The sequence below is a fragment of the Paenibacillus sp. FSL F4-0097 genome (genome assembly GCF_038593125.1).
Taxonomy (GTDB): domain Bacteria; phylum Bacillota; class Bacilli; order Paenibacillales; family Paenibacillaceae; genus Paenibacillus_AQ; species Paenibacillus_AQ odorifer.
Genome location: NZ_CP151965.1, coordinates 4,210,016 through 4,440,701 on the forward strand (window position 1 = coordinate 4,210,016; position 230,686 = coordinate 4,440,701).

219 protein-coding genes and 2 pseudogenes (2 of these 221 cut by a window edge) are annotated in these 230,686 nt (G+C 42.4%); 49 read left to right on the forward strand and 172 right to left on the reverse strand.

All coding sequences use genetic code 11. The annotated features are described in order from the left end of the window. The 8 genes from hslU to MHH86_RS18870 form a co-directional block, all read right to left on the reverse strand. On the reverse strand, nt 1-827 hold the 5' portion of the coding sequence (hslU, locus tag MHH86_RS18835) for an ATP-dependent protease ATPase subunit HslU (protein ID WP_036688559.1). The gene continues 574 nt to the left of window position 1, outside the view; only the first 827 of its 1,401 coding nucleotides appear in the window; its start codon is at nt 825-827; its stop codon lies off the left edge, out of view. 33 nt (nt 828-860) lie between these two features. Beyond that, nucleotides 861-1,403 (reverse strand): ATP-dependent protease subunit HslV, encoded by a 543-nt coding sequence (hslV, locus tag MHH86_RS18840; protein WP_036688562.1) that lies wholly within the window; start codon nt 1,401-1,403, stop codon nt 861-863. A gap of 17 nt (nt 1,404-1,420) precedes the next feature. Beyond that, nucleotides 1,421-2,803, reverse strand: a complete 1,383-nt coding sequence (trmFO, locus tag MHH86_RS18845) for an FADH(2)-oxidizing methylenetetrahydrofolate--tRNA-(uracil(54)-C(5))-methyltransferase TrmFO (protein WP_076100371.1) — start codon at nt 2,801-2,803, stop codon at nt 1,421-1,423. 8 nt (nt 2,804-2,811) lie between these two features. Then, nucleotides 2,812-4,911 carry a type I DNA topoisomerase gene (gene topA, locus MHH86_RS18850; RefSeq protein ID WP_036688567.1) on the reverse strand — a complete coding sequence of 700 codons (2,100 nt, stop codon included), beginning with the start codon at nt 4,909-4,911 and terminating at the stop codon, nt 2,812-2,814. Nucleotides 4,912-4,947: 36 nt separating this feature from the next. Next, nucleotides 4,948-6,066 carry a DNA-processing protein DprA gene (dprA, locus tag MHH86_RS18855; RefSeq protein ID WP_036688568.1) on the reverse strand — a complete coding sequence of 373 codons (1,119 nt, stop codon included), beginning with the start codon at nt 6,064-6,066 and terminating at the stop codon, nt 4,948-4,950. Between the two features lie 223 nt (nt 6,067-6,289). Then, nucleotides 6,290-7,219 (reverse strand): succinate--CoA ligase subunit alpha, encoded by a 930-nt coding sequence (sucD, locus tag MHH86_RS18860; RefSeq protein ID WP_036688571.1) that lies wholly within the window; start codon nt 7,217-7,219, stop codon nt 6,290-6,292. 62 nt (nt 7,220-7,281) lie between these two features. Next, complete coding sequence (gene sucC / locus MHH86_RS18865) at nt 7,282-8,442, reverse strand: ADP-forming succinate--CoA ligase subunit beta (protein ID WP_036688573.1); 1,161 nt, start codon at nt 8,440-8,442, stop codon at nt 7,282-7,284. A 352-nt stretch (nt 8,443-8,794) separates the two neighbouring features. Continuing rightward, nucleotides 8,795-9,283, reverse strand: a complete 489-nt coding sequence (locus MHH86_RS18870) for a MarR family transcriptional regulator (protein ID WP_235219564.1) — start codon at nt 9,281-9,283, stop codon at nt 8,795-8,797. 142 nt (nt 9,284-9,425) lie between these two features. Here MHH86_RS18870 and MHH86_RS18875 point away from each other — a divergent pair, with 142 nt between their 5' ends. Continuing rightward, on the forward strand, nt 9,426-9,854 hold the full coding sequence (locus MHH86_RS18875; RefSeq protein ID WP_036688575.1) for an organic hydroperoxide resistance protein: 429 nt from the start codon (nt 9,426-9,428) through the stop codon (nt 9,852-9,854). A gap of 369 nt (nt 9,855-10,223) precedes the next feature. On the opposite strand, the pseudogene MHH86_RS18880 reads toward MHH86_RS18875, so the two are convergent. From MHH86_RS18880 to MHH86_RS18930, 11 genes and pseudogenes are all read right to left on the reverse strand, one after another. Next, a pseudogene (locus MHH86_RS18880) lies at nt 10,224-11,902 on the reverse strand (YifB family Mg chelatase-like AAA ATPase). A 209-nt stretch (nt 11,903-12,111) separates the two neighbouring features. Beyond that, complete coding sequence (locus MHH86_RS18885; RefSeq protein ID WP_036688580.1) at nt 12,112-12,621, reverse strand: metallophosphoesterase; 510 nt, start codon at nt 12,619-12,621, stop codon at nt 12,112-12,114. Between the two features lie 174 nt (nt 12,622-12,795). After that, nucleotides 12,796-13,212: a hypothetical protein gene (locus MHH86_RS18890; protein WP_051491578.1), complete on the reverse strand. Its 417-nt coding sequence runs from the start codon at nt 13,210-13,212 to the stop codon at nt 12,796-12,798. A 154-nt stretch (nt 13,213-13,366) separates the two neighbouring features. Beyond that, the gene (locus MHH86_RS18895) at nt 13,367-13,753 is read right to left on the reverse strand and encodes a YraN family protein (RefSeq protein ID WP_036688582.1); all 387 of its coding nucleotides are present in this window, start codon (nt 13,751-13,753) and stop codon (nt 13,367-13,369) included. Beyond that, nucleotides 13,750-14,052 carry an EscU/YscU/HrcU family type III secretion system export apparatus switch protein gene (locus tag MHH86_RS18900; protein ID WP_036688584.1) on the reverse strand — a complete coding sequence of 101 codons (303 nt, stop codon included), beginning with the start codon at nt 14,050-14,052 and terminating at the stop codon, nt 13,750-13,752. The genes MHH86_RS18895 and MHH86_RS18900 overlap by 4 nt, the downstream gene beginning before the upstream one ends. Then, nucleotides 14,049-16,238: a flagellar hook-length control protein FliK gene (locus MHH86_RS18905; protein ID WP_036688585.1), complete on the reverse strand. Its 2,190-nt coding sequence runs from the start codon at nt 16,236-16,238 to the stop codon at nt 14,049-14,051. The genes MHH86_RS18900 and MHH86_RS18905 overlap by 4 nt, the downstream gene beginning before the upstream one ends. A gap of 118 nt (nt 16,239-16,356) precedes the next feature. Further along, nucleotides 16,357-16,968: a ribonuclease HII gene (locus tag MHH86_RS18910; protein WP_076179938.1), complete on the reverse strand. Its 612-nt coding sequence runs from the start codon at nt 16,966-16,968 to the stop codon at nt 16,357-16,359. A 176-nt stretch (nt 16,969-17,144) separates the two neighbouring features. Beyond that, nucleotides 17,145-18,005: a ribosome biogenesis GTPase YlqF gene (ylqF, locus tag MHH86_RS18915; RefSeq protein WP_036688587.1), complete on the reverse strand. Its 861-nt coding sequence runs from the start codon at nt 18,003-18,005 to the stop codon at nt 17,145-17,147. Between the two features lie 29 nt (nt 18,006-18,034). After that, nucleotides 18,035-18,643 (reverse strand): signal peptidase I, encoded by a 609-nt coding sequence (gene lepB, locus MHH86_RS18920; protein ID WP_036688589.1) that lies wholly within the window; start codon nt 18,641-18,643, stop codon nt 18,035-18,037. Between the two features lie 298 nt (nt 18,644-18,941). Continuing rightward, nucleotides 18,942-19,286 (reverse strand): 50S ribosomal protein L19, encoded by a 345-nt coding sequence (gene rplS / locus MHH86_RS18925; protein ID WP_036688590.1) that lies wholly within the window; start codon nt 19,284-19,286, stop codon nt 18,942-18,944. Between the two features lie 147 nt (nt 19,287-19,433). Then, nucleotides 19,434-19,724: a hypothetical protein gene (locus tag MHH86_RS18930; protein ID WP_051491579.1), complete on the reverse strand. Its 291-nt coding sequence runs from the start codon at nt 19,722-19,724 to the stop codon at nt 19,434-19,436. A gap of 412 nt (nt 19,725-20,136) precedes the next feature. Here MHH86_RS18930 and MHH86_RS18935 point away from each other — a divergent pair, with 412 nt between their 5' ends. Next, the gene (locus MHH86_RS18935) at nt 20,137-21,087 is read left to right on the forward strand and encodes a hypothetical protein (protein ID WP_036688593.1); all 951 of its coding nucleotides are present in this window, start codon (nt 20,137-20,139) and stop codon (nt 21,085-21,087) included. A gap of 58 nt (nt 21,088-21,145) precedes the next feature. On the opposite strand, the gene MHH86_RS18940 is transcribed toward MHH86_RS18935, so the two are convergent. Continuing rightward, on the reverse strand, nt 21,146-21,376 hold the full coding sequence (locus MHH86_RS18940; RefSeq protein WP_036688596.1) for a hypothetical protein: 231 nt from the start codon (nt 21,374-21,376) through the stop codon (nt 21,146-21,148). 205 nt (nt 21,377-21,581) lie between these two features. On the opposite strand from MHH86_RS18940, the gene MHH86_RS18945 reads away from it, so the two are divergent. Continuing rightward, complete coding sequence (locus tag MHH86_RS18945; protein WP_155288145.1) at nt 21,582-21,758, forward strand: hypothetical protein; 177 nt, start codon at nt 21,582-21,584, stop codon at nt 21,756-21,758. 602 nt (nt 21,759-22,360) lie between these two features. Here the strand turns inward: MHH86_RS18945 and trmD are convergent. The 8 genes from trmD to MHH86_RS18985 all read right to left on the reverse strand — a co-directional run bounded on the left by trmD (nt 22,361) and on the right by MHH86_RS18985 (nt 28,483). Beyond that, nucleotides 22,361-23,152, reverse strand: coding sequence for a tRNA (guanosine(37)-N1)-methyltransferase TrmD (gene trmD, locus MHH86_RS18950; RefSeq protein ID WP_036689109.1), 792 nt, complete (start codon nt 23,150-23,152; stop codon nt 22,361-22,363). Continuing rightward, on the reverse strand, nt 23,152-23,676 hold the full coding sequence (gene rimM, locus MHH86_RS18955) for a ribosome maturation factor RimM (RefSeq protein WP_036688599.1): 525 nt from the start codon (nt 23,674-23,676) through the stop codon (nt 23,152-23,154). The genes trmD and rimM overlap by 1 nt, the downstream gene beginning before the upstream one ends. An 89-nt stretch (nt 23,677-23,765) precedes the next feature. Continuing rightward, on the reverse strand, nt 23,766-23,996 hold the full coding sequence (locus MHH86_RS18960; RefSeq protein WP_036688600.1) for a KH domain-containing protein: 231 nt from the start codon (nt 23,994-23,996) through the stop codon (nt 23,766-23,768). Nucleotides 23,997-24,018: 22 nt separating this feature from the next. Further along, nucleotides 24,019-24,291 carry a 30S ribosomal protein S16 gene (gene rpsP, locus MHH86_RS18965; RefSeq protein ID WP_036688604.1) on the reverse strand — a complete coding sequence of 91 codons (273 nt, stop codon included), beginning with the start codon at nt 24,289-24,291 and terminating at the stop codon, nt 24,019-24,021. A gap of 54 nt (nt 24,292-24,345) precedes the next feature. Beyond that, entirely contained in the window at nt 24,346-25,734 is a 1,389-nt protein-coding gene (ffh, locus tag MHH86_RS18970) for a signal recognition particle protein (RefSeq protein WP_036688607.1), read from the reverse strand. 21 nt (nt 25,735-25,755) lie between these two features. Further along, nucleotides 25,756-26,112: a YlxM family DNA-binding protein gene (gene ylxM / locus MHH86_RS18975; RefSeq protein ID WP_036688609.1), complete on the reverse strand. Its 357-nt coding sequence runs from the start codon at nt 26,110-26,112 to the stop codon at nt 25,756-25,758. 149 nt (nt 26,113-26,261) lie between these two features. After that, complete coding sequence (locus MHH86_RS18980; RefSeq protein ID WP_036688612.1) at nt 26,262-26,909, reverse strand: hemolysin III family protein; 648 nt, start codon at nt 26,907-26,909, stop codon at nt 26,262-26,264. A 56-nt stretch (nt 26,910-26,965) separates the two neighbouring features. Beyond that, a complete protein-coding gene (locus tag MHH86_RS18985; protein WP_036688614.1) occupies nt 26,966-28,483 on the reverse strand; it encodes a carboxypeptidase M32 in 1,518 nt (505 codons plus the stop codon). A 162-nt stretch (nt 28,484-28,645) separates the two neighbouring features. Between MHH86_RS18985 and MHH86_RS18990 the strand changes: the two genes are divergently transcribed. From MHH86_RS18990 to MHH86_RS19005, 4 genes are all read left to right on the forward strand, one after another. Beyond that, a complete protein-coding gene (locus MHH86_RS18990) occupies nt 28,646-28,987 on the forward strand; it encodes an iron-sulfur cluster biosynthesis family protein (protein WP_076127099.1) in 342 nt (113 codons plus the stop codon). Between the two features lie 14 nt (nt 28,988-29,001). Then, nucleotides 29,002-29,562 carry a carbonic anhydrase gene (locus tag MHH86_RS18995; protein WP_036688619.1) on the forward strand — a complete coding sequence of 187 codons (561 nt, stop codon included), beginning with the start codon at nt 29,002-29,004 and terminating at the stop codon, nt 29,560-29,562. 165 nt (nt 29,563-29,727) lie between these two features. Further along, nucleotides 29,728-30,168 carry a hypothetical protein gene (locus MHH86_RS19000; protein WP_076127101.1) on the forward strand — a complete coding sequence of 147 codons (441 nt, stop codon included), beginning with the start codon at nt 29,728-29,730 and terminating at the stop codon, nt 30,166-30,168. 8 nt (nt 30,169-30,176) lie between these two features. After that, complete coding sequence (locus MHH86_RS19005; RefSeq protein ID WP_036689115.1) at nt 30,177-30,461, forward strand: YxcD family protein; 285 nt, start codon at nt 30,177-30,179, stop codon at nt 30,459-30,461. A 48-nt stretch (nt 30,462-30,509) separates the two neighbouring features. Here MHH86_RS19005 and MHH86_RS19010 read toward each other — a convergent pair whose 3' ends face one another. From MHH86_RS19010 to MHH86_RS19040, 7 genes are all read right to left on the reverse strand, one after another. Next, the gene (locus MHH86_RS19010; protein WP_076218233.1) at nt 30,510-31,526 is read right to left on the reverse strand and encodes a S66 peptidase family protein; all 1,017 of its coding nucleotides are present in this window, start codon (nt 31,524-31,526) and stop codon (nt 30,510-30,512) included. Nucleotides 31,527-31,686: 160 nt separating this feature from the next. Continuing rightward, the gene (locus MHH86_RS19015; protein WP_036688624.1) at nt 31,687-32,064 is read right to left on the reverse strand and encodes a hypothetical protein; all 378 of its coding nucleotides are present in this window, start codon (nt 32,062-32,064) and stop codon (nt 31,687-31,689) included. 80 nt (nt 32,065-32,144) lie between these two features. Next, nucleotides 32,145-32,495 (reverse strand): Asp23/Gls24 family envelope stress response protein, encoded by a 351-nt coding sequence (locus tag MHH86_RS19020; RefSeq protein WP_036688625.1) that lies wholly within the window; start codon nt 32,493-32,495, stop codon nt 32,145-32,147. 28 nt (nt 32,496-32,523) lie between these two features. After that, the gene (locus MHH86_RS19025; protein WP_076316299.1) at nt 32,524-33,636 is read right to left on the reverse strand and encodes an AI-2E family transporter; all 1,113 of its coding nucleotides are present in this window, start codon (nt 33,634-33,636) and stop codon (nt 32,524-32,526) included. 41 nt (nt 33,637-33,677) lie between these two features. Further along, nucleotides 33,678-35,003, reverse strand: a complete 1,326-nt coding sequence (locus tag MHH86_RS19030) for a HAMP domain-containing sensor histidine kinase (RefSeq protein ID WP_256717310.1) — start codon at nt 35,001-35,003, stop codon at nt 33,678-33,680. A 70-nt stretch (nt 35,004-35,073) separates the two neighbouring features. Continuing rightward, nucleotides 35,074-35,781 (reverse strand): response regulator transcription factor, encoded by a 708-nt coding sequence (locus MHH86_RS19035; protein WP_170914177.1) that lies wholly within the window; start codon nt 35,779-35,781, stop codon nt 35,074-35,076. 155 nt (nt 35,782-35,936) lie between these two features. Further along, a complete protein-coding gene (locus MHH86_RS19040) occupies nt 35,937-36,776 on the reverse strand; it encodes a DegV family protein (protein ID WP_036688632.1) in 840 nt (279 codons plus the stop codon). Nucleotides 36,777-36,946: 170 nt separating this feature from the next. Between MHH86_RS19040 and MHH86_RS19045 the strand changes: the two genes are divergently transcribed. Beyond that, nucleotides 36,947-37,171, forward strand: coding sequence for a hypothetical protein (locus tag MHH86_RS19045; RefSeq protein ID WP_076127110.1), 225 nt, complete (start codon nt 36,947-36,949; stop codon nt 37,169-37,171). 308 nt (nt 37,172-37,479) lie between these two features. Here MHH86_RS19045 and MHH86_RS19050 read toward each other — a convergent pair whose 3' ends face one another. Genes MHH86_RS19050 through MHH86_RS19065 form a run of 4 tightly spaced genes read right to left on the reverse strand, consistent with a single transcriptional unit; the run spans nt 37,480 to nt 41,745 of the window. Then, nucleotides 37,480-38,277: a PHP domain-containing protein gene (locus MHH86_RS19050; protein WP_305953529.1), complete on the reverse strand. Its 798-nt coding sequence runs from the start codon at nt 38,275-38,277 to the stop codon at nt 37,480-37,482. A gap of 34 nt (nt 38,278-38,311) precedes the next feature. Further along, the gene (locus tag MHH86_RS19055; protein ID WP_076316298.1) at nt 38,312-39,145 is read right to left on the reverse strand and encodes an energy-coupling factor transporter transmembrane component T; all 834 of its coding nucleotides are present in this window, start codon (nt 39,143-39,145) and stop codon (nt 38,312-38,314) included. Next, complete coding sequence (locus MHH86_RS19060; RefSeq protein ID WP_076316297.1) at nt 39,132-40,874, reverse strand: energy-coupling factor transporter ATPase; 1,743 nt, start codon at nt 40,872-40,874, stop codon at nt 39,132-39,134. Before MHH86_RS19060 ends, MHH86_RS19055 begins: the two co-directional genes overlap by 14 nt. Further along, nucleotides 40,867-41,745 (reverse strand): cell division protein FtsQ, encoded by an 879-nt coding sequence (locus tag MHH86_RS19065; RefSeq protein ID WP_076127114.1) that lies wholly within the window; start codon nt 41,743-41,745, stop codon nt 40,867-40,869. The genes MHH86_RS19060 and MHH86_RS19065 overlap by 8 nt, the downstream gene beginning before the upstream one ends. 181 nt (nt 41,746-41,926) lie before the next feature. On the opposite strand from MHH86_RS19065, the gene MHH86_RS19070 reads away from it, so the two are divergent. Continuing rightward, a complete protein-coding gene (locus tag MHH86_RS19070; RefSeq protein WP_076127116.1) occupies nt 41,927-42,760 on the forward strand; it encodes a MurR/RpiR family transcriptional regulator in 834 nt (277 codons plus the stop codon). 24 nt (nt 42,761-42,784) lie between these two features. Here the strand turns inward: MHH86_RS19070 and MHH86_RS19075 are convergent, their stop codons facing one another. From MHH86_RS19075 to MHH86_RS19090, 4 genes are all read right to left on the reverse strand, one after another. Further along, nucleotides 42,785-43,045 (reverse strand): helix-turn-helix domain-containing protein, encoded by a 261-nt coding sequence (locus tag MHH86_RS19075; RefSeq protein ID WP_036688642.1) that lies wholly within the window; start codon nt 43,043-43,045, stop codon nt 42,785-42,787. 15 nt (nt 43,046-43,060) lie between these two features. Continuing rightward, nucleotides 43,061-44,053, reverse strand: a complete 993-nt coding sequence (locus MHH86_RS19080; protein ID WP_076316296.1) for a hypothetical protein — start codon at nt 44,051-44,053, stop codon at nt 43,061-43,063. A 743-nt stretch (nt 44,054-44,796) separates the two neighbouring features. After that, nucleotides 44,797-44,991 (reverse strand): hypothetical protein, encoded by a 195-nt coding sequence (locus MHH86_RS19085; protein ID WP_076316295.1) that lies wholly within the window; start codon nt 44,989-44,991, stop codon nt 44,797-44,799. A 77-nt stretch (nt 44,992-45,068) separates the two neighbouring features. Further along, nucleotides 45,069-45,371 (reverse strand): DUF6809 family protein, encoded by a 303-nt coding sequence (locus tag MHH86_RS19090; protein WP_076127124.1) that lies wholly within the window; start codon nt 45,369-45,371, stop codon nt 45,069-45,071. Between the two features lie 105 nt (nt 45,372-45,476). On the opposite strand from MHH86_RS19090, the gene MHH86_RS19095 reads away from it, so the two are divergent. Next, the gene (locus MHH86_RS19095; protein WP_076100339.1) at nt 45,477-45,695 is read left to right on the forward strand and encodes a helix-turn-helix transcriptional regulator; all 219 of its coding nucleotides are present in this window, start codon (nt 45,477-45,479) and stop codon (nt 45,693-45,695) included. 60 nt (nt 45,696-45,755) lie between these two features. After that, on the forward strand, nt 45,756-45,977 hold the full coding sequence (locus MHH86_RS19100) for a helix-turn-helix transcriptional regulator (RefSeq protein ID WP_076127127.1): 222 nt from the start codon (nt 45,756-45,758) through the stop codon (nt 45,975-45,977). 93 nt (nt 45,978-46,070) lie between these two features. Here the strand turns inward: MHH86_RS19100 and MHH86_RS19105 are convergent, their stop codons facing one another. The 18 genes from MHH86_RS19105 to MHH86_RS19190 form a co-directional block, all read right to left on the reverse strand. Further along, the gene (locus MHH86_RS19105; RefSeq protein ID WP_076316294.1) at nt 46,071-47,792 is read right to left on the reverse strand and encodes a helix-turn-helix domain-containing protein; all 1,722 of its coding nucleotides are present in this window, start codon (nt 47,790-47,792) and stop codon (nt 46,071-46,073) included. 108 nt (nt 47,793-47,900) lie between these two features. After that, nucleotides 47,901-48,677: an IucA/IucC family C-terminal-domain containing protein gene (locus MHH86_RS19110; protein ID WP_076316293.1), complete on the reverse strand. Its 777-nt coding sequence runs from the start codon at nt 48,675-48,677 to the stop codon at nt 47,901-47,903. 1 nt (nt 48,678) lies between these two features. Continuing rightward, on the reverse strand, nt 48,679-49,728 hold the full coding sequence (locus tag MHH86_RS19115; protein WP_076316292.1) for an iron-siderophore ABC transporter substrate-binding protein: 1,050 nt from the start codon (nt 49,726-49,728) through the stop codon (nt 48,679-48,681). Nucleotides 49,729-50,132: 404 nt separating this feature from the next. Beyond that, nucleotides 50,133-52,709 (reverse strand): glycosyl hydrolase, encoded by a 2,577-nt coding sequence (locus MHH86_RS19120; RefSeq protein ID WP_076316291.1) that lies wholly within the window; start codon nt 52,707-52,709, stop codon nt 50,133-50,135. Between the two features lie 309 nt (nt 52,710-53,018). Beyond that, nucleotides 53,019-54,167 carry a DUF3626 domain-containing protein gene (locus MHH86_RS19125; protein ID WP_076141009.1) on the reverse strand — a complete coding sequence of 383 codons (1,149 nt, stop codon included), beginning with the start codon at nt 54,165-54,167 and terminating at the stop codon, nt 53,019-53,021. Nucleotides 54,168-54,418: 251 nt separating this feature from the next. Beyond that, nucleotides 54,419-55,063, reverse strand: coding sequence for a Type 1 glutamine amidotransferase-like domain-containing protein (locus MHH86_RS19130; protein WP_036688655.1), 645 nt, complete (start codon nt 55,061-55,063; stop codon nt 54,419-54,421). 262 nt (nt 55,064-55,325) lie between these two features. Further along, nucleotides 55,326-56,090 (reverse strand): VOC family protein, encoded by a 765-nt coding sequence (locus MHH86_RS19135; protein WP_076141010.1) that lies wholly within the window; start codon nt 56,088-56,090, stop codon nt 55,326-55,328. 2 nt (nt 56,091-56,092) lie between these two features. Next, the gene (gene proC, locus MHH86_RS19140) at nt 56,093-56,932 is read right to left on the reverse strand and encodes a pyrroline-5-carboxylate reductase (protein WP_339191808.1); all 840 of its coding nucleotides are present in this window, start codon (nt 56,930-56,932) and stop codon (nt 56,093-56,095) included. Next, nucleotides 56,917-57,744 carry a MetQ/NlpA family ABC transporter substrate-binding protein gene (locus MHH86_RS19145; protein ID WP_076141012.1) on the reverse strand — a complete coding sequence of 276 codons (828 nt, stop codon included), beginning with the start codon at nt 57,742-57,744 and terminating at the stop codon, nt 56,917-56,919. The genes proC and MHH86_RS19145 overlap by 16 nt, the downstream gene beginning before the upstream one ends. Nucleotides 57,745-57,755: 11 nt before the next feature. After that, entirely contained in the window at nt 57,756-58,775 is a 1,020-nt protein-coding gene (locus MHH86_RS19150; RefSeq protein ID WP_036688667.1) for a uroporphyrinogen decarboxylase family protein, read from the reverse strand. A gap of 30 nt (nt 58,776-58,805) precedes the next feature. Then, nucleotides 58,806-59,465 carry a methionine ABC transporter permease gene (locus MHH86_RS19155; protein WP_036688669.1) on the reverse strand — a complete coding sequence of 220 codons (660 nt, stop codon included), beginning with the start codon at nt 59,463-59,465 and terminating at the stop codon, nt 58,806-58,808. Next, entirely contained in the window at nt 59,440-60,483 is a 1,044-nt protein-coding gene (locus tag MHH86_RS19160) for a methionine ABC transporter ATP-binding protein (protein ID WP_036688670.1), read from the reverse strand. Before MHH86_RS19160 ends, MHH86_RS19155 begins: the two co-directional genes overlap by 26 nt. A 27-nt stretch (nt 60,484-60,510) precedes the next feature. Then, entirely contained in the window at nt 60,511-61,671 is a 1,161-nt protein-coding gene (locus MHH86_RS19165; protein ID WP_076141013.1) for an amidohydrolase, read from the reverse strand. 21 nt (nt 61,672-61,692) lie between these two features. After that, a complete protein-coding gene (locus MHH86_RS19170; protein WP_036688673.1) occupies nt 61,693-62,364 on the reverse strand; it encodes a GntR family transcriptional regulator in 672 nt (223 codons plus the stop codon). 261 nt (nt 62,365-62,625) lie between these two features. After that, nucleotides 62,626-63,978 (reverse strand): sodium-dependent transporter, encoded by a 1,353-nt coding sequence (locus MHH86_RS19175; protein ID WP_076127152.1) that lies wholly within the window; start codon nt 63,976-63,978, stop codon nt 62,626-62,628. 250 nt (nt 63,979-64,228) lie between these two features. Continuing rightward, nucleotides 64,229-64,876, reverse strand: coding sequence for a FusB/FusC family EF-G-binding protein (locus MHH86_RS19180; protein ID WP_342479381.1), 648 nt, complete (start codon nt 64,874-64,876; stop codon nt 64,229-64,231). 317 nt (nt 64,877-65,193) lie between these two features. Next, nucleotides 65,194-66,066, reverse strand: coding sequence for a carbohydrate ABC transporter permease (locus MHH86_RS19185; RefSeq protein WP_036688680.1), 873 nt, complete (start codon nt 66,064-66,066; stop codon nt 65,194-65,196). A 15-nt stretch (nt 66,067-66,081) separates the two neighbouring features. Beyond that, on the reverse strand, nt 66,082-67,038 hold the full coding sequence (locus MHH86_RS19190; RefSeq protein WP_036688682.1) for an ABC transporter permease subunit: 957 nt from the start codon (nt 67,036-67,038) through the stop codon (nt 66,082-66,084). A 144-nt stretch (nt 67,039-67,182) separates the two neighbouring features. Between MHH86_RS19190 and MHH86_RS19195 the strand changes: the two genes are divergently transcribed. The 3 genes from MHH86_RS19195 (at nt 67,183) to MHH86_RS19205 (ending at nt 72,400) form a co-directional block, all read left to right on the forward strand. Beyond that, nucleotides 67,183-68,994 carry a sensor histidine kinase gene (locus MHH86_RS19195; protein ID WP_076141014.1) on the forward strand — a complete coding sequence of 604 codons (1,812 nt, stop codon included), beginning with the start codon at nt 67,183-67,185 and terminating at the stop codon, nt 68,992-68,994. Nucleotides 68,995-68,998: 4 nt separating this feature from the next. After that, nucleotides 68,999-70,609: a response regulator gene (locus MHH86_RS19200; RefSeq protein WP_076141015.1), complete on the forward strand. Its 1,611-nt coding sequence runs from the start codon at nt 68,999-69,001 to the stop codon at nt 70,607-70,609. Nucleotides 70,610-70,714: 105 nt separating this feature from the next. Continuing rightward, nucleotides 70,715-72,400, forward strand: a complete 1,686-nt coding sequence (locus tag MHH86_RS19205) for an ABC transporter substrate-binding protein (RefSeq protein WP_036688689.1) — start codon at nt 70,715-70,717, stop codon at nt 72,398-72,400. A gap of 68 nt (nt 72,401-72,468) precedes the next feature. Here the strand turns inward: MHH86_RS19205 and MHH86_RS19210 are convergent, their stop codons facing one another. Beyond that, on the reverse strand, nt 72,469-73,602 hold the full coding sequence (locus MHH86_RS19210; protein ID WP_076143804.1) for an SGNH/GDSL hydrolase family protein: 1,134 nt from the start codon (nt 73,600-73,602) through the stop codon (nt 72,469-72,471). Nucleotides 73,603-73,768: 166 nt separating this feature from the next. Here MHH86_RS19210 and MHH86_RS19215 point away from each other — a divergent pair, with 166 nt between their 5' ends. Beyond that, a complete protein-coding gene (locus tag MHH86_RS19215) occupies nt 73,769-74,314 on the forward strand; it encodes a CDP-alcohol phosphatidyltransferase family protein (protein ID WP_076106418.1) in 546 nt (181 codons plus the stop codon). On the opposite strand, the gene MHH86_RS19220 is transcribed toward MHH86_RS19215, so the two are convergent. Further along, complete coding sequence (locus MHH86_RS19220; RefSeq protein WP_342479382.1) at nt 74,301-77,381, reverse strand: ATP-binding protein; 3,081 nt, start codon at nt 77,379-77,381, stop codon at nt 74,301-74,303. The genes MHH86_RS19215 and MHH86_RS19220 overlap by 14 nt on opposite strands. Nucleotides 77,382-77,614: 233 nt before the next feature. Next, a complete protein-coding gene (locus MHH86_RS19225) occupies nt 77,615-78,448 on the reverse strand; it encodes a sugar phosphate isomerase/epimerase family protein (RefSeq protein WP_036688698.1) in 834 nt (277 codons plus the stop codon). Nucleotides 78,449-78,625: 177 nt separating this feature from the next. Here MHH86_RS19225 and MHH86_RS19230 point away from each other — a divergent pair, with 177 nt between their 5' ends. Next, a complete protein-coding gene (locus MHH86_RS19230) occupies nt 78,626-79,525 on the forward strand; it encodes a LysR family transcriptional regulator (protein WP_076316288.1) in 900 nt (299 codons plus the stop codon). Between the two features lie 8 nt (nt 79,526-79,533). Here MHH86_RS19230 and MHH86_RS19235 read toward each other — a convergent pair whose 3' ends face one another. The 3 genes from MHH86_RS19235 to MHH86_RS19245 all read right to left on the reverse strand — a co-directional run bounded on the left by MHH86_RS19235 (nt 79,534) and on the right by MHH86_RS19245 (nt 82,424). Next, nucleotides 79,534-80,523, reverse strand: a complete 990-nt coding sequence (locus MHH86_RS19235) for an aldo/keto reductase family protein (RefSeq protein ID WP_076179944.1) — start codon at nt 80,521-80,523, stop codon at nt 79,534-79,536. A gap of 210 nt (nt 80,524-80,733) precedes the next feature. After that, nucleotides 80,734-81,822 carry a DUF1648 domain-containing protein gene (locus tag MHH86_RS19240; protein WP_076179945.1) on the reverse strand — a complete coding sequence of 363 codons (1,089 nt, stop codon included), beginning with the start codon at nt 81,820-81,822 and terminating at the stop codon, nt 80,734-80,736. A 407-nt stretch (nt 81,823-82,229) separates the two neighbouring features. After that, on the reverse strand, nt 82,230-82,424 hold the full coding sequence (locus MHH86_RS19245; protein ID WP_249267671.1) for a hypothetical protein: 195 nt from the start codon (nt 82,422-82,424) through the stop codon (nt 82,230-82,232). 328 nt (nt 82,425-82,752) lie between these two features. Here MHH86_RS19245 and MHH86_RS19250 point away from each other — a divergent pair, with 328 nt between their 5' ends. Continuing rightward, nucleotides 82,753-83,961, forward strand: coding sequence for a GNAT family N-acetyltransferase (locus MHH86_RS19250; RefSeq protein WP_076100315.1), 1,209 nt, complete (start codon nt 82,753-82,755; stop codon nt 83,959-83,961). Between the two features lie 96 nt (nt 83,962-84,057). Here the strand turns inward: MHH86_RS19250 and MHH86_RS19255 are convergent, their stop codons facing one another. The 12 genes and pseudogenes from MHH86_RS19255 to MHH86_RS19310 form a co-directional block, all read right to left on the reverse strand. After that, nucleotides 84,058-84,975, reverse strand: coding sequence for a BadF/BadG/BcrA/BcrD ATPase family protein (locus MHH86_RS19255; RefSeq protein WP_076100313.1), 918 nt, complete (start codon nt 84,973-84,975; stop codon nt 84,058-84,060). A gap of 28 nt (nt 84,976-85,003) precedes the next feature. Then, nucleotides 85,004-86,566, reverse strand: a complete 1,563-nt coding sequence (locus MHH86_RS19260; protein WP_076316286.1) for a glycoside hydrolase family 3 protein — start codon at nt 86,564-86,566, stop codon at nt 85,004-85,006. Between the two features lie 17 nt (nt 86,567-86,583). Then, entirely contained in the window at nt 86,584-87,726 is a 1,143-nt protein-coding gene (locus tag MHH86_RS19265) for a DUF1343 domain-containing protein (RefSeq protein WP_076316285.1), read from the reverse strand. A gap of 98 nt (nt 87,727-87,824) precedes the next feature. After that, nucleotides 87,825-88,532, reverse strand: coding sequence for a PIG-L family deacetylase (locus MHH86_RS19270; RefSeq protein ID WP_076316284.1), 708 nt, complete (start codon nt 88,530-88,532; stop codon nt 87,825-87,827). A gap of 2 nt (nt 88,533-88,534) precedes the next feature. Continuing rightward, nucleotides 88,535-89,506, reverse strand: coding sequence for a GNAT family N-acetyltransferase (locus MHH86_RS19275; protein WP_342479383.1), 972 nt, complete (start codon nt 89,504-89,506; stop codon nt 88,535-88,537). Then, entirely contained in the window at nt 89,507-90,727 is a 1,221-nt protein-coding gene (locus MHH86_RS19280) for an anhydro-N-acetylmuramic acid kinase (RefSeq protein ID WP_076143793.1), read from the reverse strand. Next, nucleotides 90,727-91,587 carry a carbohydrate ABC transporter permease gene (locus tag MHH86_RS19285; protein WP_036688719.1) on the reverse strand — a complete coding sequence of 287 codons (861 nt, stop codon included), beginning with the start codon at nt 91,585-91,587 and terminating at the stop codon, nt 90,727-90,729. Before MHH86_RS19285 ends, MHH86_RS19280 begins: the two co-directional genes overlap by 1 nt. A gap of 18 nt (nt 91,588-91,605) precedes the next feature. Further along, nucleotides 91,606-92,508: a sugar ABC transporter permease gene (locus MHH86_RS19290; protein WP_036688721.1), complete on the reverse strand. Its 903-nt coding sequence runs from the start codon at nt 92,506-92,508 to the stop codon at nt 91,606-91,608. 104 nt (nt 92,509-92,612) lie between these two features. Further along, nucleotides 92,613-94,067: an extracellular solute-binding protein gene (locus MHH86_RS19295; RefSeq protein WP_036688723.1), complete on the reverse strand. Its 1,455-nt coding sequence runs from the start codon at nt 94,065-94,067 to the stop codon at nt 92,613-92,615. A 57-nt stretch (nt 94,068-94,124) separates the two neighbouring features. After that, on the reverse strand, nt 94,125-95,030 hold the full coding sequence (murQ, locus tag MHH86_RS19300; protein ID WP_042129111.1) for an N-acetylmuramic acid 6-phosphate etherase: 906 nt from the start codon (nt 95,028-95,030) through the stop codon (nt 94,125-94,127). A gap of 572 nt (nt 95,031-95,602) precedes the next feature. Next, nucleotides 95,603-96,466, reverse strand: coding sequence for a MurR/RpiR family transcriptional regulator (locus tag MHH86_RS19305; protein WP_042129113.1), 864 nt, complete (start codon nt 96,464-96,466; stop codon nt 95,603-95,605). A gap of 294 nt (nt 96,467-96,760) precedes the next feature. Beyond that, nucleotides 96,761-97,053, reverse strand: a pseudogene (locus MHH86_RS19310) (hypothetical protein); the annotation flags it as partial. A 518-nt stretch (nt 97,054-97,571) separates the two neighbouring features. Here MHH86_RS19310 and MHH86_RS19315 point away from each other — a divergent pair. Both MHH86_RS19315 and MHH86_RS19320 read left to right on the forward strand, forming a co-directional pair. Next, a complete protein-coding gene (locus MHH86_RS19315; RefSeq protein ID WP_076141031.1) occupies nt 97,572-98,273 on the forward strand; it encodes a response regulator transcription factor in 702 nt (233 codons plus the stop codon). Between the two features lie 6 nt (nt 98,274-98,279). Continuing rightward, the gene (locus MHH86_RS19320; RefSeq protein ID WP_076143790.1) at nt 98,280-99,674 is read left to right on the forward strand and encodes a HAMP domain-containing sensor histidine kinase; all 1,395 of its coding nucleotides are present in this window, start codon (nt 98,280-98,282) and stop codon (nt 99,672-99,674) included. 79 nt (nt 99,675-99,753) lie between these two features. Here MHH86_RS19320 and MHH86_RS19325 read toward each other — a convergent pair whose 3' ends face one another. From MHH86_RS19325 to MHH86_RS19340, 4 genes are all read right to left on the reverse strand, one after another. Further along, nucleotides 99,754-100,107 carry a YxeA family protein gene (locus MHH86_RS19325; protein ID WP_076143869.1) on the reverse strand — a complete coding sequence of 118 codons (354 nt, stop codon included), beginning with the start codon at nt 100,105-100,107 and terminating at the stop codon, nt 99,754-99,756. Nucleotides 100,108-100,112: 5 nt separating this feature from the next. Beyond that, nucleotides 100,113-102,032, reverse strand: a complete 1,920-nt coding sequence (locus MHH86_RS19330; RefSeq protein WP_076143789.1) for an ABC transporter permease — start codon at nt 102,030-102,032, stop codon at nt 100,113-100,115. Further along, nucleotides 102,019-102,786 (reverse strand): ABC transporter ATP-binding protein, encoded by a 768-nt coding sequence (locus tag MHH86_RS19335; protein ID WP_042189627.1) that lies wholly within the window; start codon nt 102,784-102,786, stop codon nt 102,019-102,021. The genes MHH86_RS19330 and MHH86_RS19335 overlap by 14 nt, the downstream gene beginning before the upstream one ends. Nucleotides 102,787-102,938: 152 nt before the next feature. Beyond that, nucleotides 102,939-104,087, reverse strand: coding sequence for a VanZ family protein (locus tag MHH86_RS19340; protein ID WP_076143787.1), 1,149 nt, complete (start codon nt 104,085-104,087; stop codon nt 102,939-102,941). 184 nt (nt 104,088-104,271) lie between these two features. Between MHH86_RS19340 and MHH86_RS19345 the strand changes: the two genes are divergently transcribed. Further along, nucleotides 104,272-105,318 (forward strand): DUF418 domain-containing protein, encoded by a 1,047-nt coding sequence (locus MHH86_RS19345; RefSeq protein ID WP_076316283.1) that lies wholly within the window; start codon nt 104,272-104,274, stop codon nt 105,316-105,318. Between the two features lie 131 nt (nt 105,319-105,449). Here the strand turns inward: MHH86_RS19345 and MHH86_RS19350 are convergent, their stop codons facing one another. Both MHH86_RS19350 and MHH86_RS19355 read right to left on the reverse strand, forming a co-directional pair. Continuing rightward, a complete protein-coding gene (locus tag MHH86_RS19350) occupies nt 105,450-107,090 on the reverse strand; it encodes an alkaline phosphatase (RefSeq protein ID WP_076316282.1) in 1,641 nt (546 codons plus the stop codon). A 171-nt stretch (nt 107,091-107,261) separates the two neighbouring features. Next, nucleotides 107,262-107,636, reverse strand: coding sequence for a hypothetical protein (locus tag MHH86_RS19355; protein ID WP_076316281.1), 375 nt, complete (start codon nt 107,634-107,636; stop codon nt 107,262-107,264). 218 nt (nt 107,637-107,854) lie between these two features. On the opposite strand from MHH86_RS19355, the gene MHH86_RS19360 reads away from it, so the two are divergent. Then, nucleotides 107,855-108,130 (forward strand): hypothetical protein, encoded by a 276-nt coding sequence (locus MHH86_RS19360; RefSeq protein WP_076316280.1) that lies wholly within the window; start codon nt 107,855-107,857, stop codon nt 108,128-108,130. A gap of 118 nt (nt 108,131-108,248) precedes the next feature. On the opposite strand, the gene MHH86_RS19365 is transcribed toward MHH86_RS19360, so the two are convergent. Together MHH86_RS19365 and MHH86_RS19370 are read right to left on the reverse strand one after the other, a co-directional pair. Then, nucleotides 108,249-110,837 carry a metallophosphoesterase gene (locus MHH86_RS19365; RefSeq protein WP_076316279.1) on the reverse strand — a complete coding sequence of 863 codons (2,589 nt, stop codon included), beginning with the start codon at nt 110,835-110,837 and terminating at the stop codon, nt 108,249-108,251. An 88-nt stretch (nt 110,838-110,925) separates the two neighbouring features. Further along, nucleotides 110,926-111,834 (reverse strand): chitosanase, encoded by a 909-nt coding sequence (locus MHH86_RS19370; protein ID WP_342479384.1) that lies wholly within the window; start codon nt 111,832-111,834, stop codon nt 110,926-110,928. A gap of 235 nt (nt 111,835-112,069) precedes the next feature. On the opposite strand from MHH86_RS19370, the gene MHH86_RS19375 reads away from it, so the two are divergent. Then, complete coding sequence (locus tag MHH86_RS19375) at nt 112,070-112,912, forward strand: AraC family transcriptional regulator (protein ID WP_036688751.1); 843 nt, start codon at nt 112,070-112,072, stop codon at nt 112,910-112,912. 5 nt (nt 112,913-112,917) lie between these two features. Here the strand turns inward: MHH86_RS19375 and MHH86_RS19380 are convergent, their stop codons facing one another. The 3 genes from MHH86_RS19380 to MHH86_RS19390 form a co-directional block, all read right to left on the reverse strand. Continuing rightward, a complete protein-coding gene (locus MHH86_RS19380; protein ID WP_170914173.1) occupies nt 112,918-113,616 on the reverse strand; it encodes a polysaccharide deacetylase family protein in 699 nt (232 codons plus the stop codon). Nucleotides 113,617-113,646: 30 nt separating this feature from the next. Then, on the reverse strand, nt 113,647-114,198 hold the full coding sequence (locus MHH86_RS19385; protein WP_076143867.1) for a polysaccharide deacetylase: 552 nt from the start codon (nt 114,196-114,198) through the stop codon (nt 113,647-113,649). Between the two features lie 295 nt (nt 114,199-114,493). Beyond that, nucleotides 114,494-115,762 carry a hypothetical protein gene (locus tag MHH86_RS19390; RefSeq protein WP_076143781.1) on the reverse strand — a complete coding sequence of 423 codons (1,269 nt, stop codon included), beginning with the start codon at nt 115,760-115,762 and terminating at the stop codon, nt 114,494-114,496. A gap of 269 nt (nt 115,763-116,031) precedes the next feature. On the opposite strand from MHH86_RS19390, the gene MHH86_RS19395 reads away from it, so the two are divergent. Beyond that, nucleotides 116,032-116,505 (forward strand): hypothetical protein, encoded by a 474-nt coding sequence (locus MHH86_RS19395; protein ID WP_036688759.1) that lies wholly within the window; start codon nt 116,032-116,034, stop codon nt 116,503-116,505. Nucleotides 116,506-116,607: 102 nt separating this feature from the next. Here MHH86_RS19395 and MHH86_RS19400 read toward each other — a convergent pair whose 3' ends face one another. The 15 genes from MHH86_RS19400 to MHH86_RS19470 all read right to left on the reverse strand — a co-directional run bounded on the left by MHH86_RS19400 (nt 116,608) and on the right by MHH86_RS19470 (nt 132,745). Further along, a complete protein-coding gene (locus MHH86_RS19400) occupies nt 116,608-117,816 on the reverse strand; it encodes a hypothetical protein (protein ID WP_076143779.1) in 1,209 nt (402 codons plus the stop codon). 34 nt (nt 117,817-117,850) lie between these two features. Beyond that, the gene (locus MHH86_RS19405) at nt 117,851-119,245 is read right to left on the reverse strand and encodes a hypothetical protein (RefSeq protein ID WP_076143778.1); all 1,395 of its coding nucleotides are present in this window, start codon (nt 119,243-119,245) and stop codon (nt 117,851-117,853) included. A 126-nt stretch (nt 119,246-119,371) separates the two neighbouring features. Beyond that, a complete protein-coding gene (locus MHH86_RS19410; protein WP_038572095.1) occupies nt 119,372-119,923 on the reverse strand; it encodes a DUF4303 domain-containing protein in 552 nt (183 codons plus the stop codon). A gap of 63 nt (nt 119,924-119,986) precedes the next feature. Continuing rightward, entirely contained in the window at nt 119,987-120,295 is a 309-nt protein-coding gene (locus MHH86_RS19415) for a hypothetical protein (protein ID WP_256717308.1), read from the reverse strand. A 65-nt stretch (nt 120,296-120,360) separates the two neighbouring features. Beyond that, nucleotides 120,361-121,110, reverse strand: coding sequence for a hypothetical protein (locus tag MHH86_RS19420; RefSeq protein ID WP_036688766.1), 750 nt, complete (start codon nt 121,108-121,110; stop codon nt 120,361-120,363). A 181-nt stretch (nt 121,111-121,291) separates the two neighbouring features. After that, nucleotides 121,292-121,909, reverse strand: coding sequence for a hypothetical protein (locus MHH86_RS19425; protein WP_036688769.1), 618 nt, complete (start codon nt 121,907-121,909; stop codon nt 121,292-121,294). A gap of 68 nt (nt 121,910-121,977) precedes the next feature. Then, on the reverse strand, nt 121,978-122,550 hold the full coding sequence (locus MHH86_RS19430) for a hypothetical protein (protein WP_036688772.1): 573 nt from the start codon (nt 122,548-122,550) through the stop codon (nt 121,978-121,980). A 558-nt stretch (nt 122,551-123,108) separates the two neighbouring features. Beyond that, nucleotides 123,109-124,242, reverse strand: coding sequence for a hypothetical protein (locus MHH86_RS19435; protein ID WP_036688773.1), 1,134 nt, complete (start codon nt 124,240-124,242; stop codon nt 123,109-123,111). A gap of 659 nt (nt 124,243-124,901) precedes the next feature. Next, complete coding sequence (gene hcp / locus MHH86_RS19440; protein ID WP_036688774.1) at nt 124,902-126,194, reverse strand: hydroxylamine reductase; 1,293 nt, start codon at nt 126,192-126,194, stop codon at nt 124,902-124,904. Nucleotides 126,195-126,287: 93 nt separating this feature from the next. Then, on the reverse strand, nt 126,288-127,688 hold the full coding sequence (locus tag MHH86_RS19445) for an MFS transporter (protein WP_143766097.1): 1,401 nt from the start codon (nt 127,686-127,688) through the stop codon (nt 126,288-126,290). Between the two features lie 188 nt (nt 127,689-127,876). Beyond that, a complete protein-coding gene (locus MHH86_RS19450; protein WP_036688775.1) occupies nt 127,877-128,434 on the reverse strand; it encodes a cysteine hydrolase family protein in 558 nt (185 codons plus the stop codon). A gap of 200 nt (nt 128,435-128,634) precedes the next feature. Then, nucleotides 128,635-129,243, reverse strand: a complete 609-nt coding sequence (locus tag MHH86_RS19455; RefSeq protein WP_036688777.1) for a CPBP family intramembrane glutamic endopeptidase — start codon at nt 129,241-129,243, stop codon at nt 128,635-128,637. A 110-nt stretch (nt 129,244-129,353) separates the two neighbouring features. Then, nucleotides 129,354-130,517 carry a sensor histidine kinase gene (locus MHH86_RS19460; protein WP_179088380.1) on the reverse strand — a complete coding sequence of 388 codons (1,164 nt, stop codon included), beginning with the start codon at nt 130,515-130,517 and terminating at the stop codon, nt 129,354-129,356. Nucleotides 130,518-130,676: 159 nt separating this feature from the next. Then, nucleotides 130,677-131,402: a LytTR family DNA-binding domain-containing protein gene (locus tag MHH86_RS19465; RefSeq protein ID WP_036688780.1), complete on the reverse strand. Its 726-nt coding sequence runs from the start codon at nt 131,400-131,402 to the stop codon at nt 130,677-130,679. A 128-nt stretch (nt 131,403-131,530) separates the two neighbouring features. After that, on the reverse strand, nt 131,531-132,745 hold the full coding sequence (locus tag MHH86_RS19470; RefSeq protein WP_036688783.1) for an MFS transporter: 1,215 nt from the start codon (nt 132,743-132,745) through the stop codon (nt 131,531-131,533). Between the two features lie 337 nt (nt 132,746-133,082). Between MHH86_RS19470 and MHH86_RS19475 the strand changes: the two genes are divergently transcribed. The 3 genes from MHH86_RS19475 to MHH86_RS19485 all read left to right on the forward strand — a co-directional run bounded on the left by MHH86_RS19475 (nt 133,083) and on the right by MHH86_RS19485 (nt 137,213). After that, nucleotides 133,083-134,663, forward strand: a complete 1,581-nt coding sequence (locus MHH86_RS19475) for a spore germination protein (protein ID WP_235219569.1) — start codon at nt 133,083-133,085, stop codon at nt 134,661-134,663. A gap of 5 nt (nt 134,664-134,668) precedes the next feature. Then, on the forward strand, nt 134,669-135,838 hold the full coding sequence (locus tag MHH86_RS19480; RefSeq protein WP_036688784.1) for a Ger(x)C family spore germination protein: 1,170 nt from the start codon (nt 134,669-134,671) through the stop codon (nt 135,836-135,838). 268 nt (nt 135,839-136,106) lie between these two features. After that, complete coding sequence (locus tag MHH86_RS19485; RefSeq protein ID WP_036688787.1) at nt 136,107-137,213, forward strand: endospore germination permease; 1,107 nt, start codon at nt 136,107-136,109, stop codon at nt 137,211-137,213. Nucleotides 137,214-137,334: 121 nt separating this feature from the next. Here MHH86_RS19485 and MHH86_RS19490 read toward each other — a convergent pair whose 3' ends face one another. Next, a complete protein-coding gene (locus tag MHH86_RS19490) occupies nt 137,335-138,150 on the reverse strand; it encodes a CAP domain-containing protein (RefSeq protein WP_256717307.1) in 816 nt (271 codons plus the stop codon). A gap of 286 nt (nt 138,151-138,436) precedes the next feature. Between MHH86_RS19490 and MHH86_RS19495 the strand changes: the two genes are divergently transcribed. Then, nucleotides 138,437-139,426, forward strand: a complete 990-nt coding sequence (locus MHH86_RS19495; protein WP_036688791.1) for a ketoacyl-ACP synthase III — start codon at nt 138,437-138,439, stop codon at nt 139,424-139,426. Between the two features lie 17 nt (nt 139,427-139,443). Here MHH86_RS19495 and MHH86_RS19500 read toward each other — a convergent pair whose 3' ends face one another. Continuing rightward, the gene (locus MHH86_RS19500) at nt 139,444-140,025 is read right to left on the reverse strand and encodes a LysE family transporter (protein ID WP_036688794.1); all 582 of its coding nucleotides are present in this window, start codon (nt 140,023-140,025) and stop codon (nt 139,444-139,446) included. 124 nt (nt 140,026-140,149) lie between these two features. Between MHH86_RS19500 and MHH86_RS19505 the strand changes: the two genes are divergently transcribed. Further along, on the forward strand, nt 140,150-140,704 hold the full coding sequence (locus MHH86_RS19505) for an XRE family transcriptional regulator (protein ID WP_036688799.1): 555 nt from the start codon (nt 140,150-140,152) through the stop codon (nt 140,702-140,704). A gap of 77 nt (nt 140,705-140,781) precedes the next feature. Here the strand turns inward: MHH86_RS19505 and MHH86_RS19510 are convergent, their stop codons facing one another. The 3 genes from MHH86_RS19510 to MHH86_RS19520 are packed head-to-tail and all read right to left on the reverse strand — an operon-like array spanning nt 140,782 to nt 141,466. Next, nucleotides 140,782-141,036 (reverse strand): hypothetical protein, encoded by a 255-nt coding sequence (locus tag MHH86_RS19510; RefSeq protein ID WP_036688805.1) that lies wholly within the window; start codon nt 141,034-141,036, stop codon nt 140,782-140,784. Further along, nucleotides 141,015-141,203: a hypothetical protein gene (locus tag MHH86_RS19515; protein ID WP_036688806.1), complete on the reverse strand. Its 189-nt coding sequence runs from the start codon at nt 141,201-141,203 to the stop codon at nt 141,015-141,017. The genes MHH86_RS19510 and MHH86_RS19515 overlap by 22 nt, the downstream gene beginning before the upstream one ends. A 23-nt stretch (nt 141,204-141,226) precedes the next feature. Next, complete coding sequence (locus MHH86_RS19520) at nt 141,227-141,466, reverse strand: hypothetical protein (protein ID WP_076179125.1); 240 nt, start codon at nt 141,464-141,466, stop codon at nt 141,227-141,229. A 118-nt stretch (nt 141,467-141,584) separates the two neighbouring features. Between MHH86_RS19520 and MHH86_RS19525 the strand changes: the two genes are divergently transcribed. Next, on the forward strand, nt 141,585-142,211 hold the full coding sequence (locus MHH86_RS19525; RefSeq protein ID WP_036688810.1) for a glycoside hydrolase domain-containing protein: 627 nt from the start codon (nt 141,585-141,587) through the stop codon (nt 142,209-142,211). A gap of 525 nt (nt 142,212-142,736) precedes the next feature. Here the strand turns inward: MHH86_RS19525 and MHH86_RS19530 are convergent. Next, nucleotides 142,737-144,563, reverse strand: coding sequence for a M56 family metallopeptidase (locus MHH86_RS19530; protein ID WP_076297657.1), 1,827 nt, complete (start codon nt 144,561-144,563; stop codon nt 142,737-142,739). Then, entirely contained in the window at nt 144,563-144,952 is a 390-nt protein-coding gene (locus MHH86_RS19535; RefSeq protein WP_076143756.1) for a BlaI/MecI/CopY family transcriptional regulator, read from the reverse strand. The genes MHH86_RS19530 and MHH86_RS19535 overlap by 1 nt, the downstream gene beginning before the upstream one ends. A gap of 273 nt (nt 144,953-145,225) precedes the next feature. Between MHH86_RS19535 and MHH86_RS19540 the strand changes: the two genes are divergently transcribed. Then, complete coding sequence (locus MHH86_RS19540; RefSeq protein WP_076143754.1) at nt 145,226-145,615, forward strand: hypothetical protein; 390 nt, start codon at nt 145,226-145,228, stop codon at nt 145,613-145,615. 137 nt (nt 145,616-145,752) lie between these two features. Here MHH86_RS19540 and MHH86_RS19545 read toward each other — a convergent pair whose 3' ends face one another. From MHH86_RS19545 to MHH86_RS19605, 13 genes are all read right to left on the reverse strand, one after another. Further along, nucleotides 145,753-146,628: an amidohydrolase family protein gene (locus MHH86_RS19545; protein ID WP_076271990.1), complete on the reverse strand. Its 876-nt coding sequence runs from the start codon at nt 146,626-146,628 to the stop codon at nt 145,753-145,755. Next, nucleotides 146,615-149,785 carry a GNAT family N-acetyltransferase gene (locus MHH86_RS19550; protein WP_076297658.1) on the reverse strand — a complete coding sequence of 1,057 codons (3,171 nt, stop codon included), beginning with the start codon at nt 149,783-149,785 and terminating at the stop codon, nt 146,615-146,617. The genes MHH86_RS19545 and MHH86_RS19550 overlap by 14 nt, the downstream gene beginning before the upstream one ends. 223 nt (nt 149,786-150,008) lie before the next feature. Further along, nucleotides 150,009-151,028 carry an LCP family protein gene (locus MHH86_RS19555; RefSeq protein ID WP_036688825.1) on the reverse strand — a complete coding sequence of 340 codons (1,020 nt, stop codon included), beginning with the start codon at nt 151,026-151,028 and terminating at the stop codon, nt 150,009-150,011. Nucleotides 151,029-151,058: 30 nt separating this feature from the next. Continuing rightward, nucleotides 151,059-152,180: an FtsW/RodA/SpoVE family cell cycle protein gene (locus MHH86_RS19560; protein ID WP_036688828.1), complete on the reverse strand. Its 1,122-nt coding sequence runs from the start codon at nt 152,178-152,180 to the stop codon at nt 151,059-151,061. Nucleotides 152,181-152,320: 140 nt separating this feature from the next. Further along, on the reverse strand, nt 152,321-152,884 hold the full coding sequence (locus tag MHH86_RS19565) for a hypothetical protein (RefSeq protein WP_342479385.1): 564 nt from the start codon (nt 152,882-152,884) through the stop codon (nt 152,321-152,323). Between the two features lie 60 nt (nt 152,885-152,944). Then, entirely contained in the window at nt 152,945-154,330 is a 1,386-nt protein-coding gene (locus MHH86_RS19570) for a HAMP domain-containing sensor histidine kinase (RefSeq protein ID WP_036688832.1), read from the reverse strand. A gap of 3 nt (nt 154,331-154,333) precedes the next feature. After that, the gene (locus MHH86_RS19575; RefSeq protein ID WP_036689130.1) at nt 154,334-155,038 is read right to left on the reverse strand and encodes a response regulator transcription factor; all 705 of its coding nucleotides are present in this window, start codon (nt 155,036-155,038) and stop codon (nt 154,334-154,336) included. A 139-nt stretch (nt 155,039-155,177) separates the two neighbouring features. Beyond that, a complete protein-coding gene (locus tag MHH86_RS19580; protein WP_036688834.1) occupies nt 155,178-156,260 on the reverse strand; it encodes a Gfo/Idh/MocA family oxidoreductase in 1,083 nt (360 codons plus the stop codon). A 17-nt stretch (nt 156,261-156,277) separates the two neighbouring features. Further along, complete coding sequence (locus MHH86_RS19585; RefSeq protein WP_235219571.1) at nt 156,278-157,195, reverse strand: AraC family transcriptional regulator; 918 nt, start codon at nt 157,193-157,195, stop codon at nt 156,278-156,280. A 2-nt stretch (nt 157,196-157,197) separates the two neighbouring features. Then, on the reverse strand, nt 157,198-158,196 hold the full coding sequence (locus MHH86_RS19590; protein ID WP_036688837.1) for a Gfo/Idh/MocA family oxidoreductase: 999 nt from the start codon (nt 158,194-158,196) through the stop codon (nt 157,198-157,200). Nucleotides 158,197-158,384: 188 nt separating this feature from the next. After that, entirely contained in the window at nt 158,385-158,744 is a 360-nt protein-coding gene (locus MHH86_RS19595) for a GIY-YIG nuclease family protein (protein WP_036688839.1), read from the reverse strand. Between the two features lie 42 nt (nt 158,745-158,786). Beyond that, nucleotides 158,787-159,266 carry a DUF6530 family protein gene (locus tag MHH86_RS19600; RefSeq protein ID WP_036688841.1) on the reverse strand — a complete coding sequence of 160 codons (480 nt, stop codon included), beginning with the start codon at nt 159,264-159,266 and terminating at the stop codon, nt 158,787-158,789. A 190-nt stretch (nt 159,267-159,456) separates the two neighbouring features. Next, on the reverse strand, nt 159,457-160,011 hold the full coding sequence (locus MHH86_RS19605; protein ID WP_036688842.1) for a GNAT family N-acetyltransferase: 555 nt from the start codon (nt 160,009-160,011) through the stop codon (nt 159,457-159,459). 116 nt (nt 160,012-160,127) lie between these two features. On the opposite strand from MHH86_RS19605, the gene MHH86_RS19610 reads away from it, so the two are divergent. Together MHH86_RS19610 and MHH86_RS19615 are read left to right on the forward strand one after the other, a co-directional pair. Continuing rightward, the gene (locus MHH86_RS19610) at nt 160,128-160,709 is read left to right on the forward strand and encodes a LysE family transporter (protein WP_036688845.1); all 582 of its coding nucleotides are present in this window, start codon (nt 160,128-160,130) and stop codon (nt 160,707-160,709) included. Nucleotides 160,710-160,728: 19 nt separating this feature from the next. After that, the gene (locus MHH86_RS19615) at nt 160,729-161,499 is read left to right on the forward strand and encodes an AraC family transcriptional regulator (protein ID WP_326047706.1); all 771 of its coding nucleotides are present in this window, start codon (nt 160,729-160,731) and stop codon (nt 161,497-161,499) included. Here MHH86_RS19615 and nagA read toward each other — a convergent pair. The 5 genes from nagA to MHH86_RS19640 form a co-directional block, all read right to left on the reverse strand. Then, nucleotides 161,488-162,636, reverse strand: coding sequence for an N-acetylglucosamine-6-phosphate deacetylase (nagA, locus tag MHH86_RS19620; RefSeq protein ID WP_076104968.1), 1,149 nt, complete (start codon nt 162,634-162,636; stop codon nt 161,488-161,490). The genes MHH86_RS19615 and nagA overlap by 12 nt on opposite strands. Before the next feature lie 23 nt (nt 162,637-162,659). Next, nucleotides 162,660-163,445, reverse strand: a complete 786-nt coding sequence (locus tag MHH86_RS19625; protein ID WP_038572168.1) for a DeoR/GlpR family DNA-binding transcription regulator — start codon at nt 163,443-163,445, stop codon at nt 162,660-162,662. 175 nt (nt 163,446-163,620) lie between these two features. Further along, nucleotides 163,621-164,100: a DinB family protein gene (locus tag MHH86_RS19630; RefSeq protein ID WP_036688853.1), complete on the reverse strand. Its 480-nt coding sequence runs from the start codon at nt 164,098-164,100 to the stop codon at nt 163,621-163,623. A gap of 38 nt (nt 164,101-164,138) precedes the next feature. Beyond that, nucleotides 164,139-165,605, reverse strand: coding sequence for a YdiU family protein (locus tag MHH86_RS19635; protein ID WP_076100248.1), 1,467 nt, complete (start codon nt 165,603-165,605; stop codon nt 164,139-164,141). 198 nt (nt 165,606-165,803) lie between these two features. Continuing rightward, a complete protein-coding gene (locus tag MHH86_RS19640) occupies nt 165,804-167,093 on the reverse strand; it encodes an L-serine ammonia-lyase, iron-sulfur-dependent, subunit alpha (protein WP_076100246.1) in 1,290 nt (429 codons plus the stop codon). A 132-nt stretch (nt 167,094-167,225) separates the two neighbouring features. Here MHH86_RS19640 and MHH86_RS19645 point away from each other — a divergent pair, with 132 nt between their 5' ends. Further along, the gene (locus MHH86_RS19645) at nt 167,226-168,035 is read left to right on the forward strand and encodes a lipase family protein (RefSeq protein WP_076100244.1); all 810 of its coding nucleotides are present in this window, start codon (nt 167,226-167,228) and stop codon (nt 168,033-168,035) included. Nucleotides 168,036-168,336: 301 nt separating this feature from the next. On the opposite strand, the gene MHH86_RS19650 is transcribed toward MHH86_RS19645, so the two are convergent. Next, nucleotides 168,337-168,678 carry a DUF4181 domain-containing protein gene (locus MHH86_RS19650; protein WP_076100242.1) on the reverse strand — a complete coding sequence of 114 codons (342 nt, stop codon included), beginning with the start codon at nt 168,676-168,678 and terminating at the stop codon, nt 168,337-168,339. Nucleotides 168,679-169,103: 425 nt separating this feature from the next. Between MHH86_RS19650 and MHH86_RS19655 the strand changes: the two genes are divergently transcribed. Beyond that, nucleotides 169,104-169,535, forward strand: a complete 432-nt coding sequence (locus MHH86_RS19655; protein WP_076100240.1) for a flavodoxin domain-containing protein — start codon at nt 169,104-169,106, stop codon at nt 169,533-169,535. Between the two features lie 56 nt (nt 169,536-169,591). Here the strand turns inward: MHH86_RS19655 and MHH86_RS19660 are convergent, their stop codons facing one another. Continuing rightward, a complete protein-coding gene (locus tag MHH86_RS19660) occupies nt 169,592-171,667 on the reverse strand; it encodes a serine hydrolase domain-containing protein (RefSeq protein ID WP_036688865.1) in 2,076 nt (691 codons plus the stop codon). Between the two features lie 92 nt (nt 171,668-171,759). Next, nucleotides 171,760-172,482 carry an MOSC domain-containing protein gene (locus MHH86_RS19665; protein WP_076100238.1) on the reverse strand — a complete coding sequence of 241 codons (723 nt, stop codon included), beginning with the start codon at nt 172,480-172,482 and terminating at the stop codon, nt 171,760-171,762. Between the two features lie 197 nt (nt 172,483-172,679). Between MHH86_RS19665 and MHH86_RS19670 the strand changes: the two genes are divergently transcribed. The 3 genes from MHH86_RS19670 to MHH86_RS19680 all read left to right on the forward strand — a co-directional run bounded on the left by MHH86_RS19670 (nt 172,680) and on the right by MHH86_RS19680 (nt 175,965). After that, entirely contained in the window at nt 172,680-174,143 is a 1,464-nt protein-coding gene (locus MHH86_RS19670; RefSeq protein ID WP_254924513.1) for an ATP-binding protein, read from the forward strand. A gap of 86 nt (nt 174,144-174,229) precedes the next feature. Continuing rightward, nucleotides 174,230-175,081 (forward strand): AraC family transcriptional regulator, encoded by an 852-nt coding sequence (locus MHH86_RS19675; protein WP_076100236.1) that lies wholly within the window; start codon nt 174,230-174,232, stop codon nt 175,079-175,081. After that, nucleotides 175,081-175,965: a DMT family transporter gene (locus tag MHH86_RS19680; RefSeq protein WP_256717311.1), complete on the forward strand. Its 885-nt coding sequence runs from the start codon at nt 175,081-175,083 to the stop codon at nt 175,963-175,965. Before MHH86_RS19675 ends, MHH86_RS19680 begins: the two co-directional genes overlap by 1 nt. An 81-nt stretch (nt 175,966-176,046) precedes the next feature. On the opposite strand, the gene MHH86_RS19685 is transcribed toward MHH86_RS19680, so the two are convergent. The 4 genes from MHH86_RS19685 to MHH86_RS19700 form a co-directional block, all read right to left on the reverse strand. Then, nucleotides 176,047-180,528, reverse strand: coding sequence for a hypothetical protein (locus MHH86_RS19685; protein WP_342479386.1), 4,482 nt, complete (start codon nt 180,526-180,528; stop codon nt 176,047-176,049). Further along, entirely contained in the window at nt 180,515-181,273 is a 759-nt protein-coding gene (locus tag MHH86_RS19690) for a DUF6063 family protein (RefSeq protein WP_076100230.1), read from the reverse strand. Before MHH86_RS19690 ends, MHH86_RS19685 begins: the two co-directional genes overlap by 14 nt. 12 nt (nt 181,274-181,285) lie before the next feature. After that, nucleotides 181,286-182,794, reverse strand: coding sequence for a hypothetical protein (locus MHH86_RS19695; protein ID WP_341031379.1), 1,509 nt, complete (start codon nt 182,792-182,794; stop codon nt 181,286-181,288). Nucleotides 182,795-183,165: 371 nt separating this feature from the next. Beyond that, nucleotides 183,166-183,717, reverse strand: coding sequence for a GNAT family N-acetyltransferase (locus MHH86_RS19700; protein ID WP_342479387.1), 552 nt, complete (start codon nt 183,715-183,717; stop codon nt 183,166-183,168). Nucleotides 183,718-183,950: 233 nt separating this feature from the next. Between MHH86_RS19700 and MHH86_RS19705 the strand changes: the two genes are divergently transcribed. Further along, nucleotides 183,951-184,763, forward strand: a complete 813-nt coding sequence (locus MHH86_RS19705; protein ID WP_036688882.1) for an undecaprenyl-diphosphate phosphatase — start codon at nt 183,951-183,953, stop codon at nt 184,761-184,763. Nucleotides 184,764-184,833: 70 nt separating this feature from the next. Here MHH86_RS19705 and MHH86_RS19710 read toward each other — a convergent pair whose 3' ends face one another. Genes MHH86_RS19710 through MHH86_RS19720 form a run of 3 tightly spaced genes read right to left on the reverse strand, consistent with a single transcriptional unit; the run spans nt 184,834 to nt 186,664 of the window. Further along, nucleotides 184,834-185,427 (reverse strand): hydrolase, encoded by a 594-nt coding sequence (locus tag MHH86_RS19710; protein ID WP_326047717.1) that lies wholly within the window; start codon nt 185,425-185,427, stop codon nt 184,834-184,836. A gap of 50 nt (nt 185,428-185,477) precedes the next feature. Continuing rightward, the gene (csaA, locus tag MHH86_RS19715) at nt 185,478-185,810 is read right to left on the reverse strand and encodes a chaperone CsaA (protein ID WP_038572193.1); all 333 of its coding nucleotides are present in this window, start codon (nt 185,808-185,810) and stop codon (nt 185,478-185,480) included. A gap of 35 nt (nt 185,811-185,845) precedes the next feature. Next, on the reverse strand, nt 185,846-186,664 hold the full coding sequence (locus tag MHH86_RS19720; protein ID WP_342479388.1) for a DMT family transporter: 819 nt from the start codon (nt 186,662-186,664) through the stop codon (nt 185,846-185,848). Between the two features lie 235 nt (nt 186,665-186,899). Between MHH86_RS19720 and MHH86_RS19725 the strand changes: the two genes are divergently transcribed. The 3 genes from MHH86_RS19725 to MHH86_RS19735 all read left to right on the forward strand — a co-directional run bounded on the left by MHH86_RS19725 (nt 186,900) and on the right by MHH86_RS19735 (nt 190,919). Next, on the forward strand, nt 186,900-187,790 hold the full coding sequence (locus MHH86_RS19725) for an AraC family transcriptional regulator (RefSeq protein WP_326047719.1): 891 nt from the start codon (nt 186,900-186,902) through the stop codon (nt 187,788-187,790). A 190-nt stretch (nt 187,791-187,980) separates the two neighbouring features. Beyond that, nucleotides 187,981-189,246, forward strand: coding sequence for an IS110 family transposase (locus MHH86_RS19730; RefSeq protein WP_036684113.1), 1,266 nt, complete (start codon nt 187,981-187,983; stop codon nt 189,244-189,246). Between the two features lie 617 nt (nt 189,247-189,863). Further along, entirely contained in the window at nt 189,864-190,919 is a 1,056-nt protein-coding gene (locus tag MHH86_RS19735) for an ankyrin repeat domain-containing protein (RefSeq protein WP_076271995.1), read from the forward strand. Between the two features lie 138 nt (nt 190,920-191,057). Here MHH86_RS19735 and MHH86_RS19740 read toward each other — a convergent pair whose 3' ends face one another. Beyond that, nucleotides 191,058-191,138 (reverse strand): YjcZ family sporulation protein, encoded by an 81-nt coding sequence (locus MHH86_RS19740; RefSeq protein ID WP_232061537.1) that lies wholly within the window; start codon nt 191,136-191,138, stop codon nt 191,058-191,060. Between the two features lie 266 nt (nt 191,139-191,404). Between MHH86_RS19740 and MHH86_RS19745 the strand changes: the two genes are divergently transcribed. Next, complete coding sequence (locus MHH86_RS19745; RefSeq protein ID WP_342479389.1) at nt 191,405-191,833, forward strand: MarR family transcriptional regulator; 429 nt, start codon at nt 191,405-191,407, stop codon at nt 191,831-191,833. 82 nt (nt 191,834-191,915) lie between these two features. Next, a complete protein-coding gene (locus MHH86_RS19750; RefSeq protein ID WP_342479788.1) occupies nt 191,916-193,331 on the forward strand; it encodes an MDR family MFS transporter in 1,416 nt (471 codons plus the stop codon). A gap of 190 nt (nt 193,332-193,521) precedes the next feature. Here MHH86_RS19750 and MHH86_RS19755 read toward each other — a convergent pair whose 3' ends face one another. The 7 genes from MHH86_RS19755 to MHH86_RS19785 form a co-directional block, all read right to left on the reverse strand. Continuing rightward, nucleotides 193,522-193,794 carry an N-acetyltransferase gene (locus MHH86_RS19755; RefSeq protein WP_342479390.1) on the reverse strand — a complete coding sequence of 91 codons (273 nt, stop codon included), beginning with the start codon at nt 193,792-193,794 and terminating at the stop codon, nt 193,522-193,524. Between the two features lie 269 nt (nt 193,795-194,063). Continuing rightward, nucleotides 194,064-194,717 carry a DUF421 domain-containing protein gene (locus MHH86_RS19760; protein WP_076100219.1) on the reverse strand — a complete coding sequence of 218 codons (654 nt, stop codon included), beginning with the start codon at nt 194,715-194,717 and terminating at the stop codon, nt 194,064-194,066. Nucleotides 194,718-194,839: 122 nt separating this feature from the next. Further along, entirely contained in the window at nt 194,840-196,078 is a 1,239-nt protein-coding gene (locus tag MHH86_RS19765) for an ATP-binding protein (protein ID WP_038572208.1), read from the reverse strand. 460 nt (nt 196,079-196,538) lie between these two features. Continuing rightward, on the reverse strand, nt 196,539-197,138 hold the full coding sequence (locus MHH86_RS19770) for a hypothetical protein (RefSeq protein ID WP_342479391.1): 600 nt from the start codon (nt 197,136-197,138) through the stop codon (nt 196,539-196,541). Further along, nucleotides 197,135-197,575: a 3-hydroxyacyl-ACP dehydratase FabZ gene (gene fabZ, locus MHH86_RS19775; RefSeq protein ID WP_340951526.1), complete on the reverse strand. Its 441-nt coding sequence runs from the start codon at nt 197,573-197,575 to the stop codon at nt 197,135-197,137. The genes MHH86_RS19770 and fabZ overlap by 4 nt, the downstream gene beginning before the upstream one ends. Nucleotides 197,576-197,781: 206 nt before the next feature. Beyond that, nucleotides 197,782-198,255: a GNAT family N-acetyltransferase gene (locus MHH86_RS19780; protein WP_036688911.1), complete on the reverse strand. Its 474-nt coding sequence runs from the start codon at nt 198,253-198,255 to the stop codon at nt 197,782-197,784. Between the two features lie 154 nt (nt 198,256-198,409). Further along, a complete protein-coding gene (locus MHH86_RS19785) occupies nt 198,410-198,721 on the reverse strand; it encodes an antibiotic biosynthesis monooxygenase (protein WP_076104988.1) in 312 nt (103 codons plus the stop codon). A 136-nt stretch (nt 198,722-198,857) separates the two neighbouring features. Here MHH86_RS19785 and MHH86_RS19790 point away from each other — a divergent pair, with 136 nt between their 5' ends. After that, nucleotides 198,858-199,166, forward strand: a complete 309-nt coding sequence (locus tag MHH86_RS19790) for a LysR family transcriptional regulator substrate-binding protein (RefSeq protein ID WP_340951529.1) — start codon at nt 198,858-198,860, stop codon at nt 199,164-199,166. A 294-nt stretch (nt 199,167-199,460) separates the two neighbouring features. Here MHH86_RS19790 and MHH86_RS19795 read toward each other — a convergent pair whose 3' ends face one another. The 6 genes from MHH86_RS19795 to MHH86_RS19820 form a co-directional block, all read right to left on the reverse strand. Then, nucleotides 199,461-199,874, reverse strand: a complete 414-nt coding sequence (locus MHH86_RS19795) for a transporter (protein ID WP_076143726.1) — start codon at nt 199,872-199,874, stop codon at nt 199,461-199,463. 262 nt (nt 199,875-200,136) lie between these two features. After that, complete coding sequence (locus tag MHH86_RS19800) at nt 200,137-200,625, reverse strand: LURP-one-related family protein (RefSeq protein ID WP_076104991.1); 489 nt, start codon at nt 200,623-200,625, stop codon at nt 200,137-200,139. A gap of 46 nt (nt 200,626-200,671) precedes the next feature. Continuing rightward, nucleotides 200,672-201,187, reverse strand: a complete 516-nt coding sequence (locus tag MHH86_RS19805) for a GNAT family N-acetyltransferase (protein ID WP_076100209.1) — start codon at nt 201,185-201,187, stop codon at nt 200,672-200,674. A gap of 1,038 nt (nt 201,188-202,225) precedes the next feature. Further along, nucleotides 202,226-202,687: a hypothetical protein gene (locus tag MHH86_RS19810; RefSeq protein WP_076105271.1), complete on the reverse strand. Its 462-nt coding sequence runs from the start codon at nt 202,685-202,687 to the stop codon at nt 202,226-202,228. Between the two features lie 68 nt (nt 202,688-202,755). Then, a complete protein-coding gene (locus MHH86_RS19815) occupies nt 202,756-204,048 on the reverse strand; it encodes a DUF4179 domain-containing protein (RefSeq protein ID WP_076105270.1) in 1,293 nt (430 codons plus the stop codon). After that, complete coding sequence (locus MHH86_RS19820) at nt 204,038-204,586, reverse strand: sigma-70 family RNA polymerase sigma factor (protein ID WP_076105269.1); 549 nt, start codon at nt 204,584-204,586, stop codon at nt 204,038-204,040. The genes MHH86_RS19815 and MHH86_RS19820 overlap by 11 nt, the downstream gene beginning before the upstream one ends. Before the next feature lie 206 nt (nt 204,587-204,792). Between MHH86_RS19820 and MHH86_RS19825 the strand changes: the two genes are divergently transcribed. Continuing rightward, nucleotides 204,793-206,658, forward strand: coding sequence for an LTA synthase family protein (locus MHH86_RS19825; RefSeq protein ID WP_038572228.1), 1,866 nt, complete (start codon nt 204,793-204,795; stop codon nt 206,656-206,658). 69 nt (nt 206,659-206,727) lie between these two features. Here MHH86_RS19825 and rbsB read toward each other — a convergent pair whose 3' ends face one another. From rbsB to MHH86_RS19865, 8 genes are all read right to left on the reverse strand, one after another. Beyond that, a complete protein-coding gene (gene rbsB / locus MHH86_RS19830; protein ID WP_036688935.1) occupies nt 206,728-207,651 on the reverse strand; it encodes a ribose ABC transporter substrate-binding protein RbsB in 924 nt (307 codons plus the stop codon). Nucleotides 207,652-207,664: 13 nt separating this feature from the next. Next, a complete protein-coding gene (gene rbsC / locus MHH86_RS19835) occupies nt 207,665-208,633 on the reverse strand; it encodes a ribose ABC transporter permease (protein ID WP_036688938.1) in 969 nt (322 codons plus the stop codon). Between the two features lie 2 nt (nt 208,634-208,635). Next, on the reverse strand, nt 208,636-210,117 hold the full coding sequence (locus tag MHH86_RS19840) for a sugar ABC transporter ATP-binding protein (protein ID WP_036688940.1): 1,482 nt from the start codon (nt 210,115-210,117) through the stop codon (nt 208,636-208,638). A gap of 21 nt (nt 210,118-210,138) precedes the next feature. Then, nucleotides 210,139-210,534 (reverse strand): D-ribose pyranase, encoded by a 396-nt coding sequence (rbsD, locus tag MHH86_RS19845; protein WP_038572233.1) that lies wholly within the window; start codon nt 210,532-210,534, stop codon nt 210,139-210,141. Between the two features lie 2 nt (nt 210,535-210,536). Then, the gene (gene rbsK / locus MHH86_RS19850) at nt 210,537-211,415 is read right to left on the reverse strand and encodes a ribokinase (RefSeq protein ID WP_036689135.1); all 879 of its coding nucleotides are present in this window, start codon (nt 211,413-211,415) and stop codon (nt 210,537-210,539) included. A 27-nt stretch (nt 211,416-211,442) separates the two neighbouring features. Then, nucleotides 211,443-212,423, reverse strand: a complete 981-nt coding sequence (locus MHH86_RS19855; protein WP_036688945.1) for a LacI family DNA-binding transcriptional regulator — start codon at nt 212,421-212,423, stop codon at nt 211,443-211,445. A gap of 147 nt (nt 212,424-212,570) precedes the next feature. Beyond that, nucleotides 212,571-213,038 carry a DinB family protein gene (locus MHH86_RS19860; protein WP_076105268.1) on the reverse strand — a complete coding sequence of 156 codons (468 nt, stop codon included), beginning with the start codon at nt 213,036-213,038 and terminating at the stop codon, nt 212,571-212,573. Nucleotides 213,039-213,098: 60 nt separating this feature from the next. Next, complete coding sequence (locus MHH86_RS19865; protein ID WP_081384084.1) at nt 213,099-214,004, reverse strand: LysR family transcriptional regulator; 906 nt, start codon at nt 214,002-214,004, stop codon at nt 213,099-213,101. A gap of 158 nt (nt 214,005-214,162) precedes the next feature. Between MHH86_RS19865 and MHH86_RS19870 the strand changes: the two genes are divergently transcribed. After that, nucleotides 214,163-214,780, forward strand: coding sequence for a histidine phosphatase family protein (locus MHH86_RS19870; protein WP_076297671.1), 618 nt, complete (start codon nt 214,163-214,165; stop codon nt 214,778-214,780). 62 nt (nt 214,781-214,842) lie between these two features. On the opposite strand, the gene MHH86_RS19875 is transcribed toward MHH86_RS19870, so the two are convergent. From MHH86_RS19875 to MHH86_RS19885, 3 genes are all read right to left on the reverse strand, one after another. Beyond that, complete coding sequence (locus MHH86_RS19875; protein ID WP_036688955.1) at nt 214,843-215,088, reverse strand: hypothetical protein; 246 nt, start codon at nt 215,086-215,088, stop codon at nt 214,843-214,845. 666 nt (nt 215,089-215,754) lie between these two features. Further along, nucleotides 215,755-216,306 carry a hypothetical protein gene (locus MHH86_RS19880; protein WP_341430638.1) on the reverse strand — a complete coding sequence of 184 codons (552 nt, stop codon included), beginning with the start codon at nt 216,304-216,306 and terminating at the stop codon, nt 215,755-215,757. A 184-nt stretch (nt 216,307-216,490) separates the two neighbouring features. After that, nucleotides 216,491-218,080: a peptide ABC transporter substrate-binding protein gene (locus MHH86_RS19885; protein WP_342479392.1), complete on the reverse strand. Its 1,590-nt coding sequence runs from the start codon at nt 218,078-218,080 to the stop codon at nt 216,491-216,493. A 201-nt stretch (nt 218,081-218,281) separates the two neighbouring features. On the opposite strand from MHH86_RS19885, the gene MHH86_RS19890 reads away from it, so the two are divergent. Together MHH86_RS19890 and MHH86_RS19895 are read left to right on the forward strand one after the other, a co-directional pair. After that, a complete protein-coding gene (locus tag MHH86_RS19890; protein ID WP_052097139.1) occupies nt 218,282-219,193 on the forward strand; it encodes a LacI family DNA-binding transcriptional regulator in 912 nt (303 codons plus the stop codon). A 48-nt stretch (nt 219,194-219,241) separates the two neighbouring features. Beyond that, nucleotides 219,242-220,507 carry an MFS transporter gene (locus MHH86_RS19895; RefSeq protein ID WP_038572242.1) on the forward strand — a complete coding sequence of 422 codons (1,266 nt, stop codon included), beginning with the start codon at nt 219,242-219,244 and terminating at the stop codon, nt 220,505-220,507. Nucleotides 220,508-220,530: 23 nt separating this feature from the next. On the opposite strand, the gene MHH86_RS19900 is transcribed toward MHH86_RS19895, so the two are convergent. Next, nucleotides 220,531-221,082 (reverse strand): hypothetical protein, encoded by a 552-nt coding sequence (locus MHH86_RS19900; protein WP_342479393.1) that lies wholly within the window; start codon nt 221,080-221,082, stop codon nt 220,531-220,533. 218 nt (nt 221,083-221,300) lie between these two features. Further along, nucleotides 221,301-222,341, reverse strand: coding sequence for a phosphotransferase (locus tag MHH86_RS19905; protein ID WP_342479394.1), 1,041 nt, complete (start codon nt 222,339-222,341; stop codon nt 221,301-221,303). Between the two features lie 165 nt (nt 222,342-222,506). On the opposite strand from MHH86_RS19905, the gene MHH86_RS19910 reads away from it, so the two are divergent. Continuing rightward, nucleotides 222,507-224,369, forward strand: a complete 1,863-nt coding sequence (locus tag MHH86_RS19910) for a rhamnogalacturonan lyase (RefSeq protein ID WP_341170852.1) — start codon at nt 222,507-222,509, stop codon at nt 224,367-224,369. A gap of 237 nt (nt 224,370-224,606) precedes the next feature. Here MHH86_RS19910 and MHH86_RS19915 read toward each other — a convergent pair whose 3' ends face one another. The 5 genes from MHH86_RS19915 to MHH86_RS19935 form a co-directional block, all read right to left on the reverse strand. Continuing rightward, the gene (locus tag MHH86_RS19915) at nt 224,607-225,371 is read right to left on the reverse strand and encodes an ABC transporter ATP-binding protein (RefSeq protein ID WP_076297673.1); all 765 of its coding nucleotides are present in this window, start codon (nt 225,369-225,371) and stop codon (nt 224,607-224,609) included. A gap of 14 nt (nt 225,372-225,385) precedes the next feature. After that, complete coding sequence (locus MHH86_RS19920) at nt 225,386-227,725, reverse strand: ABC transporter permease (protein WP_342479395.1); 2,340 nt, start codon at nt 227,723-227,725, stop codon at nt 225,386-225,388. Nucleotides 227,726-227,759: 34 nt separating this feature from the next. Continuing rightward, entirely contained in the window at nt 227,760-229,007 is a 1,248-nt protein-coding gene (locus tag MHH86_RS19925; RefSeq protein ID WP_179087075.1) for an MFS transporter, read from the reverse strand. 42 nt (nt 229,008-229,049) lie between these two features. Further along, on the reverse strand, nt 229,050-229,673 hold the full coding sequence (locus MHH86_RS19930; protein ID WP_036688975.1) for a TetR/AcrR family transcriptional regulator: 624 nt from the start codon (nt 229,671-229,673) through the stop codon (nt 229,050-229,052). Between the two features lie 664 nt (nt 229,674-230,337). Continuing rightward, nucleotides 230,338-230,686, reverse strand: partial view of a DUF1266 domain-containing protein gene (locus tag MHH86_RS19935; protein WP_176462644.1) — the 3' portion only. It continues 329 nt past the right edge of the window; only the last 349 of its 678 coding nucleotides appear in the window; its start codon lies beyond the right edge, outside the window; its stop codon occupies nt 230,338-230,340.

Sequence of the window (230,686 nt, forward strand, 5' to 3'; positions counted from 1 at the left end):
ATAATGCCTGATTGTTCAGCCCGAGTCACGGATTCCTGGATCACATCATCCATATCTATCAGCTTGGCCGCCTCATCCTGAATGAGTACCTTGCGCGCTTCCCGAATAGGAAGCTTACGTTTCTTCGTCCGCTTAGGCAGCAAACTGCCGAACATCTCTTGCATATTCATACCCATCTGGTCATTTCCTTGACCTGCAAACATATCCATCATAGTTGGCGCTGTATCCTCAACATCAATTTCAATGATGTCATCTTCCAGCTGACCAGCTAACAGCTTAAATCTAACCCCACGGCGGCGTTCACTTAGGCTTCCATCCTGCTCAGCGTCTTCTTTAGAGTCCTCTTGGGCAGAATTCCCTCCAAAAATCATCTCGAAAGGATTCTTTTGTGATTTATTTTTGGAAGAGGAAGGGACTAAAATAGAAACAATCCGCTCATTAGCCAGTTCTTCCGCACGATCCTTAACCTTCTCCGTACGCTCAAGCTTCACCATACGAATAGAAGTCTCTACCAGATCACGAACCATAGATTCCACATCTCGACCTACATAACCGACTTCAGTAAATTTAGTGGCCTCCACTTTGATGAACGGTGCATTAACAAGCTTTGCTAGACGCCGGGCGATTTCTGTCTTTCCCACACCTGTAGGTCCGATCATCAAGATGTTCTTAGGAACGACTTCATCACGCAGTTCCTCTGCTAGCAGACTGCGCCGATACCGATTACGAAGCGCAACGGCTACCGATTTCTTGGCTTGCTTCTGACCTACGATATATTTATCCAATTCGGCTACAATTTGACGGGGTGTAAGCGATTGATTCACCATCGTGAATTCCTCCTTGTCTCTATGGCACTGAGTCTATAATTGTTCAACAATAATGTTGGAATTAGTGTACACACAAATTTCAGAAGCTACCTGAAGCGATTCTCTAGCAATATCCGCAGCGGAAAGATTGGGTGCATGACGTTTGAGTGCTCGACCTGAAGCCAGCGCAAAATTACCACCGGAACCAATCGCAAGAACGTCATCATCCGGTTCGATAATTTCACCATTTCCGGAGATCAGGAGCATTCCTTCCTTATCCATAACAATCATCAAAGCTTCAAGCTTCCGAAGAATACGATCTTGACGCCAATCCTTCGCTAATTCAACTGCAGCCCGCTGCAGGTTCCCATGATGCTCCTCCAGCTTGCCCTCGAATTTTTCGAATAGGGTAATAGCATCCGCAACGGATCCCGCAAAGCCTGCTATTACTTGTCCTCTGTACAGGCGACGGACTTTTCTGGCCGTCGTCTTCATAATAACACTCTCTCCGAATGTAACCTGTCCATCACCTGCTATAGCTGCCTGTCCGTTATGTCTTACCGCACAAATTGTAGTCGCATGAAAGCTGGGTACCATGATTGTAAGTTACCTCCTTAAGATGGGCTTTGTTCGCTATCGACAACCTCCGGCTCCGAATAAGCGAGTCCTGTACGGTTGGCATACTCGGCAAGACTGTCCAGAGCGCGATGAGCTAACATTTCATTCTTTTCCTTCTTATTGCGGATCTTCTTCTCTACCTTCGGCAACAGACCGAAATTGGCATTCATAGGCTGAAAATGCTCTGGATCGGCAGAAGTAATATAAGCTGGCATGCTGCCTAGAACAGTATCCTGCGGGAAGATCAGTCCTTCCTGACCGAGTGCTGCCCGTGCAGCATTAATACCAGCTATGAGCCCGGAAGCAGCTGATTCAACATAACCTTCTACACCTGTCATCTGTCCAGCAAAAAAGAGTCTTTCCTTGCCTTTCATCTGATAGGTAGGGTGCAGAAGCTTAGGAGAATTAATAAATGTATTTCTGTGCATCACACCATAACGAACATATTCAGCATTCTCAAGACCAGGGATCAGCGAGAATACACGCTTCTGCTCGCCCCATTTCAAATGGGTCTGAAAACCAACAAGATTGTAAAGTGTGCCGGCAGCGTTATCCTGACGGAGTTGCACAACCGCGTAAGGAAGTTTACCTGTATGCGGATTGATAAGTCCTACTGGCTTCATTGGACCAAATAACGCTGTTTGCTTGCCGCGTTTCATCATGATTTCAATAGGCATACAGCCCTCAAAGTATATCTCTTTCTCAAAATCCTTGAGTGCTGCTGTCTCAGCAGAAATCAACGCATCATAAAACACGTCGAACTCCTCTTCTGTCATCGGACAGTTCAGATAAGCCGCTTCTCCCTTATCATAACGGGAAGCCAAATACACCTTGTTCATATCAATGGTGTCTTTCTCAACAATCGGTGCTGCTGCATCATAGAAGTAGAAATACTCTTCACCCAGCAGCCCTTTTATTTCAGCAGATAATGCCGGTGAAGTTAGTGGGCCCGTTGCAATAACAACAATCCCTTCCTCCGGTATATGCGTAAGTTCTTCATTTATGACTTCCACGAGCGGATGATTATGCAAAGTATGGGTGATCTCACCTGAGAATCCGTCCCGATCTACGGCAAGTGCTCCTCCTGCGGGTACCGCGTGTCGGTCAGCAGCACCTAATACAAGAGAGTTCAAACGTCGCATTTCTTCCTTCAATACACCTACAGCATTTCCTAATCCATTCGCACGCAGGGAGTTACTGCATACCAGTTCAGCAAATTGATTCGTGTGATGGGCTGGCGTCTTTACTACAGGTCTCATCTCATATAATCTTACCGGAACTCCTAGTGATGCTATTTGCCAAGCGGCTTCGCTTCCTGCGAGACCCGCTCCAATTACTGTTACTTTTGCTGTATCTGACACTGTCTTTTTTCCTCCCATAGAGACTATTAATCTGCTAATTCTTCTTCGTTGTCTAGAACCGCCTCTGTATGATCACAAGATGTACATTGTAGCTTGGTTCCTTGCTTATTACGTTTCTCAATCATCCAAGATCCACATGATGGACATGGTTTTATAGAAGGTCTATCCCATGAAACGAAATCACAACCAGGGTACTGATCGCAGCCATAGAAAACACGCCCTTTTTTGCTGCGTCGCTCCACAACCTTACCTTCATGACATTTAGGGCAAGTTACGCCAATATCCTTGATAATCGGTTTCGTGTTTCGGCAATCCGGAAAGCCAGAGCATGCTAGGAATTTCCCAAAGCGACCCAGCTTATACACGAGAGGTTTGCCGCATTTCTCACAGATCTCATCAGAGACTTCATCTTCAATCTCAATTTCTTTCATCTCTTCTTCCGCGAATACCAAACGCTTCTCAAACGATTCGTAAAACTCTGCAAGAACCTTTACCCAGTCTTCTGAGCCCTCTTCCACATGGTCAAGATCCCCTTCCATGTTCGCGGTGAATTCAACGTTTAGGATTTCCGGAAAAAATTGCTCCATCTGCTCTATAACAAGCTCGCCAAGTTCGGTTGGCATGAATTTTTTCTCTTCAATAGCCACATAACCACGCTTCTGGATGGTTTCCAGCGTTGGGGCATATGTACTTGGACGGCCTATACCCAGCTCCTCAAGCGTCTTTACAAGTCTTGCTTCCGTATATCGTGGAGGCGGTTGTGTAAAGTGCTGTTTAGGCTCGATCTCCTGCTTATTTAAAGCATCTCCCGCTTGAAGCGGCGGCAAATACTTGTCTTCATCTGTAGTTCCGTCATCGTTGCCTTCTACGTAAACCTTCATGAACCCGGGGAATGAAACCTTCGAACCAACAGCTCTGAATGTAGCAGTACCTGCAGCAATATCGACCGAAAGCGTATCCAGCAGGGCAGAAGACATCTGACTTGATACGAATCGCTCCCACACTAGCTTGTAGAGACGGAATTGATCACGGCTCAAGAACTCTTTGACCATTTCAGGTTCGCGTAATGCCGAGGTAGGACGAATCGCTTCATGCGCTTCCTGTGCTCCAGCTGCCTTTTTAGAATACTGCCGTGGGGATTCTGGCAAGAACTTCTCACCATACTTAGCTGTTATAAGCTCTTTAGCTTCATCCTGAGCGGTGACAGAGAGACGCGTGGAGTCAGTACGCATATAAGTGATCAAACCTACGGTACCTTCTTTACCGAGTTCCACACCTTCGTATAGCTGCTGTGCAACAGACATTGTCTTAGCGGCACGGAATCCAAGCTTACGGGCTGCTTCCTGTTGTAGGGAGCTGGTGGTAAAAGGAGCCGAAGGATGACGTTGTCTTTCCTTCTCCTTCACATCACTCACCTTAAAAGATGCGTTCTTAATGGCTTCAAGAACCTCCTGAACATCACTTTCCTGGTTCAGTTCTTTTTTCACACCATTCAGCTTATGAAACTTAGCTTCAAAGACGGAATCCCGGATTCCAAGCTTCGCTGTTATGCTCCAATATTCGGTGGGTACAAAAGCGGAGATTTCATTCTCACGATCCATAATGATCTTCACGGCAACGGATTGTACACGTCCAGCAGATAAACCTTTTTTGACTTTCTTCCATAATAGAGGGCTAATCTTGTACCCTACCAGTCGATCCAAAATACGTCTAGCCTGCTGTGCATTCACGAGATCCATATTAATCTTACGCGGTGTCTTAAAAGCATCTTTTACCGCTTGTTTGGTGATCTCATTAAAAACAACTCTGCATTCTTGTGTATTATCTAAATCCAGCGCATGCGCCAAATGCCAAGCAATTGCTTCCCCTTCGCGGTCGGGGTCAGCTGCGAGATAAACTTTTTTAACTTTTTTACTAGCGTCTTTCAATTCCTTCAATATAGATCCCTTACCGCGGATAGTAATATATTTGGGACTGAAATCATTCTCCACCTCAACACCAATTTGACTCTTCGGTAGATCTCTAATATGTCCCATTGATGCCTTTACAATATATTTACTACCTAGATATTTGCCAATTGTCTTCGCTTTTGCAGGCGACTCGACAATAACTAATGCATCTGCCATAGACTCTTCCTCCTCGTTAACACTCGCACCTCTATATTAAATTACCTTATAAATAGCTCCTGGTAATTGTGTTACCGCTTTTTTTATGATTAAAGATAACAGAACTGAATGCAAATGTCCAAAATCCCATCCTGTTCTTACAAGCAGATCGTCCAATATAAAAGGGCCTTGATGCAGTATATGGTATAGGTGAGACTCCTCATTTGTCAATTTCTTTTCAATCATAAAGTCGTCTGCTGTCTGTTCGGTAGTGCTATTATTCCCTGTTTTTATTACGTTTGTCGGCAAATAAGAAGTATATTCTTCTATAATATCTAATCCACTGGTTACCAGCTTTGCCCCCTGCTTGATAAGCTCTAACGCCCCTCTGCTCTTAGGTGATGTAATAGGTCCGGGAACTGCGAAGACATCCCTCCCAGCTTCCAAGGCAGCATCGGCTGTAATAAGTGATCCACTGCGACTGTCAGCCTCCACGACCACTGTCCCCCGTGATAAACCTGCTATGATCCGATTACGCTGTGGAAATAATCCAGGATGACTTTTAGTTCCAAGAGGATACTCTGTAATGACAAGCCCTTCCTGAGAAATACGCCGCTCCAGTTCAATATTCTCAGTTGGATAGACTTTATCCAACCCTGTTGCCACTACCGCTATGGTCCCTCCACCGCTTCTTAGCGCCGCTTCATGACAAATGCTATCGATCCCCCTCGCAAGTCCGCTAACCACCGTTAGACCTGCTGCACTAAGCTCCTCCGCGAGAATCTCCCCTACCTTTCGTCCATAAGCTGTTGGCACACGAGTGCCAACCATCGCCACACTAGGAGTTGATAACAGTTCCAAACGCCCTCGATAATAAAGGATCCACGGTGGCTGTAACGTCTCCTTCAACAAAACAGGATAAGCCGCATCAAACACAGTTACCATCTTCACTGCACATTCTTCCATTAATAAGCGCCTTTTGGCAATCCATTCTAATGTATATATGGAAGCAAGATAATTCGACAGCTTTCCGTTCAATCCGATCGTTTCCCAATCTTTTGCACTACAGGAAAATGCTCGTTCTGACATTAAGCCGGCTCTGCGAATCTTGTCGATACTCTTCCAGCCAATCCCCTCCACTTCATTAAAACCAAACAGCAGATCTTTTTCTTCCATATAAGCTTACTCTCCTTTAATGGAAGGGTTAGCCTTCCCTATTTTGTAACATGAATTAGAGGAATGCAATATTTTCTTGTAATTCAATATTTTTCTATGTTAAAAAACAAAAAAGCAACCTTTTATCCCTTGGATAGGAACAAAAGGTTGCTTACCTCTGAAATAATTATACACGAAAGAAGCCCACTCGCGTAGAGTGAATTCCTTCAATTAAATAAAATAATTAATGCGTTGTAAAAGCGCTAAGAATACCGCGTTCTTCGAGCACACTTACTAGCGTTGAGCCCATTTCGGCAGGTGTAGGAGCAACCTTGATTCCGCACGATTCAAGTACGGCAATTTTCTCACTCGCTGTGCCCTTGCCTCCGGAAATAATAGCACCCGCATGCCCCATACGTTTGCCAGGAGGGGCAGTAGCACCGCCAATAAACCCTACAACAGGCTTAGTCATATGCTCACGAATCCACTCTGCTGCTTCTTCCTCTGCGGTTCCGCCAATTTCACCAATCATGATGACTGCCTTTGTACCCGGATCCTCATTAAAAAGCTTCAGAATATCAATAAACTCTGAGCCTTTAACAGGGTCTCCGCCAATACCTACAGCTGAAGATTGCCCGATTCCACGCGTGGTCAGCTGATGAACAGCCTCATAGGTTAGAGTTCCGCTGCGCGAGACAACACCTACATACCCTGGCATATGAATATAACCCGGCATAATTCCTATTTTGCACTCACCAGGAGTGATAACTCCCGGACAGTTGGGTCCGATCAATACAGTAGAGCGCCCCTCCATATAACGGGACACTTTTACCATATCAAGCACTGGAATCCCTTCGGTAATACAAATCACCAGGTCGAGTTCTGCGTCCACGGCTTCCATTATGGAGTCTGCTGCAAATGCTGGCGGTACATAGATTACACTAGCGGTTGCGCCTGTAGCCGCCTTAGCAGCTACAACAGTATCGAATACCGGAAGGCTAACCTCACTGCCATTTTCAAGCGTGATGTTGACAGATGTTCCACCTTTACCCGGTGTTACCCCTCCAACCATCTGTGTTCCATAATCCAGCGCACCTTTAGTATGGAACAAACCCGTTGATCCTGTAATTCCCTGCGTGATAACTTTCGTATTTTTATCTACAAGAATGCTCATGCCTTAAGTCACATCCCTACTTATATTGTCAAATACGATAACTGGCTTCCTAAATCAGGCCATTATTGCACAAGAGACACAATCTTACGGGCACCGTCCGCCATAGAATCAGCAGCAACAATATTAAGTCCCGATCCAGCCAAAATCTGCTTGCCCAATCCAACATTTGTTCCCTCAAGACGCACAACCAGCGGTTTAGTCAAACCCAGTTGACTAGCCGCTTCTACAACACCGTTAGCGATAACATCACAGCGCATAATACCACCGAAAATGTTAACAAAAATTCCGTTCACCTTTTCATCCGATAAAATGATTTTAAAGGCTTCTGTTACTTTCTCGGTCGTTGCACCGCCCCCTACATCCAGGAAGTTGGCGGGTTCGCCTCCATAATACTTAATAATATCCATAGTGGCCATCGCGAGACCTGCGCCGTTTACCATGCACCCAATATTGCCATCAAGTGCAATGTAACTAAGGTCATACTTCGAGGCTTCGATTTCCTTTAAATCCTCTTCATCCAAATCCCGCAGCTCTAGAATATCTTTATGACGGAACAAGGCGTTGGAATCAAAATTCAGTTTGGCATCCAGTGCCATCACATTCCCATCCGCAGTCACTACCAATGGGTTAATTTCGGCAATAGAGCAATCTTTATCCACGAAAGCTAAATATAGCGCTTGCATGAATTTCACAGTTTTGCCTACCAGCTCATAAGGAATAGAGATACTATAAGCCAGCTTACGCGCCTGGAAAGTCTGCAAACCCACTGCCGGATCAATGATCTCTTTAAAAATTTTCTCCGGATGTGTTGCAGCTACTTCTTCAATCTCAGTACCGCCTTCTTCAGAAGCCATCATGACCACTCGGCCAGTACCTCTGTCAACTACGATACCAATGTAATACTCCTTAACAATTTGACAACCCTCTTCAATGAGCAGTCTTTTTACTACCTTACCCTCCGGTCCAGTCTGGTGAGTTACTAGAGTCTTGCCCAGAATCTCAGTTGCGTAACTACGCACCTCATCGATATTCTTAGCAACCTTTACTCCTCCAGCTTTACCGCGTCCACCTGCGTGAATCTGAGCTTTAACTACAACAACTGGTGTGCTCAGTGACTCTGCGGCTTCTACCGCTTCCTCCACTGTATAAGCTACTTTTCCATTCGGTACGGCTACACCGTACTTCTTAAGCACTTCTTTTCCCTGATACTCGTGGATATTCATAGCGGTAGCCTCCTAAAGTAGCGTGGTGACTAAACAGGCAGCCTGTTGTCATCTCGCTTTCCGTTTTGATTGCCGCGGGGTTAGGGATAGGCTGATGTTATACATGCAGCACTATTCCGGAACCAGCAGAAACTGATCTACCACTCGTAAAAAGAATGGCATTATTTCTGCAAGAGACATTGTGTAAATCTATAAGACTAAGCTTATATTTACCTATACGCCATACAAAGGAACCCAGAATAGTGTAACATGTTTTTAAAACGCTTACCTTAAATATATTCATGATTTGTACACATTTTTTCGCTTGATTTCATGCCGGAATGCGAACGATCGCATTGACTCCTTACTACGCTTACTTTTTACTATCTTGGATATTAGCTTCGTGAACACGATTCAGTAAGTCTTTAAACTGATCAAGTAGCTCTATGGATTCATTATTTGTCAGTGTCGTTTCTTCCATCATTTTGCCGGGAATACACACGGCATCACTTTGAAGTGCCCAGCCTTGTTTCGTTAGTGAGATTAATACCTTTCGCTCATCCTGCATCGAGCGTTCACGTATAATTAGGCCTGCAGCTTGCAAGCGTTTCAATAGCGGAGTCAGCGTGCCTGAATCCAAAAATAACGCCTCACCAATCTCTTTCACTGTACATTGCTGCCGTTCCCATAACACAAGCATTACTAAGTATTGGGAGTAAGTTAAACCAATCTTATCCAAATACGGTTGGTACAGCTTTGTAATCTCACGCGAGCAAGCATAAATGGTAAAACAGAGCTGATTCTCGATCAGCAGCTCTGGGGTTGTAGTCATTTTCTGCATATCTTCTTCACTCATTTTCATATTTATTCACCCGCCTTATCTCTTTATTTTATCATAATTCCCTCATATATCATAATAATAGCAAAAAATTAATTTGACTTTTATATTAATTGTGATAAATTAGATTGTACACAAACTAATTTATGAATAGGAGAGATTTATTATGATGACAATTCAACAAAAGATGTATGAAACCACAGTTAAAGCCGTTGGGGGAAGAAACGGTTATATAGAATCAGAAAGCCCTAAACTCAACCTTACGATCAGTACACCACGTGAAATGGGGGGTGCCGGAGGTGAAGGCACTAATCCTGAACAATTATTCGCAGCTGGTTACTCCGCTTGTTTTGACAGTGCTCTGAACATGGTTGCTCGTCTTGGAAAAGTGAAGATTGAAGGCAGTGAAGTTACGGCTACTGTAAGCTTTGGTAAAGTTGAAGATGGCGGATTCGGCATTGCGGTTAAGCTTGACGTGCTGGTTAAAGGCGTTGACAGAGAAACCGCAGCATCTTTGGTAGAAGCTGCCCATGGCGCATGTCCTTACTCCCGTGCCACTCGTGGCAATATCGAAGTAGAACTGAATGTACTGTAAGAAATTATAGAGAAAAATGTATGTGAAATTTGCTAAACGATCTAACCTTCGTTTGAATACGTGGCATTTCACATTCGAAGTCGCTAACGGACACAGTTGATCTTAAACGCAACTTAATCCCATATTTGGGATGTTATCGGACCTCATAGCAGCTATTGGAAGGAAAACCACCCAATATAACCTTCTTCCGAAGGAATAGCGTCTCCAGCGTCCGAATCTACGCTCCAAGGGCTAAAAACTTGCAAACAACGTCCTCTAGGTCCGTTCCATAAGCATCAGAGCATAATAATGGTTCGGCGGTGCTCGTCACTACCGGTCCATAGTATAGAGCAGCGATTCTCATTAACGGGAATCGCTGCTCTTTTATCTTTATTCCTCCGCTAATACCTGTCGATCCAGATTACGGTATTGCACAGCTTCCGCGAGATGTGCAGAAGAAATATCCTGTGCACCCTCCAGATCAGCTATGGTACGGGATAGCTTAATAATCCGATCATGCGCTCGCATGCTTAGCCTAAATTCTCCAAAATATCATACAGCATTTGAGCACTCTCTCGGTTTAGGCTTGCATATTTCCGAAGGGAAGCACCGGAAAGTTCACTGTTCCATGAAATCGCCAGTCGTTTGTAACGTTTAGCTTGGATGGCCTGAGCAGCCAACACCTCCGCACGCATATCTGCTGACGATAAAACATGCCCCTGCCGATTCCATTCCTTCGGGCGGGGAACATCAACCTGTAAGTCGATCCGATCCAATAATGGACCGGATATTTTGGCTCGATATTGGGCAATCCTTGATGGACTACAGGTACAATTTTGCTGGGAGATACCGCTTCCAAAAAAGCCGCAGCTGCACGGATTCATCGATGCAGCGAGCATGAATTTGGCAGGAAAAGTAAAGGAAGCCCGGGCACGACTTATAGTAACCACCCCATCTTCGAGTGGCTGTCGCAGCACTTCAAGCACATTCCGGGAGAATTCAGGCAATTCATCCAGAAACAGAATACCTCGATGCGCAAGACTTACCTCACCTGGCTTGGGAATACCGCCCCCTCCAATTAATCCGGCAGAAGATATCGTGTGGTGTGGAGAACGAAATGGACGACTTCGCAGCAAACCGTTGTGTGCATCCTTCAAATTTCCAGCCGCACTAAAAATTTTGGTTACCTCAAGTGCCTCACTGTCCGACAATTGTGGAAGGATACTGGGAAGGCGTTTGATCAGCATCGTTTTGCCTGTGCCAGGTGGGCCGATGAGCATAATATTATGCATCCCTGCAGCCGCGATAGTTAGTGCTCTTTTCACATGTTGCTGTCCAAGCACATCACTGTAATCATCCATTATTTCATTCGCTTCGGAAGAAGCAGCCTCAGAATCAGAATATTTAGGGTTATATTTGAGATGCTCTACAGAAAGAACAAGCACCGGAGGTTGTTCTTTTGCCCCCGTCCCCATACTCACGGATACAGGAAAAGGAAGTGGTGATCCTTCAGATTCTACTAGAGGAACTAGCTTATCTATAATCGGACCAAAGCTAGCCACAGATTCAGCAGCATTCGCTAACGCTTGCAAATGGTCGATGGTATAAACATTCATGCCACTGATTAAAGCGGCTTCTGCCGCATTGCCTTGCGGGAGCAGAACGGCTTTAAACCCGCTTTTACGCGCTGCTTCAACCATCGGCAGCACACCCGAAACCGGACGCAGACTGCCGTCGAGCGCAAGCTCTCCAATCAAAAGCATCTCTTGAGCTGAAGGCATAATCAACTGGCCACTAGTTATCAGTATCCCTAAAGCAATCGCTAGATCAAAAGCGGAACCTTCTTTACGCAGGTCAGCTGGAGCAAGATTGATCGTAATACGCTGCTGTGGATAGCGGTAACCGCAATTTTTAACGGCAGCCCTAACTCGTTCAACAGCCTCGCGAATCGCTGAATCTGGTAAGCCAATGATATTCGTCTGCGGCAGTCCATTTGCAAGATCGATTTCCACACCGATCATTACCCCTTCAATCCCATACAGACACGCGCTAAACATTTTCCCATACATAATAAAAACACCTCATCTCCTGAATTACACCCTAATTTGGGGTGTCATAGCTTCAAGAAAAAAGGTGCTTCCTTATTTTCCAAATATATATATTAGCTGTTAAGTACATTATAGAAGTTGTGTCCTAACGCAATCTGTGAGCAATTTATCTTTAGAATAAGAAATTCAAGTTTTACATAAAAGCGAAAGCACATCTCTAAAGACCTACATCAATCCCCTTCTTTAACTACGACCGAGTCCCTAATCTGCTCAAAAGTCAACGGTTTATAGTTCCAATGCTCTACACAAATGTTAAAATGATTGTTTCCCTCATATTTTTGCCCATGAATATGGCCGTGCACATTTACGTAAGGCATATGTTTATTCATGTACATAGGCTCATGTGAGAGGAAAAAGAAATCCTTATAAATCAAAGGATATTCACTAACCTCATCAAAACCTGCCTCAAGCCACCAACTTCGGCTGCGGCCGCGATCATGATTGCCAAGGATCAGGATTTTGTATCCATGCAGTCTGGCCACAATCGCACGAGTTGCCTCCTTATTCAGAAAAGAAAAGTCTCCCAAATGAAATACTTTGTCGTCCGGATTCACTACCGAATTCCAACTTTCAATCATAACTTCATTCATTTGCTCTACATCGTTGAAGGGTCTGGATTCAAAATCAATGATCAACTTATGCCCAAAATGATGATCTGATGTGAAAAAAACCTTAGCCATGTGCACCCTCCTTTTGTTCCTATTCTAATGACAGTATGTATGAAAAAAGCTCCGACTACCCATAAACCCTAGGAAATTCGGAGCCCCGAGGACTTTTCCGCCTAATTTCTCACGAAATTATACGTATCATTCTATGTCATGAGGCGATGACGGAATACCTCTTTATTGTTAATGTTACTTTTCCCAGTCGCGCCGCTTACTCGAACGTTTATTAACATCACTCTGAATCAGTTCAGCTAAAGGAGGCGCCTCCTCATTGTCAATGAGCCAGCCACGCATCTCCTTGATCGCTTCCACCTGTCCATTGCCTTTGTCACGCCATGTAAGCAGTTCAATAACTCTAATTACAAGCGCTAAGAGACTGCTATTGCTGTTTTGCGACTTTTCAGCCCGGATTTTTTGAAATAACGCTTCATTTTCCCAATCTATTAATATTTCCTCCGCTATAGTGGGCCGCATTACCGTGAAGGTCTTATTGCAATTATCGCAACAGACGACAGATATTGGCTCTGCTTTAAATTTCACTTCAATCTTCTGCTGGCAATATTGGCATGTAAAACTAACCTGCATTTCAGAAGGTTTATTCTTCACTAGACAGCCCTCCTCATGATGACATTAAAAAGTTACTCCTAATGTTTACCCATTTCTTTTGAGAAATGACCCACAGTGCGGAAGGTATGTAAAGACTTTTTTATCAGAACAGCAGCAAATTCATAAAGAATCGCATGAGGAAATAGAGTTACTCTTAAAACGCCTCGCGAATATGACTAAGTGAAGCTAGGCTAAGATCGTCATTTAACAAGACGCTAATTACATCAAAAGAAACCCGCCGTTCCTCATAACCCTTCATATGCAAATAAACCTGTGTTGTACTCCGAACCTGGTTTATTTTGCGAGCATTCACCGATTCTTCTGGAGTTCCCTGAAGCAGCTCTCCACTGCGGCTACGAACTTCGACAACAACAATACAGTCTTCACGCTCCGCAATGATATCAAGCTCTCCAGTACGACAACGCCAATTCCGTTCCAATATCATATACCCGCTAGAAGATAGGTACTGCACAGCTCCGTTCTCTGCAGCAGCTCCTTTCTCTTTGCGGTTATAGTATTTTCTTGCATATGGCTCTTTCATTCTTGTCCCCGTTCACCAGCGGAACGATCGCTCTGATACACAAAGCTGAGGATTTCCGCCACCAGCTGATAGAGCTCAGACGGAATCTGTTGGTCCAGATCAAGCTTTGAAAGCACCTCCACGAGGGCTGCATCTTCCTGAACAGCAACCCCGCTCTCCTTAGCCTTTTGCAGAATAAGGTCTGCTATCGCGCCTTGTCCCTTGGCTACTACGACAGGAGCCTCGTTTTGTCCGGGACTATATTTGAGAGCGACCGCTTTTTTGAGCCCTTGTGAAATTGTCTGTACAGGCTCATTCATATACGGTAATCCACTCCTTTGTAAGCCTCAGGAACATAATCAACAAACTTATTAGTATTGGAGCCAGCAAGCTCTTTAGGCAAATTCAATTCTGGCAAGGGTTCGGTTCTTAAACCTGATAATTGATAACCGATGGATTCTACCGCAGTTTTTATATCTTCACGCCGCGTCTCCAGCAGCTCAAGCACCCACGGATGATCATTATGAAGCTTAAGACTAACGATTCGATCTACAACCTGCACATCTACCAATGTCTGCCCTAGCTGCTTCATGTCCAAATCGAACCACAATCGACAGTTAGCTGCATCCAACTCCCCTTTGCGGCCCCGCCTGGACTGGATATGAACCGATGCAGTTTCCTGCCCATCTGGACCTTGCAGCGGCAAGAACAATGTAACCTGCGCGAAGGGAGCAGTCCGATCTGTATTCAGCAGCAGCTGTTGGCCTGTCAGCTGCTGCACTAGCCCGCTCGCGGCATCTTTTACCGCGGGCGGCACCTCGCTGCTGCTCATAAGCTGCAGCAGCACGCCCTTCAACGTGTCCGCAGCTTGCTCCCCGCCGACACTGCCTAGCGCGGCTGCAGCTGTCCCCGCTGCCGCTCGCGCCGTCTCCGCGGCCGGCAAAGCGCCGCCGCGCACGGCCTGCTGCTCGTGCTCCGCACCGAGCAGCTTCAACACCCGCCCCACCCACGACTCCGCATCCGCGGGTGGGGCGGTGTCTGGCTGCACCGGCGAAGCCGCAGCAGCCGTGGTCTCCCCGCGCGGCGCTGCCGGCGCGGGGGCAGGTTCTTGTCCCGCCGCCTCAGCGGGCGGGACGTTCGCGAGCTGCGGCATGCTGCCGCGCAACTCGGTGAGCACGCCCTGCAGCTTCGCGAGCAGGGCAGCCCCGCTAGGCGCAGCAGCTTGGCTTGCTGCACCAGCTTGGCTTCCCGCAGCAGCTTGGCTATCTGCACCAGCTGATCCAGTGGCGCTTGTATTCGCGCCACTGATACTACCCTGCGCTCTATCTTTATTTAGACTCATTTCATTGCCATGAGTTTCGCTCTGATTAGAACTATTTTGATTGCTTACAATTCCGTCCCCTTGCGTGTTAGCAGCACTACTCTGAGTTCCTGAAGCAAGCGTAGAAGTTATTTTCCCAGTCAAAGGTTCACCAGTATTTCCACTCTTCGAGAGCTGAACTACCTCACCAGCCTCTTCGGGGACCACTGGCTTGGCAGTTACAATACCGGTTTCATTCTCAGGAGTTTCAGCTGTACTTGCAGCTGCACTTCCTGATATTTCTGATTTCACTAAATTCAAAGGAATTATTGGTTCATCAGAAATAACTCCGGCTCCCGTTGCCCCTCCTGTTGCAGCAGCACTTCCGCTTGTAGTAGTAACACCAGCACTACCTTCAGCAGGTTTACTTACAGGTTGTCCAGTTCCTTTAATCGATACCTGGTCCATTTCCGCATCAGCATCACCTGCTGATACCACTTCCCCGTTAATCACAGCGCCCGTACCTGTCGTTACAGGAGCATTCAGCTTTCCGGTCGGGGTACCCATTCCAGGTTTAGCTTCGGCTGTTGTTGTTTCTTCACCGGCGACTTGACCTGCCCAAATCGTAATCTGTTCTTCGAGCGCTGACAAAAGCTGATGAAGCTGCGGACCAAAAACCGCCTGCTGCAATCCTTTCACACTTTCAGGGGTAACCGGCAAGCCCCGCTTTACAGAAATGACAGCTGCATCAAGCCATTCTGAGGTCGGCACGCCCGCAGGTTTCGCACTCATTACAGCATCCAGAATCGCCGCTGTCTCTTTGGTAAGCGGAATACCACCCGACTGCATCGCCAACACAATTTCCCGACCCGCTTTGGAGTCAGTAAGCCCAAGCGATTCCAATGCCTCGCCCATGTTTTGCGGGGTGGCTAATACCGTTTCGCCGAGGGAGACCGGCTTCAATACGGGCAATCCGCCTTCTCCGGGTGCTCCAACCTGTAAGTTCAGGGTCTCTCCTGGCAGTAGTGGTGTTTCCAACTCCGCACGAACAGGTGTACCTTGAATCTGCACAACGGCTTCTTTTCCCGAATCCGATACAGACAATACAACACCACGTACAACCTGCCCTTCCTTCAATTCCAAAGACTTGGCTGCTCCCGGTTTATTATCCCCGAGCAATCCACGGATCAATGTTCCGATATTCATACCGTTTCTCCTCCCTCCATTTACTCTCTTCTTACTATATCGGTATTAATCCGACTTTTTTGAGCGGTGAATTTATCCAAGCTTAAACGCCTTTGGCGTCTTTTATATTCTGATATTTCTAAAAAAGGGTTTGCTGTTCAGCAAGAATCTTCCCAATAAAGCTGCGCCGATGCATAGGTGTCGGACCTAACGCCGTAATTTGTTCCCTGTGAAGCTTGGTCGCATAACCTTTATGTATCGCAATCCCATAATCAGGGTATAATTCCTCCCACACCCCTTCACACAGTCTATCTCTTGTTACTTTAGCTATAATCGAAGCTGCCGCAATAGACTGGCTGTTAGCATCCCCTTTTATGATCGCCTGCTGCGGCAACGGAAGATCAACTTTTTCAGCATCGATTAACATATAGTCCGGAGTATGACTAAGACCTTCTACCGCTTTTTTCATCGCCAGACGAGAAGCCTGTTTAATATTAATTTCATCAATCATGTGGGAATCCACATAACCTACACCAATAGCTATCGCCTGCTCCATAATAATCTCGAATAAGGCATCTCTTTTTTTCGCTGTAAGCTTTTTAGAGTCGTTGACGCCATCAATAATAAGCCCTTCCGGCAAAATCACCGCTGCTGCAACAACATCCCCAAACAAACAACCTCTGCCTACTTCATCTACGCCGGCTATACGGCGATAAGACTGTTCCCAGCCCTCTTTTTCATAACTCAACATATCTATCGTACTCACGAATCTGTCACCGCCAATTATAAATTATTCTATAAACTACATAAGTCAGCTTACCATAGTAAAGCCCACATGGTCATGTACAAATAACCATCCAAATCAGCAAAAAAAGAGCCCCCGAAAATTTCCGGATGGCTCTTCCATACCCATTCATTTAAACGCCTTTAAGGTGTTTCCAGCGTAAAACGACCAAGCTTACCTGCCCGCAGCTCATGCAGCAAAGCACGTGAAGCTTTTTCCAGATCAACACGTCCACCGCTAATCAGACAACCGCGTTTGCGACCCACGGCTTCCATAACTGCAACGATCTCATCAGGGTTCTCAAGATCCTCAGGAAGCTTCTCAATACCAAAACGCTCTTGAAATCTGGAACCATAATCCTTGACCAAATACTTCACTGCATAAAAAGCAATGTCCTCAATGTTCAGGATTTCTTCTTTGATCGCACCCGTCACGGCCAAGCGGTAACCCACGTCTTGATCCTCAAACTTCGGCCATAAGATACCAGGAGTATCCAGAAGCTCCAGATTACCTCCTGTTTTAATCCACTGCTGGCCCTTAGTAACCCCCGGGCGATCACCCGTAGCAGCGATACTCTTACCAGCCATTCGATTAATCAGCGTTGATTTACCGACGTTAGGAATACCGACGATCAATGCGCGCATAGCTCGTGGGTTCATTCCCCTTGCGATCTGCCGATCAATCTTTTCCTTCAACAGCAACTTGACCTGCTCCGGAATCTCCTTAACGCCTGTTCCAGTAGATGCGTCCACAGGATGGGCAACATGCCCTTGTTCCTTAAAGTACGCCAGCCACTTCCGAGTAATTTCCGGATCCGCCAGATCCGCTTTGTTCAAAATAATTAATCTCGGCTTGTCCCGCAAAATATCGTCAATCATCGGATTGCGGCTGGAAAGCGGCAGACGGGAATCGAGCAACTCTATAACAACATCAATCAGCTTCAGCTTATCCTCGATTTGCCGCCTAGCCTTCGTCATATGACCAGGAAACCAATGAATGGCCATTGCCGTCACCTCCTTTGACTTCTGTCAACTTAATGGTTAATCAGTGTAATATCTTTTATCGGCCAGAAGATTAAATCTGCACGACCCACAATATCACCCAGCGGCACATAGCCAATCATCCGGCTGTCTGTACTATCCGAGCGATTATCCCCCATAACGAAAATATGTCCTTCTGGTACAGTACCATCCGTGAATTTTTCATTTGGGAAATCTTTATTATTATACAGAGCGTTGTTACTATGCGCAGCATCAATAGCGCCTTGGATGTAAGTCTCGTTAACAACCTCACCGTTAACTGTAACTACATCTCCTTCTACTTTCACAGTATCTCCAGCCACACCAATTACACGTTTAATAAAATCTCTGCCTTCAGATGGCACGTGGAATACAATAACCTCACCCCGCTGCGGAGATCTTATATCGTATAAAATTTCATTAACGATAACACGTTCTCCCGTATGGAAATTAGGCTGCATGGAAGGTCCATCTACAATAAAAGGCTTGAATAAAAGCCAGCGAATCAGTATAACCAGAACTAAAGCAATCGCAATGGCCTTGACCCATTCCAGCACTTCATTTTTCTGTTTACGTGGGTTCTGCTCGCTTGATTCCAAAGTTTCGCTTTGTTCCTGCTGCATAGTTCACCGTCCTCTCTTAATACTACTCTTACTATACAACACAAAAAAACTCCTGCCAAAAACCCCTCCACAGATACTCCTTCAGGAGGCCTTTTCGGAGAAGCTTATCCCCAAGCGTATATGTCACACGCATTGTATACCAAGCTAAAACGCCCTCAGCGTCCTTTTAAGGACGGTATGCGTTTATGCGAGAAATATAAGAATACTGTATAACGTAAAACTTATGCTTTTCTTATATTTTCAAAAAAAAATAAAGCGAAAGGGGCTTGAACTCAAGCCCCTCTCCTCTGTCACTATTCTAGCGACGAATTTCTTTAATTCTCGCTGCTTTACCACGTAGTTCACGAAGGTAATAAAGCTTAGCACGACGCACTTTACCACGACGAGCCACTTCGATTTTTTCGAGTTTAGGCGAGTTGATTGGGAATGTTCTTTCCACACCAACACCGTAAGAAATTTTACGAACCGTAAAAGTCTCACTGATTCCACCGCCACGACGTTTGATTACAACGCCTTCGAACAACTGGATACGCTCACGAGTTCCCTCGATAACTTTTACATGCACCTTCAAAGTGTCACCCGGACGAAAACTAGGGATATCTTTACGAAGTTGCTCTTGCGTAATAGCTTGTAGGATATTCATTAAGGACTTCCTCCTTCCGTACAGGTGTTCTTGCCTCTTCCGGAGAGATCTGAGCTCTCCCTCATTATCCGCAGCGGACCACCGTATTCCACACAACAGAGTTAATAATATCATAAAGGACGGGCTAATACAACTTATTTTTCTATTTTATAACGGTAACATATCTCTTTTTTTTGCCTTAGACTGGCAGTCTTTACACAAGCCGACCACGGTTCCATTGTCTTGAGCATAGAAGATCAACTTCCCATTCTTCTTCTTGCAAGAAGAGCAAGGTTGCTCCCCTGGACTCTGTTTGGCTTTGCGATGACTATCCATTGAGATCACATTACTGCTAGTCGTGCGCAAAGGATCGCTTGAGCTGCTTGTTTTCTTTTTCTGAACGATATAATACCCAACACCCAGCGCTAGCAAGACAAGCAAAATAACTACATATTTCATCTGGCTCCCTCCGCTCTTCATGATTTACTTGAGGTAAGAAAATAAAAAGACCGCCCTGTGATGCAAGTAAGGCAACGGTCTATATCGTATTCGCAAACTAGCCTTAGCACATCTCACTATAAAAAGCGCTTTTCAGTAGCTGCTGAAGATTATATATGAGAGCATCTTCGCTCTTTTTATATGTACTCTTACCCATTTTAATGTGAGCGTAAGATCTATATTTCATTTTAGCACAATTGAAATTTGAAGTGTAGTGAACACTTTTTAAATACCTAGTCTTTGGTCCAGTATATTAACCCGCCTACAGCCGTTTTTACAATAAATCCCCATAGGCTATACTTACAGAAGTACGTACATAACGTAGCGCTTAGGGAAGAACACATATACCCAAAAATAAGGAGGATTTTATTCAATGAAAAAGAGTAATACAACTAGCGTAATGGCAGCTGTAGCCGTCTTGTCCGTCGTACTTCTGGCAGGATGCACAGAGTTACCGGGTAGGCAATCCGCTAATAATGAACTAGGAAAGAATATTACTGAAGATGTGCAGCAAAATATTGGTGAGGCTGTGAAGCAAGAGCTAGGTAAAGCCGCTGCAAGCGTGGAACAGGCCGTTCAGGATACAGCTACCAAGGTGGTCGACGAAGTTAAAGCAAACAGCATTAGCAAAGAACTATCCTTATCTAAAGAGATCGGCTCTGCTTCAGTGCTTAGCATGAACAATGCAGTGGGAGAAATAGAAGTTACATCAACTACGGGTGATCAAATTAATGTGAGTGCGACAATCTTAGCCCATAACGGCTCCGCTCATAAAGCTGACCGCCAGAAAATCTTGGATGACGCTGAGATTTCAATAGACGTTAGTGGCGATACTCTGAAGGTATCTACAAATTCCAAATCAAATCCGAAGAAGGACTTATGGACTTGGGCTCAAGACAAATACGGTTATTCAGATTTTAGCATTAACTATACCATTGAGATCCCCACCCGTATGGATGAATATCAAATCACCAATAATGTCGGGCAAATTCGTCTCCGCAATCTGGACGGAAATTACCGCGTCGTCAGCAACGTTGGAGCTATTGATATCGAAGGAGCTAACATCACCGGTAAGTCCACTCTAGAGTCTAATACAGGAAGCATACGCATGGATATAGCCGGAATGAAGAGTGATAGCCGTCTTAAAGCGACAACAAATGTAGGTAGCCTCAATGCTGTTCTAGCCGATGGCGTGAAATGTAGCTTGGTGGCTAAAAGTGATCTAGGCCAGATCACCGGGGTTGAGGGTGGCAAACGTGATGTTAACGGAGGAGGTCCTTTGTTGTCCTTAAGCTCTGATATAGGTGCAATTACAGTAGAGTAACCAACCACTAAAAACAGACCGTCCGGATTAGCGGACGGTCTGTTTTTGCATCATCATATCAGATTAATGCAATAGCCAACAGCGTGAACAAGCTGAGAGTTAAAATATTGTCAGCAGCATAAGGGTAACCAAAAAATGCAGAAGTCTGCACAGGTCCATTGGATCCTGTTCTTAAGTAAACATTATATCTGTCCACATCTGTAATCACACCTTCATGCTGTCTGCCATCAGTAGTCAGGATACGTACCCTTCTATTCTTACAACGTAAGCAATTATAATAAGCCTCCACTAGTGTACTCCTCCTCATTCGTAATGATATACTCTATGGTGAGGAGTACAGGTCGGTAACGGCTAAGTTACATAGGTCATTTGTTTGGATCGATATTTACTTTCCGTTCTCTGCATTTTTTGTATTCCCAAAGGTTATATATAAGGAAAGACATATTCTCGGCTTGTTATCCGTACCATCCTATCCATTCAAGGAGGCCAATCGAATGAATGTAGCACGTAAACAGTTTATTAAGGAAGGCGTACTGCGTATTACCATCTTTATTATTTTATCATCGCTTACCTATACCGTTCGCAACTATGCATGGGCAGTTACTGTTCTCGTATGTTTTGCGCTTTACGCTCTACTTACAGGAGTATATCGCCTCTTTCGCAAAGAGTAGAATGCGCCTCCACGAATTTTTATAGTTAACCAAACGCCCCCTTTCCAAAGAGTTTTTAATTCTCCTTGAAGAGGGGGCGTTTACATTCTGACCAGAATCACAGGGTTTGACCTCTTTGTAGAGCACAATAAAACCATTAGATGTAGTGAACTTTCGTTCGCTATACTCTAATGGTTTTATTGGACTTGCTTATTCATACTTAATTATTAATCTTATATGTTCAAGCTTTAAAGGGCGAATGGGAATTACGATTTGCGATTTGTATAATAATCGATAATATCATTCACGGTGCGGAGCGGCTCCGCATCTTTGTGGATCGTGTCCACGCTAGGCTTGAATTCTTCACGCGTCTTCGTAGTCACTTCAGTTCATTCCTTTCAATAGTTAAGCTTGCTGCATCGTAAGCTGCATATAGTATTACGCCACCTCTATCTATTACCCCAAATAGAAGAGTTCAACGCACCTATGCTCATTTGTTTTGGAAATTACGCAAAAAAATACGAGATTATAGCCCTTCTTATACTTAAGTAAACATAACAAAAACGCCTCCTTAACGTAAGATACGTTAAAAAGACGTAAAATATGCCTGTTTTATTAAAATTTTACTCCGGCTTGATTTCATTTTTCAGACGTTCCAGTGTTTTCTTGTCTTTCAATGTTAGTTCTGCACTTTCGAGCAAATCAGGTCTACGTTCAAGTGTACGCTGTAACGCTTGCTCTCTCCGCCATACTTCGATGTTGGCGTGATGGCCACTCAGCAACATATCTGGTACCTTCCAGCCGCGAAATTCAGCGGGTCGAGTGTAGTGAGGATATTCCAACAGCCCTGTACTGAACGAATCCGTGATCGCAGAGGTTTCATTTCCAAGCGCCCCTGGCTGTAGCCGAACTACTGAATCAATAACCGTCAGTGCTGGTAGTTCTCCACCCGTTAGCACATAATCGCCAATCGACAGTTCATCTGTAACCAGATGCTCCCGTATCCGCTCATCGTAGCCCTCATAATGACCACATATAAAGATTAGATGCTGCTCTTGTGCCAGTTCCTCAGCAATCTTCTGATTATAGGTCTTTCCTTGTGGGCACATAAGAATGATGCGTGGCTTCACAGAGGAAGGCGACGGGACTGCAGATTCAGAACCATTCTCCAAAGGACTAGCCTCGATCCCCAATACATGTTCTACCGCTGCAAAGATCGGGTCAGGCTTTAGTACCATACCCCCGCCCCCGCCATACGGTGTATCATCCACACTGTTGTGCTTATTTCCTGAGAAATCACGAAAGTTCACAGCATTCAAAGATACAATCCCTTTTTCGCGTGCCTTACCAAGAATACTTGTGCTAAATACGCCTTCGCACATCTCCGGAAAGAGCGTTAGCACATCAATTCTGATCATGGCAATAGTCCTTCCATTAAGTGAACCGTAATTCGTTTGGCCTCAATGTCCACGTTCAGCACTACATCGTTAATTACAGGGATAAGGATGTCTTGACCTTTAGCAGGCTTAACAACCCACACGTCATTTGCACCTGGCTGTAAAATTTCCGTAATTGTGCCAAGCGGTTCACTTCCAGCATCATCCGTATAAACTTCACAGCCAACGATTTGGTGGAAGTAATATTCATTCTCTGGCAGATCAACCAGATCATTACTTGGCACCTTAAGCAAACTTCCCTTATACTTTTCCACTTCGTTAATATTGGTATATCCCTTAAGCTTAACGATAAACATACCCTTATGCTCTCGAGCGGATTCTACAGTCACTTCGAATTTTGCACTGCCATCCGCAGGAATGACGAACAGCTTCTTGTCTTTAGCGAAACGAACCTCAGGAAAATCGGTATGGGATAATACTTTAATCTCCCCGCGAATTCCATGTGTATTCACAAGCCGGCCTACGGTTAATTCTTCCGTCATATAACCCTCTCCTCTACAAGCTTCATCTATATATTTGAACAAAAAGGAGCCGGGATATACTATCCCTAGCCCCTCATTGTACGCATTATTTAAGATAAAATATCTACAGTTACGCGTTTATCGCTCTTGACTGCTGCAGATGTGACTACTGTACGGAGCGCCTTGGCGATCCTGCCTTGCTTGCCGATGACCTTTCCTACATCATCTGGATGTACGGACAGCTCATAGACAATCAAATGCTCTTTCTCCACAGCCCGTACCGTCACATCTTCTGGATGATCCACTAAAGCCTTAGCAATTACTCCAACTAATTCTTCCATAGAGGACCCTCGCAATCAGTCATTATTTCTGTTGCTTAAGCTCATGAAACTTCTTCATCACGCCTGCTTTGGAAAGCAAGTTGCGGACGGTATCAGATGCTTGCGCACCTGTTTGAAGCCATTTAAGAGCTTTTTCCTCATCGATCTTAACTACTGCCGGTTGTTCAATCGGATTATAATAACCGATTTCCTCGATAAAACGACCGTCACGAGGGGACCGGGAATCGGAAACCACTACACGATAGAAAGGCGCTTTATGCGCTCCCATTCTTTTTAGACGAATACGTACTGCCACGAAAAATCACCTCCTTATAATAGTTTCCAACATTAGTTGGTCAGACATTCAAGATCATTTAAAAGGGAATTTCAGCCCTTTTCCACCACCAAGACCTTTAAGCTGCTTCATGGCATTTTTCTTGGAGGCTTTGCCGCCTCCGCCCATCATGCCGGAGAATTGCTTCATCATCTTACGCATCTCATCAAATTGTTTGATGAGGCGGTTGACCTCAGCGACTGAGGTTCCGCTGCCGGTTGCAATACGCTTGCGGCGGTTATGGTTAATGATCTCAGGCTGTTGCTTCTCCGCCTTAGTCATAGAATGAACTATGGCTTCAACGCGTCCCATTTGCTTATCGTCGACCTTTAAATCTTTAATGCCCTTGGCTTTGTTCATACCCGGAAGCATATCAAGAATTTGATCGATAGGGCCTAGCTTCTTCACCTGATCCATTTGCTCTAGGAAATCGTCGAACGTAAACTCTGCATTACGCATCTTACGTTCCATTTCTTTAGCCTTGTCAGTATCAATGTTCGCTTGGGCTTTCTCAATCAGCGACAGCATGTCGCCCATACCCAGAATCCGCGAAGCCATACGTTCCGGATGGAACGGCTCCAGCGCGTCGATCTTCTCCCCTAAAGCGGCGAATTTGATCGGGCAACCGGTAACAGCTTTTACTGACAGTGCAGCACCACCACGGCTGTCGCCGTCGAGTTTCGTCAATACGACCCCTGTAAGCTCAAGCTGCTTATTAAAGCTCTCGGCTACATTCACGGCGTCTTGACCCGTCATAGCATCTACTACAAGAAGTACTTCATCAGGATTTACAACATTGTGAATCTGCTTGAGTTCTTCCATTAGTTCTTCATCAATATGCAGGCGGCCTGCAGTATCGATAATAACATAATCAAGTCCGTTATCCTTCGCATGTTGTACAGCTTGTCTGGCAATTTCTACCGGACTAGTCTGATCACCAAGCGAGAATACAGGAACCTTAATCTGTTCTCCCAACACTTGCAGCTGCTTGATAGCAGCAGGCCGGTAAATATCTCCCGCAACCAGGAGCGGACGATGATTGCCCTTCTGTAACAGCTTAGCTAGCTTACCCGAAGTGGTTGTCTTACCAGCCCCTTGTAGACCCGCCATCATAATGACGGTCGGTGGCTTGTTCGACTTGGCCAGCTTCGCTTGGCTTCCGCCCATCAGCTCGGTTAGTTCCTTGTTGACGATGTCGATAATTACCATGCCAGGCGTAAAGCTGTCCATGACTTCCTTGCCGATGGACTTTTCTTTCACCTTAGCCACGAATTCTTTAACTACCTTGAAGTTAACATCGGCTTCCAGAAGGGCTAACCGCACTTCACGCATAGCTTCGTTTACGTCTTCTTCGGATACTTTACCTTTACCGCGTAGCTTGCTGAACACATTCTGCAATCTTCCGGTTAAACCTTCAAACGCCATATGCAGATTTCTCCCTTCATGCTACTCTAACCTCTGCAAGCGATCCACGATCTCCGCGAACCGAAGTTTATATTGCTCAGGCAGCATCCCATTCTCCGGCAGTCTGCGCAGCTCTTCTAAATATTTAGTACGACTCTCATGTTTCACTAATAGTCCAAGTTTTTCTTCATAATTCTCAAGGACTTGCTCAGCCCGCTTAATATGCTCATAAACAGCTTGGCGGCTGATTTCAAATTCAGCGGCAATCTCTCCCAAGGAAAAATCATCGTGAAAATAATATTTAAGAAACGTTTGCTGCTTATCTGTAAGCAGTCGTTCATAGAAGGCAAAAAGCAAATTGATACGATTCGTTTTCTCGAGCCTATTCTCCTGACTCATTAAGGACAACCCCTTCGTCAAGGAAAAACACTTTACACCTTCACAACGTCCCTTATGATACCTAAAAGAAAGAGAGATGTCAAGCACTTTTGCTTGTCATCTCTTTCTTTATTAAAAATCCATATTTTCCGCGATAAATCCGCTTGAAATTATTGGATTGGCAGTACATAAATCAATATGGCGAAGAAATGTGTGACACTGCCCGCAAGAACAAAAACATGCCAGATCGCGTGATGGAACGGAAACCCTCTCCATACATAAAAAACTGTACCTAGAGTATAAAGCACTCCTCCAGCCATCAACAGAATCATGCCACCATCCGCTACCACTGCTGAAAGAGGATTCCAGGCGATAACAATCAGCCAACCCATAGCAATGTAGAACACCGTAGACATGAACAAGAACTTTTTAACAAAAAACGCTTTGAAGAAAACGCCAAATACTGCGATTCCCCATATAACACCAAATAAACTCCAGCCAAGTGTTCCCCGAATAGCTACTAGCAAAAAGGGTGTATACGTGCCTGCGATAAACAGATAAATAGAGGAGTGATCGAAAAATTCGAACAAATCCTTCGCCTTACCCTCTTTGAGACTATGCACAAGTGTTGAATTGAGATACAGAAGCAGCATTGTCGTTCCATAAATGGAGAAGCTGACTACATGCCATGCCGTTCCTTTCAGACTTGCAAAAACAACAAGCAGGACAAGTGCAGCGACGCTTAATACAGCTCCGATCCCGTGCGTAATCGCATTCGCGACTTCTTCTCTCCGGGTGTAGGTGTGAGTATTTGCCATATCCATATCCTTCCGTCTAAGCTTTCTTTCTATTATACCACGCGGACCTCACTGGATTACAGTTTGTAAATCTCCGTGTATTTCTCCTCCAAATAATCAGCCAGATAATCTGGACTGAGCGGCTCACCTGTTACTTGTTCGATAATTTGCGAAGGGGTCAGACTTTTTCCGAAACGGTAGATTTTTTCTGTTAACCATTCTTTAATCGGCAAAAGATTTCCCGCAGCAATCAATTCATCGTAGTTCGGCAGCTCCTTGCGGAGTGTATTCAAGATTTGGGCAGCATACATATTTCCCAAAGAGTAGGATGCAAAATATCCGAAGTCTCCACCGGACCAGTGCACGTCCTGCAATACACCAAGCGCATCATTAGGCGGTGTAATACCTAAATATTCTTGATATTTAGCATTCCATACCTGAGGCAGATCTTTGACAGATAGTCCTTCATTAAAAATAAGCTTTTCGATCTCGTAACGCACAATAATGTGCAGATTGTATGTAAGCTCATCTGCTTCAATTCGGATGAATGAATTTTCCACACTGTTAATAGCCCGGTAGAAATCCTCTACATCTACATTAGCAAGCTGCTCTGGGAAATGCTGCTGCAGATCACCGTAATAACGTTGCCAGAACGCACGGCTGCGGCCAATCATATTCTCCCATAGTCTCGACTGAGATTCATGAATCCCCATCGATGCGCCTTGAGCCAGCGGTGTTCCCACTAAATCTTGGCTGATATTTTGTTCGTAAAGCGCATGTCCACCTTCATGCAGTGAGCTGAAGACGGCGCTAGTCACGTTATCAAGTAAATAAGCGGTCGTAATACGAACGTCACCTGGATTCAGCCCTGTAGCAAAAGGATGCACACTCTCATCCAAGCGGCCTGCGTCGAAGTCATAGCCCATTTGCTTCAGAATAAAGTTACCAAACTTTTGTTGCTGCTCTTTAGGGAAAATCTGCTGCAAGAAGCTGGTATCTGGTTTATTAGGTGAAGCAGCGATAGCTTCCACTAACGGAACCAAGCGGCTGCGGAGGCGACTGAACACTTCATCCACCTTTTCTACTGTGAGATCAGGCTCATACATATCTAGTAGCGTATCGTAACGTGTGCCATTAACACCCCAATAATCGATGAACTCTTGTTTCAGAGCTACGATTTTACTCAAATAAGGTTCAAATGTAGCAAAGTCATTGTTCTCCTTAGCTTCTTCCCAGATCGTTTGGGAATGAGCAGACAGGACAGCGTACTCTTCAAATCTTTTGGACGGAATACTCTTACTGCGCTCATACTCTTTGCGGCAATCGTTGACGATCTTTTGTTGATTAGCTGTAAGCTGGCTCAACACTTCTGGACGGCTGAAAAATGCTGTAAAGTCACCCATCTCCTGTGAAATCTCAAGTCTGAACAATTCTCCACTCAGCATCCCAATCGTACCGGAACGAACTTCTACTCCCTTACGTGGTGCACCTGTGCGCAAATCCCAGTGCATTAATTCTATGGCCTCTGAATATCCACTGATTTTTGCTAATAACTCGCTGAATTGTTCCCATCGTTCCTTTACTTGTTGTTCCATTCTACTCCACCTGCTTTCTCTGTTTTACAGACTCCTCTTGATGATACTTTTTTGAATGAGTATAATCAACTTCAGAGATACATCTCTAATTTTAAATATTTAATGAGTTACATAAGAAGCAGACCATGCTTCGAACAAAAATCAAGGAGCGTGAACAGGGCTATGATGATTCAAGTTACACCTCTCGCAGAAAGGAAGTTGAAGGAAAGGCTTGGAGATCAGCCAGGATTTTTCAAGCTCTTTTATGATACGGTAGGCTGCGGGTGTGACGGAATTAATGTGTTACTGATTGTTTCAGAAGTGGAGCAAGGCGATTCTAGGATAGAGACGAATTCTCTTCCCTTTATCGTAAGCCGGCAACAGGAAATCTTTTATGAAGACAAGATGCGACTCGATGCAGAGGAACGTTTCTCTTCCTATAAGCTGGTCAGTGATTCTCAGATTTATGGCAACAATATCATGGTAAGAGATATGCGCAACGTAAGTACAATTCAAGGAATTTAAGGGAGGAAGCTAATATGAGCCACGTATCAGAAATTATTAACTTTAATAAAAGTTTTGTAGAGAATAAGGACTATGAAGCTTATTTAACCAGTCGTTATCCTGACAAAAAAATGCTGATCATCACCTGTATGGACACTAGACTCGTTGAATTATTGCCGAAAGCCATGAATTTCAAAAATGGTGATGTCAAAATCATCAAAAATGCTGGTGCGGTTATTTCTCAACCTTTTGGTAGTGTTATGCGTAGTGTAATGGTAGCTCTATATGAACTAGATGCTGAAGAAGTAATCGTGGTTGGACACTATGAATGCGGTATGGCCTCCCTCAATGCGGACCATATGATCAATTCCATTAAAGAACGTGGAGTATCTGAAGAAGTGCTGTCTACACTGGAGAATTCCGGAATCAAACTTACAAAATGGCTGCGTGGGTTTGACAATGTCGAAGAAGGGGTAATTCAGACTGTGGACCTGATTAAACGTCATCCACTGCTTCCCCCTAATGTACCTATCCATGGCATGATCATCGATCCGGCAACCGGAGCGCTTGAGCTTGTCGCTGATGGGTATAAGTAACGAATGACGACTCTCTAACTGCTGTTTGCGTGGATCCTGGATCCACGCTTTTTTTGTGCATAAAAGTATAAATTATGATAAATAAAATTGAAACCTTGTGGGGCATGTCTGCGTATTACCGACCATACACAAAAATTCATGCTCACAGGAGGGTTTTCGTACTAAATGAAACCAATGAAACGCGTAATGATGATTCTAATGGCCTTCACTCTGTTTTTTGCAGTGGTTGCTCCAGACTTTGCCGATGCACGTCGAGGTGGCGGCGGATTCAAATCCGGCACTCGCAGCTATTCAACAACCCCAAAAAAATCAACAACAACAAATAACATCAAAAAAAGTGACAGCACTAAAAGCTCCACAGCAGGATCTGCTGCAAATACAAAACGTGGCTTCTTCAGCGGCGGCAGCTTAATGAAAGGCATGATGATCGGTGGTTTGGCCGGATTATTATTCGGTGGAATGTTTGGTGGAATGGGAGCTTTTGGTGACTTCTTAGGCTTTGCCGTTAATATGCTAGCTATCTATGTATTGGTTATGCTCGTGATGTCCTTCTTCCGTCGTAGAAAAGAACGTCGCCGCTTAGAAGAACAGGATGGTCGTTACTAATGTCTACAATTGTTCTAAGCATGGATGAGATCATCAATGCCCTCTGTCTGCACATGGCGGAACGAAAGGCTGTTCGCCCAGAGGATGTTCAGGTAGAACTGAGCTGGGAAGAAGATACCGGTTACTCTGCAGAGGTTTGGGTACAGGGCCGCAGTCAATTTCTAGTGGAGTCCAATATGATTGAAGCGATCTTGCGTTACATGCTCAGCGAATATGGTGTTCGCGCCTATCGTGAAGATGTAAGACTGGACCTGGATGAGGAAATCACAGCGATTGTAAATACAGGGAACTAATGATAGTAAAAGGGACAACCCGAGGGGTTGTCCTTTTTTGATATAACGCTATTCATAGAAATATTGCTTTACCGTCCCTACTCCGTCTGCCACTTCAATTTCTGCATAAGCTCCATTAATAAAAGTAACCTGCGGCGGGACATGACCACAATCGATATCATAAACGATCGGTACCTTAAGCTCTTCAAATAGTTCAGCATAGATATCCTCGGCAGTATAGTTATCCACAGGCCGATTAGCTGGACTTCTGCCAAACATAATCCCCGAACAATTCTCAAACCACCCTGCCAGCTTCATCTGCACTAAAGATCTGCGTAAATCCGCTGTGTTCAATTCACAATTTTCCAAATACCAAACTATAGGTTCGTCATGAATCATTTCTTGCTGAAAATGCTGGAGCTTTCCATAAGGTGTGCCGATCAAATGCCTAATTACATCTATACAACCACCCAACAGACGTCCTTTCATCGTTACAGCATCTGTAGTTAGAGACTTCCAATAAGTCTCCTCTGTCAAATGAAAAACGCATGGCGAAGGCACATCATGTTGCCATTCCCGCTGATATTTAAGAGATGAATGCTGCACAATGGACTCACCCACTGGTGTCTCTAGAACCGCATGCCAGAGGGCTGTAGTATCATCCGAATACTCTCCCCGTAAATCAATGAGATTCGCTCCGTGGGCAGTAGCCAACCCGGTTGTCAGCGTGACCGCAAGCAGTAAGACGCTTATATCTGAATATCCCACGATCCATTTGTCCTGCAAAGCATCAAAATCAATAAATTCCAGAGCTTCAATTAACAATTCCCCGCCCCAAGGCGGAATAAGGACATCGATTCCATCATCTTTGATCATCTCATTAAACTCATGACCACGAACATTGGCTGGTGCAGATTTAGCCTTATCTTGCTTCCATGCCGTTTCGCCGATAATGACATTAAATCCTTGCGACTTCAACCGGCTGGAGGCCAGTGTTAGTAGTTCTGCATTTTGAATGCCTACTCCAGATGAAGGTGCTGTAACGCCTATCGTCGCATTTTTTTTCAAAAAAGGGTATCTAATCATATGCCACCTCCCAGAGTTTGTACCCATTATATCCCTAAAGTGATAATGAGAACACCTTCTTCTAACACATACTTTACGCCTACAAAAAAAGGACCTGGCGGGATGCGTCAACGTATGACCGCAAATCCTGCACATGTCCTTCTTCAATTAAACCCAAACACTAGATTAAAGAGATAGCAAGCAGTTCAAACAACACAAGCGGTAAAATCACATTATTATTGTATGGGGGACCTGGATAAGGTCCTGGATATGGGCCAGGTCCCGGGCCCGGATGAGGATGATACGGCTGATGAGGGTTGTAAAACCCGCGGGGCATTTGCCCATTAGCTGCAACGTTCAGATACAAGTGTTTATTATCTACTCCGGCTATAACGCCTTCATGTACAAAGCCATCTATTGTCTGTACGTTCACCTTATGGTTAAGGTATGGCTTGCAAGATTGATGTAGGGAATCGCGGACACCGTGCAGGTGCCGGATCACAGCAGGATCAGCCTGATAAATCACATTCTGTTGCTGCCCAGTGTTAAATGTCGACATGGATGTTCTGACCTCCGTAAATGGATTTGCTCCATTCTATGCAGAAGCCTAGATTACGGTGCCTATTAAATGGGCTTTTCTTAGAATGGCAGAGCGACCTTCTCAACCTTAACATTTACAGAAACTAGAGACAGTCCCATCATATTCTCAACAGCATTTCTTACATTTTGCTGCAGCATATAGCAGACCTCTTGAATCACACATCCGTAATTAACTATGACCTGAAGATCGATGGCAACATCCACTTCTTTTACTTCAACGGACATTCCTTTTTTTACATTTTTACCGCTTAGACGTTTAGCCCAGTTGTCCGAGATACTGCTTCCTGACATGCCGGCAATACCCGGTGTGTCCAGAACCACTTGCCCGACGATCGAAGTCACCACATCATCTGAAATATGAATTAGTCCTTGCTCCGTTCCTTCATTCATAGAAATCCCTCCATAATGTTTTATTAACTTAAGAGATATCCGGACTCTCCTCTACCTCTACCTCTATCTCTACCCGGCGTTGCTTGACAAACAAATAATAGGCCTTGGTCAAGACGATTTTAACAATCATATACAGCGGAATAATCAGCAATATCGCAATGATCCCGCCTAAATCACCGCCAACTAATACCAGGATAATCGTTGTCAGTGGATGAATATCGAGCTTTTTCCCAAAGATGTAGGGAGCGATTAAATTATCCTGTATCTGCTGCGCTACCAGAACAATGATGATGGACCAGACGGCTATAGACGGCGATTGAATGAATCCGATGATGAAAATAGGGATACTAGACAGTATCGCACCAATAAAAGGCACGAAGTTCATCACAACTGCGATTACAGTCAACAGCAATGCATATTGCAGGCCGATAATAAGGAAACCAATATACATCAGAACGCCTAAGGCTAAATTAACAAGCACCCGGCCCACGATAAAGCCACTAAGCGCACTGTCGATTTCAGTCATCATTGTAGTTCCTTCTTCACGATACTTCTTTGGAAAGAAACTTACAATCTTACGTCCGAATTTCCCACCTTCCTTAAGCATGTAGAATAACATAATCGGAAAGGTGAATAAAATGATCGCGAAATTCGAAACAAAAGAGAACAATCCTGATACGTAATTCGTTAACAGCGTAAACCCTTTATTCAAATAATCCGTCAATGTGGAGGCTGGATTAGCATCAGCAGGGATCAACGCAGACAGAAATTCATTATCTTCTAGTTTCAATAGCTGTTGATTCAAGGAGGCAATGAGATTCGGCATATTATCGACGAAATTAACTAATTGTGTACGAAGTGAAGGCCAAACGCCGATAATAAAAGCAAACAGAAGCACTAAAATAACTACATATACGATGATAATCGCCAAAGAACGATTCAGCTTATATTTCTCCAAGGTATCGATCAGTGGCCGCAGCAGGTAATAAAAGAAACCCGCCAGCATTAAAGGCACTATAATGACACTGAACAAAGACAGGATCGGTGTGAATAAAAAATCTACGCGTGAGCCTAAAAATACAATGCCTAACACTAAAAGAATCGCTAGACAAACTCTGATGAAATTGTTCAGTTTAGCCATAGTTTCTCTCCCGTCTTCTGATTTGGATGTCTTCCAGCTCGTTATTTCGGAATCCGGATGGTGAATACCGTAGGTTCCTTCTTTCGTCGACTGAGATGAAGCGTACCCCCCATTTTCTCTGTATTTTTCATAGCTATCGAGAGACCTAGCCCTGTTCCTCCCGAAGCTGTCCGCGCTTTATCTCCCCGAACAAACGGATCAAACATTGTGGACCACAGCTCTTCTGGAATACCCACTCCAGTATCAGCGATTTCAATCGTGACTTCTTTCTCCAAAGGGATCACCTCCACACGCAAATGTGTACCTGGAGGATTATAGATCAGTGCATTGGAGATCAAATTATGAACCACACTCGAGAGCAGCTCCGCATCAAAGTTCAAGAACACATCCTCTTCGGGAACATTTAGATGCAAAACAAAATTCTTTTGTTCAATCTCTCCGTAGGTATCTGCAATGATTTCACGAATAAATTCGCCCAGTTCTTGATGCTCCATTCGTAGCAAGAAATCCGGTGAATCTATTTTTAACAGCTCCAGCATGTTCTGAATCAGCTTAGTAACCTGTGAGGATTTATTATAAATATAGCTTAAATATCTTTTTTGGCGTTCTTCATCCTCGCCTCTACCCTCTACAAGCGCCTGGGCAAAGCCCTGTATACTCGTTATCGGCGTCTTCAGATCATGAGATAGATCAACCATCATCCGTTTCTTACTTTCCTCTGCCTGGCGTTTTTCTTTGGTCGTCTTTTCAATTACGTCTGCCATATAATTAAAAGTCTCTCCAATTTGCGAAAATTCCTTCTCTGCATATAAAGCGATTCGAGTATCATAATTCCCCTGAATCATCTGCTTCAATCCAAGCGTGATGATACGCAGTGGTTTCCTGATTCGCCGCGCTACCCAATAGCTGTACACGATAATTAGCAAAAGAATCATTCCCACACCCAAAAAGACGTAGTATGAAAGCGAATGATTAAAGTAGGCCACGAAGGGATCACTATTAATGGTGATGGTGATAGCTTCCCGCGGCAGCTTCAAGAGCAGCCACTCCGATTCGCTCTGAGCATTTAGCGTGGTCAACGAATAAAAGTAAGCTTGATCTTCTCCATTTTCCAAACTTTTTAAAAGCTGGTTACTGGTATATTGGGTTACACCGTCTTTTTTTTCTCCAACAACCTTGGTGACCTTCATGTCTTGATCCAAGACCTCGATCCATCCCCCGCTCCGCAGAAGACGTTTGGTTTCTATCCCATGCTCCAGATTATCTCGATAAGCACTAGCCTCCACCTTCAAATCAGGATCAGCGATTTTATTTTTTTCAAAAATATGGGTCACATCAAGATTAATAAACAAATAATATACAATCACGAGAAAAAACAAAATACAGATAAACAACAAAAAATCCAGCGTCAGCGATGATTGTAAAGGTCGTTGATCTCTATTGCTCCATAGGCGCTTCAATTTTGTATCCCAGCCCTCTAATAGTCTTTAAATATACTGGCTTTTTGGAATCTTCCTCAATTTTTTCCCGGATATTGCTGATATGTACCATGATACTATTATCTTCGTACACATAGAAATCTTCCCACACGGCCTCATATATTTTTTTGCGTGTAAAGACTCGTCCAGGCTGCTTCATCATTAGTTCCAAAATTTTGTACTCGGTAGAAGTAAGCACCACAGGTTCACCAGAACGATAGAGCAGACACTGGCTTTGATCCAGCATTAATTCACCTAATACAATCTGCTCAGCTTCTTTTTCCTCAACAACTTGCGCATCGAAATGATGTACACGCCGCAGCAAAGCTCCAACACGGGCTACTATTTCTAATGGATTAAACGGTTTGGAAATATAATCGTCGGCTCCTAGTTCAAGACCCAGAATTTTGTCATGATGTTCGCTTTTGGCGGATAAAAATAACACTGGAAAATGATGAACCTCGCGGATCTTTTTCAATAATTGCAATCCATCCAGACCCGGCATCATAATATCCAGAATTGCCAAATCAACTTTATGGTTCTGTACCTGCGTTAAGGCTTCAGTACCACTGTTCGCTTCCAAAATGTTGTACTCTTTCTCTAAATATAATCTTAGCAATTCCACAATTTCTGCTTCATCATCAGCGATCAATATTGTATACATGATAATCCCCCCATCTAACTATATTCTGTGATTATTAACAGAGCCTAAACACAATCTAAAGAATAGCTAAATTATCACATAGGAATAAAATAAAAATCGCACACGGGAAACCGTCCCATGTACGATCGTAATTTGTCTGGATTGTGAGGATCACTACTTTAAAAAGCTACGCCAATTCCGCCTTCCCCAGCATAGGTTCCCATAACCGGACCCATGCTTGAGAGTAAGACTTCTTTAAAGGGATGCTTTAGTAAAATGCGTTCTTTAATCTCGAGTGCCAGCTTCTCACAATTACTGTGTACAATAGCGATAACCGCTTTCTCGTAATCATGCTGCTTCTCATCCAAATGCGCTAGCAGACGATTCAGTGCTTTTGGAAGACCCCGGGTCTTCTCCACTACTTCGACAGTGCCTTCTTCGCTGATTTTGAGCAGCAACTTTATATTGAGTACAGACGCTACGGCTCCCGAGAGCCGACTTAGACGTCCGCCTTTCATTACATTCTCCAGAGTGTCCAGCGTAAAATAAGCGTTAACTTCCTCTATCTGCTGAAGTACCTTTTCCTTGAGCTCTTGCAAGCTTGAACAAGTTAAAGACCACTGCGCCGCCAGTCCAACAATCAATGACAGCCCGCCTGAGAAGTTTTTGGAATCTATAACCTCTATTGCATTGGTATGTCCTTCATCCTTATACATTTCCATAGCAATCATAGCCGTCTGATAAGTGCTACTAATATTAGAGGACATACAAATGACCATAATGTCAGTTCCCTCCTCCACTTGCTTGAACTTCTCAAGGAATTCGTTGGGACTTGGACTAGCTGTGGTAGGCAGCTCCTTGGATTCGCGCATTTGAGCATAAAAGCTTTTCGTGTCCGTATCAGCCGGCATTAACTCATGCCCAAAATGAACCGGTAGGTGGATCACGGAAACATTATACTTCTCCATGTAGTCAAGGGGTAGGTCTGAACCGCTGTCTGTTATGATCTTGATTGCCATAATATAAGTACTCTCCTTTCAATATCAGTACTATTATAGCCACCATAAAATGAAATCTCCAGTAACCTTTATAACTTGAAAAATTCTTCGATCTGTGTTATGTCTTTCTTCCTTAACTTGTCCTTATATGATATGGTTTATGAATAAGCGTATAGAAATGGAGTGTATGTATGAGTAAGGGTAGAGTATGGAACAGAGGCAAACATGATGGTACAGGACTATCGAGGAAAAAAACCGGAGATCAAGAGGGTGCAGCTTCTACTGAAACTGAATCCACTGAACCTTCGAATGAACCTTCCAATTCAAGAATTGATACCGTAAAACCGATGAATCGCACGAATTGGGTGACCAGACCCACCCGAGTCAGCAATAAAGATTCGAAAGACAAACGATAATTCATACATTCTGAGATTTGAGGACCCAGATGACGTTATTGGCAAATTCCCAGCCTTTTGAGCAGAGTTTCGGACTCCAGAGACGTTATTCCGTAGAATGAGGTTCATATATGGTGTCTTTAGTGCCATTAGTGGCTATGCGGTCCGTTAGCATCCCAAATGTGGAGTAAAACTGCGTTTAAGGTCATCTGTGTCCGATAGTTATCTTTGTACATGCAAAAGTAATGAAATCCAGCGAACAACAAAAAGGGTTGTCCCAGTAGCCATTTCATCATTTCATGGCTTATGGAACAACCCTCTTCTATTTTCTACGCCATATATCCTAACTCCGCTTCATCTCTGGAGGGGGCTTCGCCAATTAACTGCTTCAATAGTTTTTTCATCATTACCGAAGCCTTTACTTTGGTATGAAGACACGGAGAAACCTCTATTTCATAGTTCCCTTGTTTGATAGCTTCCTTCAATTCTTCCACAGTTGAGCAGGAGTCTTGCAGACGATTCACAACACTGCCATACTGCAAACACTGATGACTGTCACTGCCAGCAATCACAGGCACACCCAGCTTCTCAGCAAAGGGCGTGATCAGGTTCTTATAAGTCTCCACCCCCTGCATGTAAATATCCTTAGCGTTGAAATCAAAAGCATCTAATCGCTGAAGCAATGCCGGATCCAGTTGATGTAAAGGCGTAGAAGTTCGGAAGGGGTGGGCTCCGATTTTCCAAAGATTATGTTCATCGGCCATATCAAGCAACTGCTTAAACGGTATGAAATTCCCCTCCTGAGTATGCTCATCTAGTAAAGCGCGGACAGCTAGAACATTCTCCTTCAGTCCGATCAACAGGATATGACCTGTCTCCGCGATATCCACTTCCATGCCTGGAAACAGTTTAAGTCCGTTCACATCGTAATAATGCCCGTTATAGGGATAAGTCTGATCCAGCGCATCATACATCGCAAAGAAATTAGAAGTATTAAAATGCTCGGTCAATGCTACAGCCTGTAATCCATTTGCCTTGGCCTCGAACATCATCTCCGCAAAATATTCGGGGGAAAACGTAGATTTTTTAGATAATTTACCATGGGTATGCAGATCAATATTCATCATGTCTAATTCGTCTCCTTTGAGCTTGTAAGTTATGTTAATACACCAGTTCAGGGTAGAGATAACCAATACAGAATATCAAGATGACATAAGCAGTGGATCCGGATAAAAAGTACCAGTCGGTCCGCTTCATTTTCAAATAAGATAACTTGATCTTCTTCACTTTCTTATTATTTAGGCCGTAGCTAAATCCCCGAGTCTCAAGTGCTTCAATCGTTGTTCGAGAACGTTTAGCTGTGTTCAACATGAGCGGGTAAAATGCCAGAATGACGATTCGCAAATAATACGTTATTGTTCGCCAATAGAAAATTCCATGTTGAAGCGGTCGTTGCCCTCTCAATCTAAAGGAAAGTAGGATCTGATGGAATTCCTCTAGTAAAGTAGGCAAAATACGATAACCATAAGATAAGCTGAATGCAAAAGTATCAGGGATTCCTAAGGACAGTAAGCCGTCACTAAGTCGTTCCGGATCAAGACTAGAGAAAACCGTAATACTCGCCAGCGAAATCACCGAAAGCTTAAGCGTCAGTGTCAGCATAGGCAGCAAGGATTCAATCCCCCCGCCGAAAAAGAGCGACAATATAAACATCCAGCCAATCTGGCTGATCAAGCCGAGACATAATATAAAAATAATATAGGGGCTGACCCGGGAGAGGACGGTTGTTAAAACCATAAGCACGAACATCCCTAACAGGATTGTCCGGTTATGTACAAACCAAGGCACGATGGCAAAAAAGAGATACCAGAGCAGCAGGGTTCGCGGGTCCAGCCTGCCCAGAAAAGTGCTGCTGCTGTTATATGCGGTCCCGAGTAACTCCAATTTGATTTGTTCTACAGATATACGGTCAAGTGCCCGTTTAACGGCTTCCATGGATTGCAGCTACCTCCTTCTTTTCCACTAAACTCACAAACTCTTCTAAGCTACTGCAAATTCTAGGGAAACCGAGCATACGACTTAGCTCCATCAATTGGGTCTGGGCCAGACCCGCACGCCGTAAAAGAAGGCCGTCAGCGAAAATTTCATCCTTCGTCCCATCCGCAATTATCCGCCCTTGATGCATTACAATTATTCTGCTGGCCCATTCAGAGACAAGCTGCATATCATGAGTTGCGATGACGACCGTCTTCACATGATTACGAAGCGTCTCCAGCACATGTACCATTTCTTGTTTGGTCGAAATGTCCAGATTAGCTGTCGGTTCATCAAGCAACATGATAGCAGGCCTAACCGCGGCACCAATCGCCAAGGATACCCGGCGCTGCTGCCCTCCACTTAGCAGTCGGGCATCCCGTTCAGCCAGCTCGCTTAAGCGAAATGCCTTTAGCATCTCATCCACTCTTCCATCCGTATCTGGTAGTTTCCGCGTCTTCAGATAATAAGCAATTTCCTTACGCACAGAATCCTCGATAAACATTTCCTCCGGATTCTGGAATACGTAAGCTACCGTACCGGAGAGACGTTCAGGCGGTAGCCCGTTCACCGTCATTTCTTTAACCTTTACGGTTCCAGCTATAGGTCTGACAATACCAGCAATCAGCTTCATTAATGAAGATTTACCTGCTCCGTTGTTGCCAATAAGAGCAATGGACTCTTCCTGCCCCAGTTCTAGCTGAATTCCATTCAGTACAGGATGCAGCACCTTATGAATCGTACGGTAAGAGAGGTGAACATTCTCCAGCTGAACGATAGAATTTTTTTCTTTTGCAGCTATGGGGAGCTGCTCTTGCATACGTCCGATTGGAAGTGTCTCCTTGGCATCCTGACGAAGCGTCATACGGGTACTGCCTTCCTCAGCATTTAAGGGAAGCAGCTTTGTCTTCTGATCATCGGGCTGTAGCAGCCAAGCCGCCCGGGTCACATCCGGTGGGTATATGCCCAGCTCTAGCAATTCTTGTACAGATGACAAAGCTTCACGCACAGGCTTCTGCCAGCGCATTTTACCTTGATCCATCAGGACAACATTTTTGCAATAATCCGCAATAAATTCCGCATGATGCTCAATCACTACAATGGTCTTTCCATGCTCCTCATTCAAACGCTGCAAAATATCATAGATATGACGGGCATGCTGCGGATCCAGCTGGGCTACGGGTTCGTCGATCACCAGAATTTCCGGATCCATAGCTAGTGCTCCGGCCAGAGCGAGCAGATGTTTTTGCCCACCACTTAACTGCCAAATAAATTCGTGCCTCAAGTCACTAAGTCCGGTTAACGCCAGCGCACGCTCTCCCCGTTCCTTGTAATCCGTAAATCCATAATTCAGAGGTGTAAAAGACACATCATCAAGCACCGTCGGCCGTACCAATTGATTCTCGAAATCCTGATAAACATAACCGATACGCTTGGACAGCTCTGCTACACTTTTTCCATCCGCAGATTGGCCGCAAACTGTCACCTCTCCACTGAAATCACCAGTGTAATAATGTGGAATTAAGCCGTTAAAGCATTTGCAGAGAGTAGATTTCCCGGAGCCATTACTGCCGATGATCGCAATAAAATCCCCTTCTCCCAGTCGTAAGTCTACGTCTTGCAGTACTGGTTGTTCAGCTCCCGGATACGTAAAGTTAATTTTGTTCAATTCAAGAATTGTATTACGCATCTGCTTGACCCGCTTCCTGTCTTTTTCGTGCCGAACGCCGAAGCAGTGCAATAATCGCCGTTGCCGCTACAACAGCCGCTACCAACATACTGAGCCAAATCAAGGTCTTTTCATTCGATTCCGCGCCTGCAAGCTCAAAATCACCGAAGTTCCAGCCCGATTCCGATAACAATTCCGAACCCACCGCTACCATCACTAGAAAGGTTCCGGCAATGACCAACTTAGGAGATAGCCATGCTCCTGTTGCATATTTCATATTCCGCTCACGTGGCTTCATGCCGAGCAATGGTTCAATTTTTCCATATAAACGCGGAACCAGATACATAGTAGGAATTAGCGCGAACAAAATACCGGAGAAGAGGACATCATTCAAGAACCCTACTCCCTCAATTACAACGATACTTTCTGCCAGTCCTTTAACAGCCTCTAGCTCTTCTACCCCTACCCATACCTTCACAATATCTATAACGGAGCTAAAAAACTGGTGAATCGCCACGCCGGTAATCGCAGCCACTCCAACCTGTCTACGATTCTTCGGATCAGACACCATGCGGCCTGCGGTATACATCGCCAGTGAGAAGGTAATGAATTTCTCCAGCTCCCCTAAACCTCCAAATTGGCCTAACATCAATTCCCCGAAGATTACCTCACCAACAGCTGCTCCGACCGCCGCATATAAGGGGTGAAACAACATACATAATGTCAAAGGAATGAAGGCGAAATATTCAATGGATAATTCAATCGGGCCCAGTTTGATCCCAGGCACTAGCTCGGTAAACATATTGGACAACCCGTAAAGCGACATCGACAGTACAAAAATCATCATTTTTTGTGACTGAGTCAGTGTGTAACGCGTTTTTATCGTGCTCATGAAATATTTGGCCTCCCAATAAGAATTTATCTTCATTATAAGAAGGCCATGTCATCACAGCTTTTTTCATTTGTTAAATGAGAGTAATATTTTTTTCAATATTTTTAACGTTGTAAAAATATTTACAACATATTCACACGTTATATTCTATCTATCGCATCATCATAGGAGGATTGAGAGATTGTATAAAGATTGGAACCACCGCGCTTTTTCGCCTAATCAACGGATAATTGCCGACTTTATTCAAAAAAATGAGCAACGTGTGGTCTATATGACCGAACAAGAAATGGCAGACGAGCTGCATTTGAGCATCGCCTCCGTTTCACGGTTCTGGAAAGCTGCGGGATACAAACATGCCAAAGATTTTAAAAACCGGCTCCGTTTCCGCTTTGAATCCACACCTTCTGTAAAAATGCGTGATGCCATGCAGCGATCAGACGATACCTCACTCCCTCAACTGCTGCTGGACAATTGTTCACATCATTTGCAAGAAACACGCCGCTATTTAAGCGACGATGTACTAAAGCGTGCAGTAGATGCGATATCTACAGCTCGGATTATTTATGTATACAGCCCTGGCCCTTGCGCCGGATTAGCAGAGCTAATGATCTATCGAATGGCGCGTTTTGGTCTTCAAATGAAAAAAATGGCCCCCAGCGGCCATGAGCTGCTAGAGACCTTAATGCATGCTGACAAACAAGATGTCTTGCTTGTCTTTGGATTTGTGCAAATACTGCCTGAGATTGAAGTCATACTGAACCATGCACGTGAAGCAAATTACCAGGTCATCCTGATCACAGATAGACTTGTCTACCCGCGATCCCAAGATGCAGATATCGTGCTTTATGCGGGGAGAGGTGAGGTTTGGGAGTTCCATTCCATGGTAGGCCCCACTTATATTATTGAGAATTTGATCCTTGGAGTGGGATTAGCGAATAGGGACAGTAGTCTAAGCAAGCTGGATAAATTGCAGCAATTGCGCGCGCAGTATGGGGGGAAGCTCCCACGGAGTTAGGTTGACTGCAAGGATAAGGGGAATTTAATTCATTCCTAAAGCTTCTTTAATTTGTGGGATAGATAAACCGTTTGCTTTCATTTCTTTGATCCAAAGAATGCGCGCGACGGTTTCTTCTCTTTTATATCTGCGTGTTAAATTCTCCTCTGCCTGTTCAAAGGGCAGCATGCCTTCTTCTGTATAATGTTTGAGTGTACTATAACGAGCATTTGTGATTCTTACTAATTCCCCTATCGATACATATTCTGACGCCATAATATTCTCCATGGATCGTTGTCTAGACATTGATAACCAACTCCTTTACAGCGGGCGCTTCGGAATAAGACGCACACCTTGAATTGGCACTTTCATCATTACAAAATGTGGGATCGCATCGTAGAGCAAATTATCAATTTTAAGAGTCGCAATCGATCCTCTCTCCAGCACCTTAACTTCATGTCCATAGGACATTAATCTTGTAATAACTGCGTCTAACCTTTGATTAGAATTATCAAACCAGGACTCTGTTTCTATAAAGACAGCTCGTGATCGCTCTAGGGCAGGGAAGATAAGATTGATACTACTGCCGATAAAGGTCTTCGCAAACTTTGTCTTCAATGCTAAAAAACGTTTGATACCTAACTCAACTCCCTGGCGAATTTGTATAGGAAACAGCGCCTTTGCCCATAAGTTACTTTGGTATAGATCATGTAATTTGATATTCACCTCTTCTAATTCGTTCAGCGAGAAGAAATCATGCATACATCCACATTCACGAAGTAGCCATAGCATACAAATGACCTCATCTGTTACTGGGCCCTCTTCCAAAATCTCTGCCCGCATATTCTCTGTAATGCTCGTGTACGCCTCCATATTACTGCGATAGGCTCTAATTTCAACTTCAGCAGAATCAAAATACATGTCGCTCCCTATCAGGCTTGGTATATCTTCAAGCAAATTCATTGCTTGAAGATAATCTGAAATCGCGGTTTCGAACTTTTTTAATTGATGGTTAGACTTCCTCGAAGCCTTCTTTAACCACCAATTTAGATCACCCTTCACCTCAGCACTATTATGAAGTAAGGATTGTAGAACAGTTTCTCTATAGAGTGTTGAATGAGATTGATCAAGTGCTTCCTTGTGCAAAGTTAACTTGTTCTCAGATTGTGTAAAACATCCCTCTAAGTAAAGCTCCAATATAACCGCTGCTGCCATGCAGCGCAAAGACACTTTCTTGACAGTAGTCATCTGAAGACTTCTCTGTGCATTAAGCGCGATCAATGAAAAACTTGGTGCTAATTTAAGATCCATCATAACCATCCACCCCTATCCATTAATTCGTATTTACAGGATGATATTTATTCCGTATGGTGAGCGTTTGATTAACTTACTACTTACTACTTACTACTTACTACTTATCACTTACAATACACCATCTTTACAATAATTGTCAATGGTCTGGAATAACGTAAAGAAGGCCCTGCCCTTAATGGTCAAGCCCCGATTTTACAGGCACCAAAAAAAAAGATCCTAGGCTATAAGCTGCTTCCGGTAATCAACCAGGGTATCTTAGAAATAGGAGGATCAGTTCTAACGGGAATTTATGTAGCCAATGAAGCAATTGGAGCATCCGGCTGGTCACAAAAAAGAAGTCGCCTTGTAAAGCTAAATAAAGAAGGCTGGCCATGTGAGCCTGCCTTCTTTATTCACTCAGATCAATAAGTAATTTGGTTAACTCTAGATTTTCAACCTTGTCTTCTTTGACGACAAAGGCAAGGGAAGGATGATAGAATCCTTCGTCAAGCTTGATAACGTTCACCAATAGTTAACAACACCATCTACTTTCTTTTCGCTGCGGGATGCCTCAGGGATAGCTGCAATGATATCCTTTTCACTGCTTCTGATACCGATATTTTTATCCGTCCTAAGCGAAGAAAGAGAGTTAATCGGTATATCAACTACGCCTCCGACTGGCTTAGTTTCTCACTACGGTAAAACTGATCGTCAAATTATCTTTTTCATATAACCAGCGCATGTTAAGAGGTTCCCCCACTGGGTCATCCGTTTCGAATGAATTCCCGCTCCGCTTTTTTCAAATGCTTTAATGAATTTTCGAAAGAATATGGAATCTTAGTCCTAAGTTTAGAGAGTTTTTCAACATCTCCCATAGCGATAGCTTCCTTAATAGCAGGAACCAACTTCGCTTGAATAATGCCCCAACTTTCTGCCTGAAGAAGTTCGTCTATCAACATATGCGGTTTGGAATATTGTTCAATTTTTGTTCTCCTCTTCTCGATTTCTACCCTCTAATAGCTCTATCTTTATTTTTTCAAGACATAGCTTCTCCCTTAGAGTGTATAAGTTCATCCTTATGTTCTAATACTTCTATTATCATAGCAGCCCCCATTCTGAATCCGAGAGTATAGGCGGAAGCGGATGAGATAGAGTTCTGCATGCCACTCAGATCCAAGGCTTGTTCAATCATAGTAAAGTCTTCTATAGATAACTTTGCTTTTAGGATGTCCATAAACTCTGAGATTAGCTTGGAGTTCTGTATATACTCGGGATCGCGTAAACACAAAAGTTCACTTGGACAGATTTTCCCGTAATATAAATCCTCCAAAAGACTCACCAGTCATCCCTCCCAAATCATCTCTTCAATCATCTTAGCGAATTTATCGCTAAAAATCAATAGCGAATAATTCGCTAAGATATGCTTGCCTTGGAGGTGTTTAGTATGTATCAACGTATCCGAGATTTGCGTGAAGATAAAGATTTAACTCAAACCCAAATGGCAGAGTATTTGCAATGCAGCCAGAGGATTTATAGTAATTATGAACGCGGTGATGTTGATATTCCCACGGCCATTCTGATTAAGCTAGCAGATTATCATAAGACGAGTACTGACTATTTACTAAACAGAACGAACCAAAAAACTCCTTACTCTAAAAGTTAAATTTAAAGAATGAGTAGATATCGCAGTTTTCAAAGGATTTCATTCTTATGCTGATGAGCATTGTACACAGGAATCCGTGATTTACGCGAAGACAAAGATCTGACACAGCAACAAATAGAGGAGCTTTTACATATTACACAAGCCACCTACTCCCGCTATGAAAATGGAAATTTGGATGTTCCGAGCGCCGTTTTAATTACGCTAGCTAATTTCTATAAAGTAAGCATCGACTATATTTTAGGTCAGACAGATAATTCTAAATGCTATCCCAACAAAAAATAATCCGCAGCACAAACAAGCTCCTGTGATAATCACAGGAGCTGTTCACGTTTAGGCTAAAAATAGCCTGAAATTAGGGGATTCTCTTAGATACGCTCAGGCCAGCAAGGTACGGGCTACCTGATCCACAATGTAATTGATACCTGTCGGTCCGTAGCAGCCGATCCATGTAGCGGCATCTACCGGGTATATATACGGCCGCTCATCGGAATCCAACATCCCTCGGACGCGTTGCTCTGTCGCAGATACCCCCTCCTGCATCATCTCGTTACTAAGTAAAAAATAATGGCTGGCATGCACAGCCGGCAGTCTATCAACTGTAATATGATAAGCCGTGTCGGAAGTGTCTGCGACAAATAGAGGAGCTGGCAGACCAAGATCCCGGTACAGCACGGCACCTGTGCGATGGGAGGCAGTATGCACCCGTACCAGCGACTCACGCGGACGGATCAAGGCCACGCTCTGACCCGCCAGCGCCGTTGCAAGCTGCTCAGACAGCAATGCTGTTCGGCGCAGGTAATCCGCAATAATACGCTCCACCTCTGTCCGCTTGTCCGTCAATTCACCGAACAGGTCCAGAATCGTCTGCCAGCTCTCATTCCGTTGAAACATTAGGGTTGGCGCAATCCGGCTTAACCGTTCATAATGCTGAGCATGCACCTCAGTACAGACAATCAAATCCGGCCGCAGCCGTTCGACAGCTTGCAGGTCCGGGTACTCATAAGTTCCGAGCATTTCCGTTGTCTTAAGCCTTTCCCTGATATATTGGGGGAATTTTAACGCTGCACTGCCCGTTCCTACACTCCCTGCCGGAGATATCCCAAGCGCAAGCAAATGGTCTGCATATTGAACGTCGAGTACGGCGATACGCCCCGGAGAAGCGGTGACGCAATATTCGCCTCGCATATGACAAATTACCGGGCCTTGCAGCGTCTCGTACGATGAGGCCAGGCGATCCGGCAGCCCAGAATATGCTGAGAGAACACCGATCCCTGAAGCGGCAGTGCGCCTGTAGATCTGCGGGGGAACTCCATGATATTTCTTAAATGCCCTGCTAAAGTAATACATGTCGCGATAGCCCGTTTTTTCTGCAATTTCGCCGATGGGAGCATCCGTATGACGCAACATCCGCTCGGCACTCTCCATCCGCAGCTGGATTACATATTCCATCGGTCCTAGTAACTTCTCCTGTTTGAATCGCCGCTGTAACTGTCTTGTACTGCATCCGGCAAGCGCTGCCAGCTCCTTAAGCTCCAGCTCCTGACGATAATGCCCCGCTATATAGGCAACGACAACATCCACCATATCCGCCTCTGTGCCTTTCTGACCACATTCATACTCCATAATAAGCTCGTAAAGCATTCCTTGCAGTAGCGCATTCGCATGGAAACGCTCCAGCCCTTCGCCCCGGCTCCATTTGGCTTCGATTTGTTCCGCAGTCTGATGCAGTTCAGCCAGGAGCACAGGACGGTGAACAAATGAAGTTCGTAATGGGTGATTGCGCTGCGGAAACAGAACATGGGCAGCCCCCAACATTGGAAAAGCCTTGTATATAATAACAGTATAATGAATGGTTTCTGATCCAGCAGTCAAAGTAAATGCTGATCCCTTGACTGCGTGACAAGCGAAATAGGCCTGGATATGGCAAATTTCGCCATTCATCACAAGCCTACCTTCCCCGCCGCCTGCCAGCAGCAACACATTGGCTGTTAATCCGGTTTCGCTCATAACGCCGCCGGGTGGCAAAGTACCGCTACGCACATCAAGCATCTTGATCGTTGTATCACTCCATAAACTTGCCTGTTCTTTGAGCGGCATTTCTCTCATCTCCTGACAATAGCATCCTCTGTTTAACGGGCGCACTTGAATAGGATTAAATGCTTTAGTGAAAGCGCGTCCGCAACATAAGTGAGTGCGTTACTGTTGTCATTTTAATTGAGATTCATTCTCATTGTCAATTTTCGGACATTTTCCGCAATATTCCGCCGACATCCTGTAATAAAAACAGCAGGTGATACGCTTGTTTTTTGCAACCGGAGCTAGGTCATTGTTCTCTGTGAACCTGGTAAACGGATTGCGTCTTACGCCGAACAATTGTCCGGGAGCTATCCGGGTTAGGAAAGCAAAATCGGCTTGCATTCGTTGCCTTTCTTGCCCAAATTCATCTGTTCCAGGAGAATACAACGGGGCAATGCGTACCATAATATTCTCCCAAAGTACTGCCATGGAGACGGGACCAATTGCAGCAAGTGTGTGCAGCAGCGGCGCAAGACGTACCGCGAAAATTTCCTCTACGATCTCTTCTCGCCAGGCTTCCCTGTCTTCGGGTGCCGCCGTCGCTCGAAGCCCGTTTAGCGCAAGGAAAGGAAAACGCGTATCCCCTTTAAAAGCTGGGGAAGCCGGATGATAGAGGAAGCAGTTCTCCAGCGGGATGGAGACTTCCCGGTTATGAAGGGTCATAGCGGTCAGCATCGGCGCGATCCACAGATAACCGATCCGCTTGGCCAGCATGGAAGCGGCAACCTGCATATCAGGCGCACCGATATAACCCTTAAGCCAGCTTACATACTCGCGGCATGCAGCTTCTTCGTGCAACTGGCTAAGAGCAATTGTACGAACGTTGCCTTCAGGCGGTTCACCTACCCACAGACGATATTCCTCCGCCATTTGCTTCCAAGAGGCAGACGACAGATAGTTGTCCATTTTAATGTGATCCCAACAGCGCTTCCGCCGTTTGATCTACAATAATGTTGAGGGCAATTGGCCCATAATAAGCGATCCAGAGCGTTGAATTCACATTGTATACGCGGTTATTTTTAACGGCATCATGAGATTTCCAGACCGGACTGTTCGCCATTGCCTCTGCCTCTTTGGCAAACAATTCATCCGATAACAGGAAATAGTGATCTGCTCCAATATCAGCGATGGTCTCCATCGAAATTTCAACGGAGGTATCATCTTTGATCTCCTGAACGAATGCAGGGATATTCAATCCCAAATCCTCATAAAGAATGCTTCCGGTCCGATGTTCGGGACCGTGTACGCGAATACCTTCCGGTCTTGGGCGAATCAGAGCTACCGTTTCGTCGCCCAGCTTCGCCGACAGCTGCTCCCGCAGTCCGACGATTTTGTCCTCGTAGGCTTGACGCACTACCTTCGCCTCCGCCTGCTTGCCCGTTATCATACCGATGATAGCCGATGTATCCCGCCAATCTTCATAGAAGTCGAGTACTATTGTGGGCGCAATTTTACTGACGCTGTCATACACCTGCTCCTGAAAATCGGTCATCAATATAAGATCCGGATTCATCGCTACAATAGCTTCAAGATTGGGCTCATCGCGTGTGCCCAGGACCTTCACATCACCCAATTGTTCACTTAAATATTCTGGAAACTTTGCATCTTTCGCTCCAGCCACAACGCTGCCTGCCGGATGCTCGCCTATCGCTAACAATTGATCGACGAATTTCACATCAAGCGCGGCGATGACCTTCGGCTTCTCAGTCAGCGTATATTCACCCTTCATATGCGAGATGGTAACCGGGAAGGCTGTAGTCTGAGCCTGTGTCTCAGATGTAGGTGACGGCTCGGCTGAAGCAGATGGCAGTGCGGCAGTGCCCGCATTTGCTCCACCTCCAGTACCGCAAGCCGTTAGCACAAGTACCAGTGCCATCATCCATATCATTAATAGTCCTGCTTTTTGGGCAGCATCTACCTTTCTACCGGTTGCTTGCCTCTTCTTTGTTCTTTTCATGCTGACTCCCCCTTATGTATGATAATGATTTTCATTATCAGATCAATAAAGCGAGTATAATCTATTTTCATACTCTATTTCCATGTACTTTTGCGACATTGCAGCCGGATTAATGCGACATCGCACACCATAGGAACGACTCAGGAGAACCGCAACTGACTACAAAAATTCCACACAAGCAGCTAAATCCCTAATTTTAACAAAAATTCCTTTGCTCCTTTTCTGAAAATAGCCAACACAGTCGATGGTAATCTCGCTCAATTCAAGCTTTTCCTTCTCCAGAAACTGATCATCGAGCAATCTGGCTACTTCAGAAATGGTTCTCCCATTGCACTCCCTGCTTCTTCCCAAAATGAAAAAAAGCATCTTTGTTTTACACAAAGATACCTTTTTTCATTAAAAGCTTATGGCTCAATCCCCCACACAAGCTGACCATTCATATACCCGGTGACCTGTTCATTGTTGATGAACTGACTGCTGGATGCCTTGAACGAATAATCATTAACCTGGTTGAAATTGGACCAGTCGGTTTTGGAGAAACGGGTTTGAATTTCTGCGCTCTGACCTGGATTAAGTGTTCCAGCCGAACTCGTGAAACCAATTTCCAAAACATAATCTGCATTGGCAACAGGAGTCGCCAGCTTAATGAAATTGCCGGTTACATTCGCATTTCCGATGCTGGCCCAGTCGATCCAGAAACTCTGATCTTTCTCGCCATCAATCGTATAGTAATACCGGACCTTCACATCACTTAGTTGAATCGCTGAATCACCGGTATTGACTACTTTGATTTTGGGTGAAATCCCGTTAGTGGAGGCACTTGTGTTGCCATTAAAAGCTTGGACCGTCAAATCTCCAGTGGGTACTGGAACACTGCTATCCGTTACGTTCACTGTAAGAACAGCATTATTTCCTCCATTAAAATGAAAGGTTATGGTATTCTGTCCCAGCGGAAGCGTGGAAAGATAGGATTTTTTCAGAACAACAGCAGCGCTTGATGCCGTATAATCCTGACTCGCTAAAAGTGTGGAATTTCCATTTGTGATACTTGCAAGCTGGTGTCCATTTAAGGTAAGGACTACGGAAATATCCTGGGTTAGATTCGCCGCTTTATCAAATGCAGCGCTCACGGGCGCAATGGATGCGCTTGGCGTGGAATCGACAATTTTCACTTTTAACACGGGATCTTGTCCTTTATTAAAATCAAAGATGATCGAATGCTCGCCAACCGGCAGTGTCGCCAGAAATGCTTTTTTGAGCAGCAGCGTATTTCCACTCAAGGTATAATTCTGAGTCTCTATTAATGTATTTGCGCCTGCCCGGAGAGCGGTTAACGTATTGCCGTTTGAATTCACGGTGATGGCTTTGTCATTCTCATTGGAGGCATTTTTATCAAATTCGACGTTCGCAGGTGTGATAGACGCACTTGGAATTGGATTGTTAACCTTCAAATCAGGCAGCTCATCGAGCGTGATTACATAATTGCTTTGGTACAGCGTTGTTAAGGTGGCCGGATAATTAAAGGCGGAACTCATGAGATGCTCACCATACCACGGTAAGAAATAGAGCCAGCCCGATTTTTCCTCTGTCAGATTCTGAACGCTTGGAACGGTGTCGTTCTCCGTCATGGCTACCATTTTCTTACCGCCGGTTAAATCAACAAGCTGATAGAAAATCGAGGTAATCGCGTCCTCATTGGGAACACCAGACAAACCGTCATAGCGGTTATAGATCGTGTTGTATTTATCATAGCCTACAATATCCACCTGATCATCGCCGGGATACCATGCGGGAGAAGTGCTGTAGACATAGCTGTTGTAGGTCCAGATCAAATTGTGCAGACCGTACGTTTCTGTAAGTTCAGTATAGAGCAGATCCCACAACTGCTTGTATACCTCCGAGCCTGCCGAAGCCCACCAGAACCATGCACCTTCTCCATTCAATCCGCCGTTGCCCTCCGCCTCATGGAAGGGTCTGAAGATAACCGGCACATTGTTATTTTGCAGAATCTGCAGTTGCTCCGCCAAATCCCCAATGGCCAGTTGTACATATTGGTATTCTTTCGTACCTGGAACTACCGCATTGGCTGTATTAAAATTGGTTTCTGTCGGCTTGTAGGTGGCTTTCTTCCAATCTACAAATTCCCCGAGCTGATAGGCGGTGAAATCTCGGGGCACAGTGATATGCCAGCTGTTTGTCGCGATCCCGCCCCGGTTATTCACCCAATCGATCATCCGGGCGGTCGTACCATCCTCCCAGCCGTAAAGCGGATTGTAATTCATCAGATCAAATCCGCGGATCGCCGGATACTTTCCCGTTAAATTGTGAATCCAATCAAACTCCAGCTCGGAATTGCCGTCATTTCCGCCTCCGTAAATCTCCTGCTGGCCGGAGATCATATGATTGCCGTAAACCTCCGTTAAATAATTCATCAGAAGCTGAGTTTCCGGAGTCGCTTGAGTATCGCTGAGGACAGGTTGCACATCCAGGGGATCAAGATCGGCATAATCCACAGTGAAGGTATCAAAATAAGCGAAACCCCAGCCAGCCTTCAGTTGAATAGTGTTGCTGCCTTGATTCAGCTTGTGATAGCCAAAATCGAAATTCGACCATGTGGTCGTATAGGGCAGCATATACGACCCTTTCGTAACGCCGTTAACGGCTAAAGATTGAAGCCTGCCGTCAGCACTGAGCTCCTGCATATAACGTGTGGAGATCGTATACATGCCGGTTTCTGGGACAGTCACTGTGAAGGAAATTGTACCGGAATTCTGCATCCAGACAAATCCGCTTCCAGAGTATCCGGGTTTGGGCTGTCCGTAAATTTGGGTCGTCACTTGAAGATCGGAGGTGAGCTGAGCGTTTTCGCTTTCAATTGTGAAAAGTGCGTTGTCTGCATGAACGGGCGGCGCTGTCATCAATCCAAGTAGCAGAGTAAATGCCAGCATCATTGTGATTGCCTTCTTGAGCAAATTTTTCATTTCCACCTTTCCTCCCTATGTTAAATATGGTAAATAAAAGTTCAATATACCATCTCTTGGATGCGCTTTCATAGATAAGATAGCATATATTCCATATTTTGTAAATCTACCTAATCGAGAAAATTTCCACATGCAAAAAAAACTCCCACCAATATTTATTAGGAGGAGTTAAATAACATTGATTCACGCGAACATCCCATCAATGACAAGTCAAATATCCCATACGGAGGGAAATTCGCTTGCTTATTTATTTATTTATTTGTTTGTTTGTTTACTTAAATGCCTTAACTTCAAGCGTACCAAGGCTTCTTACAACTTAAAGTTTCGGAGCGGCTTTCCGTACCGTACCAAAACATGCCATAAGAGTTTTAATTCTTGAAGTACTTCTTTTTCGGTTCCTCGGTCCCGCCATGCTGCAGGATCATGCTTTAAGTGCATAGCAGCAGATCCAATCATGCTCGTATCGATATAACCGTGATGAGCAATACGCTTAGCCAAGGAGGGCATCGTAGGCCCTCTAAAATCCGAAGGCACTTCGTCTACCCACATCGCGAATCCCATGTGCCAATAGAGTTGGATGGCATACTGTAAACATATTTGCTCCAGGACTTGCCCTGTTGGAGTACCCTTGAATGAAGGATCGGCTACTAAGATTTCCACATCTTCCTTTAGACGGATGTTTCCATGAACTTGCGCTTCAATATAGTGGTTAAGATTACGTTTAGCTTCACATTTTGAAGAGTCTGAAAACGGCATTGTGAGGTTGTCCCGAAGATGGTCAACTAATTTTTGTGATCGAAGATCTTTTTCCCCTAGAGCGGAATCTCTTAAGAAAATCTCCTCTAGTAATGCCGCCATCATATCATCAAATTCTGCATATGTCCCTTTCTGTACAGGGTTTTGATGCGAATCCATATAGGTGTATGTACTGCGATAAGAAACCTCAGGGGACAGGAGGAAATAGCAGGAGCCAAAGCGCGGAGCTGGCCCATCCGAATGAAGCATCAAATCAAGAGCGCCATATTTAGGGCGTTCGCTATTCGAAGCACCCTCTTGTTGGTATGCCCCTCCAAATAGTCTTTCCTCCCACAAATCACGTGGACCGCCAGAATAGGCTGATACACTACCACTGGATAACAAGGTCTCAAATTGGCTCTTGTACACGCCTTGCTCCAATAGCGCCTCTGCAACACTTTTCTTTACCGGATCTAGTCGATCTGGATGGAAATGTAGAGCAATCTTCGCCTGTGACTTTATTTTGACCACAGCATCTTCAAACTCTTCCCGATCCACATTAGACATTTGAAGAATTTCATGGATAGTCTGAACTGCTTCACTTTTTCGAGTTCGCGCGTAATTCGTAACATATTCTAAAGCCGATAATTGTGACTCCGATAGTTCCTCAGTGAACTGAGACTCTCTTATTTTATTGGCATTTGCATCGCCTTTCCACTCCATTGCTTATTCACTCCTTTCTAGACCCAGTCCATAAGAAAAGAGACTTGAGTTCTCCTCTCACTGTATCAAACGCTTCTTCACTTGAAACTTCATATCCTTACAATCGCGGAATCCGATAACTTTACGTGGATCTGGAATGATATAAATTCAAAATAGTAATCAACTCGATTTGCTCGTAAGGTGCTGTCAAATAGGGACTCAAAACAAATACCATTCAGTTAACCGTCAGTGTCACAACCACTCAACCATTATTAGAGCGTCTCAGCCAATTTCTGAATCTTTGAGTGGGAAATTAAATATACATTGCCTATAATGTCGATTTTGCTGCCCTTCACACGTACAGCACCATCTTTGTCTGCCGCCACATAAATATCCATTTTATTCGATAAAGGGAAACGCTCCTCAATCATCGCGGTGTTATCATGATCAAAATGAGCTTCAAAGGAAAAGTGATTAAGAGCCATACCTTCACAAACAGTGCATTCATCCACATATTCATCAGACATGTTCATCCCACCAGCACTTGTTCCCATTACAACAGCATTGCTTTTTTTAATCAAATCCGATAATTCATATTCCGTCAAAAGGTGCTTTTGGTTCCGAGCGGTTCCACCACATAAAAAAACGACAGAGGCGTTTTGAATTAATCGCTGGGCATCTTCCTTCTGCGTGCGGTCATCAATGAAATGATATTCATCAAAATAAATGTTAGCCTGATTAAACCATGTCCTTTCAAAAACACTATCAATATTAACTTGTTCATCACTAAAATCAGACGATTCAGCGCTAATCATAACCAGCGATTTTCTGTCTGTTATATCCTCATGCAACACATTGACTAACTTCTCAGAAAAACCCTTATCATAAAACCAATCCAAGTAATAGTGAGTTTTCATCCGTAATTACCTCCATATGTAATATTTAAATTATCCATTATGTTTATCAAAATCCATAGTGCCAAGCAAGAGAAATTATCTTCATTCCTTTTATACCATGGATATCGTACCATATAATGGAATTCAATAAATCTTACAAATTGATTAAAACAAAAAAATGCCAGCATCATTAGTACCTTCGGTGAATAGCAAAAAGACTTACTCGAGGTATCGATCCCTTCAAGTAAGTCTTTATTTCTAAAGTTATAAAGATACTAGTCCCTTAAACGAAAACATACTCCCCATCACCAATCCGAATCGTCTTCCCTTTCAGCTCTAACGAATCCGTTTCAAAAACCACCTGCTTGAATTGGTTCTCGTCTCCTTGCACGAAAGCAAATGATCTATCGCCAATCTTAAGGCTGAAGGTATCATCCTCTGACTTCGTAACAGGCAGTCCGAATATGGTTCCCCAATGGTTGGCTGCAGCTTCAGGATCGGAGACATGAAATACAGCACGGACGATTTCGACTTCTCCCGCAGGATGAGGCTTAATGACTCCAGATGATGTTAATCTTTCCACTCGCTCTGTATCCGTTCCGCTCCATTGAATGATGAACGGATAGACCAGTCCCCCAAAGTCACCAGCAATGGTCATCATCCGCCACTCTATTAATCTGCCCTCGTTATCTAGTCGCTTACCATCGATAATTGGAGATAATGATAAGCCTGCTGCTTTCAGGGAAGCCGCTACTTCTTCAATATCATCCGTCCGGATGACTACTCTACTTAGAACTTCATGTTCTGGTAAAAGTTCAACTGCATCTTTCACCACTAGATTATGTTCAGTTGCCTTTGCCAGCTCAAGATTCTCAATGCCCAGAAACTCGAGATAGGTTAGCCCAAAGTAACTTAAGGCATTATAGGTTCCCCAATCTTTATGAGATCCTCCTTTAAAAGCAACCAATCCATGAGCTCCAAAGATCTCAACCGGTTTGGCCAAATCATTGACATAGTGAACTAAATGATCCCATTTCATCGTTGTCATGATTACTTCACTCCCAGCTCAGTAGTACGTTTTACGGCTGCCAGAACACTTCTTTGCAGGCCCGCTGCGAAATCACTGTTGTTTAATTCGTACAAGCCATGCATGCCGACACCGCCAGGTGAATTATTAATATCCAGCAGCTGTCGTGGATGCAGCCCTGTCTGTTGCAGCATTGCTACCGATCCCATCAGATTCTCCAATGCAACCTTCCAGGCTTGCTCACGCGGCAGTCCGGCAAGTACACCTGCATCCACGAGAGATTCAATGAAATAATAGATATAGTTAGGACCCGCCACACCAAATCCAGTGAAAACATCCATTAACGCCTCATCCAGATATTGTACTTTTCCAAAGCCGAGTAGGAAATGCTCCACTTGATCACGAGTAGCATAAGCATTTAACGCTACACCACTATAGCCATATCCTGTATCGGTTAAAGTATTGGGGATAACCCGGATAATGGACCGTTCAGCTCCAAAATACCCAGCTAATTGATCATTTGTCACACCCGCCACAATCGATACGATTGCGGCAGAAGCTGTAGCGAATTGTTGTACGTTTTGACCAAGTGTAGTTAAATCATCCTGTGGGCGAACTGCCACTACAATCACATCTGCTGTAGACAGGTTATGCTCTTGCGAACTCTCCGTATCCACACCGTATTTGGTATTCAAAAACTGCAGACGCGCTTCATTAATATCGGATACACTAATTTGATTTACAGACAAGGTGTTATTCGCTATACATGCGCGGATGATCGCTTCCGCCATCTGTCCGCCACCAATAAAATGAATCTTTTCTTTGGTCACTCCGTTCACTTCCTTAATTAATTGTTGTCCCAAGCTTCAGGTAGAATGAAACCATCATATTTTTCTAATCCAAGAATATATTCTTCAAACTCTTTGGATTCATAAGCAGCTTTCAAATCTTTAGCCCACTGAGAATTTTCATCCTTTTTATTAACCGATACGATAATTCTGTGTTCCATAGGTGTGTTTTCTATTTTCAAAGCATCCGTAATCTTTCTGTCCGAATTGGCAATATAATTACCGTTTACAACGCCATAATCAACATCTTGAAGGGAGACAAGGATTTGAGCGGGGTCCAGTATTTTAATATCAATATTATATTTATCCGGTTCCATACTATTAATATTGAAATCCGCTACGCCCGCCCCTTCTTTAATTTTGACCCAACCCAATTCTTCCAGAATACGTAGTGCACGCTCTTGGTTTACCGGATCGTTCGGAACAGCTACGGTTGTACCGTCTTTAACATCGTCTAGCGTGGTATGATTTACAGAATAAAGACCTTGTGGAGCACCTGGAACATAAGCAATTCCGACCATATCTGCATTGATTTCTTCGTTAATGGCCTCCATATAGGCTGTACTTTGGAATATACTTGCGTCAATGGAGCCTTCTTTCATTGCTGGATTGACCTGCATATTTTGCGAGAAGGTTTTAATGTCAACGGAATACCCTTGTTTCTCTAAAATCGGTAGAATCGATTGGCGGAATTGTTCCTCATAGGTTCCAACACCAAATCCAACGGTAAGCTTTTTCTTATCTCCAGAATCCCCCGCCTCTTTATTGCCACAAGCCGTCAACACTGCAAGAACACCTATCATCATCACTAACATTAACTTTTTCATACTTACTTCCCCTATTCCAATATAGATTTTTTAAATTGTGCCAACGCCTCATCCGTCACATTGAGTGGGATTGCGCAATTTGGAGATAGAATAAACGGCTGGTCTTTCATTAACTTTAATGCATCTTCAGCCTGCTGCTTGATTTGGGCAATATCGTTTACCGCAAACAACCCATGATCGACTCCCCCCACTTTAGTAGCTTTGAGATTTGCCTCTAACCCTGGATTCCCCTCGGCTATCGTATCCCAACTGATCCCATCAATCCGATAATCGTTGAACTTCTCAGGCTGGGCGTAAGCTCCACAAGTATGAAGAATGTTTTTTCCATAGCTTGCTGCTTCTAACACAATAGAATCATAAGGTCTGGACAGCTCATCAAACATTGCTTCATCAAATAATCCTGGGTGAGCTGTGCCCGTCACTGCGTAGAACAAACCGTCAGAGCCCGCTTGCTGTAACTCTTGTACATAATCGGCTAAAGTTAAGGAAATCGCATGTAGCGCATGGTGTGCTGCCGCTCGATGTTCTTTAAACAAGGATTCCAAAGTTACCGGGTGCTCAATACCAAACACCGTTTTAGTAACGTAAGCAGAACGTCCTACAATAAATAGCAGCACTGTTAATGGTGAAAATACCGTCTGGATTAGTGGGGTATCTGGTAACCCTTGGCGAATTTTTCTAACCGCATCTAAATGCTCTGCCAAAGGGGCTGACTGGACTGCCTTTTTAACATCGATATCCCACAGACTAGCCGCTGTTGGAATAGCCGTCGTTTGCTGTCTCGGAAATACGGTCTGATAATCCGTAAAATCGTATTGATTCCCCCAAGCTTCCGCCAGATAAGTCGCTCTTGGATTAATCTTGACCCAATCCCAATCATATTTTTTCGTAAAAGAAATCGTAGTTTCTGCTAAATCATCCGCAGTTTGTTCTTTGTCGATAAAATGGCGCCAACCACTTCCGATTGGACGATCCGCCCGTTCTCCTGATAATAATGCGTTAAAACGATCTTGCTTACTCCATTCACTCATCTGTCGAGTCCCTCCCAGAATATGTAGTAACTAGTAACGGCGAATTTTTCTTGCTAGCGTGTTGCCTAAAGATTGAATCCCTTGCACTAAAATAATGAGGATAATCACGGTGGCTACTACGACAACAGTGTCAAAGCGTTGGTATCCATATACGATCGCCAAGTCTCCCACGCCGCCTCCCCCTACCGTTCCAGCCATTGCAGTTGCACCTATCAGACCAATCGTCGCTGTTGTAAGAGACAGGATTAAGGATCCAACCGCCTCTGGCAATAAAAAGTACCAAATGACTTGAAAAGGAGTGGCTCCCATCGCCTCAGCGGCTTCAAGGATTCCCGGATTCACTTCAAGCAGTGAGTTCTCTACCAACCGCCCTATATAAGGTGCGATATAGATAATCAAGGGTACGATCGCTGCGCTTGTCCCAATTGAAGTATGAACAATCAATCGTGTGAAAGGCACAATCGCAACCAGTAAAATAATAAAAGGCAATGAGCGAATGATGTTGATAATCGGATTTAGTACGGCGTAAAGCGCTTTGTTCTCCAAAACCCCACCCGGACGAGTGATGACAAGCAATATCCCAAATGGGATCCCAATCAGGGAGCCAACAAACAAGGAGAACCCTACCATTTGAATGGTTTCTATAATCGCCTGCAGAAATTGATCACCTGTTACTGTGGTCGAAAACATTAGATTCTACCTCCTCTACACCGACTCCATTTCTTGTTAAGAAAGATAATGCATTGTTAATCTCTGCTGCCTCACCATCGAATTGAATGATCACTGTTCCCAGTGTTGTTTCTTGAATTTCCGTCGTATTCGCAAATAAAATATTGACCTTTATATCGCAGGAGCGAATCATTTCAAACAGGATAGGCTCGGAGGCACTTGCTCCCACAAAATTAAGCTTGTACAGCTGACTTCCGGGTTCTGTTTTGATAGATTTCCGCACGCTAGAGGTCATGCTATTTTGAATAACCGTCTTCACGAAATTTTGCGTGGTCAGATGTTTTGGACTTCCGAATACATCTAGAACGCTTCCTTGCTCAATAATCCGGCCTTCTTCCATGACCGCTACCTTGTTACAAATCTCTTGAATCACGGACATTTCATGTGTAATGATCATCACGGTAATGTTGTATTCAGCATTGATTTTTTTTAATAGCTGTAAGATAGAATGTGTGGTCTGTGGATCTAAGGCAGAGGTCGCTTCGTCACATAAAAGGATAGACGGATTCGAGGCAAGCGCTCTGGCAATCCCGACACGTTGCTTCTGACCACCTGATAACTCACTCGGGTAACTCCCCGCTTTGTCACTTAATCCAACAAACTCTAGCAGCTCCATTACCCGTTGGCGGATTTCATTTTTATTCTTTTTTAGGAGAACTAGAGGGATCGCCACATTATCAAAAACTTTTTTAGATTCTAATAGATTAAAATGTTGAAAAATCATTCCGATATTTTTCTTAGCGGTACGCAACTCTTTATCGTTGTATGTTCCCAAATCACGTCCAGCGACCATAACTTGTCCTTTGGTGGGTCTTTCCAAATAATTGACTAAACGAATTAATGTACTTTTCCCAGCACCGCTATAGCCGATAACCCCAAATATATCGCCTTTTTCGACCTTTAAATCAATCCCTTTAAGAGCATCAATAGTGGTCCCTTTCCGAGTGAACGATTTGTAAACATTCTTTAATTCAATCATTTCCATTCCCCTCAATCATATATAGGATTAAGCTTCCTCTTGCTGCTTCACCAGCGCTTGTTCTGCCAATAAAGCGAAATACTTAGCAGCTGGTAATATCGCAGCTTCATCAACATCGAAACGAGGGTGATGTAAGGGATAGGCTGGACCTGATCCTATATTCACAAAAGCACCCGGTATCTGTTGTAAATAAAAAGAGAAATCTTCTCCACCCATCTGTGGAGGAATATCATGTACTTCATAGCCGAAATCTGAGGCGATCTTTTTGGTAAAGTCCGCCCATTCCCCATGATTTATCGTTGCGGGTGGACCTGGATACCAATGTAACTGTGCCTCTGCCCCAGCTCCCGCAGCAATCCCTTCGATAAGACGAGTCATTTGTATCGGAATATTGCGGCGAATCTCTTCATTGTAAGTTCTTACTGTACCTTCTAATTCGACTTTTTCCGGCAATACATTCCATGTGAAGCCTCCATTAATTCGGGTAACACTTAACACTACTGGTTCCGTGGTGCTGTTTTGACGACTTACGATGGTTTGTAGAGCGGTAATGATTTGAGCCGCAGTTACAATCGTATCCACACCTTTTTCAGGATAAGCAGCATGAGCGCCGACACCTTTTATTGTAATTTCAAACCGGTCAACACCGGCTGTTAAAGCTCCTGTTCTTGTTCCAAAAGCTCCTGTAGGCAAGTCAGGTGAATTATGGAGACCAAATATAGCCGCCACATCCTGGAGTCCTCCCGAGGCTAAGACACTTTCCGCCCCATGCCCTGTTTCTTCCGCGGGTTGAAACAATACTCTAACCTTTCCAGGTAATTCACTTTCACGAGCCTTTAATAATAATGCAGCACCTAAAATAGTAGCCGTGTGAAAATCGTGACCACAGGCATGCATCTTTCCTGGGATCTCTGAGGCAAAGGACAATTCAGTTTGTTCCTCTATGGGAAGTGCATCAATATCACAACGAATGGCCACTATGGGTCCGTGACCCTGCCCGATCTCTGCGATGAGTCCGGTTTGTAAAGGCAAGTCAAGGATGTGAATATTGGCTTGGGTCAGCCATTCCCGTAATTTTGTTGTGGTTTTAAACTCTTCATACGCTAATTCAGGCTCACGATGCAGGTTTCTGCGAACCTCTATTAATTGATTAGCTAAAGCTTGCTCAACCTCATTTAGTGGTTTCATAGCTGATGTACTCCCCTTTCGTTATGCTTCCAGCTTTTCTTCAATCCCTTTGATGCGATCAAGCGCAGTCGATAGACTGCTTAAAATATGATCTTGCATGGCTTTTTCAGCACCATCTTCATTTTTAGCAGCGATCATTTGTAAAATAAGATCATGTTCTTCATCCGCTTGTGTGTTCCAATCCCCATGCATAGAGACGAATCGACAATAACGAAGCGAATGATCTCTTAATTGATTCAGAACCTTCTCGAAGGTTTTAAGTTCACTGATTTCTGATAAATAATCATGGAACTCAAATCCATAAGTAACAAAATTCTGATTATCACCAAGCTGGAACGAGTGTTTCATTTTTGTAATCATCGTCGTTAAGTTAACAATATCTTTCTCTGTGGCATGCTTAGCTGCACTTCTTGCAATATAGCCTTCAAGCATGCTGCGAATAAGAAATATTTCTTCAACCTCTTTACGGGTTACTGAAGCTACCCGCAGTCTTCCATTTGGCTGTCGAACCAGAAAATCCTCGTTCTCCAGTCTCTGTATCGCCTCTCTTAGAGGTGTGCGGCTGACTCCGAGCAAGGCCGCCAAATTTTCTTCATTTACAGGTTGATTCGGTTCAAACTCGCTATCAATAATTTTTTGTTTTAATTCATAGTAGGTATTATCCTTTGATAACCTTCGTGATCGTATCGCCATTTCTATACTGCTCCTCATCGATAATCTATGGGGTCCGAACCCCAATAATATATTTGTATAATTGTATACAATTATTAGTTAAGGATTGATTAGTTAGTTACATTCCCTTCCATACCGTTCAAGCTTTTTTATACTATATTCCAATTATTCCACCTAGTCAAGTAGGAATTAAAAATCAATCTAATCCCCTCTTTTCAACACAAAAAAACCCTACAACCAACAAGGGTCGTAGAGCTATTTTTGAATAAATAAATTTCAGAATTAGAAAGAAATAATTCCCGAGGTATGGAGCAGCACTAGGAACACTAGGATCGGCGCCACATAACGGAGCATAAACAGCCAAACACGGAACCAGCGCGCCTGTAGTCCAGCGGCTTCCGCTGCACCTTTCCAGAAATAACCGGCAAAGATGGTAATCAGCAGACCTCCAAGCGGCAGCATAATGTTAGAGGTGATAAAATCCAGCCCATCAAATAGAGATTTGCCACCAATCGTTAGCTCCGGGAACATTCCCAGTGACATCGCTAAAGGAATACTAAGAAGGAAACAGATCAGCGTCAAAATCCAAACCGAACGTTTCCGGCTCCAATTCCAGCGCTCCATTGTGAAGGATACAGGCACTTCAAGCAGCGATACAGCTGAGGTTAGAGCAGCAATCGCCAGCAAGATAAAGAACAAACCGCCGAAGAGCGCACCAAAAGGCATAGCCGAGAAAGCGGCTGGCAAAGCGATAAAAATCAGCGAAGGCCCCTGATCAGGAGCAATACCAAATGAGAACGTCGTCGGAAAAATAATCAAGCCTGCGATAAAAGCATATAACAAATCTCCTGCACCGATTGCGATGGCAGCGGTACCCAGCGATTGTTTTTTATCAACATAAGATCCGTAAGTCAGGAGAATCCCCATCCCGAGCGATAATGAAAAGAAGGCATGTCCCAATGCAACTAGCGCAGATTCCGCTGTCAACACTGAAAAGTCCGGTTTTAGGAAAAAGGATACCCCTGCGGATGCACCCGGTAAGGTTACCGCGCGAATCATTAACACTACAAGGAGTACGACCATACCAGGAATTAATACTTTGTTAAATTTCTCAATCCCGCCTGATACACCAAGGATGACTACACCCGCCGTAATCAGAATGGCTATCCCCTGCCAAACGATTGGCATATATCCAGAGACAAACGAATTGAATTCGCCTGCATAATCAGTAGTGCTGAATAGTTGTCCATTAAAAGCAATCATCGAATAGTTCAGCGTCCAGCCAGCAACAATAATATAAAAGGAGAGAATTAGAAACGGCGCAAGCACCTGCAACATTCCAGCTGCAAACCAACTCTTCCCGCCTCCAGCCCGCATAAAAGAGGTCGCCGCACTACCACGCCCACTGCGTCCGATAGCCAGTTCTGCCAACAGCACCGGTAACCCTATCAGCACTAAACAGACGATGAAAAGCAGGAAAAAAGCTGCCCCCCCATTTTCTCCTGTAATATAAGGAAACTTCCACATATTCCCTAGCCCAACCGAGCTGCCGATGGCGGCAAAAATAAAGCCCGCGGAAGAGAAGCGTTCCTCCTTCTCCGAGAGAAGATTTTTGTTACCCTTCATTTGATTCATTATAACGCCCCGTTTTCTTTTTTAGACCTCATTATAGCTTAAGTAACAAAGCACGTCATATGGAAATTTTCTGACTATTTTTATAACCACTCGAATTCTCTGTTTGTAAACGCTTATATTATTCATTCGGCCCTTGAATCTCATTATATCCACTAATGTCGTGCCCCATTGCTTCAATGAAACGAATTGTCTATATCCTGACAATATTTTTAACGAAAAAGGCTCCCACTAAGGGAGCCTTTTCTAAACATTATTTGCGGACAGAGAGAATGAACCTCTCAAGCTTAGCTGTATCGGTTATGCTCCGATTACATTCCAGATTATCCAGACATACGTATTGACCCACAGCAGAAATATTATCCGGCGAAACGTTCACATTCTTGGTCTTAACATAAAAGAATGCAAGCTCTTGATGCCGATTGCAGAACATGCAGTACCCTTTTTTGTGCGTTGGTGTAATTCTACCCTCTATACCAATGAACTGTCCTTCGTACGGATAGATAATGAATAATTTATTACTGGCAATATCTATCCAACTCAAATACGTTATGTTGCGATAGTCGATGAGTTGTAGATCAGGTACTTTCAGTTTCTTATTCTTAGGGAATAGCTTCTGAATCTGCTTCAGCGTAATCGTCGGATATGACTCTAGGTATGGTTCTAATTCACTAAGATATCTCTGGAAATCTTCTGCAGTTTCGAAGGTCGATATTTGTTCCAGCATCTGCTTGTGATTCTCCGTAAGAGAAGGAAATGCCTCAATAATGTTCGTAGTAGCACTATATCTTACAGTCTCCAAGACTCTGCGATCCGCAACGGTTCGCAGGGTATGCAGAACAAATTTCGTTTGTTTCTTAATTAAGTTATATTGATGGTTTCTAATAAATGGTGTACACATCGCTTTTCAGCCCCTTATTTATATTAAAAGTTCATAAGGTGCAAAGCCCATTTATAGAAACGATAAAATTAAGTTGGGCGATATATCCATCCATCGCACCTCACGCAAAGTATCGCCCTATATTAGGCTTTGCGTGAGGAACTTCTAGCTAATGGGCATTTCAACATTAGCACTGTACCACCTCCGAGCATATTTCATGCCAAAAGTATAGCACCGTATTTTAGAAGGCGCAATTCATCTCGGGTGTCTATTTTTCATGCCATACCTACAAAAAAAGGGAGCTACATGGACTAGTCCAGTAACTCCCTCTTTTTTGACTATTCTTTTACAGCGCCCACTACGATCCCTGTTACAAAATAACGTTGCAGGAATGGATAAACCAACAATATCGGTAGCGCACTTATGAAAATCTGTGAAGCCCGTATGGTACGTTGAGATAAGTTAGCTACAGCTGACGGATCAAGCTTGGACATATCTGCCTGAACGATAATGGTCTGCATAAACGTCGCCAGCGGCAGCTTATCCGAATCTCTGATATAGATTATACCGTCAAAATAAGAGTTCCAATGACCCACCATCATGAATAGGGAAACCGTTGCAATGACTGGTAAGGAGACTGGTAAATATATTTTCAAAAAGGTCTTAAAATGTCCTGCCCCATCAATAAAGGCCGCTTCCTCAAGGTCCTTAGGTACACCACGGAAGAAGTTCAGCAGCAAAATGATGTTAAATACGGCTACCAATCCAGGTAGGATAAGTGCCATCAAAGAATTCATCAGCCCGAGCTTTAGAATCAGGATATATCCCGGAATCAGACCCCCACTGAACAGCATGGTTACGACAAAATACCAAAGGTAGATATTACGCGCCCGGAAAACTCTAGTTTCCTTAGAAAGAGCATAGGCTGCAACCGTATTTACTACCAGTGCAAGTGCTGTTCCTAGGATTGTCCGCTCTACCGACACCCACAGGGATGTAAGAAAATTAGTGTTGTTAAAAGTTTTTGCATAGGCCTCCAAAGTGAAGCCAATTGGCCAAAAGGTGACCAAACCAGCATTGGCTGGGGCGGACGCACTAAGAGATACCATGAGTAAGTGATACAATGGCAGCAAGCAGAGCACCGAAAGGATAGTTAGGAGCACATTGTTGAATATGCTAAATATTCGATATGGAAGGGTTTTATGGTACATTTGTTGTCATCCTTTCTAGAAAATTCTGTACCCTGCAAATCTATAGGCAAGTCGGTATGAAATAACGATTAGAATTAAACTAATTGCCGATTTAAAAAGATTAACTGCGGTCGCAAAGCTGAATTGTCCGCTGAGAAGACCTTCTCTGTACACAAAGGTATCAATGATATCCCCTTGTTGATAGATCAAAGGACTATATAGATTAAATACCTGGTCAAAGTTGGCGTTCAATACATTGCCCAGTGCCAAGGTCGCAATTACAATAGCAATTGGAATAAGTGCTGGTATGGTAATATACATCGTTTGCTTCCAGCGACCTGCCCCATCCACTTCAGCAGCTTCATAAAGTGATGGATTAATGCCGGATAGCGCAGCTAGGAAAATGATCGTGTTGAAACCAAATTCTTTCCAAACATCACTGGCTATGATGGTAAATCGGAACCAATTGCCGTCCCCTAGAAAAAAGATCGGTTTTATGCCGAAAACGGACGAAATAAACTGATTGACGATCCCTGTTTGTGCTAGGATATCGATCAGAATTCCTGAAAGGGTAACCCAAGACAAGAAATGCGGTAGATAGACGAGTGTTTGAATAGATCTTTTAAGACCCATATTCCTTACCTCATTGAGCAACAAAGCGAATATAAAAGGAATAATCAGGTTCAAAACAATTTTGGAGCAAGCAAAAAACAGTGTATTCCAGGTGATTTGCAGGAAATAATCGTTCTCCCACATGTACCTAAAATGCTTAAGTCCGACCCATTCGGAATCAAAAAATCCTAATGCAGGCTTATAATCCTGAAATGCCATGAGTATTCCTGACATGGGGATATAAGAAAAAATAAAAACCATAATTGCCGCTGGTAATACCATGAAGTGGAGCACCCATGGTTGTTTATAGCCTTTTTTTCTTTTTCTTTTTATACTTGGTTTATTTTCCAGGCCTACCTGCTGTATTGAATTAGCCTCCATAGCTCTCTCCTGTTCCCAAAAAAAATATTTTGTGTGTGATGGGGATCTCTGCTATAAATAGTATCAGGCGTTTCTCAGGTTTGACTATATAACATTGTTAGGCTTGATATGGTTTTATTAGGACATCATCTGGAGGGTACATTTATGAATATTTGGAAGCGCTTTACATCCCTGAGAGAATTAACACAATCCCGGTTTAGTTTGTTTGCCAAAATAAACTGCCTGATCATACTCTTGTTCATCCCCATCATTATCATGTATACCTTTTCAAATAACGTCACATACGATGTTGTAAGCAAAGAGCTGCAGGTGTCCAATACGAAGCAGCTCACTTTTCTGTCCAGTCAAATTGATTCGCGTATTAATCAGATGATGGACTTCGCCCTTATCCTTTCTAGAGATCCCAATGTCAGAGCCTTCAACGGATTAAACATTTGGGCGGATCGATATGATCAGATGCAGACCCGGTATGTCATTCAGGAAAAGATGGTGCTTCAATCCGGGGTTGCAGATATTTGGCCTGCCAGATATGCCGTACATTCACAGCAAAATAAAGATGTCATCTCCAACTACAACCGGACATTTGGGTATGATGAGGATTACTTAAAAAGAAATATGAGTGGAAAATGGACGTATGGCGATCATAGCTTGGAATCTAAAGACGAGCTAAAATCCTTTTACTGGTTCTATACGGATTCCTTAGCTCAGCCGGGGATGTTGACGGGAAGCAACTTGGTGATTGAAGCCAGCTTCAGTTATGAGAATATTCAGAACATGCTGGATACGTACAAGGAAGGTGGACAAGGTGATCCTTTTTTCTATCATAAAGGGAACTCGCCAATTCTGAATCGCAGTGCGGACAAGCAGTTATCTGAAGAACTCATTCTTTACCTGGATAAACACTCACCTGAGAACACTACCCAGGATGTAGTCAAACTCAATGGCAAGAACTACCTGGTCAGCTCTGTGAAGTCCTCCTATTTGGATTGGAATTTAATAGATGTTGTCCCTCTATATCAAATCCTAAAACCCATTTCGCTCAGTCAGGATTTGTTCTATATCTCGATGATTTTGCTGTTTGTTATGGGAATTTCCGCTTCCATATTACTATACAGAAATGTTCAATATCCTATCAAAAAGCTAATTAAAGGCTTACGGCGCGTGCAGCGTGGAGATTATTCTGTACGTCTTCATAACGAGGGCCGGAACGAGTTTTCGTTTCTATTCCATCGCTTTAATGATATGTCCCATCAAATTCAAGACCTGATAGAGAATGTGTTCAATGAGAAAATCCGTGCCCGCGAAGCTACACTTAAGCAACTGCAGGCGCAAATCAATCCACATTTTCTCTATAACTGCCTTGGTTATATTATCAATATGGCCCAAATGAAGGATGAGGACGCTGTCGTCTCAATGGCTTATAATTTAAGTGCTTACTATCGTTATACTACCCGAATGGAACGGGAAACCGCGTCACTGGATGAAGAAATCAAGCTGCTCGTCAACTATTTGGATATTCAAAAGCTGCGCAATGCCAGAATTGATTATCATATCGAAATCCCTGAGAACATGTTAAGCCAGTCTGTGCCACGTCTAATGCTTCAGCCTATTGTGGAGAACTCAGTCATTCACGGAGTGGCCAAATCGTATTCATCGGGTGAGATTAGCATTAGTGGTGAGATTTCGAACGGCTTCTGCAAGATTTATATTGATGACGACGGGCCTGGCTTGAATCCGGAGCAGTTAGAAGCTTTGAATCGTAAAATGCAGGAGCCATTGCAGGAAGAAATGGGCTGTGGGCTCTGGAATACGAATCAGCGGATCATGCACCTGTTCGGTAATCAATCCTGTCTAACCTTTAAACCATCCCCTCTTGGAGGTTTCCGAACAGAGATTATCTGGGAAATCCCTACTGAGGATGAATATTCTAAATTTAAGAATCATCAAGGAGAATAACAACATGCAAATGATTATAGTAGACGATGAAGCGCACTGGGTAGATAATCTTGCCATGACTAAACCCTGGCATACGCTAGGAATTGAACAGGTGCATAAAGCGTATTCGGCACGTGAGGCGCTACAAATTATCGATACCAACCCGATTGATATTGTGATCTCGGATATCCAAATGCCCGAAATGACGGGAATTGAATTAATAGAGCGGATAAGAAAACGTGATAAAAAGATTAAATGCATTATTTTATCAGGCCATTCGGAGTTCGATTACGCCAAAAAAGCACTCCAGCATAATGCTGTCGATTATTTGCTTAAGCCACCTACCGATGATGAAATCATCGGTGCAGTCAAAACTGCCATCGAGCAATTGAACACAGAATGGGAACTTATCAGTTCGCTTAAACGAACCCAGTTTACCCTACGGGAAAATCTGCCGCTTTTACGTGGTCAACTGCTGCTTGATGCCTTGCAAGGTCATCAATTTCAAGCTGGCGAATGGGAACGGAAGCTCGTAAATTATGATTTGCCCTTCCATTCTGGCGATTGCGCTTTGATGCTTGTACGCATGGAAGAAGAATTTAGCCATTATAACAATAATGATCAAACCTTAATTGAATATGCCATCATCAATATGGCTGAAGAGATTATGGGTGAATTCATGCAGGTCTGGGGCGTTAAAGAAGAACATGGATATCTTGTGTTTCTGCTTCAGCTTAAAGAGAAAGGATCCGACATCGGCAAAGAAACCATCCTAGAAAAGCTTTCTTTACAGCTTCAGTATAAGGTTAAGCAATTTCTGAAAGGTTCCCTGTCCATAGTAATCACCGAGTGGTTCCAGTTTCCCGAGAAGGTGTCGAGCCGTTTCCGTCAGGCTACAGCTTATTTCCGGCAGATCGTGGGAGACGAGCGCGAATTCGTAATGCGGGTCAGCGAATTTGAACCTTCCACCACCCAAGGACCTTTGGATGCCCTTTACACCCCGCCGACACTAATTCACCTGCTTGAAAGTGGGCATTGGGATGCTGCGGAAGAGAAACTACTCGCTGTCTGCGCGGAGCTGGATGAGAAATGGTCTGAATCGTGGGAGCATTGCATGGAGGCCGGTTTTTTAATCACTGCATCCTTCACGAATCTCGCACACCGAAATGGACATACTCTAGCTAACTTAGTGGGAGACGATCTCGGTTGGTTGCAAAGCGGTGAAGCGTTCTCGACCATCGGTAAACTTAGAAAATGGTCCCTCAGCATCCTGAGCAAATTGAAAGAAGGAACGTCTAACGAAATTAAGGACATCAGGTCTGAATATGTGAAAAAGATTCAAGATTTCACAGACAAAAACCTGCATTTAGATGTTTCATTACGGGTTCTGGCTGACCATGTAAACCTCCATCCGACTCATTTATCAAAAATTTATAAGATTGAAACGGGTGAAGGAATAAGCGATTATATCTCGCGCCTGCGCATGGATCGGGCCTGCCATAAGCTGAAAAACACTTCTAAAAAAGTCTATGAAATCAGCATGGAGATTGGCTATATGGACCCTGCTTATTTTATAAAAGTATTCAAACGACAGTTCGGAGTAACACCGCAGGAATATCGAGACAATAATAAATAGCATGATAGAGTCCTATCGAAACTAAAAATCTCATATAGATGCCATCCCCGACTAGTTGTTAAAGTTACACTTGTAAAGATCATACACAGTAGGGGGAATTAAAGAATGATCAAGTTCAAAAAAATGTGGTCGTTGTTAACGGTCACAGCACTTATCACACTCACAGCCTGTGGCAGTGGCGGCGGAAATAATGAAAACGCCAAACAAAACAATACCACATCGTCTGAGACTAGTTTATCTGAAGCAGATGCTGCTTTTGAAAAAGGTAAATACGATCCACCCATCGAGTTCAGTTCGGTATTGATGCCGAAGAAATATGTTCAAGGCGATACAAAAGAAAACAATGTTCACGATCGCTGGATGCTGGAAACACTGGGCATGAAGCATAAAGATACTTGGTATCCTGCCAATGACGATCAATACAGACAAAAGCTTCAGCTTGCCATTGCTTCTGGCGAAAAGCTGCCTGACTTCGTTTCTGTACCAACCAATGCAGTGTTGACCAATCAACTGATTGATTCCGGTCAGTTCATTGCTATCGATGAGTTGTTTGACAAGTATGCTAATAAAATTCTAAAAGATCATGCTGCAGCACACCCAGAACTTTGGTATCCATTCACAAAAGACGGTAAGAAATACAATATGCCGATCCTTGAATATACCGATAATGACGATACCCTTCTCTGGTTACGGGAAGATTGGATGGAAAAGCTGAACCTTCAAGCTCCAAAAACAATCGCCGATCTTGAGATCATTATGGACAAATTCAAGAACGAAAACCCTGACGGTCTAGCACCTAAAGATGTTTTCCCACTTGCGATTTCTTTGAAAAACAATACAAACACCTGGATGGGCCAACTCGACTGGTTATTCGGTGCTTATGGTACGATTGAGGAACAATGGAATAAAGATGCCGATGGCAATCTAGAATACGGTTCCATTAATCCTGGTGCTAAACAAGCCCTTGCTAAGCTTAGTGAGTGGATGGAAAAAGGTTATATTCACACAGACTCCGCACTTTGGGATGAAGGTAAATCTGCTGAAAGCTGGACAAAAGGCGCCGCAGGTATTCTACCAGGAGCAAACTGGGTTCCAGACTGGCCGGCTCCCGATCTTATGAAAAATGTACCTGGAGCGAAGATCAAAGCTTATCCGGTTCCAGCAGGTCCAGACGGACTCATCGGTACCAAATGGCAGAACTCTGGGGTAAACGCTAGTATCATGATTAACAAAGATGCTAAGCACCCTGAAGCAATTTTCTTATACTACAACTACTTGCTTGATAACCTAGCTAATCCTGCAGCTGGTAGTGAATTTGAATACGGCTTTGCTAAAGGCTACGATTGGGACATGATTGATGGAAAGCCTACTAGTGATAAAGAGAAGATTAAAGACTTCTCCAATGAGTTTCCTTTCTTAACTGGACCGGCTCGTATTCCTGATCTGTTCATGAAGACATTGGTTAAACTTGCTGATGGTGAAACACCTGTAACTCCTTATGAAAAACAAATGGCTGAGTTCCGTAAACCGGAAAACTGGGCCGCTGCAAAAGTTGTTATGTCGCAAATAGACATTCGTAGACAGAACTATTTCACTGGTGCTGCGACACCAACGATGGTATCCAAATGGAATCTGCTTCGTCAATCCGAAATGGAAACCTTCAACAAAATCATTTACGGCAAGCTTCCAGTAGATGCCTTTGACTCCTTTGTTTCCAACTGGAAAGCAAATGGTGGTGACCAAATCACCAAAGAAGTTAACGAATGGTTCAAGTCTGTATCCACCAAATAGACTAAAGTAAATAAAACAAGCCGGAGCGTGTTCCTTACGCTCCGGCTTGTTTTTTTATGAATTCATCATTAACTTTCGCCCGCTAGAATCCCTTTCAAATACCCCGTCAACTCTTTTGCCGCTTGTTCATGAGCTAATGCTCCCGGATGACTTCTTGCCCCTATGGTCTCATCCGTCATATTTGGAAGCTGCAACACTGAAACCTGCTTGTCCCCTGTTTTCTTGCTATAAACATCGACCGCTCGGTAGATCGCCGGCATCATGGGGATACCAAGCATCCCGTATGCCCATACGAGATGTGCATGTTGATTATTTTTTCTAAGCTTCATCAGAAATTTCTCGGCGGCATCGACAAAAGCTTGTATATCATCCTCATGATAGGTCCCGTCTTCATTTAAGCGTTGTTTATGGCTTTCCCCTGTTACCTCATCTTTCCATTCTGGCGATTGAAAAGCGCCCCCATCATTTGTTCCTAGATTAACTACCACAACATCTGGCTGCCAGGATTCAAAAGAGTGTTCTTGAAAAGCTCCTAAAGCTTCGTTTTTTGCTCCAGTTAGAAGACCACAAACCTGTTCATAACAATCAGGGATATTACCGTGCGGATTATTATCCCAGCTAGTAAGGACGCCCCAGCCACTTTGAGAAATAACTCTATATTCTGCATTTAAAGCATCTGCCGTCATGCTAGTATAGTTGTTAATGGCACTAAACCACATTGGTATCCAGTCTTCTTCAGCCTTGGCACCTATACTTCCTTCACCGGATGTTATACTGTCACCTATGAACTCTATCTTGTGGGGTTTGTCCGCAACCGGCAGAAATTTCCCATCCATCTTCACCGCATGTATCTGCAAAGAGCAGCCAGGGTCTCCACTCATTGCCTGCACATCTTTTACAATACGTACATTTTTCACAACACGTTCATTCATGCCTCTAAATACACAAATCCAATACCGGCCTGCTACTAACATTTGTCTGCTAACAGGAACAGAATTGATCAGGATGCTAATCCAAGGTTCATAAACATCATAATCTGCTTCTACTTCAAGCCATAGCTCAGAACTTTTAACATTTAATTCGACCGCACTGCCTGTCCAAAATAACGTTAGTGGAGAAAGTAAACCTGTTGTTCTGCCGTGAATTTTCAGATGTTCGATATCAGCTAATGTATGTACCTTTAAGTTTGTATTCTGCTTCATAAAATCCCTCCTAAATTACCACTAGAATCCTAATCTACACTTCTACTTCACTACTTCTTCAATACTATCTTATAATCCTTTTCCAAATAGCATATAGCATATAGCATATACTCTGCCTCTGGTACAATAAAATTAAATGAGGTCATGAACAAAGGTGGGATTGAAGTTGAAAGTTATACCTAATTGTATTACACTTGGCAGAATTATTTTGGCAATCATGCTGTTATTCTTCGAGCCCCTAAGTTCGGCCTTTCTTGTAATTTATATCCTTTGCGGAGTCACCGATCTGATAGATGGTCCAATTGCCCGAAAATCAGGCACAACAAGTCATCTCGGAGCAAAGCTGGATTCTGCTGCCGACACGATACTAATCGGGATCTGCTTATTTACTTTGTATCCGTTTCTGGGTCTTGCACTCGAATTCATCTTATGGATCTTCTTGATCGCGGTCATCCGCATAACATCGATAGGGATCGCCCTCCGGAGATTCAAAACTTACGCAAGCATCCATACCTACGGCAATAAACTTACCGGGCTCCTCTTATTTATAACTCCTTTATGGCTTTCCCATAGTACCCACACCATTTGGACAACCATTGTCTGTATAATTGCAACCTTATCCGCCGTGGAAGAATTGATCATCCAAATCACATCCACTCAATTACAGCTGGACAGAAAAGGATGGTTTTACAACCATCCTAATCAGGAATAATGAAAGACACTGTAGTTCCCACCCCAGGAATACTTTGAATCTTCAAGCCTTGTCCATATAATTGTGTTAATCTCCGATCTGTATTAAGGAGACCAATTCCTTGATCCTTAAGACTTTTGGGCTGTAATAACTTGCTGACTTGAGCTTCATCCATTCCAATCCCCGTATCTGCAATGATAAAATGAACAGCCTCCGCATGTGTCTCGATGTGAATACGCAAGGTTCCACCTTTTGCCCGACTTAAGATCCCATGCCGGACGGCGTTCTCGACCAGTGGCTGAATCGTCAGCGGAGGAATTAGAAGCTGGAGATTCGCGTCTACTTCCCATTCAACTTGTAGCCTCTCCTCAAAACGCTGCTGCTGGATATATACATAATTCTCGACCAGCTCCAGCTCTTGCGACAGCGAAACAAGTTTGCCTGCATTTAAGAAGTCAAAGCTGATCCGCAGATAAGTAGTGAACGCATCTGAAAGATCTTTCATTTTGACAGTGTCAAAATCACTCAAGGACATAATCGAATTTAATGTATTAAAGAGAAAATGTGGATGGATCTGCGCTTGTAAATAAGCAGCCTCCATTCTCAAACGATCATTGACTGCTTGCTTCATAGAAGTGAGCGACGAAGCACGATACTTCAATTCTATGGCATCTACTGGCTTGGTTACATAGTCATTAGCGCCAGCCAAGAAACCTGCGTAGACATCCTCCTGCTCACTGCGGGCGGTCAATAGAATAATAGGAAGTTCATACATCGTGAACCGCTCGCGTATCAATCTTGTCAATTCATAACCAGACATGCCCGGCATCATCACATCAGCGATAACCAAATCAAACTGCTCATGATGCAACATATCCAGCGCCTCACGGGCTGAAGTCGTTGTATCAATCCGATAAGCTCCATCTGATAAAATATTTTGCAGAACTTTTAAATTGACCGAATCATCATCAACCGCCAGCACATGTATGATGTCAGCGTCTGTATCGAGCTTCGAGAGTGCCTCTACTTCCTTTGTATTATAGGTGGCAGCCACCATAGCTGATTTCTCAGCAGTTATCCACGTGCTGAATGGTGACAATGGATCCGAATCTTTTTCTGTATGAACATCTGGAATAGATGACTGCAGGCCCCCTTTAGCTACAGGTAATTTGAAGCTGAACTTACTTCCCTGACCCGGCTGCGATTGCAGCAATAATTCACTGCCATGCAGTTCGACCAGCTCCTTACAGATGCTAAGTCCCAGCCCAATGCCGCCTTGACCGTAAGCCCCTTGTTCATAGCGCATAAAAACACGCTTTTTCAAAGCTTCATCCATACCTACTCCTGTATCCGTAACATGTATCCATACATCCCCACCTACTTGTTCTGCGGCCAGTTCAACACTTCCCTGTTCGGTGTACTTTAGTGCGTTATGAACTAAATTAATCAGAATCTGCACCAATCGCTCCTCATCCGCATAAACACGAGGCAGTTTCTCATCTATAGACATTCGAAGCTCTACCTTCGTCCCACCGGTTAAGAAGCGTAACATATCCAGTACACCTTCAGCCAATGACCTCACTTGCAAGACCTTTATATTCATCACAATCCGCTTATCCTGCAATCGCACAACATCAAGCAAGTCATTCAGCATAAGCGACATCCGGCGACTGACCATAATTAGCAATTCCATGTCACGCTGGCTCTCTTCATCCAGCACATGTTTTTTTCTTGTTAACACACTTTGGGCAATATTCATAATCCCATGCAGTGGAGTGCGCAGCTCATGTGATGTATTGGCTAGAAAACGGTCCTTTAATTTATTGGATTCCGCCAATTGAGCGTTCAGTAACACATTTTGATGGGATTGATGAAAATATCTCCTAAACCAATAGGCGGAAAATGCGGCAAGGGCAGCAATTAAATCTACGGGATAAAACATGAATTGTGAGCTACCGGCATAGTAGACAGCCCCCCACAACATATTATTTAGTACTGCTAACACTGAAAACAATAAAAATAGAGCACCTTCAGCTCGTAAGGATACCATCTTCCAAAAATAATATACCGTCCAACACACTGGGACGTAATACAGGATCATGTAATACCCTTTTCCGATGATATATAACACTGCCTCTTCAGGACCTACAATAATAAATAAAGTAAAAATGAGAACTGATAGGATGTAACTATAAAACGCCTTGCCTTTCCGTCGATTCCCCAATAGTTCTCTTCCCATCAATAAAAGGAATAGACAAAACCCTATATACGAAAGAACCTTTAACCTCAACATCCAGGCAAAATCAACATGAAGAAACCGGAACAACAGTCCATTATGTTCAACCCCAATGGATACAGCCGCAGCGACCATCATTAGGAAAAAAATAATCAGCTCTGTTTTTCGTACATCCATCAGATAGATAATCAATAAATACAACCCATGTAGAAGAAGCATGACCCCTACGACTAACTGCAAGCCAATGGAATTCCAGTATATAGTGTCTACTTCATGTTGAATACCAAACTCCACCGACCGAATTATGCCCCCTTTTAGTGGAGACTCATAGTTTGACGTCCGGACAAACAGATCCAGATGCTTCTGATCTGTAGGTGTATAACTGATTAAGAATGCTTTCGTCACATAAACATGCTCTTCCTTCTCGTCAGATAACACACCAAACCGTGCGAGCACTGTTCCATTGATCTCCACTTCAGAAGAAGTATAGATGGACTGGAACCAAAAGCTTAGCGGCTCAGACAAGGGTTGATCTAGCAAAATACGCATATGATAAGTTCCGTATCCATATGCCTTTTTTTGCTCTGAAGGATTAAATGCGGTACTCCAGTTACCCGGCACCTGAAGCATTTGGCCTTTTAAAACGCTATCCACATTGGCGGCATTCACCCATTGTTGAGGATAAAACTCCCATTCTCCATCCAATGGAAAAGAGCTTAGTGATTCAAGGTCTACTCCCCGCAAATCGAGCACACCTTGCTCCACTACCGGGGCATTGGATAAAGTAAAATGATTGTACCAGCTCCAGCGTATTGCAATCAGCAGGCAGATGAATACTACTATGTACAACATATGACTTAACTTAATTTTATTCTCCGAAGTTCTCATAGACTCCTCATTCGTCAATAGTATTTAATAGTGCTATATCCCTATCTCCAACTTTGAGCAATACAGTATGATTATACTATATTAAGAGGCCTATAGACGTATGTAATCCTATGTTTAGAGGAAAAAAATCAACTATCCCATAGAGCAGATAGTTGATTCCTTCCTTAACGCTTCTTCTAATGTAGAGTTCGATGTGTTTAGATTTCTAGCAATGAGAATACTTTATCGAAACCTGCTTTGGAACGGGAAAATAATTCAGATGAACTGTGTGCGGAGGCTGGTGCCAGCACTTCTTGGGCGATAACGCCGGTATACCCGATCTTTGTAAGGCTTCCCAGGAAGCCTGTAAGATCAATAGCCCCTTCCCCTGGATACAATCGATCAAAATCAAGCAATTCTTCTATGGGCAGAGGTTTAGCATCATTGATATGGACATACGCGATTTGATGCGGTTGTAATTTCAGCAGATCCTCACTTGTTAATCCATTTGTATGCCAATGATAGGAATCCAGCAACAAGCCGATATTTCTCACTTGAATGGTGTCTATCCAGTTCAACGTATCATGCATCGTCCAGATCAGCGGATTTGCCCATTGTGTACGTAAGTGATGAGGGCCAACGAACTCTAAGGCTAGCGAAATACCATAAGCGCCTAATATTTCTGCACATAGTCTTAAACGTCTAGTGGCTGCAATCATAAACGGTGCGACCGGAAGATCAGTCGAAGGTAAAATATATGTGCAGCATGTGGTGCACTTTAAGTCAGCAGCGGCCTCAGCCATCTGGGTAAGCGATTTCAGACTCTCCCTAAAGCTATCCTCTGTCGTGCGCCAATCTACCTCTAAACCAAAAGATCCTAGCATGACGCCATGACTTTCCAACAATTGAACTGCCCCATCCTTGCCATATTGATGTACCAACTCTAATGGATTGACGTCTATGGACCGAAACCCGAATTGGCTCGCAAGTCTGATGTATTCTTCATTGGAACTAATCTCACCCAAACCTGCTGTTGTTAATCCTCTTATCATCGTCGTTCTCCCCCTTTATGACCAATCAAACAGTACATCATTGTTCTGGGTACCCATTCCTAGTCTAGCGCATTTGGCACTCGAATAAAACACCTCAGAGGACAAGTCATTCCTTTCATTTTTCTTCAAAGATCCTTATACTTGCTTGAAGAAGCATTTCAAGGGAGAATGAAAAGTATGGACATAAAAAAATTACAATACTTTATTGCTGTAGCAGAGGAACTGCATTTTAACCGTGCTGCAGAGAAGCTAAATATGACGCAGCCTCCCTTAAGCCAGCAAATTCAAGCTCTGGAGAATGAGATGGGTGTGAAACTATTAGAACGGAATAAAAGACAAGTTCGGCTCACGCCAGCGGGGGCGGTATTTCTAGAGGAAGCTAAATCCATTCTATCTCAACTGGAACGCTCTATTAAAACAACACAATTAGTCGATCAAGGAATTATCGGATATTTGAACATTGGATTTATAGATTCTGCAGCTGGTGGAGTATTGGTTGATATGTTAAAAATGTTTCGGGAACGTTATCCCCAAGTACAACTCACATTACATGAGATGACGTCTGCTCAGCAGTGGCAGGCTTTACATGAAGGAACGATTCACATTGGATTTGTACGTTATACAGAGTCGGGCAAACATATCGATCATCGTCCCCTAGTCAATGAATCGCTTATTGCCGTTTTGCCAGAGCAGCATCACCTAGCTCATTTACCGGTATTATCCATTCGTTCTTTAGCTTTAGAGCCTTTTATATCGTTCCCACGCCATTTAGGAGCTCCTTTTCATGACCTCATTATGAGCTTTTGCGCCCAACACGACATGTATCCGAATGTAGTACAGGAAGCCATTCAGATGTACACCATTGTAAACTTGGTAGCCGCTAATCTTGGAGTTTCTATTGTTCCCTCTTCCGTTGCTATTTTTCAGCGCGAAGGTGTCGTATTTCGTGCCTTTGAAGAAAGCACACCATCGATTCCCCTTTATGCCGCTTGGAGAACCGATTGCGATCGTGCCTCCTTATCCGCGTTACTAGAGATCATAGGACAAATGAGTTCAGAAGTTATTAATGGTGAATGATATAATATTCAGCCCGTTTTTCTAGGATCACGTTCAACGAGTCCTTCTAGCACCCTATCGATTTGCATCATAACTTCCCTATCCAGACGAACTCCCGCAGCTTTGGCATTTTCTATTACTTGCTCAGGCTTGGATGCCCCAATAATTGCAGATGAGACTTGTGGATTTTGCAACACCCATGCTATAGCCAACTGCGGAAGCGTCAACCCAACTTCGCTGGCGATGGTAGAGAGATTCGAGATCGCCTCAAGCACCTCAGTCCGAAGCCATTGACCCGCCAATTTATTCATAAATGGTGAGCCCGCAGCTGTTGAAGCACGAGAACCCTCTGGCAATGGTTGCCCTGGCATATATTTGCCTGAAAGAATCCCTTGAGCAAGCGGTGACCAGACCACCTGTCCAATCCCTTCCCGCTCACAAGCTTGAACTACCTCCGTCTCCATTACGCGCCATAACATCGAATATTGAGGTTGACTAGCCACCAATGGCACCTTCAATTCCCTCGCCAAAATAGCACCTTCTGCTATCTGATCCGCCGTCCACTCACTTATCCCGACATAGAGAACCTTACCTTGACGCACCAGATCCGAAAAAGCCAAGAAGGTCTCTTCAAGGGATACTGTTGCGTCAAAGCGATGCGCATAATAGATATCAATATAATCGGTCTGTAATCTGTTCAGTGAAGCATGGCACGCCTCCATAATATGCTTGCGAGACAGACCTCTTGCGTTACGTCCCGTCCCTGTGGGATGGCACACCTTGGTACACAATTCGATATCAGCTCTGTGCACTCCTTTTAATGCTTGGCCCAGCACCATCTCAGCTTTCGTATCGGAATATACATCTGCAGTATCAAATGTTGTGATCCCTACATCCAATGCAGCGTGAACACAAGCATGGGCAGTATCATTGTCCACTTGAGCACCATGTGTAATCCAATTACCATAAGCAATCTCACTTAGATGTAAGCCACTCGTTCCTAATTTGCGATAGTTCATTTTATACCCTCCTTTAGATAACAATCTGATTGTAACAAAGAGATATTAATACGAGAAATACTCTTTAATATGTGCTTTAATTCAAAAAAGATATTACTGAGAACCTTAAAGATAATAAAAAACGCCCTTTAGGCGTTTTTTTCGGTAAATATTCTGTTTCGAAACTCTAACTTCGTCTATACTCCAGTAAGTATTAACCTCTAAGCCTTGTTACCGCACCACAACTAACAGTACAATAATTCCGAGCCAAAACAGCCAGCTTACTGGGTGACCGAAATTTAATCCCCAGCCGACTCCGAGCCTTTTCTTGACGATTAGGTTTGGATCTTTGCGATTGAAATAAATCATACCTAATCGCCATTTATCATCATCATGGACAGGTCTGACATTGGAGCTATCGGCAGATCGCTCCAAGCGGCTTTCGCCCTGACCAGCCCAGAACGTTAAGGCCAAGGCGTATAGGATGATAAGGGCTATTATGATTAGGATAATAGGGATAGCGAAATTCATGTTAAGCTGAGATATCATATTTAGTTGCACGACGGAAAACAGGATAACTATTAAGAAGCTTGCTGTAAGCATAAAATATGACCAAGTACGGCGGTAAGTTGCGTCTTGTCTGATGGAACGGTTAGGATCATTGGGTTGAACCTGCTGCTTCACTCTGCGAATACTCCAATTCTCAAATATGAACAAAAGTGTTATGAACACTTGCATGATCGTAGGCATAAACACAGAACTATAAGATTTAGCTGCATAGCCGTCTACGTTCCAACTGCTGTTGTAATGGATCGGAATCTGATCAGGAATCAGATCGTAGTTGCGTAGCACATTTACAATAGTAACAACAATAATTAAAACATGAATGAGGAACCATTTATTAGACAAGCCAATGTTTCTTTTCCGAAATCCAGTGTCCACTGCCATGATCGATGGTTCCAGAGCAATAGGCAGCATAGGTAGTAAACTTTTCATTTTGAAATAATAGCTAATGTTTATGACTAGGGAGATTACGACCATGGCGAGTGAATAAGTGACAATGATCCAACTTGGTTGCTTGGAATGTTCATCACCGTATATTAGACAGAGGATACAAATAATGAATAGGATGGTATGTAAGGTAGCACTAATCCTAGCATATGACTTCCGCATCTGGCGCAGAGGCTCACTATGGAATTGTACAGGGCTGACGGTGACCCCAAAACTAATCGTCTCTCTTGTTAAATAAGGCATGCTTACCATGAGTACAATGGCAGGTACAAATACTAAGATCATTACTATAACAGGCATTATCGTCATATCATTCGCCTCCTCTTATACATAAGTGTGTATTTGAAAACTCTATAACCCTTATAGCATAGGCGATTCATCACTATGCCTTTTTGCGTATGATTATCCTATTAACTTAGGATAGGTAATCGGCTTGAACATAAATTTTATTATAATCGATTTTAGTGAATATAGGGGTGAAATTAACAATTTATCCAGTTTTTTTGCTACGCAGAGCTCCTCATCTGACAACTGAATTATGGCAAGTACATCTGTTTGAAATTCTGTGTAGGTAAAGGACTCGCCTCGTATCTGCAATGGTGCGGATTACTGCGTCAGAGTATAAATAAGTCCTTCCATGCTTAATATAGTACTTGCTCAGGTTTGTTCCATTAAGATATTTCTCTACAATCGCTCGATAAATAGGACGCTTCATTTCATCCACTATCAATGATAGAATGCACCGTTTCATTCGATTCAACATCAAAATAGCCAACATACGGCGTATTTTCTACTTCCGCTGATAATCGGATTTTCAGTGCAGGGAAACCATCTATTCCTAGCGACCTGCAAAAACGAACAACCGCCGCACTGCTTGCCTCCGCTTTTGTCGCTAACTCATGTATGGTCATATGCAGCACTTCTTTAGCATTTGCAAGAATGTACTCCGCTACTTTTTCTCTGATTCTGGCAATTCATTTAAGTCTAGCTCAATTTGCGAAATCATACTTCCCCGCAATTAAACCCGCTCCAACAAATGCAGGAATCAATGGTATGAAAATATTTCCGATTTTTCGCAAAAATTTCTTGAACGGTTTATCTATGATTCCACACGTTCCATTATTGACGAATTTTTTTTTCAACATTAAACTATAAGTTAAGAAATTAAATTTCAAAAAAAACCGTTTTTTTTCATTTATTAAATTTATCCCAACATTACGGCGCAGGAGGAAATGAAAGATGACGACGACACCAAACATCATCGTAATGAACCATCCAACTAGAGAGCAGCTTGAAAAGATTTACGATATTTTAGATGAATGCTTTTCCGTAGGCCGAGCTTTTTTCCAAGAAAGATTAGACCTCGACACCACATATGATCCAGATACAACATGGTTTGCGATGGTAGACGGTAAGATTGCATCCAATGTACAAATTTTCCCGTTTCATATTAGAGTCGGTCAAGCGATCTTGAAAACAGGTGCAATGGGGAGTGTCGGTACAGATCTAAATTACCGCGGGCTGGGGCTTGCACACAAAATTCTTCATGCGCAGACCAACTATATGAAAGAAACCGATTATGATATAAGCTTGCTTTTGGCTAGCAAGCATGCGTTTTATGAAAAGGCTGGCTGGAGACTTATTCCGGAGACTGCTTTCGCAATTGAAAAACCAGCAAGTTTGGAGCAGCAGCAAAACAGTGATGAAATCATTCCTTTTGAAGCCTGTTATCTCGATGATATCCGTTTCATCTATGAACAATTCAATAAGAATCGTACCTACACCGTGATCCGAAGTAGAACGTATTGGAATGATTTATTGACCTGGCCGGAATGGAAGAAAGTTGACTGCTTGCTCCTTCGCAGAAATGGAAAAATCGTCGCTTATGGCATCATTGAAAAGAAAGATACTGAACAAGTATTTATTAATGAATTATTGTATTTGAACGAAGCCGAAAACGGCGTTGAAGCTTTGTTTCATGCCTTATGTCAGCTGCGTCAAAATGCAAAGCAAATATTAGCGATGCTCCCAGAGGACCATAAGCTATATTCCTATTACCAACAGCATCAAGCTAATTCAATTCAAATCAATATGGCGATGTGGAAAATGATCAATCTCAGTTCAACTTTCCATAAGCTTCAGCCTGAATTAGAAGATCGCCTAAACCGTAGCAACATAATTGCAGACCAGGAGCTGCATATTGCACTTCGCAGTAATGAGGACTGTATCTACTTGGATTATAAGCAAAAGCAGCTTTCTGTTTCCGATGCTAGTAATCATACCAATCCCTATACTTCAATAGAAGTAGATGAACGCGAGCTAATGACTTATATCATGTTCGGCTATAATGAAGCAGGCGCAGCAAAGGACAGTACTGAGCACGCTAACATCCTTCAAGCTCTATTTCCGAAACAACAAGCCGTGTTTTATTTGACTGATAAATTTTAAGCCATTTTTGATTCCTACCATTTTAAAATAAGGGTGTGTCGCAAGTCCAACTGCTCGGACTTATGACACACCCTTATTTTTCCATAGCGACAAAAACTAGTCGTTGTTCTTTTTTGATCTTCCTAACAGGACAGCACCGTAGGCCGCATCCTTAATCGGCAAAATCAACTTTGTTTGCGGGTAGCTCTGTGCGAGCTTTCGCTCCAAGGCTTCTTTCACAAAGCGAGACTTTTGCAGCACACTTCCTGCAATCGCAATCGGACTTTCATATAGCTTAAGCCGTTCAATAACAGGCACAACAAGCTCATATAGATTGGCTGCACATTTCTCCGCTAACGCTATTGCATGTGCATCGCCCTTCTCGCATGCGGTCGTCATAATCGGTGCGAGCTGCGCAATATCTTTTTTCGTCGTATTTTTATCATAAACAAAGCCAATAATCTCTTTCACAGTGCTTAATCCAAGCTGCTCATATACCATCGCTGGGATGACCGTATCGGTTATTCTTCCGTCCTCCACTTGAACTAATCCGGATAATAGATCGCGCCCAATACTATAACCGCTTCCCTCGTCATCAATCAGATGACCAAAACCTCCTGTGCGATGCTGCTCTCCTTTTTCATTGACCCCAAAGCAAATCGATCCTGTACCGGCAATGAGAATGATGCCTTGCATCGCATTTTGTGCCCCGTATAATGCGGTTTCTTGATCGCCAGTAATCGTTAATGGCCCGATATAACCGTTATTTCTCACATGCTGCTCCAAAAAATTGATGACCAGCGGATTACTTATTCCTGCCGCACCTATACATATATGAGCAACTTCTTGTAAATTACTGCAGTAGAGCTTCATTTGACTAAAAATTTTCTCAAAGGAAGCGGCAATAGCATCAGCATCACCACCGTTATAATTAATAGGCCCTACAGTAAAGGTGAATAAAGAGTCTTCCTGGTCATGCGTAATGGTGACAGCTGTTTTCGTGCCACCCCCATCAATTCCAACGATAAATGCCATACCTATGTCCCCTTGTTGTACTTTTTATCTACATCTGTATCGTAATCTTGGCGGTGGGTACAACCTCACCATTTAGGATTGGAAGGAGTGATTTGAATGCATCAAGTGTATACTCAAATGCCGCAATTCCGCAGAACTCGCCTTCGATTAACGGTAAATCATACGGGCGACCTAATGTAATGGCCGTTACTTTGCAGCCTGCTGCCAGCAGCTTCTGAACAAGCGCAAGCTGACCTTTGTTTTCACGCGCATTAAACAAGCCGATAACAATATGCTTGTAGCCTTGTACCTTTGGCAGCGCAGCGTTGATTTGCTCCTCACTCGGGTCAATGCCGATAATCTCATAAGCTGTATTGAAATGCTCCCCCATATATTGCGGAAAGCTAAGAGCTTGATTCAAGCTGCTGGACGCAAGATCGGTGCGGTATGAATAGGAACCCATAAATAACACTTGCTCGTCACCGGTATGAATGGGCTGGAGCTCACCTTTAATGAGGCAGATCGTTTCCGTACGCATTAGCTCATTTGCTCGGCGATGTACATCGCAGCCAACTAGTTCATAATCTAGCTCCTCAATCGTCGCATATTGTGCTTTATAAGCTAAAATTTTTGTAACAGCTGCATCAATTAGCGCTTCATCCAAGTCACCGGTGGCTACAGCTTCTTCGATCAAATGAATCGCTTCCTTCACTGTCTCAGGAGTATGACTAATGAATACCAAATCAATACCTGCTTTAACAGCTCCTAACGCTCCTTTTGCCGTACCATAGTATCGTTTGATCGCGTCCATTTCTAAACAATCCGATACAACTAACCCTTTATATCCTAATTTTCCTTTTAATATCTCTGTAATAATGGTATGAGACATAGTTCCGGGCACACCGGATTTTTCAATTTTCGGAAATAAAATATGTGCACTCATAATCGCTTGAGCGCCTTGCTCAATTGCGGCCTTAAACGGCAGCAGCTCAAGCTGCTCTAATTCCTCAAGTGTTTTTTCAATGGTAGGCAAGCCAATATGTGAATCGACATTTGTATCACCATGACCTGGAAAATGCTTAAGTGAGGACATGACGCCTCCATCGAGCAATCCCTTCATCATTTGAATTCCATACTGGGATACTGTTGCAACAGAATCACCATAGGAACGAACATTTATGACTGGATTCAATGCATTATTGTTAACGTCCATAACTGGAGCTAGATTAAAATTAATACCTAATGCTTTCAATTCTCTGGCAGTCATTCTGCCTGCTGCATACGCATTTTCAGGTCGTCCTGAAGAAGCAATTGCCATGGCTCCAGCAACATTGGTCGCGTCTTTAGGCATACGAGTGACTCGACCGCCTTCTTGGTCGATCGTAATAAAACCCGGGATACCAGTATGTGTCATGTACCATTGCTGCAGCTCAGTAACAAGCTCGCCTAATTGATATTTATTGTCGATATTATGTGAGAATAAAATAATATTGCCGACTTTATAATGCTCAATAACTTCCTTCAGCTCAGGAGTGATCTCGGTTGAAGGGAAGCCTGTTACGAACATTTGTCCAATCTTTTCGCGCAAGCTCATATGTTCTATTGTTCTCATCAATTATTCACCTTCCTCTAGCGATATAAATGATACTGCTGTGTTATTTCTGCAAATTGCTTGCTTTCCGCTGCAAACTGTTCAAGCAGCTGCTTGGCTTGCATATTTTCCGTACGATACATGTTGTCTCCCCCCAGCAAATCGATAAATGGACGAGAGCCCTCCTTCACAGGAGGCAGGAATGAAAATTGCTCGTACAAATCTCTTATCGTAAATAATAAGGTTACCCCAACTTCTAAAGGCCTCAGCACTTGGAGATCTGTAATGTAAATTTGTACCCCGCCGCATAGCTCGCCACAATGTTTAGATGACGTTGGCTTGAAATGAACTGGACGAAAAAGCACACCCGGGATACCTTTTGCATTCATCTCATCTGCCAATTGCTGCGCTTGAATGAACGGAGCACCAATCATTTCAAAAGGGAACGTTGTTCCACGTCCTTCGGAGCAGTTTGTGCCTTCAAATAAACATGTTCCTGTATATAATAACGCCGTTTCATATCGTGGTATTCCAAGTGAAGGATGAACCCAGGTTAATCCTGTATCCGGAAAGGACATGCTCCGTTCCCAGCCTTCCAAACGAACGACATGCAGCGATGCATTCCAATTCATTTGATCATTTGCCATCGTTGCTACCTCACCTGCTGTTAAGCCGTATCGCACGGCTAGCTCGTAATTTCCAACAAATGATTTGAAGCCGGGCTTCAAGACATTCCCTTCTACCGTTACCCCGTTAAGCGGATTAACACGATCAAGAACAACAAATTCCACACCTGCATTTGCACAATCTTCAAGTGCATATAGCATCGTATAAATAAATGTGTAATAGCGTACACCAACATCTTGAATATCGTATACAATGATGTCTACTTCATTCAGCATTTCTTTTGTTAAACGCTTGGAGTCTTTACGGTACAAGCTATAGACTGGAACATTCGTAAAAGGATCCATGTAAGTGTCTACTACTGCCCCTGCATCCAAATCTCCGCGAACGCCATGCTCAGGTGAAAACATCGCAGCAAGATTAAAATTTTCATGTAATATAGTAATCGTTGATGCAAAATCCTTCGTAAGACCTGTCGGCGCTGTAATCAATCCTACGCGCTTACCTTCGAACAAATAACGATAATTCGTTATAGAATCAATCCCATTTAACACCATATGAAGCTGCCTCCTAGCTGCTTTTTCGCATAAATGGATAGAACAAGGGAATGTTTCCTGCTATACATAGAAACACTCCCTCTTAGCTAGTTGAATAGTTACCAAAGACTAGACTGCCTAACCTTCACCGTTTCAGCTGGCACCATAAATGCTTCTGCATATGTCTTTCTTGCTTCACAGCCGCGAACAACTGCTAGTGCTTTATAATAATCCATGTATTTGAAAGATTTGCTATTCGTCACAAACCAATGCTTGCTTAAAGCATCTATCCATAGATCAAATGCCGCTTGATCGAAATCCACATATACGTAAGGGACATAATCAACCGCATCCTCCCAGTTTTCGGAGTAATATAATCTTGCTGCAAAGTGCGCGGGGAGCGCTCGTTCAAAGGATGATAGACTTGCGAAGAAACGGGCATCATTTACGATATGATGCGTTAGCGCATGGTCCTTATGCATACTGTTTTTCCAGTGTGTAATAATAATGTTAGGCTTCACGCGACGAATTACATCACAAACCTCCATACGAATTTCTTGATTGTCAGGCAACTCTCCGTCACAATAATCATTGAATACAATGGCTTCACCGCCTAGCATATCCGCAAAAACCTGTGCCTCTTTCACTTTTTGCTGACGATATTCCTTCATATCCTGTCCTGCCGGGACCCCTCGTTCACCCGCAGTTAACGCTAGTGTCACAATGCGATCTCCCTTTAAACTATGACTAGCGAGCACACCACCAGAAGCTAGCTCCACATCACCAACATGCGCTCCAATTGCTAATACTGTGAATTTTTCGCTCATCTTTAAAGTTCCCTCCGCAATATAGAAAATTGTTTTTCAATAGTAAAGCCCGCTTTTTGATAGATTCGAAGAGCCGGATTATTATTTCCAGTGAATAGAGAGATATATTGACAGCCCACATTTTGAAAAGCTTCAACCATTCTGAAAAATAATACACTGCCAAGGCCATGACCCTCATGCTCTGGGTGCACTCCGATACCGCAAAAAAATGCTCTTCCATCAGGCTGCGAAATAATTGGACCCGCAAAGCCCACAACCTCGTTGCCGTACACAGCTACTACAAGTGGTGCGCCAACCTTCACATAAGTAACAACATCCTTCTTCCACTGCGGATTTTGCAGGGCAGCAAGCGTTGCTTCAAGCCCTGTATGTAAATCAGGGACATAGGAAGTAATGTAATAGTCCTTGCTATTTGCATTGGTTTCCTTATCTAAAATATCTTCGGGAACTATAAAGCTTCCGAGTTTTAAATACATGCCGCATTGCCTCGCTCGATCTTCGTAGCCTCTAGCAATTAAAGCTTCATATAATGGCTGGTCCTTACTGATGCCCGGGGCATTATTATGCTCATGCTGAGGTGCACTTGGTATACTCCACTTCAGCTTAACAGGGTTGAAAAACAATACATCCGCTTGTCTTTTCCCAAGTTCTTGGAATCTTTTTTCTAAACGCAATAGAAAAGCATCGTAAAGCTCCAGAGAAGCCACATGGGTATCTATAATAACACTCGTAATATAACCCGCCACATCTCCAAGAGGGAGATCGTCACCGCAGCAGCCAGCTGCAAAACCAACAATCCCTTTTTCGTCACAGCCTACCCATATACAGTCAGCGTCAAAATAAGGATGGTCGATGAATGTATCTTGAAACTCTCGCTCTGTAAATGGCTTATAATCATATTTTGTAGCCTCACGATTCCAAAGCTCTACAACTGCAGAGTGATCTTCAATTGAAAAGGTTCTGATTTGCATCATTTAAGCCTCCTGTGAACGTCCAATATAGGGCCAGGAAATTTTGCCCATTACTACTGGCTGTGAAGCTCCAGTTACTAGCGGGATATTGTTTGGTAAGCGCTCCATCGTGTAATACGCTAGCAGAGCAAAAGCAATTGCTTCCTTAGCATCACTATTACCACCGATATCCTCCTGCGTCAGCACCTGCACGTTATGCGGTGCAAATAAGTGCTGTAAATCACGCAAAAGCGTCTTGTTATAGCTTCCACCGCCGCCAATTAACAATTGCTCAGCCTGATGCTGCGGTGCAATATACCGTTCATAGCTATCGACGATGCTCCAGGCAGTTAAGTACGTAGCTGTTGCAACAACATCTTCTGCTTTCCAGTGATTAACCTTCATCATTTCAATAATTTGTGCCACGTATTGTTGGCCAAACCGTTCTCTGCCTGTCGATTTTGGTAACGGCATCGTATAATATTTATCCTGCTGCATCCATTTCAATAGCTCATCAATCACTTGACCGCCCGCACCAATTTCGCCATCAACATCCATGGTCATTGGTGCAAATAATTGCAATACAAGGCCATCGATAATCATATTTCCAGGACCCGTATCAAAAGCAAATACCTCATCCTGTGAGGCATTTACAGGCAAAACAGTCACATTGCCTATTCCGCCAATATTTTGCATCAGAATTGTTTTCTCTGGATTGTTAAACAATAAGTATTCGGTAAATGGTACTAACGGAGCTCCTTGTCCACCCATTGCCATGTCAGCAACTCGAAAGTCTGATACGCAAGGAATTCCTGTGCGATTGGCGATAACTGCACCATCCCCAATCTGAACAGTACAATGCAGATTATAGCCGCCCATAACATTCTCTTCCGGAGCATGATAGATTGTTTGACCATGCGAACCTACTGCGAATATTTGCGAAGGCGAAAGGCCGCATTTCCCTATAACGGATAATGTGGCTTGGGCGTATAATTCGCCAAGCCACATATTCATTGCGCCAACCTTATCAATCGTAGCGCTAGCGGGATCAAAAAGCTCAAATATGGAGTTTCTAACTTGCACCTCAAAAGGTGTGTTTTCAAAAGCCAGTAATTCAATCTCTACTCCATGCTCTTTTTCGGCTGATGGGAAAAGCTTAACTACTGCTGCATCAATACCATCTACTGATGTACCTGACATCAAGCCAACTAAGTATGTTGCATCAACTTTTGATTGTTTGTCCATTAACCTTTCACCGCTCCAACTGTTACCCCTTCAAGGAAGTATTTTTGTAAACTGAAGAACAAAATAAACATTGGAACTGCTGAAATGGTTGCCCCCGCCATCATCGGTGCAAAGTAAGTTGTATTCGCAAAGCGAAAGTTTTTCAAGCCGACCTGAATGGTTTGCATATCCATCGTATTCGTTACTAGGAACGGCCAGAAAAAGTCATTCCATGCCGCCATGAACGTTAGGATTGCTAGTACTGCCATAATTGTTTTAGATAGAGGCATAATGATATACCAGAAGATTTTAGGCTGGGAACAACCTTCGATTTTAGCAGATTCAATAATTTCACCTGGAATGGAGGACATGAACTGCTTAACCAAGAAGATATTGTATACCGTTACTATGCTCGGCATAATCAACGCTGTGTACGTATTTTGTAATTCAAAAATGTTTACGATCAAAATATATAGTGGAACCTGAGTGACTTGAACAGGAATCATCATAGATCCCAGCAAAATAGCGAACAAAATGTTTTTCCCTTTAAATTTCATTTTTGCAAAAGCATATCCAGCAAGTGTAGCAAAAAATACGTTAGATACCGTGATACACGCTGCCACTATAAAGGAGTTCAATAACCAGTCCCATGTATGTGGGCTGAAGTTAAAGAAGAATTTATAAGATTCAAATGAAATCTTCGATGGTAGGATAGAATAGCTCATTGCACCAGCTTCTACCGGATCACCGAACGAGGAGATGACCATAAAGTATATCGGGAATATGGTAGCTGCGGCAAATAGGATAAGGAACGTAATGTTTGCACCATTACGTATAAACAGATACCCTTTGCTTCTTAAGCTATTATTGTACAAACCCATAGTATTCTGCTCCTTTTCCTAGTATTCTACATCTTTACCTATAAACTTGAATTGAAGGAATGAGATAAATCCGATAATCGCTGCTAGAACTAATGATTGTGCCGCTGCCTCACCAAACTCAAAATATGTGAACGCATTGTTAAATATTAACAAACCTACCATTGTTGTTGCATGGTCTGGTCCACCGCCTGTCATAAGATAAGCGTTTTGGAATACTTGGAAGGAACCGATAACACCAGTAACAAGTAGGAATAGCGTTGTTGGCTTAAGGAAAGGGACAACGATAAACCAAAGCTTTTGCAGGAAAGACGCGCCATCAATTTCAGCTGCTTCATAATAGCTGTTATCAATAGCGAGTAATGCGGCTATATAAATAATAATTGCTGTACCATGACTTGATAACCATGACATTAACACAAGTGAGAACATTGCAGTTGCGCTGGAACCAAGCCAGTTTTGATTTTCAATACCTAAAAAACTTACGAGCTTATTGGCAATACCTGATTTTAACGGATCGAAGATCCACAGCCACACAACAGAAAGCGCTACACCAGATGCTACGGCTGGCAAGTAATATAGTGCCTTAAAGATCGTTTGTGTTTTTTTCTTGAAAGGAATAATCAAAATTGAAATTAAAAATGATAGAAGAATATTAAATGGAACAGTTAATAGCGTATATACTAACGTATTTTTCAGCGCTTTCCAGAAAAGTTCATCTGAAAAAGAGTTAACGAAGTTATCCACGCCGACAAAAGTGGATCCTAATGGACCATATTTTTGTAAGCTGATAATAAAAGCATTGATGACTGGATATGCGGTAAATAAAGAAAACGCAATAAGTGCTACTGCGATAAACGCGTATCCCCAACCTGAGTCACTTTCGAGTTTCAATTTTTTTCTTTTAGTCAACGTTTGATTCATTGGGTCGCACCTCTCTTCTAAAAACAGTACAAGCTCTAGCTAATTTAGAAGGAAAGCTGTACGTTCTAGCTACGCACAGCTTTCACATGTCAGCCTACGACAGACTAGTCAACTACAATACCATCTTTACCGAAAGATTTAATTGCAGCTGCTTTAACTGCATCATACATTTCTTGTGGAGCAATCTCATTTGCAAGTAAGGCTTGTAGTTTAGGAATAATAACTTCTGTTTCAATTTTTAATGCTTCAGCAGCCAGATCAGTAGGAATATCTGTACGAGCCGGAAGCGCTTTTGCCATCATAGCTTTACCTGCAGCAACGTTATCTTCGTTACGAGGGAATTTTTCAAGTACTTCTGCATTACGTGCAGATTCAGTAATTGGTGATAAGAACAGCTCATTACTGTAGTTAGCAGCAATTGAACCAGAAGACAAGAAATTCGTTGCTAGGGCAATATTTTTGATGTGCTCTTCAGATGGAGCTTTTTTACCACGAAGTGCGATATAACCATCAACGATTGAAGTAGGGACATAATCGGCACCGTTGAATGTTGGGACTGGAAGTGAAATATAATCAACTTCAATAGAATCTGCAACAGCTGAACCATCGTTCGCTTTAATCTTCTCATTGTTTAGACGAGCAGAGTTTTCAAATGCAGATAAACCTTTACCTGTGATCATCGTTTGACCCGTTAGGAACATGTTCCACCGTTTACCAGCATCGATAGAGCTTAGCTCTTTAGGCATAGAACCATCGTTGATCATTTCGCGAATAGATGTAAGTAGCCCCAAGAAGTTTTTGCTTGTATACGTATATTTAAGATCTTTATCGAAGTAATCTGGTAAACCAGCAGTTTTAGCAAGAATAGCTAGATAGTCTTTAGATGCTACACCAGATGTTGCGAACACGAAACCATAACGAGTAGTTTCACCTTTATCATTTTTCACTACGCCTTTAGAAATTGCATTACGGAACTCTTCATAAGTCCAACCGTTTTGTTGAATGCTTTTCCAATCAATTCCGGCTTCTTCAAGGAATTGTTTGTTACCACCGATAGTGTGGATTTCCATATACGCTGGTAGGCCGTATTGAGCGTCACCTAGTTGGAAATATTTCAATGGAACTTCGTCATAATCTGCCTTGGCTTCATCAGAAAGGGCACCGTTAAGGTCGATTAGTACATTAAGTGCTGCATATTTCGAAATTCCTGAAGCACCGATAAAAGCAATATCTGGAGGAGAACCTGCATTTACTTGAGTATCAAGTTTTTGCGTCATATCTTCCCAGCTCGCTGGCTCGATTTTCAAAGTCAAGTTAGGATGTAGTGTATTAAATTCTTTTTCCATATCAGCAAAACGTGTTTGATAGTTCGCTGATATCGGAGGTAAAAGTGCTGTAATCGTATCCTTTTTAGGCTCAGAACCACCGTTACTAGTTCCTGTGTTACCGGAATCTGTAGAAGCTGGAGCGTTATTTCCGTTTCCTCCGCAAGCCGATAATAGTGATACCATCATGATTCCTGACAAAAACAGAGTTAATCCACGTGATCTTTTTTTCATCGAAAACAGCCTCCTCAATTATTAATAGCATCCATCCTGTTATTCCACTTTTCACACCTAAACCAATGATGCGATTGCCTGTTTCAAGCGTCCTCCGTTTGTGTTAAGTACTTGTTCTGCTTCTTTTGCATCTAACCCCGATTTAATCATCATAATTGCCAGCTTACAGTTCATAGATGCTTTTTCAAGTGTTTCTGCTGCGGTTGATGTATCTACACCAGTCGTGTTCATGATGATACGAATCGAGCGATCTACGAGCTTAAAATTACTAGCCTTCAGATCAACCATCAAGTTGTTGTACGTTTTTCCTAACTTGACCATTGTGCATGTTGTCAGCATATTAAGCACCAACTTCTGAGCAGTTCCTGCCTTTAATCGAGTCGAACCGCTAATGACCTCAGGTCCTACAACAGGTGTTATACAAACATCTACAATGGGTTCGAACTTTGAGCCTCTGTTGTTACAAACACCGATAGTGGCTGCTCCAAGTTCCTTTGCTTTCGCTAAAGCTGCAATAACGTAGTTTGCACTACCGCTTGCCGAAATCCCAATAAGTACATCTTTGTTTGTTACACCAATGCTTTCGATTAATGCGATCCCTTCATCCATATCGTCTTCACAGCCTTCAACCGCAGTACGCAAAGCAATATCACCACCAGCAATATAGCCCTGCACCAAGGAAGGATCTGTACCAAAGGTAGGAGGACATTCGGAAGCATCCAGAACACCTAATCTTCCTGATGAGCCAGCTCCTATGTAAAACATTCTTCCACCATTAGACAACCTATGATGTAGAATATCTACCGCCTTTGCAATCTGCGGAATCTCCTCAGCTATAGCTCTGGGGACTAGTGCATCTTGTTGATTCATTAACTGGATCATTTCTTCCGTAGTACATTCATCAATCATTAATGTGTCTGGATTCACAGCCTCTGTTGTCAATCCCGCAAGGTAGTCATTCATAGCCATCCTCCTTCTTCCCAGCCTTAATCTGTCATTTAATTAACAAAACGTGTTAGATTAACTTACAATTATTATGTTCTTATACTAATACAACACCATCGCTTCGTCAATAGATTTTGAAATATAATTTCATGAAGAAATTAAATTCTGATGTTTTATTTCATTCCTTACATACTATGTTATACCACATTTATAAAGCGCTTACAAGATGCAATTTAAATTTTTAACAATTGCTTTGATCGCTATGGCTCTAAGGTTAAAGCGATTTAAAAAAATGTATTATTTGCTGATTATCGCTCCAAACGAAACATAAAGTTACATCATCCGTGTTCAACCGGATGATGTTTCGTCTTCAATTCCATTCATTTTCTTCCTCATAATTGTGTGCCAAGCTATTAATTATTGAATTAAACTACTTATTATATTCATTAGATCAACGTATTCATCATGTAGATAATCTGACATGGATTGATAAGTAGTACATTTTAGTACACGAATAAGTGAATGAAATACAAAAAAAGAAAGCATTGATCCATGATCAACGCTTTCATCCACATTCATTCTATCAGAACCTAATTTCTAAGTTTTTTCTTTAATATATTATGCGTTTTTGTTAAGTAGGTTTTTACTTCTTCATATTCTGCACTTGCGACACCAGCAAATAATATGTCGATGATCGTAAGCATCGCAATACGCGAGCCCATAGCCCCACTGCGGATTGTTATTTCAGGTGTGGATATGCTCAGTACAATATCCGCCCGCTCCGCAAGCTCACTTTTATTGTACTTCGTAATCGCAATACATTTCGCTCTATTCTTTTGGGCAATTTCCAGTGCATCAATAATATCACTAGTTGCTCCAGAGTTAGAAATGAAAATGGCAACATCATCTTTCTCAAGTAAAGTTGCTGCCGTGAGCTGACTATGACCATCTGTATAGGCATGACACATCTTATTAATTCGCGAGAACTTCTGTTCCCCGTCCATACAAACGAGTCCCGAAGCACCTATTCCAAAGAAAACAATTCGCTTACTATGACATAGTAATTCTACAGCTCTTGTAATTTCTTTTCGATCAATAACACTAAGCGTATCCTCAATGGACTTGCAATTATTCAATGAAATATTTGATATAATTGTCGAGAGATCATCACCCGGCTGAATATCTGTATATTGAGCCTTTGAATCCTCATCACGAGAACCCAAAGATGCCGATATACTCACAATAAAATTGCGGTATCCGCTGTAACCCATCGTCTTACAGAAACGAAGGACAGATGCATCGCTTGTCTTACTCGATTGAGCCAATTCCTTAATAGACAAATGAGGGATCTCTTCCGTATTTTCTAAAATGTAATCTCCGACCAATCGTTCAACTGGTGTAAAACTCTCTCGCATATCACGAATTTTAATTAATACGTTGTCATTTAGACTCATAATCTACCTACTCTAGATTTAATTAACACCTTTATTAATATCATAAACAATATAAACAACCTATTTCAATAACAAAATACGTTTCGGCATATCAAAGCTAATATTAATTAATCTATTAAAATCATCCTACTCTTAGGTCATCTGGTGACTTTACGTTGATTATAGCGTAATAAAGTTGTAAGGTATAGTCGATAATTATATACTTTCTGATATGGTGAAACAAGGGACCACAAAGGTCCCCGAAGATTCTTTCTATTGTTCTCAGCATACGTAATACGCATGTATTTTTAAATTTTACTGCCGTCTAAATATGACTCGATTTGTCAACGACATTCTTTGATGTAGCACCGTACTTGAACCATTTAATTTGCTAGCAAGCTGCATTAATGCAGTCAAGAACACCGGCATGGCCGCTACACTTAGTAATAATAGTGCAATGATTAATACGAATGCTACCTGTATAAGTGTCGTTACGCCCGAAGGAATCAACGCGGCGGAGGTGCCTCGAATAAAGGCAGCAGACAATACTACACCAACCATATAACGTGATGCCACTCAATTCTTGATCCAACATCCCCTTCAAGCTTCGGCATCGTTATCAAGGCGACGATTGTAAGAAAAATCCACAGTAAAAAGAGTAGGTTCTCCAGTCCCTTATCTTATTCACTTAATACCTTCCTTTCATTTCTCGGAATGAATTTTCATTCTGAACGTAGTGACAAAGGAACCTAATGCTCCTTAGTCGGAAAATCAGCAGACTCACTGCAATCTAATGGCATTCCAAAAGCTGTCTGCAAGTTCTTCTTCGAGCTAAAGCGAATACAGTAACTCACCTTCTTCCATCATTTTAGCGAACTTCTTCAAAGGGCCATATACAGTGCAGATCAATGCCATGGAAGGCAGGGGGCGTAACAATTTCTCCTCCTTACCTGATTTGGCTATATCTAGAATGAATTTTAATAAATCACTGAATATTGCTTTGCTATGTTCGTCTAAGTAATACCCATCTTCATGCAAGCCTTTCTTTTGCGATTTTTTTGTGCAAGAAATAAAGAGTCCTTTATAATGTAATAATGTACATAAAGACGGATTTGGAGGGAAATAAATGGCAAGTCGTAAATGGGTATTAATCATAGACGATGAAGATGATTTAGCGCGTCTGATGAAGGCTGTTTTACATAAAGAAGGTGTTCCAGACGTTGTAACTGCCGGGACCGTTGCAGAGGGTTGGGACAAGTTCCAGGAGTATAATCCTGAGCTTATATTGCTAGATATTATGCTCCCAGATGGAGAAGGATATGACTTATGCAGAAAAATTCGGGAAACATCAAATGCACCCATCTTATTTATGTCTGCAAAAGACGAGGAAATTAATAAGCTGTTAGGACTGGCGATAGGTGGCGATGATTATATTACTAAACCGTTCAGTCCGAAAGAAGTCGCTTATCGGGTAAAGGCACAACTGAGAAGAGCTGGCTTTACAGAAGAAAAAAAGGCTCCGAAAAGCTTACAAGCTGGCCCCTTTGAGCTTAGTGCCAATGAGACAGAATTAAAAAAGAATGGCGAGGTCCTCGTGCTAACCGCCAAAGAAGTCGGTTTAATGAGCTGTTTTATGCATCATCCCAATCAGATTCTAAGCAAAGAAACCTTGTTTGGACAGGTGTGGGGTGAAGATTTTTTTGGTTCCGATAATACAGTGATGGTACATATTCGGCGATTACGCGAAAAAATTGAGGCCGACCCTTCAAATCCCACCTTTATTTTGACGGTTAAAGGGTTAGGTTATAAATTAAATACCAAGGAGTGAGACTAGTTGAAATGGAAATTGACACTCCGCTTTTTAAGATCGGTTATGACTATTGTTGTGATCGTTGGTTTTGTAAACGCGATTTTGTTCCTTTCCTTATTCGTTATAAAGGTTAATAATAATAACTTTGGCACTGAAGAAGCATCTGCAGAAACCTTTAGCCGAACCTTTTCACAATACGTAGAATTACAGGCTGGCAGACCTGTTGTGAACGAGGATGGCCTCAAAAAACTACAAGAAATGAGCGCCTGGGTACAATTCTTGAATGACCAAGGGGAGCAAGTAGCAGCCTTTTATACCCCTGAAGAATTGCAAACAGAGTATTCTCCTATTGAAATTGTACAAATGTACAAATACAAAGAATTAGATGCACGCACGACGGTTTTTGTCAGCGAAGCCCAAAATTTCAGTTACTTTTTAGGGATTAATAATCCTAAAATAGGCCGGTACGTAATGACCTATGACTACGCTAAAATTTTCAAAGACGTTAATGTTTTTCTTTCCATTTTTTTAATCGTTGATGTGCTTATTATAATCCTCATTGGATTTCTATTTGGGAAAAAGTTAACTGCACCCCTTCATACATTAATAGAGGGTATTCAACAGCTCAGGGAACGACGTTTTAAGAAAATGCCTACTCCAAAAGGTGTTTATGAAGATGTTTTTCGTAATATGAATGAACTATCTGAAAAGCTCGATCGACATGAAGAGGAACGTAAGCATCTCGACCAAATGCGTGAGGAATGGATTAGCAATGTTTCGCATGACATGAAAACACCACTTGCTTCTATTCAAGGTTATGCAGAATTTATAAACGACAGTGCCACAGATTTAACAGCCCAAGAATTACAGGAATACACATCAATTATCAAGAGTAAATCGATGTATATGAAAGATTTGTTAGATGACCTCAATTTAACGACGCGTTTACGTAATCACCAGCTATCGCTGCAATTTGAAGAGGTGAATCTCGTTCAGTTTCTACGAGAAATGACGATTGAACTTTTAAATGACCCGACCTTTGGTGAACGGCAGATAGAGTTTGAGGCGAATGTGGCTAAAGCAATGCATAAAGTAGATAAAAAATTACTAAAACGAGCGATCCTTAACTTGATCTACAACGCGCTGGTGCATAACGATGAAAATGTCGTGGTGAAGATCCGAGTGGATACAGGTCCAGAATCTCATACCCGAATTTCGATTTCTGATAATGGCCAGGGTATTTCGGCTAAAGATCTGGAACAGGTTTTCGAACGCTACTATCGGGGTACAAATACAACCAGCAAGCATGGTACTGGGTTAGGAATGGCCATCGCAAGAGACATTATTTGGGCTCATGAGGGGAAACTCGATTTGACGAGCGTTGAAAATACCGGTACCACCATTACTATACTTTTATAATTCAAAATGACTTCCTTATTAGGCAGAGAAAGGGGCTGTTCTCCACTTACTTTATTGGAGACAGCCCTTCTTCAATCTATTAGTTTTTTAGTGCCTTTAGCGGAATATCCTCTACTTTCACTTCATCGTATGAGGATACTTGATCACCTTTTTTTACATACATTTTCAAGTAGGCGCCTTTACGAAGATTTTTTTGTGCATTAAATTCCAGTGGAATTGTAGTACCTTTGGCATTTGTAGCCTCTAGTGTATAAGAATAAGAGGTCATGACTGAACCATCGCTCAGTTTATATTCATGGGGTTCCCCATCCTCTGTGATTTGTAAATAGTAATTTTCGGCATTGAAGCGATTGAAATCAATCTTGGCTATAGCAAAGACCCCTACAACTCCAATAACAAACAAAATACCCATAGTAATTAGAAATTTTTTCATCTCAATCATCCTTCTGTTCTATTATTTAGTGTGATAATACGATTGTAAGAAGCTACGGTTAAGAAATAATACAACCCGTAAATTACGGTATAAGCAATCATCCAGAGCAACACAGGTTTTGCTAAATCTATCATCAGTAGACTAGAGAATGCTTTTAAAGCCACTACACTATGCAATAACCCTACTACAAGCGGTACAACAAAGATAACGAATACCTGTGACGCAATTGATTTTCGCATTTCTTTTGCACTGACACCCATTTTATGCAGCATATTGTACTGTGATTTATCCTCTTCTGCCTCTGTTAAAACCTTAAAATAAATGATACTGCCTGTAGCAGCTAGAAATACTAGACCAAGGAAACTTCCGATAAACAGTAGAGACCCCACACCTTCCAAACTTGTTTGGTAATCTTGTGGACCACTTGAAAATAGCGCTTCTTCAGGTAATTGGTTTGCAATTTTTTTAGATAAATCCACAGAAGCATCATCTACCCCAAGAACACGATAGTGCAGCACTTCCCCATCATTTTGCAACACTTTATACTGATCCTCCGAGACTACCACGGTTATACCTGCTGTACCTACATTCAATACGCTTTGCGTTTTAAAGCTTTGGAATGTGAGAGGATGGCCGTTGCCTGTTGTTATAGTTTTCCCTGTATATATTGGTGAGAACCTTTTGTCATATCCGATATCTAAAATAACCGCGTAGCTGTCCTTTACATCTAATTTTTCTTTATGTTGTAGACTTGCTAATTGGTTGTATGTTTTTTCATCGATAACTGTATATTCTCTTTTATCAGAGCTATCGAATGTTGACGGCGAGTTTAACTCTTTCGTATGAAACGTAATGGATAGTGCTTCAATATTTTTATCGTATTTTGTATCTGATACTACAGCACTCACTTGCTTGTCCATTTCTGCATCTGTGGATTGATACATAAAGGTATTCGGATTAATCGTTTTCGCCGAGTCATTCGTATTGTAATAAAGGCCATAGACCGCTCCACCGGCAGTTACTGTCGTAGCACTCAACACGGCAATCACAGTTAATGTACGTGCGTTCCCACGAATACGATAGAGCAGCTGCGAAATAGTAATGACATGAAGGCCTTTCCAAAGCCACCTTTCATTTTTCTTAATCATTGCTAACACAAAGCCAGTCACACTGTGGAACAATAAAAATGTACCCAAAATAACCGTTGTTAAAATAATTAATACAGTCAAGGGGAATCCAATTTTTTCCCATACCTTAGAAGTGAAAAGGTCCTGCATTGCAAGCCAATAGCCCAAGACAATGAGTAACACTCCAAGAACAGCTACTATTATAGATGGTTTAGGCGCCACTTCTCCCTTTTTGGAAGCATGAAATAAATCAATCAGCTTAAATTGATAGATCAAGCGATAGCCTTGAAACGATGTTACTAAGAATATAACTAGAAATACGATAGCCGTGTTCATCGCTGCCGCCGCTGAAAATGTAAAGGGTGCTACAACGTCATAACCCATTAAATGAATTAAAATCGTCATAAATCCTTTTGAACATAGGAACCCAAGTACAATTCCTATTACTAAAGAGAATAATCCTAACAATAAATTTTCGAAAAAGAGCATAAAACCTATTTGACGATTACGTACCCCTAGCAACGCATACAATGCGACTTCTTTTTTACGCTTTTTCATAAAAAATGAATTGGAATAAGCAATAAATATGAACACGAAAAAGATGAGAATGACTGCCGCCCCACTCATTAGTGAACCAAGTTTTTGGGATGAAGCCGTCTGTTCTGCTATCGTATCGCTATATTTTAAGGTCACAAATGTAAAGTAAATGATGATACTAAACACCATCGATGCAATGTATAAAAAATATTGCGAAAAGTTTCGGGCTATATTTTTTCTTGCTAGACTAAATAACGTCATCTACCTCACCCCCAATGGCCGCATGAACATCTAAGATCTCTTGGAAGAAGGCTTTGCGTGTCTGATCACGACGAAATATTTCTGTAGAAAAAGAGCCATCCTTGATGAAAATAATCCGACGGCAGAAGCTTGCGGCAAAGGCATCATGAGTCACCATCATAATGGTCGAGTTGTTATTTTCATTTAAAGTGCTTAAGCTTTCCAATAAATCTGTTGCTGATTTAGAGTCAAGCGCACCTGTTGGTTCATCAGCCAAAATCAGTGCAGGCTCTGTCACGAGCGCTCTAGCCGCAGCGGTTCTTTGCTTTTGACCACCAGAGATTTGGTAAGGATATTTTGCCAGTAAATCTTCAATTCCAAATACTTTAGAAATCTGAGTCACGAGGTGATTGATTTTCTTCGCTGGAATTTTAGCAATCGCCAGAGGAAGCAATATGTTCTCCTTTACAGTCAAGGAATCGAGTAAATTGTAATCTTGGAAGATGAAGCCGAGATGTTCACGTCTGAAGTCTGACAAAGCTGCTTCCTTCATATCGTGAATACTCTTGTTCTTCATATATATCTTTCCTTCTGTTGGAGAATCTATGGTTGCTAACAAATTTAGCAAGGTTGATTTCCCCGCTCCGGAAGGTCCCATAATCCCTACAAACTCACCTTCATGAATGTCAAAAGACACGTTTTCTAACGCTGTGTAAGCAGCGCTTAACTTCCCGTACACTTTTTTTATATTTTCTACTTTTAATAATGGTTCCATTCATTTCACCTCTTAATTTGCTGATACTTATACTATAGGCACCGAACCTTACAGCAAATTCATGCCAACCTTACAATAAGCTTAAATCCACAAAAAAAGGTACCCCGTAGCCATTTAAGACTACGGGGTACCTTTTTGCTATTGAATAGCATTCATTTTTTTCTGGTTGTATATAAATCAGAAGCTTCATCAAAGTAAAAGCGGCGTTTTTGTTTGCCAAACACCACTAATATAACATGGATGAACAATACGATCGTTAAAATGATAGAGGTCAATCCAGCACCTAGCGTTAAGAATATAGATGCCTTGTAAAATGGTGAATCCATTGATATTTCCACGTTATTCAAAGTATCCGCAATGACTGTTATGAAGTACATCGCGTAAATCGCACCAAAGCGTTTAAATAATCGCTTGTTAGTTTCCACACGACTTACTTTACTGTCATAGCGATAGCGCATAATTTTCGTACCGACTGTCGATCCGTTCCAAATCCATGGAATAATAAATAATGTTACAAAAAGTGTAAGTGTGCTCGCAATAAAATCACTAACCATATTAACGTTGGTCATACTCAACACTACTTTAACTACCAGGTTGCTGATAAATATATCAATTATAACAGCCAGCAACACAGACATCCCTTTTACTTCATCAAGAGCTAATAATCTTTCTGCTTTCTCATTAATTTTCTTTTTTGATGAGAATAACGCTAACACGGCTGGAGCAATAAAGAAACCAAGTACCCCGCCAGATGTATTCAACAATAAATCATCCACATCAAAAATGCGATAAGGGCAATTATAAATCCCGTAAATGCCGGTTACCTGTGTTATCTCATAAAATAGCGTTAATAGGAACGTGATGCCTAGAGCTTTCTTCCAGTGTTTCTTGTCTTGAAAAAAGTATCGCAAGTAAACACCAAAAGGTAATAATAGCAAGAAATTAAAAAACGCTTGATAGAATGAGGGTTGGCTAAATAACAGTCTATAAGTAGCTGGCTGTGATAACACGATGCCGCTATTCCCAAAGGTGTTCACTATAAATTGAAACGGCATAAGTGAATAATGCTGTGTACCCGGTTTTTGAAGAGAGCAAGTGTTACGTATTTCCGGCAACGGCAGCAATACTAAAAATAACGCTGCTAGAAAGTAAAAGATAAACGAAAATGAAATTAATGTGGTAGAAAATGGTAGGTAATTATATTTTCTATAGGTATAAATAAGCCATGGGATAAATAAGGCAAATGCTAAAACCACAAAAAAGATCGCTGCCACAAAGATCGGTTGAGTATATGCTGACATTTCTATTTCACACCCCAAAATGATTTAGTATTCATATTAACCATAAAACTGATTCTAATTCAACTGGAGTTGGAACATTTCATCAAATTTAAGGATCCTGTAATGTTGGCATCAATTTAATGTAAGGTTTGCGACTTATACTGACTTCTAGGCAAATAAAATTATTTTCAAAGGAGCACTATTAATGAATCCCTCCATTTCACAAAAAGAAAGAATCATTTCACTCGACATCATTCGCGGACTTGCTCTTTTTGGCATTCTGCTTATAAATGTTGGAGCCTTTAAAGTTATTATGGAAGGAGATCCCTTACCCGACTATAGTGGAATTAATGGAATCATCCATAGCTTGATAATCATCTTCGTGCAAAAAAAGTTCTTTTCAATTTTTTCATTCCTATTTGGAGTAGGTCTATACATTTTCGCCTCAAGAGCAGAAAGCCGGGGAGATAAACCCAGATGGCGTATGGCTAGACGTTTACTGATCCTCTTGCTGCTGGGAATCATTCATGTGTTTAGCTTTTGGGGAACCATTCTACCTGTATATGCCATTATCGGATTGTTTCTGATCCCTTTTTATCACACAACAATTTCTACACTTAAAAAGTGGCTTGTGGGTATGACATCCATTTACATTATTTCCTTGGTGGTAAAAATATTTTCACCCTCTCAAGGGGCAATCTTATCTATCCTTGATATTTTTTCTAATGACGCTATGCAAATCTTTATTATGTTTTTAGCTGGTTTTTTAACTGCAAAATCAGGTTGGCTGACACACATACAAGAATTGTCTAAACCAATTAGAGGGATTCAAATGGTATCATTTCTGTTGTTCATTGGTTTTTCACTATGGATTTGGAACGCTTCTCAAAGTGGGAGCAGCAATGTAGATTCAGTTACGGGCTTAGGATCTCTCCCAACCACTTTGTTCTACTTAACAACATTATTTCTACTATTAGAAAATAAACAAATGGTGAAATTCCTGAAACCCATATCACGGGTGGGTCAAATGGCGTTTACAAATTATGTTGCACAAAGCATTATAGGGACAGCAATCATTTCAATGATAGGTCTCGAAGTCGTTTCACCGAAAGATATTCTCTACATCGCCGTTCTGATTTATTTTATTCAAATCATTTTTAGTACCATCTGGTTCAAGTTCTTTTCCATGGGACCCTTAGAAAAGCTTTGGCGCTTGATGACCTATGGAAAAAAGCCTGCAACAAAACGATAAAAACTTCACTTTCCTCCTCTTAATGCAAGTCGGAATTTATTTTTCCAACCCAAAAACCCCTTATAAAAAGGGGTTCTCAAGTTTAAGCGCTTTAACTTTTATCCGACAGATCACAACATGAACATTAAGAATCAGAGAATCAAGTCCAAAGCATCCTGCGAAATCCACACTTTATCTTTAATCATTACCGTCAGCACATTTAGTTTCGTTGTTTTGCCATCCTGTATGGCGATATTTTTATCTATAGGCAGCTTGAGAACTTGGCCTGCTTTTTTCACTACAACCACCGGATTATTCTTATCAGTCTTATCTAGGGTAATCGTAGCTCCTTTGGCCTTGAATTTATCACTGGATACGTACAGTGTATCCTGAAGCTGCGCCAGATTGAGTCCGGTCACTTCTTGAATATACTTATTCACATCCGTATTCTGGATTACACCGCTGTTCACGAAATCAGTCGGTTTAAAATTAGCCGGATGGTACGCGAATAAGCCAACTTCTTCCGATGTGTGATCATCCGTAGAGAAGGTTACACCTATTTTATCCCCCAAAATTTTACCGATGACCGGCGAAAGGTTATCCTGCATTCCCAATCTGACTTGATCTGCTTCTTCTTTGGTTAGATCACTAAGTCCATAATGATCTGCAAGGACCTTTTTGAAATTGCTCTCATTAATACTGCCTTCAATGTAATAACTGGTATGCTTCGCTTTCTTCAGCACGGAGATTAGGTCTTTGGTAGAATCATAGTTCGTCATATTGAGCCCGCCGGTAGCATGATCCGAAACCGATAAGACTGCTGTATTGCCATCTTTTTCTGCAAAGTCAACAGCGGCTTTAAAGGCTTTATCAAACGCTAAGGTCTCACTCATAATACCCACTGGATCGTTATCATGACCATACCAGTCAATCTGGCTTGCTTCGACCATCAGAATAAAACCGTTCTCGTTCTGCGACAACTTCTCTATCGCTACTTTGGTCATTTCAGCAAGGCTCGGTTGCTTTTGCGGGTTCAGGTCAAAATCAGCATCCAGTGCTTCGGGGTTGAAGAGACCCCAGATTTTATTCGTTTTAGAATTCATTAACCCTGCTTTATCCGTTACGTATTCATACCCATTTGATTTCAGAACTTTGGTTAAATCTTCTCCGTCCTTGCGGTTAATGTCTTCTTTGCCGGGTACCAAATACCCGGAACCACCCCCAAGTAGAACATCTACACCACTATAGACCATCTGTTCTGCAATAGACTGCGCATTGTCACGCGTGTATGCATGACTTAAAAATGTAGCCGGCGTCGCATCCGTTAATTCACAAGTGAATACCGTTCCTGTACTTTTCCCTGCCATTCTCGCTGCATCCATAAGGGTAGGCAGAGGTTTGTTCACGTCCTCTGGCTTAACTGCGCTTATGAAAGGCATCGTTATTCGGTCTGGAAGTATGGATACCGTCTCACTCTTAACCTTATGGCCTGTAGCATAAGCCGTAGCTCCCGCAGCGGAATCTGTGGTCAGTGAATCCGTAGAATATGTTCTCACCAGCCCGCTGAAATACTTATCCATCGCAAGTGCCTGCCCTCCCTGATACCATCTGGCCAAGTTCACATCGGATAAGCTCATCCCATCCGTAATAAACAGAATCACGTTCTTGACCGATTTGTTGGTAGGAGCATCAGAGTTATTGGCGCCACTGGCGTAGGTCGTTCCGTTGCCTGCTGCCAGCAGACTACAAACCATAACGGTACTGCAAATTGTCCCGATAACCTTTTTGCGCATTTGAATCCTCCTCTAGCAAATTTTGTTAAGTACGTTACTAGTTTAAAGGAGGATTGTTTACGGGACAGCACCTATTCTCTTGTTATATATTAAATTCTATGCATATTTTGTCTTGACCTGTGCTACTGATAATTGCAAAAAAAGGGCGCCCTAGGGGCACCCTTTGCATTATTATTGTCTTATTACGAGGATATCTCGAGGCGCTCTACCAGTGCTTTGAATTTGGGAAATTTCGGAGCTTGTAAGGATACGACCTACCAATATAAACGAAGATGTGACATTGTTAAAGTTAAAATTATTCAAGTTCGCTACATTTTGGCTGCCACGGAATACACGGAAAGATCCTTGAAAGTTAATTCGTGAAAATAGTACAAGCGTTACTTCAGAGCTCTGCACAACATTTCTGAGACGGAAACTCGAGAGAACATTGTTAAACCGAAACGCTCCAAGATCACGAACCGCAACTCCTCCACGTCTGAATCGAATCCGACGATTGGTAAAATTAGTACCCGACCAAAGAGTAAGACGTATATCACTGTTAGCCAACTAAATCAACTCCTTTTCTGAGATTGATATAGTTTATTACTAACTTCAAAGAACGGTACAAGACAAATACAGTTGTACAAATGTTTGTTTTTCAGATTTCCCTACGGTGGTATTATCCAAATAACCGTATCGAGCCTCGGATATGTTAGCAATTGAAGTGATTTTTACAGTTATATTCTTCTAACTATTAGACACTTTCTTATACGTTAGGTGCGAATATGAAAAGAATAATTCAAGCATTCGGGTATTTAGGTAGTACAATTTTGGCTGCAGCTTTACTGTCATGGATCTGCGTATTTTTGATTCACGGCTTACCTGATGTCTATGAATGGATGGCACTTAAATTTATCATCCCCATTCTAGGTTTCGTAGGACCCAACCCAAACCCTCTTGACTATCCTGGCAGAAGGCTGCCGTTATATTTTGAAGGTACCAATGCAGAGGTTATGCCGTTAAAAGGAACAAAAGTCACGCCAATGCGCAATGAATCATGATCTGGTAAAAAGTGAGGCTATCTTTCTGAGGAGTTACCGTAGGAGGAATGGACAGCTTCAACAACTAAAAAAAGGCGTTAACGGATGCCTAAGCTCCGTCAACGCCTCCTCTATCCTTTCATTGTATTCCTGCCTCTGCTGGAAGCGAGTTATTTCTTGTCCCCACTGCTTTAATAACGAAATTGTAGGCTTTAGCAGAATCTATGCCGTTTAATGTATAGCTGTAACTCGTCTGACCGCTTACCGTCGGTACATACACGCTCCAGTTTGTGCTGACTTTATCATTTTTCTCGTAAATCCGGTAACCTCGCACCGGCTCAGAACTATTTGCTGGCGCTTTCCAAGAAAGAACTGCACGGTTCCCTGACTGTCTTACTGCGCTTGGATTTTGGACAATGCCGGGTTTGACATCAGTCCGTTTAATACTGTAAGCATCATAGACGGCAAGGGGTTTATCTTTAACTGCTGTGTAGGATGTGAATTTCAGCACGTCGCTTGTAATGGAAACATCCACGAACATTTTCTTGTTGGGCTGATCGTTTTTTGCTGCAAAAAAAGTGTCTGCATCTGGATTAATAGCATAGAATTTCGAAGCTGCCGAGTTGCCCATTAGATATACGGTCCCTTTGGGATTCAGCACATTTCCTTGCTCATCGGTAATGACATTCTTAATCGGAACGTTGTTCAGCATTTGAAAAGACCTCATATACATATGGTCATGACCTTCAAAAACCATGTCCACACCCAGCTCATCCAATACAGGAATCAGATATTTCCGGTAAAATTCTACCCGGTCGCTTTCTGCCGAAGCATTATCCCCTGAAGAATACGCTCCCTTATGCATCGAGACGAATTTCCACTTTTTATCGGTCTTTGCCACCTGATTCCGCATCCATTCCAATTGTTTGGTGAACTGAATATCCGCTTTGTATGGCTTGACCTCCCCTTCGTACTGGGAATTGATCTGCATAAACAGGGCATCGCCGTATTCGAAAGCATATACCGAACCGTCATGAGCACCCGTCCCGACATCTTTTGGAAGATTAAAATGGTTATAGAAGTTGTTATTCGGATAATCTTCTATCTCATGGTTGCCGATAATCGGTGCAAATGGCACATTGGCAAATTCCTTTTTCGGCACACCCAAGAACCACTGCCACAGCTGCTCCAGATCACCGTCATCCGTTAGATCCCCTGTAAGAAGAACAAACTTGGGATCTACCGTTTTCTCAATAGCTCTCTTAAAAGTATCCTGCCACAGATCAAAATTCGATTTACTTGAGCCTTGGGTGTCGGTTACATAGAGGAAATGGAAATCCTGATTATCCGCCTTGTCCGTGGTAAAAGAACCCGCCTCGCTCCAGCCGTCCGCATCACCGTTACCGGCCCGGTAGATATATTGGGTTCCAGGCTTAAGACCGCTTGCAATAACCTTGTGGCTGGCGAACTTTTTATACTTTTTAGAACTTCTGTCTCCTGATGTCATTAAGGTTTCAATAACTGTTGAGCTGCCCTCATAAGAAGCTGCCAGTTGTTCCGGAAACTCGCTTCCTCCCGCATTGGAGGCCTCCACTACTTGCACTACTGTACCTCTGACGGTTTCGGCTGTATACCAGTCAAAGGCGATACTTGTCTTTGGGTCTCCGTTAAAAGTCATGTTCAGCAGCGTTGGTGTTTTGATGCCGGTATCCGGAGACTTTGTCTTAAAGCTCCAGGTAATATCGTTCTCAGGTGTCCGGCCATCCGCAGTCCCCTTAACAAGCTCTTTAGGGACGGTCACGTTGTAAGTTTTGCCGGCAGTAAAATTAGGGTGGCTGACTCTGACTGTGTCTTGACCGAGGAGCGAAGCAGAAATGTTATTAAGAGGGAGATTGTTTTCCGTGATTACAACTTGATAACCACTGTCGAGACTGATCGCTTTGTTAAACTTCACTGTGATCTCTGCGTTAAGGGAAACATCTGCAGCCCCTGAAGCGGGAGTTTTGCTTACCTCAAGTGTGGGAGTGTCCCCAGGTTCGCCGCTGCTGCGTGTTCCTTTAATTATCACATCTTTGATTCTGCTTGAGCCTGAGCTGGACACCGTTCCCCCGCTTACACTTTTCGCAGAGTTTACCACCCAGCGGATATAGAGTACATCTTGATTGTTTGTTCCCGCAGGCAAAGCGAGGTTAGTTAATTTGCAGGAATTATTGGAACAATTAAAATTGTTCTGGGCTAAAACAAGGTTGCCGCCCGTAACATCTGTCCATTCCTGTTGATCTATACTGTATTGCACCTTAAAATCCCTGGGTCCTGTACTTGAAGAAGTTTGCTGTGAAGAGAGGAAGATACCTTCGAAACCTTTGGTAGAAAGCGTGGCAAGCCAGTATTTCAGGCCCGTTCCTTCATGCCACCCCTGGTTGCGTACGCTGTTCTCACCTGACTCATAGGTGTACGCATTCGTATTAGTTCCTACATCACGAATGGATGAAGCCGTCTGATATACCCCGCCTGTAGCCGGAAATACACCGTTCTCGCCTTTGTCTTTAAAAATCCACTGGGCAATCGTTTCCTGAACTGCAGTTGCTTCGCTTGCAAGATCTTCCTCATTTCCCTCTCTTCCTGCTGAGACAAACCCGGTCAACTCCATGGCAAGCAGCAAACCTATAACCATTAGACTGATTACCTTGTAAAATCTATTTTTGAGATAAGATTGGTTGTTATCCATTCAGCCCATCTCCCTCTTCCTTAATCTCACTTATCATCGAACCGCAGTCACCGAGAAGAACGGTGGTTCTACTGCCCTTACATTCCTGTTATTGGAGTTCCCAGTCGGTGACTTGAAGAATTGCCGAATCTGCACCTTTCAGGTCTGTCTCTCCCATGTTCAGCAAATTACTCCACTGCTTCACACGGTTCTTGCCGTTAGGCGGAGAGTTGTACTCATTAGTATCCACAATCTTGGTCCGTTCTTTATAAAATTTGGTCATGAAAGTCTTCTCATCAGTGCTACTTCCGGATTTACCCAAAAGCCCTTGAAGGGTCTCGGAGCCGCCGGTAGCTCCATGGTTCAGCGCTGCATCCACGAAGGAACCAATAGTTAATGCCGAGTTAAAACCGCGTTTGCGGGCCTGCTCCACACTGTATTTAATATAGATATTGTAGAACGTTTTCCACACAGCCTCTCTCCACTCGGGATCATCTTGCAAATTGCCGATTTTTCTACAGAAGCTCTCTTCGCTTTCATTGATCTCGAGGATCTTCCCTTTCATCGAACCCTTAACACCGATCCGGGCCAATGCACCTTTAACCGAAGGATTACTCGCGCCTTTAGCAGCGTCATATGCCTTGAACAGATCCGGACCGTCAGGACCGGTATCATTTGAGCCGCCTGTAGTTGCACCAAATATTCCAATCGTATACCCGCGGTCATCATCAATATCTTCACAATATCCGTAAAAATCGATCCAGTTCAGATCGTCCTGCTCCGGTTTGTTGACAAGCATCATAATATTGTTCCACTGCTCACCATCCAGTCCTGTGTTGTCACGCAAGAATTGAAGTGTTGCCGGTGAAAAATTAGAATCAGGGTTCCCTGCCGCATAACTTTTCTGTTGAGATGTTTTGGACAGACAGCCATAAGAAAAAATCATTGAAAAACTGAGCACGATCAACAATGAAAATTTCATTTTCTTGGAAACCTTACTCTTCGTTGAATTTAGCACCGCAATCTCTCCTTTAATCGAATAGTTTAAGCGCTTTAACTTTTAGCGGCAGTGAACCTTATCCCTAACCTATCTGAGCATGACAGCCCTCCTTTTACCAACACTTGGTAATTCAGTTCAAGCTTATCTCAAAAAGTTTGTCCAAACAGCACGTATTTTCTTGTATTTATTAATTTTTATACATATGTTGCTACAAACCATAGATTAAGTCTACAATCCTCTTAGGAGGTGCTGAATGAAGCCGGTATTTTATGAGTCTACTCTTTTTGACATCAGCCGCAAGAAACAGGTATACACCAGCATGCCTGCAAGACACTATCATGATGCATATGAGATTCTGTATTTAATATCCGGGGATTTTTATTATTTTATAGGGGACAGAACCTATCAGGTTGCGGGCGGAACGCTGCTATTTATGGATATTCACGAAATGCACAAACTGGTCAATTCAGGCTGCAATATGTATGAGCGGGTAACACTCCTGTTTAAAAAAGAATTCCTGCAGCATTTCTGCACCGGCAGTCAATGTGAGGAACTGCTCGAATTGTTCAAAAGTGATTACCGCGCTTTGAAGATGACCGGGATGGATCAATATTTCATCGAACAGCTTTTTCAGAAAATGATCCAGGAGGGGAAGAAGCAAGCCCGCGGATATGAACAGTACCAACAAATATTATTGGTGGAGCTGCTCCTCTATCTTAATCGTAAACTATTTGACAGCCGCACAGCTTCATTTGTGGAATCCAATCGTACACATAAGAAAGTCCTGGACATCGTTAATTATGTAAATCAACATTATATGGAACCGCTTAAGCTCTGTGAGATTTCACGGCAATTCGACATAAGCTCCTCCTACCTTTGCCGAACTTTTAAAGAATCCACCGGGTTCAGCTTCATTGAATATATCAATAATATCCGCATCAAAAAAGCGCGTGATTTGCTGGTTGGCTCTTCGTTTAATGTTACTGAAATTGCGGGAATGGTTGGGTTTGATAACACCTCCCATTTTGGACGAACCTTCAAATTAATAATGGGCATCTCGCCGCTCTGCTTCCGCAAACAATTTAAGTCTAAATAGCAACGTCAAGACATTTCGTCAAGCCGAACAAATTGCAGGTTTCTTGCCTGCAGTTGGTTTAGCACTTCTTCTAGAGCTTGCAGCATAAAATAAGGAGCATGCCGGTCCGCGCCCGCAGTCTCACCGCTGTCGTGAAGTAAAACAACGGAGCCATCGGTGATTCCACCTAATAGAATGGCCTGCATCCGGGTTTGACAGGCCCGGATGTTCCAGTCGCCCGCCTTCAGGGACCATAAAACAATTCGATACTGCTTGTGCCGAAAGAAATCAAATAGATTGATTAATCCCCAGGGTGGACGGTAATGATTGGGTCTGATTCCGACAATAGACTCTATAATATCAGCGGAGCGGTCCAGATGTTCTCGCCTAACAGTACTGGGCAGCATCAGCCAGTTAGATGTATGGCAATAATTATGGATGCCAATCTGATGGCCTTCCCGATCCATTCTTCTGATCAGATCTGGATACTGCTCCGCTCGCGATCCAAGCACGAAAAAAGTAGCCTTCACTTGATGTAACTTCAATAAATCCAGCAATTCCGGCGTATATTTCGGATGTGGCCCATCATCAAAAGTGAATGCCACCTGTTTTTTTACCGTTCCTTTGCGAAAGACACCAAAGCCGCTCACTCGCGTAATCAAACTCGGAATAAACATGTAAAGAGTGGCGGCACATAGTATTCCTCCTATCAGATATGTAAGCATGATTACACCTCCATATAACAAGCTTTAGACCTATCCAGAGTAGTTCTGTCCGGGTGAGAATCGATTTTTCAGTGAGGCGCGTGAATGTATCAGTAACATCGGGACCAGTTGCTCTGTTCGCCGATTGATTCTTTGTCTCCCTTCCGGATGCATGGCAGACAGCAGCAAACGAAGATAGATGGTGGTGATGCGTTCGAAAACGCCGGACTTTATATTTTGTTGTTCAAAACCAAGACCGTGTGTTAATCCCCGATGGAGCAGTGTAATCCCCAACAAAGCCTTGACCTGCCTGAACTCGGACTGCGATTCGAAGGCTTCATTGATTTGCTTCATTGATTTACGCAGCATGCGAGCCGTTTGGAGTGCGGCACGGTCTGATCCTTCAGACCGGATCAACTTCAGGATTCTTTCATTGTCGAGGTGGAGTTCTCCCACCCACTCTCCCTGATTGATGACCGTGGCGTCCTGGCATACAATAGGCTGTCCCCGATGCTTTTTTAGCATCACGGTACATATACCAAAACGCGACTTATGCGATCCCCGAAAATGTGATAGCAACGCAAAAGCTTTTTCCCACATCATCCAGACGGACTGCACCGTAGTTTTACGTATTTTGAAGCCCAACTCATTCACCATCCTTAATACGGTTATAGTCTCTCATTTCATACATTGTACATAACGGAACTTTCTTTTTTTCTAACGTCTACTTATATTTGACGCTATACACCGGAATTTCTCTGCGTGTATATCAAATTTCCATACAATTATTTTCATTAAGTCTAAATTTTTGGCATCCAACTACATAAAGAAAAACCCATGTCTCTTGGACATGAGTTTCGGATGTTATCTTTTTGACTAAATCAATCTGGTTTCACTATCAATCCAAACTACCCAACTCCACCACATCTCCGCTAGTAGCCTTCACTGCAAAATCACAATCCAGCTTCCCGCACAGCACATACTTCTTCTGCCCAGGATTATACACATAGACGGGTGTTAATTCGAACCATCCCCTGAGCTTGTCATAAGCTTCGTCATGGCTCACAGCAATTTCCCCTTCGCTCTGGAACTCATCAAACGTATCGAGCATTAACTTGTTATCCATATAATTTATAACCTTATAATTTTTCGTATCGATAAACAGGAGGATCTTACGCTGAAAAATACGATTACTTGGCGCATTCCTCCTCAATGTCGCTTGAATATGTCCTCTTTCCCGATGTAAAGTCTTCAGTATCCATTGTCCGGATTCATCCGGATAGAGCTGGCTTAAACCAGCTTCGACTGCGGCTATACATTGGGCTTGTTCTACGTCTGTGATTGAAAATGAATCTGGGTGCGGCTCACGTGCTACTGCCTGTTCGATTGTAACTACTTCCTGCAGACGGATCTCCGTCCTTGCGAACTGTTCCGTGTCCACTTGCTCCCAATGTATTACTTGATCAATATTCAGTCGTGCTCTCGTACCTGATATCATCTCAAATGGAATTGTGGTTGTTCCATCATTTGTAATGTAGATTTCTTCTATCCCATAGATCGGCAGGAGATGCTTCATCTCGTACACTGGATATTCGATAAGCTGTAGTTGTTTTTTCGCCAGTGGCTCTACCGCTTGAAGCGTGAGAGAATAATGCTCTTTGTGCACAAGGAAGCTGGAAGGAAACTGGCCATATACACTATAAAAAATAATCCTACCTTCCGCATCGAAGCGTAACTCCATTCGCCCGCCGGGGGAGATGGGGATACCGTCTATACATTCGGCAAAATGATATTCTCCTCTTTCTTCCTTCAATAGGTAGAATTGTTTACCATATTCAAGCCCTACTTCAGCTTCCATCCACTGAATAACGCCGTTTATTTCAATGTTTTGGAATGGTGTTCGATTTGCATAAGATTTCCCTCCAACAAAAATAACACTTTTATAGTTGCGGGATAGTAAGTCAAGCGTAATGACTGCAGTTCCTTCCGGATTATAATCCTCCTTCCATTCCTTAATGTGAGAAGGAAACCATTCCATACTAAGCAAATAGTCGGTTTCTCCCAACATCGTAACTTCGCGATAAATTTCATTTGTATGTAAGTAGTAGTTGTCCAATCCATAGGTTTGCTGTGTAGCATTAACTAGTTCTTTGATTCGGAAATCCATATCAGTGCACCCCACAAAATTGATGCCTATATCATATCATTACTTAGCAATGATTATGAAGCGCAACGAATCATATCTGCTACATATTCTAAGAGCTTATGTAATGGGTTTTTCTGGTGTTCAGAAAATGATCAGTAGCTTGGGGTTTAATAATGCAGAGTGTATCAATCTATTGTACCAAGTCAGGGAAATTCACCCTACTGACTCATAATCTTGCCAGAATACTAAACATGTATAGTGAACACATATTTTAATGGAGGTATATCATCATGATTGACATCATCGACGGAAATGCGGCATTAATACATTTTTTTCCACTTCCGGCGCATCTTTATTCTAAGAATATTGCTTGTATTGTTGCTGTGGCTCATGCAGAAGAACGGGGTCCAAATTTAACAGGCCTCATAAACGCTTTATACTCAAAGGGATATACAGACCTTGATCATCTATTAAATTCCACATGGAAAAAACTATACCAAGTTCCGAGGTTGGGCCAGCAAAGACTGGTGCTTCTACTTAGTTTACTAGAACGAATTTCTGCAGATCCCAAGACCATAGAAAACTATACAGCTGTCCCTCCTGTTACCATCCACAGTAAAAAGGAAATGAAAGAATTAACTTTAAAGAGGATCATTAAGAAGTATAACGAAACATCTGTAGAGGTATTAACTGAAGACAGCGAAAAAGAAGCTCGTTTAAAGAAAATTAAAGATAGACTCCGAGAAATGGGGATGATCGTATAACAAAACCCCGCCAGTATAGTAAAGTGCACCCCTTAGAATAGACATTGGATAAACCTCTGGGTCAATCCGATTTCTATTCTAGGGGTGTGACATTCAATTCATTTAGTAATCGCGCGCTGCATCGAACCAGTGTTGAGCCATCTCCTCTGTGATAGGCTGGCCAATCAAGTGGTCAGACTGGCTAAGTTGCCATACCGCTTCACCAAGATCTTCTCGTTCGGTGGTTTCGATGCCCTTAAGATTGTTGAAGCGCACGGTGAAAGCGGTAATGGCGGCCTCTGCTTCAGCAAAGCTATGGGCCTCGGACAAGGTTACCTGTGCAACGTTGTAAGCTTCATTAGCCAGCTTGGCTAGACGTTTAGTCCAGGAGGAGAATGGGCGGCCAAACTCGGTCGTCCACCACTCTGGCTTTCGTAATTGGCTCACTGAAGCATGGTCGGTCCAAGGACGGGTTTCAGCGCGAGTTTTCATTTGCTTTTTTAGATGCTTGCCAGCGCTCTCTTCCACATTGTAGGCGATAAATCTGTCAAGCAACGGCCACGCGTTCAAGGTCGGCAAATCCTCCAGATCAGGCATGAAGCGCAGCTCCAGATTCGTTAACTCGGTATGATGAGCCAATAGATTCAAATCGCAGAAGTTTCCCCACAAACTCAGTGATTTAAGGTTTGGGTACCGGTTTAGACACTCTAGCGAGATGGGCTGTCCCAGCGGTGCGTTATGTAGCGTCAAGCTCGTTACCTGGTGCAGCTCCCCCATATCGGGCAGCAAAAAAGGGGAATCATTCTTACGTCGGCCGGTGCGCGGTGCTAGTGTAAGAGAAGATGGCATATCACCTGTGGCCGAGAAGCGTGATAGATCGCCAGACACACTCAGGCGGAAAGGCTGCTTCGGAAGTATTAGGCTAAGGGACCTCCCGGATGGTTCCAACTTGACATGCAAGCCATGCAAATTAGACTGACTGGCGTCCGCCACCGTGTCTGCAGACAGGATCGGAGTCCATGTCATCTCTTCAATGGGACGTTTCTGTGCCCAGTCAAAGAAGCCTAAATCACTGCCTGTATAATGCAGAAATCTCGGCCAGGGAGAGCCGGCCGGTGTGGCAAAGACATCGAATACGGTCCAATCGATAGGCGCATCAGACGCGACATGAAGGTCAACCTTTTTCCCCAATTGCGACGGACCCATGGATAGACTGCCCACACCGGGCTTAAGGACAAGAGTATGACTACGTGGACCTGTCAGGTTGATAGGATAACTACCAACTTCTCTAACAGAACCAGCTGAAGGACCAGCTTGGCTATCATTTGGCATTTCTATCATCCTTTCCTCTAAAGCATATCAAGATCTAACTATTCACACCTGACTCAATCTTCTCAGTAATAAATTGTTTAAATCTTGTAAAATACCGCTCTGATGCTTCCCAGCGCCTAAGATCCAAATAGGGCATGTCCTGCTTACCATATTGATCGGGCGGCTGATAATGCCGGGAAACATAAGTTCCATTGTCCAGTGTATAAAAATAATACGCTTCATCTGGAGTCCTGATTTCAATCCGACCATGTAGGAGGTCTCCGTCCTCGTCCGTATGCGTTTGACGGAAGCTGTAACATTTGGAGCCGTCCCAGAACCCGCCATTCTCCTCCACTTCCGAATATAATTCCTGAATTACAGTGTGTTGCAAAATGTCTTGCACATTCTGTACCTCAATGTTTGGTAAATAAAGCTCAGCCATATTAACGCAGGTCAGCAACATCGTCCAGCAATCGCTAATCTCTGCTAGTTGTTCCTGAGACTCTTCTGTAATGTCCTCCCACTCAGACCCTTCTTCTATGGTTCTCTTCAACAAACCGACAGAATGATCTTGCTCCAGCCAAATATAATAGTGATGCCGGTTATCATTCATATAAACGCTAAGATCCCGCTCATCCCCGTCAGCATCAATATGCTCCAGTTGAACTTTGAAAAAAACGTCTTGCTCGCGAAAATTAAAAGAAGGCTTGTCACTTGGCATTAAAATACACTGCGTCAACTTCAATATATTTTCTTCATTGATCGTGTTATGGGTGAAATATAAATGAACTGCGTTCTTGCTAGTGGGGGATTCATTTATTTTTTTTAGAGCAGAACGGCCTTCTTTAATTACGTTCACCAGTGTGGCAAAGGAAAAATCCTCCTCATCCTCATCCATATCCAAAAAAACTTCATCAATCAACACCTCATGAATGTCCACCGGAAGCTCCTGAAATACGCCGTCCCCCTCCCACACATTTACTAAGCAAGCGATCGATTTATGGCCGTCCACTTTGAAACTGTACTCGTCATCCTGAACTAAAACCGCAGCGCTGAGATCACCTTTAACAATCGTTTCCCCATGATTGTAGGAGCCGCATAATATTTCCTCAATCATCAGGTTGCCCGAAACATAAATTTCCTGACCTCCTACAGCTATATTTTTTGCACTCAAATTACCGGTCACCAAAAGCCCTATGGCGCCATCAGTTTCTTTATTATAAAGATTGTCTACAGTAAAATTTCCTTCTATAAAAATGATGATTACCTCTTTTTGTTGCGGGAAAGGTTGCTCCCAATCTAGATTAAGAGAAGGCAGCGTCAAATCCCCTTCATAGTAAGCGGCAAGTTGCTCGTCACTAAAATCTTGGTAAAACTTCGCCCACCAAGATCCTTCGGGAAATTTATCTGCTAGCTGGCTAATAGGAATGAATCGGAAAAGATTGCTCATACATTATTTTCCCTTCATTTTGAAATTTCCATTATTTCCTCACATGCCCCAAGGCTTACGCCCTGCTTAATCTCGACCATTTTATTAAATCCGAATATAGTAGACGGTTCCCGAAAGCGGATGCTTCTACTCCGCCGCTTCCGCCAACCATACTTGCATAGCCGAAGATTCTGCCCGATTCAAACGGAGGGCGATCTCAGTATTGATCTCATCCGGCGGCATGACTTCGACAAGGACGCATACTGACTCTCGCAGTTGATTCAAGGCAAACACACCTTCATCATCGAGCATTTTCATCGCCAGCTCCATGGCCTTCAGCCTCAAATCAAACTCACGATTCCCTTCGTCATTCTCAAGATCCGCAATGAAAGGACGCTCGGTAAATCGTTGTTTAACGTTATCGAAGTTCTCATCGCCGAAACAACAATAGGGCGAATCCGCATAAGACCATTTGATAAGTTCCGCAATCGTCGATGCCGGTGTGTCACTTTCGACTCCTTGCCTGGCTGCTTCCATCTCCAAAGCTTCCCACGACCAGGCGGAGATACTTGGCGCATGTCCCTCGCCAGTAGTGTATAGAGTACAGTAATAGTAACGTTCGCCATTTTCAAAAAGAGTGCGAAAAGACGTTCTAGCAGCATCGGCGATCTCTATCGCCAGCGTCTCTATTTCTTGCATCGGCTTCCTCCTTTCCGTTAGTGGATCCGCTCAGGCAGGATGTCTTCTATTAGCTCCAGCCTTCTACAAATGATATGGCGGCGCTTTTTCTACTACAAGGTTATCAGGATGAATATCAGTTGGCTCATAGTCATTCATACGGAGAAGGATATACTCAATCTCTTCTAATGGCATCTGCAATTTCTGGCTGACTTCATAAAGACCCATGTCTTGCGAAAGTAGTTTCCGTGCTTGATTTAACTTTCCATTTAGCCAATTATTTTCGAGCATCCATTTTTTCACTAGGTCCAGTAGTTGATTTTGGGTTTTCTTATCTGCATGCTTATTATATTTAGCAACTGACTCTGACAAATTGACCCACACACGTTCCATGTGTATCCAAAGTAAAAACTAGTTTCATGCCTACCTCCCTCTCCCATACGTAAGGAGCACCCAGATCAGCTGTTATTTTCTGAAATCGCTTCGCAGCCTTTCGACAAGAGCCACTGCTCCATATCGGCAAACGCCTGCCCCGTATCCTGTTCATAGAAGACGGCCACCTCTTGCTGGTAGGCATAATTCAATCGTACATAGCCTCCCAGCTGCCGGTAGAACAGGAAACAAGCATAGGCATTCTCATTAAACAAATCCGGCGGAAATTCATGTTGGCACAATCCAGCCAGTTCGGGTAGCGTAAGCTGGTCCTGCCCTTGTGGCAAACGCAAAAAGCGATGGCTGCGAGTGCCCGTCCACGGTTCATAATAGACGCTCTCCCCTTGAATGATTCCATACACCTGACGATATATTTCGTCCAGCACCAAAGCGTACATCCCCTCGTCTTCCTGCTCCGGTGCCTGCAGGAAAATCGCCTTCACGTGCTCCGCATGCCGAGGTAGCCAGAGCAGCCCAGCTGTCTGTGGATACACTGCCAGAAAATCACCGTCAACCGTTGTACCTATAACGATACACTCCCCGATCTGTTGCTCAGTAATGGGGCTGTTTTCGTCATGCTCCCATAATCCGTACTCTGCAAAAGGTTTGAGCACCTCCGCATCCGGAAGCTGAACATTCAACCACCCTCTGTAAGTTCCTTCGCCGAATCGCCGCAAAAACCGGAGGTAGCCCGGTGGATAAACAGCGGCATCTTCCTTCGCAAGTGCTTGGTTTTGGTCATCAGACAGCGGTTTTGGCCGAGATACGATGTACATAAATACTCCTCCTGCTGCCCCCAACATGCAACTCTTCCAAATAAGAGAATTCTTTAAAATATTGCAGGTTGAGGAGCTTTTTTATCCAAGATAATACTGAAATTTTAGAGAGTGCAACATATCAATCCCCAATTTTTGAATTCTCCAGCTTGGCCAGTGCTTCGGTGTCATTTGCCCTGAACTATTTTCCACCCATCACAAGCCCATATTTATTGAAAATCCACGATTTGCTCAAATCTTGCATCGCACCATGGCTTATACGCACAGAAGGCTTTTGCTCCTTCATAGCATCTGCATCATGCGCCGAGAAGCGAAGCGGCCTTGTCATTTTTTTAATAGCACCCGTTATTTCATCGAAAAACGTATATGTTAATGGCTTATGGTCCCGAATATCCTCATAGATATAATACTTCCCTTTTTCATCTTCCAAATCTATTTGAAAGCCTTTAGGAAATGATAGCAAGATACACGGCAGTTCATCCTCTGCCCATTGTCCGTAATATGGAAAATAGACACCTTCATTTCTCGCGAAAAATCCAGAGCTTTCATTATCAGACGCAACAGAAATAGAATAAACAAAGAAAGGGAAACCCTCATTCCTTTTTTCTTCTGCCGTAAAATAATCATAAAAGGTCTTATACGCCTCATACACCTGATTCAGATCATGCTCTGTCTGGGCATAATTGGTTAGATGAAATTGCGCTTGCTTATGTTCAAAAAGCTTCAAAACGCTTTCAAACTCTTCCGGCCTTATGAAGAATCTAAGCTTATAAAATCCGCTGTTCTTTAATCTATCCATTTCTTTTCGCTCACCGCCATGTACTAAAATGTCATCTCAGCTGTCCTTAGCCATTTGCTCGTGTATTTTCAAAATTCATATTTCACAAATCGTTTTCTGAGAGTTTCTTCGTACGGGATCCACTCCCAATCACTCCATAAAGACATACTTACGAGTTCTGACAGCTTATCTACGGCTTGTCCCGGACTCGTTATGTCAATGAAGCCGTCAAAATCCTCATTACGGATATCCAACGCTTTTCGCAGGTAGTCATCATTGAGACGCTCTTCCCGGAGTTGTTCATATTCATCCCTCGTCCACTGTTCACAAAAGATCTTTTCGGCTTGAATGTCTCCATTCTCGAACAACGACAACTCGAATATTTCCTCATTCATATATCCGGCGGTCATCACTGGCTCCCCGATAAGCTGGGACAACGTTTTGCCGGCCTCCTTCACCGTACCCCATACAAAATAATCGTGGAGCACGCTGATCCAGTTCTCGTTGCTTTTGCTTACGTACATGACAACTTTGCTCTCTGGAGCCTCATGATTGGACTTGCCTAATACTTTGGCATGCCCTTCGCTTAGCTCTCTTAATGCTTCGACAGTCTTCTCAAGGTTGTTCGACTTGATATGCAAATTTGCGAATGATCTTCCCACGAGATGGCCTCCTCTAATCGCTTTTTTTACTCAGCCGGATTCTATTTATATCCTATTGATCGGCTCTATGAATGTCTCATATTTCCATTATAGTGATCGCTTGTCCTGAGTCTACCTACTTTTCACCTGAATTTTGGAAATAACCTTCGCATAGAAAGAGATATAATCTTGACCGTTCAGCACAATCTCTAGCTCCTTCCCTCCTTCTCGCTTCGCTCACTCATTAAAAAAGGAGGGTATCCCTACGTCAATTTATGACGTTTGGGACACCCTCTGTCGAACTATTCCACATCCTTATTACAGCACTCTCCAACTTTCCGCTCAAAAATTTCCTGTCGTCCCTAATGGTACGGATCAGCGCGCTGGCTGTAACGGCAAGTTGATATGAAAAAAAATCGCGATTGAGTGTCCTTTTCAACAATCTACTCCAGCTCCTTCGACCTGACACCTTTGAGTTGGCTTCATTTGTATTAATTTCATTCGATTCATGAATGAACTGGCCATAGTTGAACGACAACATGCTGCGTTTGTGATAATCACCTTCACATTATTAATCGATCATTCTGCTGTGAATTGTTGAGTTGAATACATACCTTCATCCCAAATCTTGCCGTTAGACAGATAGTATTCTCTTTCCACTGAATCGTCTGTCTTGGTATAGCTGATCACAAAGACCTGGCCTGTTTCTATCAGCATCGGGTAGTTATCGTAAGGAAGATAATTCTCTACCAGTTGTAGGTCTTTGACATCTTCATAGGCGCCCTCCAATCGCCAAAATTCTCGATAGGCGTAATCCTTGAACCCGTTCAAATCCTGCTTTCCAAAATACGATGCCACATACTCCTTGCCCTGTAAGGTGATGTAATCTACTCTGGACGGGTCAATATCTTTAGCAATCCAGCTTAAGTTCTCAGAATAAATGTTGTCGCCATAATGCTTCTGTAATTGATTGGCCATACAAGGGATGGATTGGGTACTATAGTCCATTTCATCAAGCCCGGTATGTGCTGAACCGTAAATACCCATGACGCTCTCACTACTCAGCCTTTCAAATTCGCGGATAAAATTTTCGGTCATCTTGTTTTCCCGATATACGTTGTCATCTTTACTGCGATAAAAACGGCCTTGCTGGATCGCTTCTATTGTTAAAGTATACTCTTCCGTCTCTGTTAGATCGTTTGCCGCAAGATAAGATAAGAAGCGGTTCCCGGTAGTTTCATCTTGATGCCCGATGTCTGTGCCGTGGAAAATCGTCTCAGGACACTCGCCTTTTATTTTTTTGTAGAACGCCTTGGTATATGGATTGTGACTAGCTGTTCCCTCCCAATCATCATAAATCTCCTCCAGAATATCGTCATTGTCCGACTGCATCCATAGATTCAAATATTCGGCGGTAAAATAAGGCATCTCGACGAACAGATGTCTCATGCCCTCGATATGGTAGAATTCAGACCATAATTCATATTCCTTGTCAATAATCTTGGCTACGCCATGTACTTCACCGTACAGATAAATGCTACCGGATGCTTGAGTTACCAGAGGTGCCTCTTTGGTCGGCTGCGCAGACTTGCTTGCTATCTTGTCTGCGGAGGAATTGCTGCAGGCTGCAAGTGCAATGATCAGGGCAAGCAGCAAAGGATGTACAAACATTATTTTCGCTTTGATTAAGCAGGTGAACTTGTTGTCATTCATAAGCAAGGATCAACCTTTCATGTTCATTTATTTTTCCAGAATTAGGTATTCTCTAGCTGATGAAAGATTTCCTGCCATTTACTTAGACGTTAAGAAGGGTTATTGATTTATTTAAACCAGCAGTCTCTTAAAGCTAATAGTAGTGAATGGGTAAATCTGATTTGATAAAGACAAAAAAAGAGATAGTCTGATGCGTGCTATCAGATACCCGGTTCATTTATCCACTCAAGAACGAAGCGATAGTTTTCAAAGACGAAGCCGCAGTTTAGGATGGTGATGAAGTAATGCGAGTGGAAGAAGTAAGCGTATACCATAACTCAGAAGACCCATTCGCAGTTTTTGGGGCAAATAATAAGTTGATATCTGAAATTATTACCCGGAGGATTTCTTGAGAAGTAAACAACCGAAAGGAGAACAACTTAATTGCATTAAGCGAAAAAGAAAAGTGTACCGTGACCGCTATCATTCAGAAGCGCATGGACGAACATTTGAGGCGTTTCCCTTACGACTGTTACCCGATAGAACCACTGAAGGAGTGGCACGTTCATATCCCCTATCAAAAAAGGTTGCCAATCCCTTCTGGGCGGCAACCTTCGATCATTTGTAGAAGTTGACTTCAATAAAATAATTAAAAACAACCTTGTGAGAGTTTTCTTTACCTACGACAACGCCAACATCGCGTTCATATCTTCCTCAGCAGTAGTAATTAGCTTCAACCCAAAAAGCTCTACCAACACATCCAGTACACCTGGCGAGATGAACTCGGGTGGCTTTGGTCCGATGCGGATGTCCTGAATGCCGAGACTGAACAAGCCTAGCAGAATGGCCACTGCTTTTTGCTCAAACCAAGACAGCACGATGCTGACAGGCAGCTCGTTCACCGTACACTCAAATGCCTCAGCCAGAGCCATGGCAATCTTCACTGTAGAACCGGAATTATTACATTGCCCAAGGTCAATGTAACGCGGAATACCGGTGTCTCCAACGGTGCCATAATCTACGTCATTAAAGCGGAACTTTCCGCAAGAAGTAGTTAAAATGACGGTATCGTTCGGTAAGGAAGTCGCCAACTCACGGTAGTAATTCCCGCCCGTACCTGGCGCATCACAGCCTGCAATGACGAAAAACCGGCGGATATGCCCGTCTTTGACTGCTTGAATGATCTCTGGTGCTAACCCGATTACAGTTTCATGATGATATCCGGTCGTGAGTACCAGATCTGACTCTACATCAGCCGCAGGTAGGGACAACGCTCGATTAATTAGTGGGGAGAAGTCGTCGCCCGTTATTTTCTCTACACCTTCCAGCCCCGCTACTTCATATGAGAAAAAGCGGTCTGCATAAGTGCCTTTAATCGGCATTACACAGTTTGTGGTAGCAAGAATTGCACCGGGAAACTGCTCAAACAATCTACGCTGATCATACCACGCTTTGCCGATGTTGCCTTTAAGATGCTTATACTTTTTGAGTGCAGGATATCCATGCGCAGGCAGCATTTCTGAGTGAGTATAAATGTTGATGCCTTTCCCCTCTGTCTGCCGCAGTAATTCCTCCAACGCATATAAATTATGTCCAGTCACAACAATACATTGACCTTCAATTTTGTTCTGACTGACTGTGATTGGTTGCGGAATGCCAAAGCGGTCCGTATGCGCACGATCCAGTACATCCATGATGCGCACCGCCGCATCTCCGACCTTCATCGCCATCTCCAAATGTTCCTGCGTATTAAAGTTGGAATTGGTCAACGTCATATACAAAGCTTCGTGGGTGATACGATCCACCTCGGGGTCGCTATATCCTAGCTGCCGGGCATGTGTCGCATAAGCTGCAATTCCTTTTAATGCAAAAATCATCGTATCTTGTAAACTCGCAATGGTTTCATTTTTGCCACATACCCCTACAACGGTGCATCCGCCATTCGGTGTCTGTTCACATTGGTAACAAAACATATCGTTATCCTCCATATCTAGATAATCATTCGTTACTTCCAACGTAACAGAACACCAAACCTTGAGTTGTGATTACACACACATTTTTTTAGATCAAGCAGATTTAAATGACCTTCTATTTATAACAACCATTAATACAATAACGCTTAAACAAATGAAAATATTAATCTCAAAAACCAATTTGAACGCCTGCAACTGACTCCCTTGTCCTGTCTCTCCACTCATCACACCAAGTCCAAGTGCTGAGCCAAAGACCATCCCCGCATTTCTTGTTAAAGCAATTAATCCGCCAATCGAACCCACGTATTCCCGAGGTGTCTGCTGCATAATGAAGCTATTATTAGGAGAGGCAATGAGCCCCATACCAAGGCCTATAAGAGATAGAATCGCCGCGATTCCATAAACCGGTATATGGTCTAAATACACCAGCAACAAGATAAACCCGCTTCCCATACAGCTCAGTCCCATTAGCATCAGACGATGAGAGCCATAACGGTCGGAACAGTAGCCTGCGAGAGGACCTGCAAACGCCAAGGCAATGGGATAAGCCGCCATAATATATCCTGTCGTAGATGACGAGAACGGAGCCGCCGCCCCCATCAAATAAAATGGAATAAGGACAAGCAATGTATTAGACAGAATAAAAGAGGCACAGCTAACGATCAAGCCTCCCGCTACAGTTGGAATTTTCAAAGCTTGTAAGGGTAGAAAAGGATTCTTTTGCTTCCGTTCCCAGAATAGAAAAGTAATCAGTAACAAGAAACCCCCCACCAAACTTGTCATCGTCCACACGGACACCCAGCCCCATTTGCTCCCATTTGTTATTACGAGAAGAACCAAGGTGATGAATGCCATAAACAAGCTGGCCCCCACGAAGCTGATAGCACCCGGTTTGCGCTCTTGCACACGGTTGGGTATGTACCGATATGCCATAATTGTAGCCACAATCGCCACAGGAACATGGATTAAAAATAACCATTTCCAGCTCAGCCACTCTGCAATCAAACCTCCCGCTATAGGTCCCGTCATCCCGCCCAGTGCGACAGCTGTACTTAAAATTCCGAGTGCACGTCCTCTTTGCTCTTTCGGCATATGAATGGTGATGAGCGCAATATTAGTTGCTTGGAACATCGCAGCTCCTACTCCCTGTATAACTCTGAGCGTTAGCAATATTGGTAAATTAGGTGAAAAAGCGACCAGGATGGAACCCACAGTAAAGATCACAAATCCAAGATTGTGAATCCGGCGAAAACCATAACGGTCGCCCAGTTTCCCCATAACAGGAAGAAGTGCCGTAATCACTAGCAGATACCCTGTTGTGATCCATAATCCCTTCCCAAGCTCTGTCTGAAAATAATCCACAATAAAAGGAAGCGACACATTCACAATTCCGGCTGTAAAATGGGAAATAAACGCCCCCATACAAATAGCCGCCATCATCCCCAGCCGCTGCCCGTGTCTGCTTTTAAACTCTATATCTTTTGCTGCTATCATGTTGATCCCGTCCCTACTCATATTGTTTAAGAATTACTAACAATTATAAGTAGATCCCTTGCAAGAACAATCCCATAAAGATGGGATGGAAATGGTTTAGGCGAATATGTCTATCAGAATAGGTGAGGAAAATCAGAGGTAATGCAAAACAGCAAAAAGCGGCACATTTAAGTGCCGCCTCTGAATTATTATCTATAAGAGTCATGCGTTGGGCGAAACAAATCTTCTTCGGAACTTCTGACCATAGAAAAATGTTCGACATTGTAGTGCCCATGTAATGTTTTATTGTGATGCTTGATGATTTGTTCTGCACTTAAAACATCATTGCCCGTTGTAGAATGACCATCTCCGACCAATGTAACATCCATGCCGCTAACCGTAGCCGTCCGAACCGCAGTATCGATGCAGTGTTGAGTTTTACATCCCATAATGACCACATGCTCAATCTGCTGATCTTTCAGATATTGTAGCAGTTCAGTTCCGTGAAAAGAATTCGTTGCCAGCTTATCAAAGATTTTGGCATTTACAGACCTATTGATTTCATTGTGCACTTGAAAGCCTGCACCTGTTCCTTCAGCGACATCAAGATCCCTAACAAACACAACTTCGACATTGGCTTCTTTTGCTTGTTCAATCACTTTATTAATATTCCGGATAAGCTGCTCTTTATTGAATACCGCACTTTCCTTTTCGTTTCCATCCATTAATTCTTGTTGTGCATCGATGATTAATAATACCTGATTCAAATGATTTTCCCCTTTCGAATGGTGGGGAACGCTAACACGCTTGATCAGTTAAACGTTTTCCCCATATAATTTTGCAAGCTGACATTGTTTTTCATAATATCTACCTCCCAATAAAAATGGTATATAAACTTTAATCTTATAATTTAAGACTTTTTTAGTTTACCATATTTTTAAAATGTACTCTCTAAAAACTTTGATCGCTACATCCATTGATACATCATAAAAATGGAGGAAATCAGATTAGTCAGCCCGTGCAGGACCCAACCTGGAATGATCGAACCGCCGGATAACTTCTCATTCAATATTCCGATACTCCAACCCACAAGACCCGTAAGAAGCATTACAACAGCAGAATTCAAAAATCCGGCACTACTGTATAACAGCACAGCATGTACGACACCAAATAATAAAGCTTGAGCACAGTTTCCAATTCCGAATCCGAATTTCGAACTTAACCGTTTTCCAATGAAGCCGCGGAACAGAATCTCTTCGGACAAGCTAGTCTGCAACCAAGAATAAATCAATGCCGGAATCAAACCTTTAAGACCTGTACCATAAAACTGTGAGCTGGCCAAAGTATTCCTATCCAGCATGTAGATTGCTGTAAGCATTCCCAGACTGGTGAATATAGTCATCGTAAGTATAAAACATAGTATGAACTGCTTCCTAGAAATCAATTGGGGTTTCTTCCAGCCAATCCACATGGCAAAGGATGATGTTGTTCTGCTTGTAAAAAACCAGTATGTATAGGGAATGATGCTGAATAAGATGAGCTGAAGGACTGCACTGATGAGCAATGACAATGTCAACGGAATACCCTCCCTTTAATAAGAACAGCCTCAATATATCATGGACCGCTGCTTGCCCGCGGGAAGAGACCGTAACTTGCAGGTTAGGTGGAGTAGTTGGTTTCGGATTGCTACTCAGGCAGTGGTAATACCGCCAACATCATGAACTGCCCATTCTCATATCTGAAACTGACGCTTCCTTGAAGCTGTTGAACCGCATACTCAATGCTTTCGATTCCGAACCCTCTACTCCCAAAGTTCCGCTTGCTGGACAAAAAAGAGCCCTGCCCGTCCTCTGTAAGCAGAGATGCAGGATTCTTTAAAGAAATCACCAATAACCCTTCGGTATAAATTACTTCCAGCTCAATAACATTCTGCTCTGACTCTGGTAATCTCTGAACCCCTTCAATTGCATTATCTAATGCATTGCCTAGAATAATTGCAATATCAACCTCTTTGCCTGCAAGTGACAGGTCCTGCGGGATGCGAAAATGAGATTGCATTGTAACTTGATGTAGCTCAGCTTTTGCGAATTTCTCATTATAAATGGCATCAATAGCGATATTTCCAGAAGAAATAAACTTTTCTCCCGCCTCCTGTGTCGAAGCAACCTCTGCAATATATCGCTTGGCTTCTTCTAAAGCGCCTTCATCCAGCAGAGAATGAATAAGGATCAGCACATGATTCAGATCATGCCGCAAACGCTGTGCTTCCTGATTATCTTTCAGTTTACTCGTGTAATCCTTCACTTGCTGCTGAAGCACATGATTATGGAATTCGATCTGCATCCGTTTCATTAACTTTTGATATATAAACATTACAGCCACATTAATTACAAGAATCCCAAGCAGGATGAATACAAAATCAAGCGGAATATTAAAAGGTTTATCACTGGAATGTCTCAGATTCACAATAATAATAAGCAAAGAACCCGCCGAAACAAGATTCAACACAGCCCAATCCTGATTCGACAATAACGTAGTGGTGTCCACTTTGAATAACCGCAACAATAGCAGACATAACATGATGCTTAGCAAGATAACAAATAGGAAAGAAAAAGATAACCACAAAAAATTAGCTTCATTTATTCCACCGGTATTGAGCGGGATATGCTGAATCCCATACCATACCAACATTTCAATAACAACCGTAAACACTGTATAGAAACTGCTAAAGAACAGCTTTTGTAGCACACTGCCGCGGAAATAAACAATTGTAATCAGACTATACACAATCAGGTGAAGGATGACCGAGTCAACTAGAGATAAGCTAGCAGCAGTAAGCGATTTAACCATATAAAAGATAATAAGACAGCCTATAAATGACTTTTTGCTCCTGTTCAGGATTAGAAATTTCTTGAGAAAAATATAAAATGTGACCCCTTGCGGAACATATATAAGGATGAGCATAAATACACCAAAAAAGTAAGGACTAATCACCCGGATGAAAGACATTTATCTTAAGAGCCTCTTTTCTATAAAGGCATGGTATGACCGTAAAGAATCAGAGCTTTTACTGCGGCTGACTGGAAGTTCCACCCCGTTCTTCAGCTGAATAAGTTCCTTGCTTAAAGAACGAACATGCACCCAATTTACTAGGAATCCCGTATGTACGCGACAGAAATCATGTGATCCCAGCTGTCCTTCCAAATCTCCCAGTTTGCCATAATACGAGTAAGTCTCTTGTTCAGTATAAAGGACCAACTTTTTACCTCGTTCTACCGTGATATACATAATATCATCTACCCTTAAATTATAGCTCATATGATGGATTGAGAATGTCAGCACATTGTTTCTTTGCAAGCATAGCTGAATGGCTTTGACTGTGGCGGTCTGCAGTTCATGTTCATCAATAGGTTTCAGCAAATAGCGAAAGGGATGAACCGCAAAGCTTCTTCTCATATAACTTGTATGGCTGGTGACATAAATAATTAATACCCTGGCATCTTTGAGCCGGATCTTCTCTGCAACTTCTATACCGTTATACTCGGGCATCTCCATATCCAGATAAACTATATCGTATGCGGTAGACGTCATTGTCTGAAGCAGGGTTTGGCCTGATTCATAAATCTCAATAGAGGCGGTCATCCCTTGCAGGCTAGTCATCTGCTTCTTGAGTAATTCTTCCAACCGCGAGGCATCTTGCCTCTGATCGTCACAGATAGCAATGTTAAGATTCATATTATGTATCCCTCCAAGTGAACGTAATTCTATCATATTATAATTTGGAAAAATATGAAGAACCGCCAAAAAGCCGATCCTCTCGGACCGGCCAATAAACTCTTTTCATAGGAAAGTTTTTACCCTAATCAATTCATCGGAATCGCGGACGCCAGTCGCCGAAACTGGATGAAAATAAACAGAGCGGTCAGCATCACCACAATTCCTGAACCGAGGAACCATAGCTGCACTCCGTATCGATCCACTACAGGTCCTGCCAACAGCAGTCCAATTGGCGAAGACAACATCATAATGCTGGTCACAAGTGAAATGACACGCCCAAGCATCTCGGGTTCAAAAGAACGCTGGATCATCGCCATGAAGGGACCATTGAAGAAGGGTGCCGCACTGCCCATGAAGAACGAGAGAATGGCAAAGATCACAAATGCATTCGGACCAATCAAACCACTGATCACACAGGTAAGACCGATGACTAGCAGACCTACGCTCATATAGCTAATGTCGCTCCATTTTGATGAGAACATCGACAATAGCAGACCACCTAAAATCATCCCGATGCTGAACACCGCTTCCACCAGGCTGGCACTGTATCCTCCACGGCCAAAATGAGACAAAGTCATATAAGGAAACAGTGTCGCCAGCGGCATAAATGCGATACTAAACACCGCAGTAGCCCCCGTAATCAACACAATGGGTTTCGCTTGAATGAGTGCGTTCCAACCCAAACGGAATTCTTGAACGAAAGACGGCGCAGCTGTAGCCTGCACTTTAGGCTGATGGATCTTCACCATGAACAGCATCAGATTCGCAATCAAAGCCCCGGCCACATCGAGTAGCAATACCGCCCCAAGCGAAGTTGCCGAGTAAACCGCTATCCCAATTGCAGGACCAATTACATTCGAGAAAGAGAACACCATCTGCTGCCAGCCCGCGACTCTTGTCAATTCTTCTTCAGGTGCAATCAACGGAACAGCCGCCTGAAAAGCCGGGGCATGAAAGGCCGAAGCCGCCGAACGCAAGCTCAGAATGACATACACAAAACCAAGTCCCGGTTCCCCCCACATGAAATAAATACCTAATATCAGACTGAAAAGCGCTATTGCGCTATCAGCAATAATCATTGTTATTTTACGATTCCAACGGTCCAGCCAAACCCCTACGAAAGGACCCAAGACCGCTTGCGGCAAAAACGCTGCCAACCCAGCAATCATCAAAACTGCCGCTGACCCTGTCGATTCCGTCAAGTGCCAGATCACCGCGAATTGAACCATCGAACTCGTGAGAATCGAGAAAATCTGTCCGCTAAAAATAAGGGCGAAGGCTTTTTTCCATTGTATTTGCATAAGGTCATCTCCTTTGATTAAAAACTTAAATAAACTCATTCCATGAGCATAGGCACACTGAAACAGGCACATCACAAATAAACTCATTTCCTTATCTCAAAAAAATGAATGAGTCCACTTGTCTTGCACCACGGACTACCATAAACGAATGGAATGGGTCACAAGGAGCACCTCCTGAAAAAATTATGTTCATTATAACATCGCAACTCCTCCATGAGCCAGTTCCAATTGTTCATTTTGCGAAGAATTTGATCTATCTCTATCTTCCGAATAAATTCCTAAATAAGGGAGAAGATAAAAATCACACTTAACATCTAATTTATTTAAGGAGAATTGCATGCGGAAATTTTTTAACGCCAAGACGCCTCCGTCTAATCCTAAGGTGCCCCCTCAAATCGAAGCCGAAAATGAGCTTTCAATGAAGGATCTTTTTTCCCATGCTATCTCTGCGTCTCTCGAAGACAACTTGCAGATTATTAATGACTGTTTTGCCAATTGCTCAGACCTAAAGGTTATTCCATGGCATTATGGCCCGGATCTTAAGTATGAAGCCTCATCCGTCTATTTCAATACACTTACTAAGTCTGACCCTACAAATTATTTTAAAGATGTCTTGCAAAATATAGTTCCGCATGAGCTGGGGCCCACCTTGGACGTAACCGTTGAAGATGTCATCTCATATTTTGAAAAAAATGGTGTTTCATCACCGCTGCTTGAATTAATGGACAATATCGGTCAAGCCATTAAGGGGATTCTTGATGGGAAAGTTGTCCTTTTCTTTACAGGTTGGCAAAAAGCCGTTGCCTATTATGCCTTTGATGTAGAACAGCGCCAAACCTCTGAGCCCATTTCAGAGCCTACTGTTCAAGGTCCCCACGTCAGCTTTATAGAAAGCTTAGAGCGTAATATAGGTGTTATTCGTAGTTTGCTAAAATCTACTAATCTTAAGTTCGAGTTCTTTACCTCTGGTAAGCAGGTTCAAAGAACGTTGTCCTATGGTTATCTGGATGGAGTGGTGAAACCAGAAGCATTAAATCAATTCAAACAACGTATAGCAAGTATTGATCAGGAAGAAATTCTTGACGTCTCCTATCTCGAAGAGTGGATCGGTGATTCTCTCTACTCACCATTTCCACAAGTCCGCTACACAGAACGACCGGATACAGCTATAACAGCTCTGCTAGACGGGAAGATTATTGCTATGGTTAACGGAAGTCCTTCCATTCTGATCTGTCCCGGGAATTTCATGGAGTTTTTTACGAATAGCGAAGATTATTACTACCGAACCATTTTTTCATCATTGATAAGATTGATTAGGGTCGCTGCCTTCATCATCGCCCTGCTGTTACCCAGTACCTATATTGCCTTATCCAACTTCCATTCCGAACTAATTCCCACGGTTCTGCTGCTTGCCATTCTAAACACACGCGAAGGAATCCCCTTTCCGGCTATGGTTGAAGCTTTGATCATGGAGTTTTTCTTTGAGCTTTTGAGAGAGGCGGGCATACGCTTACCCAGACCGATTGGATCGGCCGTCAGTATCGTTGGAGCATTGGTCATTGGACAAGCGGCTATTCAATCGCAGATTGCCTCTCCGGTCATGGTCATTGTCGTCGCTTTGACGGGCATTGCCTCATTTGCGCTACCTCAATACAATATGGCAATTGCGCTGCGGATTTTACGGTTTCCCTTAATGATTCTCGCGGCAACGTTCGGAGGACTTGGCATCATGGTCGGTTTTATTCTAATTTACCTCCATCTGGCTACCTTGCGCTCTTTAGGAGAACCGTATTTAGACTCGTTAGCTCCGCTAGATCTCAAAAGAGTACGTGATTCTATTTTTCTACTTCCGAGAAGACTGCTGCTTCATTCACCACGGAATCGACACCTATATAAAAAGACTTCAGGAAGGAAGTAGATATAGTGAAGCGACTTACTACCATACTAATTTCCCTTCTTGTACTCACTCTAACTAGCGGATGCTGGGATAATAAAGAATTGGACGAGTATGGGTATGTGCAGGCGGTCGCCATTGACCAAAGCGAAGACAATCGGATTGTGATCACGACACATTTCTATAATCCTTCCACCAAAATAGAAATGGGACAAGCAGGGGATCCAGCGTCGAAGGGAATTAATATTGTTACAAGTGGAGAAACCTTTTTTGAAGCAATAAGGGAGATCCCGGCAAAATTTGGTCGAAAAGCCAAATGGGATCATATGCGTGTCATATTAATCGGGGAGCAACTAGCCAGAACCTCGAACATCCGGGAGGTGCTTGATTTTTTCTCCAGAGATCAAGAACCGCGTGGTACCGTTCTTCCTCTCATCGCTGAGCAATCTGCGGCACCATTTTTAGATATCAACCCGTTTATCGAGCAGACCATTGGTCAACAGTATAAGAGAATGGAGACGAGCGGTGCTCTATATGCCGCAAAAACTTCCAAGATTCCTCTCTATGAGCTGGCTATACAAATGTGTAGCCCCTCCAATACTTCCATCATCCCTTACCTGCATAAGACCAGTTTGGATCATAAACCATTGATATCTGGGCTGGCTGTAATCCATGACGGGAAAATGATTGACATCCTAAAGGAAAAGGATACAGAAGCATTCATGATGCTGACGGATAGATATATCTATGGAGTACTAGAATTTCCTTGCCCGGATGAAACCGAAGAACCGCTGCGAAAAAAAGAAACGCTTGAAGTGCTTACCTTCAACAGTACGCTTACTCCAACCGTGAAAAATGGTTCTGTATCCGTCGGTGTAAAAATTGCTATTGAAGGGATGATCGGAGAATTACGTTGCTCACATATAAAAAACAATAAGGACATGAAGCTTTTTGAGCAGCGTGTCATAACTCAGGTTGAACAACAGGTTGAGCATGCAACCAAGTTTTTGAAAACAAAAAAGATCGACGCACTCGGAATTGGCAATCAGATTTACCGGAAAAATCCGCAGCTGTGGAAACAACTAGAGCCTCAATGGAAGGATACATTCGCCCAGACTCAGTTCGATATCAACGTTGATGTCAAAGTGTTAAGCACTGGAATGAACTCAGGTACAATATTCGGAACAAAGGAGAAGTAGCTATGGTGGGAAAAATAATCTGCGTCCTCTTATTAGCTTCCGCTATGCTAGCCCATGACATTCCAAGGTTTAGGCAAGCCTCCATCCGCGATCGAGTAGTTTATGGAGTATTATTACTACCCGTACTTTATCTCGGATTTATCTTTATTGCAGCTAAGCCATGGCCCAATTTAGACTCCATCTTCAATTTACTTACGGCTCCAGCTGAGCACATCGTCCATTGGATCAACCCAACCATTTCATAAGCTTAAAGAATGAGGAGGAACGTATGAATAAGCAAGAACGTGTTAGCTCGATCCAAATGTCCATGCTGTTTCTCTTCTTTATGACCGGTTCCTCAATCGTCATCGTCCCTGCATCATTAACTAACTTTGCCGGCAACGGAGCCTGGATATCCCTCTTAATCGCCTCGGCCATAGGAATGCTTCTGCTTTCCGGCATTCTATATTTGAACCGACGAGCGCCAGATCTTTCGCTTGTGGAACAAAGCCGCTCCGTACTTGGAAACGGACTGACCCTTGTCCTCCTGATTCCTTTCACTTGTGTGCTGTTTTGGAATGTCGCAGGAATTGTAATTGAGATCGGAACCTTTTTCAAAAGTACGATGTTAAAAGAAACGCCCACTTACGCGGTAAATACCATGTTTTTTATAACGATTGCGATGACAGCTCTAGCTGGAATCGAAGTGATTGCCCGCATGGCAGCCGTCCTAATGTCACTAATGTTCGGATTTATCATCTTAGTCTGGATACTCGTAGCAGGGTTATATCATCCCGAATACCTACTGCCCATCATGCCTGATGGATTTAGGCCTATCCTAAGCGCTGCATATGTAGTCTATGGCTTTCCCTATTCCGAGCTTATCGTTTTTTCGATGATTTTACCGTTCGTGCGTAAAGAAGACAATTCTAAACTGGGAAAACAAATGTATCTTGCACTCATCATCAATGCCCTGACGTTAATTGCTTCTGTCATTAGCAGTATTATGGTACTGGGACCACTGTCCGGCAGCTTAAAATATTCATTATATCAGTTGGCGAGACTCATTTATTTTCAGGAAACCATTGAAAGAATCGAATCCGTGATTGGTTTTTCACTCATTATCGGCTTCTATTTCAAGGCTTCTATCCTGCTGCTTATTCTTATTAAAGTACTAAAGGAGCTTCTGAGATTGAAGGATGAACGTTTAATTGTTTTCCCTCTTGCTTTTGTTTGCCTGCTGTTATCTGTAACGACTTACACACAAGAGTCTGAGCTTGAGGAAATCGTGAATATTACATGGCCCTTGATCACTAACCTAGCTTACACCCTGCCATTTCTTCTGATTCTATTGGTCACTTTCATTCGTTATCATATAAAAAAACACAAAAAATAACCCGTTCTATACGGATTCAATATCCCCTATCTCATTTTGCAGACTTCAGAAAAGTAGGGATGCCCTACAGCCACTTTTAGCTTATTAGGACACCCCTGTTAAGTTTATTACTTTAATCGCACTAACCAATAAATTCTTGAACCCACTCGCTGTTATAGTAACCTATTCCAATTTCCGTGAAGCTGCTATTCAGGATGTTGGCACGATGGCCAGGACTGTTCATCCATTGGTTCATTACTTCTTCTGCACTCGACTGACCTTTGGCGATGTTTTCCCCTGCTGAATTGTATGAGATCCCGAAGGCTTTCATCATATCAAACGGAGATCCATACGTAGGAGACTGATGGTCAAAATAATTGTTGTCATACATATCCTGCGCTTTAGCCAAAGCCATTTTCGAAAGTTCGCTATTTAAACTAAGGGGCTTCAAGCCTGCATTCGTTCTTTCTTTATTCACCAGATCCAATACTTGCTGTACTGATTGGGATGTATTGGCGGATGGTTGTGGATTTGCAGACTTCTGCGGGACAGCAGAATGTTGCGGATTTGCAGAATATTGTGGTTTGGCCGACTGCTGCGGATACGTTGTTTGGTCTGTTGTGCCTCCTGTAGGTGGATTGGTGCGGATGAACCCATCCAGCCATTTCGTTACATCGCCAGGAACTTGTTTAGTCTTAATTGTTGAATTCCCTGCATTCTCCGTGGAAATGGAAGATGCTTGCGTTAAAGTTGACGTTGAGGTAGTTTTACGAGCATGATTGTCAACCTTCGTTTGTTGAGTAGTCATTTGGTTGTTGGCCGAGTTATTACCCGAACAAGCAGTAACGAGTAATAGCGCTACTATAACGATAAATGGTTTAATAAGAACCCCTCCTGATTTGGCAAAGTAGTGACTTAATCGAATAAAGTTTTTGTAAAGTACCACTGATTTATTCATCCCTAATTCAAAAATATAAAAAGCAAAAAAGTCCACCCGCAACATGGTTGCTGTGGACTTAATCTTAGTGGATATATTAGATTCGTTGATTTTGTTACACTTTTAGGAATTTATAGAATTTTTTACTAATTAGTGTTATGCTTTATTAAGATAATAAACTATAACATCACAAATTTTTTTGGACAAACAAGCTTATAGAAATGAGCGGGCGTTGTTAGGTAAACAGATACTTTTAGATTACTTAATGTAATGTGATTGCAAAATTATTACAAGGGGTGATCATGCTATGTTAGAAGGTATCTCGATAAAACAAGTCTCCATTTATTGTCCTGAAAGAGTGATTAACAACCAATATTTTATTGACCATTTTCAAAAGCAAGGCATAGATATTAAGCGGATTCTTAAAAAGACAGGCAGAAAAAACCGCCATGTTATTGAAGGAACGAAGGAGAACTCGTTGACGATGGCGATTAATGCCGCTCAACAAGCAATTGATGGTGCTACATTGAAATCTGCAGATATAGACCTGATTCTTTTTTCCAGCTCAACTCCGGAATATCTATCACCAACGAATTCATTGCTTATTCACAAAGCTATCAAAGGTAAAGATGATACGCTTTGCTATGACTTGAATGGGAATTGTATAGGAATGTTTATTGCGGTTGAACAGGCTGCTCGTACTTTATACGATGATCCTGATAGAGATAGAGCGTTGGTTATCGGTTCGGATTTTTTAAATTTATGGGCTGATCCATCACATCCAATAACATATTCAATTTTTGGCGATGCCGCCGTAGCCCTCATTTTAGAAAAAGACCATTCAGAGAGTGGATTAATTGACGTAAGGTATCTTTCGGACAGCCGTTTTACAGAAGAAATTGTGTACCCCGCTCAAGGATTGGCTAAGTCTTTGCGTGATGGGGCTGAACACCGCTACTTACACTGGGGGAGATTCAGCGGAATAGACAGTGTACGATTTGCGGAAACATCTATTGTTGAATTATTGAACAAACATCACCTAACATTCGAGGATATACAAGTTTTTTGTTTTTCACAATTTACATTGGCTAATATTAAATTACTTCAGGCTAAGCTGAACCTGGATCAGCATAAAATAATTTATGTAGCCGACGAATATGGCTATACTGGCACAAGCAGTCCCTTTCTGGCCTTATATTGTGCAATTGAACATGGTTTGATCAAACGTGGCGATAACTTGTTATTTTGGACATTGGGATCAGGTTATCAAGCCGGTTCAATGTTATGGCGTTATTGACATGAGGCTTCATTTATTCATCCTATCACTATCGAAACTCCACAATACACTAACAACAATCCCATCAGTATATTAAATTGACTTCTATATTTAGATATCATTTTTTTGAAAAGAGAACCACATAAACACCAACTAAAAGTGCCCATAAAACCTATGAGAGCTAAGACTATAGAGTAACTCAATAAACTAAAATAGGAAGAATGAGAGGTAAGAATAAATGTAGATGTAACTGTGATTCCATATAATATCCCTTTTGGATTAATAAATTGTAAAAGCATACCCGCAATAAAGCTGTTGTGTTTATCGCCACTTCCATCATTTTCTTGATGTTTACTTGTAATAATTTTAAATGCTAAATAAAACATGTAGACTCCGCCTATCACAGCCATAATAGATTCAATCTTTGGGATAAGATTAATCAGAAGTATATTAAAATAGCAACATAACAATATGATCACGAAAAAACCTGTGCCCACTCCTAAACAGAATTTCATTGTTTTTCGTAAACCAAACTGGTTTGCAAAAGTCATTGCCATAATGTTATTGGGTCCCGGAGTAAAGCTAGCAACAAATGCATATAAAAACAAAGAAACAATCACTAACTTATTTCTCCCCTTCCCTTTTTGTATGTTATAATGTATTTATCGAACGTTATAACGTCCTCATGTGCGTTTTATTGTATATCTTGGTCGTTATAAAGTAAATAGGGAGTGGAGAATTACCGTGGAAGAGATAAATCAAATCATTGCGGAGAATATAAAAAAGATTAGAAGAAGTAAAGATTTAAGCCTGGAAAAGGTGGCAGAATTAACAGGAGTAAGCAAAACAATGATTGGTCAAATCGAAAGAGGCGAATCAACACCTACCATTACAACCATTTGGAAGATCGCCAATGGATTAAAAACTTCATTTTCTACGCTGATAGATTACCCAAAACCTGACACAAGAATAACATTAAGAAATGAGATTCAACCACTGCTTGAAGACAACGGAAAATATCGAGTGTATCCATCTTTCCCATTTGATGAAAGCAAACGATTTGAGGGTTATACAGTCGAGATAGACGAAGGTGGATACCTTGATGCCAATCCACATATGGAAGGAACTGAAGAATTAATCACTGTATTTGATGGTGAATTGTCTTTGCGTGTCAATGATAATGAATATCTATTAAAATCTGGTGATTCTATCACGTTTAACGCAGACAAACCCCATGTATATTATAATCCAGGAGAATCATTGACCCGTTTAAGCATGATCTTATACTATTCTAGTTAGCAAAAAAACCAAGGTTCTTAAACCTTGGGATCAAATCTTACTATGATAACCTGCGGAGACGCCACTCAGCCTCCCCATTATGAACCGTCCAGCATAAACTTATAAACCTTACCGTCTTGTACATATTCATTATTAAAAAGCAGGGCATCCCCTTCTCTTTTCAGGAACTTCAGGTTATCTCCAAAAAAAGGAAGGTCGTTTGTTTCGGCATATTTTTGCTGCTTTACGTCAAGAAGTGCCTTGTACAACAATGTTTTGGCACTTGTTTTGCGATCTATCATCATGAGGAAACCTTGTTGATTGGACCTAATCAGCAGAAAATCCTCGTCCATTCCTGGCGAATGACCATTCCATCCTTAATAATCATCGTATACCATTTATTATTGATATGTGGTTCTCCGTAAACATCTGTTACGGTTAGATAGATTAGACCTTTCGGCGTCTTCTGAAAATCGAACTGAACAGCATCGAATAACTGCGAACCAAGGTTCGTTAGCAAGCGAGTTTGTCCTGCGGAATCTGTTAGATATAAACCCCCTGTTTACTTCCAATACGAACGGCTATTTTTTTTCCCCATCCAGTAAACTCCGCTCTTTGATGCGATTTATCCCATACAACCTTCAACCCTGCCGCTTCCCAGTGACTAGCTGATACATAAGTAATCCCATCATTTACTAGTGCAGCGCTCGTACCTTTCCCGCCTCCATCCATAATGAAAGTAAAATAAGCGATCAAAGTCTCTCCTTCTATTAATCCTCTCAATCTGCCTCTTTTTCTCTCATTTCGTGGTTCCCCCAAGAATATGTGAAAGTTTTCTCATATATTGATAGGGAGGTTGGCGCCAAACCTTAAACAAAATAATTGAAAGAAGGCAATTACAATGGCTTTAGGTTGTGATACAGCTACAAATGTAACAGCAGCAAGATTAACTACACTTAAAAATAATAAATTCACATTCGTTTGCCGATATTTGAATCGCGTCGAAGGATATCAGGATGGTCTCACCTCAGCTGAGATTACACGGATTTCAGATGGGGGATTATATATCATATCCCTTTATCAAATCAGCAAATCGCTCGATCATTTTACGAAAGCCAATGGTGTTAAAGATGCTGAAACGGCTGTAGGCTTAGCAAGTGATTTGGGACAAACCAGCAGCACTCCGATTTATTTTGCCATAGACCGCGATATGACCTCTACCGAAATCACAAACAATATAGTACCTTATTTTCAAGGCATAAAATCAGTGCTAGACAGCAGTACTAAAAATTCCAAAGGCTATAAAATGGGTATCTACGGATCACGAGCAGTCTGCTCTCATATTCGAGGCACTAATTCCGCCACAACACGTTACACCTTCATCGTAGATAATGACTGGCAGGGAACCTTCGATGATTGGAACCTGCGACAATATAATTTCAACACTGAGGTAGGAACGAGCACTGGCAAAATCAACGTAGACTATGTAGAGTCCTCCTCACATAGCGGTGGAGGCTGGAAAAAGTAATTTATTCCTCTTTTATCGGTGACGAGGCGTTATACTAAAGCAGATGATGATAGATTCAAATAAAGTCTCGTTATTAAAAAAATAGTAAAAAGACAACCAGGCATTGATTATCCGATTATTGGAGAAGCTCTGCCTGGTGTTTTTGGTTTGTAGCGGAAGTTTAAGCAGATAATGATAAATCGTAGCTATCCGACTTTAAGGTCTTCTTTGGGCAACCCTCGGAGAAAAATCGCTGTAACTTTATGCAACCTATGAGATAACTGCACTCTATACACTTATTTCGTCTGTAAAAGGCTAACTTCTCACTTTAACTGTATTCTATACAATTAAAAATCACAGTTATCAGCTTTAGCGGCAAAAAACTAAAAAATAGGTGTACAAAATACAACTATCTTCAGGAGCGAGTTTTTCGAGCGAAAATAGCTGTACGAAATACAATTAAAAGCCACTACATATTAAAATCGTCAGCCCTCCATATAAAAAAGGGGCGGGATCTTTGTAGACCACCCCCTGCTCCACTTGCTCTTATTTAGAATCGCCCAATTGATCATATGCTGAATCATACGTCCACTTCAGGCCGTTGTCCTTACTCGACAGATAGATGGTACCTACAGTTTTGCCCTCTTTGCTGAGCAGAATAGGATACAATCCTTCTTTTCCATTAAAAATAGGTGAAAGCGGCGTTTTTTGATATTCATTAAAGGTTTCCGGTAGGGATACCACGAGCTTTTCCCATGACTTACCCTTATCTTTGGTCCAATAAATAACAGGCCCATTATCTTCATAATATCTGAACCCCAAGAATCCGATATCCTTGTTAGAAAACCCTGCCCCGGCTAAACTTTCCGCGTATAAATCGTTAGGATTTCCAAGCTCCGTCCATGTCTTCCCGCCGTCAGAGGTCTGGTATACATAATTTAGCGAACGTCCCACGCCTGCAGAACCTCCGGAGACGATCCAACCATTTTGCTTGTCAGTAAACCCGATGAACTTGGCATCATACCCCTTAGCACCTTCAATGTTGTAGTTATTCCACGATTTCCCCATGTCATCGCTGATTAATACATGTAGAGGGGATTCTTTACCATTCGCAAATCCATATACAATTGCAGTTTTGTCCTCGGAGATATAAAATCCGGTATCCGCTCTCCCCATCCCCATTTCTGTTCCAGTCGTATCAAGTTTTAAAGGTGTTGGCGCTTGGATCTCCCCTTTCCGATAGGAGACAGAGACATTACCATCCTCGTCCATGGAATACGCATTCCCAGCGTCATGCACAACAACTTGTTCTCCACTAGAGCTGTAGGAATAAATAGTACCTGGTTTGAGCGCCGTATCTGTAGATTGTCCGGTTAGGTTCGTACAGGCTGCTAGCACTGCTGTTACACCAACCACTATTAAGACCGCAAGAAATGCGCCTACTCCATTTCGTTTTTCTTTCATATTTAAAATACTGCCGAATCGCTGCTTCATCGAGTGTTTTCCTCCTGCAAAATTCGTTGATAAAGCTACATGCCGAGTAGCATTACTTTGCATAACCGATAAAATAGCTTCGCAGTATTTCTTTCGATATGCTGCATTTTGCTTACGTACAACGGTGTCATCACAATAAATTTCAATTTCGCGGACAGCTTCGCGTGCCATGAACCAAACCAATGGATTAAACCAATGCACTGCCTGCACAATCAGTAGCAACAGCTTATATATGATGTCATGCCTTTTGTAATGGACCAGCTCATGTTTTAAGATAAACTCCAGCTCTTCCTCACTATATTGATCATGCGGCAAGAATAGTGTTGGCTTGTAAAAACCCATTAGCATCGGATTCGGAACTTTACTGCTTATCAGAACCGGAATGGCGGGTGTTACATGCATTTCTTTAGCGACTTGTTTGAGCTTGGAGAACATATCCTCTCTCTGAAGAGGGCTGCTCCAACGTAATACCTGTTTTCTGAAAAAGAAATAACTAAGCAAATGATACCCTAAAAAAAGCACAGCTCCAGTAACCCAGATGTACGCTAAGATATTAGTTATAGAAGGGATATGGCTTACATCCCCTGTCTGGACCGGCTGAGAGATTACTGACGTATCCGCCTGCAAATTCTGGGACACTGAGCTTTGAAAGACAGTTGCTATGGCCTGACCTTCGGGTAGCTGAATCGCCACAGGAGGATTGGTAAAGGAAAAGTTGAATGGCAACAATAATCGCAGGGTTAGGATCAACCATATCCAATAGCTCAACTTAGCCGAATAATGTTTTCTTAACAAGGGAGTTAATGTGATTAAGCCGATAATAACTAAACTTATGGTCACAGAGATAACCAGAAAATCTGTAAAAAGACCTGTTATCATCAGGATTCCTCCTTATCTACTCTATCGAGCAGTTCCCGCAACTCAGCAAGATCGCTTTTATCAATCGCCTTCCCGTTGTATAAGGACATCACCATATCCTGCACAGAGTTGCCAAACAGCTTTTCAAGCGTAGACTTCCCTTCGCTCTCTTTATAATCTGTCTCAGAAATTGCAGCGAGATAACGGTTGCTCCGCCCTTCTTTTTCGCAAGATAGAAAGCCTTTTTCAACCAGCCGTGACAGCACTGTCATCAAAGTAGCAAGCGCCCACTTACGTTTATCCCCCAGTTGATTCAAAATATAAGAGGAGCTAACCCAACTCTCGGCTCTCCAAATCACCAGCATAATTTCCAGTTCAGCATCTGGCAAGCGTTTGATTTTGTTATTCATCCCTATTTCTCCTTGTTATACATTTGTGTAATACATTCATTATACAAACGTGTAATTAAAAAGCAAGCACATTATTTCTAAAATATGTATACATTCTTAGACGTTTATTGTTTTAATAAAGGTTTCACAAGTCCAGTAGCAAATAATAAATAGAACCCTAGGAATTTTTATAAGATTCCAACAATGATAACCAACACACACTCAGCTGAAATTTATAACTATTTTGGAAACTAAGTGATTGGTCTGCATTATTCTTAAGTAAGGAGGTAGGTTATGAAAAAATTTAGTATTCTATCATTTTCACTGATAATTTTACTAATTTTATTATTTGTATTAGTCAGACCCACGCAAAAGATCGTAGGTGTCAATCTTGCATCCGAAACAACAGAAATTACTTATACTGACCGTGAAAGCCTTCAAATCTTCGAAGATGCTATAAGAACTGTAAAAAAAGTACGCGGGTCTGTTGATGTGGGTGAACCGACTTATCGAATGACTGTTACTTACGCTAATTCAAAGGTGGCCGGATTCAGCCTTTATATGGATTTTAAAACGAAAGATGGTTTCCTGATTAAAGCTAGCAATAGCGAAAAGATGCTGGATTTAAGAAATAAGAATTCGGTTGAGCTAGCTGATCTGTTAAGTAAAGAAAAGGAAGATTAAAATTTGGAAACTCAATCTAAAAATAGGCATGGTCATCATACAAATGTAAAAACAAGCCATCCTTTAGTACTAACTAAGGATGGCTTGTTCGTAATTATATTATTTTCCTGCGCTTCAAATATACTGTCCCGCTCCGCTCAGAGCGCTGCAATTCTCTGCTGGATGCGTGGGAATAATGCAAAGGCATTCTCATAAAATACTTTCTCGTAGTGCTGCTCAGGCACAAGTCGGCGGACGAACTCCGCATACAGGTCAATAGGCGCGAGTGGCCAATCGGTACCGAACAGCATTTTTTCATAGTGATCAGAGTACACCAACGCCCGGCGAAAATGATCCATAAACAGGGGTTCATTCATGAACCGCTCAAAATGAGGCCGGTCACCAACAACGAGACCGGACAAATCGGCATAGACGTTTGGATTCTTGGCGACCACTTCGGCAGCATCCATCACCCAGGGATCGCCTAGATGGCAGATCATAAAGTTCACGTCGCGCCGTTGGAACGCTAGTTCGTCCACAGTAAGCGGATGCGCATACTTAAGCAATCCATTCATCGAATACGTATCACCGGTATGAATAACCACAGGCGTGCCATACTTGGCCGCTAGCTCATAGATCGGCGTGTAGATTTTGTCATAAACGTAATGATGATAGTACCCGGCATAAAGCTTAATACCAGCTACCTCAGGAGCTTGCAGCCGTGCCTCAATTCGGTCCAGCTCATCCAAAGCATCCTTTCCTCCGAGCATATTCGGATTAATGCCCACGCATTCCATTAAGAACGGCGGTACACTGGCTTCCAAGTCGAGACCCATCGGATTGGGAGAGGCAGAGTCAGGAAAGGCTCCCTTCGTCTGCTCCGTGACCCCCATTCCAATGCCGAGAACAACGTCGTTCTTGTCAAACTCCGCTTTGAGCCCAGCAGCTGTGTAATCAACTTTGGAGAGGTCCAGTGCTGTCTGATGAAAGCTATCGATGTCCGACAGATGAATGTGAATATCAATGATTGGCATTTATAGTCTCCTTTTTGTCAGAAGCACTAGCAAAGGTCACCTTCATAAGATTACGAACTGCCTCTGGATCCAGAGCGAGCTCTCCCATGATCATGAAGGTCGGCTGTGTCCAAGCGGTTTCTCCGTTCAGAAGTAGTAGATGGTGATTCACACCATATGTGAATACCTTATTGTTCACGTAAGACATAGCTCTCTGATTAGGATAACTATGCACCACATGCAGCATGTCTTTACGCGAAGTTGCACCGATTCGGATAAGCCCCTTGGATTCCAGATGGGCTTCGACCTTCCCGATAGGGAAGTTGCCTTCCTCTGGGAGCTCCATCCAGCCTTCCGAATAGATTGGTGAAGGCTTAAAGTAACTATCCTCGGATAGCGAATAATGCGGTAGCGTCATTCCACTTTCATTGGTTACTGAAATCAACACACAGAGCACAGGAACTCCGGGCAGCATAAGGTAATGCTGATTGATCGTGATCCCCCGGTTTGCTTCCTGCTTCTCCATCGAAGTGGTCAGTCTCAAACCCTTCCAGACGTTACCGTGATCATCCATCTGCTCCGTCCAAGCTGCGCTTCTTGGCTCCTGCAACCGGCTAAATCCGCCTATTCCAGAAATACCCACACCGAGTCCACCATGCCAAGGATTCCACCAGGAGCGTGGTTCTGCTTTCGGAAAGGTGCTGTCCAACCACTCTTCTCCTCGGTGCTTCAAGGAATGCACAACACTGCCGAAATCAGGAGCAGCTGCAATAGATAGAACTCCGTTGGTCACTGTGTAAATGGGACCCGCAGGTCCTTCTTCTATCCCACAAACAACGCTTGTTTCCGTTTGTGGAAACCAGAGGCCTGTTCGCTCTTGAATGCGGTCCTCACCGCGATAGACGACCCGGACCTTACGGCCAGATTCGTTGTGTTCTGGTGATTCTGTATCCTCAGTAGAGAGCTCAAAACCTGCGGAGTGCAAATTTTGTCCTCTTTGCAACTCCATCTCAGCGACACTTCGCTCCTCTTCTCCATCAGCCTGTACATACAATTCAAGGCTTCCATCAAGCGGTGTCATCTTTCGTTCGATTAGCTCGGCATGAAGTGCCCCTGCCGCAAACGGATTTCCACCGCCGAGCGTTAGCTCAAGATGGTCATCCAACACCGGTATGACCGAATTCTGCTGTTTTAGGGCAAAGGCGCGAAATTCCGACCACTTAAGGAAGGTGTTAAGAGCAAACATCATAGTTTTTGTCCGTACGACATCTCCAGCGGAGATTCGGCCAAGATTATGCTCCAGCCCAAGCGGGTATTCCGGGCGAAGTAATTTTAGCGAAGGATCCCAGCAGATTCCGCATGTGACGTTCTCTTCCTTGCAGAACAACCAGTTCTCCGTAATTTGTGCACTGTCCCAAAGACTTGGATCGCCTGAGTAAGCATCGCCCATGTCCACGTATTGGCCCTGATATGGCAAGATAAGCTGTTTACCGAAAAAGCCGAAATTCGTCAACAGATACATGTCTTCTTCCAGGATGTCACTATTGGTATTGCAGACCTCGCTATAAAACTCAGCGATTCCGTTAGCAAATAGCTTAGCCACTCTTTTTATCTCAAGACCCGGAAATTCTTCCGACTCGTAAAGGGCTTCGAGCACCTGACTCTCCCCTTCAGAATAGATCTTTACTTCTTTGGCCTGTTTCTTAGAGAATTCTTCTGCGAATGGCTTGCCTAACTTCGGATGGGTCAACCAGAAATTATGGCTCGAGCCGGGATATTCAATCCACATTCCATTGTCGGTATTATTAAGATGAATAGAGTAGGCGCCATTCACAGCCACCCACTGATCCCCGTTTTCCCCGCCAAAGCGGCCATGCGTTCCCTTCATTAGAACGGATAGCTTGCTTATGAAGGTGACTGCCTTCTCTCCAACCGGAACGGCCGTTACCTCAATAGCCTGTGAATAAAGACCGTATGACTTTAGGGTAAAGGGTACTTGAATAGAAGCCTTACTCTTAGCTGGAACAGTAAAGCTTACTGTACGGTCCGCCCACATCAGGAATTCGTCTTCGGGCAAATCAAAAGAAAATTCTGCTTCTGAAGCAAAATTATTCTCCACATTAAGGTACAGTTCCGAAGGAAGACCCAGATATAGTTCCCGGTGTGGCAGCGCTATCTTCATTTTGAGTGGGAATTTAGGAGCAACGCCAATGCGGAATTCAGCACGCTTGCCACCGATGATCCACTTGCTCAAAACAACGGGGTGTGTCTTCTTATCGTTCTGCTCTTCCCGAACCGAATCAAGCTCAAAATCACCTTCCACGATAACCGTTTCACCTGGTGCTAGTGTTCGCGCAGCAGATAGAGCAAAACGGATATTTTTATCGTTCTGGCCTTCGATCTCAATGGCCAGCTCAGACGCCGAACGATTCTTGATGCGATAGCGAATCTTGTAGGTCGAACCGAACACAAGATCATGATCATCAATCTCCGTGGAGATTTCATAGTCTGGTGTATCAAGAGCGGTCAGACCGCGGCCAGTCTTCTCGAATTCCGCCCGCAAGGAGAGTTCTCCCTTTTGCCAAGTATAATCAAAGAAATCAAAGCCACGCTCCTGGCGGCCATCTGGCTGGATGGGAAGTTCACGGGTACTGTCTGCATACCAATCCAGTTCTTCAAAATAAGGAGCAAGTGCTTCCGTTTGCAATACAGTTGGAATGAAGTTCATCAGATGGACGTAATCTTCATTTTTCTCCCAAAAAAATCCGCATTTCTTATACATCGGTACGGCTTTCGTATTACCTGCCCAAGTGAACAGATCAAGACGTGGCCAGCCCGCTTCTATTGTTTGGCGAACAGCGTTCAGAATCAGATTGCGGCCAACCTTGTATCCGTGATAATCGGGGCGCACATTTAATAGCGGGACATACAAAGCCCCTTCATCTTGACGGTAGTGGGCGAAGCTGCAGAAGCCGACTACCTCTTTGCCATCAACGGCAAGAAAGGCATTAAGATTGGACGAGATCTCCATCTCACGGCGCACACTGTCCTCAGTTCTCTGATTAGTGCCTCCGCCCCAGCTTTCGTTGCTGCGGTTCCACATTTCTGCGACCGCCCCAGCATAAGAAGAATCGTATTCGATAATGCGGATTTGTTCCGCTGTAGTTTTTACAGTCATGCTCTCATCTCCTTATTCCTCAAAAAAATATGAGTATGTATTCGCATAAAGTTATTGTGGATAAGCTCTCTACAACATATTGAAATAACTCCTACGAGTTCTTATTATACTATTAATTGGAAGCTCAATACGAGGTAAAAAACTCTTTCACCTTATTTTCTACATAAACTCACAGCCGGCAGAAAGCTACAAAAAAACTGCTCCTAAGAGCAGTTTTTTGATGTTAATCCACCGTCCCAACATTCTCCAAGTGTAATGAGCTTTCGGAGCTGACGCCTGCTTCCGTACTCAGAGTAGTAAGTGCTTGTTTTAGATCCTCTTTATTCACATAGACATACGGACTTTTCCAAAGAGATTCCACATGTAAGGAATTAATATGCTCTGGTTTAAGTTTAGGGAAGTTGAATAACCACTGCTGCAGATCTGCTTGAGGAATATCCGTCTTCACATTTTCACCAATGATATCCAATACATTTCCCCATTGGGACACGCCTTGGAAATTACCTAGCTTATCCAGAATCTGCTTGATTACTTGCTGCTGCCGATCATTGCGCTGGAAATCGGAGGATTCAGCCGTTCCTTGATTCGATTTACGGTACCGTACAAAATCAAGAACTTGTTTGCCATCCAGCTTCTGCAAGCCTTTCTTTAAATCGATGTGTGTACCATCTGCCGTATCGGTATATTTCATATCCATATCGACATCTATAGTCAGTCCGCCAAGCAAATCCACGGTCTTCTGCAACACATCAAAATTCACCACAACCATGTGCTCAATCGGCAGACCGAGCAAATTGCTGAAGAACTCTTTTGTATTTGGAATAGCCTCTGTTTTGTCTTTTATGTAATGATAAGCATAATAATAATTGGCTTTGCGGGAAGGCAACGATTTAGGTTTTAGCAACAAATCCCGTGGTAAAGATAAGAAACTCGTCGACTTCGTGTCCGGATTGAAGCTGACAAGCATCAGAACATCGGTATTCATTACTCCACCACCGCCATCCCGACTATCTACCCCGGCTAGCAGAAAAATCATAGGTTCAACCGATACCGTCTCCTTTTTTTCCTCTGGAGCAGCTGTGGGCTGGATGGTGACTGGAGCTGCCATACGCTGTATCGCATCATCCGTCTTTTTATATAAATACCCTGCATATACTCCAATCCCTATAATAGCTGCGCCTAAGACAAGACCAATGCTCGTCAGAATTTTACGGGTTGTTGTCCACTTGCGTTTGTTAGACATAATTTCCTCCACTCAGTTCCAATAGCTAATTCAATCAGTGCTTTCATCCTTATGAACTTTAACACTTAACACCATGCCAATCGCAATCATATTAGTTAGCAATGAGCTGCCTCCATAACTAATAAAAGGCAATGAAATCCCCGTCAGGGGCAGCAACCCAATATGCATCCCAAGATTAACGGAAACTTGAAAGATGAACATGGCGATAAACCCGGTGACAATATAGGTACCCGCACGGTCCCTACTATCCAGCGCAATAAAGATCATTCGGTACACGAGCAGTAAATAAAGCATCAGCAGCACGGATGAACCTATAAAACCGTATTTCCCCCCGATGACTACATAGATCGAATCGGAATACGCATATGGAATATATCCTTTTCGCAAAAAAATACCTTCACTGCCCGATAATCCTCCGGAGCCAATGGCTATCATTGCGTTTTTTACATGCCAAGATTTATCAGGATCGCTTTGCGGGTCCAAAAAAGCTTGGATTCGTGACAATTGATGGGGTTCGACAATCTTGGATAACAAGTCGAAGTTGGCATAATACAGCCATAGTATCGTGCCGATCGAAATAATCACAACACCAAGGATCAGAATCATATATAGAGCACGGATGTTACCAATCCACAGCATACTAAGTAATATGCCAGCAAAAACGAGCGCTGTACCCAAATCGGGCTGATCCATTATTAAAATAAAAGGAATTAAAAAAACGAAACAAACCGGTACTAAATCTTGAAAAAACCGCAGCTGCTGGCCCTCTCGTGTACCTAATAGATGAGCAATGAGCAGCACCGTACATATTTTAGCCAACTCGGAGGGCTGAAGCTGAAAGCTCCCAATGCTTAACCAACGCACGGCACCATTGAGGTTTTCTCCAACCAGCTTGACTAGTACGAGTAAACCTATGCCCACGCCATAAAAGAGATACGCTAACCTGCCTAATAGAATCTTATAATCTACCAAAGCAATGAATAACATGGGTAGGCAAAATAAAGCAAATAAATACAAATAACTTATGTAAAGACCGTCTAACCGCGTATCCGTAGTCGCTTCATAAATAGCAACAGTACCCACGCCAACTAAGCAGGTGGTGAGAAAAAGTACGGATCTGTCCAGCTTTGCAATTTTGGTAGAGATGAGCATAAAACAACCTCTATTTAATTTCTGTAGTTTTCTTGTTGTGTACGTGATATATGCATGAAAATGGGCATTACAAATAATCCGCTGAGCACTTTTACTTCTTTTTTTCACATTGAAGCGCTACGGATGATTAAATTGAATGATTACCTCAGATCAAATTTGCCCTGATACGCTTTCTTCGATAACAGCTTCAGTTTATCTTCACTTAGCGTATAGATATCCAGACCATTCCCAGCCTCACCCAATGACCAGCCCAGCGCGAGCTCCTTATGGCCATCTTCATCAACATCAAAGAATCCGGCATAATCTAGACCATACCCAAACCCCTCAACCTCGGAAATCTTCTGCCAAGCTTCATTTTCCTGCCTCAACAACATTGCTTTTATAGTATATCCTTTGTTTTTACTGTACTCATACACAACCACAGCTTCGTCAATTCCGTCTCCATCCATATCGCCAAAAGAGATGGCATTATCCTCTTGTCCCTTCATCGGAGTTATCAATTGAGCTTTGTCTGGAAGCCACTTAATAAATTCCTGGCTCGTTTTGTCTCGCTGCAGGCTTGCTTCTGATGATGGAGGTTTAATCAGCTCTCCGGGTGTTGCCGGGACTCCGCATCCTCCGAGCAAAAATAAAGTTGTAAACAGGGTACCAATTTTTATGAATTTGCCCGGCATTTGGATCATCGACTCCTCGCTTGTCCGCATATATAGTATTTTATCTGTGAAAGAGATGAAAGTGGTTATGAAATAGTTAAATTTGAATTCTTATTCTATCGGTAAGTCAAATTGGACAATCGTTCCTTTGCCTAAAGTGCTGCTTATTCGCAGCTCTCCATGATGCAATTTAATGATCTGTTCCGAGATGGATAATCCCAAGCCGCTGCCCGAAGCCTGTTGATCCCCTTTGTAAAATTTTTGCCGCACATTCTCTAAATCCGTCTCTGCGATACCTGAGCCTGTATCCTCTACAGAAATCACGACTTTCCCTGGAACCGTTTGGGCGCTGATTAAAATCCGATCTGATGAACCAGTAAATTTGATTGAATTATCAATGAGATTAATCATGACTTGCTTCAAACGATTCTCGTCAGCTTGAATTACTGGCAGATGTTCTTCTATTTTCACTTCTAGTGAGATGCCTTGTCGGGTCGCTCTAGGGGTAAGTTGTCTGCCGATATGCTGCAGCAGTTCTGTTAGATCCACTGATGTGAAGTGAACGGCGATTCTTCCGTTATCCAACTTAGAGAAATCCAACAATTCATCCACCATATGAGTTAACCTGTCACTTTCGGATTCAATAATATCAAGCCCATCATAAAACAGAGGTTGATTACTCACCTCACTCGCCTTTAAGGTAATTGCCCAACCTTTGATCGAGGTCAAGGGTGTTCGCAGTTCATGGGATACGGAAGCAATAAAATCATTCTTAAGCTGTTCACTCTTGGAGATTCGGCTTGCCATCATATTTAACGTATCCGCCAATGAACCAAGCTCATCTTGATAGCGCTTATGCACTCTGATGCTGAAATCTCCTTCGGTCATCTGGTCTGCTGCCTGCTTCAGATCTTTAATTGATCTGGTTATGGTCCAAGACAGCAATAATCCAAGTAAGGTGACAATGCCAATAACGATTATCCCCACCCCGATCAGTAAAACCGTAATATGTTTAACTGTATGTATAGTTTCCGTTAAGGACGTGATAAATCTGACTCCCCCCACGATGTTTCCATTAGCCTGCAAGGGATAAGATACCGCGTAAATTGCTTCCTCTGTGTTAGGGTCCGCACCTTTCCAACTGCCGGGCTGCCCTTTTATTGCTGCTTGTACATCTATGTACTCAGTCATAGTTAGATCGCCTTGAAGTCCATTTGAGTCCTGCAACAGCCAGCCTTCAACATTAATAATCTGCACCTGTGCATCAGAATGACTCGCAAAACCCTTCAGTAACCTATCCGATTGTTCCTCCAGATCCTGGTCCCCAAAGTATTGCTGAAAAAAAGAAGCCGATAGCTCTGCTTGATTCATCAAGGTTTCCTCTATGTTATGAAAATAATAATATCGCACAGATACATTAAGAATGATTTCAAGAATGAGCACAGTAAGACAAATGAGTATAAAATAGCTTCCTACTAATCTTTTCTGAATCCCCATTCTTCAACCATCCTTTCTAAAGCGGTAACCGAGCCCCCATACCGTCTCAAGCCAATGCGGATTAGAAGCATCAACCTCAATTTTCTCTCTTAACTTACGCACATGAACATCCACCGTTTTGGGATCTCCAATATAATCCTCTCCCCAGACAAGATTCATTAATTCATTTCTAGAGAGTGCTGTATCCGGATGCTCCAGAAAGGTTTTCATCAACTGAAATTCCTTCGGAGTTAATTCAATGCTGTCATCCTGCTTAAACATCTTGTTCGCGTTCAAATCAAGCCGGATCGGTCCAGCTTGAAGTATAGTTCTTTGCGGCTTTAGAGCGGATTCTGTACGGCGCAAAATAGCTTTAATACGTGCTACCAATTCTAATGGATTAAAAGGTTTAACAATGTAATCGTCAGCACCCATTTCAAGGCCATTGATTTTGTCCAAATCCTGTCCACGTGCGGTTAAGAAAATGATGATGACCCCAGCGTCTTTCTCTCTTAGCTTTCGGCATATTTCGAACCCATTAGAATCAGGCAACATGATATCCAGAACCATAACATCTGGACGGCTCACCTCAAAGCTCTGCAATGCTTCTTCTCCACAAGCAGCTTCACTAACCACAAACCCATTATTCGTTAAATTTATAGATATAAAACGTCTAATATTATCGTCATCTTCCACAATAAGCACATGATTGCGATCAACAGTATCCACGATTTCCACCCCTATTACCCAGAGTCTAAACAAGTAAAAAAACAAAAAAACTCTCCCGGTAAAGAGAGAGTCTTGTCTCGGATCCCTATAATTAAATCACAAGTGGATATTACTCTAAATCGCTATAGTTGTCAAAAATCTAATCCAGATACACAGCCTTGCCGGTCTGCGCCGATTCATAAATAGCTTCCAATATTTGCGAAACGACAAAAGCCTGTTCAGGAGTTACAACCGGGTCTTTATCCTGTTCAATCGCTTCAATCCACTTTCTTAATTCTATATCCGGAGCACTTTCAGCTTTTCCTTCATAATAGGCAACACCGCCTGCCCCAAGCTCAATTTTATTGGTGTACAGCTTGCTGAATTTCTCTCCGTTAATTCTAAGTCCGTCCTTCATATCTGCACCTGCTTCCGTCCCACTTAAGCTGCATTTCGCTTCATGTACGTCTAGTGAATTCAGAGCCCAACTCGCTTCCAGCATGATTGTTGCACCATTCTCCATTACGACCATTCCAAAGGCTGAATCCTCTACGGTGAACTTTATAGGGTCCCACGGTCCCCAGGCGTTGGCGGCTTCTTCTTTTTGTGAAAGTTCATGATATTTAGTGCCCAGCACAACTTTTGGTTTATAGTTATCCATCATCCAAAGGGTTAGGTCCAGCGCATGAGTTCCGATATCGATAAGCGGACCGCCTCCTTGTTTCTCTTCATCAAGAAATACTCCCCAGGTCGGTACGGCTCTTCGTCTGATGGCATGTGCCTTCGCAAAATAAATATGACCAAGCTCTCCGGACTCACAGGCTTTTTTCAAATATAAGCTGTCCTCTCTGTACCGGTTGTCATATCCAATGGTCAGCTTCTTGCCTGTACGTTTCGCTGCTTCAACCATTCGTTTGGCATCTACCGCCGTCTTAGCCATTGGTTTTTCACACATCACATGTTTTCCGGCTTCTAGTGCAGCGATTGATATTTCCGCATGGACATCATTAGGCGTAAGCACATGAATAATATCAATGGATTGATCTTTTAATAGTTCAGTGTAATCCGTATAGACAGTAGCTTTATTATTTCCGTATTTCTCCGCTGCTTCTTCAGCACGTTCTTTAATAATGTCACAAAAAGCCACGATCTCAACCTTACTTTGTCTGCTCAAGCTTGGAAGATGTTTGCCATTCGCAATACCACCACATCCAATAATCCCTACACGAAAAACCTTACTCATATCCTTCACCCTCACCTCTAATGGATTTGTTTGCTGTTTCGATAAGTTGCCGGTGTCATGCCTAACCGCTTGCGGAAGACAATATGCAAATAGGTAGCATTGGTAAACCCTTCCGATTGTGCGATTTGTTCTATCGGATAATTGCTTTCTTCAAGCTTGCGGCAGACCGCTTGCAATCGAATATCCTCAAGCGCCCTACTGAATGATTGTTCTGCATTTACTTGCTTAAACACCCGCTGCAGCTGCCTTGAACTAATATTTAGCTTTTCCGCAACATTTTCTAAGGTAACCGTTCCTGAATAATTCGCTTCCATATATTGCATTGCGTATTGATACCGGTAAGTCAGCATATCTCTAACCGGCGCCTCCGTGCGGATCCCGCCTGAATCATACGCTCTAACGGCCTTTAGTAAAATACTGATCACAAGATGCTTAATTGAAGTATAATATCCGGTCAACTTCCCATCGCATGCTTCGTACGCTTCTCGAAAACACTTCATAGCCCCGTGATAGTCTTGTGCTGGGACCAAAGGTAAACACTTCAGCTTCTCCACACAGGTCTCAGCTTCCGCAACCTCCCAAAGATCAGCATCATCCCTGATCCTCTTCTTGATGTCAACATGCAGACATAGCTCTTCCATGGATTCATCAGCATCTGCCTCTTGACGATGCATAACACCTGGTCCGGTTAGATAGAACATTCCTTCTGAAAGAGGATATTTTTGATCCCCAAGAATGACTTCTCCCTTCCCGCGCGGAATGAAATGAAATTCAAATTCAGAATGATTATGGAACTCGACTACTCTGCCCGGTGGAAAAGATGTCAAATGAAATCTAAACACTGTAATCTCGTAATGTCCCCATAAAATCGTGATATCCAATCTTTCAAGCATGTCCTGCTTCTCAAACATCATCTCATAGGGAAAGCTGCTCAACGTTAAGTCCTCCCAATCGGAATTACACAGCCTTCTTTAGCCGAACGGTTCGCCGCCTCCATTAATCTGGTAAGCTCAACTGCCATTTCAACATTTTGAGTGGCAAGTGTATTATTTTGAATATGATCAACCCATTGATGGAAGGCGCTTTCACGATTGCATTGCAGGGCTACTTCTTTCCAGCCTTCTTCTTTATCTGTGGATTTGTTCGTTCTAAGAAGAAGCTTATTCTCTGGTGTTCCGTAAAGCAGCGTTCCTTCAGTTCCATGCACCTCGATAGTAAACGGCGAATGACTATTCACGAAACCAGCCTCCACCACACCAATCGCTCCTGAATCCGTAAATAGTGTCACTAAGGCATTATCTTCCACTTCTTTACCGGTTACATAACCAAAATTAGCACTTACCCCAGTCACATCTTGATCTAAGAAAAGCTTCGCCAAATACATGGGATGACAGCCCAGATCAATCAAAGCTCCGCCTCCACATTGCTCCAAGCTAAAGAAATGATCAGGAAGCCAGCTTTCCGTTGCTCCGTTATGGGATAAGCGAACTCTAACGTAAGTAATCTTGCCGAGCAGTTCCTGACTTAGAATCTCTTGAATAGTTAATGTATAGCCGTCATTTAAACGAGGCAAGGAGACCGTTAGCTTCACTTTGTTCTCGTTAACTTCTGCGATGATTGCGTTAACTTCTTTTAACGTTGGGGCAATAACTTTTTCTGTGAAAATATGTTTACCCGCTTTGGCCGCAGCCATGATTACGTCTCTATGCATATTCGTTGGTGCATCCACGATAACGGCATCTATATCCTCTTGCGCAAGCAGATCATCCAGTGATTCAAAAAAAGGAATATTCAAGCTTTCCGCAGCTTTGTTCCCACGCTCTACGTTTTCGTCCCAAACTGCAGCTAATACGGTATCTTCATGCTCCTGAGCTTGCTTGGTATAATCCCATGCATGCACATGCCAATAGCTGAGCTTACCAATTCTAATGGTCATTTACTTGTGCCTCCCGTATATATGTTATTCTGACATCTGCTATAAAAATAACACATAATAAACAGCTTTTTTAGTAGGAAAATGCGACAAAACATATATAATATTACGACACATAAAATCCGGAGTGAAATACGATCAAAAAAAAAGAAACCCTTGCTATGAAAGCTAAAGGTTTCTTTATACTTGGCTTAATGGGTAAGTGGCTTATTATATCCTTTGTCATCAAAGGGTTGCAATTTCTCGAACCACTTCTTTTTCAATAGTTTAAGCTCCCAGCGCACGTCGGTTAAGTCTTCTGACTCCTTCTGCTCTAATACCTCATAGCTGAAAGCTTCTGCTCCAAGTTCCTTCCAGTCCTTTTGCAGCTCTGCATTCGCAAATCTGCCCATATCTAATTGCATCTGTATAGTCATCCATTTATTCTTCAGGTTGGGATAACTGTCAACGAATATTTTTCCGCTTATTTTGTTTGTAATTTGAATAGCACCCATGTAAGTCTTGAGCTGCTTATATTGTTCCTGAAGTTCTTTACGTTTGCTTTTGTCCATTATGATTCATGATTCTCCTTCCACAAACAATTCTACTAAATTTCAGTACCCCATTTCTTTTAATAAACGGGACAATACCGAAAGTCGTTCTCCAATCATTTCACCATCATCACTAAGGGCCTGGGCGAACAGCTTAATATCATTATCAATCATGGGATTGTCTGCACAGACAGATACACTCATTGCATCTCCTTGCAGCCCAACACGATCAATCATAGGGCTCTCGGGATCATACATTTTCGGAAAACGATAGGCCTCTTGAAAATACAAACTACTTCTGCAAATCAAAATTGCCAGGTCAAGCACTCTGTGCATTGGCAGCTCTTCGGACTGTCTCGACCATTTGTCCCCTGTATGTCTCCATACCTTTGCTGAGATGTCGACTTTTCCTCTATCGTTCCATTGTGCTAATCCTAGGGACAGACCTTTTGCATCTGTGTCCCCGGCGTAGCGGCCATCAACCTGCTCGTAATTTTCTGACACGATTACAGGTTTATGTTTTAGAGTTGTTGGAATTTTCATGATTAGTCACTCTCCATTTTATGATTTACTAATTTACTCATTTACTAAATTACTAATTTACTAAATCTAAGATTCATATTACCCGGCAAAAGATCATCTGTCAAACGACATTACACCCGTTTTATCCAACAAAACAAAAAATCCCTCTGCGCGCAGCAAAGGGGCTGTTATTTTTATGAAAAATATATCTCTAGCTTAAATGATCACTCACATTACACAACCAAACCATATGGACGGAATCAGGTCCCCAATAGTCTTCCACTACTCTATAAGGTTTCCCAAATTTACGTTGCCACCTGACTTGTGCACGTTTATAACCGCTGTCCAGACAAAACCGCTCTACCCCTTGCTTTTTTAGAAATATCATCATTTCCTTAATTAAGGCTGAACCTACACCTTGACCCTGATAACTTGGCATAATGTATAGACTGCCCAATTCCCCTATTTCATCTAACTGATGATCCGTGCAGGTTTGAATATCTTCGCCACAAGCTCCAAAGGAAATCGTACCGACCACCTGCTCTTCTATTTTTGCAAGAAGGAAGTAAGGCTCCCCAGTCGTAGTATCCAGTGAAGTCATCACCATTTGCTTTTTATGATCTATTTCACTTTGGATATCGTCTTGTAAATGATCAAGCCCTTCTTTTTCAAAAGCATCTGGGATTGAAATTTCAAAAACAGAGCATGTGGATTCAAAATCAGCTGGAGAAAGTGTGCTTATGGCCATTTGATTACTCTTATTCATTGATTCGTACACCTCTTCTATTCCCGGCCGGAATTCTTAAAAATCCTGCAATAATATACTATCAGCATTCAGACTGAAAGGTTTATATTCATAGAACTACTTTACTGGAGGTCATCATGAATATATTGTCCTTTCTGATCTATTGCGTTGTCGCTACATTTACACCCGGTCCTACCAATATTGTTATTCTTTCTTCCGTGCAACATTCCGGGGCTAAAAAATCAATGGGGTATGTATACGGATCCACGCTGGCTTTTGGCTTATTACTTATCATTTCTACTCTGCTGAACCGTGTTCTAGTAGAAATCATCCCAAATATCCTGATCATTATGCAAGTCATTGGGAGTTTATATATGCTCTACCTTGCTTATAAAATCTTTAAAATGGGTTCAATGGAAGACCAGCCTGACCCCAATGCCAATTTCCGCTCAGGCGTGCTTATGCAGCTTGTGAATCCTAAAGTGCTAGTATTTACACTAACGGTCATTCCCAACTACGTAATGCCATTCTATACCTCTTCGCTTGCCTTGTTTATGTTTGTTATAATTATAACTGTGATCGGATTTTTTGCATTTACGACATGGGTTGTTTTTGGGACAATCTTCAGAACATTTATGAAAAATCATCAAAAAGTTCTAAATACCGTGATGGCACTGTTTTTAGTATACTCAGCCATTATGATATCGGGAATCCTATAAAGTCGCGGAGGTTAAGAACGTGGAGAGATTTAACTATAAAAAGTCAGCAGAGATCCTGTCCTTATCCGCCAGCCTTACTGATTTCACCTATAAAAAACATTGCCATGAGGAATATGCACTCGGTGTGACCCTTCGTGGCATTCAGCAATATAATCTTGACGGTAGTTTGCAATCCTCTCATAAAAATGGCGTAATGTTGTTTAATCCAGAACAAACGCATGATGGCAATGCGTATGATAAAGGTGGCATTGATTATGTCATGCTTTATATTAAGCCAACCCTAATGTTAGAGATACTAGGAAAAAAAGAACTCCGCTTCGCCACTCCTATCTTATACGATGACAAATTGGCGCAGTGCATATTAGCCCTAAACCATGCCATCCAGAATGGCAAAGAGGAGTCTTTGTGCAGTGAACTGTTATTCACTCTGCTTCATTTAGTATCTAATACTGAAATAGTTACCGATCGTAGAACGAATAATAAATTTCTCAAAAAAGCAAAGGAAATGATGTACTGCAGTTTAGACCATGTGCTGAAGCTGGACGATCTCTGCACAGAATTTGGTCTGTCCAAATATCAGTTTATTCGCGAGTTTAAGACACATACAGGAATATCGCCCTATCAATTTTTCTTAAATTGCAAGGTAGAGCGTGCCAAGCAGTCCATTGAGAGAACCAAGGATATCTATGCAGCTGTTGTAGATTGCGGATTTGTGGATCTAACTCATCTGAACAGGCATTTTAAGAGCGTGTTCGGAATAACGGCACATGAATATCGGTCACAGCTGTAAGATTTGCCCTCCTACCATTGTCCAGAGCACTTTAAATTCATCATCCAAGAGGACCAGGTCAGCATCTAAGCCAGTGGTTATCGTCCCCTTTTGTTGAAGTTCAAGAATATTAGCAGGTGTAGTTGAAGCCATTTGTACGGCATCTGTCAGCGAAATTCCAGTTTCGACAGTATAACGTAAGGCTTCATTCATGGTAACTGTACTGGAGGCCAGCGTGCCATCTTCCAATCGCGCTATGCCCCCAGATACCGTAACCTGATGTCCTCCAAATATATAGTTCCCATCCCCTAACCCCATTGCTTGTAACGCATCTGTGATCAAGACCATTCCTTCTGGTCCTTTCATGGTATGCATCAATCGGATAATTGCAGGATGCAGATGGACATTATCCACAATAGCTTGCAGGCTTACATGTTTCTCTTCGAAAGCGGCAACCACAATCCCCGGATCTCGATGATGGATCGGCCGCATGCCATTAAAACAATGCGTAACATGACTTGCCCCAGCGGCAAAAGCTTGTTTGGCTTCCTCATATGTGGCATCCGAATGAGCAATTGCTATCACCACTCCCCGCTCCTTCAAAAAGGAAAGAAGCTCCATGCCTCCCGGCAGCTCAGGAGCAATCGTAACCATTTTAATGAGTGATCCAGCTTCTTGGAAAATGAGCTTCATTTCTTCTAAGTTAGGATGCCGCAGATACTTTTCATTTTGCATTCCTTTTCTCTTGGGGTTTAGATAAGGTCCCTCTAAGTGAATGCCTGCGATCTTTGCTCCCACTTCATGCCCAATTACACGTTTGACACTACGAATCATCTCTAAAAGATCTTCCATCGTAGAACTCACAGAGGTAGCCAGAAATGAGGTGCAACCAGATGCTGCGCAAGCCTTCGATACTTCTTGAATACTCTCTGCAGTACCGTCCATCATATCAAACCCGTTAGCACCATGAATATGCACATCTATCATTCCGGGCACTAACAAATGCCCTCCGCCATCAATCCGTTCATACTCACCCTCTGGAATAGAGGTATCTCCTGAGTCTATCCTCATCACTTTTCCTTCAGAAATCCATACATTGGCCGCTGAAACTATACTATTCTGAAGCACTACTTGTACATTTTGCAAAATATAAGTCATAAACGTTCTCCTCCATTTCGTTATCACTCTTGATTTCGAACCTCTTCAGCTTCATCTTGACACTCAATAACTGTGATGTTCTTCTGATCTAGAACTTCTCTGATCTCGATTGGAAGCTCTCGATTTGTAATTAAAATATCAATGAAGTCAAAGTCTAGCCGATAAAAGGATTTGGCATTAAATTTGGTGTGATCGGCTACTAAAATCACTTGATCAGATCTTCGAGCCATTTCTCTTTTTACCCGCGCATCTTCTTCATAAGGATAATAGAGCCCATCAGCACAGATCGCCGACGCTCCAATAAAGGCTTTATCCGCACGAATTTCACTAAGTTTATCGATAATGGAAGAACCATATAACAAGCGGTTTTTCACATTCAAGTAACCACCAAGTACATAAATTTGCAGATCCTCACGATGGGATAAAATCCCTACATTATCTATTGAATGCGTGACAACCGTAATATCCTGTGCACTAATTTGTTCAGCAACAAACTGTACAGTGGTCGATACGTCTAAAATCACAGTCTCACGATCTTGGATAAGCGCGGCTCCGATCTTCCCAATTCTCTGCTTACTCTCGGATTCATCGATCAAACGATCCTGGTAAGATAATAATTCTTTTTGTAATTCTGGTAACGCTAGACCGCCATGCGTCCGAACAACGACGCCCTCTTGTACTAACCTAACAATATCCCGTCGGGCAGTATCTCTTGAGACTTCAAATTGCGTACAGATATCTTGAACACTCATTGCTTGGTGTTGTTTCAAATATTCGAGTATTTTTAATAATCGTTCCTCTTGATACATAAGGTAATCCACCTCCTAAAGTCATCATAAGTCATTTAATAAGTATTTACAAGCGTTTATGAGTATATAATTAAGCATATGTAAGTATTAATACGTAAAAAAAGACGAAAGCCAGATGAATGTGCATCCGCTAACGCCTTTTTAATTTTATTTTTTTAGGATTTACTTCACAATGTCACTTCACATTGCGGTTCCAGCTTTTTTGTATTTTTCGAATAAAAACAATCTGGCCCACATGATAAGCATTATGGGTTGTTACATTTCCGAGTACTTCCCACCATTTACTGTCTGGGAATCCTTGAACATCAGCTTCCAATTGTTCTTTCTTAATCAATTCCTGCCAATGTAAAAGAACCTCTAAAAGTTGTTTTTGCAACGCTTCGAACGTTTTCTCTTCTGCAACGACAAAGGTATTATTATTATCCACTGAAGGAACCGCATGAACACTGGCTTCTTTATACCTTGTTTGCCAAGTTTCATTCCAGTAAAGCAGATGCTGCACAATCTCAGCAATACTATTGCTTTCTTCCGTTACCTTCCAAAAAGCTTCTTCTTCACTTAAGTCTTTAACCGCCACTTCAAAGGGCACATACCAACTCGGATCATTTGCATTGGCCAGCAACTGGTTGGCTAGAACATCATAAGCATGAAACATTCTTCCTTCCCCCATTTTCCAGATAGATTATAAGCAATTTAAGTACCGCAGAATGTACGATATGGACATGCGGATTCCTCAGGAAGTGCCGAGTATTCCTCTTGTTCAGGGGAGTAGGCGTATGGGTTAGACAATGCTTGAAGTAACCTCTCCATCACATCGTAATCTTTCCGCTCTACCGCCGCCTCAAGCGCTTCTTCCACACGATGATTCCGCGGAATAATCGCAGGATTACTGGTACGCATCAGCTCCTGTGAAGAGGATTGTGATTCCTGCTGCCTGCTAAGGCGCGCCTGCCACAGCTCATTCCATTGCTTAAATTCAGGAGTGCCAAACAGATCAGCATCTTCCATTACGCCTAAAGTTAAAGACCGAAATGTATTAGTGTAGTCAGACCGATATTTTTGCATCAGTTCAAGGAGGGTATCAATCAGAGCAACATCCTCTAACTCTTCGTTAAAGATTCCCAGCTTCGCTCTCATTCCCGTTAGCCAATATTGATAGGACCGCTCCGAAAAATCTGAAATTGCCTCCTCAGCCAGCTTAATCGCCTGTGCCTGATCGTCAGCCAGCAATGGCAAGAGAGTCTCGGCAAATCTGGCGAGATTCCATGCGCCAATCCCGGGTTGATTGTGGTAGGCATAACGACCTTGCTGGTCTATGGAACTAAATACTGTCTCAGGATTGTACACATCCATGAAGGCACATGGACCATAATCAATCGTTTCTCCGCTAAGGGCCATATTATCGGTATTCATCACTCCGTGAATAAAACCTACAAGCTGCCATTTGGCAATTAGCGCTGCTTGACGTTCCATTACTTCCCGAAGCAGAACAAGATATGGATTATCTTCCACAGGAGCTTCTGGATAATGTCTTTGCAATGTGTAATCAGCCAGAATACGCAGATCCTCCACAGTCCCCCATGCAGCAGCATATTGGAAAGTTCCAACACGCAAATGACTCGCCGCGATCCGAGTCAAAACCGCCCCCGGCTGTTCCGTTTCCCGGATTAGCGACTCCCCTGTAGCTACCACCGCCAAGCTGCGAGTCGTAGGAATCCCGAGTCCATGCATAGCTTCACTGATGATATATTCGCGTAACATCGGTCCAAGCGCTGCCCGGCCATCGCCACCACGAGAGTATGGGGTTCTTCCCGCACCCTTCAACTGAATATCTACACGATCACCTTGAGGGGTGATCTGTTCGCCCAGCAGCACTGCTCGACCGTCTCCTAACATGGTAAAATGTCCGAATTGATGTCCAGCATAAGCTTGCGCAAGCGACACGGTACCTTCAGGAACTTCGTTGCCGGCAAGAATTCCAAGACCCTCCTTGCTCTGTAGTGCTGTGCTATTCAGCCCTAGAGTAGCAGCCAATGGTTCATTAAAAATAATCAGTTCCGGTTTACGCACAGGCGTTGGCTTAATTCTTGTAAACATTGATTCCGGCAGATGAATATAACTATTCGCAAAATTCCAGCCTATATCTATTTTCTCTGTCATATTATCTCCTTTTTATACCCTCAGTCTCTATGCCTTTATTAACTCAGAATAAGTTATGTTAAAATTTAATGCAAATCTTCTCGCAGATCTATGTTTTGCCGAAGTGTTACAAAGACCGCCCGGCTTCCTGCCATTTTATGCAGGAAACCGGGCGGTCTTAATTATGATGTTCTATCTTGTTTTCAACTTATTTGGAAGCTAATTCGCTCCGCCTTTGGAGAGCATAATATTGAGAATGGTCTTGTCAGTATCCGCCAGCCCTTCCTGAACCAAACGCTCCATGTTGCGGATGGTATCTTCCACCTCTTCGAAAATCACACCATCCTTGGTTGTAGGAGCAATGTTGTTCATAGCTAGTGTGGCTGCCTGGATCGCCGTATTGGTGGAGGTGGAAATCTTCAGCGCACAGGTAGAATTCGCACCGTCACAGATCATACCTGACAAAGAAGCAATCGTATTCTGTATCCCATGCTTGATCTGCTCAAGACTGCCGCCCATGAGATAAATGATCCCGCTATTTGCTCCTACTCCCCCTGCAATCCCTGAACCACATAATGGGGACAAACGCCCGATATAATGTTTGATGTGCACAGTGACCAGATTGCTCAGTGCAAGCGCCCGAGCTAGCATTTCTTCATCTTTGCCCAGCAATTCCGCCAGAGCTATAACGGGAAGCGTACAGGCGATGCCTTGATTACCACTGCCCGCAGTTGTCATCACAGGCATTGCACTGCCATCCATTCGAGCATCTGAAGCCGCTGCGGTAGCCGCGATAATTCTGTTCGCTACATCATTGCCGAACAGATTCACCGCAGATTGCTGATTCATTTTCTTGCCTACTTGCAAGCCATAATCACCTCGCAATCCCTCATCAGAGATCGCTTTGTTCATCCGCGCTCCTTCCAAGAGAAAGCTAAGCTCTGAAAAAGGAGCGGAACAGATAAACTCGAATATCTGATCAACTGAGCCCGCATACTCTTCCGTGTCGGAAAGACCAGGCTTGCCACAGTCGGCTTTTGAATTCCGGGGTGTTATTTTCTCCCCGTCCAGAGCCAAATATTCTATATGGGTGTGCTCTCTGGCAATAATGGCAGTCGCCGTATGGTTCTGCGTAAACAACTGGGCTTCAATATATAATTTCTCAGGAGTGTCCTTTATCTCCACTTTTAGCAGCTTTCTATCCAGCAGGTCATTTGCCATCTTCAACTCAGCCTGTGTCAGACCTGACAGAATTTCCAGTTCCTTGTGAGAACGGCCGACCACCGCTCCAAGGGCTGCTGCGATGGGCAGGCCTGTCTGGCCTGTCCCGGGAATGCCCACTCCCATTGCATTTTTGATAATATTACCGCTGAGATGCAGCTGAATCCCCGTAATTTCTTCCTCGAGAAGCTCTGCCGCCAAGGAGACGGCATACGCAACTGCAATCGGCTCCGTACAGCCTTCTGCCGGTACGACTTCCTTGTGTAAAATTTCCAATAAGTTGCTCATGTATGCATTTCCCCCTTCTCTCTCCTGTTGGAGTTATTTATATATAGTAACTCAGAGAGAAGTTTCAGGGAATCCTTTTTCTTAGGAATCACTCCTTCATCCCCCTAATATAGTGTAGGAAAGAAAGGCGGGATGCACGTGAGTAAGAGGAATGAGCAAGGGCAAAGGGCGATCTTTCTAGCTGCAGTCTGCGGGCAGACCTATACACAATTTTCAAATATAGATGGAGTTTTCGTCATTCCATTAGATTATCAGCTATGTCATCCCATTGAAGCACAATCCTTCAATAATGTATGGGAACGTTTCGGCTTTATTTTGGAGTCTCCACAAGAGATTATTATTGCCTTTCGGGGAACCAGTACGACGACCAATTGGATATCCAACGTCCTCGCTTCACAGGAACGGTTCAAATATCTTAAAGAAGACTCTCTCACCCATCGTGGCTTCACCAACATTTATTCTTCAGCTCGGGATGGCATCTTCTCTACGCTCTCCAAGCTATCTCCCGACAAGACCTTATACATTACGGGCCACAGCCTCGGTGCAGCGCTCGCCACCTTATGTACCTTAGATATTGCGGCAAATACCTCTTACACCTCACCTAACCTCTATACTTATGGTTCCCCACGGGTAGGCGATCCGGACTTCGTTAATATTTTCAAACAATATGTGCAGAAGAGTTACCGGTATGCCAATCTTTTTGATGTTGTAACCTACGCACCTCCGCATGTCTATAAGCTCCCCAAACGGGAAAAAAAGTATTATTACAATCATGTCCATACTTTTAACTCACTGTCTTTCCAAAATGGATCTGCAAGTGGTAATCACGTAATCAGCAGCTATTTCGCCGAGCTCTCCAAGCTCCAACCGGAATTCGCTCAAGAATTATGTATAACGAACCCTGGATTCTGTCCTCTCGTGGCTACGAAAGCAGAAGTATAATGTGAACCCAAAAAGGAGGTGCCCAACAAGCCATATGCTGGCTGCCGAAACACCTCTTTTCTTCGTATGATTCGATGCCATCAGCAGTTACAAAGTCACTAACAGACTCCATTGACACTAACAGCAGTATATTTCCACTTTAAAAATCCCAGCGGACTCCATGGCCACTATTGGTATAAAAAACACCTAATATAAGTCACTTTCTAACGAATAGCTGCACTGGAGTCCGAAATGCTGTAAAAAAGCGATTATTCAGCAATTAACGTCATATGGGTTAGAAACCGGTACGAATGAGACTAGGTCAGAATATAAAATAAACTAATACCACACCCAGGACTAACAGAATAAGTGAAACTATGTGCTGTTTCGTATGTTTTAGAAACTTCCAGTCGATAAACGACTGAAACCCTATTGCAACTATTATAACTACAATCCAAAACCACTTCATAACCACACCCTCTGGGCCATCGGCAATTATGATCACAACCCCCGTAATTAATCCCACAAGTGCAAGTATAAGCTTCACTTTTATATTAAGCTCATAACCTTCTTCCGGAAGTTTTTCTTTGTCCGGGCTAACAATCCATATCCTTAGAAACAGGTTAGAAAAAGCAAGGATTATAAGTATAAGTCCAATTTTCACTTTCGTTCACCTCCACCCTTATATAGAATTCATTCGTATTTATTTCTGATCATTAGTTCTTTGATTTCTTTTAACTCATTTAATATTTCTTTTGATAGTTGCGTACTTCTAGAGTTATCGATGCCTACTTTAATCACAAATATTCCAAGCAACAAATAGATGATTAGCATTACGATGATCCCCAATTTATGTTCACTCCTCTTTTTTTGTTTATTTCCTTAAAGATATTGTTAGCATTAGATTAATATTATTCCCATGATACCATAATAAGGATATCTAATTAACACTCAGGAGCTTGCCGTTGGCTTGACAAATGATCAGCATATTCGCTAAAATATACTATATCTTGATAATCAAGATAATTGATTTACGAGATTTTTTCCATGAGGGAACGCGATTAATCTTAACTGAAAAGAGGGAACACAATGGCAGTACTTATTCTATACGCTACAAAATCTGGAGCAACAGAACAATGTGCAAAAGTATTATCAGAAGAGCTACCTCAGAGCAAAATTTGCAATATAGAATTAGAGAAGCCAAATATCGAGGCATTTGATAGCATTATTTTAGGGGCAGGAGTAAGAGATGAAAAAATATATAAAGCCATTCGTGACTTTATCAAAAAAAATAAAGATGAGTTACTGACTAAGAAGATGGGCTACTACATTTGTAACGAGAAACCCAAGAAAACCGAAGAATTAATAGAGAAAAATTTCCCTGATGATCTGAAAGAAGCTGCGATTTGTATTGAATCTTTTGGAGGTTATAAGGCCTATAAGGCTCCAAAGGAAGGTACTGATCAGCTCAAAGGGATATTGGTAGATAAAATAAAAGAATTCTCACAAAATTTCAAATAAAAAATCCTGTTACCAAGACGAAAATCTTGATAACAGGATTCTTTTTTTATATACGTTTATTGCGCCTTGAGGGTCACTTCAAACTTCGCACCGACATCACCTACAAATACAATTTTGCCGTTGCTAGGAAGTTTGACTTGCTTAAGACCGCTAATGGTAAAGTAATTCACACATACACCATTCTCATCATAGACGGCAAAGGAACTCTTGGTTGGCAGCTCTACTGTCATTATCTTACCTGTTGCGGTTTCAGGAACTCCATACCATCTAGCATATCCATCTGATTGGATCGTTACCATAGATTGCGGGCCTGCATAAATCGGTTTAACCGCATCTTGATGTATAAATAATTGATTGCCAATCTTTAAATACTCCACACCATTTTTCTCTTCAAAAATAAGATCCGCAAGATCGCGTCCAGCGATGGTTGGAATTTGCACGGTCATTTCTGCTTTATTAGGCCCAGTTATTTTATTCGAGCCCATATAACCAGGTGCGTCAGGGAACATAGCGATTCCAGCTACCGGCATACTCATGTAATATTGGGAGCTGTACTTCTCGCTGACATCAAAATACAATTTCCCTTGACGCTGCTGCCAAGCAGTAGTGACCTCTTGAGATAGGGCATTAGGTTCAAGCTTCTCAGCTGCATATTGGATAACGGCAGTTTCACCAAGTCCTGGAATTACCCCATACCCTTGACTCCAAAGATAGATACGGCCATTGCTCTCCTTCACAAAGCTAACTTTACTTGTACCCTCGGCATCTAAAAATTCACCGTTCGAATTATATGAAAATTTCTGCGCTGGCATTGTAGGAGCTATAATCGAAGATATACTCAATTCCCCAGCTTTACTAACTTCTATCTTCATTAGTTGCGTAGAATCACCATAGACACCCGCATAGTTTACCAATTCTTGCGGCATATCCTCTTTGTTCGAAGCTTTAAAGGTAGGTGTAGCTTTCAGTTCCTTAATAACTCCCTTTTCCTGTAAGGCACTGAGTAAAATTTCGTTGGCAAGCATCTGGTCCGTTGTACTTGCTCCGCCAGAAGATATTACTGCTGCTGCCATCCGTTGTTCGGGCAATACAACTAATGAGGTATGATACAGACCCGTATCTCCCCCCTTTGTCAAAGCCTTGATTTCGTACTGGTTAAATGGATATAAGTTCACACTGTCCCAGCCTAATCCATAAGCTAACGAATTATCTGTTCCCTTAGGCCATATTCCACGCTTATATTCCTCTTGTTCCATCGCTTTCACAGACTTTTCTGACAAAATGCCAGTCGATTGGCCCGTAAAAATAGTTGCAAAGCGCACCAAATCCTCTGCAGTGGAATAGATACCACCTGTTCCAATCACGTTAATGGTTTCTTTGGGTAAAGCTGCTGAGTAGGTAGCATTGTAGACACTAGCCAGCTGAGAAGAAGCTACAGAATCTACAGGCGTTTTCGTATGTTCAAGCCCTAGAGGTTCTGTGAAATTTTGATGAATGAATGTGGTAAAGTCCGTACCGCTGACCTTTTCAACAATCAACTCAGCCAGCGTAAATCCATCATTACAATATACTGAGTAGGCACCTGGATCGGCCTTCAGACGTTGTGTTGACAACGTTTCTAGTAAACTATCTTTTGCAATAGGATCAGAATCATTAAATAAAAAAGAATTGGATAAGTTCGAGCCAGCAAGACCTGAGGAATGATTCAACAGCATCCGTACAGTGATTTGCTTATACCGAGGATCTTCCATCGTAAAATTATTCAAATAAGATACGACTGAACCGTCCAAGTCTACTTTCCCTTGCTCAACAAGCTTCATAATAGAAGCTGTTGTATACATTTTACTCGTTGAGCCAATTCCATACATCGTTGTAGCGCTTGGTGCTGTCTTACTCTCCACATGACTATATCCAGATTGACCGCTCACAACGATATTATCGCCATCAATAAGAGCATATTGGAGACTAGTCGTTCCCAGCTTTTCCGTTAAGAATGCTGCCTTCTCTGCTGCCACCTTCTGAGTGTTCACATACGTTTGCCCTTTGCCGCTATCTGCTGCTAATGCACTCGTAGGGACATACATTACCAGTAGAAGCAATGCAACTAATAGGGATGCCAAATTCTTCTTCATACATAACCTCCCGATATGAAATCGTCATCCTTTAAAGGATAATTTATCCATGGAGTAATGTAAAGGAAGTTTGCAATATTGGGACCATGTATCTAATCTACTAATTCTACTTTATCTCCGATTCGAATTTGCCCAGTTTTGATTACTGAAGCATAAACTCCAAAATGCAAATCAAACTCTTTATGCAGTTTTTTCAAAAGCACTGGGTCCTTCTGGAGACTATCCGGGTCCATCGTAATCACAACACATCTCTCACAAAAACTATCTACCTGTAGCTGTGCGTCCCCAATGTTAAGCCGGCGTCCAATCCAATCTCCTTCAAAAAGAGAATCATCATTCAGCGCAATAACAAAATTCCCGCGAAAACGCCGTGGATCCAAGGAATGCCCCCAGGTTGCTTCCAGTTTTTTTAAGCTGGCATCCGTAATGAGTAGAATACTAGCGCCATCCACGGATAGGAGCTGCGGATGTTCTGGCTGAGGATGTGCAGCTTTTAGACCAGACATAGTGATTGGAGTTTTGGTTTGGCTTTGGATTTCTTCCAATAGATTATCATCCCATCCAAAGGTTCGCCCGTCTGATGCCGTTACATGGATTTGTCCATCTATAAATTGCGCTTGATAGGTAAGCATATTCGGAATATTTCTAGCGGTGATATATTTTCGCCAGCCCTCTTTTGACTCATCGTAAAAGGAGCAAAAACGGTCACCAAGCATTCCATACGGTTCAATCATACAGCTTTCTAAATTCTCACCCGCAAATGACTTGACCGGGTAACGATTAATTCCTTGAATTTCACCAACAACTGATAACATGATACAACGCCTCCACTTGTCTTAAAATGCAACGTATCTTCCCATTCTACCTGATTTTATTTAACTGTTGTATGAATATCTAATAACCCAGAAATTTTATATGTTTTATTGAGTTATATGTTTTATACTATGACTGTTGGATATATTGCATTTTGAGATAACACTCACTCCCCTATAAAGAAGAGAGGTAACCTGCTGTGCGGACAAATGATTTTCAAGGTTTTGACTTTGTTTTTACCCAAGCCGTGATGGGTATGGCCCTTATTTCGCTTGATGGAACGTTCCTAAAACTGAATTCAGCATTATGCGACCTCTTGGGGTATGATGAAAACGAGTTAACGACACCCTCTCCAACCGTCCGTACCCTTCTAGATCAGATTCATAAATTCATTTCATTAGGAAGCTCTCTTCCATCTACGAGTACTGATCCGCAGAGACTCGAATTAGATTATTTCCATCCAACCGGACACCGGTTATCTTTAAACGTCTCCATATCTATCCTTCCGGATGACAATGGTGAACCCATATTTTATCTTACTCAATTCGAGAATAAGACCCTGATCAGGGAGATGGAGACTCAGCTTCAGGTTGTGAAGACCCATCTACTTGAAAAAGAGAGCTCTTTTCTACAGCTGCTGGAGGAACTGCCTCAGCCCGTGCTTATCACTAGGGGAGGGATTGTTCTATATGCAAATTCGGCAGGTTTACAATTAATCCATGCAGAAAGCCTAGATCAAGTGCTTGGTCTATCGACTATGGATATTGTAGACTACTCTAATTATGAAATTCTCTCAGAACGAAGAAAGAAATTCAACACTGATAGAACAACAGGTTCTGTCTGCTACCTGATTAATTGTTTAAATAACCAGCAGAAATATGTGGATGGAATTACATTGCCAATCATTTATGAGGGAAACGAAGCGTACATTGGCATATTCAAAGATATATCCGAGCAAGTATTGGAAGATGAACGACTGATACAGTCCGAGAAATTATCTACAGCAGGACAGTTAGCCGCTGGAATCGCTCATGAAATACGGAATCCTCTTACAGCCATTAATGGCTTTATGAAGCTACTGCGCTCTTCCGAGCGGATGAATGATAAATATATTTCCATTATTGAGTCAGAATTGAAACGCATCGAGTTCATCGTCAACGAACTGCTTGTCTTATCTAAACCCCAAACCACTCATATTAGTAAACCAGTGGATTTATTGTCTTTGCTGGAACAAGTCACCACACTAATGAATGGACAAGCTGCCCTAAAAAATCTCAAGATCCTCCCTGTCTGTACTGATCAATCCATTTGGATTAATGGTGAGGCTTATCAGATGAAGCAGGTATTTATTAACTTACTTAAAAATGCGATGGAAGCAATGAATCATGGGGGAAACATCTATATTCATGTGCAAACCTATGACAGAGAAGCCCGAATCAGTGTGCAGGATGAAGGCTGTGGGATGACAGAGGAACAGATCAATGCCCTCGGCAAACCATTTTATACGACCAAAGAAACAGGAACAGGCTTAGGTTATATGATCACACAAAATATTATACATAATCATGGCGGAGCGATCTCTGTAGAAAGTATTCTGGAGCAAGGAACAACTTTTACTGTGAGTATTCCAACGATCATTACACCTGAGGAACCTATCATGTAGAAGATGTGGTATCGCAACATCATGCAAGAATGCCCCTAATTTTCACAATATAATGGTTATACATAATTGGAAAAGAAGGTGCAGCAATGACTCGTGAAGTTCGAACTGTAGTTTTCGATCATGACTTAAAATTTGAGGCGTATCGATTCGAAGGTATTATGCAGAAGTTTCCCAACCATTTTCATGACTATTATGTCATAGGTTTTATTGAACAAGGAAAGAGACATCTGCTATGTAACCAAGAAGAGCATATTCTTAACAGCGGAGATGTGGTCATCTTTAATCCGGCGGATCCCCATGCCTGTGAACAGATAGACGGGAGAACGCTTGACTATCGCTGCATCAATATTCAGCCGGAAGTCATGCGTGAGTATGTGCTAGAAATTACCGGCATAGACTACTTACCGCGGTTCACACACAATGTTCTCTACCAAAGTGAACTGTCGAGCCCTTTACACGATCTGCACCAAATGATATTAGAGGATCAATCCGATTTTCAAAAAGAAGAGTTGTTTCTATTTCTCCTGGAGCAGCTTCTGAGAGAATACACGGAGACAGAAACCCTCTGTCCCGCTCAAGAGCCTACTTCTGAAATTAAAATCATTTGCGAATACATAGAGTTACATTATGCGCAGAACATTACGCTGAACCAGCTAAGTGAATTGAGCGGCTTAAGTAAATATCACTTGCTGCGTTTATTTACCAGACAGAAAGGAATATCACCTTACCGTTACTTGGAAACCATTCGCATTAACCACGCAAAAAAACTTTTAGAACAAGGAATATTGCCAATAGAAGTGGCCTCTCTAACCGGTTTCAGTGATCAGAGCCATTTCACAAATTTTTTCAAAAGACTCATAGGCTTAACCCCTAAGCAATATATGCGTATATTTGTTCAGCAAACGGGAGTAAAGTCATCAACGGAACTTACGATATGATAAATCAACGCAAGATTAACACAGGACATCTGCTGGCATTACTTACGATTTTAATCTGGGGAACCACCTTTATCTCCACTAAAATACTGTTAAAAGACTTTACGCCTGTGGAAATTCTGTTCTTCCGTTTTCTTATTGGGTACTTTGTACTGTTACTGATCTATTCACGTCCAATCCGAACTACATCCTTTAAAGAGGAATTACTCTTTATCTCAGCAGGTCTTTGTGGGGTCACGTTATATTTTCTTATAGAAAATATTGCCCTAGTCTATACCCTTGCATCCAATGTAGGTGTGATTGTCTCCATCGCTCCATTTTTCACGGCGGTGATCGCTCATTTCTTTTTAGAAGAAGAGAAATTTCGTAGGCAGTTTATTATAGGATTTTTGATAGCCTTGGCAGGAATTATATTAATTGGGCTGAACGGGAGTTTTCTTCTGCAGCTGAACCCCATCGGTGACTTGCTGGCATTGCTGGCACCTGTGGTTTGGGCAATTTATTCAGTGTTGATGAGAAAAATAAGCGTATTAAAGGTTCATACTATAGGGGCTACCCGCAGAGTATTTTTCTATGGTCTGCTGTTTATGCTGCCTGCTCTGTTTCTGTTTGATTTTCAGCTAGGTCCGAGTAGATTTAAAGAAATTTCAAATGTAGCTCACCTGCTTTTCTTAGGTTTGGGTGCCTCGGCACTGTGTTTTTTGACTTGGAATAAAGCTGTAGGGATTCTAGGGGCTGTAAAAACAAGTGTATATATCTATATTGTTCCTGTAATTACAGTGGCAGCTTCCGCCCTTGTTCTGAATGAAAAGATCACCTGGGCAATTCTAACGGGAACTTTTTTAACGCTTATCGGTTCTTATATTTCCGAACGCAAACCTAAATAAACAAAATATCTTTAACATTTAATAAAAAGAAGCCCCAGCAGCGTGATGCATACTGGAGCTTCTTTAAGTTTCATTCCATACTCAGAACAACGAGACAGGAATAAGCTTTCTTCCTCCCTTGATCAGGGTTGATTCCAGCATGTCCCCTTTGACGCCTCCAAAATAAAGCTGCCAATACACGCCAAAACGCACGCTGACATCATTCTTGACAAGCTCCGGCGGCGTAACAATCAGCCATTGGAATTTGAGTGCCTTGGAAATTTCGAAGACGGGGTCAAGCACGTTATTGGAGACCATTTCTCCGAAAGGATTGTCATATAAAAAGACCGTCCACCCTTTATTCTCACGATTCACCCGTTTATGCGTCATGATCATCATTGCGACCAGCAGCTGTACAGATTGACGTTGCCCCCCACTGCCGACAGCTTCATCCAGTGCGCCGCGATTAATAATCTCCCAGTCCGAATAATGATAATCTTCCGGTGCGGCGTAGAGGAAATAATTCTCCGTTACCGGTTTATACACCTGAAGAACTGGAAAGCGGTTCTGCAGCGCCGCATAGACAATTCGTCCGTCATTAATAACCTCTTTGATTACCAGTGCCGGCACTTGTTCTATCTTTGGATACTTTTTGAGCAATTCATTGATACATTGATTGAAGTAGTCACTCACCATCGGCTCTACCTCATCGCTTGTTCTTGGCACATTGATATTCTTGTAATTCAGACGTACCAGCGGGAAGGCATAATTATTCTCGTTATGAATAATCATCCGGCGTTCCATTCGCTTCATAATATCAATGATTTGTACCACTCGTAGAGAAGCCCGGCCTACCCACATCTTGCGGGAGAGATCCATGCCTTCCTTATCGCTTTGAATGCTCTCGATCTGATCACGCGAACTGCGTAGCATGGAATCTAGGACTTGCAGTGCAATAGCGAAATTATCCCAATGGACCGTATTCAATCGATCTAGAATCTTGGTCTCCAGTTCGGAGTTCCGTTCATTTTTCGCAAGTTTTTCGGTTAATGAATTTTTCTCTTCCTTCACCTTTTTGGAGATCTCATCCTGTCTAATCCGGCTATCCTTGATGCGGAGAAGCCAGTCGGCTACTAGAGGCTCGCAGCTTTCTCTAACCCTCAGCGTTATTTCTTCTGGTACACTCCGTAGGTTGACGCGATCCTCAATATGCGCATTCATTATTTTGATTTGATTGGATAAAGTCTGGATGAGGACATCCATTCGATCCAAGGATCTTTTACACTGGTTAAGCATAAGCTCATTCGCTTGGCAGCGCTCCTGAATTTCTGTCTCCTTATCCTCTAGCACCTCATTCCAAAGCTCCACGGCACGTTCATGTTTCTCCTTGATACCCTTCTCTACTTTGCGCAACTCTTTCTGCAAGTTCTCCAATTCAGTCTGGCAGCGGATGTAACCGTCGTGAACAATCTGATAGTCTTCCTCCAACGAAGTAGTATCCGTCTTTTGGCGATTTCTTGCAGCCATAATGGACTCGGCCGACTCCGCAGGTTCAGTCGCCTTCCGCCAATTCACATCTACTTGATTCAGGCTGGATTCAAGCTCAGCCAGATTCTCGCTTGCTGCCTTAATCTGTGCAGCTCTTGTCCGAACTTCCAGCTCATTTTCGGTAAGTGATTGCTGCAGGCTTTCAACGGTACTGAGCTGCTGCAAGAGAAGATTCTGCTCTACAGGATCTACAGGTAGGACTTCTCCTTCATCAGAAAGCTGGCGATCTGTTGGGAAAACAATCTCAGGAAACCATCGTTGCAGTCTAGGGAACATCGCGTATTCGGTTTCTCTCGTCCATTTATTGCGTTGTCCGCTCAAGCTTTCCATTTGCACCTTTAGGTGTTCAAGCTGCTGATCTTTACCTGCTAACTCTTTGCTCACCAGATTCTTTCGTTCGATTATTTTTTGTTTTTCCTTATAATCTTGTTCCTGTTTCTTCGTCCGTTCAATCCAAGCTTGCAGAACCCCCGCTCTCTGCTCATGTTCCACACTTAGAACTTTGTTCTCAGCGAGCTCTCGTCCGATCCGAGTAAGCGTCCCCTCATTCTCATCCATCTCATTGCTCAGATTGATAATGCTCTGCTGAAGTTCAGCCTGCAGTTTAATAAGCGCATCATGCTTGGCTGTAAGCGTCATGGTATTCTCGACTTGAAATAAACGTTCATACTCCTGACGCACCGATTTCAACTTAGATAAATAGGCTTCAGAGTCCTGAAGGATCTGCTCCTGTTCCTTGAGCTTCCCCTGAATACTGCTCTTCCAATCCTGGAAACGATCCGGCTGCAAGACCATTTGCGGCCCTTGATTCGCAAAAAGCATGAAGGATGCTTGATTCGAAGCTGCCATCTCTTCACGAATAAAGATCGGCACCGCTGATTTCAGCAAGGTGTCCTTCATCAGTTCCGGCTGAATTTTATCAGCTTCGCGCCGGGTCAAAATCAAACTATATGGAAGTAACGGATATTGCTCCAGTTCTTCCTCACGTTCAAGATACGGACGGTCATTTAAGTAGGAACTACCTAGCGTTGATTGAATCTTTAACGAATCGAGTGTATCTTTGACCGTCAGAATATCTGAATTGGGTAGCCAGTAGGATTGGTTCTGAAGTTCCACATCCATGAGCTGATTATAGTAATCCCGTCTGGAACGTTTAGTCTGTTGCTCTATTTCATCTATTTTTCGGATAAAACGTGCCGGGATAACATCTTGTTCTTCAAAAAGGCCAGTAGCACCTAAACGATTGTGCTCTTCATACATTTCCAGCAGCACAACGAGCTGTGACCATAATTGGGATTCTTTCTGAGTCTGTGACTCAAGCAGAACTCCAAGCTCGTCCGCTTCACGCTCATAAGAACGCCGTTTCTCGCTCAGCTCAGCATGACTCTTATGCAGTGCCAGCTTCCGAATCTCTTCCTGCTTGTGCTGTTCTTCCAAGTCTCCAATGACTTGAAGAATCGTTTTGGCCGCTGAGACCGTACGCTGCAGCGCAGCTGCCGGAGAATGGGCGGCATCCTGCCCATATTGGGCTGCGAATGCTCCGAGTTCTTCCGTGTATTGCCGAATAGATAAGGTCAAATCATTGATCTGATTATCCAGCCCGGCCAGCTCTACCAAGAACCTTTCCCTTTCCTTGCGCAATTCCCTTTCTTCCGCCGTCAGGTCTTGCTGCGCTGTCTCAAACTCTCTAATCGTTTGCTGCCAGAGATTAAACACCACATCCCACTGTTTCCGCAGCTGTTCCTTGGCTGCCTGAATGACCTCTTGCTGTTCTTTCATCTCCAGAGAACCTTCGATAGCTTGAATTTCTTTTTGCCACTGCTCAATTTGCCGGGTATGGAGCAACCGTTTAGCCAGAAAATAAGCTACTTCAAGCTTCTTCTCTTGCGCTTTGGAATCCTCCAACCGACCACGCGCACGGCTCTGATCATCACTGAGCTTCTTAAACTCTTCTTGCTTCAGTTCCGTTTCTTCCTTGCTGCGTAAGTATTTAAGATTGTCTGTCTCAAAGCGCAGTTGCTTCGCATCCTGATAACGTCCAGCCAGTTCATCAGCAATCTTACTTCGCTCAACTTCTGCATTTCTCTGCTCTTCATAGATAACCGTATAGATTTGGCGTCCACGTAGTTCAGTTTCTTGTACTACGTTTTCCGCCTCCACGCCAAGTTTCACCAGCTCATAAAGCGGTGCAGCCATACCAAGAAACTCTGAATAGACCTGCTCCCGCTGTTCAAGCATCGGCAAGCGCTGAGCCACTGTTGCTGTATCGATAAACATCCGCTGCAGCGTATTGTCGTCTTCCTTTAATCCTTCATTCAGACTAGATCCGATTTCAGGAATAATCAGCTTTTCGAACAAGTTATGATTGGTGAAGGCATCATTCTTTTTAAAATAACCTTTGATACCGCCCTCTTCACCATTGATCCGCCGCATATTACGCCACTCGGCGATATGGATATCCCGGATAGCCAGGAAGTCATAATATCTTTTCAAATCCGAGCTATGGCTGCCAAAAGGTACAATCTCCCCCCGCCGATCGCGTACAAATTGCTGGATCGTTTCAAAACTCGTAGGTTCAGCAGTCACTTCGTCAAATAACGGCAACGTTGATAGCGTAAGTTCAGCCGCTTCACCGTAATCTGTAAGTGCGTACAGCAAGTAATCCACTTTGATATCCTGCTGATCAAGCGAATTATGTGCCGTCATAGCGATTCCCGTAGTCATATACTCATTGCGCTCATTGTTGTCGAGATGCCATTCGATAGCTACGTGAAAAGTGTACGGTTTAAGTTGTTTTTTATGATTATGAAAAAAAGCCTCAACCTGGTTCTCACTGTCTTTACCCCACGGTGTTTTGGGCATCAATAGCTGGAAAATGGATTGCAGCAGTACGCCCTTTCCACCGCCATTCATGAGCGTAATAAGCGTATTAGCCGGTCCCTCTTCGTTGCAGAGGTCCAGAATCATATCGTCGTATTTCTTGAGCATCTTCTCGTATTTAAGTCCTGTAATTCGTATGCGTTCAATCCGCGGCATAGGTAGCACCGTCTTTCTCAGCTAAAGTTCTTCCAATGAGGCTCTTTAATTCCTGGTATCGATCGACATCATGATATAAATAACGCATTCTCTCATACAGCTCTTCCCGAGGAAAGATACGCTTCTCTGTCTCAGAGATGAATACGAGCTTCTCCTCTTCCAGAAGTTTCATGCCTTCATGGATCAGTCCAATTCGTGAGCCTGCGCCTCTGGTCAGAAGATCGCTTTCTTCCTGACTCTTAGTCTGCATGTAGAGACTGGTCCATACCTTAAACATCGCTTGGATATCAAGCTGCCACTGCTGACTAAATCGCCCATCCTCATCCATCTGAATCCACGTCTGAAAGAGCGAGGACACCTGATCAGCAATTTGAATATAGGACATACTGTCCTGCCCCGACTTAAAATGAGTCTCATCCTGATCCATTTCGGCCAGAAAAACCAGAATAATAATATTGATAATATGTAAGTGAGTTTTACGCTCAACACGTGAATATTTGTTCTTTAACTGGGTGAAATTGGTTGCAAACACTGACCCCAGTGGATTAACCAGCAGATGGAGACGGTGCCCCGAATTCATCACCCGACAGCCCCCTTCTTTAGCAACATACTGAAGCGCATCATAAGTTCCTGCATCCTGAAGGCATTCTGCCGCTGCAGGGTCATCAAGAGGAATTACTTTTTTACGGAGCAATTCAAAAAATAGCCGTGAAGCTTGCTGTACCTGCTCTAATGTATAACTCATGTTAGTAACTTCTCACCTCTCCACGATCGTAATCATATATGGACTCATATCCAGACCAGGACACCGTACCCTTGAGGCTGGTTCTGGAGCAATGCTCGTCCGCAGCATTTTGCCGCGTAAACTCTCAAACAGAAGATCTTCTGCAAGTACATATTGGATTAGCTGTTGGCATTCATCAGAAACGCCGCCACCACCTTCTGGTGCCTGTTCCTGCACTAAAATCTCTGTATGAAAAAACTGCACCCACAGATCAACAGCATCCGGTGTATTTGCCCACCCTGTTAGTTCTTCGGCGGAAAAATCCTCTGCAGTAAAGGTAAAGCTTCCCTGCTCAGCCAAGGCAGTAAAAACCGGCTTCCACAGATCCACTACTTTTGCCCATGGGATACCTTTAGGAATATATTGAACAGGCTCTGCGTCCACCTCATCTTCGAAATCATCCATCACTAAGTCGGGGATAAACCCTACCTCTTGTTCCTCCCAAGCCCAAGGAAGCGGATAAACGAAGTCCTGATTCGGAGCGAATAATCCGCTGAGCAGCAGTTCAAGACTGTCACCGCTTGGCAGACCCTCTTCTTTCACCCATTCCTCCCATACGTGAGTACGGAAGTTAAACCCGGCTGCTCCCCAGAATAATTCAGGAAAGTTCAATCTTAAATTGGTCTCCATCTCAAAAATATTCAACACTACCTCAGCCAGCTCATCGTGTACACGCCTAGAAAGCTCGACTCGTTCAGAGAGAATACGGATCTCATTGAAGTCGATTACGTCTTTCTCATCATTGGCCAGCCGGGCCAGAGAACGGTGAATACTGTCAAAATGTTTGCGTTCCTCCTCGAACTGATGATGAATCTCTTCGAGTCGCTGATGCCGAGCCACTCCGAATTCACTAAAAATATGCTTTGGATTGCGGCGTAACGCATTGCGGTATTCTTGCTGTTGCTGGGTCATCTTACGGACACGGGAGATCAGTTCATTAACATCCTGAAGAGCCCGAGTTACGCGCCCATGTTTAATATGCATTTGAATCTCGAGCAGTTTGATGCTGATCTGAAATTCATCAATAATCTCATGGCTCATAAAAATGAGCTCCATTGCATATTCGGAGAGACGATAGATGGTTCTGCCATTCTCTTCCCAACTGCTGCGGGTCGCATCCTCGTCCACCGTGAAATACTTATATTTCTGCACGGACATTTGCCGGGTCACATCATCATAGAAAAAGGATTCGAAATCTCCACCATTCCCGCTCCACAATAAACCGTCCACGAGACGCTCTACGGATTCGGTAGTCCCAAGATTGGCGATATTAAAACGTTCCAGTGCAGTCCAAGTAAGTTCTATAATATCCTCTTTGGATCTTCTCTCATTCGATTCTAGCTCCAGATAATAGACTTGCAGCAGAACGCTTAAAGACACCATTTCTTTGTACGGTTGGATTTCGCCAAGGTTCATGCCAGCCCCCAAATTCCACAGGGGATTCAATCGTTTGTTTCGTTCGCCAAAATCCGACCAATTCATCTTTCTGCTAACCTCGCCATCACTTCATAATTTAAAATTTCCTGCGGAACTCTCCGGTCCTCTTCTCCCTGTACGGACAACGCCATACTTATTCTCGATCACCCTCACTAAAAGAAATAAAACCCCTATACATCCTGTATAGGGTTCTGAAACACGGGAATATATGTTTCTATTATAACAATCCTTCGAAGCTTATGCTATTTTTGTTAAACAAAATAATAGATTCTAGCCGGATGACAAAAGATCGCGGAATTACAGGGAGAAATCCCCTGATTTTTCTCTTGAAGCTTCATTAACCCTTATGGACTAAGCAAAAAAAGGCTGCCCCAAAAACCATGAATTGGCTGAATGAGACGGCCCTTTTTTATTAACTACTCAGCAACTCCTTGCGTAAACGCCATACAATACTGCTCAAGTGGGCTATTAGGTAGAGGAATGACTTTAACCGTACGGAAATGATAATGCTCATAGATGGGCAAGTTGCTCGGCGTCTGTGTCTCTAACGTGCATAATGTATTGTTCACACGACATTCCGCGAGCAGCGGTGTCATGATTTTTGATACATATCCTTGGCCTCGATATTGTTCTTGCACTGCAAGCATATCCAAATGTTTATACTTCTGATCCCCAAACATTGATAACCATAAAGAACTCATACTACGCAAAATAGATAAACCACGTATAAATCCTCGCACCCCAATGATTCGGCAGATCGGTAATGACTTGATGATCGCAAGGACTATCTGTTTCATATACCTGACGTTCGAAATCAATGTCCCTGTCTGACGCTCCGAATGGAACACTAAAGCCACTGCTTCAAAGTTAGTAGAAGTCGTTAGTAAATCCGAATATGGATACAACATCTCAATGTAACGATGAAAAAAAATATTCAACACGCGTAATCTGGTTGATTCATCAGGCAAGATATGCTGATATAACGGATCATTTTTAGCAAATGCTTCGGCTAGAACACTGGCTGCTCTCGGAATATCATGCTGCTGAATTTTTAGTAATGTACTACAAATAGTTCCACCTCATTTAATAGTCTTACGAATTAGTATAACTCGTCCAATTGAATATGGCACGATGGTTCTATTGTCATTTCTTTATTGAATACGATATGATTGAAAAGATTACAAAAATACTGGGAGGTAAAATGGAAGATATTATACTGTGGCTTAAATACTTGTTTCTAGGGTTTGTTCAAGGGGCAACTGAGCCAATCCCCGTCTCTTCGAGCGGCCATTTGATCATCGCACAGAAATTGCTAGGCTTAAAACAAAATGGGCTATCATTTGAAATCTTAACAAATACGGCTTCACTAATCGCGATTTGTTTTATTTTCCGTAAAGATATCGGAAGATTGATCACTGGATTCGTTCAATTTATTCTGACCCGCAAAGAGGAATATAAGTCAGATTTCCTGTTCTCTTTGTACATCATCATCGGTACCTTGCCTGCGGTAATCGTTGCTTTACTCTTCAAGGATCAGATTGAGGATATCTTCTCGTCAGTTCATACCGTATCCATCGCCTTGCTGGTTACAGGGGTAGCTTTATGGTTGATCCGTAACCTTCGCGGCCGTAAACAAGATGGTGACTTAAAAGCGAAGGATGCAGTTATAGTCGGACTTGCCCAAGCAGTCGCCCTTATTCCTGGGATAAGCCGCTCTGGTGCAACTGTCATCTCTTCCATCGCTGTGGGAATGAAGCAAGAAACTGCTTTACGCTTTTCTTTTATGCTTTATATTCCTGTCAGTTTGGGCGGACTTGTTATGGGTGCATCTGATATTGCCCACGATCCTAACCGCTCGCAGCTAGCAATTCCATACTTGATTGCATTTATTACTACACTTATCGTTACTTATTTCTCCATGCGCTGGTTTATGGGGATTATGGCTAAAGGTAATTTGAAGTATTTCTCTTATTACTGCTTCTTAGCTGGGATACTTCTCCTCATCTTTATGTAAGACATAACTTCAATTAAAAAACCTCATGACAATCTCTGAAATTACAGAGAGAGCCTGAGGTTTTTTTATACTATTTCAACATGGATATTACTTCATCGCTCGACCGGATCTTACCTATACGAGGGAAGATAGTTTTGCATACATAATCATGCTCTTCTTTTACCATCGCGGTCATAGCGTCTTCTACAAAAACTTGATGATAACCAAGCTGATAAGCTTCTCTTGCAGTAGTATCCACACCAATCGAGGTAGAAATACCACATAATACGATCGTATCTATTCCGCGGCGCCGTAACTGCAAATCAAGATCTGTACCGAAAAATGCCCCCCACTGCCGTTTGGTAATCAGATGTGCATTTTTGATATTCGCTAATTCTGGCACGATGTTGTCCCAACCTTCTGGATAGGTGACAGAATTCATTTGTAAATCAGTTTTAGGTTTAAGCATATCTTGCCCATCTAGCCATGACACCCTCACTAGAACAACAAATCCCCCTTTCTCCGTAAAGGATTGAGCTAATTTGCTGGCATTCTCAACCACCTGAGCACTTGTATGCGGCCCCTGCTTTGGACTGTGGACAATTCCTTGTTGCAGGTCGATCACGACTAGCGCCGTTTTACTTGCCTCAATACTTTCAGATACTAAGCTTGTTAATTCTTCCATGGTCTTCTCTCCGATTACTATCAATTTTTGTATACTACAATTACCCTATATTACCCAATAGGTGTCCCATTAGGTAATTTAATATCTGGCTTCAAGAGAACCACATCCCCTTTATCCGGTATTCCTCCAAGAACTAATACTTCTGATAGGAAACCCGCTATATTTCGAGCAGGGAAGTTAACTACCCCAATGATTTGTTGCCCTACAATCTCTTCAGGCCTATATCGTTTAGTAATCTGTGCACTTGATGTTTTGCTTCCGATATCGGGTCCAAAATCAATTTGGAGTTTAATCGCAGGTATTTTTGCTTTTGCAAAAAACTCCGCTTTAATAATCGTTCCAACACGAACATCAAGTTTCAAAAAATCATCAATAGTTACCATTTTCCATCCCCCTATACATATTTCCGACTACTCATTTACTTATTTTGAATGTTGTACTTTAAAGATTTCGACCAAAAATACATTCTCATACCGAGTAAGGTTATTATGCCGCCTAAAAGCTGGAATAATGACATAGTTTCCCCTAATAATAGGTATGCAAGGACAATGGCAAGAACAGGCTCACCAATAATCCCAACCGAGACAGTAGTTGCTCCAATCGACTTTAACAAAAGGTTAAAGATGTATTGACCAAAAATAGTTGGAATTATTGCAAGAAGCAAAAAATAAATCCAATCTGATGAAGCATAATTAATTAATGAGACATTATTTATCAAATTGTACACGAGCATAACAGTACCACCAATAAAAAAGACGAAAATGCTGTATATATTTGCATTGATTTTGCCGCTTACTTTTTGCCCGGCCAACAGATAGACTGAAGCGCAGAATGTGCCAATTAACGATAAAGCATCGCCGATTAGTGCATCTTTCGAAACCCATATGTCTCCCCATGCAATAACAATCGAACCTAAAAGAGCAACAATCAGGCAAAAAACGGTTAGCAGGTTAACATGTTCTTTGAATAAAAAGTAAGACCCCATCATAACAAATAGCGGCTGTAACGATAAGATCACCATGGAGCTTGCAACTGAAGTATAGACCAATGATTCCATCCAGAATAAAAAGTGTAACCCTAGAAATAGGCCGGATAAAACAACGATGGCCCAATCTTTTTTATTCATCTCAGCAGAACGAGCCATTTTCCCGGATGTAAAACAGAGCATGATGATTACAGAAATAAACAATCTATACATCCCGGCCACTGAAGTAGGTGTATCTGATAGTTTAATCATGATTGAAGAGATAGAAACGGACAAAATACTGATAAATAACAGAATAAACGGATGAAATAGTATAGGCGGTTTATTTGAACTAACCATAGTTCCTCCAAAATGTGTGACAATCCCTGTGCACAGAATTGTATGATAAGTCTAGGCTGGATATAATAATATCACCGTCAGGGTCTATATTGTGCAACTATATCTTTAATTTATATAGAAATATCGTCAAATAAGGAGAATAAGCACTTTGAAAAAGCAATTGCACGAAGCCATTCAATTTCCTGATGATGCATTTCCATACATCATGTACACTCATACCAATTATGAATCTATTCCTAATGGCAGAGGGGTTAACGATCTACATTGGCACCAAGAACTACAAATTACTTTAGTGACCAAAGGGAAACTAACCATACAAGTCAACGGAATCAATTATGATTTAGAAGCAGGTCAGGCCATCTTTATTAATAAGAGCGTACTTCATATTGTTACGTACCTTAACCAAGAGGGTGAATATGTTAGTTTTAACTTCCCAGAGAAGTTACTCGCTTTTTATTCTGAAAGTGCAATGGAAAAAAAGTATGTACTTCCGTATACCAATTCATTCTTGTTAAGTTTAGAAATCAAAGGAGATAAGGACTGGCATAATCAAATCCTACAAATTCTTTGGGATATGAAAAAAGAATTTGAATCGAAAAAAAAATGGGGATGGGAGTACGAAGTTTCTATCAAAACTGCCCAGTTATGGTTAATCCTTATATCAAATTTTTCTCTATCCTCTGAGGAATCGTCTAAATATAACAGACTCCAGCAAGAGAGACTACAATTAATGCTTAGTTTTATTCACAAAAACTATTCTAATAATTTGACATTGAAGGAAATAGCAGACACAGCACATCTAAGTGTATCGGAGTGCACTCGAGGTTTTAAGAAAAGTATCCATATGACTCCGTATTTCTACTTAATTAAATATCGCATTAATAAAAGCTGTGATTTGTTAATAGCAACTGACTACACGATAACTGAAATCGCACAGCGAGTTGGTTTCAATAACGCCAATCACTTTATCCAGTCTTTTAAAAAACACTTAAACATAACTCCTAAGGAGTTCAGAAAAATTAGAAATGAACGAACTTAAAAAACAACAAAAGCAGAGTCGATCGCTTTGGCTGACTGCCAAATCGTGTTTATTGAGCTATCGTTCTCCGTTAGAATTCCTGTAAACTGAATAATTTGGAGTTTGAACAAAAACGAGCGCCTCGGTAACATGGGAGTTGGATACGGGTCTACAGCCCTTTTAATCTCACCATTTAGGAGGTCGCTCTACTATGAAGTTTAAAGCTCAAGACAAGCAAAATCAACTCATTGAAAACATTACCGTTCATCATTTGGTCATTGGCGTAGACATCGCCCAAGAAGTCCATGTGGCCCGCGCGGTCAGCTTTCGTGGGATTGCTTTGGGAACTCCGCTCGAATTCGGTAACCATCGTGAAGGGTTCGATCTGTTCGAACGCTGGATCCAAGATCTACTCAAATCCTACAAACTTAGCAGCGTCATAGTTGGTATGGAACCCACTGGCCACTACTGGTTTAGCCTGGCACGTTGGCTCCTCGATCAAGGCATGGAGCCCGTTCTGGTTAATCCTCATCTCGTCAAAAAGAACAAGGAAAACCGAGATAATACACCGTCTAAAAGTGACCATAAAGATGCGCTTGTCATAGCAGACATGGTCAAAAACGGGTACTACTCCCCTGTTCGTTTTCATCCCGAAGATTACGAGGAACTACGTATTCTAATGGCGAACCGAGAGACGGTTACCAAGCGCCTCAACGCTGCGGTTAATCAGATTCATCGCTGGGTAGACATTGTTTTCCCTGAACTTCGTCAGGTTTTTAAAATCCTCACTTGCACCAGTGCAATCGCAACACTCCGACTCTTCCCCTTGCCAAAAGAGATCCGTCTGTTAAATACGGAACAGGTCCTTGCCGGTTGGAAGCAATATGTAAAGCGTCATGCTGGAGTTAAACGTGCTGAGCTACTCATTTCACTTGCGAAATCCAGTGTGGGTGCCACTCAGGCACTCCACGCATACAAGCTCCATCTTGGGCAATTGCTCGAAGAATATGACCTGGCCCAGCGCCAGCTTGAACAAATTGAGCATGAGCTCCGCCTCATTCTTAAGCGTATTCCTTATGCACAGAAGCTCCTTGAAATACGAGGCATCTATGTTACGAATCTAGCTGGTGTACTCGGTGAGGCTGGTGATCTAAGCGGATATACGCACGGAAATGCTTTACTGCGTCATGCTGGGTTAAATCTAGCTGAAGCTAGCTCCGGGAAATGGCGAGGAAAGATGGTGCTCAGCAAACGAGGCCGGCCACGTTTACGTCATTTTCTTTATCTCATGACAATGAGTATGGTTATGACAAATCCGGAGATACGAGCGGCACATCGTTATAATGTAGAGGAAAAGAAACTGAAGAAGATGAAATCCATTATGAAATTAATCGGTAAAGTAGCGAGAATGCTAGTCGCATTGGCTAAAAGCAGTACCGCTTACGAACCGATCAAGGTATTCCCACAAGCAGCATAAAACCAATTAATCCTCATCGACTCATGCATTCGCAGGATAACAAGAAGCACGGAGTATCGGGAGACGTTACGCAAAAGGGCTCGGACCCGTTCCGTTAGAAAGACCGACCTCCACCCCTTAGTTAGATGTGACGAAGGAATGAAAGGGCTATGACCCGTTGAGACATGGGAGTGAGAATCGCTAGGGCGAAGTGGAGACGTGCATATAATGGAACAATATGGGTGATCCTTATTCACCCTTATTTACGCATGCCCAATTCCCCATCTCCCAGCCACCGGCTCCTTCATCATCCTCTTCATCACTTTAACTACAGGATGAAATCCTGCGAATTCATGAGTCTGAGTGAGGAAACTGAATCATTTCGAGGGAGCGTAATTTCGATGTCCTTCGTAAATCTCGAATTTATTTCCAAGACACAAGCTTAATGTTTTCATTTTCTAATAGTCTATGATTTCGGGATCGCCATATAAACGATATTCCATTCTCTTTTCCAATAATGTTACGTCTATATCTTCAACCTTTTCGTCCTGCATGAATTAGTGTTCAATTCTCCTATATGATAAACTTGCAAGAAGTTATCTGCTATTTATCTATTAATAAAGGAGCGGAAAAATGATATGGGCAAAAAGAAAAAAACATTACCCGCCAATTTTGCCGAGCTGGTTAAAACGAATGATATATCTGCCTTAAAAGAGGTATTTGAGCTATGCGAATGGGATGCCCGCGGGGGTTACAGCAAAGGTACCGCCCTCAGCTTCCGGCAAATACCGGATGAAATGGTTTCCTGGCTTGTGGAGCAGGGTGCTGACATCAACGCTGCCGACAACTATAAGCGTACCCCTCTTCATGCTCAGGCTGCAACCTGGTCCGGAAATGTCCCCTTACTCCTTGAGCTAGGTGCAGATATGGAAGCTCTGGATTACCAGAATGAGACACCGCTGCACTCAGCAGCAGCTTCTTACAAAACAAAAGTAGTGCAGGATCTGGTGGAACGCGGTGCAAATGTCCATGCAGAAAATAAGCGAAAAAACACACCTCTCGCCAAAGGATTATTACAATGCCGGAATATCGATATAGTTCACATGGCAGAAATCTCGCGAATTATGCTGGATGCAGGTGCAGCAATTACGCCGGAGATGAAGGAATCCGTGCGGCGTATCGGCAAGGATTTTGAATTCGTCAGAACAAATTACAATAAAGATCGACTGGATGAAACTGCAAATGCTCTCCTGGAGCTGTACCGGCAATTTGATGTCGAGCCTATAGCGAAACTGGAGAGACATGACGGAATTTCTCCCATCAAGGTAACGGCAGCCGCATGGCCCGCACAGCACCAAGAGCTGTGGGATTTTCTTGTCCCTGCTTCAGGACATGCGACAACGGTGCAGGGTGAGGTTATCCGCATCACAGGGCGGGTGTCTCATGAAATACTTAATAATGGCGGAGGAAACTGGGATGCCGATTACCGTAAAATGCTGGATGCACTGATACGGCATTTTAGCACGGGCACGCCTTTAACGCCCGCCCTTCTTCAAGAGGCAGCTGCACTCGCCAAGCGGTTCCGCAACATTGCTGGCAATGAGCAACCAGCCAGATTATGCGAGCTGGCGGTGCAATGGGTACTTGCCAATCCTCAGCCCATTTCTATGACACAACCCGATTATTCCCGTTAAGTCTTCTATATGAATATTCATGACAACATTAACCACCGTAAAAATAATCCAGAATCCTTAACGTTGTCAATTATCTAACTAAAGAAAACACAGAACCGCCCCGAAGAAAAAAACTTCGGGGCGTCGATTTACATAATTCTAGATCCAACAAGTTTTAAGGATAATGACGAGAAGAATGTAAAGCACAAGAATCGTACCCGTTGATGTCCAAGGATTAATACAAACTGGAGCCTTTTTTTGTTCTTGAACGCCCCCAACACAATTATATCCCATTTTAATCCCTCCCTAATTACTTTTTTTTAATTTCACAACAGCATATGACTATGTATCATCAAATGATTGGGCATTAAACAACTTTGTCGCTTGTATCTAAGCCTATGATTCTATTCATTTTCTTTAACTTGACAAGCATCAGTTACTGTATGCTAATATAGACAAATCAATAACGTTGATATATCATCTATTCTTCAATTAGGAGAGATTATATGGATTCCAAAGACCCGCTAGGTTTAGTGATTCGCGATTTACATTTGGAAATAGCAAATTATTTAACAAAATTGCTTGCCCCTGTTCGACTTGCGCCTGAACAACATCTACTTATGGCTTTGTTGCTTGAGAAAGAAGGTTTATCTCAGAACGAGATTGCTAATAAACTTGGGAAGGACAAAGCCAGTGTTGCCCGAATGATCGCCAGCTTAGAGAGCAAAGGTTATATACACAAAATAACAAGTACGCAGGATCGTCGTTCGGTAAATGTTTTTGTCACAGACGAAGGCAGAAAATTAGAGTCTACAATAAATGAGGTGACTATTAAATTAAACGAAGTTATCGCAACAGGACTATCTCCTGCGGATTATTCAACACTTAAGACTTTGTTAACTCGCGTGCAGGATAATGTAAGAGGTGCTTCTTAGAGCATTTCTCTCCTCCTCATAGTTGATATATCATCTATCCAGCATAAATAATCCGAATCAAAATTCTGAAAAGAGGTTCATCATTATCATGGAATCAACATCAACTGTTCAAGTTAAACGTCCCGCCCTTATGGCCTTCTCGCTTATGCTAGGTGCATTCGTCGGGCTATTTAGTGAAACCGCCTTAAACATGGCTTTTACAAATTTAATGGATGAATTTTCAATCAACGCCTCAACGGTTCAATGGCTAACCACAGGATATTTACTTGTATTAGGAATCCTCGTTCCAATATCCGCCCTATTAATGCAATGGTTTACCACTAGACAATTATTCACAGCTTCCTTGCTATTATCTATCGTCGGTACATTAATTGCTGCCCTCTCCCCTAATTTCAGCTCATTATTAATTGCACGATTAGTGCAAGCCTTAGGGACAGGCTTATTGCTTCCATTAATGACCAATATTATTCTTATTATTTTCCCTGCATATAAACGCGGAACTGTCATGGGAATGATGGGGCTCGTTATTATGTGTGCACCGGCCCTTGGACCTACTCTATCTGGTTTAATTGTAGATCATTTGGGCTGGGAGTATATCTTTTGGATAAGCTTACCTTTATTGTTATTTACATTAGGTTTCGGATTAACATTCATCAAAAATGTAGCCAACATCACAAAACCTAAAATAGATATTTTATCCATCTTGCTTTCTACGCTTGGATTTGGTGGAATCGTCTTTGGTTTTAGTAACTTTGCTGATCATTCTTTGAGTGAAATCATTGTTTTGTTGCCTCTTATTATTGGTTTCATCAGCTTAATCTTGTTTGTATTACGGCAATTTAAATTGGAAACCCCAATGCTGAATTTACGGGTATTTAAATATCCCATGTTTACGATAGGTCTTATAATGCTCTTTTTAGGAATGATGATCATTTTATCTTCTGCAATTTTATTACCTTTATATTTAAAAGGAGGTTTGTTGTTATCGGCCACAATGGCTGGTTCTCTACTTCTTCCAGGCAGTGTTATTAATGGGGCTATGGCTCCAGTTACGGGTAGAGTATTCGATAAATACGGTCCGAAATTATTGCTGCCGCTTGGATTTTCCATCACAACCATTGCTGGTTTTCTATTTACAAGAAACTCAACTGAAACCAGTAGCCTAACCTTTATTTTAATACACTGCGCAATGTTTATCGGATTAGCAATGGTCATTATGCCCGCTCAAACCAATGGGTTAAATCAATTACCTGTGAAATACTATCCGGATGGGGCTGCTGTTATGAGTACACTTCAGCAAATTGCAGGTGCTCTTGGTACAACGTTCGCTGTTACGCTAATGTCTAGTGGACAAACACGATTCGCAATCACACACCCAACCGCTGCACAGCCTGAAATATTAACCGCTGGAATTACACATGCTTACTTATTTATCGCAGCAATTGCAGGTATAGGATTGATTATATCGTTATTTGTGAAGCGTATTCGAGTGTATTGATTTGTATGTTAAAAAGACAGTGGACATGAACTGCCCGCTGTCTTTTTTTTCAAGTATAATCCTAAGGCTTTAACTCATATGTTTTTCATAAAAAACTAATGTTAAGTTGTCATTTATTCTTTTGGTTTCCCCCGTGCTTCTATACCCTAACTTTTCATATAAATAGCAATTCCTTTGCTCTTGTATAATACTATCCAGCTCCCATTTCTTTGATACTGACCCGATAAGTTTTATTTTCCTTTTTAACGATGCGGACACCACCCACAACAATATCAAAACTCTTAATCATGTAATAATCTGCAAAAGACTGATTAATTCGATCCCTTATTTGTTCCACAGATTCATTGGCTCGGCTGGTTTCATAATCTTTATATTTCTCCAGCAATGGCATAAAGGCTTTGACTTGCATTTCATGAATAAACGCTGCGTCACTCGCGTCTGCTTTACATATAGAAATCTCCATAAAGTTATACCCCTCCGAAAGTTAGTAAATATATAAGCTGTCAGATATTCTTTTTATCCTCCGATTTAGAGGAATCTCTAAAAGAGCCCAAGATACCCGTAAACAGCCCAATTAATCCAATAAAAACGCCTATCCCGCGGCCACCCTCATAGGCTAATATCACAACTACTCCAAACAATGTAATGTGAAGCCCAAAAAGTTGAGTTTGCACTCCTGATTTCAAATAAAGACACTTGAGCCTCCCGGCTCCAGCGTCTCATCATGTGGATTTATGGTTTGTTTTTGGGAAGGATATAGAGTGTTCCGTCTTCTTTATATTCAGCATAGGCAATATCCTCAATGCAATTATAGCCCTGCTCTCTGACGCGTTCCTTAATCTGCTCCTTGTTCATCGATCTGCCACGCATAGACTCTTCCAGTACCCTGCCTTTATCAATAACTGTAACGGAAAAAGCAGAAGATTGCTCATCTTCAGACTTGCGCATTACCGATAGAGAACCGTTCGTTTCGAGCAGAGCATACCGTACTTCACTTAGGGAAAAGATATTTTGTTGCCTCAGCATGAACAGCAGTTGGGTATACTCAATATCATATTTCTCCAACAAATCCTGATTCACTTTGCCATCGTCAATTAGCAGCACTGTCCGGCCTTCCGCCATGTTCCCGAATTTCACAAAATGGGTAGTCACCTTTTCGAACAGATAAGATAATGCGGTCCAAATAAAAAGAGCAAACAGCAGATGCCAGATCTTCACCTCATCATCATATATCGTATTGCCGACAATTTCACTTAAAATCAATGAAGACAGAAAATCAAGTGGTGTCAATTGACTAAGCGTCTTGCGGCCGGTAATAAAGGTAATGATCCACAAACCAAAAAAGCTGATGACCAATTTGACGCCTATAGTTACAAATATCTCCATTGCTGCACCTCCAGATGGGACTCGCGCAGGCACGTTGCCCTTTTTACACGAAATCCATTCATGAAAGGTATTACACACTCCTAGTGGGGTATAAACAGCAAAAGATACTCTCTGCAACTTGCCTATGTTGGGATGGTTATAAGGAATGTTGTCCCTTTGCCTTTTTCACTATCGACTTCAATATTTCCTTTCACTTTATCGACGGTACTGTAGACCATGAGCATACCCAGCCCCGTCCCTTCTGCTTTAGTAGAATAATACGGTTTACCGAGTCGCGATATTTCATCTTTAGTCATGCCGACTCCGTTATCTTTGATACTGATCATAATATTTTGCTTTTTTTCAAATATATCGATAAATAGCGTTCCGCCATCGGTTTCCTTCATCGCTTCTATACCGTTTTTATATAAATTAATTAGACACTGCTGAATCTGGTTCCGGTCATAATTTTTATTTAAGGAATTATTAAAATTGAATTGAACATCTACTTTGTGCATGGTGGCATAAGGCATTATGATATTTTTAGTATATTCTGATTCTGCCTTCATATTGGAGTAAACCATGTTTTCAGATTGTGGCTTGGCAAAGGAGAGATAATCACTTACAATTTTTTCTGCTCGCTGTAGCTCTTGTAGAGACAACTCTACAAATCCCTTTTCCTCTGGCGTCATTGTTTTAGATTTATTTAATAGCTGCAAAAAACCACTAGTCACTGTAAGTGGATTTCTGATTTCATGGGATACACTTGCCGCTAGCTCGCTGACGACATTTAATCTTTCCGATTGGACAATCCGTTCCCGATTTTTAATATTAGATATAATTTTTTCAATCAAAATCATAATGACACTCATCACCCCAACATGAGTCGTCAAAGCATTTAATGAAAGAATCCAAAATTGCCTGTCTAAAGAATCCTGAACCAAACCTAAAATAAACAGATAAACCCCCATAATTAGCAAAGCAATCAGATTTGCCGCAATCACACGACCTTTCGATGGTAATTTTAAAAATCTGTTTTTATATAACGGCACCAAAATCAGAATCGCCGTCGCAAATAGAAACGAATAAAATACGCCATCTCCACCCACATAGAATCTGTACGCATTCAAAATAATATATAGAGGAAAAACATTCCTATATCCTCCAAAGAGTGCCACAATAATAAACGGAATGTACCTTAAATCAAAAATATAGCCAATTTCTAGTCTGATAGGTTTAGCGATACAGAGACTCATGGTCACTGCTGACATAAAAACGAGAATCAATCTATTGTAGGAATAGGCCCGATTCTCAAAAAATATCAGAAATGTTAATACTGGAAAAAGCAAAAACAAAAAATTCAAAAGTAGGGTTTCAAACAAGAGATGACTTCCTTTCAGCCTTTTGCTGCGTAAATGAATATATTCAAGGTTATATTAAGGGTTTTAGATCATTACCTAAGCTAACATTATAAGTCACAGTATTGACTATACACTATGTATTTCTCAACCATTTTTCATATAATCCCAAAAAATCATACTATAGAACCACAATTAGAAAAAAAATACAGACATCTGAAGTCTGTGTGGGGTCATCAATTTTCGTATTCCTGAATATCTACCTTGTAAACTGTACCTTCGTAGTTTTTATGGCTGGAAATGAATCATTGAATTTGTTTTACACAGAAAACAGCCATCCCCTCAGGATGGCCGGTTTTTAATTCACTAAAATCCGTTAACTGTGATATGGAGCGGCGCCTAATTTAACTTCGCTCGGATCTCCACTTTTGATCATAGCAATGGAGACAGCTATAAGCAATATTTTCCGGTGAATAAATAAGTACTACAGCCTAAAAACAATTTGATCTTCTGTCTCATTGTTCTTGAAGGGTTTACCATATTTCCTGAACTCTAATGTAACGCCTGAAGGATCGTCAGAAAGCGGTGGAGAAATCACGTAATTATAAGAAGCTTGTCCGGTTGAACTTCCGCCATTCGTCATTCGACTATCATATTCTTCTCCTATAAACAGCTCGAAAAAGCTATGGCTATGAGAATTTGCTGGAAGCTCAGTTGTCATGTCCCAATCTATATTAAGGGTGACCACACTAGCATTACTGTATTGACGTATAGAGGTCAGTGTATAAAATAATTCATCTTTCTCAATTGATTTAAGAACTGCAATATGTTTTCTAAAATCAATTGGCTCAACCATCGGTTTAAAATGATCTTCACTTAGCAATGTCCCAAATACCGCTTTCAAAAAATCCTCATAGAGCTCATAATTTTCTGCCCATTTAGAGATAGATTCAAACGGTGGGAATCCTGGATTATTATTCGAGATTTCCTTTCGTTGCTTGATCAATGCACATATTTGCTCGTCGATATCCTTAATTTGCAGATCGTAATGTTCAGTTGGTCGTACAAACGGCAGCCTTTTCATTTTGAACCTCCTTTTTGCACAAATGCAAAAGAAATCTCAGCTTCACATACCAGCTCACTATTTACTGTTGCGATGCCTTTGCCTTTTACAATCTCACCTTTCATCCGATTGACTTCGAATTCGAGAAGAAGCTGATCCCCAGGCGTTACTTGGCGCTTAAAACGGGCATTATCAATGCCAACTAATAACCCTATCTTGCCCATCAGCTTTTCGTTTTTGCACATTGTGATTCCTCCTACCTGGGCTAATGCCTCCACAATTAAAACACCTGGCATAACAGGATGCTCAGGAAAATGGCCGCTAAAAAACGGTTCATTAATGGATACATTTTTTATACCTACTGCTCTCTTGTTCTCCTCCAACCCAATAATTCTGTCCACTAAAATAAACGGATACCGATGAGGAATAAGTTCTACAATCTGCTGTATATTTAGCATAATTCCCGTCTTAGCCTCCTAAAATACTTTTTGGGTAATTTTAACACCAGAATAGATTTTGTACTACTCAAAAATACCAAAGCAACTGGCCTATAACATCACTTCTGGAGAACCAAAAAAACAACGGCAGCCCTGAACTAGTAAATAAAGTCCACGACTGCCGCTTTTTATTGATCTACTGTATCCTGTTAGCTTAAGATTCAAACTCAATTAACAAACACCTGTGTCTTTCTCCCTGCTTCAATTCGTTCAGTGAATTTTCCGCCAGTGTATTCCTCTATTACCTTTTTCCAAAAGCGTTGTGCGGGCTCATTATTATCTATTTGATAAACTTCCCATTGCCCCTTATGTAAATTAAAAATATCTTTTGCAACTAGTCTACCTAATCCTACTCTCCGATACTTTTTTATAATAAAAAACTCTGCAATGGAAAAGTATAAATCATCATCTCTATTTTTTAATTTGACTAAAACGAATCCAGCATTTTTCTCATTCAGAGTTAACAGATATGGGAAATTCGACTCTTCTGTCCAGTAATCGTTGAGAGGATAATCATTAAATTTTCCGTTTTCTTCAAGGTGCAAATCCATATACTCGGAGAAATCATACATATAAAATTGCATTAGGTTGTTGAGGATTTCTTTTTCTTCAAGGGTCGCCCTTTTAATTTGATAGTTCATTTAATAATCATCCCATATCTATATTTTATCTAATTAGTAACGGAATCTTCTATTTTCTCGGATAAGTTTCTTCGCATCCTTTTGAAATAAAATGATTGTTGTTGTACGCTTCAATGGATTGATTCCCAATTACTTTGCAGTGATATGTTACCACTCAAGAATACTCTCTTTCAACTTTACAAATTTTTACTTTGTAATTTTGGTACCATTCTTTCTTACCTTTCTCCTGAGCAACTTTGTGAGATTGATGCTGTTTCCAGTTACTAATCGCCTCTAAGCTCTCCCAATAAGAAATCGTAATACCCGCTCCTGAAGAATTCCGGACACTTTCCACTCCTAAAAACCCTGGTTGCCCGGACGCAAGCTGCTCCATTTTTTCAGCCATAATGTTATATCCGTTATCCCCCTCCGTACGTTGACTTGAAAATATGACTGCATAATAAGATCCGTTTGATTCATGAACCATTCCGCTCAAACTCCCCTTTAATCGTAGATGTTTTTATATAAAACAGATTATACTATTATAATTAAGATAAAAATAATGAATATTAATTATTAGTTTAATGAATTTTTTTCATATATTATTGAGGAGAGAAATCATTATGAATCTTTTAAAATATCAGATTTTCAGTAAGGTAGTTGAGATTGGCACTGTGAAAATAGGTACTTTCTCTAGTGTATCGATCCAATGGATGCCCCAAATCATTAAACAATTTCAAAATCAGTTTCCACATATTGAAATAAAACTACTTGATGGTAACTACTCTGAAATAGAAGAATGGATTGCCGATGGAACCGCTGACTTGGGATTTGTAAATCTGCCTAGTAAGTATACTCCCCGACAATGTATGTTATCGCCCATTAGAAGGAGAGCATTATCGTTCTATTGGCATTGCAGCCGCCTCCATTAAAAATGCCTCTCCAGCGGCAAAAAAACTAATTGAATTCATAACACAATGGATCACCCAACGTGCCCAGCCCTCCGCATTACCGTGATTTATGATATGACTCAACGCGCTGTCTGTAACAGCAAGCTTTAAGGCTATCCTTCGTAGAGTAGTCCTTTTTTTTATCCAGCATTGACGTTAGCGTCAGGGGAAACGATTCTTTACTATGTATCTTTTGCGTAATTCACAACTCCCGGGACACGATAATTTGTACAACATAGAGAACAGCCTGCTGGCTGTTCTCTATCGCTGTCTGCCTTAGAAGCACGTGAACGAGCTAATCCGATTCAAATCAATGCCGAAGTACGACCAGAAAAAACCGTTCCATCTGAACCCTGCAATAGAATTACGTCCGACGAATACCGGAAAGAACCAGAATTGCTCGCCGTTGTTCAGCCAAATGTATGTGTTGCGGAACAGGCAGCGTCTGATCCCGCCGGGATCAATGGCAAATGTGGTAGACGTCATTTGCGGCACGAATTGCGGTGGAGGAGCCGTCGGCGCTTGAACGCCTCCTGGTGCACCCCCCGGAAATTGTCCGGGGGTTCCCGGAAACCCTGGTCCCCCGGGTCCTCCAGGTCCTCCGGGTCCTCCCGGTATGCCAGGTCCGCCAGGTCCGCCCGGGAATCCTGGAAATCCTCCGCCGGCTCCCGGTGTTGGAAAAAATCCCATATGTGATCGCTCCTTTCAATGAGTAGGCATAATCATCATATGCATTCGTGGAAAGGGCGCTTGGGCGCAATGGGCGTTTTTCCAAAAAATGAAAATCAACAATAAGATCTAACATAGGCAATATCAAAAAACTAAACTTGCTCCTACTTATAGTACGGTTCAACGCATCATAAATAAACTAAGCCAATTACACTCATCAGCACCTGCTGAATTAATTCCATCCACGTCACCTTGTTAAGTTTTCAACTTTAATGTTAAATCGTCACTGATGAGATGCAGATGCTTGGTCAGCCTTCACACAATCAATAGCGACAACGAACGCAATCATGAGCGTCTCCATCTCATCATTCAATATTTGAACCTTATAGCTATCACCCCAAGTGAACCACTCCTTGTTCACTTTACCGATGACTACACCATGCTGTAAAACCTGAAAATCCATGTCCCACCAGTTACCATGTACCTCAATGTCAGCAGCATCAATCGTATAACGTGCTTTAAAGAAAGAAAACTCCTTCTTAATCGTTAACACCTCTCGACCATCTACTTCAACAAAAAACTTTGGTAAAAAACTGAACACCTTTTTCGTAATTAGTGCGACTTCATCTCTTGTTGTATTCATAATAGAGAAAGTCTTGGGAATTTGCATAAAACTGCCCTCTACGTAATAGACATCTTGCTCCTGCTGATTCTTTACCGTGAATTTACCACTTAGACTGAATACCTTTTGTTTTATATAAAGTTGCTTCATTCTAAGCCTCCTATCGCTCCTTAGTTAACATCATTTTAGAGAAATGTTATAGTTGTTTTGTCATAATAAAGTCTATTTGTTCCTCATCACCCATATAAAAAGAATGAGTTCCTGTATGAACAAACTTCATTTTTTCATAAAAGCTAATGGCGTTCTTATTTTTTTCCCAAACCCCCAGCCAAATCTTCTCTTTATTACATTGTATCGCTATTTCTATAGCTTTATATATTAGATATTGCCCAAGCCCCTGTTTATGAAATTTTTTCCTAATATAAATCCTCTCGATTTCAAGCGAATCATTGCCCATTACTTCAGATTGAGCATCATCGGTGTTAACCTTTAAATACCCGGCTATTTCTTCATTAAAATAAATAAAATAGAATTCTGATGAGCTATCCGACAATTCTTTTTCTAATTGTTTTAAGTTAAATGCTCTATCCAAGTAGGCTTTCATATTTTCAGGTGAATTCTGATTACTAAATGTCTCATTAAATGTTTCAACACTAATTCCTTGAAGTGAACCCAGATCTTCGAACGTGCACTTTTTTATATTGATAGCCATATCGTTTTCTCCTTTTAAAATATCAATTTACAAATAAACTTTTATTTTGAGCTCTATTTATATGGTGTTATGCAGATGTGACAGGAAAATAGTATACCATAATTGTTGTATTTGCAACAAAAAAACTAAGTATTTTCCATTCATCCCACCTATTAGCGTATTGGCGTAATCAGTCTCTATGCGGCAGTCAGAACTCCAAAAGGAAGCGAGCGAGGTTTGGGGATTCGATGATGGAAGATGGTTACTTTTCGGACCCAGATGACGTTATTTGCGAATATTTCGGCTTTGGAGCGAGGTTTCGGACTCCAGTGCAGTTATTCCCCCGAAAAGGCTGCTTTCGGGGTGTTTTTCAGGCCAATAGCGACTATGCGGTCCGTTAGAATTCCAGAAGTGGGATATGACGCGTCTAAGGGTCATCTGAGTCCAATAGATGCTTCCGGGTGCGCAAATGTGATCGAAGAAAGCGTGACTTAAAGGTGATGATAGCGGAAGTGAGCCAACTTTGAGAAATCGGTGATGAGAATGTCAGCGTGGCTTGGGGGTTCGATGATGGAGAATGTCAGCGGGATTTGGAAAATCGGTGATAGCAGTAGCAAACGAAGGTTGAGGATTCGGGGATAGAGAAAGCGAGCGACGTTTGGAGTTCGATGATGGATGACGGTTACTTTTCGGACCCAGATGACGTTATTTGCGAATATTTCGGCTTTGGAGCAAGGGTTCGGACTCCAGTGCAGTTATTCCCCCGAAAAGGCTGCTTTCGGGGTGTTTTTCAGGCCAATAGCGGCTATGCGGTCCGTTAGGATTCCAAAAGTGGGATATGACGCGTCTAAGGGTCATCTGAGTCCGATAGCTACTTCTGGGCACGCAAATTTGATCGAAGAATGTGCGGCTTGGGGATAGAGGAAACGAGCGACGTTTGGGGTTCGATGATGGAGCAAAAAAAAATGAGGTGCCCCAGTAGCCATTTTCGGCTTTTGGGACACCCATCCTCTCCGCAGTGCGCATATAGCGCGGTATGGTGGACTGGTCAGAGCCCGGTTAAAGCCATCTCATAAATCTTTTTTTAGATAGTTTAATCTGATTATGTTCGGCCCATGCGGTTAGTTCTTTCATACCTTTGTATTCTTCGTCAAGAAAACTAAAACATAATCTATAGGGAGGAAATTTGTGATCTACAGGTTTAATGCCTATTACGGGTATGAAATAGCCCTTTACATAAATATTCTCAATTTGTTTCGCTTGAATTTCTTTGTTATCTACTAGTATAGAGTCTGGAAGAATCCGAACCTCAATGAACTTTCTAATCGTAATGATCCTATAGAGCAATATGATTACAACAATCAGACAGAAGGTCAACCATATATAACCAAAATAAAGTAATACTTTATACTCCATATTATTTCTGGCATTTAACAGTAGTATGCTACTTGAAAAAATCATAGAAAACAGAAGCGACATTAACGACGGACGACTCACTTTATAAGCTCCTATATTTTCCATAACCCCCTCACTTTCTCAGACTATTATAGCTTACTATATTTCATAAATTATGGATATGGCACCTCTTTTTAATCCACTGGAATCTCAATCACCTTGTTATATTCCTTCATATAATGTATTCCTTCTATCAGAATATTTTCAGGTTTCGTTTGTGTATCAAATAATAAGGTGCGTTCCTTCATGAGTTTACCGTTGTTTTGTTCTGACTCTTTTTGATTAATTGTTGTTTTTAAAGCCGTGTTTTCGCCAGCATTTTCTATAGACACACCATCCAGCATTACATCCTCATCTGTAGCAATAGTTACTTCAATCCCTTGAGCGGTATTGGACACATCCTTAATCCATAATTCTTTATCCCCCAGTAGAATCGGCTCATTACTATCAGCATTTAGAGGATACTTCTCTTCCAGCTTCTGATATCCAACAAACTCTTTAACAACCAGCTGCAATGAATGTAGTTCTTTTGGCAAGGTGTCATAACGAATATCAAATGATCTCCCACCCAGCGAGGTTTTATTGCTACTGCCTAATATTTCTACAGGCTTTCCATTGGCAATTAATTGAATGCCTTCTAACCCTAATCTTATTCGATCGAAATTCTCGACATTCATACTCCCTTTAATCACAGTCATGGTTGGTGTGGCCGTGATCGATTTGAAGGTAATTGATCCTTTGTCGGCTTTGACCTTTTTATTAATCGACTGTTTGATCTGAGTCACCATCGCTTGATTTGGATTATAAGAAAACGTTATGCTCCCTTCACTCATCTGCCCTTTCTGTAGAGGTCCCCAGTAATGAAGTGTTAGTTTTTTCGAAAATGGGCTTACGCTATCAAATGTCATCGTGCCTTTTATTTCTGTATGTTCGTCATTGATTAAAGATACGCCACTTCTTATGTTGGAATTCGTGAGAAACCCTTCTATTTTAGAAGGACTAAAATGATCTCCCGTCTCCTCTAGTCCCTTAGGATTGTTTAACGTGTAATACACAATAAATTGATTGGCATCTGCCATAATTCCGTTAATCTTAAGTTCTGTTCCATCTGCTAACGTCGTCTTTTTGTCTATGCTTTGTCCCATTCCTTGTTCATTGAGTTGTTGTAAAGTTCCCTCTAGCACCTCATCAAAACCAAATAACTTTTTTCCATAATAAGCGAAGGCATTATAGCTGTTTCCAGTAACCACTATCACTAATAAGATGACGGCTGCAATCTTCCAGAGGGGGGAGCTTTTTCTTTTTATTCTTTTTGGGGGTGCCGAGTCTAAAGCATTTCTTAATCTCATTTCTAAACCCTCAGGTGCAGTTATGGACTCTAAATTCCTCTTCTCATCCACCAATCGTTGTTCGACGTTATCGTTCATCAACATCACCTCTGTAATGATTTTTTAGCGTTTGTAATCCATTGTAGATTCTTGATTTAACAGTTCCGATCGAGACCTGTGTAATGTCAGCTATCGTTTGATAATCGAGATCATGAAAATACTTTAATTGAATTGCTTCTCTTTGCTGCTCGTTCACATGTAACAATAACGCCTGCATATCCATTTGCTGTTCACTTTTATGATAAGGATCGCCTGGTGCAACATGGACGCTTTCCATCTTATCATTGGAGCTCCAATCCTCTAATAACACCAGTTTGCTTCGCTTATGAAGCTGCCTTTTGCAGCCATTTACCAAAATCGTTTTACTCCAGCTGTAAAAAGACTCCTCTTTCTTAAGTTGATCAATCTTCTCGTATAACGTAACTATCATTTCCTCCATGGCATCCATTGCATCTTGCGCATTTCCCATATAGCTGTACGCAAGCCTATAAAAAACATCTTTTTCAGACATAATTAAGTGCAGCAAAACTTCTTTATTTCCTTTTTTGGCTTTTTTCACCAATCGTATAACATCCATGCCTTCACCTCTCTCCCCTATATGAGTCAGGAGCACTGTAAAAAGTTCATCTTCATAAAAAATTTTTATATATTGCGAACTATTCAATCCACCTAAACTGTAATATTAAGGAAAATTTCACTCAGACATACCCAAATCTAGTTGATTTTAAACGCTTCAATGTAATAGAATGAACTAATCTAAAAAGAAAAGGATGGGCATAAGCAATGCCGTTTAAAGAACCTCGTACCCTCAGTAAAAGATCCCTGCTATTCTTCTCTCTCATTATGCTTGTAAAAAGCTATTTTGCCTGGTATTTTCTATTTGAAGATGGCCCTACTTGGACCACTTGGCTTAAAGAAATCCCTTTTGTACTTCTAGTCTTTTGCTTGATTGAATGGTTCGCTACGAAACGAAAAATTGCAATTTACATGCTTGTCAATGTGTTGATTACTACTCTATTTTTCTCATTAATTGTATATCATAATCATTTTGGCATCATTGCTACTTCGCAAGTATTAGATCAGGTCAAACAAGTGGGAGCCGTAAAGAAAAGTATATTTTCGGTCCTTCGTCCTCAATATATGCTTATCTTTGTGGATATCATTGTCATCAGCTTGGTGATGTTTAGAAAACAGAAAGCACTGGATTGGAAAAAAGCCATGTCGCGCAAAAGTAACCGTAAAGCGGTGGCAGTCCTGTTCTGTATTTCCATCATCATTTGTGCAATGAATATTTTTCCAAACCGTGCCAGTATGAACGAAACGATTAAAGCGGAGCAAATGGGCATTCTTAATTATGAAGCCTACTCTCTGCTAGCTGATCAAGAGGAAGAACAAATTGACGTCTCTGAGATTACGCAATCCACTATTGATAAAACCAAAGGAATTCAAGCGATCTCTAACCCGGTTTTATTTGGAGCCGCCAAAGGAAAAAATCTAATCATTCTGCAAATGGAGTCTTTCCAGAACTTCTTAATCAATCTAAAGATTGATGGACAAGAAATCACACCAAATATGAACAAGCTTGCGGCCAGCAGCTTCTACTTCCCGCGTTTCTACCAGCAGGTTGGACAAGGCAACACTTCTGACGCAGAGTTTATTGTAAACACTTCTTTTTATGTACCACCTGATGGTCCAGCTACCCAAATGTACGCTCCTAAAGAGCTTCCAAGCTTACCCAAGCTGCTGCAAGCACAAGGTTACGATACGGCAACATTCCATACGAACGAAGTCGACTTTTGGAACCGTGGTGAGCTTTATAGTGCTTTGGGATTCAATCGTTATTATGATAAAACTTACTTCGGGGAAGAAGACACAGTATTTTATGGCGCTTCTGATGAAGTTTTGTATGAAAAAACCGCTGCAGAGCTGGCAAGAATGGATCAGGATAACCAGCCCTTCTACTCCCATGTAATTTCGATGTCATCTCATAACCCGTTCTCCATCCCAGAGGATAAATACAAAATGACACTTCCAGTGCGATTCGAAGGAACGCTTGTTGGCGATTATATTCGGGCTCAGAATTATGCTGATTATGCGCTAGGACTTTTTATCGATGAGCTCAAACAAAACGGAGTATGGGATAACAGCTTGATCGTATTGTACGGGGATCATCGTGGACTGCCTATCTTCTCTCTAAAAGAGGATGATCATCTCCTACTGGAAGAGATTCTCGGCCATGAATATTCGGAACGTGAATTGATTAATATTCCGTTGATCATGTCAGCGACAGGGATTACAACACCTAGTGTAAAAGAACAGCTGGGCGGGCAAGTAGATATTTTACCTACCGTATCTAATTTATTGGGTGTCTCTCTTACAGATCATATTCATTTCGGACAAGATCTCTTGAATCAATCAACATATAACTTACTTCCACAACGGTATTATTTGCCTACAGGATCTTTCGTAAATAACGAAGAGCTCTTCTTATCCGGCAGTGGCTTCGAGGATGGCCAGCATTATACTTTATCTGGTAACGGCGATCAACCTCTGCAATCCACAGAAGACGAATTCGAGCGTGCCTTACAGCTGCTCCATTTGTCAGACAGCTATGTTACACAGCTACCGGATAGAGTTATTGAAGAATAAGCTGCAATGTACAGCAAAAAAGACTGTGCTCGCCAAATCGGCGAGCGCAGTCTTTTTCTATAATGGTTATTATTTTGACTCTTTAACAACTAGTTTAAGCGGTGCCGCAATCAGCTTTTCTACGGTTTTGCCTTCTAATACATCCTTAGCGGCTTGAATGGCTAGCTGGCCAATTAATTCAGGCTGCTGAGCAACGGTTCCTGTTAATTTACCAGCTTCGATGGATTTAAGTGCATCTTCATTTCCATCAAAACCAATCACAGGGATATTCTTGCCTGAACTTTGAATGGCTTCAATGGCACCTAGCGCCATTTCATCATTATGAGCGAAAACTGCTTGTACGCCAGGATTTCCTTGTAGAAGGTTCTCCATAACGGTCAGGCCTTTCGTACGGTCGAAATCAGCCGTTTGCTTAGCAATGACATCTAGCTGGCTGTCCGCAATTTCATGGAATCCCTTACCGCGTTCCCGAGTCGCTGACGCTCCTGGGGATCCTTCTAGCTCGATGACCTTTGCACCTTTCCCAAGCTGCTCTACAATATATTCTGCCGCCATAGAGCCACCCTTTACATTGTCAGAGGCAACTAGAGCTTTGATATCCCCTTGATCTGCGGAACGGTCCAACGTAACGACGGGAATATTTAAACTGTTAGCTGTTTGCACTACCGTCGAGATCGCTGATGAATCTACAGGATTGATCAATAACGCATTCACACCTTTTTGCATCAAATCTTCGACGTCATTACTTTGTTTAGCAGAATCATTTTGGGCATCAATGACAAGGACTTCCAAGCCTTGCTTCTTAGCCTCGGCCAAAACACCATCTTTAACGGATACAAAGAAGGGGTTATTTAAAGTAGATATGGATAATCCAATCTTCATATTCTCCATGCTTCCACCACTGCTAGGCTTAGCCCACTCTGGAGGCTCCAAGGAACATCCTGTCATGAGAATTAATAGTAAGGAAGTAAGAATCAAAGTTAACTTTTTCATGTTGGAATCCCCCTTATACGGCTTTCTTACGGTCTATGAGTACGGCAATGGCAATAACGATCCCTTTGACCACCATTTGGTAAAAAGAGGATACGCCGAGCAAGTTCAAACCATTGTTCAAAATCCCGATAATCAGTGCACCAATCAATGTGCCTACGATACGTCCACGACCACCAGTTAAGCTCGTACCGCCTAATACTACAGCTGCGATAGCATCCAGCTCATAGGATGTGCCTGCTGTGGGTTGTGCTGAGTTCAATCTGGAAGTCAGGATAGCTCCTGCCAATGCGGACAACATACCGGTCAATGAATAGATCATAATTTTAATGCGGTCTACTTTAATCCCTGAAATAATTGATGCTTTTTCATTACCACCAATGGCATAGGTTTTACGACCAAATGGAGTTTTGTGCAATACAACCCATAAGACTGCGAAGACGATGAGCATTGTTATAGCAGGTACAGGTATTCCCAGTAAATATCCACGACCAAACAATTGGAAGGTCATGCTGTCTCCAAGACCTGTGATTGGATTACCGTCTGTGTATACAAGAGTTAATCCCCGGAAAATCGTCATGGTCGCCAACGTAGCGATAAATGGTGCCATTTTACCTTTGGTAATCATGAGTCCATTGACCATCCCCATCACACCACCCGCTAAACAACCTACAATAATAGCTAAGACAGGATCCCAACCTGACAACATCAGGTTAGCTGTGAAGGCACTGGATAGGGCTAGAATAGAACCCACCGATAAATCGATACCACCCGTTAGAATAACAAAGGTCATCCCAAAAGCGATAAGCGCATTTATGGCAACTTGTCTAAGCAAGTTCAGGATATTAAGGGGCTCCATAAAGCTTGGGTTCAACACCGTAACGATAACAATTAGAATAATCAGCCCTAGTAATGGACCTAGCTTCTGTGTAATTTGCCCGATTTGAAAACCTTTATTTTCTCTCTCACCTTTGATAGTTGTCATTACTATTGCCCCCCTGTAGCTAACGTCATGATTTTTTCTTGCGTAGCTTCTAGTTGTGATAGCTCTCCACTAATTTCCCCTTCATGAACCACTACGATCCGGTCGCTCATTCCTAAAACTTCAGGAAGCTCTGACGATACCATGATAATGGCGACTCCACGTTCCGTTAATTCGTTCATGAGCTGGTAGATCTCCCGTTTAGCTCCTACGTCCACTCCACGGGTAGGTTCATCGAGGATAAGCACACTTAAGCCAATCCCAATCCATTTGGCGATGACCACTTTTTGTTGATTCCCCCCGGATAAATTCCGGACTAAAGTGGAGGAAGACTGTGTCTTGATGTGCAGCCGTTTGATAAGTATGTCTACAAATTCTTGTTCTTTTTTATCAATGATTACACCCTTAGGAGCGAAGCTATATAAATTTGTAAGGACCATATTGTCTCGAATAGAGAAATCAAGCACTAACCCTTCATCTTTCCGATCCTCCGTAACGAATCCTATCCCCGCCTTCATCGCATCATTGGGATTTCGAATCGTGACCTTTTCTCCCCGTACCATAATCTCACCACGGTCTAACGATTCCAATCCGAATAAGGTTCTCATCATTTCTGTTCGTCCAGATCCCATTAATCCTGAGAAGCCTAAGATCTCACCAGAACGAACGGAGAAATTAACATCTTTAAATTGCCCTTTTTTCGTGGCATTTTTGACTTCAAGAACAACCTCTCCGGGTTTGGAGGTACGCTCAGGAAACCGGTCAGTTAATTCACGCCCTACCATCTTCCGAACTACATCATCGAAGTTAGTCTCTGGAATGGGCTTCGTGTCTACTGTTTTCCCATCTCGCATGACCGTTATTCGGTCACATATCGTAAAGATCTCTTCCATCCGGTGCGAAATATACACGATGGAGACGCCTTCCTTTTTAAGGGAAGTTATGACTTCGAACAATTTTTGGATTTCCCGTTCGGTTAATGCCGCTGTCGGTTCGTCCATGACGATAACTTTTGCATGAGTCATAAGCGCTTTTGCAATCTCAATCATCTGTTTCTCACCTACCGAACATTCCCCCGCCTCTTGATTTAAGGGAATCGTTACGGAGAGCTTACGAAATTGTTCATTTGCTAACGCTTTCATCTCTTTCATATTTAAGATCCCTAGTTTGGAGGTTCGTTCCTTACCAATAAACAGATTATCTAGAACCGTCATATCCGGCCACACGTTCAGCTCCTGATGGATAAAAGCGATCCCATAACGTTCAGCCTCTTTGGGATTATTAAAGTATGTTTCCTGACCATCTATAGTAATGGTCCCTTGATCACGCTGATGCAGTCCAATCAGAATGTTCATCAGAGTAGACTTGCCTGCGCCATTTTCTCCCATTAGGGCATGAACTTCGCCATCCTTCAGTTCAAAATCCACACCCGTCAACACACGGTTAGCCCCAAAAGATTTATAAATATCTTTCATCGTAATGTGCATACGCTTTGAACCCCCTTTTTATCAAAAATAGACCCCGGCTTGTAAAATACAATTTGCATAAGGCTTAGCTTCCCCCGTACGAATGATGACCTTCGCATGCTGGGTTAACCATTTAAATTGTTCATGTGAAATCGCCTCTATAGGTATTTCCTTAAATTTGTCATTCAAGTATTCAGAGGTATCTTTATTTTTTTCAGCTAATTCCTCTGCTACGATAACTTTCTCAATGACCATATCCTCTGAAATGATTTCGACAAGCTCTTGAAAGCTGGGAACTCCCAATTTAAGTGCTAAATCAATCTTTGGAACACCAGGTGGAACGGGTAATCCAATATCAGCAATGACAATCGTATCGGTGTGGCCTAAATCAGTAAGCACTTTGGAAATATGACTGTTTAAGATTCCTTGTTTTTTCATAATTAAAGACTCACCTCCACCTCTACTCTTGTTGGCATGCCACCTTGGGCACCAAATTTTGTGACGGATAAAGAAGCCGCGCGATTGGCAAACTTTACACTAGTTCGAATAGACTTGCCTTCAGCTAGAGCAACAGCAAATGCCGCATTAAAAGTATCTCCTGCTCCAGTGGTATCTATAGCATTTACTTTATAGGTGGGAACTAAAACTTCCTGTTTACCATCGTAATAACGCACACCATTGCTGCCCTCGGTTATAAATAACTTATTGGGATATTTGCGTAAAGCTTCAGCAGTACTCATCTCAGGAAATAATATTGCACATTCATGTTCATTGGGTGTTAAATAGGTGGCATTGTTTATAATCGTTTCACTGATAGGACGAGCAGGTGCTGGGTTTAGCAACATAGGCACATTGAATTTGTGGCAAATCTCACTTACAAAAGACACCGTTTCTTCCGGAATTTCTTGTTGGATTAATACCATGTCAGAGCCTTTAATATTCTCAAGTGCCCGTTCAACCAATGCAGGAGTAACTAAATCATTGGCTCCTTTTACAACGATAATGCTGTTATCGCCTTCCGCTAAAATGATGTGAGCTGTTCCGCTTTCGGCATGTGTAACCGGTTCCACATTGGCGGTAAAAACGCGATTCTTTTTCAGATTATCCATGATAGCGGTACCATAGAAATCATCACCTACACAACCAACCATCGTAACTTCTGCTCCAAGACGGGCTGCAGCGACTGCTTGGTTCGCGCCCTTACCGCCCGGAACGGTGGAGAATTGTTCTCCAAGCACAGTCTCACCCGCGTGAGGTCGCTTATTCGAAGTCACTACTAAATCCATTGAACAGCTGCCAATTACACAAATCTTAGCCATTTTCATCAACCTTTCTCATGTTGTCATCTATTCTTTACTTCTTGTAGTTTCCCGCTCCACAAAGCTAACGGGTAGTTGAATAATCTTCTCTTCCACCTTATCTTGCTCAATTAGCTTAATAAGTAAACCCGCGGCTTCTCTACCCATATCATGTGCCGGCTGGCGAATGGTGGATAAAGCAGGTGACAACAAGCTGCTAAGCGGGATATCATCAAATCCGATGATTTGCAGATCCTGCGGCACTCTTTTACCTAAACGATGTGCTTCATGAATGACTGCCGTCGCCACAATATCATTACTGGCAATTACGCCATCTGTATCTATATATTTAGCAAATAACTCCACAGCCCATTGTTCTGCTACTGTATGGGAGAAGGATGAAGTTTGGATCACATTATAGCTGATTCCCATTTCATTAAGTACTTCAATCGCCCCAAGAAATCGATCTTGTGCAGGTTTGATATGCGCCGGTCCTTGTATTACTGTGATTTTTTTGCTTCCCCGTGCGATAATCTCTTGTGCTGCAAGACGTCCGCCCTTTTTGCCATCTGCGTATACGGAAGGGCTATCGTTAGAAGTACGGTCCAGAAATACGACCGGAATTTTCAAGTTAGAATAAACGTCGCTCTCAGGGAAGTTGGTTGACGATATCATGCCAATGACATTATTTTGGATAAAGGTTTGAATATAATCCATCTCTTTGTCCTCGTTCTCATCACTATTGCCAAAGATGATCCGATAACCTTGCTCCTGCATCCGATCCTCTATCCCCCGCGCTAACTGCGGGAAGAAGGGGTTGGTAATATCAGGCAAGAGCAGCCCGATTAATTTAGATTTCCGCTTGTACAATGATCTTGCAACCTCATTAGGGGTATAATTCATTTCTTTGATCGCTGCCTCAACCTTTTTGCGAGTATCGATATTCACATATCCAGATTCATTTATAACCCGTGAGACTGTTGCTACCGAAACTCCAGCTATTTTTGCGACATCTTTGATCGTCATCATTCTTTAATTCATCCCCCAATGTGTAACCGGTTACATGTATTACATAAATTAGATTATCACATAACCTTTTCATTTACAAATCTTTTTTTTGATCATAAAGCTAACAAAAGATACCAATTATATATCGATATCTTTTGTTATTTGAATTTATTTATCTGCAAAGCGATTTAATAATTTTATTGTATTGAAGTGCATACCTTCATGGTAAAGTGTGAAATTTATGAATTCACCGATTGAATTTAAGGTTAATCCACTTCCTGTTGTAAGAGGGGTTACTTGCTCACTTAAGCGATTGTGAAAAGCTTCCTGGATCCGTTTGGGTTGCTCCGTAAGCATCTCAAGTAAAACTTCAAGCGTTGGCGGTTCCTCATTCCACTCGGCTGGTTTAGTCCCTTTCGCAAATAAGCGTTCAAAGCTTGCCGGCAATTGCATAAGCTCCCTAGCAGAATGAAAGGCAAACTTCTCTTGCACCAAATAAATATGTCCCAAGTTCCAGCGGATATTGTTATTAAAACCTTCTGGAATACTATCTAAAATTCCCTCAGAAAGTCCCTCGACAGCACGAACAGTAACACTACGCACAAACTTAAGTTGTTTGAATATGATTTGATCCATTATGACCCCTCCTAACTTTTATCCATAGTTTACCATAAGCTTATCTTTAATTTCCTAATATTATTTTAAACTTAATTGTTTCATAACGAGCGTAATAAACGACTGCATATAGCTTTCTTGAAGTTCCTTCTTTCTGTAACCCATCCATATCGAATGCTTGGAGACTACATTTTCTACTGCTACATTAGCTAATGTTCCCTGATCAAGATAAGGTTTCGCCAACAAAGCGGATACATAACTAATTCCATAACCGGCAATCACAGCTTGAATAACTTCATTCACTCCATTAAATTGAAGCCCAATCGTTGGCTGCTGTACACTTCTTTCTTCACACAACCGGACAAGCCGCTCTCTGGCTGCACTGCCCTCTTCTCTCATAATAAATGCTTCAGACATCACTTCTTCAAAGCTAACCTGCTGATTGGCAAAAGGGTGATGGGAAGAAACCACGAATACATACTCGTCCCTATATAACTCCCGATGTTCGAACACTCCTGTATTATGCGTAGGAAACTCCATATCACTGTAAATCGCTACGTCTGCTTCAAAATTATTCAATTTTTCCATGACTCCATGAGAATTAGTAGTAGTGATCTGAATGTTAACTTCCGGAAAAGATTGTTTGAATAATGACGCCCACCGGGGAATGAGGATGCTTGTTGCCAAATAATTACCTGCAATCCGCAGATTCCCCTCAGGAAATTTGTGATAGTCTTCAATGATTTGCTGGACTTGATCACCCATGGCAAAAAACTTCTCAAGAGGTTCGATTAACCTTTTTCCTAAAGGGGTGAGCACCATCCTCTTTCCTTTAATTTCAAATAACAAAATATGATTCTCCCGTTCAAACTTACGGATTTGCGCTGATATAGCGGGTTGACTGATATGCAAACGTTCAGAGGCTTTGGTCACACTACCTGTGATCGCAACGTAATAAAACAATTTTAATACATGATAGTTCATCATGATTTCTTCCTCACCTAATAAAATAATATCTCTAATCGCCGCTTATCTATCCTCAGCCATTTACTATAACTATACATTATGGATGTTAACTATTATATATTGTTTATTTATATTTTTTTCTCTTATACTTACAACTATTCATAAGGGAGGTTTTGTTAATGACAAAGACAGTATTATACTTAACCCGCCACGGGCAAACAGAATGGAATTTACAAAAACGAATGCAAGGGCATCAAAATTCTGCGCTTACAGCCTTGGGCGAACAGCAGACCGAATGGTTAAGGGATCGTTTGCAAGTAGAAAACTTAGGCGCAATTTATTCTAGTACTAGTCCAAGAGCATTGCATACTGCGCAGATTTTACGGGGAAAGCGGAGTTTACCTATTCAACAGCAAGTTTCTTTAATGGAAATAAACATGGGGAGCTGGGAAGGAATGAATACGGATCAGATACAACTAGAATCCCCTTTACAATATTCCCATTTTTTCACCAGACCCGATCTATATATTCCTCTAACCTCAGGTGAGACTTATAAGCAGCTTGAAGAAAGAGTAGTGCCGACAATGGAGCGCATCATAAACGATAACGTAGGGCTAGAGGTGCTCATCGTCACCCATCGGATGACTTTAAAAGTCATTATGGCTTATTTTCTTAATAAATCATTGCAGGAAATAGGGGAGTTACCGGATATTCTCTCTACTGCATTATGTAAAGTAACCCTAACTGATAACAATACAACCATCGATCTGTATGGAGATACTTCACATTATCAATGACTATGGGTCAAAAAATAAGAAGGTAACTCCGATTAACGGGGCTACCTTTTTAGCGTTCAACATTAAATATCCACACTTTTGATTATAAAACTGCGGACCTTCATCCATTTGCCTGAAATGAATTCATCAATCGTTTTCGTCTTTGGTCTAACGCAAAAGCGGTGTTTTGCCCCTTTATCAAAGCCCACAGCTTCAAAAATTAGGCTGTCCCCTATTTGCTCCTTGAAGAACACCTGCTTTAATCCCAACCTATTTAACATTTCAAGCTTTACGCTCTCAATATATGTGCGCGAATACTCCTTAGACATATGTGTTCCTCCTAGTAGTGATAGTAATATTATAAGTCAATAGGAAGAAAATCAACAATAGTTCATATATTCATCATCCACAAAAAAACAACCAGGCAGCAATTCTCCGTTATTGGAGGTTCGCTGACTGGTGTTTTGGGTCTGTTGTGATTTGCTTGATAGGTTATGAGCTAAGCTTAATCATTCGTAGCTTTCGGATAACCACTCCGTTGTAGCGCACTATCTTGATATATCTGTAAGATAACTGCAATCTATACACTTATTCGATATCCACAAGGGCTAATTCTAACTTTAACTGTATTCTATACAATTAAAAACTAGAGAAATAGCCTGTAGAGTATTAAATCAAGAAAATAGATGTACTAAATACAGCTATTTTCATTGGTCGGGCGTTTTGAGCATTTTAGTTGTACAAAATACAGTTAAAACCATCTACTGTACACTTCAATGTTTCATACTCCATTACTTCATACTCCAATAATTCACTGCTTCAATACTCCATTACTTGTTACTTCAAAGCCGTTGGCTCTCATATGGTAACTAGATGGGGTGTAGTCCATTATGAGTCAGCCCATTCATACTGATTCCTTTTTCCTGAACCTATCCGGATAATTCTATCTATATAGTTAGTCCTTCTACTTCTACCTAATCGAAATCATCACTAACTTATTTAACTTCAGTTGCCCCAGTCACTTTACCTTCAATCCCTGCAGTTGCTTTCACATCTTCGTTTGCGAAGTAAAGATTTCCATCAATAGTCGAAGTTTCATGCAGATTAAATCCGTTCGCTTCTACATAAACATCACCTTTAATGGTTCCGCCTTGAACTCGTAAATTTTCACTTTGTACAGTTAACTTAGGTACAGTGAGTGTGTAATTGGCAGTAACTTTGTGATCAGCGTCTTGGGCATAAAGAGCAATCTTACGGTAGATGTCGCCGTCTGCGGCCCCTTTATCATGGAATTCGCCTTCAACAACAACATCTTGGGCAATGGTCACATCATTTAGAATGGCAATAATCCAGTTTCCATCTTTACTTACAGCCTTGGTAAACGCATCTGCTTGATTTACGATTGAAGCTGTAGTAACTGCATCCGTTTGCTCTGTTGCTGGAGTCGTAGTAGCCGCTGAATTAGTTGCATTATTATTATTCGCACCACAACCAGACAAGACTGCAACCGAGACGCCTGCTACTAACATCATTTTAAATAACTTCATTTTAAATCCCCCTTGTTTTTGATTATAAATTAATTATATATTAAAATTTTTAATAAAAAGGTGAAAATTTTCACAATATTGTGTCGTTATCTGAAGCGGTTTCACAAAGGTGATTAATTCCATACAAAAAGGACACTCCCAATAACTGCGGAAGTATCCTCATAGTCTTTATTACTATAATTTTTTAGATTAAATACCCTCTTGAAAAAGATATGGAACCATCATACTCTACACTTACTTTTTTAATGTTAGGTTTATGCAAAACATCAGCATAAAAATAATACAGCGGAAGGATGACCATTTGGTCAATGAGCATTTTTTCAGCTTTTGCATAAAGCTTGTTTCGTTCGCTAGTGTCTAATGTAAGCCTAGCTTGTTTAATATAACTATCATAAAGTGCACTGCTCCAGCCCGAATCATTATCGCTGCTCCAAGATGTGAAATAATCTAAAAAAGTCGATGGATCGTTATAGTCGGCTGCCCAAGCCGCTTTTGCCATTGTATAATTCAGCTTAAGACGATTATCAAGCAGATCTTCCCAGGGTTGAACCTCAAAGCCTACTGTAATGCCCAGATTTTTGTTCCAGCTGTTAATAACGGCTTCTGCAATTTCTTCATGCCCTTCATTTATAATAATCGAAAAACTAGGAAGCTGAGTTAAGCCCTCTTCCTTCAAACCTTCCTGAAGTAATTTCTTAGCCTGTATTACATCCTCTTTGAAATACCGTGTATCAATAATCTCTGATCTAAAATTCAACTTGGAACCACGAATACTCCGAGGAATAAAACCGTAAGCAGGTGTACCATAGCCGTTAGATTCTCGGTTAGCTGCCATGGCTAATGCTTTACGTATCTTCAGATTTTTGAAAGGTGCTTTGCTTAGATTATACTGATAATAATATGTAGAAGCATACGGCAAAGCATATAACTCCTGAGGGAATACAGAATTTAAAGAAGCCTTATCTATCAGCTCATCTTTTGCCCCTACCCAGTCAACTTCATTGTTTAAGTAGGCCATAGTTGGCGAAGGTGTTCCAGCTTTAGGCCGAAGTAGATGCACCTCTGAGAAACGAATTTCTTGCGCCGCATAATAGTTTGGATTTTTAATTAGATGAATCGAATTTTCATCCCACTGTTGCAGTTTAAAAGGGCCATTAGTAACCATAGTTTTAATATTGTACGCCCAATTCTTATCTGCTTTCGCGACTTGCGCATTAATTGGCATGTAAATACTTTCCGCGAGAAGCTGCGGGAAATGTGAAGTTTTTTCATTCAAAGTCACTTGGAGTGTATCGTTATTTAACGCTTTCACACCCACTTTCGAAGACTCCTTTAGCTTCCCTTTATGATAATTCTCTGCGTTAGCAATTATGAACATTTTGAATGCATAGCTATTCATAGACTGAGGTGCAAGCGCTTGTTTCCATGCATACTCAAAATCTGAAGCCTTAACCTGCTGCTGATTACTCCATTTTGCGCTCGGCCGCAAGGAGAACGTGTATGTTTTCCCATCCTTGGAGACTGTCCACGACTTGGCTATCCCGGGAACCGCCTCTCCCGCATCATTCAAACGCACCAATCCCTCAAATATCCCTTTAATGACCGTAGTCGTACTACTATCTGTGGAAGAGGCAGGATCTAGATCTACAGGAATATAATCAAAACCAATACGCAACACCTGTTTAGCCTGTACAGCAGATGCAGTGTTCCCTTCACTTACATTTAAACCTATTAGTAATACTAAAACAAAGAGAACATGGAGCAATTTTTTCATCGACACTCCCCCTATTTCTATTATTTTTATTAACTAGAATAACATGGAATCTATTGATTCCGATAGATTAATTTCACCGCAATTCTTCCATTTCTAGAACCTAGCAGGGTCATCTAACTGCACACTCACTTCCCATTGACGCTTTGGGATCAGAATGTTAATCTTTAGAAAATATCACAAGGATAAGGGAGCTATTTACTGGTGAAAAAGACAACCATGAAGGACATCGCACTTCGTGCCAATGTCTCCGTCGCAACAGTGAGCTATGTTCTGAATCGTGTCGGCAACCAAACCATTCCTGAGAAAACGCGCCAGCAGATTCTTCAGCTTGCCGAGGAACTACACTACATACCCAATCTGGCGGCACGTTCACTTGCGAATCAGAAAACAGGATTGGTAGGTGTGCTTGTTAATACCTCAGCCCATACACCACACTGGAAGCTCCATGCCCAGTTCTCATTTATACATGCCTTGGAACAACGGTTAACAAATGCTGGTTACCATACGCTGCTATATTCACTTGATGTTGATCAGCCTTCTTTGGATATTATCGTAGAAAGAAAGCTGGAGGCTGTATTTCTGATCGATGTGCGCGAGGAAGCCTTTTATTCGATCTCCAAGCATTTTGTAGAAGGAATTCCTTTGATTCTGATCGACAGCATGATTGAAGATAAACTCTTTAAGCAGGTCCTTTTCAACTATCGAGCAGCTCTGCAAAAGGTAAAACCACAGGACCTTTCACAGGTATGTTTAATTATGGAGAGCTTCAATAACTCTTTCCTCACCCGCTTTATTCAGGACAGTATTCCATTACCTGAAGAAGCGATATTCACCGTTGTCAATTTGGAGGAATTAAATACATTCTTACAGGAGGGGGACTATAAAGAGGCCATTGTCATTAATGAGTTTATTGGAAGTTACGTTGAAAAAAACGGGAGGTTCGAACAACTCTCTGTGCTTTGCACCTGCAATTGTCCGGAAATATTAGGCGATGACGTTCATAAATTCATTTTCACAGGGGATAAAGCGGCTACTGCATTTGAACTCATGGACAAATTATTGCATCATTCTGACTACTCCGCACAAGAAAATAATTGTTATTTTGTAGAATAATTTTTTTGTCTGTTCACTTAAGCGTTTAAGTTGAAGGGAGCATAACTTATGCCTGATCCTGTATTAGTGAAACAAGTTCCCCCTGCTGTTCAAGCTCATCCCTCTCTTTGGGGAAATCGGAGATTCCTGCTGCTACTCAGTTCGTACTCCATTTCCTTATTCGGTAACACTTTTCATAGTATTGCTTTAAGTTTATGGGTACTGCAAACGACCGGCAGCGCCAAAATGATTGCCATCATCACGATAATCAATTTAGTGCTCAGTTCTTTACTTGGATCGATAGGGGGAACTTTTGCGGATAGGGTCAATCGTCGAACCCTCATGCTGATCACCGATCTGATAAGTTGCGGACTCGTAGTGACACTTGCTTTAGCCATTTCCCTGCCCTCTACATCGTTCATTATAGTCGCTATACTGACGGGTCTTACGACCGTTTCAGCTTTATTCCAGTCCCCGGCATACCAAGCTTCTATCACTACTGTTGTTGGTAAAGAACATCTACAAAAAGCGGTAGGATTGTTGAACTTGTCTGAAAACATCTGCCGGACTATTGGTTATTCAGCCGGTGGTATTTTCGTAGCGAGTTTTGGAGCAGCCGACGCTATTTTATTTGATGGAGTTACATTTTTCCTCTCCTTTCTGCTCGTTTTAGCAGTTCGCTCCCTTCCTTTGCCAACTCAATTAAATAACGCACCCAAGAAAGAACGGAAATTCACACAGGATCTGGTTGATGGAATTCGCTATATTTGGAGGTATCCTTTCGCACGCGCCGTTATGATTATGCTTCCTACCTTAACCTTATTTTTTGTCCCCTCCCTGATGTTGACGCAGGTTATGGCCGTCAAAGTGTGGGATTCCACTCCCTTTCAGTTTGGACTTATTGAAGCCTGTATTCCACTTGGTTATATGATCGGGTCCGGACTGATCTTGCTGCTTGGCTCCAAATTGAAAAACAGAGGTTTCCTTATTATGACTGGACTGCTATGTCTCGGTCCCCTGTACCTCCTGTTATCATTCGTCACTTCCGCTGCGATTGCCATTCCTATCATTCTTGTGATTGGCTTCATGTTCTCATTCTCCACGTTGCTGATTAATACAATCCTTAGGCTGGAAGTTTCAGAAGACATCCAGGGTAGGGTGTTCGGTGTATTAGGTTCTATCATGAGTGTAGCCCCATCCATTGGTCTTACTGCTGTCTCGTTCTTGTCTGATCTCTTCAGCCCTGGTCCTGTCATGGGTTCAATCGGAGTCTTACTGCTGCTGTTTGCCTTATCAACTATCACTAAATTAAAGGTAATTCGAAACTACAAGTAATTTCAGAATGTATCCTGTGTTCTTTATCGCCTTCTTTTTCTAATAACGCGTCTAAGATAAAGCTCAAACAGTAATAGAACAACCAGAAAAATCAATAACAGGAGACCCGCTATTCCAGTAAGAAACGGAAATAGGAGTGGGAAGAAAATACTAGGATAGGCCTTAGTAACATCTGAATAATACCCCATACCCATAAGGGAGGTACCGGAGAACTCGATTAGCTTGACACCTAAATGATTGATGCTTCTTTGCGCATAGCTGAGAACCTCTTCGTCTACTTCTCCGTTTTGTGCAATCGTGATGATTTTCCATTTTCTGTTTTCCATGGGTTGACTATCATCGGTCAGTCTTTGGACTATACTTACTTGTTCCTCACCAGTCTTTCGGTCCTTTACTGTGAGAATATCTATCCACGAAAAATATCTGCTGCCTCTGTCCCGATTGGATAGCCATATTTCATCAGGGGTGGAGATTTTTTGATTATTTAATAAGAACTGAACTTTGACAATATCACCAGGCGGGGCCTTCTCCTCTTCATCCCATGGAGTCATATCTGCTTTCCTGCCTGTTTTCACGTATATAGTTGAACAATGGGTTAAAAGAAATCGCCAGCAAAAATAGCGAGACGCCAGATATAACTATAAACTTCTTCATAAGTCCTCCTTTTTAACTTACAGTCAGTTTAAACTTTTGGCGTGAACCCCCATCCGGTCCATCGGGAACATATTCCTGCAAAGGACTAAATCCTAATTTCCGATAAAACTCCCTGGCAGGTTGGCCTGCTAAATGATCCTCACCAAAGGTAGTGACGGTTATCTAAATCTCCCAACCATAATAAACATTGTGGAATAAAATCTGCATAGTTCTGTAATGCATTAATCGTACGGATTACCTCACAAGTACCCAGCTCCCGTTCTGCGTCATCCGAGCTCTCCAGTCCTAGCGAACGTCTGATATTGTAAGCTAACCATTCTAATTTTCCCAAAAAGCCATAGTTGAGCACAACCTGCCAATCCGCATAAATCTCTCCGCCATGCTCCAGATAGCTGTTAATCAAATTTGAGAATGCCTTTTTGCTTAAATCTCCCGATTCAGAACCTGACCAATATAAAGCTACATCTATCAGCTCTACTGTCGGATGAATAGGTCCTGCTGCTTCCCAATCGATTATTATCGGAACTTTCTGCTCATCCCACAAGACATTTTTGGGGTCTAAATCCCGATGGCTGATAACATAATGATTCGTCAATAGACTCGCTGAAGAATGAATCAATGCCTCCCAATTCTCTATCTTATGCAGGTGATCTGCCAGCAAGCTTGACCATTCTGCACGCTGCTGCTCTCCTTTGAGAGCAAGCTCTTTCCAATTGGCAACTGCAGCATTAGACGCTATAAGCGTTTCAAAGTGATGATCATCCGTTCCCTGTGAGAAATCGATGATGTGGAGCTGCGCAAGAATTGCCCCAATCTTTTTACAACAATCTAAATCTATTTCACCTAAAGGTAATGCCTTCCCCTGAACCCATGGAAACAATAAATAAAATTGCCCCTCAACCTCGTGCATACTACTGCCATTAGATACGATTGCCGGAACAGCATGGATCCCCTTTTGATAAGCCAGATTCGCAACCATTTCAGAAAAAATATAATTAGACATGGCTGTATCTCGTTGCATAATTTGAGGATTTAAGGCCTTTACTGCGTATTGCGCTTTATCCGTTTGCAGGCGATACATTCTGTGCAAGAGTCCACCTGTTATCGGTTCAGGTTCATTCATCAACAGACCCAGATTATATTTGGCACAAAGTGTTGCGAATTTTAAATTATAGCTCATATTTTCCATGTTATGTATTCCTTTCCGTGTGAGTGAAGCCGTACTCATATAAAATGGTTCAAGTAAATTTAAAACATATTTTTATCTTTATGAAATATTATGTACTGTTCACTATGACATCCTGTGTAACCCTCGTGAACCAAAAATGAAAAGGAGGCTTCGTTAATGAGTAAGCGGTTACATCAATCAGGGTATCTTGTAATCATTTGGTTTTTAGTCTTTACCTTAGGGACGGCAGCTTTTGGCTCTCTTTCCTCTGTGTCGGCAGCAGCTGCCCGGCAAGCGGAAAAGCTAAATCGGGGACTAGTAGCAGTAAAGGTATCCAGCGGTGTATTTGTGAGCTGGCGGCTACTCGGAACAGAAGAACTGTCGGTTTCTTTTAATTTATACCGCAATGGCACAAAAGTAAACGTTACCCCAATCACGGACAGCACAAATTATCAGGATAACGCCGGCACAGCTTCGTCTAGCTATACAGTTCGAGCAATCGTTGGCGGTATTGAGCAATCTGATTCCCCAGCAGCAAATGTATGGGCCAACAATTATTTGGACGTTCCAATTCAGATTCCGGCTGGCGGCACTACGCCAGATGGCGTAAGTTATACCTATAGTGCCAATGATGCCAGCGTAGGCGACTTAGACGGTGACGGGGAATATGAAATCGTGTTGAAGTGGGATCCTTCCAATTCCAAAGACAACTCGCAAAGTGGCTATACAGGCAACGTCTATCTGGATGCCTATAAGCTGAATGGAACTCGGCTATGGCGAATTGATCTGGGTAAAAATATTCGGGCTGGCGCACATTATACTCAATTTCTAGTCTATGATTTCAATGGTGATGGTAAAGCCGAAGTAGTCTGCAAAACAGCAGACGGTACGGTTGACGGAGTTGGCGTAACCATTGGAAACGCAAGTGCAGATTATCGCAATTCCAGTGGATATATCCTGACCGGACCTGAATATCTGAGTGTATTTTCCGGACAAACGGGGAAAGCCTTAAGCACAATTGATTATGTTCCTGCCAGAGGAACGGTATCCAGTTGGGGTGACAATTACGGCAATCGAGTAGACCGCTTTTTAGCAGGAGTAGCCTATCTGGATGGAGTACATCCAAGCATCATTATGGCACGTGGTTATTATACACGCACAGTCGTTGTAGCTTTTGACTGGAATGGCAGTGCTTTGACTCGTAAATGGACCTTTGATAGCAATAGCTCCACCAATGCTGGAACCGCCGGTCAAGGTAATCATAGCTTAGGTGTAGCCGATGTGGATAACGATGGTAAGGATGAGATCATTTATGGTGCCTTAACCATTGATAATAACGGTGCGACCTTATACAATACAGGGCTGGGTCATGGAGACGCGCTGCATGTAGGCGATTTAAATCCGAACCGCCCCGGTCTCGAAGTTTTTAAAGTCATGGAAAATACTAGTTCTCCCTATGGCGCTGCGGTATGGGATGCTGCAAACGGGACGGTCTTATGGGGTGTATACACGGGAAAAGATACCGGCCGGGGGATGGCTGCCGATATTGATCCCAATTATCCCGGGGAAGAGGTATGGGCTCACGGCGTTGGCCTATACTCCATTACAGGCACCAAAATAAGCAGCACAATGCCTTCTGTGAATTTTGGAATCTGGTGGGATGGCGACTTGTCCCGCGAACTGCTGGATGGTGTCAAGATTGATAAATGGAACCCTGCAAGCAACTCCGTTACCAATTTATTAACCGGAGCGAGCGTAGCATCCAACAATAGTACCAAAGCAACGCCAAGCCTACAGGCCGACCTGCTTGGAGACTGGCGCGAAGAGGCTATCTGGAGAAAGTCCGATAACTCGGCTCTACGAATCTATACAACTACGAACATCACCACTAATAAAATATATACCTTAATGCATGATCCAGTATATCGGTTGAGCATTGCCTGGCAGAATACAGCTTACAATCAACCTCCGCACACAGGATTTTTCCTAGGCAACGGTATGCCCACTGTGTTTAAACCCAATATCTACGTAGTGCCGTAAGCTTTCTAAAGAATTAGTAAGTGAATAAAAAAGCAATTGCAGTTATCCGGATGTGCCGGGGCAATTGCTTTTTTGTTCGGTTTATATCAGCAATGATCGAGGTGCGTTAATAGTTTTTTTAATTGTTTAATGCCTTCGCATTGAGTGGTTATTATTGCATATAAAATAGGTTTTAGTGCTGGGCAGATATTAAACTGTAAAACGTTGTTTGACATTCGTACAGCGCTAGATCCCCAATCAGAATCCCAGCTTTAATAGCCAGGCCGCAAGCTTCTCCTCCCGCCTTTTCAATTCACCATCTACGCGATTATATTTTCCAAGCCGTTGCTCAGCTGCAATGCTGCCATCTAGCATATATAAGACACGCTCAGCTTGAGCAGCGACTTTAGCATCATGTGTGGCGATTATAAGCGTTGTTCCTGATTGATTAATATCTGCTAATATGTCCATGATTTCACTAGCTGCTTTTGAGTTAAGCGCCCCGGTTGGCTCATCGCCAAACAATATATCTGGCTGATTAATGAGTGCTCTGCAGATTGCTGCTCTTTGCAATTGTCCTCCTGACACCTGTGTAATATCACGTTCAGCCAGCGTAGCAATTCCTGTTTTGTTCATTAACTCGGCTGCTCTTTTATTGATAGTTCTACGGCTGCTGGTTCTCGCCCGATAAGCAGACAGGATGATATTGTCGCGGATATTCAAGTTTTTTAACAGATGCATTTGCTGAAAAATAAAGCCCATATGCTTTAAGCGCAGTCCGGCTAATTCGTTCTCTGAAACTCCGCTGATCTCCTGCCCTTTAAAAACAACACTTCCCGCTGTCAACTTATCCATCCCGCTGATCGTATACAGCAATGTTGATTTTCCTGAACCAGAAGGTCCCATGACAGCTATGAATTCCCCCTGTGACACCTGAAGCTGAACATCCTTTAATATCGACTGCGGAGTTCCTTGCCCTGTTGAATAACTTTTTTTTAACCCCTTCGTCTCTAATATGAACATTCTGTCACCTCCTATCATTCGACAATTAGTTTGGCTATACTGGATTTTCTCATTGAAGTCGTGCTTGTTACGGTGGTGAGCGCTACAATCAGCATGAAAAGTATAGGAAGAATAAGATAGGCTACCGCCGGATTGACTACAAACTGTATCTTAGAAGCACCCATAAAAGAGCCTAGCATTTGAGCAATTTTTTGCCCGAGAGTGTTAGCCGCAAAAGTACCAAGAATGACGCCCAGCCCTGATATTAACAGCATCCTTACCAGGTATTGCCTACGAATATCTCCTAACGTAAAGCCAACACTTCTCAAAATAGCGGTTTGCGAAGAATCCTTGGCAAGCAGCATTTTCAAAAATAAAGAGGTAATCAATACCGAAATCGAAAACGCGATAACGATGGATAAGCCTGTAACCAGCTTCAATTGGCGAATTGTATTTCCTAATGTCTGAGCTAAATAGCTTTGCAGATGAGTGATTTTTGCTGGATAAAATAATTTGGTGTACTGATCCATTTTTGCCTGGACGGAAATTCCCGGGTTCACATCCAAAGCTACGACATACCAGAGAACCGTCTTCGGGTCATATGGCAATTGCGCTTTTGCAGTTCGGCCACCATTAGTTATATCCTGATAGATCCCGCTAACGGTCAATTTTTTTGCCACCCCAGCAACCTCTAAATGAACGATATCTCCCACCTTTTTATTCAGTTCCTTGGCGTTCAGGTCAGAAAGAGCGATCTCACTTGCACTGCTAGGAGTTCCTCCATTAACATACGAGAGCGGAAAAATAGTAAAGTCACCGGTTTCAACATTTAGCGATTCCCATACACCATCACTACCTAATACCTTAAATCTAGAAGTAATCAGTGGAGATAATTTAGAGATGTCCGGGTCATTTTCAAGCTTGGTTATCATCTCATTAAAACGCTTCTCTATTTGGTTCGATTGCTGTAAATCTATACGAATATCGCTCTGACCGACGCCCATATAAGAAACAAACCGGGGAGACTGAAGGGTATTCAATATATTCACTGGCACTAGAACGATAAACAAACTGATCACAAATACGAAGAACAATAATCCGTACATGGTGAAGCGCCCGTAAACATCTTTTACCCCGAGAAAAGCATTCACGTTAACAAATTTACACTTACTAAGTGAAAATCTGCTTGTGTTAATCCTTGCTTCACCCCTTGTACCTGACCGTAAAGCTTCTACAACCGTAATGCGAATAAAGCGTCTAAGAATCATCCGGCAAAAGAATACAACAACTCCAAAGATCAAACCTACCGCCAGGACAGGAACAAAATATTGAAGGATACTGGCAGGAGCAACGCCCAAATACAAAGTAATATTGGCTGTAAACAAACGCACCACACCTAAAGATAGTAAATATCCACATACAGAGGCGACGGCTGCCATCACGATATATTTTGCTAAATAAATGCTGCGAATATCTTGCTGCGTGATCCCAATCGCTTTCATGACACCTATCTCTCTGTAATCCTCTTCCAAGGTAGCGATCATCGTAAATCTGAGACATAAAATAGCAATCAGCATCAGCAGAACACTTACCAAAATAATAACAACTGCGATAATCCCATCCGTCAGTGCATTCAGCGTTTTAAATAAAGGATAGTCAATAGAGGGGCCTTTATTGGGCAGATTTGAGGATTGATACTCATTGCGGAAATCATTGAGCTTGGATAGATCCGTAAGCTGAAATTCAATCAGGTATTCAGGTTCACCCAGCTTCTGTCTCAGCGCTATGAAGTCAGCAGTATTTACGACAAATCGTTTGGAGCTGACCATGGCTGGATTCATTTGGACATCCCTTACAAAATCAGTAATCACAAACTTTTTATCGAACTGTTCACCTAGAATGCTAACTACGTCGCCGATTTTCAAATTCTTTTGCTTCATATAATAAATGGGGACAGCGATTTCTCCTGCCGATACCTCAATCACCTTGTTCTCTAAATTCAGCAGCAAATCAAACGAAGGATTCTGCTCTACAAAGCCGATATCCATCACGCTGTTTGCTTCCGAGCCTTGGTTACTGCCTAGATAAACGTTAGATCCATCCAAGTTAAGCATCTCTACGGTTTGTTGATCTTTCACCAGTGGATTAGTAGTTGTAAAGCTCTCGATTGCTGAGCTGTCGATTTGTCCTGCGTGCATCTGCACGAAATGAGGGGCTTTGGATTTAATCAATAGCTGATTCAAGGACCCCGACAATTCTATAATCACTTGCGACGCTGAAGCAACAAGCAAAGCCGATAACATGATAAACACAAATAATCCGAAGGTAATGATTTTATTGCGTTGAAGGTCTCTTTTTACAATTCGTAGCAGCATTGACGGGCCTTCTCCTCTCTAATACGGAATTCAATTATTCATGTTCAAGGTAGCGAATTGATTTCATTCTGGGGATCACAAATGCCATAATAATGATGAGCAAACCAGAGATGATAAATAATAAGCCGATTCCCCGTCCTTCCCCTGTGCCTATCACCTTGCCTACTGATGAAGCAAGCAGACCTCCCTCTCGTAAAAGAGGATTAAACACTTGATCAGCCAATATGCCAGCAAAAGCATACGCAGCCACATAACCAAGTTGTGATAAAATGCCAATGATCCCCCATGCCCGCCCCTGTGTGTCATTTGGGATATGGTTGCGAATCATAACGTCAGCACTGGTATTAACAAAAGGCAACGTTGCAAAAAATAAAAAGCCAGCAGCTGTAATGAAAGCAACATTCGTGGTCAGACCCACCAATGAATAAAACAGTCCGGCGAATCCTAGGCCGAGCGCTAATACTTTAATATATTTACGATCGATGCTAAAAACTCCAATAATCAGACTGCCGAGCAACATCCCTATAGCACTTACAGACAATACCGTGCCTAGAGTTTTCGTATCCGTAAAGGGTAGAAGCATAGGCGTATATAAGGTTTGGAGAAAACCCACATAAATAGTAACGACAGACAAAATGATCGTAAGCTGCAGTACACCTTTCGTGTAAATAAGAGCATCCCAGCCCTCCTTCAAATCTTTTACAAACGACTGATTCGTTGGGACTCTGTGTTCAGTCTGTAGATTCCTGCGAACAGCCATCACTGCAAGAACTGTAACTAGAAAGGTTGAGATATCTATAAGCAGGATAGTTTTTATATCCATAAAGCTAAGCAAAATCCCGGCAAGGATAGGGGAAAGAAGATATTTTGAGGACGCAGCAAGCTGAACTAAACCACTGGCCTTGGCAAATTGCTTCTCTGTTAATAAATCTGTAATGGTAGCCTTGTAGGCAGGTTCAAGCAAGGATACAAAAATCGAACTAAACGTCACGCCTAGACAAATCTGCCATAAATGAGGTTCACCCAGCAGCATGATGATGAGAACATATACTAGTCCAAAAGCAGATAACAAATCCCCTGCTATCATCATCAATCGACGATCAAACCGATCCGCTAACACGCCGCCAAAAGGACTAAGCACAATGGAAGGGAGAAAAGCACATAAGGTTAAAAGTGCCACGCTAGAGGCAGTCTGCGTCATCTGGAACACATAAACCCCTAAGGTGAAAGCCGTCAACCCGCTGCCAATACTGGATATCCACTCCCCCATCCAAATGATCATAAAATTTCCGAAGGATTTGTTGTTCAGAATATTCCCTCTCCCCTACTCAAACATTTGAAACACATAGTCGAAGCTACCTTTCTCCGCCCCTAGCGTAATTTCCATCGTATAGATAAAAGCTCTTATCTTCTGGATGATTTCCTCAGGCTGCCACTTGAATATACCTTCATCAAAAAGAAATTGAGAGGTGATCAATAGAAATTCCATCGTCTCCCGGGGATACGGATTGTGAAACAGTCCCTCCTCTATGCCCTGCTCAATGACCTCCGTCAAAACAGGAGTTAGCCGCAAAATGGTTTCCACCAAGCTTTTCTGGTGCAGCTGTGCATTATCAGCCTGATGGAACTGCTCAATCATTTGGCTTTTTCTGTCCGTATCCGGCTTTTGCGCCATAATGATTTGCAGCAGCTTTTCTTGAACGGTCAGCTTAGGATCTGCAGCAATTTGCTTAGCAGCTGCTACACCAGCATCAATAAATCGCAGCACAACAGCATCCATGACCTCTTCCTTCGATTTAAAATAATAGTAAAAGGTTCCCTTCGCAATACCTATAGCCTGCAAGACATCATTCACTGTCGTTTTGGTATACCCTTTCGTAAAAAACAGCATTTCTGCTGTATCCAATATTTCATTTCTACGTTCTTCCGCTTCTTTGGAAATTCTCATCTGCAACGTCCTCCATTCTATCGACCGACCGACCGTCGGTCTATTCCAATTATATACAAATATCAGATCCTGTCAAGATTAATCCGGCATCACAAAAAGAGAGAATTCCAAAAGCTATGTTATAGCAGCTGGAACTCCCTCTTTTTTGGATAAACTGTTGGGTTTTACTGTTGAGTTTTAGTCTTACTATTTTCTGTTTAGTCAAATTGTTTACTGTTGGATTTTACTGTTAGGTTTTACTGTTGGGTCTTACTGCTGGGTTTTACTGTTGGGTCTTACTGCTGGGTTTTACTGTTGGGTCTTACTGCTGCGTTTTACTTTTAGCTTGCTCTTTGATCTGATCCGTTGAACGAAACCTTTGCTCGTGTTGTAACACTAAACTTCGTTTGCTTATATCACATTTACACTTACGACATAATAGCCTATCGGTCACAGCTGACCTTATATGCTGCATTATCCCCCATTTGGAATCCTAACGGACCGCATAGCCACTATTAACATGAAAAACACCACAAAAGACCCCTTCCTCAAGGAATAGCTGCACTGGAGTCCGAAAACCGGCTCAAAGGGCTATAAATTTGCAAATAGCGTCCTTTGGGTCCTTAAGCAACACGGGATAGATATTCTATAGGTATTCAATAGGTATTAATTACCTAAGTACGGACTAAGTGGCTTCCGGCTGCAGATTTTGCCCCCAAACGGCTTCCCTGTATAGAATGCTGCTATTTCGCATGAGCTTCTGCAATCCCGTCTCAAATAGATTATCTAATCCGCCGGAATGTACTAATGAAAATTTGCTGCCCAAGGAATAGGCTATATAATAATCCGCCCAACTGCTATAACGTTCTTGTAGCTGCCTTGCTGCTTCTATTTTGTATTCCCAGGCTTCTTCCTTCTTCAAATAATCCTCAACATAACCAATCCGGCTCAGATAAATTACCCAAGCTAACCCAAAAGCAGAAATGTCACCAGAAGGCAACTGATGTATTCCTTGTGCAACAACCTTCAGATTA

Coding starts and splice junctions, on each gene's coding strand:
- hslV (WP_036688562.1), bottom strand. CDS start 1,403: ATGGTACCCAGCTTTCATGCGACTACAATTTGTGCGGTAAGACATAAC.
- trmFO (WP_076100371.1), bottom strand. CDS start 2,803: ATGGGAGGAAAAAAGACAGTGTCAGATACAGCAAAAGTAACAGTAATT.
- topA (WP_036688567.1), bottom strand. CDS start 4,911: ATGGCAGATGCATTAGTTATTGTCGAGTCGCCTGCAAAAGCGAAGACA.
- dprA (WP_036688568.1), bottom strand. CDS start 6,066: ATGGAAGAAAAAGATCTGCTGTTTGGTTTTAATGAAGTGGAGGGGATT.
- sucD (WP_036688571.1), bottom strand. CDS start 7,219: ATGAGCATTCTTGTAGATAAAAATACGAAAGTTATCACGCAGGGAATT.
- sucC (WP_036688573.1), bottom strand. CDS start 8,442: ATGAATATCCACGAGTATCAGGGAAAAGAAGTGCTTAAGAAGTACGGT.
- MHH86_RS18870 (WP_235219564.1), bottom strand. CDS start 9,283: ATGAAAATGAGTGAAGAAGATATGCAGAAAATGACTACAACCCCAGAG.
- MHH86_RS18875 (WP_036688575.1), top strand. CDS start 9,426: ATGATGACAATTCAACAAAAGATGTATGAAACCACAGTTAAAGCCGTT.
- MHH86_RS18885 (WP_036688580.1), bottom strand. CDS start 12,621: ATGGCTAAGGTTTTTTTCACATCAGATCATCATTTTGGGCATAAGTTG.
- MHH86_RS18895 (WP_036688582.1), bottom strand. CDS start 13,753: ATGAAAGAGCCATATGCAAGAAAATACTATAACCGCAAAGAGAAAGGA.
- MHH86_RS18900 (WP_036688584.1), bottom strand. CDS start 14,052: ATGAATGAGCCTGTACAGACAATTTCACAAGGGCTCAAAAAAGCGGTC.
- MHH86_RS18905 (WP_036688585.1), bottom strand. CDS start 16,238: ATGAATATCGGAACATTGATCCGTGGATTGCTCGGGGATAATAAACCG.
- MHH86_RS18910 (WP_076179938.1), bottom strand. CDS start 16,968: ATGTTGAGTTATGAAAAAGAGGGCTGGGAACAGTCTTATCGCCGTATA.
- ylqF (WP_036688587.1), bottom strand. CDS start 18,005: ATGGCCATTCATTGGTTTCCTGGTCATATGACGAAGGCTAGGCGGCAA.
- lepB (WP_036688589.1), bottom strand. CDS start 18,643: ATGCAGCAGGAACAAAGCGAAACTTTGGAATCAAGCGAGCAGAACCCA.
- rplS (WP_036688590.1), bottom strand. CDS start 19,286: ATGAATATCCTACAAGCTATTACGCAAGAGCAACTTCGTAAAGATATC.
- MHH86_RS18930 (WP_051491579.1), bottom strand. CDS start 19,724: ATGAAATATGTAGTTATTTTGCTTGTCTTGCTAGCGCTGGGTGTTGGG.
- MHH86_RS18935 (WP_036688593.1), top strand. CDS start 20,137: ATGAAAAAGAGTAATACAACTAGCGTAATGGCAGCTGTAGCCGTCTTG.
- MHH86_RS18945 (WP_155288145.1), top strand. CDS start 21,582: ATGAATGTAGCACGTAAACAGTTTATTAAGGAAGGCGTACTGCGTATT.
- rimM (WP_036688599.1), bottom strand. CDS start 23,676: ATGACGGAAGAATTAACCGTAGGCCGGCTTGTGAATACACATGGAATT.
- MHH86_RS18960 (WP_036688600.1), bottom strand. CDS start 23,996: ATGGAAGAATTAGTTGGAGTAATTGCTAAGGCTTTAGTGGATCATCCA.
- ffh (WP_036688607.1), bottom strand. CDS start 25,734: ATGGCGTTTGAAGGTTTAACCGGAAGATTGCAGAATGTGTTCAGCAAG.
- ylxM (WP_036688609.1), bottom strand. CDS start 26,112: ATGAGTCAGGAGAATAGGCTCGAGAAAACGAATCGTATCAATTTGCTT.
- MHH86_RS18980 (WP_036688612.1), bottom strand. CDS start 26,909: ATGGCAAATACTCACACCTACACCCGGAGAGAAGAAGTCGCGAATGCG.
- MHH86_RS18985 (WP_036688614.1), bottom strand. CDS start 28,483: ATGGAACAACAAGTAAAGGAACGATGGGAACAATTCAGCGAGTTATTA.
- MHH86_RS18990 (WP_076127099.1), top strand. CDS start 28,646: ATGATGATTCAAGTTACACCTCTCGCAGAAAGGAAGTTGAAGGAAAGG.
- MHH86_RS18995 (WP_036688619.1), top strand. CDS start 29,002: ATGAGCCACGTATCAGAAATTATTAACTTTAATAAAAGTTTTGTAGAG.
- MHH86_RS19000 (WP_076127101.1), top strand. CDS start 29,728: ATGAAACCAATGAAACGCGTAATGATGATTCTAATGGCCTTCACTCTG.
- MHH86_RS19010 (WP_076218233.1), bottom strand. CDS start 31,526: ATGATTAGATACCCTTTTTTGAAAAAAAATGCGACGATAGGCGTTACA.
- MHH86_RS19015 (WP_036688624.1), bottom strand. CDS start 32,064: ATGTCGACATTTAACACTGGGCAGCAACAGAATGTGATTTATCAGGCT.
- MHH86_RS19020 (WP_036688625.1), bottom strand. CDS start 32,495: ATGAATGAAGGAACGGAGCAAGGACTAATTCATATTTCAGATGATGTG.
- MHH86_RS19025 (WP_076316299.1), bottom strand. CDS start 33,636: ATGGCTAAACTGAACAATTTCATCAGAGTTTGTCTAGCGATTCTTTTA.
- MHH86_RS19040 (WP_036688632.1), bottom strand. CDS start 36,776: ATGGCAATCAAGATCATAACAGACAGCGGTTCAGACCTACCCCTTGAC.
- MHH86_RS19045 (WP_076127110.1), top strand. CDS start 36,947: ATGAGTAAGGGTAGAGTATGGAACAGAGGCAAACATGATGGTACAGGA.
- MHH86_RS19050 (WP_305953529.1), bottom strand. CDS start 38,277: ATGATGAATATTGATCTGCATACCCATGGTAAATTATCTAAAAAATCT.
- MHH86_RS19055 (WP_076316298.1), bottom strand. CDS start 39,145: ATGGAAGCCGTTAAACGGGCACTTGACCGTATATCTGTAGAACAAATC.
- MHH86_RS19060 (WP_076316297.1), bottom strand. CDS start 40,874: ATGCGTAATACAATTCTTGAATTGAACAAAATTAACTTTACGTATCCG.
- MHH86_RS19065 (WP_076127114.1), bottom strand. CDS start 41,745: ATGAGCACGATAAAAACGCGTTACACACTGACTCAGTCACAAAAAATG.
- MHH86_RS19075 (WP_036688642.1), bottom strand. CDS start 43,045: ATGTCTAGACAACGATCCATGGAGAATATTATGGCGTCAGAATATGTA.
- MHH86_RS19080 (WP_076316296.1), bottom strand. CDS start 44,053: ATGATGGATCTTAAATTAGCACCAAGTTTTTCATTGATCGCGCTTAAT.
- MHH86_RS19085 (WP_076316295.1), bottom strand. CDS start 44,991: ATGTTGATAGACGAACTTCTTCAGGCAGAAAGTTGGGGCATTATTCAA.
- MHH86_RS19095 (WP_076100339.1), top strand. CDS start 45,477: ATGTATCAACGTATCCGAGATTTGCGTGAAGATAAAGATTTAACTCAA.
- MHH86_RS19105 (WP_076316294.1), bottom strand. CDS start 47,792: ATGCCGCTCAAAGAACAGGCAAGTTTATGGAGTGATACAACGATCAAG.
- MHH86_RS19110 (WP_076316293.1), bottom strand. CDS start 48,677: ATGGACAACTATCTGTCGTCTGCCTCTTGGAAGCAAATGGCGGAGGAA.
- MHH86_RS19115 (WP_076316292.1), bottom strand. CDS start 49,728: ATGAAAAGAACAAAGAAGAGGCAAGCAACCGGTAGAAAGGTAGATGCT.
- MHH86_RS19120 (WP_076316291.1), bottom strand. CDS start 52,709: ATGAAAAATTTGCTCAAGAAGGCAATCACAATGATGCTGGCATTTACT.
- MHH86_RS19125 (WP_076141009.1), bottom strand. CDS start 54,167: ATGGAGTGGAAAGGCGATGCAAATGCCAATAAAATAAGAGAGTCTCAG.
- MHH86_RS19130 (WP_036688655.1), bottom strand. CDS start 55,063: ATGAAAACTCACTATTACTTGGATTGGTTTTATGATAAGGGTTTTTCT.
- MHH86_RS19135 (WP_076141010.1), bottom strand. CDS start 56,090: ATGACAACGATGAAATGGGATCATTTAGTTCACTATGTCAATGATTTG.
- MHH86_RS19145 (WP_076141012.1), bottom strand. CDS start 57,744: ATGAAAAAGTTAATGTTAGTGATGATGATAGGTGTTCTTGCAGTGTTG.
- MHH86_RS19150 (WP_036688667.1), bottom strand. CDS start 58,775: ATGAGTGAATGGAGTAAGCAAGATCGTTTTAACGCATTATTATCAGGA.
- MHH86_RS19155 (WP_036688669.1), bottom strand. CDS start 59,465: ATGTTTTCGACCACAGTAACAGGTGATCAATTTCTGCAGGCGATTATA.
- MHH86_RS19160 (WP_036688670.1), bottom strand. CDS start 60,483: ATGATTGAATTAAAGAATGTTTACAAATCGTTCACTCGGAAAGGGACC.
- MHH86_RS19165 (WP_076141013.1), bottom strand. CDS start 61,671: ATGAAACCACTAAATGAGGTTGAGCAAGCTTTAGCTAATCAATTAATA.
- MHH86_RS19170 (WP_036688673.1), bottom strand. CDS start 62,364: ATGGCGATACGATCACGAAGGTTATCAAAGGATAATACCTACTATGAA.
- MHH86_RS19175 (WP_076127152.1), bottom strand. CDS start 63,978: ATGAATCAAATGAAGGGTAACAAAAATCTTCTCTCGGAGAAGGAGGAA.
- MHH86_RS19180 (WP_342479381.1), bottom strand. CDS start 64,876: ATGTGTACACCATTTATTAGAAACCATCAATATAACTTAATTAAGAAA.
- MHH86_RS19185 (WP_036688680.1), bottom strand. CDS start 66,066: ATGTACCATAAAACCCTTCCATATCGAATATTTAGCATATTCAACAAT.
- MHH86_RS19190 (WP_036688682.1), bottom strand. CDS start 67,038: ATGGAGGCTAATTCAATACAGCAGGTAGGCCTGGAAAATAAACCAAGT.
- MHH86_RS19195 (WP_076141014.1), top strand. CDS start 67,183: ATGAATATTTGGAAGCGCTTTACATCCCTGAGAGAATTAACACAATCC.
- MHH86_RS19200 (WP_076141015.1), top strand. CDS start 68,999: ATGCAAATGATTATAGTAGACGATGAAGCGCACTGGGTAGATAATCTT.
- MHH86_RS19205 (WP_036688689.1), top strand. CDS start 70,715: ATGATCAAGTTCAAAAAAATGTGGTCGTTGTTAACGGTCACAGCACTT.
- MHH86_RS19210 (WP_076143804.1), bottom strand. CDS start 73,602: ATGAAGCAGAATACAAACTTAAAGGTACATACATTAGCTGATATCGAA.
- MHH86_RS19220 (WP_342479382.1), bottom strand. CDS start 77,381: ATGTTGTACATAGTAGTATTCATCTGCCTGCTGATTGCAATACGCTGG.
- MHH86_RS19225 (WP_036688698.1), bottom strand. CDS start 78,448: ATGATAAGAGGATTAACAACAGCAGGTTTGGGTGAGATTAGTTCCAAT.
- MHH86_RS19230 (WP_076316288.1), top strand. CDS start 78,626: ATGGACATAAAAAAATTACAATACTTTATTGCTGTAGCAGAGGAACTG.
- MHH86_RS19235 (WP_076179944.1), bottom strand. CDS start 80,523: ATGAACTATCGCAAATTAGGAACGAGTGGCTTACATCTAAGTGAGATT.
- MHH86_RS19240 (WP_076179945.1), bottom strand. CDS start 81,822: ATGACGATAATGCCTGTTATAGTAATGATCTTAGTATTTGTACCTGCC.
- MHH86_RS19245 (WP_249267671.1), bottom strand. CDS start 82,424: ATGACCATACATGAGTTAGCGACAAAAGCGGAGGCAAGCAGTGCGGCG.
- MHH86_RS19250 (WP_076100315.1), top strand. CDS start 82,753: ATGACGACGACACCAAACATCATCGTAATGAACCATCCAACTAGAGAG.
- MHH86_RS19255 (WP_076100313.1), bottom strand. CDS start 84,975: ATGGCATTTATCGTTGGAATTGATGGGGGTGGCACGAAAACAGCTGTC.
- MHH86_RS19260 (WP_076316286.1), bottom strand. CDS start 86,566: ATGAGAACAATAGAACATATGAGCTTGCGCGAAAAGATTGGACAAATG.
- MHH86_RS19265 (WP_076316285.1), bottom strand. CDS start 87,726: ATGGTGTTAAATGGGATTGATTCTATAACGAATTATCGTTATTTGTTC.
- MHH86_RS19270 (WP_076316284.1), bottom strand. CDS start 88,532: ATGAGCGAAAAATTCACAGTATTAGCAATTGGAGCGCATGTTGGTGAT.
- MHH86_RS19275 (WP_342479383.1), bottom strand. CDS start 89,506: ATGATGCAAATCAGAACCTTTTCAATTGAAGATCACTCTGCAGTTGTA.
- MHH86_RS19280 (WP_076143793.1), bottom strand. CDS start 90,727: ATGGACAAACAATCAAAAGTTGATGCAACATACTTAGTTGGCTTGATG.
- MHH86_RS19285 (WP_036688719.1), bottom strand. CDS start 91,587: ATGGGTTTGTACAATAATAGCTTAAGAAGCAAAGGGTATCTGTTTATA.
- MHH86_RS19290 (WP_036688721.1), bottom strand. CDS start 92,508: ATGAATCAAACGTTGACTAAAAGAAAAAAATTGAAACTCGAAAGTGAC.
- MHH86_RS19295 (WP_036688723.1), bottom strand. CDS start 94,067: ATGAAAAAAAGATCACGTGGATTAACTCTGTTTTTGTCAGGAATCATG.
- murQ (WP_042129111.1), bottom strand. CDS start 95,030: ATGAATGACTACCTTGCGGGATTGACAACAGAGGCTGTGAATCCAGAC.
- MHH86_RS19305 (WP_042129113.1), bottom strand. CDS start 96,466: ATGAGTCTAAATGACAACGTATTAATTAAAATTCGTGATATGCGAGAG.
- MHH86_RS19315 (WP_076141031.1), top strand. CDS start 97,572: ATGGCAAGTCGTAAATGGGTATTAATCATAGACGATGAAGATGATTTA.
- MHH86_RS19325 (WP_076143869.1), bottom strand. CDS start 100,107: ATGAAAAAATTTCTAATTACTATGGGTATTTTGTTTGTTATTGGAGTT.
- MHH86_RS19330 (WP_076143789.1), bottom strand. CDS start 102,032: ATGACGTTATTTAGTCTAGCAAGAAAAAATATAGCCCGAAACTTTTCG.
- MHH86_RS19335 (WP_042189627.1), bottom strand. CDS start 102,786: ATGGAACCATTATTAAAAGTAGAAAATATAAAAAAAGTGTACGGGAAG.
- MHH86_RS19340 (WP_076143787.1), bottom strand. CDS start 104,087: ATGTCAGCATATACTCAACCGATCTTTGTGGCAGCGATCTTTTTTGTG.
- MHH86_RS19345 (WP_076316283.1), top strand. CDS start 104,272: ATGAATCCCTCCATTTCACAAAAAGAAAGAATCATTTCACTCGACATC.
- MHH86_RS19350 (WP_076316282.1), bottom strand. CDS start 107,090: ATGCGCAAAAAGGTTATCGGGACAATTTGCAGTACCGTTATGGTTTGT.
- MHH86_RS19360 (WP_076316280.1), top strand. CDS start 107,855: ATGAAAAGAATAATTCAAGCATTCGGGTATTTAGGTAGTACAATTTTG.
- MHH86_RS19365 (WP_076316279.1), bottom strand. CDS start 110,837: ATGGATAACAACCAATCTTATCTCAAAAATAGATTTTACAAGGTAATC.
- MHH86_RS19375 (WP_036688751.1), top strand. CDS start 112,070: ATGAAGCCGGTATTTTATGAGTCTACTCTTTTTGACATCAGCCGCAAG.
- MHH86_RS19380 (WP_170914173.1), bottom strand. CDS start 113,616: ATGCTTACATATCTGATAGGAGGAATACTATGTGCCGCCACTCTTTAC.
- MHH86_RS19385 (WP_076143867.1), bottom strand. CDS start 114,198: ATGATGTGGGAAAAAGCTTTTGCGTTGCTATCACATTTTCGGGGATCG.
- MHH86_RS19390 (WP_076143781.1), bottom strand. CDS start 115,762: ATGGATTTCCGAATCAAAGAACTAGTTAATGCTACACAGCAAACCTAT.
- MHH86_RS19395 (WP_036688759.1), top strand. CDS start 116,032: ATGATTGACATCATCGACGGAAATGCGGCATTAATACATTTTTTTCCA.
- MHH86_RS19400 (WP_076143779.1), bottom strand. CDS start 117,816: ATGCCAAATGATAGCCAAGCTGGTCCTTCAGCTGGTTCTGTTAGAGAA.
- MHH86_RS19405 (WP_076143778.1), bottom strand. CDS start 119,245: ATGAGCAATCTTTTCCGATTCATTCCTATTAGCCAGCTAGCAGATAAA.
- MHH86_RS19410 (WP_038572095.1), bottom strand. CDS start 119,923: ATGCAAGAAATAGAGACGCTGGCGATAGAGATCGCCGATGCTGCTAGA.
- MHH86_RS19415 (WP_256717308.1), bottom strand. CDS start 120,295: ATGGAACGTGTGTGGGTCAATTTGTCAGAGTCAGTTGCTAAATATAAT.
- MHH86_RS19420 (WP_036688766.1), bottom strand. CDS start 121,110: ATGTACATCGTATCTCGGCCAAAACCGCTGTCTGATGACCAAAACCAA.
- MHH86_RS19425 (WP_036688769.1), bottom strand. CDS start 121,909: ATGGATAGATTAAAGAACAGCGGATTTTATAAGCTTAGATTCTTCATA.
- MHH86_RS19435 (WP_036688773.1), bottom strand. CDS start 124,242: ATGAATGACAACAAGTTCACCTGCTTAATCAAAGCGAAAATAATGTTT.
- hcp (WP_036688774.1), bottom strand. CDS start 126,194: ATGTTTTGTTACCAATGTGAACAGACACCGAATGGCGGATGCACCGTT.
- MHH86_RS19445 (WP_143766097.1), bottom strand. CDS start 127,688: ATGATAGCAGCAAAAGATATAGAGTTTAAAAGCAGACACGGGCAGCGG.
- MHH86_RS19460 (WP_179088380.1), bottom strand. CDS start 130,517: ATGGTTAAATCGCTTACTGCTGCTAGCTTATCTCTAGTTGACTCGGTC.
- MHH86_RS19465 (WP_036688780.1), bottom strand. CDS start 131,402: ATGAATCTTAACATTGCTATCTGTGACGATCAGAGGCAAGATGCCTCG.
- MHH86_RS19470 (WP_036688783.1), bottom strand. CDS start 132,745: ATGCAAATACAATGGAAAAAAGCCTTCGCCCTTATTTTTAGCGGACAG.
- MHH86_RS19475 (WP_235219569.1), top strand. CDS start 133,083: ATGCGGAAATTTTTTAACGCCAAGACGCCTCCGTCTAATCCTAAGGTG.
- MHH86_RS19485 (WP_036688787.1), top strand. CDS start 136,107: ATGAATAAGCAAGAACGTGTTAGCTCGATCCAAATGTCCATGCTGTTT.
- MHH86_RS19490 (WP_256717307.1), bottom strand. CDS start 138,150: ATGAATAAATCAGTGGTACTTTACAAAAACTTTATTCGATTAAGTCAC.
- MHH86_RS19495 (WP_036688791.1), top strand. CDS start 138,437: ATGTTAGAAGGTATCTCGATAAAACAAGTCTCCATTTATTGTCCTGAA.
- MHH86_RS19510 (WP_036688805.1), bottom strand. CDS start 141,036: ATGGACGAGGATTTTCTGCTGATTAGGTCCAATCAACAAGGTTTCCTC.
- MHH86_RS19525 (WP_036688810.1), top strand. CDS start 141,585: ATGGCTTTAGGTTGTGATACAGCTACAAATGTAACAGCAGCAAGATTA.
- MHH86_RS19530 (WP_076297657.1), bottom strand. CDS start 144,563: ATGATAACAGGTCTTTTTACAGATTTTCTGGTTATCTCTGTGACCATA.
- MHH86_RS19535 (WP_076143756.1), bottom strand. CDS start 144,952: ATGAATAACAAAATCAAACGCTTGCCAGATGCTGAACTGGAAATTATG.
- MHH86_RS19540 (WP_076143754.1), top strand. CDS start 145,226: ATGAAAAAATTTAGTATTCTATCATTTTCACTGATAATTTTACTAATT.
- MHH86_RS19545 (WP_076271990.1), bottom strand. CDS start 146,628: ATGCCAATCATTGATATTCACATTCATCTGTCGGACATCGATAGCTTT.
- MHH86_RS19550 (WP_076297658.1), bottom strand. CDS start 149,785: ATGACTGTAAAAACTACAGCGGAACAAATCCGCATTATCGAATACGAT.
- MHH86_RS19555 (WP_036688825.1), bottom strand. CDS start 151,028: ATGTCTAACAAACGCAAGTGGACAACAACCCGTAAAATTCTGACGAGC.
- MHH86_RS19560 (WP_036688828.1), bottom strand. CDS start 152,180: ATGCTCATCTCTACCAAAATTGCAAAGCTGGACAGATCCGTACTTTTT.
- MHH86_RS19565 (WP_342479385.1), bottom strand. CDS start 152,884: ATGCGGACAAGCGAGGAGTCGATGATCCAAATGCCGGGCAAATTCATA.
- MHH86_RS19570 (WP_036688832.1), bottom strand. CDS start 154,330: ATGGGGATTCAGAAAAGATTAGTAGGAAGCTATTTTATACTCATTTGT.
- MHH86_RS19580 (WP_036688834.1), bottom strand. CDS start 156,260: ATGAGTAAGGTTTTTCGTGTAGGGATTATTGGATGTGGTGGTATTGCG.
- MHH86_RS19590 (WP_036688837.1), bottom strand. CDS start 158,196: ATGACCATTAGAATTGGTAAGCTCAGCTATTGGCATGTGCATGCATGG.
- MHH86_RS19595 (WP_036688839.1), bottom strand. CDS start 158,744: ATGGACAAAAGCAAACGTAAAGAACTTCAGGAACAATATAAGCAGCTC.
- MHH86_RS19600 (WP_036688841.1), bottom strand. CDS start 159,266: ATGAAAATTCCAACAACTCTAAAACATAAACCTGTAATCGTGTCAGAA.
- MHH86_RS19605 (WP_036688842.1), bottom strand. CDS start 160,011: ATGAATAAGAGTAATCAAATGGCCATAAGCACACTTTCTCCAGCTGAT.
- MHH86_RS19610 (WP_036688845.1), top strand. CDS start 160,128: ATGAATATATTGTCCTTTCTGATCTATTGCGTTGTCGCTACATTTACA.
- nagA (WP_076104968.1), bottom strand. CDS start 162,636: ATGACTTATATTTTGCAAAATGTACAAGTAGTGCTTCAGAATAGTATA.
- MHH86_RS19625 (WP_038572168.1), bottom strand. CDS start 163,445: ATGTATCAAGAGGAACGATTATTAAAAATACTCGAATATTTGAAACAA.
- MHH86_RS19630 (WP_036688853.1), bottom strand. CDS start 164,100: ATGTTTCATGCTTATGATGTTCTAGCCAACCAGTTGCTGGCCAATGCA.
- MHH86_RS19635 (WP_076100248.1), bottom strand. CDS start 165,605: ATGACAGAGAAAATAGATATAGGCTGGAATTTTGCGAATAGTTATATT.
- MHH86_RS19640 (WP_076100246.1), bottom strand. CDS start 167,093: ATGAGCAACTTATTGGAAATTTTACACAAGGAAGTCGTACCGGCAGAA.
- MHH86_RS19645 (WP_076100244.1), top strand. CDS start 167,226: ATGCACGTGAGTAAGAGGAATGAGCAAGGGCAAAGGGCGATCTTTCTA.
- MHH86_RS19655 (WP_076100240.1), top strand. CDS start 169,104: ATGGCAGTACTTATTCTATACGCTACAAAATCTGGAGCAACAGAACAA.
- MHH86_RS19660 (WP_036688865.1), bottom strand. CDS start 171,667: ATGAAGAAGAATTTGGCATCCCTATTAGTTGCATTGCTTCTACTGGTA.
- MHH86_RS19665 (WP_076100238.1), bottom strand. CDS start 172,482: ATGTTATCAGTTGTTGGTGAAATTCAAGGAATTAATCGTTACCCGGTC.
- MHH86_RS19675 (WP_076100236.1), top strand. CDS start 174,230: ATGACTCGTGAAGTTCGAACTGTAGTTTTCGATCATGACTTAAAATTT.
- MHH86_RS19685 (WP_342479386.1), bottom strand. CDS start 180,528: ATGCCGCGGATTGAACGCATACGAATTACAGGACTTAAATACGAGAAG.
- MHH86_RS19690 (WP_076100230.1), bottom strand. CDS start 181,273: ATGAGTTATACATTAGAGCAGGTACAGCAAGCTTCACGGCTATTTTTT.
- MHH86_RS19695 (WP_341031379.1), bottom strand. CDS start 182,794: ATGAATTGGTCGGATTTTGGCGAACGAAACAAACGATTGAATCCCCTG.
- MHH86_RS19705 (WP_036688882.1), top strand. CDS start 183,951: ATGGAAGATATTATACTGTGGCTTAAATACTTGTTTCTAGGGTTTGTT.
- MHH86_RS19710 (WP_326047717.1), bottom strand. CDS start 185,427: ATGGAAGAATTAACAAGCTTAGTATCTGAAAGTATTGAGGCAAGTAAA.
- csaA (WP_038572193.1), bottom strand. CDS start 185,810: ATGGTAACTATTGATGATTTTTTGAAACTTGATGTTCGTGTTGGAACG.
- MHH86_RS19720 (WP_342479388.1), bottom strand. CDS start 186,664: ATGATTAAACTATCAGATACACCTACTTCAGTGGCCGGGATGTATAGA.
- MHH86_RS19730 (WP_036684113.1), top strand. CDS start 187,981: ATGAAGTTTAAAGCTCAAGACAAGCAAAATCAACTCATTGAAAACATT.
- MHH86_RS19735 (WP_076271995.1), top strand. CDS start 189,864: ATGGGCAAAAAGAAAAAAACATTACCCGCCAATTTTGCCGAGCTGGTT.
- MHH86_RS19745 (WP_342479389.1), top strand. CDS start 191,405: ATGGATTCCAAAGACCCGCTAGGTTTAGTGATTCGCGATTTACATTTG.
- MHH86_RS19755 (WP_342479390.1), bottom strand. CDS start 193,794: ATGGAGATTTCTATATGTAAAGCAGACGCGAGTGACGCAGCGTTTATT.
- MHH86_RS19760 (WP_076100219.1), bottom strand. CDS start 194,717: ATGGAGATATTTGTAACTATAGGCGTCAAATTGGTCATCAGCTTTTTT.
- MHH86_RS19770 (WP_342479391.1), bottom strand. CDS start 197,138: ATGAAAAGGCTGCCGTTTGTACGACCAACTGAACATTACGATCTGCAA.
- fabZ (WP_340951526.1), bottom strand. CDS start 197,575: ATGCTAAATATACAGCAGATTGTAGAACTTATTCCTCATCGGTATCCG.
- MHH86_RS19780 (WP_036688911.1), bottom strand. CDS start 198,255: ATGAACTATCAAATTAAAAGGGCGACCCTTGAAGAAAAAGAAATCCTC.
- MHH86_RS19785 (WP_076104988.1), bottom strand. CDS start 198,721: ATGGTTCATGAATCAAACGGATCTTATTATGCAGTCATATTTTCAAGT.
- MHH86_RS19790 (WP_340951529.1), top strand. CDS start 198,858: ATGAATCTTTTAAAATATCAGATTTTCAGTAAGGTAGTTGAGATTGGC.
- MHH86_RS19795 (WP_076143726.1), bottom strand. CDS start 199,874: ATGGGATTTTTTCCAACACCGGGAGCCGGCGGAGGATTTCCAGGATTC.
- MHH86_RS19800 (WP_076104991.1), bottom strand. CDS start 200,625: ATGAAGCAACTTTATATAAAACAAAAGGTATTCAGTCTAAGTGGTAAA.
- MHH86_RS19805 (WP_076100209.1), bottom strand. CDS start 201,187: ATGGCTATCAATATAAAAAAGTGCACGTTCGAAGATCTGGGTTCACTT.
- MHH86_RS19810 (WP_076105271.1), bottom strand. CDS start 202,687: ATGGAAAATATAGGAGCTTATAAAGTGAGTCGTCCGTCGTTAATGTCG.
- MHH86_RS19815 (WP_076105270.1), bottom strand. CDS start 204,048: ATGAACGATAACGTCGAACAACGATTGGTGGATGAGAAGAGGAATTTA.
- MHH86_RS19820 (WP_076105269.1), bottom strand. CDS start 204,586: ATGGATGTTATACGATTGGTGAAAAAAGCCAAAAAAGGAAATAAAGAA.
- MHH86_RS19825 (WP_038572228.1), top strand. CDS start 204,793: ATGCCGTTTAAAGAACCTCGTACCCTCAGTAAAAGATCCCTGCTATTC.
- rbsB (WP_036688935.1), bottom strand. CDS start 207,651: ATGAAAAAGTTAACTTTGATTCTTACTTCCTTACTATTAATTCTCATG.
- rbsC (WP_036688938.1), bottom strand. CDS start 208,633: ATGACAACTATCAAAGGTGAGAGAGAAAATAAAGGTTTTCAAATCGGG.
- MHH86_RS19840 (WP_036688940.1), bottom strand. CDS start 210,117: ATGCACATTACGATGAAAGATATTTATAAATCTTTTGGGGCTAACCGT.
- rbsD (WP_038572233.1), bottom strand. CDS start 210,534: ATGAAAAAACAAGGAATCTTAAACAGTCATATTTCCAAAGTGCTTACT.
- rbsK (WP_036689135.1), bottom strand. CDS start 211,415: ATGGCTAAGATTTGTGTAATTGGCAGCTGTTCAATGGATTTAGTAGTG.
- MHH86_RS19855 (WP_036688945.1), bottom strand. CDS start 212,423: ATGATGACGATCAAAGATGTCGCAAAAATAGCTGGAGTTTCGGTAGCA.
- MHH86_RS19860 (WP_076105268.1), bottom strand. CDS start 213,038: ATGGATCAAATCATATTCAAACAACTTAAGTTTGTGCGTAGTGTTACT.
- MHH86_RS19865 (WP_081384084.1), bottom strand. CDS start 214,004: ATGATGAACTATCATGTATTAAAATTGTTTTATTACGTTGCGATCACA.
- MHH86_RS19870 (WP_076297671.1), top strand. CDS start 214,163: ATGACAAAGACAGTATTATACTTAACCCGCCACGGGCAAACAGAATGG.
- MHH86_RS19875 (WP_036688955.1), bottom strand. CDS start 215,088: ATGTCTAAGGAGTATTCGCGCACATATATTGAGAGCGTAAAGCTTGAA.
- MHH86_RS19880 (WP_341430638.1), bottom strand. CDS start 216,306: ATGAAGTTATTTAAAATGATGTTAGTAGCAGGCGTCTCGGTTGCAGTC.
- MHH86_RS19885 (WP_342479392.1), bottom strand. CDS start 218,080: ATGAAAAAATTGCTCCATGTTCTCTTTGTTTTAGTATTACTAATAGGT.
- MHH86_RS19895 (WP_038572242.1), top strand. CDS start 219,242: ATGCCTGATCCTGTATTAGTGAAACAAGTTCCCCCTGCTGTTCAAGCT.
- MHH86_RS19905 (WP_342479394.1), bottom strand. CDS start 222,341: ATGAGCTATAATTTAAAATTCGCAACACTTTGTGCCAAATATAATCTG.
- MHH86_RS19910 (WP_341170852.1), top strand. CDS start 222,507: ATGAGTAAGCGGTTACATCAATCAGGGTATCTTGTAATCATTTGGTTT.
- MHH86_RS19915 (WP_076297673.1), bottom strand. CDS start 225,371: ATGTTCATATTAGAGACGAAGGGGTTAAAAAAAAGTTATTCAACAGGG.
- MHH86_RS19920 (WP_342479395.1), bottom strand. CDS start 227,725: ATGCTGCTACGAATTGTAAAAAGAGACCTTCAACGCAATAAAATCATT.
- MHH86_RS19925 (WP_179087075.1), bottom strand. CDS start 229,007: ATGATCATTTGGATGGGGGAGTGGATATCCAGTATTGGCAGCGGGTTG.
- MHH86_RS19930 (WP_036688975.1), bottom strand. CDS start 229,673: ATGAGAATTTCCAAAGAAGCGGAAGAACGTAGAAATGAAATATTGGAT.